Origin of the sequence: Bradyrhizobium niftali (assembly GCF_004571025.1) — a bacterium.
GTDB lineage: Bacteria > Pseudomonadota > Alphaproteobacteria > Rhizobiales > Xanthobacteraceae > Bradyrhizobium > Bradyrhizobium niftali.
This window is the reverse complement of record NZ_SPQT01000002.1, coordinates 173,015-393,496: the sequence shown is the minus strand read 5'-3', so window position 1 is coordinate 393,496 and position 220,482 is coordinate 173,015. Positions and strand designations below refer to the sequence as shown.

The 220,482-nt window shown below is 64.2% G+C and carries 231 protein-coding genes and 6 pseudogenes (2 of these 237 only partly in view); 107 read left to right on the top strand and 130 right to left on the bottom strand.

The features are described from left to right. The 4 genes in view from E4K65_RS07075 to E4K65_RS07060 are tightly spaced (at most 6 nt apart) and all read left to right on the top strand, a layout consistent with a single transcriptional unit that may run on beyond the window. On the top strand, window positions 1–649 hold the 3' portion of the coding sequence (locus E4K65_RS07075; RefSeq protein ID WP_135173519.1) for an NAD-dependent epimerase/dehydratase family protein. The gene continues 389 nt to the left of window position 1, outside the view; the window shows 649 of its 1,038 coding nt (coding positions 390–1,038); its start codon lies beyond the left edge, outside the window; the stop codon is at window positions 647–649. Then, window positions 636–1,457 carry a GNAT family N-acetyltransferase gene (locus E4K65_RS07070; protein WP_135173518.1) on the top strand — a complete coding sequence of 274 codons (822 nt, stop codon included), beginning with the start codon at window positions 636–638 and terminating at the stop codon, window positions 1,455–1,457. The genes E4K65_RS07075 and E4K65_RS07070 overlap by 14 nt, the downstream gene beginning before the upstream one ends. A 6-nt stretch (window positions 1,458–1,463) precedes the next feature. Further along, on the top strand, window positions 1,464–2,519 hold the full coding sequence (locus tag E4K65_RS07065; protein WP_135173517.1) for a dihydrodipicolinate synthase family protein: 1,056 nt from the start codon (window positions 1,464–1,466) through the stop codon (window positions 2,517–2,519). Continuing rightward, the gene (locus tag E4K65_RS07060) at window positions 2,507–3,289 is read left to right on the top strand and encodes an ABC transporter ATP-binding protein (protein WP_135173516.1); all 783 of its coding nucleotides are present in this window, start codon (window positions 2,507–2,509) and stop codon (window positions 3,287–3,289) included. Before E4K65_RS07065 ends, E4K65_RS07060 begins: the two co-directional genes overlap by 13 nt. 159 nt (window positions 3,290–3,448) lie before the next feature. Here the strand turns inward: E4K65_RS07060 and E4K65_RS07055 are convergent, their stop codons facing one another. The 3 genes from E4K65_RS07055 to E4K65_RS07045 form a co-directional block, all read right to left on the bottom strand. Continuing rightward, the gene (locus E4K65_RS07055; protein WP_135173515.1) at window positions 3,449–4,540 is read right to left on the bottom strand and encodes a TRAP transporter substrate-binding protein; all 1,092 of its coding nucleotides are present in this window, start codon (window positions 4,538–4,540) and stop codon (window positions 3,449–3,451) included. Window positions 4,541–4,784: 244 nt separating this feature from the next. Further along, window positions 4,785–5,042, bottom strand: coding sequence for a hypothetical protein (locus E4K65_RS07050; RefSeq protein ID WP_025575395.1), 258 nt, complete (start codon window positions 5,040–5,042; stop codon window positions 4,785–4,787). Window positions 5,043–5,108: 66 nt separating this feature from the next. Beyond that, a complete protein-coding gene (locus E4K65_RS07045) occupies window positions 5,109–6,059 on the bottom strand; it encodes a DUF2778 domain-containing protein (RefSeq protein ID WP_167770649.1) in 951 nt (316 codons plus the stop codon). A 191-nt stretch (window positions 6,060–6,250) separates the two neighbouring features. Here E4K65_RS07045 and E4K65_RS07040 point away from each other — a divergent pair, with 191 nt between their 5' ends. Both E4K65_RS07040 and E4K65_RS07035 read left to right on the top strand, forming a co-directional pair. Then, a complete protein-coding gene (locus E4K65_RS07040; RefSeq protein WP_135173513.1) occupies window positions 6,251–6,688 on the top strand; it encodes a DUF1810 domain-containing protein in 438 nt (145 codons plus the stop codon). 105 nt (window positions 6,689–6,793) lie between these two features. Next, complete coding sequence (locus E4K65_RS07035; RefSeq protein ID WP_135173512.1) at window positions 6,794–8,875, top strand: methyl-accepting chemotaxis protein; 2,082 nt, start codon at window positions 6,794–6,796, stop codon at window positions 8,873–8,875. A 132-nt stretch (window positions 8,876–9,007) separates the two neighbouring features. Here the strand turns inward: E4K65_RS07035 and E4K65_RS07030 are convergent, their stop codons facing one another. After that, on the bottom strand, window positions 9,008–9,598 hold the full coding sequence (locus tag E4K65_RS07030; protein ID WP_135173511.1) for an NADPH-dependent FMN reductase: 591 nt from the start codon (window positions 9,596–9,598) through the stop codon (window positions 9,008–9,010). Window positions 9,599–9,649: 51 nt separating this feature from the next. Beyond that, on the bottom strand, window positions 9,650–10,597 hold the full coding sequence (locus E4K65_RS07025) for a helix-turn-helix domain-containing protein (RefSeq protein WP_135173510.1): 948 nt from the start codon (window positions 10,595–10,597) through the stop codon (window positions 9,650–9,652). A gap of 300 nt (window positions 10,598–10,897) precedes the next feature. Here E4K65_RS07025 and E4K65_RS07020 point away from each other — a divergent pair, with 300 nt between their 5' ends. From E4K65_RS07020 to E4K65_RS07010, 3 genes are read left to right on the top strand one after another with little or no spacing between them, the layout of a single operon-like run. Further along, window positions 10,898–12,013: a DUF2336 domain-containing protein gene (locus E4K65_RS07020; protein WP_135173509.1), complete on the top strand. Its 1,116-nt coding sequence runs from the start codon at window positions 10,898–10,900 to the stop codon at window positions 12,011–12,013. Between the two features lie 3 nt (window positions 12,014–12,016). Further along, entirely contained in the window at window positions 12,017–12,349 is a 333-nt protein-coding gene (locus E4K65_RS07015; RefSeq protein WP_025575407.1) for a PilZ domain-containing protein, read from the top strand. Window positions 12,350–12,399: 50 nt separating this feature from the next. Then, a complete protein-coding gene (locus E4K65_RS07010; protein ID WP_135173508.1) occupies window positions 12,400–13,524 on the top strand; it encodes an HD-GYP domain-containing protein in 1,125 nt (374 codons plus the stop codon). A 404-nt stretch (window positions 13,525–13,928) separates the two neighbouring features. Here E4K65_RS07010 and E4K65_RS07000 read toward each other — a convergent pair whose 3' ends face one another. Then, on the bottom strand, window positions 13,929–14,606 hold the full coding sequence (locus E4K65_RS07000) for a nitroreductase (RefSeq protein WP_135173507.1): 678 nt from the start codon (window positions 14,604–14,606) through the stop codon (window positions 13,929–13,931). A 120-nt stretch (window positions 14,607–14,726) separates the two neighbouring features. Between E4K65_RS07000 and E4K65_RS06995 the strand changes: the two genes are divergently transcribed. From E4K65_RS06995 to E4K65_RS06980, 4 genes are all read left to right on the top strand, one after another. Then, complete coding sequence (locus E4K65_RS06995) at window positions 14,727–15,689, top strand: alpha/beta hydrolase (protein ID WP_135173506.1); 963 nt, start codon at window positions 14,727–14,729, stop codon at window positions 15,687–15,689. Window positions 15,690–15,715: 26 nt separating this feature from the next. Further along, a complete protein-coding gene (locus E4K65_RS06990; RefSeq protein ID WP_209312042.1) occupies window positions 15,716–16,591 on the top strand; it encodes a dienelactone hydrolase family protein in 876 nt (291 codons plus the stop codon). A gap of 93 nt (window positions 16,592–16,684) precedes the next feature. After that, window positions 16,685–16,933, top strand: a complete 249-nt coding sequence (locus tag E4K65_RS06985) for a hypothetical protein (RefSeq protein ID WP_038970146.1) — start codon at window positions 16,685–16,687, stop codon at window positions 16,931–16,933. A gap of 249 nt (window positions 16,934–17,182) precedes the next feature. Further along, window positions 17,183–18,247, top strand: coding sequence for a type II asparaginase (locus tag E4K65_RS06980; RefSeq protein ID WP_283813813.1), 1,065 nt, complete (start codon window positions 17,183–17,185; stop codon window positions 18,245–18,247). Between the two features lie 21 nt (window positions 18,248–18,268). Here the strand turns inward: E4K65_RS06980 and E4K65_RS49460 are convergent. Both E4K65_RS49460 and E4K65_RS06970 read right to left on the bottom strand, forming a co-directional pair. After that, window positions 18,269–18,439: pseudogene (locus tag E4K65_RS49460) on the bottom strand (MBL fold metallo-hydrolase); the annotation flags it as partial. A 143-nt stretch (window positions 18,440–18,582) separates the two neighbouring features. Beyond that, window positions 18,583–20,205 carry an ABC-F family ATP-binding cassette domain-containing protein gene (locus E4K65_RS06970; protein WP_025575422.1) on the bottom strand — a complete coding sequence of 541 codons (1,623 nt, stop codon included), beginning with the start codon at window positions 20,203–20,205 and terminating at the stop codon, window positions 18,583–18,585. Between the two features lie 627 nt (window positions 20,206–20,832). Between E4K65_RS06970 and E4K65_RS06965 the strand changes: the two genes are divergently transcribed. Further along, window positions 20,833–21,240 (top strand): hypothetical protein, encoded by a 408-nt coding sequence (locus E4K65_RS06965; protein WP_167770590.1) that lies wholly within the window; start codon window positions 20,833–20,835, stop codon window positions 21,238–21,240. 9 nt (window positions 21,241–21,249) lie between these two features. Here E4K65_RS06965 and E4K65_RS06960 read toward each other — a convergent pair whose 3' ends face one another. Continuing rightward, the gene (locus E4K65_RS06960) at window positions 21,250–21,954 is read right to left on the bottom strand and encodes a GrlR family regulatory protein (protein WP_135173505.1); all 705 of its coding nucleotides are present in this window, start codon (window positions 21,952–21,954) and stop codon (window positions 21,250–21,252) included. A 267-nt stretch (window positions 21,955–22,221) separates the two neighbouring features. Then, a complete protein-coding gene (locus E4K65_RS06955) occupies window positions 22,222–22,371 on the bottom strand; it encodes a hypothetical protein (protein WP_007609497.1) in 150 nt (49 codons plus the stop codon). A gap of 93 nt (window positions 22,372–22,464) precedes the next feature. Here E4K65_RS06955 and E4K65_RS06950 point away from each other — a divergent pair, with 93 nt between their 5' ends. After that, a complete protein-coding gene (locus tag E4K65_RS06950; protein WP_135173504.1) occupies window positions 22,465–22,923 on the top strand; it encodes a hypothetical protein in 459 nt (152 codons plus the stop codon). A 1-nt stretch (window position 22,924) separates the two neighbouring features. On the opposite strand, the gene E4K65_RS06945 is transcribed toward E4K65_RS06950, so the two are convergent. From E4K65_RS06945 to E4K65_RS06930, 4 genes are all read right to left on the bottom strand, one after another. Beyond that, window positions 22,925–23,746: a tetratricopeptide repeat protein gene (locus tag E4K65_RS06945; RefSeq protein WP_025575427.1), complete on the bottom strand. Its 822-nt coding sequence runs from the start codon at window positions 23,744–23,746 to the stop codon at window positions 22,925–22,927. Window positions 23,747–23,778: 32 nt separating this feature from the next. Beyond that, complete coding sequence (locus E4K65_RS06940) at window positions 23,779–24,465, bottom strand: substrate-binding domain-containing protein (RefSeq protein WP_135173503.1); 687 nt, start codon at window positions 24,463–24,465, stop codon at window positions 23,779–23,781. Window positions 24,466–24,483: 18 nt separating this feature from the next. After that, window positions 24,484–25,185: a GrlR family regulatory protein gene (locus tag E4K65_RS06935; protein ID WP_027542494.1), complete on the bottom strand. Its 702-nt coding sequence runs from the start codon at window positions 25,183–25,185 to the stop codon at window positions 24,484–24,486. 196 nt (window positions 25,186–25,381) lie between these two features. Further along, on the bottom strand, window positions 25,382–26,416 hold the full coding sequence (locus E4K65_RS06930; protein WP_025575433.1) for a glutamine synthetase beta-grasp domain-containing protein: 1,035 nt from the start codon (window positions 26,414–26,416) through the stop codon (window positions 25,382–25,384). 97 nt (window positions 26,417–26,513) lie between these two features. On the opposite strand from E4K65_RS06930, the gene E4K65_RS06925 reads away from it, so the two are divergent. After that, window positions 26,514–26,978 carry a hypothetical protein gene (locus E4K65_RS06925; RefSeq protein ID WP_167770589.1) on the top strand — a complete coding sequence of 155 codons (465 nt, stop codon included), beginning with the start codon at window positions 26,514–26,516 and terminating at the stop codon, window positions 26,976–26,978. After that, entirely contained in the window at window positions 26,956–27,159 is a 204-nt protein-coding gene (locus E4K65_RS06920; RefSeq protein ID WP_025575434.1) for a DUF2735 domain-containing protein, read from the top strand. The genes E4K65_RS06925 and E4K65_RS06920 overlap by 23 nt, the downstream gene beginning before the upstream one ends. A 110-nt stretch (window positions 27,160–27,269) precedes the next feature. On the opposite strand, the gene E4K65_RS06915 is transcribed toward E4K65_RS06920, so the two are convergent. Next, a complete protein-coding gene (locus E4K65_RS06915) occupies window positions 27,270–27,596 on the bottom strand; it encodes an MliC family protein (protein WP_135173502.1) in 327 nt (108 codons plus the stop codon). A gap of 48 nt (window positions 27,597–27,644) precedes the next feature. On the opposite strand from E4K65_RS06915, the gene E4K65_RS06910 reads away from it, so the two are divergent. Beyond that, complete coding sequence (locus E4K65_RS06910; protein WP_135173501.1) at window positions 27,645–28,388, top strand: tyrosine-protein phosphatase; 744 nt, start codon at window positions 27,645–27,647, stop codon at window positions 28,386–28,388. Here E4K65_RS06910 and E4K65_RS06905 read toward each other — a convergent pair whose 3' ends face one another. Continuing rightward, window positions 28,389–29,105 (bottom strand): SGNH/GDSL hydrolase family protein, encoded by a 717-nt coding sequence (locus tag E4K65_RS06905; protein ID WP_488226124.1) that lies wholly within the window; start codon window positions 29,103–29,105, stop codon window positions 28,389–28,391. It lies immediately after the preceding gene. Between the two features lie 139 nt (window positions 29,106–29,244). Here E4K65_RS06905 and E4K65_RS06900 point away from each other — a divergent pair, with 139 nt between their 5' ends. Next, window positions 29,245–29,925, top strand: a complete 681-nt coding sequence (locus E4K65_RS06900) for an SDR family oxidoreductase (protein ID WP_135173499.1) — start codon at window positions 29,245–29,247, stop codon at window positions 29,923–29,925. Here E4K65_RS06900 and E4K65_RS06895 read toward each other — a convergent pair whose 3' ends face one another. Then, complete coding sequence (locus tag E4K65_RS06895) at window positions 29,926–30,273, bottom strand: GrlR family regulatory protein (RefSeq protein ID WP_135173498.1); 348 nt, start codon at window positions 30,271–30,273, stop codon at window positions 29,926–29,928. It abuts the gene before it with no gap. 127 nt (window positions 30,274–30,400) lie between these two features. Between E4K65_RS06895 and E4K65_RS06890 the strand changes: the two genes are divergently transcribed. After that, window positions 30,401–31,087, top strand: a complete 687-nt coding sequence (locus E4K65_RS06890) for a DUF2161 domain-containing phosphodiesterase (RefSeq protein ID WP_135173497.1) — start codon at window positions 30,401–30,403, stop codon at window positions 31,085–31,087. Between the two features lie 103 nt (window positions 31,088–31,190). Next, window positions 31,191–31,496 carry a hypothetical protein gene (locus E4K65_RS06885; protein ID WP_027542488.1) on the top strand — a complete coding sequence of 102 codons (306 nt, stop codon included), beginning with the start codon at window positions 31,191–31,193 and terminating at the stop codon, window positions 31,494–31,496. A gap of 59 nt (window positions 31,497–31,555) precedes the next feature. Here E4K65_RS06885 and E4K65_RS06880 read toward each other — a convergent pair whose 3' ends face one another. After that, window positions 31,556–32,161, bottom strand: coding sequence for a GNAT family N-acetyltransferase (locus E4K65_RS06880; RefSeq protein WP_135173496.1), 606 nt, complete (start codon window positions 32,159–32,161; stop codon window positions 31,556–31,558). A gap of 150 nt (window positions 32,162–32,311) precedes the next feature. Further along, window positions 32,312–32,713: a PaaI family thioesterase gene (locus tag E4K65_RS06875; protein WP_027542486.1), complete on the bottom strand. Its 402-nt coding sequence runs from the start codon at window positions 32,711–32,713 to the stop codon at window positions 32,312–32,314. 119 nt (window positions 32,714–32,832) lie between these two features. Here E4K65_RS06875 and E4K65_RS06870 point away from each other — a divergent pair, with 119 nt between their 5' ends. Beyond that, entirely contained in the window at window positions 32,833–33,645 is an 813-nt protein-coding gene (locus tag E4K65_RS06870; protein ID WP_135173495.1) for a cobalamin-binding protein, read from the top strand. An 83-nt stretch (window positions 33,646–33,728) separates the two neighbouring features. Here the strand turns inward: E4K65_RS06870 and kynU are convergent, their stop codons facing one another. The 5 genes from kynU to E4K65_RS06845 all read right to left on the bottom strand — a co-directional run bounded on the left by kynU (window position 33,729) and on the right by E4K65_RS06845 (window position 39,028). After that, complete coding sequence (gene kynU, locus E4K65_RS06865; protein WP_135173494.1) at window positions 33,729–34,943, bottom strand: kynureninase; 1,215 nt, start codon at window positions 34,941–34,943, stop codon at window positions 33,729–33,731. 2 nt (window positions 34,944–34,945) lie between these two features. After that, window positions 34,946–35,785, bottom strand: a complete 840-nt coding sequence (kynA, locus tag E4K65_RS06860; protein ID WP_135173493.1) for a tryptophan 2,3-dioxygenase — start codon at window positions 35,783–35,785, stop codon at window positions 34,946–34,948. 33 nt (window positions 35,786–35,818) lie between these two features. Beyond that, window positions 35,819–36,628: an alpha/beta hydrolase gene (locus E4K65_RS06855; protein ID WP_135173492.1), complete on the bottom strand. Its 810-nt coding sequence runs from the start codon at window positions 36,626–36,628 to the stop codon at window positions 35,819–35,821. A gap of 343 nt (window positions 36,629–36,971) precedes the next feature. After that, complete coding sequence (locus E4K65_RS06850) at window positions 36,972–38,249, bottom strand: ArgE/DapE family deacylase (RefSeq protein WP_135173491.1); 1,278 nt, start codon at window positions 38,247–38,249, stop codon at window positions 36,972–36,974. Between the two features lie 53 nt (window positions 38,250–38,302). After that, complete coding sequence (locus E4K65_RS06845; RefSeq protein ID WP_027542923.1) at window positions 38,303–39,028, bottom strand: pyridoxamine 5'-phosphate oxidase family protein; 726 nt, start codon at window positions 39,026–39,028, stop codon at window positions 38,303–38,305. Window positions 39,029–39,104: 76 nt separating this feature from the next. Here E4K65_RS06845 and pdxR point away from each other — a divergent pair, with 76 nt between their 5' ends. After that, a complete protein-coding gene (gene pdxR, locus E4K65_RS06840) occupies window positions 39,105–40,574 on the top strand; it encodes a MocR-like pyridoxine biosynthesis transcription factor PdxR (RefSeq protein ID WP_135173490.1) in 1,470 nt (489 codons plus the stop codon). Window positions 40,575–40,641: 67 nt separating this feature from the next. Beyond that, on the top strand, window positions 40,642–40,887 hold the full coding sequence (locus E4K65_RS06835; RefSeq protein ID WP_135173489.1) for a DUF6719 family protein: 246 nt from the start codon (window positions 40,642–40,644) through the stop codon (window positions 40,885–40,887). Between the two features lie 12 nt (window positions 40,888–40,899). On the opposite strand, the gene E4K65_RS06830 is transcribed toward E4K65_RS06835, so the two are convergent. Continuing rightward, window positions 40,900–41,262, bottom strand: a complete 363-nt coding sequence (locus E4K65_RS06830) for a hypothetical protein (RefSeq protein ID WP_135173488.1) — start codon at window positions 41,260–41,262, stop codon at window positions 40,900–40,902. 34 nt (window positions 41,263–41,296) lie between these two features. Next, window positions 41,297–41,461: a hypothetical protein gene (locus E4K65_RS47005; protein WP_167770588.1), complete on the bottom strand. Its 165-nt coding sequence runs from the start codon at window positions 41,459–41,461 to the stop codon at window positions 41,297–41,299. Window positions 41,462–41,876: 415 nt separating this feature from the next. Here E4K65_RS47005 and E4K65_RS06825 point away from each other — a divergent pair, with 415 nt between their 5' ends. Then, window positions 41,877–42,086, top strand: coding sequence for a hypothetical protein (locus E4K65_RS06825; protein WP_167770587.1), 210 nt, complete (start codon window positions 41,877–41,879; stop codon window positions 42,084–42,086). A gap of 56 nt (window positions 42,087–42,142) precedes the next feature. Here E4K65_RS06825 and E4K65_RS06820 read toward each other — a convergent pair whose 3' ends face one another. Next, window positions 42,143–42,691 carry a CreA family protein gene (locus tag E4K65_RS06820; protein ID WP_135173486.1) on the bottom strand — a complete coding sequence of 183 codons (549 nt, stop codon included), beginning with the start codon at window positions 42,689–42,691 and terminating at the stop codon, window positions 42,143–42,145. 200 nt (window positions 42,692–42,891) lie between these two features. Here E4K65_RS06820 and E4K65_RS06815 point away from each other — a divergent pair, with 200 nt between their 5' ends. From E4K65_RS06815 to E4K65_RS06800, 4 genes are all read left to right on the top strand, one after another. Next, complete coding sequence (locus E4K65_RS06815; protein ID WP_167770586.1) at window positions 42,892–44,598, top strand: L,D-transpeptidase; 1,707 nt, start codon at window positions 42,892–42,894, stop codon at window positions 44,596–44,598. A gap of 106 nt (window positions 44,599–44,704) precedes the next feature. Further along, a complete protein-coding gene (locus E4K65_RS06810) occupies window positions 44,705–45,274 on the top strand; it encodes a glutathione peroxidase (RefSeq protein WP_135173484.1) in 570 nt (189 codons plus the stop codon). Between the two features lie 163 nt (window positions 45,275–45,437). Beyond that, window positions 45,438–46,448, top strand: coding sequence for a polysaccharide deacetylase family protein (locus E4K65_RS06805; protein WP_135173483.1), 1,011 nt, complete (start codon window positions 45,438–45,440; stop codon window positions 46,446–46,448). 8 nt (window positions 46,449–46,456) lie between these two features. After that, window positions 46,457–47,008 (top strand): dihydrofolate reductase family protein, encoded by a 552-nt coding sequence (locus tag E4K65_RS06800; protein ID WP_167770585.1) that lies wholly within the window; start codon window positions 46,457–46,459, stop codon window positions 47,006–47,008. 12 nt (window positions 47,009–47,020) lie between these two features. On the opposite strand, the gene E4K65_RS06795 is transcribed toward E4K65_RS06800, so the two are convergent. The 3 genes from E4K65_RS06795 to E4K65_RS06785 form a co-directional block, all read right to left on the bottom strand. Then, window positions 47,021–48,424, bottom strand: coding sequence for an outer membrane protein (locus E4K65_RS06795; RefSeq protein WP_235885514.1), 1,404 nt, complete (start codon window positions 48,422–48,424; stop codon window positions 47,021–47,023). A gap of 223 nt (window positions 48,425–48,647) precedes the next feature. After that, window positions 48,648–49,100 carry a DoxX family membrane protein gene (locus tag E4K65_RS06790; protein WP_027542933.1) on the bottom strand — a complete coding sequence of 151 codons (453 nt, stop codon included), beginning with the start codon at window positions 49,098–49,100 and terminating at the stop codon, window positions 48,648–48,650. A gap of 299 nt (window positions 49,101–49,399) precedes the next feature. Continuing rightward, window positions 49,400–51,709, bottom strand: coding sequence for an NADP-dependent malic enzyme (locus tag E4K65_RS06785; protein ID WP_135173482.1), 2,310 nt, complete (start codon window positions 51,707–51,709; stop codon window positions 49,400–49,402). A gap of 244 nt (window positions 51,710–51,953) precedes the next feature. Here E4K65_RS06785 and E4K65_RS06780 point away from each other — a divergent pair, with 244 nt between their 5' ends. After that, the gene (locus E4K65_RS06780; RefSeq protein ID WP_167770584.1) at window positions 51,954–53,924 is read left to right on the top strand and encodes a hypothetical protein; all 1,971 of its coding nucleotides are present in this window, start codon (window positions 51,954–51,956) and stop codon (window positions 53,922–53,924) included. Window positions 53,925–54,171: 247 nt separating this feature from the next. On the opposite strand, the gene aspS is transcribed toward E4K65_RS06780, so the two are convergent. After that, entirely contained in the window at window positions 54,172–55,944 is a 1,773-nt protein-coding gene (gene aspS, locus E4K65_RS06775) for an aspartate--tRNA ligase (protein WP_135173480.1), read from the bottom strand. A gap of 197 nt (window positions 55,945–56,141) precedes the next feature. Here aspS and E4K65_RS06770 point away from each other — a divergent pair, with 197 nt between their 5' ends. Then, window positions 56,142–57,617 carry a protein adenylyltransferase SelO gene (locus E4K65_RS06770; RefSeq protein WP_135173479.1) on the top strand — a complete coding sequence of 492 codons (1,476 nt, stop codon included), beginning with the start codon at window positions 56,142–56,144 and terminating at the stop codon, window positions 57,615–57,617. A 134-nt stretch (window positions 57,618–57,751) separates the two neighbouring features. Here E4K65_RS06770 and E4K65_RS06765 read toward each other — a convergent pair whose 3' ends face one another. Beyond that, window positions 57,752–58,270: an REP-associated tyrosine transposase gene (locus E4K65_RS06765; protein ID WP_135173478.1), complete on the bottom strand. Its 519-nt coding sequence runs from the start codon at window positions 58,268–58,270 to the stop codon at window positions 57,752–57,754. 189 nt (window positions 58,271–58,459) lie between these two features. On the opposite strand from E4K65_RS06765, the gene E4K65_RS06760 reads away from it, so the two are divergent. Genes E4K65_RS06760 through E4K65_RS06745 form a run of 4 tightly spaced genes read left to right on the top strand, consistent with a single transcriptional unit; the run spans window position 58,460 to window position 62,472 of the window. Then, the gene (locus E4K65_RS06760; protein WP_135173477.1) at window positions 58,460–59,311 is read left to right on the top strand and encodes a phosphodiesterase; all 852 of its coding nucleotides are present in this window, start codon (window positions 58,460–58,462) and stop codon (window positions 59,309–59,311) included. A 1-nt stretch (window position 59,312) separates the two neighbouring features. Beyond that, the gene (locus E4K65_RS06755) at window positions 59,313–60,263 is read left to right on the top strand and encodes a carbohydrate ABC transporter permease (RefSeq protein ID WP_167770583.1); all 951 of its coding nucleotides are present in this window, start codon (window positions 59,313–59,315) and stop codon (window positions 60,261–60,263) included. Continuing rightward, window positions 60,260–61,129 carry a carbohydrate ABC transporter permease gene (locus E4K65_RS06750; protein WP_027542940.1) on the top strand — a complete coding sequence of 290 codons (870 nt, stop codon included), beginning with the start codon at window positions 60,260–60,262 and terminating at the stop codon, window positions 61,127–61,129. Before E4K65_RS06755 ends, E4K65_RS06750 begins: the two co-directional genes overlap by 4 nt. A gap of 11 nt (window positions 61,130–61,140) precedes the next feature. Further along, window positions 61,141–62,472 carry an ABC transporter substrate-binding protein gene (locus E4K65_RS06745; RefSeq protein WP_135173475.1) on the top strand — a complete coding sequence of 444 codons (1,332 nt, stop codon included), beginning with the start codon at window positions 61,141–61,143 and terminating at the stop codon, window positions 62,470–62,472. Between the two features lie 160 nt (window positions 62,473–62,632). Here the strand turns inward: E4K65_RS06745 and E4K65_RS06740 are convergent, their stop codons facing one another. Further along, the gene (locus tag E4K65_RS06740; RefSeq protein ID WP_135173474.1) at window positions 62,633–63,622 is read right to left on the bottom strand and encodes a zinc-dependent alcohol dehydrogenase family protein; all 990 of its coding nucleotides are present in this window, start codon (window positions 63,620–63,622) and stop codon (window positions 62,633–62,635) included. A 102-nt stretch (window positions 63,623–63,724) separates the two neighbouring features. Here E4K65_RS06740 and E4K65_RS06735 point away from each other — a divergent pair, with 102 nt between their 5' ends. After that, on the top strand, window positions 63,725–64,624 hold the full coding sequence (locus E4K65_RS06735) for a LysR family transcriptional regulator (protein WP_135173473.1): 900 nt from the start codon (window positions 63,725–63,727) through the stop codon (window positions 64,622–64,624). Between the two features lie 354 nt (window positions 64,625–64,978). Beyond that, the gene (gene rnd, locus E4K65_RS06730) at window positions 64,979–66,127 is read left to right on the top strand and encodes a ribonuclease D (protein ID WP_027542944.1); all 1,149 of its coding nucleotides are present in this window, start codon (window positions 64,979–64,981) and stop codon (window positions 66,125–66,127) included. 219 nt (window positions 66,128–66,346) lie between these two features. Here rnd and E4K65_RS06725 read toward each other — a convergent pair whose 3' ends face one another. The 5 genes from E4K65_RS06725 to E4K65_RS06710 form a co-directional block, all read right to left on the bottom strand. Next, window positions 66,347–67,729, bottom strand: a complete 1,383-nt coding sequence (locus E4K65_RS06725; RefSeq protein ID WP_135173472.1) for an aspartate aminotransferase family protein — start codon at window positions 67,727–67,729, stop codon at window positions 66,347–66,349. A 143-nt stretch (window positions 67,730–67,872) separates the two neighbouring features. Continuing rightward, window positions 67,873–68,043 carry a hypothetical protein gene (locus E4K65_RS47000; RefSeq protein ID WP_167770582.1) on the bottom strand — a complete coding sequence of 57 codons (171 nt, stop codon included), beginning with the start codon at window positions 68,041–68,043 and terminating at the stop codon, window positions 67,873–67,875. A 34-nt stretch (window positions 68,044–68,077) separates the two neighbouring features. Then, window positions 68,078–68,641, bottom strand: a complete 564-nt coding sequence (locus E4K65_RS06720; RefSeq protein WP_135173471.1) for an isochorismatase family protein — start codon at window positions 68,639–68,641, stop codon at window positions 68,078–68,080. Between the two features lie 25 nt (window positions 68,642–68,666). After that, the gene (locus tag E4K65_RS06715) at window positions 68,667–69,287 is read right to left on the bottom strand and encodes a GNAT family N-acetyltransferase (RefSeq protein ID WP_027542947.1); all 621 of its coding nucleotides are present in this window, start codon (window positions 69,285–69,287) and stop codon (window positions 68,667–68,669) included. After that, complete coding sequence (locus E4K65_RS06710) at window positions 69,274–69,885, bottom strand: hypothetical protein (protein ID WP_135173470.1); 612 nt, start codon at window positions 69,883–69,885, stop codon at window positions 69,274–69,276. Before E4K65_RS06710 ends, E4K65_RS06715 begins: the two co-directional genes overlap by 14 nt. Before the next feature lie 74 nt (window positions 69,886–69,959). On the opposite strand from E4K65_RS06710, the gene E4K65_RS06705 reads away from it, so the two are divergent. After that, entirely contained in the window at window positions 69,960–71,000 is a 1,041-nt protein-coding gene (locus tag E4K65_RS06705; protein ID WP_027542949.1) for a LysR family transcriptional regulator, read from the top strand. An 18-nt stretch (window positions 71,001–71,018) separates the two neighbouring features. On the opposite strand, the gene E4K65_RS06700 is transcribed toward E4K65_RS06705, so the two are convergent. Beyond that, window positions 71,019–72,143: an autotransporter outer membrane beta-barrel domain-containing protein gene (locus E4K65_RS06700; protein ID WP_135173469.1), complete on the bottom strand. Its 1,125-nt coding sequence runs from the start codon at window positions 72,141–72,143 to the stop codon at window positions 71,019–71,021. A gap of 381 nt (window positions 72,144–72,524) precedes the next feature. Between E4K65_RS06700 and E4K65_RS06690 the strand changes: the two genes are divergently transcribed. Further along, window positions 72,525–72,731: a cold-shock protein gene (locus E4K65_RS06690; protein WP_008129967.1), complete on the top strand. Its 207-nt coding sequence runs from the start codon at window positions 72,525–72,527 to the stop codon at window positions 72,729–72,731. Window positions 72,732–72,816: 85 nt separating this feature from the next. Here the strand turns inward: E4K65_RS06690 and purN are convergent, their stop codons facing one another. Continuing rightward, on the bottom strand, window positions 72,817–73,470 hold the full coding sequence (purN, locus tag E4K65_RS06685; protein ID WP_167770581.1) for a phosphoribosylglycinamide formyltransferase: 654 nt from the start codon (window positions 73,468–73,470) through the stop codon (window positions 72,817–72,819). Next, on the bottom strand, window positions 73,470–74,543 hold the full coding sequence (gene purM, locus E4K65_RS06680) for a phosphoribosylformylglycinamidine cyclo-ligase (protein WP_135173467.1): 1,074 nt from the start codon (window positions 74,541–74,543) through the stop codon (window positions 73,470–73,472). Before purM ends, purN begins: the two co-directional genes overlap by 1 nt. Before the next feature lie 154 nt (window positions 74,544–74,697). Here purM and E4K65_RS06675 point away from each other — a divergent pair, with 154 nt between their 5' ends. The 4 genes from E4K65_RS06675 (at window position 74,698) to ppx (ending at window position 79,852) form a co-directional block, all read left to right on the top strand. Then, window positions 74,698–75,240 (top strand): CDP-alcohol phosphatidyltransferase family protein, encoded by a 543-nt coding sequence (locus E4K65_RS06675; protein ID WP_027542953.1) that lies wholly within the window; start codon window positions 74,698–74,700, stop codon window positions 75,238–75,240. 90 nt (window positions 75,241–75,330) lie between these two features. Next, window positions 75,331–76,008: a P-loop NTPase family protein gene (locus E4K65_RS06670; protein WP_135173466.1), complete on the top strand. Its 678-nt coding sequence runs from the start codon at window positions 75,331–75,333 to the stop codon at window positions 76,006–76,008. 136 nt (window positions 76,009–76,144) lie between these two features. Then, the gene (locus E4K65_RS06665) at window positions 76,145–78,334 is read left to right on the top strand and encodes an RNA degradosome polyphosphate kinase (RefSeq protein WP_167770580.1); all 2,190 of its coding nucleotides are present in this window, start codon (window positions 76,145–76,147) and stop codon (window positions 78,332–78,334) included. Window positions 78,335–78,349: 15 nt separating this feature from the next. Next, window positions 78,350–79,852, top strand: coding sequence for an exopolyphosphatase (ppx, locus tag E4K65_RS06660; RefSeq protein ID WP_135173465.1), 1,503 nt, complete (start codon window positions 78,350–78,352; stop codon window positions 79,850–79,852). Window positions 79,853–79,900: 48 nt separating this feature from the next. Here ppx and E4K65_RS06655 read toward each other — a convergent pair whose 3' ends face one another. After that, a complete protein-coding gene (locus E4K65_RS06655) occupies window positions 79,901–80,761 on the bottom strand; it encodes a TerC family protein (protein ID WP_135173464.1) in 861 nt (286 codons plus the stop codon). A gap of 129 nt (window positions 80,762–80,890) precedes the next feature. Continuing rightward, window positions 80,891–81,313 (bottom strand): nucleoside-diphosphate kinase, encoded by a 423-nt coding sequence (gene ndk / locus E4K65_RS06650; protein WP_011086893.1) that lies wholly within the window; start codon window positions 81,311–81,313, stop codon window positions 80,891–80,893. A gap of 308 nt (window positions 81,314–81,621) precedes the next feature. Between ndk and E4K65_RS06645 the strand changes: the two genes are divergently transcribed. From E4K65_RS06645 to E4K65_RS06635, 3 genes are all read left to right on the top strand, one after another. After that, window positions 81,622–81,873, top strand: coding sequence for a sulfur globule protein precursor (locus tag E4K65_RS06645; protein ID WP_135173463.1), 252 nt, complete (start codon window positions 81,622–81,624; stop codon window positions 81,871–81,873). Between the two features lie 211 nt (window positions 81,874–82,084). Beyond that, entirely contained in the window at window positions 82,085–82,264 is a 180-nt protein-coding gene (locus tag E4K65_RS06640) for a hypothetical protein (RefSeq protein WP_135173462.1), read from the top strand. A 71-nt stretch (window positions 82,265–82,335) separates the two neighbouring features. Next, a complete protein-coding gene (locus E4K65_RS06635) occupies window positions 82,336–84,198 on the top strand; it encodes an ABC-F family ATP-binding cassette domain-containing protein (RefSeq protein ID WP_135173461.1) in 1,863 nt (620 codons plus the stop codon). 136 nt (window positions 84,199–84,334) lie between these two features. Here E4K65_RS06635 and E4K65_RS06630 read toward each other — a convergent pair whose 3' ends face one another. From E4K65_RS06630 to E4K65_RS06615, 4 genes are all read right to left on the bottom strand, one after another. Continuing rightward, the gene (locus tag E4K65_RS06630) at window positions 84,335–85,006 is read right to left on the bottom strand and encodes a 3'-5' exonuclease (protein ID WP_027542962.1); all 672 of its coding nucleotides are present in this window, start codon (window positions 85,004–85,006) and stop codon (window positions 84,335–84,337) included. A gap of 1 nt (window position 85,007) precedes the next feature. Beyond that, window positions 85,008–86,810, bottom strand: a complete 1,803-nt coding sequence (locus E4K65_RS06625) for a putative nucleotidyltransferase substrate binding domain-containing protein (RefSeq protein ID WP_135173460.1) — start codon at window positions 86,808–86,810, stop codon at window positions 85,008–85,010. 117 nt (window positions 86,811–86,927) lie between these two features. Next, on the bottom strand, window positions 86,928–88,577 hold the full coding sequence (locus E4K65_RS06620) for a cation acetate symporter (RefSeq protein WP_167770646.1): 1,650 nt from the start codon (window positions 88,575–88,577) through the stop codon (window positions 86,928–86,930). Window positions 88,578–88,615: 38 nt separating this feature from the next. Next, a complete protein-coding gene (locus tag E4K65_RS06615) occupies window positions 88,616–88,918 on the bottom strand; it encodes a DUF485 domain-containing protein (RefSeq protein ID WP_027542965.1) in 303 nt (100 codons plus the stop codon). A 333-nt stretch (window positions 88,919–89,251) separates the two neighbouring features. Between E4K65_RS06615 and E4K65_RS06610 the strand changes: the two genes are divergently transcribed. Then, window positions 89,252–89,620 (top strand): hypothetical protein, encoded by a 369-nt coding sequence (locus tag E4K65_RS06610; RefSeq protein WP_135173458.1) that lies wholly within the window; start codon window positions 89,252–89,254, stop codon window positions 89,618–89,620. Between the two features lie 18 nt (window positions 89,621–89,638). Here the strand turns inward: E4K65_RS06610 and E4K65_RS06605 are convergent, their stop codons facing one another. The 3 genes from E4K65_RS06605 to E4K65_RS06595 form a co-directional block, all read right to left on the bottom strand. Beyond that, the gene (locus E4K65_RS06605; protein ID WP_209312047.1) at window positions 89,639–90,124 is read right to left on the bottom strand and encodes a hypothetical protein; all 486 of its coding nucleotides are present in this window, start codon (window positions 90,122–90,124) and stop codon (window positions 89,639–89,641) included. A 166-nt stretch (window positions 90,125–90,290) separates the two neighbouring features. Next, window positions 90,291–90,743: a DNA polymerase III subunit chi gene (locus E4K65_RS06600; protein WP_025576079.1), complete on the bottom strand. Its 453-nt coding sequence runs from the start codon at window positions 90,741–90,743 to the stop codon at window positions 90,291–90,293. After that, window positions 90,740–92,239 carry a leucyl aminopeptidase gene (locus E4K65_RS06595; RefSeq protein ID WP_135173456.1) on the bottom strand — a complete coding sequence of 500 codons (1,500 nt, stop codon included), beginning with the start codon at window positions 92,237–92,239 and terminating at the stop codon, window positions 90,740–90,742. Before E4K65_RS06595 ends, E4K65_RS06600 begins: the two co-directional genes overlap by 4 nt. A 338-nt stretch (window positions 92,240–92,577) precedes the next feature. Here E4K65_RS06595 and lptF point away from each other — a divergent pair, with 338 nt between their 5' ends. The 12 genes from lptF to E4K65_RS06535 all read left to right on the top strand — a co-directional run bounded on the left by lptF (window position 92,578) and on the right by E4K65_RS06535 (window position 104,866). Next, on the top strand, window positions 92,578–93,747 hold the full coding sequence (lptF, locus tag E4K65_RS06590; RefSeq protein WP_025576083.1) for an LPS export ABC transporter permease LptF: 1,170 nt from the start codon (window positions 92,578–92,580) through the stop codon (window positions 93,745–93,747). After that, the gene (gene lptG / locus E4K65_RS06585) at window positions 93,744–94,841 is read left to right on the top strand and encodes an LPS export ABC transporter permease LptG (RefSeq protein WP_135173455.1); all 1,098 of its coding nucleotides are present in this window, start codon (window positions 93,744–93,746) and stop codon (window positions 94,839–94,841) included. The genes lptF and lptG overlap by 4 nt, the downstream gene beginning before the upstream one ends. Beyond that, entirely contained in the window at window positions 94,841–97,327 is a 2,487-nt protein-coding gene (locus E4K65_RS06580; protein WP_167770579.1) for an LPS-assembly protein LptD, read from the top strand. Before lptG ends, E4K65_RS06580 begins: the two co-directional genes overlap by 1 nt. A 68-nt stretch (window positions 97,328–97,395) precedes the next feature. Continuing rightward, complete coding sequence (locus E4K65_RS06575; protein WP_167770578.1) at window positions 97,396–98,325, top strand: SurA N-terminal domain-containing protein; 930 nt, start codon at window positions 97,396–97,398, stop codon at window positions 98,323–98,325. Then, window positions 98,325–99,350: a 4-hydroxythreonine-4-phosphate dehydrogenase PdxA gene (gene pdxA / locus E4K65_RS06570; protein WP_135173452.1), complete on the top strand. Its 1,026-nt coding sequence runs from the start codon at window positions 98,325–98,327 to the stop codon at window positions 99,348–99,350. The genes E4K65_RS06575 and pdxA overlap by 1 nt, the downstream gene beginning before the upstream one ends. Next, window positions 99,350–100,204, top strand: a complete 855-nt coding sequence (rsmA, locus tag E4K65_RS06565) for a 16S rRNA (adenine(1518)-N(6)/adenine(1519)-N(6))-dimethyltransferase RsmA (protein ID WP_025576090.1) — start codon at window positions 99,350–99,352, stop codon at window positions 100,202–100,204. The genes pdxA and rsmA overlap by 1 nt, the downstream gene beginning before the upstream one ends. 98 nt (window positions 100,205–100,302) lie before the next feature. Further along, window positions 100,303–101,361: an alcohol dehydrogenase gene (locus tag E4K65_RS06560; RefSeq protein ID WP_135173451.1), complete on the top strand. Its 1,059-nt coding sequence runs from the start codon at window positions 100,303–100,305 to the stop codon at window positions 101,359–101,361. A gap of 54 nt (window positions 101,362–101,415) precedes the next feature. Continuing rightward, the gene (locus tag E4K65_RS06555) at window positions 101,416–101,646 is read left to right on the top strand and encodes a hypothetical protein (protein WP_025576092.1); all 231 of its coding nucleotides are present in this window, start codon (window positions 101,416–101,418) and stop codon (window positions 101,644–101,646) included. A gap of 205 nt (window positions 101,647–101,851) precedes the next feature. After that, window positions 101,852–102,043, top strand: coding sequence for a hypothetical protein (locus E4K65_RS46995; protein ID WP_029677420.1), 192 nt, complete (start codon window positions 101,852–101,854; stop codon window positions 102,041–102,043). 41 nt (window positions 102,044–102,084) lie between these two features. After that, on the top strand, window positions 102,085–102,261 hold the full coding sequence (locus E4K65_RS46990; RefSeq protein ID WP_167770577.1) for a hypothetical protein: 177 nt from the start codon (window positions 102,085–102,087) through the stop codon (window positions 102,259–102,261). 55 nt (window positions 102,262–102,316) lie between these two features. After that, window positions 102,317–102,538: a hypothetical protein gene (locus E4K65_RS06545; protein ID WP_135173450.1), complete on the top strand. Its 222-nt coding sequence runs from the start codon at window positions 102,317–102,319 to the stop codon at window positions 102,536–102,538. A gap of 1,098 nt (window positions 102,539–103,636) precedes the next feature. Beyond that, complete coding sequence (locus tag E4K65_RS06535; protein ID WP_135173449.1) at window positions 103,637–104,866, top strand: hypothetical protein; 1,230 nt, start codon at window positions 103,637–103,639, stop codon at window positions 104,864–104,866. Here E4K65_RS06535 and gmk read toward each other — a convergent pair. The 9 genes from gmk to E4K65_RS06490 all read right to left on the bottom strand — a co-directional run bounded on the left by gmk (window position 104,799) and on the right by E4K65_RS06490 (window position 113,502). Next, a complete protein-coding gene (gmk, locus tag E4K65_RS06530; RefSeq protein WP_027542981.1) occupies window positions 104,799–105,458 on the bottom strand; it encodes a guanylate kinase in 660 nt (219 codons plus the stop codon). The genes E4K65_RS06535 and gmk overlap by 68 nt on opposite strands. A gap of 3 nt (window positions 105,459–105,461) precedes the next feature. Continuing rightward, the gene (locus tag E4K65_RS06525) at window positions 105,462–106,349 is read right to left on the bottom strand and encodes a YicC/YloC family endoribonuclease (protein WP_135173448.1); all 888 of its coding nucleotides are present in this window, start codon (window positions 106,347–106,349) and stop codon (window positions 105,462–105,464) included. 116 nt (window positions 106,350–106,465) lie between these two features. Continuing rightward, window positions 106,466–107,743 (bottom strand): endolytic transglycosylase MltG, encoded by a 1,278-nt coding sequence (gene mltG / locus E4K65_RS06520; protein WP_135173447.1) that lies wholly within the window; start codon window positions 107,741–107,743, stop codon window positions 106,466–106,468. 125 nt (window positions 107,744–107,868) lie between these two features. Then, on the bottom strand, window positions 107,869–109,134 hold the full coding sequence (fabF, locus tag E4K65_RS06515) for a beta-ketoacyl-ACP synthase II (protein WP_092182835.1): 1,266 nt from the start codon (window positions 109,132–109,134) through the stop codon (window positions 107,869–107,871). Window positions 109,135–109,242: 108 nt separating this feature from the next. Then, window positions 109,243–109,482 carry an acyl carrier protein gene (locus tag E4K65_RS06510; RefSeq protein ID WP_008130699.1) on the bottom strand — a complete coding sequence of 80 codons (240 nt, stop codon included), beginning with the start codon at window positions 109,480–109,482 and terminating at the stop codon, window positions 109,243–109,245. Window positions 109,483–109,793: 311 nt separating this feature from the next. Further along, entirely contained in the window at window positions 109,794–110,531 is a 738-nt protein-coding gene (fabG, locus tag E4K65_RS06505; RefSeq protein ID WP_027542985.1) for a 3-oxoacyl-[acyl-carrier-protein] reductase, read from the bottom strand. A gap of 102 nt (window positions 110,532–110,633) precedes the next feature. Next, window positions 110,634–111,593 carry an ACP S-malonyltransferase gene (fabD, locus tag E4K65_RS06500; RefSeq protein WP_135173446.1) on the bottom strand — a complete coding sequence of 320 codons (960 nt, stop codon included), beginning with the start codon at window positions 111,591–111,593 and terminating at the stop codon, window positions 110,634–110,636. A gap of 172 nt (window positions 111,594–111,765) precedes the next feature. Beyond that, window positions 111,766–112,791 carry a fatty acid desaturase family protein gene (locus tag E4K65_RS06495; protein WP_135173445.1) on the bottom strand — a complete coding sequence of 342 codons (1,026 nt, stop codon included), beginning with the start codon at window positions 112,789–112,791 and terminating at the stop codon, window positions 111,766–111,768. A gap of 3 nt (window positions 112,792–112,794) precedes the next feature. Beyond that, a complete protein-coding gene (locus E4K65_RS06490) occupies window positions 112,795–113,502 on the bottom strand; it encodes a TetR/AcrR family transcriptional regulator C-terminal domain-containing protein (RefSeq protein WP_135173444.1) in 708 nt (235 codons plus the stop codon). A 329-nt stretch (window positions 113,503–113,831) separates the two neighbouring features. On the opposite strand from E4K65_RS06490, the gene rpsF reads away from it, so the two are divergent. From rpsF to rplI, 4 genes are all read left to right on the top strand, one after another. Further along, window positions 113,832–114,332, top strand: coding sequence for a 30S ribosomal protein S6 (gene rpsF / locus E4K65_RS06485; protein ID WP_027542989.1), 501 nt, complete (start codon window positions 113,832–113,834; stop codon window positions 114,330–114,332). Window positions 114,333–114,337: 5 nt separating this feature from the next. Beyond that, the gene (rpsR, locus tag E4K65_RS06480) at window positions 114,338–114,577 is read left to right on the top strand and encodes a 30S ribosomal protein S18 (protein WP_007592020.1); all 240 of its coding nucleotides are present in this window, start codon (window positions 114,338–114,340) and stop codon (window positions 114,575–114,577) included. 129 nt (window positions 114,578–114,706) lie between these two features. Then, window positions 114,707–115,684 (top strand): DUF2232 domain-containing protein, encoded by a 978-nt coding sequence (locus E4K65_RS06475; protein WP_027542990.1) that lies wholly within the window; start codon window positions 114,707–114,709, stop codon window positions 115,682–115,684. A gap of 50 nt (window positions 115,685–115,734) precedes the next feature. Continuing rightward, entirely contained in the window at window positions 115,735–116,340 is a 606-nt protein-coding gene (rplI, locus tag E4K65_RS06470) for a 50S ribosomal protein L9 (protein WP_135173443.1), read from the top strand. 138 nt (window positions 116,341–116,478) lie between these two features. Here the strand turns inward: rplI and E4K65_RS06465 are convergent, their stop codons facing one another. The 3 genes from E4K65_RS06465 to E4K65_RS06455 form a co-directional block, all read right to left on the bottom strand. After that, window positions 116,479–116,946, bottom strand: a complete 468-nt coding sequence (locus tag E4K65_RS06465) for a PaaI family thioesterase (protein WP_135173442.1) — start codon at window positions 116,944–116,946, stop codon at window positions 116,479–116,481. A gap of 11 nt (window positions 116,947–116,957) precedes the next feature. Continuing rightward, on the bottom strand, window positions 116,958–117,554 hold the full coding sequence (locus E4K65_RS06460; protein ID WP_135173441.1) for a TetR/AcrR family transcriptional regulator: 597 nt from the start codon (window positions 117,552–117,554) through the stop codon (window positions 116,958–116,960). Window positions 117,555–117,664: 110 nt separating this feature from the next. Beyond that, window positions 117,665–118,675, bottom strand: a complete 1,011-nt coding sequence (locus E4K65_RS06455) for a hypothetical protein (RefSeq protein ID WP_167770576.1) — start codon at window positions 118,673–118,675, stop codon at window positions 117,665–117,667. A 278-nt stretch (window positions 118,676–118,953) separates the two neighbouring features. On the opposite strand from E4K65_RS06455, the gene E4K65_RS06450 reads away from it, so the two are divergent. Next, window positions 118,954–120,204 (top strand): cyclopropane fatty acid synthase, encoded by a 1,251-nt coding sequence (locus E4K65_RS06450; protein ID WP_167770575.1) that lies wholly within the window; start codon window positions 118,954–118,956, stop codon window positions 120,202–120,204. Between the two features lie 3 nt (window positions 120,205–120,207). On the opposite strand, the gene E4K65_RS06445 is transcribed toward E4K65_RS06450, so the two are convergent. Further along, on the bottom strand, window positions 120,208–120,414 hold the full coding sequence (locus tag E4K65_RS06445) for a hypothetical protein (RefSeq protein ID WP_025576287.1): 207 nt from the start codon (window positions 120,412–120,414) through the stop codon (window positions 120,208–120,210). A 552-nt stretch (window positions 120,415–120,966) separates the two neighbouring features. Here E4K65_RS06445 and E4K65_RS06440 point away from each other — a divergent pair. Together E4K65_RS06440 and alr are read left to right on the top strand one after the other, a co-directional pair. Further along, window positions 120,967–122,478, top strand: a complete 1,512-nt coding sequence (locus tag E4K65_RS06440; protein WP_135173439.1) for a replicative DNA helicase — start codon at window positions 120,967–120,969, stop codon at window positions 122,476–122,478. Between the two features lie 46 nt (window positions 122,479–122,524). Then, window positions 122,525–123,802 carry an alanine racemase gene (gene alr / locus E4K65_RS06435; protein ID WP_025576281.1) on the top strand — a complete coding sequence of 426 codons (1,278 nt, stop codon included), beginning with the start codon at window positions 122,525–122,527 and terminating at the stop codon, window positions 123,800–123,802. Window positions 123,803–123,965: 163 nt separating this feature from the next. On the opposite strand, the gene E4K65_RS06425 is transcribed toward alr, so the two are convergent. Next, window positions 123,966–124,184: a hypothetical protein gene (locus E4K65_RS06425; protein WP_025576279.1), complete on the bottom strand. Its 219-nt coding sequence runs from the start codon at window positions 124,182–124,184 to the stop codon at window positions 123,966–123,968. A 40-nt stretch (window positions 124,185–124,224) separates the two neighbouring features. Between E4K65_RS06425 and E4K65_RS06420 the strand changes: the two genes are divergently transcribed. Next, window positions 124,225–124,995, top strand: a complete 771-nt coding sequence (locus E4K65_RS06420; RefSeq protein WP_025576277.1) for an exodeoxyribonuclease III — start codon at window positions 124,225–124,227, stop codon at window positions 124,993–124,995. Window position 124,996: 1 nt separating this feature from the next. Here E4K65_RS06420 and E4K65_RS06415 read toward each other — a convergent pair whose 3' ends face one another. The 3 genes from E4K65_RS06415 to E4K65_RS06405 form a co-directional block, all read right to left on the bottom strand. Then, window positions 124,997–125,815, bottom strand: coding sequence for an SGNH/GDSL hydrolase family protein (locus tag E4K65_RS06415; RefSeq protein ID WP_135173437.1), 819 nt, complete (start codon window positions 125,813–125,815; stop codon window positions 124,997–124,999). 84 nt (window positions 125,816–125,899) lie between these two features. Further along, a complete protein-coding gene (locus tag E4K65_RS06410) occupies window positions 125,900–126,268 on the bottom strand; it encodes a GFA family protein (protein ID WP_025576274.1) in 369 nt (122 codons plus the stop codon). A gap of 75 nt (window positions 126,269–126,343) precedes the next feature. After that, complete coding sequence (locus E4K65_RS06405; RefSeq protein WP_135173436.1) at window positions 126,344–126,661, bottom strand: hypothetical protein; 318 nt, start codon at window positions 126,659–126,661, stop codon at window positions 126,344–126,346. A 186-nt stretch (window positions 126,662–126,847) separates the two neighbouring features. Here E4K65_RS06405 and E4K65_RS06400 point away from each other — a divergent pair, with 186 nt between their 5' ends. The 7 genes from E4K65_RS06400 to E4K65_RS06370 all read left to right on the top strand — a co-directional run bounded on the left by E4K65_RS06400 (window position 126,848) and on the right by E4K65_RS06370 (window position 134,937). Further along, window positions 126,848–127,576 (top strand): sulfite exporter TauE/SafE family protein, encoded by a 729-nt coding sequence (locus E4K65_RS06400; protein ID WP_135173435.1) that lies wholly within the window; start codon window positions 126,848–126,850, stop codon window positions 127,574–127,576. Window positions 127,577–127,593: 17 nt separating this feature from the next. Beyond that, entirely contained in the window at window positions 127,594–129,039 is a 1,446-nt protein-coding gene (radA, locus tag E4K65_RS06395) for a DNA repair protein RadA (RefSeq protein WP_025576269.1), read from the top strand. 167 nt (window positions 129,040–129,206) lie between these two features. Continuing rightward, window positions 129,207–129,836, top strand: a complete 630-nt coding sequence (locus E4K65_RS06390; protein WP_011086837.1) for a CvpA family protein — start codon at window positions 129,207–129,209, stop codon at window positions 129,834–129,836. Between the two features lie 30 nt (window positions 129,837–129,866). Continuing rightward, the gene (purF, locus tag E4K65_RS06385; protein ID WP_025576266.1) at window positions 129,867–131,390 is read left to right on the top strand and encodes an amidophosphoribosyltransferase; all 1,524 of its coding nucleotides are present in this window, start codon (window positions 129,867–129,869) and stop codon (window positions 131,388–131,390) included. Between the two features lie 156 nt (window positions 131,391–131,546). Further along, window positions 131,547–132,287 carry an SDR family NAD(P)-dependent oxidoreductase gene (locus tag E4K65_RS06380; RefSeq protein ID WP_135173434.1) on the top strand — a complete coding sequence of 247 codons (741 nt, stop codon included), beginning with the start codon at window positions 131,547–131,549 and terminating at the stop codon, window positions 132,285–132,287. Between the two features lie 104 nt (window positions 132,288–132,391). After that, the gene (locus E4K65_RS06375) at window positions 132,392–133,540 is read left to right on the top strand and encodes an NHL repeat-containing protein (protein WP_135173433.1); all 1,149 of its coding nucleotides are present in this window, start codon (window positions 132,392–132,394) and stop codon (window positions 133,538–133,540) included. A gap of 170 nt (window positions 133,541–133,710) precedes the next feature. Continuing rightward, entirely contained in the window at window positions 133,711–134,937 is a 1,227-nt protein-coding gene (locus E4K65_RS06370) for an ABC transporter substrate-binding protein (RefSeq protein ID WP_135173432.1), read from the top strand. Window positions 134,938–135,042: 105 nt separating this feature from the next. On the opposite strand, the gene E4K65_RS06365 is transcribed toward E4K65_RS06370, so the two are convergent. From E4K65_RS06365 to E4K65_RS06330, 8 genes are all read right to left on the bottom strand, one after another. Further along, window positions 135,043–136,299: a TCR/Tet family MFS transporter gene (locus E4K65_RS06365; protein WP_135173431.1), complete on the bottom strand. Its 1,257-nt coding sequence runs from the start codon at window positions 136,297–136,299 to the stop codon at window positions 135,043–135,045. Continuing rightward, window positions 136,296–137,678 carry a ribosome biogenesis GTPase Der gene (gene der / locus E4K65_RS06360; RefSeq protein WP_135173430.1) on the bottom strand — a complete coding sequence of 461 codons (1,383 nt, stop codon included), beginning with the start codon at window positions 137,676–137,678 and terminating at the stop codon, window positions 136,296–136,298. Before der ends, E4K65_RS06365 begins: the two co-directional genes overlap by 4 nt. 177 nt (window positions 137,679–137,855) lie before the next feature. After that, the gene (locus E4K65_RS06355) at window positions 137,856–138,410 is read right to left on the bottom strand and encodes a hypothetical protein (RefSeq protein WP_135173429.1); all 555 of its coding nucleotides are present in this window, start codon (window positions 138,408–138,410) and stop codon (window positions 137,856–137,858) included. Window positions 138,411–138,438: 28 nt separating this feature from the next. Next, window positions 138,439–139,092, bottom strand: a complete 654-nt coding sequence (locus tag E4K65_RS06350; RefSeq protein ID WP_135173428.1) for a tetratricopeptide repeat protein — start codon at window positions 139,090–139,092, stop codon at window positions 138,439–138,441. A gap of 169 nt (window positions 139,093–139,261) precedes the next feature. Continuing rightward, window positions 139,262–140,854: a class I adenylate-forming enzyme family protein gene (locus E4K65_RS06345; RefSeq protein WP_135173427.1), complete on the bottom strand. Its 1,593-nt coding sequence runs from the start codon at window positions 140,852–140,854 to the stop codon at window positions 139,262–139,264. Between the two features lie 72 nt (window positions 140,855–140,926). Then, window positions 140,927–141,511 carry an NnrU family protein gene (locus E4K65_RS06340; RefSeq protein WP_135173426.1) on the bottom strand — a complete coding sequence of 195 codons (585 nt, stop codon included), beginning with the start codon at window positions 141,509–141,511 and terminating at the stop codon, window positions 140,927–140,929. Between the two features lie 67 nt (window positions 141,512–141,578). Continuing rightward, entirely contained in the window at window positions 141,579–142,160 is a 582-nt protein-coding gene (locus tag E4K65_RS06335; protein WP_135173425.1) for a hypothetical protein, read from the bottom strand. Window positions 142,161–142,462: 302 nt separating this feature from the next. Beyond that, a complete protein-coding gene (locus E4K65_RS06330) occupies window positions 142,463–144,082 on the bottom strand; it encodes a peptide chain release factor 3 (RefSeq protein ID WP_025576802.1) in 1,620 nt (539 codons plus the stop codon). Window positions 144,083–144,239: 157 nt separating this feature from the next. Here E4K65_RS06330 and sugE point away from each other — a divergent pair, with 157 nt between their 5' ends. Then, entirely contained in the window at window positions 144,240–144,554 is a 315-nt protein-coding gene (gene sugE / locus E4K65_RS06325; protein WP_025576593.1) for a quaternary ammonium compound efflux SMR transporter SugE, read from the top strand. Here sugE and E4K65_RS06320 read toward each other — a convergent pair. The 7 genes from E4K65_RS06320 to E4K65_RS06290 form a co-directional block, all read right to left on the bottom strand. Beyond that, complete coding sequence (locus E4K65_RS06320; RefSeq protein WP_135173424.1) at window positions 144,547–145,554, bottom strand: inorganic phosphate transporter; 1,008 nt, start codon at window positions 145,552–145,554, stop codon at window positions 144,547–144,549. The two genes, sugE and E4K65_RS06320, sit on opposite strands and share 8 nt — an antisense overlap. Window positions 145,555–145,569: 15 nt before the next feature. Continuing rightward, window positions 145,570–146,214 carry a DUF47 domain-containing protein gene (locus E4K65_RS06315; RefSeq protein ID WP_025576595.1) on the bottom strand — a complete coding sequence of 215 codons (645 nt, stop codon included), beginning with the start codon at window positions 146,212–146,214 and terminating at the stop codon, window positions 145,570–145,572. Between the two features lie 157 nt (window positions 146,215–146,371). Continuing rightward, complete coding sequence (locus tag E4K65_RS06310) at window positions 146,372–147,340, bottom strand: branched-chain amino acid ABC transporter permease (RefSeq protein ID WP_025576596.1); 969 nt, start codon at window positions 147,338–147,340, stop codon at window positions 146,372–146,374. A 1-nt stretch (window position 147,341) separates the two neighbouring features. Beyond that, entirely contained in the window at window positions 147,342–148,205 is an 864-nt protein-coding gene (locus E4K65_RS06305; RefSeq protein ID WP_135173423.1) for a branched-chain amino acid ABC transporter permease, read from the bottom strand. A gap of 73 nt (window positions 148,206–148,278) precedes the next feature. After that, window positions 148,279–149,502 (bottom strand): ABC transporter substrate-binding protein, encoded by a 1,224-nt coding sequence (locus E4K65_RS06300; protein WP_025576599.1) that lies wholly within the window; start codon window positions 149,500–149,502, stop codon window positions 148,279–148,281. 112 nt (window positions 149,503–149,614) lie between these two features. Next, window positions 149,615–150,361 carry an ABC transporter ATP-binding protein gene (locus E4K65_RS06295; RefSeq protein ID WP_135173422.1) on the bottom strand — a complete coding sequence of 249 codons (747 nt, stop codon included), beginning with the start codon at window positions 150,359–150,361 and terminating at the stop codon, window positions 149,615–149,617. Continuing rightward, entirely contained in the window at window positions 150,354–151,109 is a 756-nt protein-coding gene (locus tag E4K65_RS06290) for an ABC transporter ATP-binding protein (protein WP_135173421.1), read from the bottom strand. Before E4K65_RS06290 ends, E4K65_RS06295 begins: the two co-directional genes overlap by 8 nt. 310 nt (window positions 151,110–151,419) lie before the next feature. Here E4K65_RS06290 and E4K65_RS06285 point away from each other — a divergent pair, with 310 nt between their 5' ends. Then, window positions 151,420–152,100: a PAS domain-containing protein gene (locus E4K65_RS06285; protein WP_167770645.1), complete on the top strand. Its 681-nt coding sequence runs from the start codon at window positions 151,420–151,422 to the stop codon at window positions 152,098–152,100. A gap of 24 nt (window positions 152,101–152,124) precedes the next feature. On the opposite strand, the gene E4K65_RS06280 is transcribed toward E4K65_RS06285, so the two are convergent. Then, window positions 152,125–152,478 carry an ArsC family reductase gene (locus E4K65_RS06280; protein ID WP_135173419.1) on the bottom strand — a complete coding sequence of 118 codons (354 nt, stop codon included), beginning with the start codon at window positions 152,476–152,478 and terminating at the stop codon, window positions 152,125–152,127. A 107-nt stretch (window positions 152,479–152,585) separates the two neighbouring features. Here E4K65_RS06280 and E4K65_RS06275 point away from each other — a divergent pair, with 107 nt between their 5' ends. The 3 genes from E4K65_RS06275 to E4K65_RS06265 all read left to right on the top strand — a co-directional run bounded on the left by E4K65_RS06275 (window position 152,586) and on the right by E4K65_RS06265 (window position 154,587). Then, the gene (locus tag E4K65_RS06275) at window positions 152,586–152,957 is read left to right on the top strand and encodes a tRNA-binding protein (protein WP_135173418.1); all 372 of its coding nucleotides are present in this window, start codon (window positions 152,586–152,588) and stop codon (window positions 152,955–152,957) included. Between the two features lie 211 nt (window positions 152,958–153,168). Beyond that, the gene (locus tag E4K65_RS06270; RefSeq protein WP_135173417.1) at window positions 153,169–153,801 is read left to right on the top strand and encodes a TetR/AcrR family transcriptional regulator; all 633 of its coding nucleotides are present in this window, start codon (window positions 153,169–153,171) and stop codon (window positions 153,799–153,801) included. Window positions 153,802–153,804: 3 nt separating this feature from the next. Beyond that, complete coding sequence (locus E4K65_RS06265) at window positions 153,805–154,587, top strand: sulfite exporter TauE/SafE family protein (RefSeq protein WP_135173416.1); 783 nt, start codon at window positions 153,805–153,807, stop codon at window positions 154,585–154,587. A gap of 2 nt (window positions 154,588–154,589) precedes the next feature. Here the strand turns inward: E4K65_RS06265 and E4K65_RS06260 are convergent, their stop codons facing one another. From E4K65_RS06260 to E4K65_RS06210, 11 genes are all read right to left on the bottom strand, one after another. Next, on the bottom strand, window positions 154,590–155,294 hold the full coding sequence (locus E4K65_RS06260; RefSeq protein WP_167770574.1) for a glutathione S-transferase family protein: 705 nt from the start codon (window positions 155,292–155,294) through the stop codon (window positions 154,590–154,592). Window positions 155,295–155,399: 105 nt separating this feature from the next. Beyond that, on the bottom strand, window positions 155,400–155,543 hold the full coding sequence (locus E4K65_RS46985; RefSeq protein ID WP_167770573.1) for a hypothetical protein: 144 nt from the start codon (window positions 155,541–155,543) through the stop codon (window positions 155,400–155,402). 117 nt (window positions 155,544–155,660) lie between these two features. Further along, window positions 155,661–156,326, bottom strand: a complete 666-nt coding sequence (locus E4K65_RS06255) for a DUF429 domain-containing protein (protein WP_135173414.1) — start codon at window positions 156,324–156,326, stop codon at window positions 155,661–155,663. Between the two features lie 27 nt (window positions 156,327–156,353). Continuing rightward, complete coding sequence (locus E4K65_RS06250; protein WP_135173413.1) at window positions 156,354–156,701, bottom strand: carboxymuconolactone decarboxylase family protein; 348 nt, start codon at window positions 156,699–156,701, stop codon at window positions 156,354–156,356. A gap of 3 nt (window positions 156,702–156,704) precedes the next feature. Continuing rightward, window positions 156,705–157,226, bottom strand: a complete 522-nt coding sequence (locus tag E4K65_RS06245; protein ID WP_135173412.1) for an RNA polymerase sigma factor — start codon at window positions 157,224–157,226, stop codon at window positions 156,705–156,707. Beyond that, window positions 157,223–157,432 (bottom strand): YgaP family membrane protein, encoded by a 210-nt coding sequence (locus E4K65_RS06240; RefSeq protein ID WP_167770572.1) that lies wholly within the window; start codon window positions 157,430–157,432, stop codon window positions 157,223–157,225. The genes E4K65_RS06245 and E4K65_RS06240 overlap by 4 nt, the downstream gene beginning before the upstream one ends. Before the next feature lie 95 nt (window positions 157,433–157,527). Then, the gene (locus E4K65_RS06235; protein WP_135173410.1) at window positions 157,528–158,712 is read right to left on the bottom strand and encodes a serine hydrolase domain-containing protein; all 1,185 of its coding nucleotides are present in this window, start codon (window positions 158,710–158,712) and stop codon (window positions 157,528–157,530) included. Window positions 158,713–158,786: 74 nt separating this feature from the next. Continuing rightward, window positions 158,787–159,479 carry a GNAT family N-acetyltransferase gene (locus tag E4K65_RS06230; RefSeq protein WP_167770571.1) on the bottom strand — a complete coding sequence of 231 codons (693 nt, stop codon included), beginning with the start codon at window positions 159,477–159,479 and terminating at the stop codon, window positions 158,787–158,789. A gap of 4 nt (window positions 159,480–159,483) precedes the next feature. Beyond that, a complete protein-coding gene (locus E4K65_RS06225; protein WP_018646107.1) occupies window positions 159,484–159,831 on the bottom strand; it encodes a Lin0512 family protein in 348 nt (115 codons plus the stop codon). 209 nt (window positions 159,832–160,040) lie between these two features. Further along, entirely contained in the window at window positions 160,041–161,705 is a 1,665-nt protein-coding gene (locus E4K65_RS06220) for an acetolactate synthase large subunit (RefSeq protein ID WP_135173408.1), read from the bottom strand. 1,029 nt (window positions 161,706–162,734) lie between these two features. After that, window positions 162,735–163,628 carry a LysR family transcriptional regulator gene (locus E4K65_RS06210; protein WP_135173407.1) on the bottom strand — a complete coding sequence of 298 codons (894 nt, stop codon included), beginning with the start codon at window positions 163,626–163,628 and terminating at the stop codon, window positions 162,735–162,737. 104 nt (window positions 163,629–163,732) lie between these two features. Here E4K65_RS06210 and E4K65_RS06205 point away from each other — a divergent pair, with 104 nt between their 5' ends. Next, complete coding sequence (locus tag E4K65_RS06205) at window positions 163,733–164,473, top strand: SDR family oxidoreductase (protein WP_167770570.1); 741 nt, start codon at window positions 163,733–163,735, stop codon at window positions 164,471–164,473. 36 nt (window positions 164,474–164,509) lie between these two features. Continuing rightward, a complete protein-coding gene (locus E4K65_RS06200) occupies window positions 164,510–164,743 on the top strand; it encodes a tautomerase family protein (RefSeq protein ID WP_135173405.1) in 234 nt (77 codons plus the stop codon). A 57-nt stretch (window positions 164,744–164,800) separates the two neighbouring features. Here the strand turns inward: E4K65_RS06200 and E4K65_RS06190 are convergent, their stop codons facing one another. Continuing rightward, a complete protein-coding gene (locus E4K65_RS06190) occupies window positions 164,801–165,433 on the bottom strand; it encodes a PadR family transcriptional regulator (protein WP_135173404.1) in 633 nt (210 codons plus the stop codon). 153 nt (window positions 165,434–165,586) lie between these two features. Here E4K65_RS06190 and E4K65_RS06185 point away from each other — a divergent pair, with 153 nt between their 5' ends. From E4K65_RS06185 to E4K65_RS06170, 4 genes are all read left to right on the top strand, one after another. Further along, window positions 165,587–166,270, top strand: a complete 684-nt coding sequence (locus E4K65_RS06185; protein WP_235885513.1) for a GntR family transcriptional regulator — start codon at window positions 165,587–165,589, stop codon at window positions 166,268–166,270. Then, window positions 166,267–167,517 carry a dicarboxylate/amino acid:cation symporter gene (locus E4K65_RS06180; RefSeq protein WP_135173402.1) on the top strand — a complete coding sequence of 417 codons (1,251 nt, stop codon included), beginning with the start codon at window positions 166,267–166,269 and terminating at the stop codon, window positions 167,515–167,517. Before E4K65_RS06185 ends, E4K65_RS06180 begins: the two co-directional genes overlap by 4 nt. After that, window positions 167,517–168,560, top strand: a complete 1,044-nt coding sequence (locus E4K65_RS06175; RefSeq protein WP_135173401.1) for a threonine aldolase family protein — start codon at window positions 167,517–167,519, stop codon at window positions 168,558–168,560. The genes E4K65_RS06180 and E4K65_RS06175 overlap by 1 nt, the downstream gene beginning before the upstream one ends. A 65-nt stretch (window positions 168,561–168,625) precedes the next feature. Next, window positions 168,626–168,979: an MmcQ/YjbR family DNA-binding protein gene (locus tag E4K65_RS06170; protein WP_135173400.1), complete on the top strand. Its 354-nt coding sequence runs from the start codon at window positions 168,626–168,628 to the stop codon at window positions 168,977–168,979. A 24-nt stretch (window positions 168,980–169,003) separates the two neighbouring features. On the opposite strand, the gene E4K65_RS06165 is transcribed toward E4K65_RS06170, so the two are convergent. After that, window positions 169,004–169,471: a MarR family winged helix-turn-helix transcriptional regulator gene (locus tag E4K65_RS06165; protein WP_135173399.1), complete on the bottom strand. Its 468-nt coding sequence runs from the start codon at window positions 169,469–169,471 to the stop codon at window positions 169,004–169,006. 149 nt (window positions 169,472–169,620) lie between these two features. Here E4K65_RS06165 and E4K65_RS06160 point away from each other — a divergent pair, with 149 nt between their 5' ends. The 3 genes from E4K65_RS06160 to E4K65_RS06150 all read left to right on the top strand — a co-directional run bounded on the left by E4K65_RS06160 (window position 169,621) and on the right by E4K65_RS06150 (window position 171,441). Further along, window positions 169,621–170,022: an Ohr family peroxiredoxin gene (locus E4K65_RS06160; protein WP_027543044.1), complete on the top strand. Its 402-nt coding sequence runs from the start codon at window positions 169,621–169,623 to the stop codon at window positions 170,020–170,022. Between the two features lie 80 nt (window positions 170,023–170,102). Further along, window positions 170,103–170,516 carry a cupin domain-containing protein gene (locus tag E4K65_RS06155; RefSeq protein WP_135173398.1) on the top strand — a complete coding sequence of 138 codons (414 nt, stop codon included), beginning with the start codon at window positions 170,103–170,105 and terminating at the stop codon, window positions 170,514–170,516. A gap of 52 nt (window positions 170,517–170,568) precedes the next feature. Further along, window positions 170,569–171,441, top strand: a complete 873-nt coding sequence (locus E4K65_RS06150; protein ID WP_135173397.1) for a bifunctional helix-turn-helix transcriptional regulator/GNAT family N-acetyltransferase — start codon at window positions 170,569–170,571, stop codon at window positions 171,439–171,441. Window positions 171,442–171,565: 124 nt separating this feature from the next. Here E4K65_RS06150 and E4K65_RS06145 read toward each other — a convergent pair whose 3' ends face one another. The 4 genes from E4K65_RS06145 to E4K65_RS06130 all read right to left on the bottom strand — a co-directional run bounded on the left by E4K65_RS06145 (window position 171,566) and on the right by E4K65_RS06130 (window position 176,028). After that, window positions 171,566–172,786, bottom strand: a complete 1,221-nt coding sequence (locus E4K65_RS06145; RefSeq protein WP_135173396.1) for an MFS transporter — start codon at window positions 172,784–172,786, stop codon at window positions 171,566–171,568. Between the two features lie 148 nt (window positions 172,787–172,934). Beyond that, window positions 172,935–174,359: an amidase gene (locus E4K65_RS06140; RefSeq protein ID WP_135173395.1), complete on the bottom strand. Its 1,425-nt coding sequence runs from the start codon at window positions 174,357–174,359 to the stop codon at window positions 172,935–172,937. Window positions 174,360–174,746: 387 nt separating this feature from the next. Next, window positions 174,747–175,340, bottom strand: coding sequence for a DUF308 domain-containing protein (locus E4K65_RS06135; RefSeq protein WP_135173394.1), 594 nt, complete (start codon window positions 175,338–175,340; stop codon window positions 174,747–174,749). A gap of 103 nt (window positions 175,341–175,443) precedes the next feature. Further along, window positions 175,444–176,028: a TetR/AcrR family transcriptional regulator gene (locus E4K65_RS06130; protein WP_135173393.1), complete on the bottom strand. Its 585-nt coding sequence runs from the start codon at window positions 176,026–176,028 to the stop codon at window positions 175,444–175,446. Window positions 176,029–176,105: 77 nt separating this feature from the next. On the opposite strand from E4K65_RS06130, the gene E4K65_RS06125 reads away from it, so the two are divergent. Continuing rightward, the gene (locus E4K65_RS06125; RefSeq protein ID WP_135173392.1) at window positions 176,106–176,603 is read left to right on the top strand and encodes a peptide deformylase; all 498 of its coding nucleotides are present in this window, start codon (window positions 176,106–176,108) and stop codon (window positions 176,601–176,603) included. 144 nt (window positions 176,604–176,747) lie between these two features. Here the strand turns inward: E4K65_RS06125 and E4K65_RS06120 are convergent, their stop codons facing one another. Further along, the gene (locus tag E4K65_RS06120; RefSeq protein WP_209312041.1) at window positions 176,748–177,281 is read right to left on the bottom strand and encodes a methyltransferase family protein; all 534 of its coding nucleotides are present in this window, start codon (window positions 177,279–177,281) and stop codon (window positions 176,748–176,750) included. Window positions 177,282–177,712: 431 nt separating this feature from the next. Here E4K65_RS06120 and E4K65_RS06110 point away from each other — a divergent pair, with 431 nt between their 5' ends. Then, on the top strand, window positions 177,713–178,105 hold the full coding sequence (locus E4K65_RS06110; protein ID WP_135173389.1) for a DUF3551 domain-containing protein: 393 nt from the start codon (window positions 177,713–177,715) through the stop codon (window positions 178,103–178,105). A 140-nt stretch (window positions 178,106–178,245) separates the two neighbouring features. On the opposite strand, the pseudogene E4K65_RS06105 reads toward E4K65_RS06110, so the two are convergent. From E4K65_RS06105 to E4K65_RS06095, 3 genes and pseudogenes are all read right to left on the bottom strand, one after another. Then, window positions 178,246–179,123 (bottom strand): annotated as a pseudogene (locus E4K65_RS06105) (AraC family transcriptional regulator). Window positions 179,124–179,282: 159 nt separating this feature from the next. Then, window positions 179,283–179,945, bottom strand: a complete 663-nt coding sequence (locus E4K65_RS06100; RefSeq protein WP_135173388.1) for a glutathione S-transferase family protein — start codon at window positions 179,943–179,945, stop codon at window positions 179,283–179,285. Between the two features lie 102 nt (window positions 179,946–180,047). Further along, complete coding sequence (locus E4K65_RS06095; RefSeq protein WP_135173387.1) at window positions 180,048–180,845, bottom strand: SDR family NAD(P)-dependent oxidoreductase; 798 nt, start codon at window positions 180,843–180,845, stop codon at window positions 180,048–180,050. Window positions 180,846–180,934: 89 nt separating this feature from the next. Here E4K65_RS06095 and E4K65_RS06090 point away from each other — a divergent pair, with 89 nt between their 5' ends. Then, complete coding sequence (locus tag E4K65_RS06090) at window positions 180,935–181,477, top strand: winged helix-turn-helix transcriptional regulator (protein WP_049823243.1); 543 nt, start codon at window positions 180,935–180,937, stop codon at window positions 181,475–181,477. A 58-nt stretch (window positions 181,478–181,535) separates the two neighbouring features. Beyond that, on the top strand, window positions 181,536–181,949 hold the full coding sequence (locus tag E4K65_RS06085) for a GFA family protein (protein WP_135173386.1): 414 nt from the start codon (window positions 181,536–181,538) through the stop codon (window positions 181,947–181,949). A gap of 22 nt (window positions 181,950–181,971) precedes the next feature. Here the strand turns inward: E4K65_RS06085 and E4K65_RS06080 are convergent, their stop codons facing one another. From E4K65_RS06080 to E4K65_RS06055, 6 genes are all read right to left on the bottom strand, one after another. Next, complete coding sequence (locus tag E4K65_RS06080; protein ID WP_167770568.1) at window positions 181,972–182,379, bottom strand: hypothetical protein; 408 nt, start codon at window positions 182,377–182,379, stop codon at window positions 181,972–181,974. Between the two features lie 135 nt (window positions 182,380–182,514). Beyond that, the gene (locus E4K65_RS06075; RefSeq protein ID WP_135173384.1) at window positions 182,515–183,774 is read right to left on the bottom strand and encodes a serine hydrolase domain-containing protein; all 1,260 of its coding nucleotides are present in this window, start codon (window positions 183,772–183,774) and stop codon (window positions 182,515–182,517) included. Between the two features lie 130 nt (window positions 183,775–183,904). Then, window positions 183,905–184,267, bottom strand: coding sequence for an ArsR/SmtB family transcription factor (locus tag E4K65_RS06070; RefSeq protein ID WP_135173383.1), 363 nt, complete (start codon window positions 184,265–184,267; stop codon window positions 183,905–183,907). Next, complete coding sequence (locus E4K65_RS06065; protein WP_135173382.1) at window positions 184,267–184,929, bottom strand: SRPBCC family protein; 663 nt, start codon at window positions 184,927–184,929, stop codon at window positions 184,267–184,269. Before E4K65_RS06065 ends, E4K65_RS06070 begins: the two co-directional genes overlap by 1 nt. 190 nt (window positions 184,930–185,119) lie before the next feature. Then, window positions 185,120–185,503 (bottom strand): VOC family protein, encoded by a 384-nt coding sequence (locus tag E4K65_RS06060; RefSeq protein ID WP_135173381.1) that lies wholly within the window; start codon window positions 185,501–185,503, stop codon window positions 185,120–185,122. 123 nt (window positions 185,504–185,626) lie between these two features. After that, the gene (locus E4K65_RS06055) at window positions 185,627–186,367 is read right to left on the bottom strand and encodes an SGNH/GDSL hydrolase family protein (protein WP_167770567.1); all 741 of its coding nucleotides are present in this window, start codon (window positions 186,365–186,367) and stop codon (window positions 185,627–185,629) included. A 148-nt stretch (window positions 186,368–186,515) separates the two neighbouring features. Between E4K65_RS06055 and E4K65_RS06050 the strand changes: the two genes are divergently transcribed. Both E4K65_RS06050 and E4K65_RS06045 read left to right on the top strand, forming a co-directional pair. After that, window positions 186,516–186,977 (top strand): GbsR/MarR family transcriptional regulator, encoded by a 462-nt coding sequence (locus tag E4K65_RS06050; protein ID WP_235885512.1) that lies wholly within the window; start codon window positions 186,516–186,518, stop codon window positions 186,975–186,977. Between the two features lie 63 nt (window positions 186,978–187,040). Beyond that, window positions 187,041–187,724: a methyltransferase family protein gene (locus tag E4K65_RS06045; RefSeq protein ID WP_167770566.1), complete on the top strand. Its 684-nt coding sequence runs from the start codon at window positions 187,041–187,043 to the stop codon at window positions 187,722–187,724. Window positions 187,725–187,778: 54 nt separating this feature from the next. Here the strand turns inward: E4K65_RS06045 and E4K65_RS06040 are convergent, their stop codons facing one another. The 3 genes and pseudogenes from E4K65_RS06040 to E4K65_RS06030 all read right to left on the bottom strand — a co-directional run bounded on the left by E4K65_RS06040 (window position 187,779) and on the right by E4K65_RS06030 (window position 189,649). Further along, window positions 187,779–188,534 (bottom strand): citrate synthase, encoded by a 756-nt coding sequence (locus E4K65_RS06040; protein WP_135173378.1) that lies wholly within the window; start codon window positions 188,532–188,534, stop codon window positions 187,779–187,781. A gap of 45 nt (window positions 188,535–188,579) precedes the next feature. Continuing rightward, window positions 188,580–188,678, bottom strand: a pseudogene (locus E4K65_RS06035) (GMP synthase (glutamine-hydrolyzing)); the annotation flags it as partial. 8 nt (window positions 188,679–188,686) lie between these two features. After that, entirely contained in the window at window positions 188,687–189,649 is a 963-nt protein-coding gene (locus E4K65_RS06030) for an AraC family transcriptional regulator (RefSeq protein WP_167770564.1), read from the bottom strand. A 213-nt stretch (window positions 189,650–189,862) separates the two neighbouring features. Here E4K65_RS06030 and E4K65_RS06025 point away from each other — a divergent pair, with 213 nt between their 5' ends. Then, the gene (locus tag E4K65_RS06025) at window positions 189,863–190,633 is read left to right on the top strand and encodes an alpha/beta fold hydrolase (RefSeq protein WP_135173376.1); all 771 of its coding nucleotides are present in this window, start codon (window positions 189,863–189,865) and stop codon (window positions 190,631–190,633) included. A 64-nt stretch (window positions 190,634–190,697) separates the two neighbouring features. Here E4K65_RS06025 and E4K65_RS06020 read toward each other — a convergent pair whose 3' ends face one another. After that, window positions 190,698–191,594: a LysR family transcriptional regulator gene (locus E4K65_RS06020; protein ID WP_135173375.1), complete on the bottom strand. Its 897-nt coding sequence runs from the start codon at window positions 191,592–191,594 to the stop codon at window positions 190,698–190,700. Window positions 191,595–191,879: 285 nt separating this feature from the next. Between E4K65_RS06020 and E4K65_RS06015 the strand changes: the two genes are divergently transcribed. Next, window positions 191,880–192,614, top strand: a complete 735-nt coding sequence (locus tag E4K65_RS06015) for an SDR family NAD(P)-dependent oxidoreductase (protein ID WP_135173780.1) — start codon at window positions 191,880–191,882, stop codon at window positions 192,612–192,614. Window positions 192,615–192,630: 16 nt separating this feature from the next. Next, window positions 192,631–193,224 (top strand): NADPH-dependent F420 reductase, encoded by a 594-nt coding sequence (locus E4K65_RS06010; RefSeq protein WP_235885511.1) that lies wholly within the window; start codon window positions 192,631–192,633, stop codon window positions 193,222–193,224. Window positions 193,225–193,364: 140 nt separating this feature from the next. On the opposite strand, the gene E4K65_RS06005 is transcribed toward E4K65_RS06010, so the two are convergent. The 6 genes and pseudogenes from E4K65_RS06005 to E4K65_RS05975 form a co-directional block, all read right to left on the bottom strand. After that, the gene (locus E4K65_RS06005) at window positions 193,365–193,748 is read right to left on the bottom strand and encodes a hypothetical protein (RefSeq protein ID WP_135173373.1); all 384 of its coding nucleotides are present in this window, start codon (window positions 193,746–193,748) and stop codon (window positions 193,365–193,367) included. Continuing rightward, window positions 193,748–193,900 (bottom strand): integrase, encoded by a 153-nt coding sequence (locus E4K65_RS49995; RefSeq protein WP_135173372.1) that lies wholly within the window; start codon window positions 193,898–193,900, stop codon window positions 193,748–193,750. The genes E4K65_RS06005 and E4K65_RS49995 overlap by 1 nt, the downstream gene beginning before the upstream one ends. Before the next feature lie 85 nt (window positions 193,901–193,985). Next, window positions 193,986–194,222, bottom strand: a pseudogene (locus E4K65_RS05995) (6-aminohexanoate hydrolase); the annotation flags it as partial. Window positions 194,223–195,167: 945 nt separating this feature from the next. Next, the gene (locus tag E4K65_RS05985) at window positions 195,168–196,766 is read right to left on the bottom strand and encodes a sensor histidine kinase (protein ID WP_135173371.1); all 1,599 of its coding nucleotides are present in this window, start codon (window positions 196,764–196,766) and stop codon (window positions 195,168–195,170) included. Window positions 196,767–196,882: 116 nt separating this feature from the next. Then, a complete protein-coding gene (locus E4K65_RS05980) occupies window positions 196,883–198,889 on the bottom strand; it encodes a PAS domain-containing protein (RefSeq protein ID WP_135173370.1) in 2,007 nt (668 codons plus the stop codon). 228 nt (window positions 198,890–199,117) lie between these two features. Next, entirely contained in the window at window positions 199,118–199,486 is a 369-nt protein-coding gene (locus tag E4K65_RS05975) for a response regulator (RefSeq protein WP_135173369.1), read from the bottom strand. 318 nt (window positions 199,487–199,804) lie between these two features. Here E4K65_RS05975 and E4K65_RS05970 point away from each other — a divergent pair, with 318 nt between their 5' ends. From E4K65_RS05970 to E4K65_RS05960, 3 genes are all read left to right on the top strand, one after another. Further along, the gene (locus E4K65_RS05970; protein ID WP_135173368.1) at window positions 199,805–200,551 is read left to right on the top strand and encodes a sensor histidine kinase; all 747 of its coding nucleotides are present in this window, start codon (window positions 199,805–199,807) and stop codon (window positions 200,549–200,551) included. A gap of 125 nt (window positions 200,552–200,676) precedes the next feature. Further along, complete coding sequence (locus E4K65_RS05965) at window positions 200,677–201,318, top strand: response regulator transcription factor (protein WP_135173367.1); 642 nt, start codon at window positions 200,677–200,679, stop codon at window positions 201,316–201,318. A gap of 68 nt (window positions 201,319–201,386) precedes the next feature. Further along, the gene (locus tag E4K65_RS05960; protein ID WP_135173366.1) at window positions 201,387–203,360 is read left to right on the top strand and encodes a PAS domain-containing sensor histidine kinase; all 1,974 of its coding nucleotides are present in this window, start codon (window positions 201,387–201,389) and stop codon (window positions 203,358–203,360) included. Window positions 203,361–203,587: 227 nt separating this feature from the next. Here the strand turns inward: E4K65_RS05960 and E4K65_RS05955 are convergent. From E4K65_RS05955 to E4K65_RS05920, 8 genes and pseudogenes are all read right to left on the bottom strand, one after another. Continuing rightward, window positions 203,588–204,107, bottom strand: a pseudogene (locus E4K65_RS05955) (Dps family protein). A gap of 90 nt (window positions 204,108–204,197) precedes the next feature. Beyond that, window positions 204,198–204,662, bottom strand: coding sequence for a cupin domain-containing protein (locus tag E4K65_RS05950; RefSeq protein WP_135173365.1), 465 nt, complete (start codon window positions 204,660–204,662; stop codon window positions 204,198–204,200). Between the two features lie 21 nt (window positions 204,663–204,683). Continuing rightward, window positions 204,684–205,093, bottom strand: a pseudogene (locus E4K65_RS05945) (OsmC family protein). A gap of 36 nt (window positions 205,094–205,129) precedes the next feature. Beyond that, window positions 205,130–207,298, bottom strand: coding sequence for a xanthine dehydrogenase family protein molybdopterin-binding subunit (locus E4K65_RS05940; RefSeq protein ID WP_135173364.1), 2,169 nt, complete (start codon window positions 207,296–207,298; stop codon window positions 205,130–205,132). Window positions 207,299–207,300: 2 nt separating this feature from the next. After that, window positions 207,301–207,771 (bottom strand): (2Fe-2S)-binding protein, encoded by a 471-nt coding sequence (locus E4K65_RS05935; protein WP_135173363.1) that lies wholly within the window; start codon window positions 207,769–207,771, stop codon window positions 207,301–207,303. 114 nt (window positions 207,772–207,885) lie between these two features. Further along, window positions 207,886–208,734, bottom strand: coding sequence for an enoyl-CoA hydratase/isomerase family protein (locus E4K65_RS05930; protein ID WP_135173362.1), 849 nt, complete (start codon window positions 208,732–208,734; stop codon window positions 207,886–207,888). Window positions 208,735–208,789: 55 nt separating this feature from the next. After that, the gene (locus tag E4K65_RS05925) at window positions 208,790–210,052 is read right to left on the bottom strand and encodes an epoxide hydrolase family protein (protein ID WP_135173779.1); all 1,263 of its coding nucleotides are present in this window, start codon (window positions 210,050–210,052) and stop codon (window positions 208,790–208,792) included. 116 nt (window positions 210,053–210,168) lie between these two features. After that, window positions 210,169–211,224, bottom strand: coding sequence for an alpha/beta fold hydrolase (locus E4K65_RS05920; protein ID WP_167770562.1), 1,056 nt, complete (start codon window positions 211,222–211,224; stop codon window positions 210,169–210,171). A gap of 321 nt (window positions 211,225–211,545) precedes the next feature. Here E4K65_RS05920 and E4K65_RS05915 point away from each other — a divergent pair, with 321 nt between their 5' ends. The 5 genes from E4K65_RS05915 to E4K65_RS05895 all read left to right on the top strand — a co-directional run bounded on the left by E4K65_RS05915 (window position 211,546) and on the right by E4K65_RS05895 (window position 216,560). Further along, window positions 211,546–212,259, top strand: coding sequence for a type 1 glutamine amidotransferase domain-containing protein (locus tag E4K65_RS05915; RefSeq protein ID WP_135173361.1), 714 nt, complete (start codon window positions 211,546–211,548; stop codon window positions 212,257–212,259). A 147-nt stretch (window positions 212,260–212,406) separates the two neighbouring features. Then, window positions 212,407–213,438 (top strand): DUF4331 family protein, encoded by a 1,032-nt coding sequence (locus E4K65_RS05910; RefSeq protein ID WP_135173360.1) that lies wholly within the window; start codon window positions 212,407–212,409, stop codon window positions 213,436–213,438. A 104-nt stretch (window positions 213,439–213,542) separates the two neighbouring features. Continuing rightward, window positions 213,543–213,800: a hypothetical protein gene (locus tag E4K65_RS05905; protein ID WP_135173359.1), complete on the top strand. Its 258-nt coding sequence runs from the start codon at window positions 213,543–213,545 to the stop codon at window positions 213,798–213,800. Between the two features lie 122 nt (window positions 213,801–213,922). Beyond that, window positions 213,923–214,864, top strand: coding sequence for an alpha/beta fold hydrolase (locus E4K65_RS05900; protein WP_135173777.1), 942 nt, complete (start codon window positions 213,923–213,925; stop codon window positions 214,862–214,864). Between the two features lie 217 nt (window positions 214,865–215,081). Then, a complete protein-coding gene (locus E4K65_RS05895; RefSeq protein WP_167770560.1) occupies window positions 215,082–216,560 on the top strand; it encodes a PAS domain-containing sensor histidine kinase in 1,479 nt (492 codons plus the stop codon). 42 nt (window positions 216,561–216,602) lie between these two features. Here the strand turns inward: E4K65_RS05895 and E4K65_RS05890 are convergent, their stop codons facing one another. Together E4K65_RS05890 and E4K65_RS05885 are read right to left on the bottom strand one after the other, a co-directional pair. Beyond that, a complete protein-coding gene (locus E4K65_RS05890) occupies window positions 216,603–217,193 on the bottom strand; it encodes an NADPH-dependent FMN reductase (protein WP_135173357.1) in 591 nt (196 codons plus the stop codon). 88 nt (window positions 217,194–217,281) lie between these two features. Continuing rightward, a complete protein-coding gene (locus E4K65_RS05885) occupies window positions 217,282–217,935 on the bottom strand; it encodes a VOC family protein (RefSeq protein WP_135173356.1) in 654 nt (217 codons plus the stop codon). A 265-nt stretch (window positions 217,936–218,200) separates the two neighbouring features. Here E4K65_RS05885 and E4K65_RS05880 point away from each other — a divergent pair, with 265 nt between their 5' ends. Together E4K65_RS05880 and E4K65_RS05875 are read left to right on the top strand one after the other, a co-directional pair. Further along, window positions 218,201–219,961 (top strand): MOSC and FAD-binding oxidoreductase domain-containing protein, encoded by a 1,761-nt coding sequence (locus E4K65_RS05880; protein WP_135173355.1) that lies wholly within the window; start codon window positions 218,201–218,203, stop codon window positions 219,959–219,961. Window positions 219,962–220,010: 49 nt separating this feature from the next. Further along, window positions 220,011–220,482: the 5' portion of a redoxin domain-containing protein gene (locus E4K65_RS05875; protein ID WP_209312040.1), read on the top strand. Its footprint extends 125 nt past the window's final position; only the first 472 of its 597 coding nucleotides appear in the window; its start codon is at window positions 220,011–220,013; the stop codon falls past the right edge of the window.

Here is a 220,482-nt window from a genome sequence, read left to right as displayed (position 1 = left end):
GCATGTGCCGGCGCTGGTCGCGCAGGCCTTCCCGTCGTCGCGGATCGTCGCGTTCTCGACCGGCTGCGTCTATCCCTTCGTGCCGGTCGACGGCCAAGGCGCGACCGAGGCCATGGCGCCGAACCCGCCCGGCGAATACGCCCAATCCTGCGTCGGCCGCGAGCGCATGTTCGAATATTTCTCGCGCAAATCTGGAACGCCCGGCCGGCTGTTCCGGCTCAATTACGCGATCGACATGCGCTACGGCGTGCTGCACGACATCGCCACCAAGGTCCTCACCGGCACGCCGATCGACGTCAGCCTTGGCCATGTCAATTTCATCTGGCAGGGCGATGCGTCCGCGCAGGCGCTGCGCTGCCTCGCCCATTGCACGGCGCCGACCTCGCCGATCAATGTCAGCGGCCACGAGATCCTGGCGGTGCGCGATCTCGCGGCGAAATTCGGCGCCCGCTTCGGCCGCGCACCGGTGCTGACCGGCAAGGAGGAGCCGACGGCGTGGCTCACCGATACCTCGCAGGCAGTCGGGCTGTTCGGCCTGCCGGTCGTCGACACCGAGCAGCTGATCGCCTGGACCGCCGACTGGGTATCCCGCGCCATGCCAAGCCTCGGCAAGCCCACCAAATACGAGGTGCGCGATGGCCGCTACTGACGGTCCGCCCATCCTCAAGCTCGGCGCCGACGACGCGATCGCCGGGCTCGTTCTATCGGTCGAAGCGCACTGGAACCAGACCGAAGAGGACTGGCGCATCTTCCTGCACGACGGCGTCGTGTTCGGCATCCGCGACGGCATGCGGCTGGTCGCAACCGCAGCGCTGCTGCCCTATTCCGGCAACAACGCCTGGATCAGCATGGTGCTGGTGACGGCGACGCATCGCCGCCGCGGCCTCGCAACGCGCCTCGTCGATGCCTGCCTGGAAACTGCGCGCAAGAACGGCCTGACGAGCTGGCTTGACGCAACGCCCGACGGTGCTGCCGTTTACGGGCCGCTCGGCTTCACGCCGACACTGCAATTGCGCCGGCTGAAGCTGGCGAAACCCGCGCGAGCCGAAGCGCCGCGGTCTTCTTCCGCGACCATCGAGGCGCTTCGCGCGCGGGACCGGCGGGCCACCGGTTTCGACCGGAGCGCCCTCCTCTCCGCCTTCGCACAACGCTCCGGCTCGCGCATCGTCTCCGCGAACGGCGCCATCGCGCTGGTTCGCGACGGCAGAACCGCCCGCCATATCGGCCCTTTGTTTGCGAATGACGCGGTGGAAGCATTGGCTCTGGTTGGTGCGATCGCCCGATCCGAGACCGCCCCTCTGCTGATCGATGCCGTCGCGTCACACGGCGCGTTCCTGGAAGGATTGACCGCATCCGGCTGGACCGTCGAACGGCCGTTCCAGCGCATGCGCTTCGGCCCCGCCACCGCTACCAGCGAGGAAATACCGTTCGCCGTCGCCGGCCCCGAATTTGGATAGGACATCATGCACCACAGCCAGATCAACAGCGACATCCGCAAGCTGATCGCCGACGGCACCGTGCTGCCGGCGCACCCTCTTGCGCTCACCGCCGAGCGAAAGCTCGACGAGAAGCATCAGCGCGCGCTGACGCGCTACTATATCGACGCCGGCGCCGGCGGCCTTGCGGTCGGCGTGCACACGACGCAATTCGCGATCCGCGACGTCGGCCTCTACCGTCCCGTGCTGGAGCTTGCCGCCGAGACCGCCGCGAGCTGGACCAGGCGTCCGCTGGCGATGGTCGCGGGACTTGCCGGTTCGACCCGGCAGGCAACCGCCGAGGCGCGCACGGCCCGTGACATCGGCTATCACGCCGGCCTGCTCAGCCTGGCCGCGATGAAGAGCGCCGCCGAGGACGAGATCATTGCGCATTGCACGGCGGTCGCCGCCGAGATCCCGCTGGTCGGCTTCTATCTCCAGCCGGCGGTGGGGGGCGTCATCCTGTCGAGCCGGTTCTGGCAGCGCTTTGCCTCGATCGACAACGTCATCGCGATCAAGATCGCGCCGTTCAACCGCTACCGCACGCTCGACGTCCTGCGCGGCGTGGCGGCGGCGGGTGCGCTCGACCGCGTCGCGCTCTACACCGGCAATGACGATCACATCCTGCTGGACTTGATGCTGCCCTTCGACCTCCGCGACAACGGCGTCACCACGCGAACCTACTTCAAGGGCGGCCTGCTCGGCCATTGGTCGGTGTGGACGGCGAGCGCGATCAAGCAGTTCGAGCGCTGCAAGGCAGCGCGACACAAGGACAGCGTGCCAGCGGATCTGCTCGCGCTCGATGCCCGCGTCACCGATTGCAACAGCGCCTTCTTCGACGTCGCCAACAACTTTCACGGCTGCATCGCCGGCTGCCACGAGATCTTGCGGCGTCAGGGCCTGATTCAGGGGCTGTGGTGCCTCGATCCGGCCGAGGGCCTGAGCCCCGGCCAGAAGGAAGAGATCGACCGCGTCTGCCGCGAGCACGCCGACCTCAGCGACGATGCCTTCGTGGCCGCCAACCTCGACAAATGGCTGGCATGACGGAAGAGCCCTTCATCAGCCTGCGCGGCGTCAGGAAAGTCTACCGCAGCGGCGGAGCCGAGTTCCTGGCGGTCTCCGACGTCACGATGGACGTGCAGGAAGGTGAGCTCGTCTCGCTGGTCGGCCCGTCCGGCTGCGGCAAGACCACGGTGATGAAGATTCTGGCCGGCCTGCACGGCGCCGACGGCGGCACCGTGACGATCGGCAGTGCCACAAGCCCGTTCGACCCGACCCGCGACATCGGCATGGTGTTCCAGCAGGCGCTGCTGCTGAAATGGCGGACGATTCTGGACAACGTGCTGCTGCCGGCCGAGATCGTGGGCTTGCCGATGAAAGCTGCGCGCGAGCGGGCGCGCGACCTCCTCAATCTGGTCGGGCTTGCCGGCTACGAGCAGAAATATCCGCAGCAGCTCTCCGGCGGCATGCAGCAGCGCACCGCGATCGCGCGGGCCTTCATCCACGATCCAAAACTGATCCTGATGGACGAGCCGTTCGGCGCGCTGGACGCCTTGACGCGCGAGCAGATGAACCTGGAAATGCTGCGGATCTGGCGCGAGAGCGGCAAGACCATCATCTTCGTCACGCATTCGATCCAGGAAGCGGTGTTCCTGTCTTCCCATTGCGCCGTGCTGACCGCGGGCCCGGCGAAGATGGCCGACTACTTCGCCATCGACCTGCCCTTCCCGCGCGACCTTCCGCTCAAGACCACGGACGCGTTCGGTGCCTATGCACGGCGGATCTACGCGAAGCTCGGGCTGGGCGCGGCGTAATAGGGCCACGCACGTCCCGACACAATCAGTCTCGTAGCCCGGATGGAGCGAAGCGTAATCCGGGACGGTGCCGTTGACGTGCGGGATCCCGGATTGCGCTACGCTCCATCCGGGCTACGGAGCTGGGCGCGGCGTCAACACCGCGCCCTCTTCTTCCAATCAGGTCTTGTTGCGCATCTTGCTGAGCAAATAGTTGTCGTAGAAGTTCTCCGCAATCTGCGTGTAGAACAGCAGCTCCTTCATATACGCGTCGTGGCTTTCCTTGGTCCGCTTGAACAGGTCGCTCTTTGCGGCGAGCTCGTTCAGATGGTCCTGGGTCGCGTTGTAGCAAGCCTCCAGCACCGGCTGCGGGAACGCCTTCAGCTCGGCGCCGTTGGCGATCAGCCGCTTCAGCGCCGCCGGATTCACGCTGTCGTACTTCTCGAGCATCCAGGCGCCGGCCGCCGAGGCGGCCTGGTTGACGATGGCCTGATACTGTTTCGGCAAGCTTGCCCACTTCTCGTCATTGACGATCATGTGCAGCATGGCGCCGCCTTCCCACCAGCCCGGGAAGTAATAGTATTTGGCGACCTTCTGGAAGCCGAGCTTCTCGTCGTCATAGGGACCGACGAATTCGGCGGCGTCGATCGAGCCCTTCTCCAGTGCCGAATAGACGTCACCGCCGGCGAGCTGCTGCGGCACGATGCCGAGGCGCGCCAGCACATGGCCGCCCATGCCGGCAATGCGGAATTTGAGGCCCTTGAGATCGTCGACGGTCTTGATCTCCTTACGGAACCAGCCGCCCATCTGGGTGCCGGAATTGCCGCAGAGGATCGCATGCGCCTTGAACGGCTTCAGCGCCTCGTTGGCGAGATCGGCACCGCCGCCGAAATGCCACCAGGACTCCTGATGGCGATGGTTCATGCCGAACGGCGCGCCGGTGGCATAGGCCAGCGCCGGCTCCTTGCCGATGTAGAAATAGAGCGGTGTCTGCGCCATCTCGACGGAGGCCGCGCTGACGGCGTCGAGCGCCTGCAAACCGGGGACGAGCTCGCCGGCCGCAAAGGTCTGGATCTGGAATTTGTTGTCGGTGGCCTCGGCGACGTATTTCGCGAAGGTCTGCGCCGTGCCGTAGATGGTGTCGAGCGATTTCGGGAAGCTCGAGGTCAGGCGCCATTTGATCTCGGGCGCGCCTTGCGCAATCGCAGGTGCGGCAACCAGCGTCGTCGCGCCGGCGACCGCGCCGCCCTTGAGGAATGTACGGCGTTTCATGATGGGGTCTCTCCCTAAAGCACGGCTTCAAATGGACGATTTAGGCCACGGTCTTAGCGGACCGTTTGCCCGTTCCCGTCGCCGAGTTCAAGCTGGGAGCGGAAGGCCTGTAGCCCGGACGGAGCCCTGTAGCCCGGATAGAGCGCAGCGTAATCCGGGGTTCGTGCCACACGGAAGGTCGTGCGGTGTGGTTTGGTCTGTTCCCGGATTGCGCTTCACTCCATCCGGGCTACGAAGTGCCGCCTTAAAGCAGCTTCGCACTCACGAACAGCGCCCGCACGGCGTTGGTCGCCTGCACCGCGAGCATGGCATTGCCGGCGGCGCCTTCCAGGGCCGCGATGGCTTCCTCATGCAGCGAGCGGAATTCCATCCACTCGACCGACTTGAAGTTGGTGAGGAATTGATAGGCCTGGCCGACGGTCGCGATCGCCAGCGTGTCGCCGTTCAGCTTGATCTTGAACGTCGTACGCAGCGGGGTCTCGGAATTCTGGGGATCACTCATGGGCTGCTTCTGGACGAGGACGGCTTAACGAAGGGGAAATGGCAGCCCCGCCGCGGCAGGCAAATATCAGGAATCGGTGCTGGCGCGCTGCGAGGCGGTCGCCGATCCTCTCAGGCTCGGCACCACGACCAGGCGGTTGAACTCGCCATTGTCGTAGGCCTTGAGGAAGCGCTCATAGTCCTTGATCGAGACGCAGCCGTTGGAATCGCCGCGCGGCCCGAGCATGTAGTTGTGGGTGAGAAGGCCGACGCGGCCCAGCGCGCTGGTGCCCTCAGTCGGAGTCAGGCGGAGCGCCCGGACACCATGGAACAGTTTTTCGCGCGGCTTCAGATCGTAGGTCGCCGGCGGGGTCGCACCCACCATGCGCTGGTCGACATGCTGTGGATCGTCCATTAGCGGGCCCATGCCCGAATGCGCCTCCAGCGCGACGCCGCTCGGCAGGTAAAGCGCCTTGGCCGAGATGTCGTAGACCGCCGTGCGCGAATCGTAGCCGAGGGCGCCAAGATCCGGCGCCCTGCCGAGCAGGCCGCTGTCGGGCGTCAGCGAGGCCAGCTTGATCTTGTCGGTGAATTTCTCGAAGAAGTTGCGGTTGTCGACCTTGGGGCTGGTGTCGGCATAGGCTTGGCTGGACGCGATCTGGGCCGAGAAGTCCGCCTGCACCGGCCGCGAACGCGGCATCGGGATGGCGTCGGCGCGCTGCGAAGGCTGCCGCTCGTCAACCGGCGGCCGGTCATCCTCGGTCAGGATCGAGCGCCAGTCGTCGCCCTGGAGTCTCTGGGCCAGCATCGCCTTGGCATCGCGCAGCTTGAGCTGAACCGCATTCAGGGCGGAGCGCTCCAGCGTCCGCAGGCCGATCTCGCGGGCGGCCGGGCTGCCAGATGCCGAAGCAAAACGGTCCTCGAACGAAGGGGCATTGGCCGGCGGCAGCGCGGCGGAAACCAACGGGGTCGAGTCGCCCATGTCGGCAACCCAGGCGGCGGCACCGAGCGACAGCGCAACGGCGGCCAGAGACAGCAATAGCGTCTCGGCTCGCCCGATACGGCGGCGCGACAACAGCCTCTCGGCTCTTGCGGTGTCGGAAACCATCAGATCCCCAAATCGACCCCCGGGGGACCCACCCCCACCCGGAGACTCTATACCAGCTACCACATTGGGAGCCAAAAGTTAGGCATAATCACGGCCGGCGAGGCGCCCCAAAAAGGTATCCAATGACCGCTCCCTTCGATCTGGACCGGTTCGTTCAGGCCCAAAACCCGGTCTATCCCACCGTTACCGGCGAGCTGTCCCGGGGCCGCAAGCAGAGCCACTGGATCTGGTTCGTTTTCCCGCAGGTTGCCGGCCTCGGTTTCAGCGCCATGGCGCAGCGCTACGCCATCGGCTCGCGCGCGGAGGCCGAAGCCTACCTCGCCCACCCCGTCCTTGGCCCGCGCCTGATCGAGTGCACCAGGCTCGTGCTCGCCGTTCAGGGACGGACCATCAACGCGATCCTCGGCGCGCCTGATGACGCCAAATTCCGCTCCTCGATGACGTTGTTCGGCGCGGTGTCGGACGATCCCATTTTCGGCGAGGCGCTCGCCCGGTACTTCGCAGGCGAGCGCGACGGTGCGACGCTGGAGATCCTCGCTGCGCTGGATCGAAAGGCCTAGGGACCCAGCCTGCTCGCCGGCAGCGATCAGCGTAAACCCGGGATTAATATCGCCTGCCTATCTTCCGTGCAAAATTATTCTCCCGCGCCAATTGCCGGACAGATCATGAAAATCGGAACGCTCCTGACCACCGCCATCGTCTCGCTCTCGACCGTGGGCGGCGGCCTCGCCGTCTACGTCGCCGTGACGAAATACCAGACGATGGAGCGGATCACCGAGGCACAGGGGCGGCTCGCGATTGTCCGCGCTGCCAGCGACATCCCGCGCTATCTCAACCCCGAGCGCGGCTTTTCGACCAACATCCTCTATGGGCCGGCGAGTATCGACCCTGCGCTGCTCGCCGAGCAGGACAAGCTGCGCAAGCAGACCGACGGCGCGCGCGACAGGATGAATGCGCTGCGCAAGGAGTTGCCCGGCCCGTTCGACGACGGCGCCACCACCGGCAACAACATCGACGGCATCAATTCGAAATTCACCGCGCTGCGCGAAGCCATCGACAAGGCGCTCGCCGGACCGGCGGAGGCGCGCAAGGACGCCGCCAAGAAGATCGTCGCCGACAACGCCGTGCTCAACGGCGCCGTGACCGCGCTGCTCAACGAGCAGGTCCGCCGCATGGCGATCCTCAACGGCGACGCCTACCGGCAGGCCAGCTACGCCAATATCGCGATGACGCTGCGCGACGTTGGCGGCTTCAACTCCAGCCTGCACAAGAACCTCGTCGGCGGCAAGAAACCGGCGACGGACGCGGAGAAGGCCGAGATCAGCCGCTCGCAGGGCCGCAACGACCAGATCGTGATGGCGCTGCTGGAATTGCGCGGCAATCCGGCAACTCCGGCGAACGTCGCCGCTGCGCTGGAGAAGTTCAACTCGGTCTATATCGAGGAGTTCGGCCGCGAGCTCAAGCTGGTCAAGGACGGTGCGGTCAGCGGCAAGTACGAACACGACATGGACACCTATTACGCCGCCACGCAGCGCGGCCTCAGCACCATCATCGAGGTCCGCGACGCGTTCTACGACAATGCCGAGCAGATCCTCGCCGGCGCCTCTTCGGCCGCGCGCACCAGCTTCACAATCGCGCTCGCGGGCCTCGTTGCCGTGCTGATCGCGAGCGTCGGCCTCGTCGTGACCGTCCGCCGTCGCGTCTGCGCGCCGATCGTCGACCTCACGACGCGGATGTCGCGGCTGGCCGATGGCGACGTTGCCGAGGAGATCCCGGGCGCCGAGCGCTCCGACGAGATCGGGGCGATGGCCGCGGCCGTCCAGGTGTTCAAGGACAACATGATCCGGGCCGACCGGCTCGCGGCCGAGAAGCAGGCCGAGAACGACGGCAAGATGCGCCGCGCCCACGCGCTCGACGAGCTCACCCGCGCCTTCGAGGCCAAGATCACCGAACTCGTCGGCGGCCTGTCCCGGGCCTCCTCCACCATGGAGAGCACGGCGCAGTCGATGACCTCGACGGCGGCCCAGACCAACAGCCAGGCCGCGGTCGTCGCTGCCGCCTCCGAGCAGACCTCGACCAACGTGCAGACGGTCGCCAGCGCCACCGAAGAGCTGACCTCCTCGATCGCGGAGATCGGCCGTCAGGTCGCACAAAGCACCGAGATCGCGGCCCGCGCCGTCGACAATGCCCGCCGCACCGGCGACACGGCACGTGCGCTCGCCGAGGGCGCGCAGAAGATCGGCGACGTCGTCACCCTGATCCAGAGCATCGCCGAGCAGACCAATCTCTTGGCGCTGAACGCGACCATCGAAGCCGCCCGTGCCGGCGACGCCGGCCGCGGCTTTGCCGTGGTCGCGTCGGAAGTGAAATCGCTGGCCGGCCAGACCGCCAAGGCCACGACCGAAATCTCCGAGCAGATCACGGCGATCCAGTCCGCGAGCGACGAGACCGTGGCCGCGATCCGCAACGTCGCCGACGTCATCGGCGAGATCGACCAGATCGGCACCGCGATTGCCGCGGCGATCGAGGAACAGGGCTCGGCGACCAAGGAGATCGCCCGCAGCGTCCAGGAGGCCGCCCGCGGCACCCAGGAGGTCAACACCAACATTTCAGGCGTGCAGCGCGCCGCCGACGACGCGGGAGCGGCCGCCAGGGAGGTGCTGAGCGCGGCCGAGCAGCTCTCGACCCAGTCGCGCGATCTCGCCGGACAGTTCGACCGGTTCCTCGGCGAAGTCAGGGCCGCCTAGGCTCCGGACTGCACGCAGATTCGTAACCCGGATGGAGCGAAGCGTAATCCGGGACGGTGCCGTTGGTGTACGACATCCCGGATTGCGCTTCGCTCCATCCGGGCTACGGGAACGTCTTCGCGGTGAGGGATATCAGTAAGGCGGCGCCTTGCGCGCCCGCTGCGCCTTGGCCGCCTCGATCCACCATGCAAGGTCGTCGGCAAAGCGCGGGAACGAACGCTCCAGCGCCTTGCCGCCCTCGCCGATCGGCTCGGCATCCGCCGACAACGTCTGCGCGATCGGGCCGACGCCGATGGTGCTCGACACCACCACCATGCCCATTTCCGACAGCGTGCCGTGCCAGGCGGTCGAGGCGCGCGCGCCGGACAGGCGGCCGGCGGAATAGCTGACGATCGCGGCCGGACGCCAGAACCATTCTTCGAGGAAATGGTCGGTGAGGTTCTTCAATCCGGGCTGAATGCCCCAATTGTATTCCCCGGTGACGAAGACAAAACCGTCCGCGCCGCGGATCTGCCCGGCCAGCTTCTCCAGCGCCTCGGGCGCGGCGCCCTTGGGATATTCCTTGTACATGCGGTCGAGCATCGGCAGGCCGATCGCCTTGGCGTCGATGAACGCGACATCCTCGCCGCGCTCGCGCAGGCGATTGATGACGAAATTCGCAAGGCGGATGCCCATGCGGTCCGAACGGTAGGATCCGTAGAGGACGAGAATGCGGTTGCTCATGGCGGGCAGGCTAGCACGAAATGACGGAACTGACCCAATCCGATTGTCTCGCTACGCCCTTCGCCCACGCTCCAGCGTTTGCGACGGCGTCTCGCCGAACTGGTCGCGATAGCTCCTGGAGAAGTCGCTGAGATGCCAGAAGCCGAACGCCAGCGCCACGGCCTTGACGCTGTCGGCTCCCGCGAGCAGCCGCCTGCGCACCAGCCACAGCCGGCGCAGGCGTAAATAGCGGTGCAGGCTCATGCCGCGATAGCGGCGGACGACGTCGTGCAGGGTGCGGACGGACAGGTTGAGCTTGCGCGCAATCTCCTCGCTGTAGATGGGCTGTGAGAGATCGCCGGACAACAGCGCGCGGATGTCCTGAAATGTCTTGAACTGCCGCCCGTCGTTCGGTCGCACCGTCCATCGCGCGGGAACCAAATCGGCGAACGCGGCATCGACTGCCCCGAACAAGGACTCCTTCATCGCCGCGGCCTTCAGCGGCACATCGACGGGATCGATGGGCTCGGACGCGGCGGCCACCACCTCCCTTACAACTTTCCGTAGCCAGTGCAGCGCCGGCGTGCTCGTCTCGAAAATCTTGAAGCAGGAGTGCGTCTCGGGCCAGCCGCGGTCCGTGACCTCTGGTCGGAAGATGACCGAGGCGATTTGCCGCTCCACTTCCTCAATGGTGTTGTAGGCAGCGCCGCTGCCGCCGATGACGATGACCGCACGGTCGCGTTGTGCGCCGTTGAAGCGAATGGGAACTTCAAGGTCGTCCATCGCAAAACCAACCGCCGTGCAATCCGCGATGAGCTGCGCATCCACGACGCGCGGAAACGACCGCGTCACGTTAACGTCGCAGCCGGGCAGTTGCAAAATGATCTGCTCGGCCGCGATCGTTCGCACGAGCGGCGTGAACTCGAAATTCAGACCGCGGATCGCGTTGCGAAATTCATCCACGTCTGCAAAACGGAATATCTTTGGCGCCAGCCCAGGCGCCTCATCAATATTGGTCATGGCAAATGAAAAGCAGCGTCGCGAAACGACGCGCATCCGGCGACAGTACCGGTCTGATTCCCCCCTTTCGGTTGCCCGTTAGATCGAAAGAATCATCCTATCCCCTCTCGATCAGTTGGCGAGGGTCCAATCCAAAGGACAAGTGACGGTTCCCGTCCTGCCAAATTTCGATAGCGTTTCCAGTGAAGACGACGGTGTGGCGATACCCTAGCGATTAAGGTGCGTAAGTTCAAATTAACAACTATGAGGCGCAATGAAGCTCGTTGAATAGTTGAAGTCATTTGAATTCAGGCTCCTGCCATGATGGCAAATTCGCCTGCCGATATTCTGGTCGAATTGGAAGAAGCGGTCGCAGCGAGCCCGCCGGAGCGCTGCGCGCGTATCCTCTCCGACATCGTGCAACTGCTCACCAGCAGGCACGACAGGCCCCATGAAAAGCTCGTCAACGTGGTCGACAGCATCCTCCTGCGCCTTGCTGAGAGGGTCACTTCCAGCGCGCTCGTCCAGCTCAGCAAGGCACTTGCTGAATTCAATGTTGCACCGCAGGATACATTGCGGCACCTGGCTTCGCACGACGATCCGGAGGTGGCGTGCCCGATCCTGCTCAAATCGCAGGCATTGTCCGCGTCCGACCTTGAAGCGGTGGCGAGGTCCTGCGGCGAAAGGCATCAGCTTGCGATTGCGACCCGAGACAAAGTCGAAGCGGCCGTAGCCGAGGCACTGCTCAGGCGCGGTGGCCGCGCGATCTACCTTGCGCTGATCAAGAACCCTGGATCGAGATTCTCCGGTGCGGCCTATGCCGGGCTCATTGAGAAGAGCGCGGCGGATGGCGAGATCACGAAGACGCTGGCGCTCAGGCCGGGCACACCCGACGCCGTCTTGCGCAAGTTGCTCGCGGCTCCATCCGGCGAGAATGCGCCGGCCAAGCCCAACGCTTCCTCCGTGCCGCCGGCGCAAGACGCCGCCTCGAACCCAACGCCCGCTCGGATCGAACCAAAGCGGCCCTGCTCGACCGACTATGCGAACGCAAGGCCCGAGATCGTCGCACTCAGCCGCGTCGGCAAGCTCAACGACTCCACAGTGAACCGCTTCGCGATCCGCGGTGAGATGGCCAACCTCTTCACGGCATTGTCGGTGCTTTCCGCCGTCCCGATCGAGATCATCGAGCACGTGATGACCGATGCCGACTGTGAGGGCCTGGTCATGGCCTGCCGGGCGTCGCGCCTGAACTGGCAGACCACGCTCGCGATCCTCAGCAACCGCGGCGGTGCACGTCTCTCCTTTGCCGAGCGCGAACGAGCGCAGCAGATTTTCGACACGCTTCTCTTGTCGACCAGCCAATGGACAGTGCGCTGGGGGGAAATTGCAGCGAGTGCCAACACAAGCGATCCGGGGCGGCACAGAAACGGGGGATAACCGATGAGGTTCGACGGTCGCAAGGCGCTTCGCGTACGGATGGATCACAAGCAGGCTGTCAATCTGATGGGCTCGGACGGCACGTGGCGACGCAGCTGCGTCCTGCTCGACGTGTCGCAGAGTGGCGCCAAGATCGAGGTCGAAGGCACGCTCGACGTCCTCCAGGCCAAGGAATTCTTCCTGCTGCTGTCGTCGACGGGTCTCGCCTACCGCCGCTGCGAGCTGGTGTGGATCGACGGCACCATGGCCGGCGTGCACTTCATCACTGCAGACGGCAAGAAGAAGCCGGCGAGCGCAAAAGCTGCTGCTGCGCCAAACTCCACTCCGAGCAAATAGGCTCCCGAATTCATCAAGCTCATTCAATGTCATCATAATCCCGGTCCGCCGTGCAGAGTACCCGAACCATATCCAGCCCCGTCAAAGGCGACGGCGGCATCCGAAAGGCGGAAGCGGCTCGCCCCTTCGTGCATGTGCTGGCCGATTCCTCCGACAAACTGGCGGGCGTCTGCTCGATCCTCGAACGGCAGTTTACCGTCGCCGGTGAACGGCTCGATGCGGAAGCCAAGCTGTCGCAAGTGCCATTCGCATACGTCATTCGCGCGGAGCTGCGTGACGTCTGCAACATCGCGGCCATCAAGAAGCGGGCCGCCAAGCTGGCGAAGGCCACGAAACGTGTCTTCCTCGTCGAGCACTCCGCTCACGTGAGTATCTCGCAGGCCTACGCGCTCGGCGCCACCCTCGTTCTTCCCGGGACGATCAACAAGATCAACCTGCTGACGGCGCTGGCCGACCCGGCTGAACTGGCCTCTGCGGCCTTATCGAGCGACACGCCGCAGCCGGACAACGCCGTGGAAGCCGCGGCGACCGCCATCGCATCGATGTTCACGGCCGTCGCGCTCGGCGAGCCCCTTGATGTCGTCGGCACAAAAGAGGCCGGCCGCAAGATTGCCGATCGCATCAGCGAACACGGCCTGTCCGAATGGCTCACGACGGTGCGGCGCCATCACGAGGGAACCTACCAGCATTGCCTGCTGGTGACCGGCGTCGCGATCGACTTCGGGCTGAGCCTCGGCGTCGGGCGAGCCGACCTGGAGCGCCTGTATTCGGCGGCGATGTTCCACGACATCGGCAAGGCCCAGATTCCCCTTGCGATCCTGGACAAGCCCGGCCGCCTCGACGCCGAGGAGCGCGCCATGATCGAGACCCATCCGGCTGCCGGCTACGAATTTCTCAAGAGCCACGAGAAGATATCGCCCGAGATTCTCGATGCCGTGCGGCATCACCACGAATATCTCGACGGGAGCGGTTATCCCGACGCGCTGTGCAGCGAGAGCATCAATGACGTCGTCCGCATTCTGACGATCTCGGACATCTTCGCCGCGCTGATCGAGCACCGGCACTACAAGCCGACAATGCCGCGCACCGAGGCCTACAACATCCTTTGCGGGATGACCGGAAAGCTGGAGAAGGCCCTCGTAACCTCGTTCAAGCAGGTTGCGCTCACGCGATGACCGCGCAGGCGGGGCGATCCCGCGGCGAGGACCTCGTTGCGAACCGCGCTTAGTGCGTGGCCCGGTATTTGGCGCGATACGGAATCGATCGGGAAGCCAGTCCTTCCGCAAGCAGCTTCATGTCCTCGCGTCTGCCGCTGCGGATCAGCTTGCCGAACTCATCGGATGTGAAGGGAAGATTTGGATCGTCATCGATCGGGTACCGCGGTCGCGGACCGAAGAACCGTCGAACCAGGCTAGCCAGCCGCCGCATGTCAATTCCCTCGCGCCAGCAACAAACCTTTCACTGCGCGTATTGTTCCTCCCGTGCGATCGAGATTGCAAGAGCCACTAATGGCTCGGCATCAAAAAATATTCTCCTCCCCGCCGCCACAGTCAGCTCTCCGCGTCAGTGACTTCTCGCGCTAGTCGGCAAAGCCGACATAACGCACGAAATCATCGTTGTGCTCGCGATCCGAGCGCACCGCGTTGGCGGCAAAGCCGTCGTCGGGATAACCCATCGCGACGCAGGTCATGATCACCTCGTCTTCGGGGATTCCGGCAACCTCGCGCACGATATCGGAGCGCATGATGCCCTGCCCGTTGATCACCGAACCGAGGCCGCGGTCCCAGGCTGCGAGCACGATGCCGTAGCAGAGCGCGCCGAGATCGAAATGGCAGACTGCGCCGGGATCGAGCACGCGGTCATAGGTCAGGACCAGCGAGACCGGCGCGTCGAACTGGCGGAAGCCGCGCAGCACCCAGTCCTGGCGCATCGGCTTGTCGTCACGCGCGATCCCCATCGCGCCGAACAGTTTCTTGGCGATGTCGACCTGCCGCGTGCGATGCACGCCCTGGTACTCGCCATGGCTGATGATGTCGCGCTTGACCCTGGCGCCGGCGATCATCTCTTCCATGTTGCGGCGGCGCACCTCTTCCAGCGGGCGGCCTGTCAGCACGTGGACATGCCAGGGCTGGGTGTTCATCGACGACGGCGCGCGCTTGGCGCTCTCGATGATCGCTTCGATTACCGCACGTTTCACCGGCTTGTTCTTGAAGCCGCGCACGCTGCGGCGCGACTGGACCAACGCTTCGAATTCCAACTCGAGACCTCCCTGCCCGTTCATCCCGCGGCATTGCCGTTGCCGATGCGGCGCGCGAAATCTATGCTAAGCCGCAAGCAAGACCAAGAACCCTGGCAAGAATCCCGCGAGGACCTGCAAATGGCCGCACCGCTCGATCCCGTCATCGCCCAGATCATTCCGCTGCTGCCGCTGCGCGATCCCACCACGATGACGCCACAGAGCGCCCGCGATTCCTTGCGCGCACTGGCTGCCGCGCGCGCGGCCGTACCGCCGCCGCCGGTCGAGACCGTGCAGGATATCAAGGTGAAAGGCGGCGCCGGCCCGCTCGATGCACGCCTCTACCGAATCGGCACCGATCCCGCGCCGACCGTAGTGTTTTTTCACGGCGGCGGCTGGGTCGCGGGCGACATCGAGACCCATGACCGGCAGGCGCGCAACCTTGCGATCGAGACCGGCGCGATCGTCGTCTCCGTCGATTATCGTCGCCCCCCGGAGACGCGCTTTCCCGGCGCCTTCGAGGATGCCTTCGCCGCGGTGAGTGACATCTTCAACCGCGTCGCGGAATTTGGCGGCGACGCAAAACGCCTCGGCGTTGCCGGCGACAGCGCCGGCGGCAATCTCGCAGCCGCCACCGCGATCGCCTGCCGCGACGCCGGCATCAAGCTCGCCGCGCAGCTCCTGGTCTATCCCGTGACCGACGTCCTCGGCGCTTACGCCGATGCGCGCGAGAACGCGCGCTATCCCTCGCGCGCGGAGAATGCCGACGGCTATTTCCTCACGCGCGCCACGATGCAATGGTTTTGCGGCCATTATCTCGCCGAACCCGGCCATGCCAAGGACTGGCGGGTCTCACCGCTGCGCGCTGCATCCCTTGCAGGTGTCGCACCCGCGGTCGTGACCACCGCCTGGTTCGATCCGTTGCGCGACGAGGGCGCGGCCTACGCGCAGGCGCTCGAAGCCGCCGGCGTACGGGTCAGGCATCATGAGGGGCCCGGCCTGATCCACGGCTATTTCGGCTTGGGCGACGCCTCGGACGTCGCCAGGGCTGAGGCGCAGCGCGCCCGGGCCGATTTCAAGGCGCTGCTCGTGCGGGGCGTGTGATCACGTTGCGATCAGGCCCGACCGATTTGCCAACTCATCTTGTCCGTCTCTTCATCGGCCTCGTCGCCTCGCTGGTGCCGGTCGCGGCCGTCTCCGCCGCACCGCAGACGGTCTATTTTCGCAGCGCCGACAACCGCACCGCGCTCGTCGGCTACCTGTTCCAGCCAACGACGCCGGGCCCCTGGCCTGCCGTCGTCATGCTGCACGGCCGCGGCGGCCCCTACTCCAGCAACAACAATTCCGGCTGCACGTCCGTCGGCGCCGGTATCGCTTCGCCCTGCGACGCCACCACCTTGTCCAAGCGCCACAGGATGTGGGGCGAATATTGGTCGGCGCACGGTTACCTTGCCTTGCTCCCGGACAGTTTCGGCCCACGCGGCAAGGCGCACGGCTTCGGCCGCTTCACCCACGACGATCCTGACCGTGCCGACGTCAACGAACTGACCGTGCGCCCGCTCGATGCCGAGGGGGCGCTCGCTTATCTGCGCGGACGCAGCGACGTGATCGGCAGGCAGGTCTTCCTCCAGGGCTGGTCCAATGGCGGCAGCACCGCACTGAACGTGATGATCCGGCAGGGCGACAAGACAGCCGGTTATCGCGGCGCGCTCGTGTTCTATCCGGGCTGCGGACGGAAGGCACTGGTCGCGCCGACCATCTCCAGCGCCGCTCCAATCGCGATGTTTCTCGGCGCCGACGACGAAGAGGTCTCACCGCAGACCTGCCAGCAATTCGCCGACCGCTCGCGGCAGGCCGGAAGCCCGATCGACGTCACGACCTATCGCGGGGCAACCCACGGTTTCGACGAGCCCTCGTCCCGGCGGCAGTCGACGCCCGGGAATCAGGCGGCGATGAACGACGCGCGCGTCAAGGCCATGGCCGCCCTCGACCGCTGGAAAAAATGAACCGCGCGAAGACGCGTCGGCGCCGATCCTGCTTGATTGCGCCACGATTCCCGGCTCCAATCCGCTCGCCATTTCTGGTTTAGGGAGACACTCATGATGAAGCGGATTTTCCTGGCTGCGATCGTCGCGACCTTTGCAGCGGGATCGGCCTTCGCGCAAGAAACCTGCGAGAGCAAGGCGGTCGGCAAGGACGGCAAGCCGCTCGCAGGCGCAGCCAAGACCTCGTTCCTGAAGAAGTGCAAGGCCGACGCCTGCACGCCCAAGGCCGTCAGCGCCGACGGCAAGCCGCTGGCCGGCGCCGCCAAGAACAGTTTTATGAAGAAGTGCGAGGTCGGCGCGTAAGGCACCGCGAATTCGCTGCTTCCTAGGCGAACATTAGCTCCAAGAACTCGTCATGGCCGGGCTTGTCCCGGCCATTCGCATGTGTGTTGCCCCATGCCCAGCGTCCGAACCAAATCATCCAAAAGCATCGCCACTCTGGACAGAAGGCCTCGGCTGACGGATCATGCAGTGCCGAGCGAACCGGGGCGCATCGACGAGGCTTTCTAGCAAAGGAATACCGAGATGTGGCAGTTTCGAGTGCGTCATCACATGATCGCGACAATGAGCTTGCTCTTCGCGCTGCTCATCAGTCTTGACGTCGCGAACGCGAGGGGCCCCGGTCTGCCCAACGTCATGGTTCTGGCAACCGGTGGCACGATCGCCGGCAGCGGGGCGAGCAGCACCACCGTGGTCGGCTACACCGCAGCCACGGTGGGCATAGAGACCCTCCTGAACGCCGTTCCCGAACTGAAAACGGTGGCTAACGTCAAGGGCGAGCAGGTTTTCCAGATCGCCAGCGAGAACATGAACAATGACTACTGGCTCAAGCTCGCCAAGCGCGTCAACGCGCTCCTCGCGCAAGACGACGTCGATGGGATCGTGATCACGCACGGGACTGATACGATCGAGGAAACCAGCTATTTTCTAGATCTCGTCGTCAAGAGCAAGAAACCTGTCGTCATCGTCGGCGCGATGCGGCCGTCGACAGCGATCAGCGCGGATGGGCCGATCAACCTCTTTAATGCGGTGATCCTCGCAGGCAGTGACGAGGCCGTCGGCAAGGGCGTACTCGTCGCGCTCAACGATCAGATCAACGCAGCTCGCGACGTGACCAAGAACAACACCTCGACGGCAGACACCTTCCGCACGCCGGAACTCGGCTTCCTCGGCTACATGCAGGGCAACAAACCGTACTTCTATCGTCAATCGACGCGCCGGCACACGGCGGACTCCGAATTTGACGTCTCCAAGCTCGATGTCCTGCCGCAAGTCGACATCGTCTACGGCTACGCCAACATGAACCGGGTCGCGATCGACGCTTTTGTCGCCGCCGGAGCCAAGGGGATCGTGCATGCCGGGGTGGGTGACGGCAGCCTGGCTCGGCCCGCGGTCGAGCCGGCTCTCGACGAGGCCCGCAAGAAGGGTGTCGTGATCGTTCGCAGCAGCCGTGTCGGAAACGGCATCGTCGCACGCAACGGGGAGGCCAAGGACGACGAACACGACTTCGTCGTCTCGGATACGCTGAATCCTCAAAAGGCGCGTATTCTGCTGATGCTGGCGCTGACCAAGACGACCGACACCAAGGAGATCCAACGGATGTTCTATACTTACTAGACCGTCCGAAGTGCGGTCGCCCTACTCCCGCTTGAAACGATAGTCAAAGGCGGCGCCGAGCGGCTTGATCAGCCCGACGGTCGGCGCCGGAAAATGAATCGGCAGGATCAGCGTGTCGGTGTCGGCGACGGAAGCAAAACATTTTCGCCGCGACACCGCCGACTGCTTCGCATCCCAATCCGGCCTCGCCGAGGCCGCATTCGTCGCTTCACCGCTTTGTTCGTGCTGGCTTGCTGCCTGCCGATTGGGGCGGCGTCGGCGAAATCAACGGCAGCTTCGGAGAGCGCGGAGATTGAATCCCGGATGGAGCGAAGCGAAATCCGGGACAATGCCCGCTATGACCTCAACCCCGGCGCTTCCTGCCCCGTGCGCGCGACGTACTCCGTGTAGCCGCCGCCAAACTGGTGGATGCCTTCGGGCGTCAGCTCCAGCACCCGGTTCGACAGCGTCGCCAGAAAGTGCCGGTCGTGCGAGACGAACAGCATGGTGCCCTCGAAATCAGACAGCGCCGTGATCAGCATCTCCTTGGTGGCGAGGTCGAGATGGTTGGTCGGCTCGTCCAGCACCAGGAAGTTCGGCGGATCGAACAGCATTTTTGCCATCACGAGGCGCGCCTTCTCGCCGCCCGAGAGCACGCGGCAGCGCTTCTCGACGTCGTCGCCGGAGAAGCCGAAGCAGCCGGCGAGCGCGCGCAAGGAGCCCTGCCCCGCGGTCGGAAACGCGTCTTCCAGCGACTGGAACACGGTGCGCTCGCCGTCGAGCAGGTCCATGGCGTGCTGGGCGAAATAGCCCATCTTGACGCTGCCGCCGACTGCCACCGTGCCCTCGTCCGGCTCGCTGGCGCCCGCGACGAGCTTGAGCAGCGTCGACTTGCCGGCGCCGTTGACGCCCATCACGCACCAGCGCTCCCTACGGCGGATCATGAAATCGAGACCGTCATAGATGCGCTTGCTGCCATAGCCCTTGTGGACGCTCTTGAGCGCCACGACGTCCTCGCCCGAGCGCGGTGCCGGCGGAAAATCGAACGCCACCGTCTGGCGGCGGCGCGGCGGCTCGACCCGCTCGATCTTGTCGAGCTTCTTCACCCGGCTCTGCACCTGGGCTGCATGCGAGGCACGCGCCTTGAAGCGCTCGATGAACTTGATCTCCTTGGCGAGCATCGCCTGCTGGCGCTCGAACTGCGCCTGTTGCTGCTTCTCGTTCAGCGCGCGCTGCTGCTCGTAGAATTCGTAATCGCCGGTATAGGTCGTCAGCGAGCCGCTATCGATCTCGATCACCTTGGAGATCACGCGGTTGATGAACTCGCGGTCATGCGAGGTCATCAAGAGCGTGCCCTCATAGTCGTGCAGGAATTTCTCCAGCCAGATCAGGCTTTCCAGATCGAGATGATTGCTCGGCTCGTCGAGCAGCATGACGTCGGGCCGCATCAGAAGAATACGCGCCAGCGCCACGCGCATCTTCCAGCCGCCGGAGAGTTTTCCGACGTCGCCGTCCATCATCTCCTGGCTGAAGCCGAGACCGGAGAGCGCCTCGCGCGCGCGGCCGTCGAGCGCATAGCCGTCGAGTTCCTCGAAGGCGTGCTGCACCTCGCCATAGCGCGCGATGATCTCGTCCATCTGGTCGGCCTTGTCAGGGTCGGCCATGTCAGCCTCGAGCTGGCGCAACTCGGCCGCGACCTCGCTGACGGGGCCGGCGCCGTTCATCACCTCGGCCACGGCGCTGCGGCCGCTCATCTCGCCGACGTCCTGATTGAAATACCCGATGGTGATGCCGCGATCGGTCGAGACCTGCCCTTCGTCCGGCAGCTCCTCACCGGCGATCATCCGGAACAGCGTGGTCTTGCCCGCGCCGTTCGGGCCGACGAGCCCGATCTTCTCGCCCTTGTTGAGGGCGGCGGAGGCTTCGATGAAAAGGATCTGGTGGCCGGCTTGCTTGCTGACGTTGTCGAGGCGGATCATGAGGTCATTTTGGGGGAATTTTTGCGTTGCAGCGTCATAGGCCATGCCGGCCCCAAGGGGAAGCCCGGCCGGGCCCGGATTCCGCCCTCGCCGGTCACGCCAGCTTGCTGGAATTCGCCCCGAAACGGCGCTTCGTGCCCGCTGGCAGCCAGTTCGCTGTCCGCGTCCGGCCCGAAGCGTGCCGACCGAGCCGCAAACCGTGATGTCTGTTGATGCCCAGCCGCTGGCGACATCATGCGCGGCATTGCGCCCCGCGCGGCTGCCAAGGGGAATACATTTGCAGCGCGCCTACGTCAGAGCCCTACCTAACGAATACCGTCGCAGGCGGCGGTGGCGCGCGACGCGCCACATTGAATGATTTCACTTCCGACGTAGTCGCGAGACGTCGGCCCGCTTCGGGAGCAGCAAGCCGAGTTCGCGTGCCTTCTTTCTGACTGAAGTGACATGGCGATCGAGCTCACGGGCTATGTCGCCGGCGCAGGTTTTCTGACGCGCGAGAGTCGTCAATCGCTGCGCCTCGTGCCTCGACCATTCGCGCGGTTTTGAAAACATCGCGGACCCTCATTCGTCTGAAGCGATAGAAGGTGCGGTGACCTCCCCATCCGAGATGGGCGATATAAAGTCCCGGTGCAGGCACGTTGGTCTTCGGGCGCCATCGAACAGCACGGTGATGCCCGTAGTGCGACGGCTCACGTCAATGACGATACCACTCCGGTCGGCAATTTCTGGGCATCGAGCGGCACCAAGCTCGCTCATCCTGAAACGCATACCGACAGCAATTCTGTCGACGTTCTGGTAATTCATTACCGATATCCGGTAAGTAAAATTGACAGGCAAAAAAAGCAAAAGCTCAAAATCAGTCTAAAACTTATATCAGAATCATCACCTATGCAACCAGCGGACGAAAATTGCGCTGCTAACGCGCGCAAGCAGGCGCGACCTGGCGGCAGCCCACCCCCTGCTGGCCCGAGGACGCCGTTGATCCAGAACACCTTCGATGTCCGCTTTTCAGGGCAGCGGACGCAGTTTCGATGAGTATCCGCCCTACGCCCTTCGCATCAGCTTGAGCGAGGCCGCAAGGCGCAGGCTGCGCTTGCCGGCGAGCGCAATGCCCTCGAGCTCGCCGCTATCGGCCGTGCAGGTTCCGGAGAAGCCGATCCCGACCTCATAGCCGCCGAAGACGGGATTTTCGTCCTTCGCCGGCGTGTGCTCCTGGTTCAGCATCTCGCCCTTCCAGCGGCCATCCGCCGAGGAATAGGAGCCGAGATAGTAGAAGAACGCATCGCCGCCGAGGATGCGGCCGTCCATCAGCAGCATCACGCCGGACAGCCCGGCATCGATCCCGTCGAGCGCGCGGATGTGGATTGAGTACAGCCCGTTGACGATACCGTCGGGACCGACCGTGCCGCGCGGCGGCAGCGCCTCGTCGTCGAGCGGCGCGAGGTTGGCCCAGAACACGCTGCCCGGCACCGGATCGGCCTTGCCCTCGAACAGGATCGTCGATCCCTCCGTCCGGCCGCGCACCCTGATCGCGGCGACGTCGGTGCCCATCAGCGGCTTGTAATTGGGATCCTCGTTGTGGCGCTCGGTGATGACATTGGCCTCGATCGCGCCGTCCCTGACCTCATAGGTCCCGAGATGCGCGAAAGCGGAATTGCCCCCCAGCATCTTGCCATTGTGCATGCACATGATGCTGCGGCCGAACGCGCCGCCAACGCCGTATTCAACCTTGTAGAGACCGTTGAGCAACGCCTTGAACCCGCGAAATCGGAAAAGAATCGCAGGCTACCTAGCACTGCCGCCGCATCGGTTCCATCCGGCTTTTTCGCGCAGGCGCCGCTCGCCGGACCTTTCGCTGCATGATGCCATCATGCCCCTGTTTTGCCCGACGGGTCAAACGAATTTCGCCAAATCCGCAATCCATGATTTCGTTGTGATTTCAGCGCCCCGGCTACTGTGCATGGGGTTGTTCTTCGACTTTTTTGTCTTGCGTGGTCACGGCCCCCTCGCCACGCGCTAGTGACGCTTGAAATACTGCACTTCGCGCTCGTGCTTCTCGGCCGCCGCGCGGCTCTTGAAGGTGCCGAGGTTGCGACGCTTGCCGGTCTTCGGATTCACCTTGCGTGAGTAAAGGCGATACTCGCCGGATGCCAGTTTGCGGATCATGATCGGGCCTCCCGCTTGTTGTCATCTCAACAGCGCTTGCCGGAGCTGGTTCCTTCCCTTGAACCCGCCCCCGCAAGCACGCGACGAAGGGGCATGAAGCAGACAGGGCTATCACCCGAAGATCAGATCGCGGAATTCATCGCCAGCGCGGCGAAACAACCGCTGCTCGATGCCGCGTTCGAACTCTGGCGCTGGCGTTACCGCCTGGATTCGATCGAAGGGCGCCCGACCGCCGAAGAGGTCCGCATCAATCGCACCCTCACGCCGGAGCAGATCAGCGCGAAATACCGCTGGGATCGCGACCATGCCCATGAAGGGCCGATGTTCGGCTACCTCAAGCGCGCCCATCCGCGCGCCGATGACGCCGCGATCAGGCAGGCCATCATCACCGCGGTCAAATTCGAGGACGCGACCTTCACCCATTTCAGCTGGGATGGGGATTTCTGGGCCTGCGTCGTGCGCGCCGTGGCGCGAGCGGCGGCGCAGTATCCTGATTTTCTCGAGACGACCTATCGCGACGCCCGCAACAACGTCGCCTACTATTACAAGTGAGCTAGAAGCACAGCGTGGTGACGAGCTTGCCCTGCTTGTCCTTGATCGCGTAGGGGCAGCGCAGCCGCTCCAATGCCTTCTTGGCGTCTTCGTCGCCAAGCGCTGCGGCGCGCTCGTAATAGGCTTTCGCGGCATCCTTGTCCTTCGCGCCGCCGCGGCCTTCCTGTGCGAAGGCGCCCATCCGCTCCAGCGCGCCGGGATGGTTTTGCGCGGCCGCCTTCTCGAACAGCGCGCGCGCAGCGACGTCGTCCTGTGCGCCGCCCGTGCCTTCGGAGAGCATCAGGCCGAGCTGGTACTGCGCCTCCGCGTTGGTCTCGGCGGCCTTGCCCAGCAGCGCGCGCGCCTGCGCGGGATCGGCGGGCGCGCCACCGCCGGCGCCGCCGAGCGCGGCAAGATTGCTGACGCCGCGGGGATTGCCGGCCTGCGCCGCCTTCTCGAACAATTTGCGCGCCTGCGCTTCGTCCTTTGCGACGCCGGCGCCGGTGCCGTAGAGCACGCCGAGCTCGACCATGGCCGCGCTCGATCCCTTATCCGCAGCCTTCCGCCAGGCAGCGATCGCCTCCGCCGTTTGCCGGTTGGCGGCATAGGCGCGGCCGAGCGCGAACATCGCACGCCGCGAAGATGGCGCGGCCTGCTTGCAGAACCTGATGGCGGTCGCGACGTCGGAGGCCGCGATCTCCGCCACGCCCTTCACGTCAGCCGGCTTGTCGGGATCGCTGGGATCAGCCGCAACCCGGTCGCACAGGACGAGGTCGGCCGATTGCGCATGCGCCGCGAGGGGCGCGGCGAGCGCGAGGAGAATGGCAAGAAGATAGGTCCGCATGGACACCACGTTGCGTCCCGGCTCCGGCAAATTCAAGGCTCGAGTCCCGATTGACGCAGAACGGGCACGACCTCCGGCGATGCGAGGTAGCGCAGCAACCGGTCCGCGGCTTCGGCATGTTTCGCGTTCGCCATGCGGCCGGCGGAGAACACGGCCGGTGTCTGCAAATCGTGCGGGACCGGCCCGATCACTTCGATGCCGTCGACCTGCTTCAGCTCGCTGATCTGCTGCACGGCCAGATCCGCCTCGCCGCTGACGAGTCGCTCGGCGGTAAAGCCCTGTTCGACGATGGTGGCCTTGGCGTTGACCTCGGCGGCGATCCCCATCCGCACGATCAGCTGGGCGAAGTACACGCCGCTCGCGCCCAGCCGCGAATAGGCGACGGACCGCGCCGCAAGCAGCGTCTTGCGCAGCGCGGCTTCGGTCGCGATGTCGGGATGCGCCTGCCCCGCAAGCACGGCAATGCCGACGAAGGAGCGCGCGAGATCGGCTGCGCTCTCGGCGATCACACGGCCCTCGCCGATCACCTCATCGAGCCCCTCGCGCGTGAGGATAGCGAGATCGGCGGCCTCGCCGTCGCGCAGCCGCTTGAGCAGCGCCAGGGTCGGCGCGAAGTCGGCATCGACGTGGATGCCGCTGGCGGTCTCGAAGGCGGACGACAGGCTGCGCATCGCGCCCATCAGGCCGAGCGTCGAAAGCATGCGGATGGACTTTTCCATGTGTATTCCCGGATGAGATCAGGCGCGGTGCATCAGCTTGAGCGCGGCGGTCAGGCGCAGGCTGCGCTTGCCGGCAAGCGCCGTTGCCTCCAGCACCGCCTGCTCCGCGTCGTAGCTGCCGGAGAAGCCAATGCCGACCTCGTGGCCGCCGAAGATCGGATCGTCCTTGGCCGGCGTGTGCTCCTGATTGAGGATCTGGCCCTTCCAGCGGCCGTTCGTGGCGGTGTAGCTGCCGAGATAGTAGAACGAGGCATCGCCGCCGAGAATGCGGCCCTGGTTGAGCAGCATCACGCCGGTGAGGCCGCCGTCAACGCCGTCGAGCATGCGCAGGTGGATCGAATAGAGGCCATCGCCAATACCGCCCTCGCCAACGCCGCCGGCGATCGGCACCTCGTCCTCGGTGATCGGCGTCATCACCGACTGAAAGGGAACGCCGGGCAGCTCCTTCAGCTCGCCCTTGAAGCGATAGAGATCGCCGTCGGCCCAGCCTTTCGCCAGCAAGGTCGCATCATCGGTGCCGGCCATGGCGCGGTAGTTCGGATCGGGGTTGTGGCGGACGGTCTTGATGACGATGTCGACGCCGTCGTCGGTCTTCTCGTAGGTGCCGATATGCGCGAAGGCCGAATTGCCGCCAAGCATCTTGCCATTGCCGGCATGCATCACGCTCCGGCCAACGGCGTCGCCGAGCTGAAACCGCACCTTGTAGAAACCCTCAAACACCAGCCGTCCCCGGCCCTGCGCGCATCCAGTGACACTCTATCCCGCTTTCGATGGCGATGGACAAGTTTCACGCCATCGGGGTCGACAGGCCACAGGAACGCCCGTCATCAAAATGCAAAAAATCCGCCGGAGCCTTTCAGCTCCGGCGGATTGAAAGCCAACCCGGGCCAGCCCCCCCGCCCGGGCCGGGAGGATCTTAGGCGACCGCCTTCTTCTCGGCCGGCACGGACGCGATCGTCTTCAGGATCTGCGAAGCGATCTGGTATGGGTCGCCCTGCGAGTTCGGGCGACGGTCTTCCAGATAGCCCTTGTAGCCGTTGTTGACGAAGGAGTGCGGCACGCGGATCGAAGCGCCGCGGTCGGCCACGCCGTAGCTGAACTTGTTCCACGGCGCGGTCTCGTGCTTGCCGGTCAGACGCTTGTCGTTGTCCGGGCCGTAGACGGCGATGTGGTCCATCAGGTTCTTGTCGAACGCGGCCATCAGAGCCTCGAAGTACTCCTTGCCGCCGACCGTGCGCATGTACTCGGTCGAGAAGTTGGCGTGCATGCCGGAGCCGTTCCAGTCGGTGTCGCCGAGCGGCTTGCAGTGGAACTCGATGTCGATGCCGTACTTCTCGGTCAGGCGCAGCATCAGGTAGCGGGCCATCCACATTTCGTCAGCGGCCTTCTTGGAGCCCTTGCCGAAGATCTGGAATTCCCACTGGCCCTTCGCGACTTCCGCGTTGATGCCTTCATGGTTGATGCCGGCCGCGAGGCAGAGGTCGAGATGCTCTTCGACGATCTTGCGGGCGACGTCGCCGACGTTCGAGAAGCCGACGCCGGTGTAGTACGGGCCCTGCGGCGCCGGATAACCCGAAGCCGGGAAGCCGAGCGGACGGCCGTCCTTGTAGAAGAAGTATTCCTGCTCGAAGCCGAACCAGGCGCCGGCATCGTCGAGAATGGTGGCGCGCTTGTTGGAGGCGTGCGGGGTCTTGCCATCGGGCATCATGACTTCGCACATCACGAGCACGCCGTTGGTGCGGGCAGCGTCCGGGAAGACGGCGACCGGCTTCAGCACGCAATCGGAGCTGTGGCCCTCGGCCTGCTGGGTGGAGGAGCCATCGAAGCCCCAGAGCGGAAGCTGCTCGAGCGTCGGGAACGACGCGAATTCCTTGATCTGAGTTTTGCCGCGCAAGTTCGGAGTCGGCGTATATCCGTCGAGCCAGATGTACTCGAGCTTGTACTTGGTCATTGAGCCTCTCTGTAGATGATGCGAAAGGTTGGGGGCCCTGGGGCCCCCGCACGTTTGTACCCGGCCACCATCGGCCGACCGCTTACAAGCATTTAACGTGCCAAAAGGCCGCACTACGGAAGGTTTTCCCCTGCCGCCGGGCTCTCCCCGCCGCCGGCTGGGCGTCCACAGCGGCGTGCGTCATAGCGGCGCACCTTTGCGTGAAGCTGCACCGCAAAAATCCCGCGGAAAACGCCTGATTCTGGAGCAGCCCGACCTGCGCCGGAGGTTGCCGATGAAACGCGCATCAACGTCCGGCAATATTCGCAAAGTCTTCGCCCAGTCGCCAGCAACCTTCGCAATGGCCCAAGCGTTAGTCACCAAGCAGGTGCCTTGGAGGATGCAGAAAGCACGCTGCCCAGAAAATGGGCTGAAACTGATTTCCTTTTCAGCACTTTGCATTTCGGGGCGCGCGGCCGATATGGGGATTCCAGTAACCACAATCGAACGAGTCGGGCGCACCATGGAGGCCAAGCGCTTCGACCCGAGGAGATACCGCAATGATGAACAATGGTCTGAGTGAGGGATCTGCAAAGATCTACCAATTCCCCGCCGGGGGCCGCGCGGCTCTCGGAGGACGCCGCTACGGTGAGGCCCGCCTTCCTGCCGACCGTCTCTCGCTTCCCGTGAACGAGACGATTTGCAGCGGAAGCTGGTACCATCAGGAGGCCGTCGACGAAGACAAGCCGAAATGGGATCGCTAATGCCCGCGTTTGGTTCAATCCCGCGACGCTCCCTGGAGCGACCGGCAGCAGTTTGAAGAGGGTCGAAACAACGAGGTTTCGACCCTTTTTGATTCTTGATGGCCGCGCGGCTAGAGCCCGGGCTTTTCGACCACCGCGCAGGCCGTGACCGGCCGCTTCAGATGCTTGACGGTGGTCGCTCCCGTCTTGCCGATCCTCAGCGTGACCCCCGCCCCCGAATAGCGCGCGCCCGAGACCGTCAGCCGCCTGGCGAGCGTGACGGGTTCGCCGTCGATCTGGAGGAAGGCGCGCTTGTCGGCGTCATAAAACCCGACGATGAACTGCGTACCATCAGCGCAGCGGTAGGTCAGGAACGTCTGCGCACCGGCCTGCCGCATGCCGAAGAGTCCGCCCGCCAGCATGCTGATCGCCAAAACAATGGCCTTGTGCCGGTTCATGATCGCCCCCTGTAATGATCCGCCGGCAACATAACAAAAGCATATCCGATGTCCGACTCCCCTACCCGTCACCTCGCCTTGCAAGGCGCCAGCAATTTCCGCGATCTCGGTGGCTATCCGACCACCGATGGCCGCACTACGCGCTGGCGGCACATCTTCCGCTCCAACCATCTCGGTCAGCTCACCGCCGATGACATCGAGATCGTCCGCGCGCTCGGCGTCAGAAGCGCATTCGATTTTCGCGGTCTGGAGGAGCGCGCGGCCGGTGTCTGCGTCGTGAACGAGATCACCGTGCACTCGCTGCCGATCGAGCCGACGGTTGTTGCCGCCCTGCGCGCCGAACTCGCCCGGGGCACGTTGACCGCGCCGGTCGCACTGGAGCTCATGCGCGAGTCCTACCGCAACTATGTCCGTCACAACACGCACAGCTTTCGCGCGCTGTTCGGCCATCTGCTGGAAGACCGCGCCCCGCTCGTGATCCACTGCACCGCCGGCAAGGACCGCACCGGCTTTGCCAGCGCGCTGATCCTGCATGCGCTCGGCGTTTCCGATGACGTCATTGCCGAGGACTACCTCCTGACCAACCGGCACTACCGTCGCGATGCGTCAAACGCCTCCGACCTTCCCGCCGACGTGCTCGACGCGATCGGCTCGGTCGAGGCTTCGTATCTTGCGGCGGCTTTCGAAGCCGTCGGCCGCGACTATGGCGATGTCGAAACCTACTTGCGCGACGGGCTCAAGCTCGGCGCGGCCGAGCGGACGGCGCTAAAGGAGCGTTATCTGCAAGCGTGATCAGGATTGCCACTCGGCGGGGAGCCAGCTCGCCGCCAGGGTGGCATCGGTGATCGCGCGGCACAGGGCTTTGGAAACCTGAAGCGTGCTCCAGTCGCCTTGGTGCAGCTTGTCAGGATCGCTCGGATCGAGCATTTGCTCGAACGACACGTCGTTGTTCACATGCCAGTGCCGCATCAGCGCCCAGCGCTGAAACACGTTCACCTTTGCAGCTTCTGCGATCTTCCGGATTTCCGAGACCATCTTTTCCGAGAGCTCTGCCTTATCGTCTCGGAGCATGGCTGTCACATATTGCGGGTCGATCAATACCACATCCATCGGGTGCTCGCTCAGCAGACGCACTCCCTCGGCGATCTTCTCGACCACCTTTTCAAACACGAATTCATTCTTGCGAAAGATGGCGTTGGTGCCGACCTGCCAGAGCACGACCGAGGGCTTGTCGGCGAAAATGTCGGCATCGAAGCGATCCAGCTCTTTTGGCGCCTCTTCCCCACCCTTGCCCCGATTCAGGACGTCGACCCGGACCTTCGGCAAATGCGCATCGTAGTTCTGCCTCAGACACATCTCGAGGCGAGAGGGATAGGGCACGACGTCCTCACGTCCGGCCGTCGAGGATGATCCCATCGCCACGATGCGAACCGAACCCGTTCCGCGCAGTGCCTCGAAGAAGTTGCGCAGCGGATATCTCAACTTGATGACGTCTCGGGGGACGTCCACGGCCGGCGGACTCTCGGTCACTTCACCTCTCCCCCGCTATCCAAGGTTGCGTCGATCATTCAGCCTTGAAGCCGCCGCCATTGCAAGACCAATTCGGCCCGCGCAATAGTCGGGGCAGGTTCAACCGACGGAGCGCATCGTGCAGGGAAAAGTCATTGTCGTCACCGGCGCGCTCGGCGCTCTCGGCAAAGTGGTTGCGGAGGTCGCGCAGTCCCGCGGCGCACGGATCGCCGGCATCGATTACGCGCCCTCGCAAATGCCAGCGACGCCCGAGCGCATCGAGATCGGCGGCGTCGACCTGTCCGACGCCGCGCAGGCGAAGACGGCGATCGAGGCTGCGGCAAAACATTTCGGCAGGCTTGATGCCCTGATCAATATCGCCGGCGGCTTTGCCTTCGAGACCGTCGGCGACGGCGACATCACGACGTGGCAGCGCATGTATGCACTCAACGTGCTGACCGCGCTCAACGCCTCGCGCGCGGCGCTGCCGCATCTCGCCGCCTCCAGCGCCGGCCGCATCGTCAACATCGGCGCCATGGGCGCGCTCCAGGCAGGCTCCGGCATGGGCCCCTATGCGGCGTCGAAAGCCGGCGTGCATCGCCTCACCGAGGCGCTGGCCAGCGAGTGGAAGGGCAAGGTGACAGTGAACGCGGTGCTGCCGTCGATCATCGACACCAAGGCCAACCGCGCCGACATGCCGAAAGCTGACTTCGCCAAATGGGTGACGCCGCAGGAGCTTGCTGAAGTCATCCTGTTCCTCGCCAGCGACGCCGCGAGCGGCATCACCGGCGCGCTGATCCCGGTCAGCGGGCGGGTGTGATCAATCCGGTACCAAGAGCCGCAGATCGCCCTTGAAGCGGATGCTCTGCTTGCCGGCGAGCGCGATGCCCTCGCCATAGGCGGTCTCGTCGGTATAGGTGCCGCTGAATCCGATGGTCACGATCTTGCGGCCCCACACCGGACGCTCGTCGAACGTGGGCGAGTGCTCCTCGTTGGTCAGCTCGCCCTTCCACTTGCCGTCGGCGGAGATGTAGCTGCCATAGGCGAAGAAGAATGAATCGCCGCCCCGCATGGTGCCGTCGCGCAGCACCATGACGCCCTGGTTGCCGCCCTGGATACCATCCAGCATCTGGATGCGGATGTGATAGAGCCCGTTCCTGATTGTCATCTGCGTCAAGCGCCCGACTGTCACGCCCGCAGGATAGCCGGACCGTCTGTTCCCGATCAAATGGCAGAGAGCCCCGAGTCCGATCCGGGCTAGACTGCCTGGAATCGATTCTCCGATCGGAACACCTGTGGAAACCGCGCTCTACCTGCCCGTCAAACGTTTCCTCGAAGAGCTCGGCTTCACGGTCAAGGGCGAGATCGGCGGCTGCGATCTCGTGGGCCTCAGCGCCGGCGACCCGCCGGTGGTGGTGATCGGCCAGCTCAAGCTCGCCTTCAATCTCGAGCTGATCCTCCAGGCGGTCGACCGCGCGCCGGCGGGCGACGAGGTCTGGATTGCCGCCAAGATGTCGATCCGTGGCAAGGGGCGCGAGAGCGACGCGCGCTATCGCAATCTCTGTCGCCGCCTCGGCTTCGGTATGCTGGGGGTCACCGACCGCGGCCAAGTCGAGGTGCTGGTGAAGCCGCCGACCGCGGCGCCGCGACGCGAGCCGAAAAAGCGCTCGCGGCTCGTCGCCGAGCATCAGCGTCGCCAGGGCGATCCCGTGCTCGGCGGCAGCACCCGCGCGCCGATCATGACGGCCTACCGGCAGCAGGCACTGGCCTGCGCCTCCGCGCTCGCCGAGGGGCCGCGGCGTGTGCGCGAATTGCGCGAACGGTGTCCCGATGCCGGCAAGATCTTGCTTAACAATGTGTATGGCTGGTTCGAACGCACGGAGCGGGGAATCTACGGGCTCACCGAGGCCGGCCATGCAGCGCTGGAGCGCTGGCCGCAGCAACGGATCGAGGTGAACGCAGGTGCTCCGTCACCGGCATGACACAGGATCGATGCAAGTCGTGAATAGCTGAGATGCCACACCAAATTCATATTGCAATGCAACATAGGCGGCACTAGGTATCCCGGATCGAAACGAGGCCCCCATGAGCGCAGACTGGAATACCAAGTACGGCACGCGGCGCGTGCGTCACGATCCGCCCACCCTGGACGAGGCGATCTTCGCCGCCGTTGGCATCACCGACGACCAGGAGCAGCAGGCCGAGATCGCCGCAGCTCTGATGGGGATGCCGCTCGATGTGGTCCAGGCCGAGGTGAAGAAACTGGCCCGCACCAACAGCCGCATCACCGCCACGCGCGTGATCGCCGGCGAACAGGGCGCACAGCGCTCCGTCGTGGTCGAACGCCGCGTCGTCCGTCGCTTCGGCACCGGCACGCGCACCGGCACCTGAGCGCCTCGTCCACGCCCCCAATACAAGAGCGGACCGGTTTTGCCGGTCCGCTTTTTGATTCAGGCGGCGCGACTGCCGTACATGCTGGAGATGATCTTCCAGCAGGTCGAGTTGAAGCTGAGAAGCGCGCGCCCGGCCGTGAACGGCGCGGCTGCGAGTTCGGCCAGCTCGGCTTCCGGCGTCTTGGCCAGATCGATCGTGCCGGTCGATTCGCCGTGGCGGAAGGCGAGATGCGCACCGAACTTCCGGGCAAGCGCCCGCATCGCGTGATTCTCGGCGCCGGTGGTGATGCGCAGGTGCTTGTAGCCCTTCCAGCGCGCTTCCGCGATCAGGCGGCGGAACAGCACGCTGCCGACGCCCTTGCGGCGCGCAGAGGCCTCCACGCTGAAGGCGACTTCGGGCAGAGAATCGTGCTCCGGCGGATGCAGCTCGGCAGCACCGCGGACTACGCCGTCGACGATATAGGCGACGATCACGGTGCCGTCCTCGGCACAGCGGGCGGCGTAACGCTCGATGAAGCTGTCGTCGAGAAAACCGTTGAAACGATCATGCCGGCTTTCGGCATCGAGCCTTAGCAGGTGATCGCGCAGCAGCGGCAACTCTTCCTGCTGGATCAGGGTCCGCACATAGCCTGGGGCGGTGCGGACGGTCTCTTCAAGTACCACGTCAAAACTCCTCTTGGTGTCCCTCGAGGAGGCGTTCGAATCCCTAGGACCCCTATGTTGTGCATCGCACCATAATTTTCAAGACGGGAACCTGCCCAAGTTTCGGGCATCGGGAGCGACTATTTCGTTAACAAAATCAAAGCCCCGTAATCATACGAGGACCAGCTGCGTCTGGGTCACCACGGCCACCAGCTTGCCGTCCTCGGTTTCGAGCCGGGTGGTCCAGACCTGGGTGCGCCGGCCCCGGTGAACCGGGGTCGCGGTGGCGATGATCGTGGTTCCTTCCCTGGCGCCGCCGATGAAATTGGTCTTGCTCTCCAGCGTCGTCGTGCCCTTGGCGTCCTCGGGCAGGTTGATCACGGTCGCCGCCGCGCCAACGGAATCGGCCAGCGCCATCACCGCGCCGCCGTGGATGGTGTGGTGGAGGGTGCAGAGATCGGGCCTGACGGTCATCCGTGCCACCACGCGGTCCTTCTCTGCCTCGACGAATTCGACGCCCTTGAGCTCGGCGAACGGCATCTTCATCGCTTTAAGTTTCTCGAGCGGCGTCATCGGATATCCTCCCAATTCGTTGTTGTCTCAGCGTGAATTGCTTCGCGCGGCAAAGCAATGACGTCCGAGGTCATGGCCATGCTGACATCGGCGCCCGCATTTGTGCATATGCTGCTCCCATGCGTCACTTCCCTCCCCGCCGCATCGTCTGCCTGACCGAAGAGACGGTCGAAACGCTCTACCTGCTCGGCGAGCAGGACCGCATCGTCGGCGTCTCCGGCTACGCCGTGCGCCCGCCCCAGGTGCGACGCGAGAAGCCACGGGTGTCGGCCTTCGTCTCCGCAGACATTCCAAAGATCCTGGCGCTGGAACCGGATCTCGTGCTCGCCTTCTCCGATCTCCAGGCCGGTATCGTCGCCGATCTCGTGCGGCCCGGCGTCGATGTCCACGTCTTCAATCAGCGCGACATTGCGGGAATCCTGGCGATGATCCGGACTCTCGGTGCTCTGGTCGGCGCCGCCAAGCGCGCCGAGGACCTCGCCCAAGGATTCGAACGGCGTCTCGCCGCGATCGCCGCAACGTCCCGCCCCTCGCCGCGGCCAAAGGTCTATTTCGAGGAGTGGGACGATCCGTTGATCTCCGGCATCGGCTGGGTGTCCGAGCTGATCGAGATCGCCGGGGCTGAGGATGTCTTTCCGGAGCTGCGGCATCGGCAGGCGGCGAAGGATCGTATCGTCTCGGCGGACGACGTGCGTAAGGCAGCCCCCGACGTGATCCTCGCATCACGGTGCGGCAAGAAAGTCGTGCCCGCCCGCATCCGCGCGCGCGACGGCTGGAGCGAGATTCCGGCCGTGCGCGACAGCCGCATCGTCGAGATCAAGTCGCCGATCATCCTGCAGCCGGGACCTGCGGCGCTGACCGATGGGCTGGATGCGATCGTGCAGGCGTTGTGGGGTGAGCACAGCTCTCTCATCCCGTCATTGCGAGCGTAGCGAAGCAATCCAGAGTCTTTCCACGGACACAGTCTGGATTGCTTCGCTTCGCTCGCAATGACGCTTGGGGCGACGTTCGGTGCTCACGTCACCGCATTCACGACCTGATATTCCGGCCGCCGCCACACTTCGCCTGCGATCACCTCCTCGATGATCTCGGCCGCCCTCATCACTTCGCTCTCGCCGATATACAACGGCGTGATTCCGAAGCGCATGATGTCGGGGGCGCGGAAATCGCCGATGACGCCGCGGGCGATCAGGGCCTGCATGGCGGCGTAGCCGCCATCGAAGGCGAAGGAAACTTGCGAGCCGCGGCGCTCATGCGCGCGCGGGGTCACCAGCTTCAAGGACGGGCAGCGGCGCTCGACTTCGGCGATCAGGAGATCGCCGAGCGCCAGCGAGCGCGCGCGGACCTCGGCGATATCGACGCGGTCCCAGATGTCGAGCGAAGCCTCCAGCGCCGCCATCGCCAACACCGGCGGGGTACCGACGCGCATGCGCTCGATGCCGCCGGCCGCGACATAGGCGAGCTCAAACGCAAACGGCTTTGCGTGGCCCATCCAGCCCGACAGCGCGGCGCGCGCGGTGTCGGCGTGGCGCGGCGCGACGTAGAGGAAGGCCGGCGCGCCGGGACCGGCGTTGATGTATTTGTAGGTGCATCCCGCGGCGAAATCGGCACCTGAGCCGGCGAGATCGACCGGCAGCGCGCCGGCCGAATGGGCGAGATCCCAGACCGTGACGATGCCGAGCGCATGGGCTTTCGCCGTCAGCTTCGCCATGTCGTGGCGGCGGCCGGTGCGGTAATCGACCTCGGTGATGTAGAGGACCGCGATCTCCTCCGACAACGCAGCCTCGATCTCCTCCGGCGCGACCAGGCGCAATTGATGCCCGCGCCCGAGCGTCGCGATCAAGCCTTCGGCCATGTAGAGGTCGGTCGGGAAATTGCCGGTGTCTGACAGGACGACCTTGCGCGATGCGTTCATGTCGAGCGCAGCGGCGAGCGCCTGGTAGACCTTCAGCGACAGCGTGTCGCCGACCATCACCGAGCCTGCTTCCGCGCCGATCAGCCGGGCGATGCGATCCCCGACATGGCGCGGCTGGGCATACCAGCCCGCGCTGTTCCAGGCACGGATCAGCTCGTTGCCCCACTCGGTGGTGATGACGCGGTTGACGCGCTCGGCAACGCCCAGCGGCAGCGCGCCGAGTGAATTGCCGTCGAGATAGATGACGCCGTCAGGCAGATGGAACAGCGCCCTGGTGTCGTCATAGACGCGAAGCTTCGACTTGGTCATGGACATCTCTAGAGAATGGTCCGGACGCGCCAGAGTTCGGGGAACAGCTCGATCTCCAGCATGCGCTTGAGATAGCTGACGCCGCCGGTGCCGCCGGTGCCGCGCTTGAAGCCGATGACCCGCTCGACCGTCGTCACGTGGTTGAAGCGCCAGCGCCGGAAATAGTCCTCGAAGTCGACCAGCTTCTCGGCGAGCTCGTAGAGCATCCAGTGCGTCTCCGGCGCCTGGTAGACGATACGCCAGGCCTGCAGTACGCCCTCGTTGAAGCTGTGGGTCTCGCGGACATCGCGCGATAGCACCGCGGCCGGCATCTTGAGTCCGTTGCGGTCTGCGAGACGCAGCACTTCGTCATAGAGGCTCGGCGTCGCGAGCTCGGCTTCGAGCAGCTTCGTCGTCTCGACATCGTGCGCGTGCGGCTGCAGCATGGCGTGGTTGCGGTTGCCGAGCAGATATTCGATCAGCCGGTACTGGCGTGACTGGAAGCCGGAGGACTGCCCGAGCTGCGAGCGAAAGCGGGTATATTCGCTCGGCGTCATGGTGCGCAGCACGTCCCAGGCGTTGTTGAGCTGCTCGAAGATGCGCGACATCCGCGCCAGCATCTTCATCGCGGGCTGCACCTCGTCCAGGGCGATGGCACGGCGCGCGGCGCTAAGCTCGTGGATGGCGAGCCGCATCCACAGCTCGGTGGTCTGATGCTGGATGATGAACAGCATCTCGTCATGCGCCTCCGACAGCGGATGCTGCGCGCCGAGGATCGAATCCAGCGCCAGATAATCGCCATAGGACATGCGCCGGGCGAAATCGGTCTCGGCGCCTTCGCTTGCAGGATCGTAATCGCTGGACGTCATGGCTGGCCCTCTCGATCGATCATACCGGCCTGCTCAGTCGAGGCCGATCAGGCGCGCGGTGATCTGCGACGACGGATCCTTGAGCCCGTCGATCACGGTGAAATGGTTCAGCGCCGGCTCGACGACGAGGCGCGTCGGCACGTCGAAACCGGTCCAGACATTGGCCATCAGGTCGGACTGGCGGATGAATTCGGGCCGCTCGCCGCCGCCGACCCAGGCGGTCACGGGCGAATTCCCACGCGGCACATGCAGCGCCGCGCTTTCGAGCGTCGCTTCCTCCATGGTCATGCCCAGCGTCTCGTTCATCTTGGTCTTGAGCAGCGGACGCAGGTCGTGCAGGCCGCTGATCGAGAGCGTGCCGGCAATGCGGCTGTAGACGGCGGGCTCCAGCCGGCTGTCATCGCACAGCATGCGCGTGACGAGATGGCCGCCGGCCGAGTGGCCGGCGAGGTGGATCGGACCTGCGACAAGCGAGGCCGCTTTCGCGATCGCGGCGGTGATTTCGGCGGTGATGTCGGAGATGCGCGCAGCCGGCGTCAGCGTGTAGCTCGGCAGCGCCACGGCCCAGCCATGGTGCCGCGCGCCTTCGGCAAGATCGGTCCAGGTCGACTTGTCGAAGCGCATCCAGTAGCCGCCATGGACGAAGACGACGAGCCCCTTGCTGTCGCCGTCGGGCAGGACCAGGTCGAAGCGCTGGCGTTCACCGGTGCCATAGGCGATGTCGGCGCGAAAATCATTCAACCCGGCGCGGTAGGCCGCCGCCCGCTCCGCCCACTGCGCCGGCATCTTGTCCGAGCCCGGGATATGGGCCGAATTGGCGTAAGCGTCATCCCAATCGCGCATCGTTACTCCCTCGGCGGACTCAAGGCGGCCGCCAGTCTGCCACCAGGAACGGCCGCATCCTAGTCTTTATTTTAAGCTTAAAGTATTTGGCGGAGCCGGTGGATTGGGCAGCGGGCCGGCACGATATTTCCCCTCACCTTGAGGAAGCGCGCAGCGGCGTCTCGAAGGGCGATGCCACCGGCGGGACCTTCATCCTTCGAGACGCGCGTTCCGCGCTCCTCAGGATGAGGGTCTGGCAGCACACGCCGTCATCGCGAGCGCAGCGAAGCAATCCAGAATCTTTCCGCGGGGGCAGTCTGGATTGCTTCATCGCAAGAGCTCCTCGCAACGACGGTCGAGAGACCTACGCCTTCTCCACCCCGCACCACTCCGCGATGAACAGCGCCATGGCCTTGGTCGTCTTCTTCAGCGAGTCCAGATCGACATATTCGTTGAAGCCGTGCATCTCGCCGCCGCTGGCGCCGAAGCAGAGGCTCGGGATGCCGTGATTGAGGCCGTAGAAGCGGGTGTCGGTGAGCGCGGTGAAGACGAGGTCCTCGACGGCGCCGCCATAGACCTTGTTGAAGGCCTTGCCGAATGCGGCCTCGGGCACCGCCGCGTCGGTCAGCTCATAGCCTTCCGACAGGAAGCCGGACCATTCGACCTCCGGCGGGTTGTTGGCCAGGAAGCGGTGATTGCGCGAGGCAGCAGTGACGCAGGCCAAGATCTCCTTCTGGTGATCGGCCACCGACCAGCCCGGCAGGATCGCGATGCGGCAGTCGACGTCGCACCAGGCCGGCACGCTGGAGGCCCAATCGCCGCCCTTGATGATGCCGGGGTTGAAGTTGATGGGATGGTTGATCGTCCCAAAATGGCGATTGGCCTTTGCCCGCTCGTTCCATTCGATCTCGAGCTTTTGCAGGGCATGGACGAGATGATAGGCCGCCATGATCGCATTGGAGCCGGAGCCGGCGAACGCGACATGGGTCGGATGGCCCTTCACGCGCAGGCGAAACCAGATCACGCCGACCTGCGAGCGCACCATCTTGCCGCCGGTCGGCTCCGGTATGAAGCAGGCGTCCGCGCGGTAGCCGCGCTGGAGCGTCGAGAGCGCGCCGACGCCGGTGCTCTCCTCCTCGATGACGGACTGGAAGTGAATCCGCCCCGTCGGCTTGAGGCCCGCGGCCTTGATCGCGTCCAGCGCATAGAGTGCGCCGATCGTGCCCGATTTCATGTCGCAGGCACCGCGGCCGAACATCTTGCCGTCCTTGATGACGGGCGAGAATGGCGGCGTGTCCCACAATTCCAGCGGGCCTGCCGGCACCACGTCGCAGTGGCCCTGGAGGATCAGTGATTTGCCGCCATTGGTTTGCGGACGGTAGGTGCCCACCACCGAGCGCGCCTTGGAGAAATCATGCTCGATCGGACCGAAGCCGCGCAGATCCTTCAAGTCGTCGACATTGATGTGCCAGTCGTCGACCTCGTAGCCGCGCGCGCGCAGGAGGTCGCCGATCATGTCCTGGCACGGCCCCTCGGCCCCGCGGGTCGAGGGGATCGCGACGAAATCGCGGGTGGTCGCAAGCTGGGCTTCGAAGCCGGCATCGACGGCGTCGAGAATCCTCTGCTGCGTTTCGGCATTCATCAGGCAACTCCAGGCATTCGAATGGTCCCAAGGAGCGCGCAAGCTAGCCGATTTCAGCCGTTCGGGTACTCCACAAAATAAGCATCCCGCAATGCATCTTCGAGCAGGCGGCCTTCGGAATAGCCATTGAGCGTGGCAGGGCGCGTTACGCCGTCGAGCAGGCGCGGGCACGGCTCCGGCGCGCCGAGCACGGTGCGCACGGGAATGCGCTCGGCGTAGATCGGCAACGCATAGTCCTCGTCGTCGTCGGCAACCCCTTTGGCGCGGATCTTGGCCGAGGCCTCCTCGATCTCCATGGCGATGAAGGAGGTCGCCTTGATCTCCTGCGTGTTGCTCGCCCGCAGGCTCGCGGTGCGGTCCGGGAAAAAGCGGTCGACCATGGCGATCACCGCCCGCTCCTTCTCTTCGGGGTCGGTGACGAGATAGGCCGTGCCGAACGCCATCACCGCGCGGTAGTCGGCGGAGTGGTTGAAGCCGCAGCGCGCCAGCACGAGGCTGTCGAGGTGGGCGACCGTGAGGCAGACGCGCTCGCCCCTGGTCTGGTTGCGCAGCATGCGGCTGGCGCTCGAGCCGTGCCAGTAGAGCTTCGTCCCCTCGCGCCAGAAGAAGGTCGGCGTGCAATAGGGCTGCCCGTCGATCGCGTAGGAGACGTGGCAGAGCATCGAGGAATCCAGGATGCGATGAACCGTGTCGTGATCGTAGAAGCCGCGGTCGTGACGGCGCTTCACCTGATTGCGCGCTGACGTCGGATAGGAATTTGAAGTCTCGGTCTGGCTCACGGCCGCTCCTGTTGCGGATTGGAACAATTCCAGAGCAGTTGTAGCGGCCGATTTGGTCTGCGATAGTGCCAATTCCATGCAAAAAATTCCGACCAATTCTCCCTCGGCCGCCAAGGCCGAATTGCCGCTCGACCTCACCGGGGCGCACATCACGGCCGGCGCGTCCGCGGCGCACCGGCTGTACCAGGCACTGTGCGAGATGATCGTCTCAGGCCTCGTCAAGCCCGGCGAGCCGCTGCCGCCCTCGCGGACGCTGGCGCGGCAAACGGGCTTCCGCCGCAACGCCGTCGTCGCCGCCTATGAACGCCTGATCGCCGACGGCTTTGCGGAAGCCACCGTCGGCTCCGGCACCTTCGTCGCCGCTCGCATCCCGTCACGCGCGGCCGAGCCGAAGAAGCCGAAGGCGACGGTCGAAGCGCCGCAGCAAGGCGCGTTCACGCTTGGCTGCACCCATATCGACGAGCGCGCGGTGCAGCGCTTCCGCGCCTTCGTCGGCCGGCGCATGCGCGCGTTCGGGGCCGAGCATCTGCACTATGGCGATCCGCGCGGCAGCCGCGAACTGCGTGCGGCGATTGCCGATCATCTGCTGTCGGCGCGCGGCCTGCGCTGCGACCCCGACCAGATCATGCTGACGTCAGGCACGCTGCACGCGCTGCGCATCGTGCTGAGCGCGATCCTGAAGGCGGGCGACCAGGTCTGGTGCGAGGACCCGGGATATCCCACCGCACGCAAGACGATCGCGCATTGCGGCTATCGCACCGTGGCCGTCCCCGTCGACGAGCACGGGATGCGTATCGCCAAGGGCCGCACGGCGGCGCCGTCCGCGCGCGCGGCCTATGTGACGCCGTCGCACCAGTTTCCACTGGGCGTGCAGATGTCGATGCCGCGGCGGCTCGAGCTGCTCGACTGGGCCAGGCAGGCCGGCGCCTTCGTCCTCGAGGACGATTACGACAGCGAGTTCCGTTATGACGGCGCGCCGCTGATGTCGCTTGCCGGCATCGATCGCCTCCAGCGCGTGATCTACATGGGCACGTTTGCCAAGACGCTGTTTCCGGGCCTGCGCATCGGCTATTGCGCCCTGCCCGAGCGCCTGATCGCCGACGTGACGGCCGCGCGCGCGGCGCTCGACCGCTTTCCCGGGACTCTGATGGAAGGCGCGGTGGCCGACATGCTCAACTCCGGCGCCTTTGCCGCAAACCTGAAGCGGGTGCGAAAGCTCTATCGCGAGGCACGCGACGCGCTGGCCGAGACGCTGGAGGCCAGATCCGACGGTGTGCTGTCCGTGCCGGTGCCGTCGCAGGGCCTGCATCTTGTCGCAAGGTTCGATCCGTCGGTCGATCTGTCGGTCGCGGCAGAGGCGAAGCAGGCGGCCGGCGCAGAAGGCTGGCTGTTGGCCGACACATATTCGCGCGCACGCCCCCTGCCCGGCTTCGTGCTCGGATTTTCGGGGCACGCAGTTCCGAAGCTCGTGGCGTCCGCGGAGCGGCTCGCGCGGGAATCGCGTGCGGCGTTGCGCGTGAACGGCAGATCGGCGCGGCGAGCGTGACGAAGCTTCGCTATCAGAATCGCCGACCGATCCCTACATTGCGGCATCGATTCCGGGAGCCCTCATCATGTCACTCCGCCGCGCAGCCTGCCTCTCGCTCCTGATCGCCATCGCGCTCGCCTCAACGGCACGCGCAGGCACCATCGGGCGCGAGCAGGACGTCGTGGATCTCAAATTGGGCCAGCGTGTGCTGGTGGATGACGGAACCTGCCCGGCCGGACAGGTCAAGGAGGTGCGCGGCGCGAAGATGACCGACAAGGGCATCTCGCGCACGAGTTCCTGCGTGCCGCGGCACGGTCCAAAAACGAAATGATGACCTGAGAGGCTACTTCGCCGGATCGAACATGCACTGCAAGGTGGGCTTGGCGATCTTGGTGAAGGTTGGGCCGATCTCGCCCTGCTTGGACGTCGGCACCCAATCGGTCTCGATCGTCGGCACGCCGGTTTCGCTGATGCCCCGCAACAGCGCCTCGCGCAGATCGCGGTCCTCGACGACGGCGGCGGCATGGTCATGCAGGCAGCCGCAAACTTCCTCCGGATGTTCCCAGCGACCCTGCATGCGGGGCGCGCACTGACGAACGAATTCGCCGCGAGGGTCGGGGATCCTGGAGGGCGCGCGCACCTGCGCCTGTACGGACGTGATGGTCACGAGGGAAATGAACACTGCGGCGCAGAAACGAAGGAACATGATGGCCTTTGCCGGCTGATTTTCTTGTTGGCGATCAGAAGCGCGCGGCGACCACGATCGGCTGCGGCGCCGGGGCGATGACCGGCGAGCCGCTGTACTGGAAGGTGCCGATACCGGGCAGATTGCCGTCGGGCGCGCCCGCGAACGAGGAACCGGCGAGGACGAAACCGAAAGCAAGGATAAAGCTGAGTGCGCGCATGGTCTTGTCCCTCAATTCCGCCGCCGGCGGTGCGCCGTCGTCGTTGTGAAGCTGATAACCATGGGTGGTTTCGCGCGTGATGCGCCAAAGACGGAAAATGGTTTCATCTCCGTGAGAATTGTTTCGTCAGGCGCGATGCCACGAAACAATTCTCGGAAAATGCCAATCATTTCAGTCAGGTTGCACCGCAGCTCAAGGGAACCCGGCAAGTCCTTGTTCCAGCGCGATATGCGTAGGGCATGGCGGCCGTCATGCGTGCGCCTTCCGCGCTTCACACGCGTTTTACGTTTTTCTGCTGAAGAGAAGCCAAACGAAGGTTGGGCCCTGTCGAACCGGGGGCGCTTCGGCTGCGACCCAAGCCATCGAAACCGAGACGCCCGGATCACCTGGCGCGATCACGTGAGGGATGGCCATCATGATGGCGCAAGATCGCGCAACGACGCGCGAGGCGGACCAGGGGACGGACCGCGGAGATCAACGAGCTGTTCGCAGCCTCGCCACCTCGCCGGGCGAAATGGCGCTGCAATCGAGCCGCGGCTTTGAAGCCGCGCCGCAGATGTTCGTGCGGCTGACCGGCTCGCATCTCGCAAAACCGCGCGTCAGCCGCACTGCCGTCACCGAGTGAACGCAAACGCCTCACCGGGCGAACGCAACGGCGTCACTGAGTGAACGCAGACGGCGTCACTGAGTGAAGAACTCGCCGCACTTCTGGACGTTGGCGTCCGCCGGTCCCCACGGCATGATCGGCACGGTCGAGGTCGAGTTCTTCGGCGACCCCTCGATCAGCTTGTCCGAATAGACCATGTAGACTAGGACGTTGCGCTTGGCGTCACAGCCGCGCACGATCTGCATCTTCTTGAAGAACAGCGAACGGCGCTGGCGGAACATGTCGTCGCCTTGCTCCATCTTGTTCTTGAACTTGATCGGACCGACCTGGCGGCAGGCGAGCGAGATGTCCGAGACCTCCTCGGCAAGGCCGAGCCAGCCCTTGAAACCACCCTTCTCCGGCACGGTGAAATGACAGGCGACGCCTTCCACCTCGGGATCGTCGAGGCCGTAGGTCGCGAGCTTGTCGTTCGGGCTGACCCATTTGAAGACGGTCGAACGGCGGAAGATCAGATCCGGCTCGTCGGCAGCCAGGGCGGAAGCCATCGGCACGACCAGAGCCAGGAGGAATAAAGCAAGGCCTTTCAAGCGGATGCCGGAAAGACCGGGGAAACGAGATGACATGAAGTTCTCCGGTAACGAATGCCCGCAATGTAGGGATGCGACGGCCGGACAGGAAGGCGGCGGACAAGCCGCCGTTTACCGCTCCGTGAGGCTTTTTTGCTACGTCTTGGACAAATGTAGCTGATGGCAGAACCGCCCTGCTGGTGAACGCGTATCCCCTCTGCAAAGACTAATGTCTGATTTGGATTATGGATTCGAGGATGAATAGCGTGAACGGGTCCGGTTCTGCTGCAAAGCCGATGCGGCTGTGGCAGGTCGCCATTTTGACGGCGGCGGGCGCAATCGGTACGGCAAGCCAGGCGGAAGCAGCATTTTACTACTGGACGGATTATTCCGACGGGTCCTACGTCTCCCGGCAGGATCGGCATCCCGAAGTCGTACGCCAGAAGCCGCAGAAGCGCGGCGCGGCCGGCAAGAACGGGGTTGCCGAGAAGGAAGTCGGCACCAAGCCGCAAGGGCCGCTCGTCATCGTCGTCTCGATCGACCGGCAGAAGGTGACGGTCTACGACACCAACGGCGTGTTCGCGGAATCCCCGGTGTCGACAGGCATGAAGGGCCATTCGACGCCGATGGGCGTGTTCAGCGTCATCCAGAAGCACAAATTCCACCACTCCAACATCTATAGCGGCGCGCCGATGCCGTTCATGCAGCGGATCACCTGGTCCGGCGTCGCCATGCATGCCGGCGTGCTGCCGGGTTATCCGGCCTCGCATGGCTGCATCCGCATGCCGATGGCGTTCGCGGTGAAGATGTGGAATTGGACCAAGATGGGCGCGCGCGTGATCGTCGCGCCCGGCCAGATGTCACCACAAAACTTCTCGCATCCTCTGCTCGCCTCAGTGCGCGTGCCGCCGCAGCCTGCGGCCAGCGTCGAGCCTCAGACCAATACCGCCGACAAGGCCGACAAGGGCGCGGCGCAAGCCAAGGTCACTGACGCCAAACCGCTCGAGACCAGGACCGCCAGCGCCGACAGCGTGCTCGAGCTGCGCTCGTCGGTCGGCCACACCGTGATGTCGGACATCACGACCGGCAATGCGCCGGCCCGCGAGGAAGCGGCCGCACCGGCCGACAAGGTTGAAGCGCCTGCCCTGCCCGAGACGAAAACCGCCGAAGCGTCTGGCGCGGCCAGGCTGCAATCGCAAGAAACCACCAGGCCGGCGAACGCTGATGCGAAGCCGACCGATTCCGCGGAAGCGGCCAAGGCGACAACCGCCGCCGGCGACAAGCCCGCCGACAAGGTCGGCACCGCCAAGACCGAACCGGCAGATGCGCCGAAGTCCGAGCCCGCAAAGGCGGAGCCCGCCAAGACTGCGGAGCCTGCCAAGACTGAAGCGGCCGGCACTGCAAAGAAGCCTGACGCCGCCGTGACGGCTGCGGCACCCGCGGACGCCAAAAAGGACGAGAGCCGCGCTGCCGATCCCATGCCGGCGGCGAAGCCGGAGGCTCCCAAGCGGGCCGGCCAGATCGCGGTCTTCATCAGCCGCAAGGATTCCAAGCTCTACGTGCGGCAGAATTTCGCGCCACTGTTCGAGGCGCCGGTCACGATCGCCGCCAGCGACCGGCCGCTCGGCACGCATGTCTTCACCGCCGAAGTCGACAAGACCGACGCCAATGCACTGCATTGGTCGGTGATTTCGCTGCCCGTCTCCGCTCGCTCCGCCGCACGCGAGGATGACAGCCGCGTGACGCGCCGCCAGCGTGGCGCCGCCGTGATTCCCGTCGCGGCAAAGCCGGCGATCACGCCGGACAGCCCGGCCGAGGCGCTCGACCGCATCGCGATCCCCGCCGACACCATGGCGAAGGTCAACGAGATGCTGACCTCTGGCGGCTCGATCATCGTCTCCGACCAGGGCATCAACCAGGGCGAGACCGGCGAAGGCACCGATTTCATCGTCCGCCTGTACTAGGGCGTTTCGAGCGAAGTGGTTTCGCGTCCAGATAACGCGGTGTTGACGAGGCCAATCGCAGCGGCGGAGTAACATGCGCCCCGGATCATTTCGGGGGGATGCCGTCATGATGAACCGCAGGACCATGCTCGTCGCAGCGCTTGCAGGCGCCGTCGCGCCGGTGACGCGCGCGTTCGCCGATGGCGGCATGAGTCGGATCGCGGCCTACGCCTTCTCCTTCCCGGCATTGTCCGGCGACGACATCCGCCTCGCCGCTTTCACCGGCAAGCCTCTGCTGGTGGTCAACACGGCCTCGCTCTGCGGCTACACTCCGCAATATGCAGGCCTGCAAGAGCTCTGGAGCGAGTTTCGCGAGCGCGGACTCACCGTGATTGGCGTGCCCTCCAACGATTTCGGCGGCCAGGAGCCGGGTGGAACGAGCGAGATCACGGAAACCACGCACCACCAATACGGCGTTACCTTCCCGATCGCAGCCAAGGTCGTGGTGGTCGGCGCCAAGGCGCATCCGTTCTACAAATGGGCGGCCGACGCGCGGCCGAAGGATGTTCCGCGCTGGAACTTCCACAAATACCTGATCGGGCGTGACGGCTATATCGCCGAGGTGTTTGCCTCGGCCATCGAGCCGACCGATACGCGGATCAAGACGGCGGTTGCCAAGGCACTGGCCGACAATTGACGCAACGCGTCCCATCCGGTTGGGCACAATTGTGGCGGGATGCCAAACAGCCGTTGCAATGGCGAGGGCCCACCATCTAGGCTAGGATCGTTTGGAGCAGGATGGTTTTGCCGGAGGCGAAAAGCCACGGCGGAACAACGGGATCAATCTCGAGGACAACACCATGCGTGTGGCGGCAGGACTGATTTTGGCAAGCGCGATGTCTTTAGGCATGACCGGCGCGGCATGGTCGCAGACCCCGGCCGCGAAGCCTGCAGCCGCACCGGCGGCGACGCCGGCCGCCGCAGCGCCCGCCGCCGCAACACCGGCCCCCGCAGCGGCTGCGGCGCCAGCGGGCTTCGTCAATCCGCCGCCGCCCAAACAAGCCCCGCAGCCCGCGCGCGCGGCCTGCAACACACCCGGCGCGCTCGGGGTCGCCCGCACCGTCGAGATCGACACGACAGGCGGTCCAGGCTTCGGCTTCGAGCACTTCAAGGAGCTCGACTTCCTGCGCGACAAGGAGGTGGTGTTGACCTTCGACGACGGCCCCTGGCCGAAGAACACGCCCGCCGTGCTGAAGGCGCTCGCCGATGAATGCACCACCGGCATCTTCTTCTCGATCGGCAAGCACGCGACCTATGAGCCGGAGATCCTCAAGCAGGTCTACGCGGCCGGCCACACCGTGGGCACCCACACCTGGTCGCACGCCAATCTCAACAACAAGAAGCTCACGGAAGCGCAGCGCAAGGAAGAAATCGAGAAGGGCCTTTCGGCGGTGAAGTGGGCGCTCGGCGGCATCTCGCCCTCGCCGTTCTTCCGCTTCCCCGCGCTCCAGCATCCGCCGGAGATGGTCACCTATCTCGGCAACCGCAACACGGCGATCTTCTCCTGCGACATCGACTCCTTCGACTTCAAGGCCTCCAAGCCCGAGAAGGTGGTCGAGACCGTGATGAAGAAGCTCGACGGCAAGGGCAAGGGCATCGTCCTGATGCACGACTTCCAGAAGCATACGGCAGAAGCCCTGCCCGAGCTCCTCAAGCGCCTGAAGGCGGGCGGCTACAAGGTGGTGGCGATGCGCTCCAAGTTCCCGGCGTCGACGCTGCCGGAGTACGACCAGGAGCTGCTCAAGGACATCAAGCTGCCGACGGTCAGCAACCGGCCGGTCAACAGCGTGGTGACGACGGTCTCCGAATAGCCGCGCCCTTGTCCTTCCGCATCGAAGGCTACGTCATCGTCTCCGCGGACGGCATGCTCGCCGACGCGAGCCATGTCATGCCTGACACCCTGAAGTTCGAAGGCGACAAGCTGTTCTTCGAGCAGGCGCTCGATCGCGCCGCGCTGATCGTGCACGGCCGGCACTCGCACGAGCAGCAGCCAAACTCTCCGAAGCGCAAGCGGCTGATCACGACCCGCAAGATCAAGGCGCTCACCGTCGATCCGGAGATGCCGAACGCGACATTGTGGAATCCGGATCACGCGAGCTTCGAAGAGGCCTGCGCCTTCGCCGATGTCGCCTCCGGCATGGTCGCGATCATCGGCGGTCCCGTCGTGTTCGACATGTTCATGGACCGTTACGACACGTTCTGGCTGTCGGAGGCCCCGCATCTGCGCCTGCCCGGCGGCGAAGGCTGTTTTGTCGGCGTGCCGGAGCGGACGCCGCACGAGGTGCTGGCGGCACACGGGATGAAGCCGGGCGCGCCGTTCCTGCTCGACGCGGCGCATGACGTCACGGTGACGCCGTGGCGGCGCGGCTAGCGCAGGCCTGCCCTACGGCGTCGGCAAGTGATAGGCCAGCACACCGCGCAGCGTGTGCACCGTGCCGCCTGCGCTCAGGCTGGTCATGAAATCAGACGCCAGATCGTCCCTCGCGCCGAGATGCGTGACGCGATATTCGGCTCGGGCCGAAATGCTGTCGGTGAAGAAGCGCTCGAAGCCGCCGCCGAACGTCGCGCCGTGATATTCCCGCGTCGGAGCGGTGCCGGGAAATCCGAGAAAATCGTACGAGATCGACTGCGCGGTCGTTCCGCTGTAGCCGCCGAGCAGATAGACGAGCGTCTCCGGCGCCACGAGATAGCCGACGCGTCCGCCGACGGTCCAACCCCACTTCACCGCAGCGAGATCCGACGAGATCGCGACACCAGCTCCTCCGGCCGATGCAGTGACCTTGGCGCCGCCATTCGTCCCGGCATCGATCAGCCCGAATGCGCCGACAACCCATCTCGGGGCGATCTGGCGATCGTAGCCGATCGTGAAGGTGCCGCCGACATCGGCGCCGCCGAGACCGGACGCGTTGAAATCCAGCACGCCGGCGAACGAGCCCGCGACATGGGGCGTGATGACATCGCCCCCGATGCCCGCACCGACGTAGACGCCCGTCCATGTGGGAGTCAGCGCCGGCGTCGCCGATGCAGTCGCTGGTCCGCCGAACTGGCCGAAGCGATAGGCAGCGCCGATCCTGACCACATGCTCGGAGAGGTCGGTGGTCCAGACCGCGCCGAGTGGATCGACAGTCGTATTACGGCCAAGCGCGACGTAGCGGTATTCGCTGCGCAGCGAGACGTTATTGGCGAGGCGATACTCCGCGCCGGCGCCGACCGTGTAACCGTGCGACGTCAGCGCCGATTCCTGCACGGTGAACGAGGGGCCTCCGCCGAGGATCAGGTAGTTGAGGTTCCAGTTGTTGATCCGCATCTCGCTGTAGCCGGCGAGGCCATAGAGCAGGATATCGGGCGTCACCAGAAATCCTGCACGGCCGCCGATCGTCCAGCCCTGGTCCAACGACGGCAGCGCAGCGCTCAGGCTCTGGCCAAAAAAAGTGCTCGTCGCACTGGCCGTCGTTCTCTGACGCGACCAGTCGTAATCGACGAAACCGCCGACCACTACCCGCGGCGCAACCTGGACGTCAAATCCGGCGAAAGCAGACAGCCCGAGATCGGCGCCCTGCAAGCCGTCGAGATTGAACAAGTCCGGGCCGCCGCCGACCGGTGTCAGGTTTGACCGGCCGGTCGCGAAGTCGAAGCCGAGTCCAGCGCCGATGTAGAATTGGGTCCAGTTCGCCACGGGCGCGGCTAGCGGCCGCGCCTTTACGGGAAGATCGGCCGCAGAAGATTGCACGACGGCAAACGTCGGACCCCACGTTACGCCCAGAACCGCAGCCGCACGCGCAGCCACCCGTCGCCTCGAATGAACCAAGTCCGCCCCCAATCGCCCGAACCGCGCCGGCCCTATTCGACCGCGACCGGTAGTATTCGGCTCAAACACAGTCCGACAAGTCGGGACGTGCGTGCATTCCATGGCGGCCACGATTATGTGGAAGCGCTGTGATATCAAAGCCATAATCTGTGAACGAGGGTTCACGCGAGCGGCACGCGAAGCCGTTCTGGAAGCGCGGCGGCTACACGTCGCCGTACGCCGCCTCGGCCGGGCGCGTGGTGCGGCCGTAGCCGATGATCATGCAGAGCGCCCCGATGATCGAGAGATTCTTCAGCGCGTCGACCAGCATCTTGGCGTTGTCGGGCGGCGCCAGATTCCAGAAATCGTAGAACAGCACGGTCGCGACCGCGACGTAGATGATCAGCAGCATGGCAAAGAACCGCGCGCCGAAGTTCAGCGCGATCATCAAGCCGGCGATGACCTCGAGCGCGCCGACCGCGATGGCCAGCAGTTGCGGCGTCGTCATGGCGCTCGCCGTCTCGATCTGCTTGGCGTAAGGCGCGATGATTTCAGGCACCACGACCTTGGTGGCGATGAAATCGGCGGTCGCCTGGATGGCGAACAGCTTTGTTGCGCCCGTGTAGATGAACAGCACGGCAAACAGAATTCGCCCGAAAGTCACGAACGCTGGCATGATCGGCCTCTTGGCTCAGGCTTTCTAAAATCGGAACCTGGACGAAAGTCCCGAGCGATTATGAAGAGTCGTTCGCCGGTTTACAAACGGGGAAATGGAAAACTGCGAGTAATTCAAAGCTGGCCGCGCGCCATTCGTAGGCGCTCCCTCGCGGAATCGAATCGAGGGCGGCGCGATTGGCACAACGATCTCGACGTCATGCCCGGGCTTGACCCGGCCATCCACGACTTAGCTCGCCGGACAAGGAACGTGGATGCCCGGGACCAGCCCGGGCATGACGAGTTCGCGGAACGTCAATCTTACGTAAACAACGTCGGCTGCTGGCGCGCCGCGCGCTCCTGCGCTTCCACGACGGCGACTGCGGTCATGTTGAGGATGCCGCGCGCGGTCACCGAGGGGGTGAGGATGTGCGCCGGGCGCGCCGGCCCGATCAGGATCGGGCCTACGGGCAGCGCGTCCGCGAGCGACTTGATCATCTGATAGGCGACGTTGGCGGTGTCGAGGGTCGGCATGATCATGATGTTGGCCTCGCCCTCGAGCTTGGAGTGCGGCAGCACCATCCTGCGCGCGGCGGCCGAGAGCGCGGTATCGCCCTGCATCTCGCCGTCGGCCTCGATCTCCGGATGCTTGTCCTTCAGGAGCTGGGTCGCCCGCCGCATCTTGCGCGAGGATTCGGTGTCGTAGCTGCCGAAATCGGAATGCGAGACGAAGGCGATCTTCGGCTTGATGTTGAAGCGCTGGACGTGGACCGCCGCGAGCGAGGCGATCTCGGCCAGTTCTTCCGCGCTCGGATTGGGGCGAACCTGCGTGTCGGCGATGAAGAAGGCGCCCTTGCTGGTAATCAGCAGCGCCAGCGCCGCATAGTCGCTGATGCCCGGCGAGAAGCCGACGATCTCGCGGACATGGCGCAGATGGCTCATGTAGCGGCCCTCGACGCCGCAGAGCATCGCATCCGCCTCCCCGCGCGTCACCGCGAGGGCGGCGATGACGGTATTGTTGGTGCGCACCACCGTGCGCGCCGCATCCGGCGTCACGCCGCGGCGGCCGGCGACCTCGACATAGGACTGCACGTAGGATCGGTAGCGCGGATCGTCCTCGGGATTGACGAGGTCGAAATCCTTGCCGGCCTTGATCGACAGGCCGAAGCGCTTGATGCGCGCCTCCACCACGGACGGACGACCGACCAGGATCGGCGTCGCCAGCTTCTCCTCCAGCACCACCTGCGTGGCGCGCAGCACGCGTTCGTCCTCGCCCTCGGCGTAGATCACGCGCACCGGCTGAGTCTTGGCCTTGGCGAACATCGGCTTCATGACGAGGCCGGAGCGGAAGGCGAAGCGCATGAGCTGCGCGGCATATTCGTCGAAATTGGTGATGGGACGCGTCGCGACGCCCGACTCCATTGCGGCCTTCGCAACAGCCGGCGCCACGCGCAGGATCAGCCGTGGATCGAACGGGCTCGGAATAAGCGAGCCCGGACCGAAGCCGCCCATCTCGCCGGTGTCGACCCCTTGCGCCACCGCATCCGACGGCGCCTCGCGGGCGAGCTGCGCGATGGCCTCGACGGCGGCGTGCTTCATCTCCTCGTTGATGGCGCTGGCGCCGACGTCGAGTGCGCCGCGGAAGATGAAGGGAAAGCACAGGACGTTGTTGACCTGGTTCGGATAGTCCGAGCGGCCGGTGCAGATCATGGCGTCGGGGCGCACCTTCCGCGCTTCCTCCGGCATGATTTCGGGCGTGGGATTTGCGAGCGCCATGATGAGGGGCTTGTCGCCCATCGCCTTGCACATCTCAGGCTTGAGCACGCCCGGTGCCGACAGCCCGATGAAGATGTCCGCGCTGCCGATGACGTCGGCAAGGGTGCGCTTGTCGGTCTTCTGCGCATAGACCGCCTTCCAGCGGTCCATCGAGGTGTTGCGGCCCTCATGCACGAGGCCGTCGATGTCGCAGACCCAGATATTCTTGCGCTGCGCGCCCATCGACACCAGAAGATTGAGCGTCGCGATGGCCGCGGCCCCTGCCCCCGAGGCCACGATCTTGACGTCCGAGAGCTTCTTGCCGTTCAGCCTGAGGCCGTTGGTAATGGCGGCGGCGACGATGATGGCGGTGCCGTGCTGGTCGTCATGGAAGACCGGGATCTTCATGCGCTCCTTCAGCCGCGCCTCGATCTCGAAGCACTCCGGCCCGCGGATGTCCTCGAGATTGATGCCACCGAAAGTCGGCTCGAGCGCCGCCACGGTCTCGACCACCCGGTCGATGGTGTCGGCGGCGATCTCGATGTCGAACACGTCGATGCCGGCAAACTTCTTGAACAGAACCGCCTTGCCCTCCATCACGGGCTTGGAGGCCAGCGGGCCGATATTGCCGAGGCCGAGCACCGCGGTGCCGTTCGAGACCACGGCAACCAGATTGGCGCGGGTGGTCAGCGTCGCGGCCTCGGCGGGGTTCTTGGCGATCTCGGTGCAGGCAGCCGCAACGCCCGGAGAATAGGCAAGCGCGAGGTCGCGCTGGTTGGCAAGCGGCTTGGTCGCCTGGATCTCGAGCTTGCCGGGGCGCGGCAGACGATGATAGGCGAGCGCCGCCTGGTGGAGGTCATCAGAATAGGACGACATGCGGTCTTGCCTCGCGTTACCGGCCTCAAACTACGTTGTCCTGACCGGTCTGTCGCGGGTTGCGGTATTCCGGGTCATGGAAACGGGATGAAGCACGGCCGGCGCCCCGGTGGCAACATCCGATTCCGCCCCCATCAACAGGCCGCGCGGTCAAATAATTGAAAACCATAGCTTTCCCTGGACCGCCCCGGGCTTTGCGAATATGGCAGGTTGCGCAGTGCAAAACGAGCAACTGGAGCTGAGAATGAAGCGGATCCTGATCGGCCTGATCGCACTCGCCGTGCTCGGCGCGGGCGGATGGTTCGGCTTCGACCTCTATGCCAGGCATCGCGCCACCGCGGAGATCGAGGCCGTCTTCGACCGGATCCGCAGCCAGGGCGGCAAGGCAAGCCACGGCAGGGTGGCGTTCGACGTGACGAGCCGGACGCTGACGATCGAGGACATCGCAGTCGATCCCGCCGGGCAGCCGCAGGCGCGCGTCAAGATCGCCGGCATCAAGGGTGTGGGCGTCCGCCAGGCCGATGAGACCCGCTTTGCAGCCGACAGCATCGAGATCTCCGGTTTCGAGGTCGCGCTGGACGAGGTCGGCCCCGGGAAGCTGAAGACCTCCTACAAGGTCCCGCAGATGATCGTGCGGGATTACGCGGGCCCTGTTCGCGCCCAGAATGCGCCGGCGTCAGGCTCCCTGATCGACTTGTACCGATTTGTGCTCGATCAATATGCGAGCGTGACCGCATCTTCAATCGCGGCCCCGACCCTCACCGTCGCCTTCGATGCCGGCAAAGGCGCCGCCGGCAGCGGTGAGGTCGTCTATTCGGGTCTGGCGATCCAGAAGCTCGGCAAGGGCAAGGTCGACGCGATGAAGGCCGACCGCGCCGCCTTCACGATCAACGTGGAGCAGGCCGGCAAGGCGGACAAGCTGACCGGCGAGATGTCCGACATCATCATCAATGAATTCGACTCGACCGCAATCGCCGCCGCCCTCGATCCGCAGAAGGCGAGCGACGACAGCTACCATCGCGTTTACGGACAAATGTCGAGCGGCACTTATGTGGCGACGTCGACGCAGGGCATGCGGATGCAGGTCGATGGCATCGCGATCGCCGATATCGCGGTCCGGCCGTCGAAATTCCGGCCGGCCGAGATTCTCGCACTGCTGCCGACGGACCGCTACGTTCAGCCGACCCCGGCGCAATCGCGCGAGATGATGGAGAAGCTCGCCGGCCTCTATGACGGCCTTCGCGTCGGCAAGATCGAGATCGGCACCATGTCGGTGACGACCCCGCAAGGGACGCCCCGGCTGAGGGCGATCAGGTACCAGGAGGGTGAGTTCGCGCTCGAAGGCCTCGATGCGCCGACGCCGCAAGGCCAAGTGAAGATGGAGCGCTTCGCGCTCAAATCACTCAGCCTCGCCAACCTGATGCGTTGGGCCGCGAGCCTCACCACTCCCGGGCAGGCGCCCTCGCCCGAACAGATGCTGGGCCTGTTCCAGGTGCTCGAAGGCGCCGAGATCAAAGGCGTGGTCTCGCCCTACAAGAACACGCGGCAGCTCGTCACCATCGACACGATCAGCCTGAACTGGGGCCAGCTGGTCGGGTCGATCCCGAGCAAGGCCAACCTGGTCGTGAAGATGGTCGCCCCCACCGATCCGGCCAATCCGACGCAGCTGCCGCTGACGATGGCCGGCATCGACAAGCTGGCAATCAACCTCGATCTCGGCGCGGCCTGGACGGAGTCCTCCGGCGCGCTGGCGCTCGCGCCGGCCACCATCGACCTCGGCAACCTCGCCAGGGCGCAGCTCCGCCTCGCACTCGCCAACGTCCCGCGCGGCGTGTTCACGGCCGACGCGGGGCAGGCCTTGAGCCAGGCCGGACAGATCGAAGCCGGCGCGATCGAGCTCTCCTTGCGCGACAGCGGCGTCGTCGATCTGGTCGTGGCGCAGTTTTCGCGCATGCAGAATGTCAGCCGCGACGCGGCGCGCGGCGCCATCGTCGAGATGATCCGGGCACAGGGGGAGAAGATCGCGGCCGCCAATCTCGACGCCAAGGCAGCGGTCGATGCCCTCGCCGGCTTCGTCGAGACGTCAGGGCAAACGCTCACCATCAAGCTGACGCCGCTCGGCAAGGTGCCGGTGCTTCAGCTCGTGGATGTCCTGAACAGCGAGCCGATCGTCGCGCTCGCGCAGTTCCGGATCGAGGCGTCGACGGGGCTGTAGGCGGCATCCCTGCGCAAAGGATGGCAGTTGGACTAGCGAAAATCCCTCCGCGTCATTGCGAGCGCAGCGAAGCAATCCAGAGTCCCTCCGCGGAAAGATTCTGGATTGCTTCGCTGCGCTCGCAATGACGATGTGGAGAGACCTGACGCCATATCAATCAGGTCGACTCGCGGAGAGCCCCCTCACTCGCATCGCATCTTCGATGCGTTGCGCCCTCCCCCCAAGCGGGGAGAGGCGAAGGATCAGCTCACTTCTGCGGCAGGTTCACCCGCACATGCAGCTCGCGGAGCTGCTTGGTCGTGGCTTCCGAGGGTGCGCCCATCAGGAGGTCCATGGCCTGCTGGTTCATCGGGAACAGCGAGATCTCGCGCAGATTGGTGGTGCCGCAGAGCAGCATCACGATGCGGTCAACGCCCGCGGCCATGCCGCCATGCGGCGGCGCGCCGTACTGGAAGGCGCGGTACATGCCGCCGAAGCGCTCGACCACTTCCTGCTCGCCGTAACCCGCGATCTCGAACGCCTTCACCATCGCTTCCGGAACATGGTTGCGGATGCCGCCCGAGGCGATCTCGTAGCCGTTGCAGGTGATGTCGTACTGGAACGCCTTGATGGTCAGCGGATCCTGGCCCTTCAGCGCCTCGAGGCCGCCCTGCGGCATCGAGAACGGGTTGTGCGAGAAGTCGACCTTCTTGTCGTCCTCGTTGTACTCGTACATCGGGAAGTCGACGATCCAGGCGAGCTCGAACCGCTCCTTGTCGGTGAGGTTCAATTCCTCGCCGACCTTGTTGCGGGCAAGACCAGAGAACTTCCAGAACTTGTCGGGATCGCCGGCGACGAAGAAGGCGGCATCGCCTTCCTTGACGCCGATCTGCGCGCGGATCGCAGCGGTGCGCTCGGGCCCGATGTTGTTCGCAAGCGGACCGGCGCCCTCGCCGCCCTCACGCCACATGATGTAGCCAAGGCCCGGCTGGCCCTCGCCCTGCGCCCACGAATTCATGCGGTCGCAGAAGGCGCGGCTGCCGCCGCCCGGTGCCGGGATCGCCCAGACCTGGTTCTTGGGGTCTTCGAGCATGCGCGCGAACACCTTGAAGCCGGAGCCGCGGAAGTGTTCGGAGACGTCCTGCATCTCGATGGGGTTGCGCAGGTCCGGCTTGTCGCTGCCGTATTTGCGCAGCGCTTCAGCGAACGGAATCCGGCGCCAGTTCTTGCTCACCGGCTTGCCCTTGGCGAACTCCTCGAACACGCCGGTGATCACAGGCTCCATCGCCGCGAACACGTCTTCCTGCGTGACGAAGCTCATCTCGACGTCGAGCTGGTAGAACTCGCCCGGCAGGCGGTCGGCGCGCGGGTCCTCGTCGCGGAAGCACGGCGCGATCTGGAAGTAGCGGTCGAAGCCCGACATCATCAGCAGCTGCTTGTACTGCTGCGGCGCCTGCGGCAGCGCGTAGAACTTGCCGGGATGGATGCGCGAGGGCACCAGGAAGTCGCGCGCGCCTTCCGGCGAGGACGCGGTCAGGATCGGGGTGTTGAACTCGAAGAAGCCCTGCCCTTCCATCCGCCTGCGCATCGACTTGATGATTTCGACGCGCGTCATGATGTTCTGGTGCAGCTTTTCGCGGCGCAAATCGAGGAAGCGGTACTTCAGGCGGATGTCTTCAGGATATTCCTGGTCGCCGAACACCGGCAGCGGCAGGTCGCCGGCGGGGCCCAGCACCTCGATCTCGCTGACATAGATCTCGATCTTGCCGGTCGGCAGATCGTCATTGTCGGTCCCTTCGGGGCGGCGACGGACCTTGCCGTCCATCTTGACCACGAATTCCGAGCGCAGCTTTTCGGCCAACGAGAACGCCGGCGAGTCCGGGTCGACCACGCACTGGGTCAGGCCGTAATGATCGCGCAGGTCGATGAACAGCACGCCGCCATGGTCGCGAACGCGATGGACCCAGCCCGAGAGGCGGATCGTCTCGCCAATGTTGCTCTCGCGGAGCGCGCCGCATGTATGTGACCGGTAGCGATGCATGGTCGTCCCAAAATCAGTGTCGGAGGAAGCGAATCGAACGGCTGAGGTGGCCGGTCCGAAAGTTGCGGCAGGGTTTACCCGACGAGGCCCAAGGCGGCAACCAACGGAACGGGCTGTTTTGGGCCCGGAAGGCCCATTTTGGGCCGATTGGGCCTCAAGCCTTTGCCATCAGGCGTTCTCCGCCTATCTTTACCTCCATGACCGTCCATTTCCCCTTCCAGAACTCCTATTCGGCGCTGCCGGACAGCTTCTTCGCCCGCGTCGCGCCGACCCCTGTTGCTGCCCCCCGGCTGATCAAGCTGAACCGGCCCTTGGCGGTCCAGCTCGGGCTCGATCCGGACCTCTTGGAGACCCCCGAGGGCGCCGAAATCCTGGCCGGGAAGACGGTTCCTGATGGAGCCGACCCTATCGCCATGGCCTATGCCGGCCACCAGTTCGGGCAGTTCGTGCCCCAGCTGGGCGACGGAAGGGCGATCCTGCTCGGCGAGGTCATCGATAGGGACGGCGTCCGCCGCGACATCCAGCTCAAGGGCTCGGGCCCGACCCCGTTCTCCCGCCGCGGCGACGGCCGCGCCGCGCTCGGGCCCGTCTTACGCGAATACATTGTCAGCGAAGCGATGTACGCGCTGGGCATTCCGACCACACGCTCGCTTGCCGCCGTCGTCACCGGCGAACACGTCATCCGCGAGACCGCACTGCCCGGCGCGGTGCTGACCCGCGTCGCCTCGAGCCACATCCGCGTCGGCACCTTCCAGTTCTTTGCCGTCCGCCGCGACACCGATGCGATCCGCCGGCTCGCCGATCACGTCATCGCCCGCCACTACCCAGAGCTATCAGGCACCGAGCGGCCGTATCACGCGCTGCTTGCCGCCGTCGTCGCGCGCCAGGCCGAGCTCGTCGCGCGCTGGCTATTGGTCGGCTTCATCCATGGCGTGATGAACACCGACAATTCTTCGATCTCGGGCGAGACCATCGATTACGGCCCCTGCGCCTTCATGGATGCCTACAACCCCGCGCAGGTGTTTTCCTCGATCGACGAGATGGGCCGCTATGCCTATGCCAACCAGCCGCGCATCGCGCTGTGGAACCTGACGCGGCTCGCCGAGTGCCTGCTGCCGCTGTTCGGCGAGGAGCAGGACAAGGCGGTCGAGCAGGCACAGGAGATTCTCGGCGCATTCCCCGAGACGTTCAGCAAGGCCTATCAGGCAGGCCTGCGCAAGAAGGTCGGCCTGTTCACTGAGCGCGACGGCGACGAGGCGCTGATCCAGGATCTGCTGGACGCCATGGCGAAGAACCAGGCCGACTTCACCCTCACGTTCCGCAGGCTCGGCGATGCCGCCAGCGATCCGGCCGCGGATGACGCGCGTGCAGAGTTCATGGACCCCGCAGCCTTCGATGAATGGGCCCGGCGCTGGCGCGAGCGTCTCGCGGCCGAGCCGCAATCCGCCGCCGAGCGGCAGACCGCCATGAACGCCGTCAACCCGATCTTCATCCCGCGCAACCATCGCGTCGAGGCCGTGATCCAGGCCGCGGTGAACAACGACGACTACGCGCCGTTCGAGGAATTGGTGAAGGTGCTGGCGAAGCCGTATGAGGACCAGCCGGACTATGCCGCCTACGCCGATCCGCCGCTGCCGGATCAGCGGGTGTTGCAGACGTTTTGCGGGACGTGAGCGACAAGCTCGGTGCGTAGGGTGGATTAGCCGAAGGCGTAATCCACCACTTCTTCTGACCAGAGGAAAGTAAAGAGGTGGATTACGCTTCGCTAATCCACCCTACAAAAGTGACCCGGCCATCACGCACGCTCTCACTCGCCTGCCAACTTGGCGTCACCGCCCCAATCCTCGGGAAATAGTCCCGCGCGGACATCGCGGTGAAAGGAGGAGTACGGCCAGTCGCGCACCATCGAGACGTGCCCGTGCTTGACGGGATTGTAATAGCAATACTCAACATGGCGCGCGTAGTCGGCCTCATCGCGAATGAGATGTTCCCAGAACCGCCGCTGCCAAATGCCGCGTTCGTTCCGTGCTGCGCGAACCGCGCTTAGTCGCTCGTTCGCTGGCAATGCTTTGGCGAAACGCGTCTTGATCAATCGCCAGCGGACGGAGAAATCAGTATCACCGGACGGCAGCTCCCAAATCGCGTGCAAATGGTCCGGCAGAACCACAAACGCATTGATCGCGAAAGGATAGGTCTCCCGCGTAGCGGCGACTACATCTCGTAGGATTTCGATCCGGTCAGTCAGCAGAGCTTTCTGCCGGTCGAGCAGATTCACCGTAAAGAACCAACAGCCTCCAGAGGCTAATGCGCGGCGGTAGTTCGACATCACGAGCGAATAGCACAACTTGAAGTTGGCTCACAGTGGTGGATTACGCCTTCGGCTAATCCACCCTACGACACCGGCGTTGTGGACGCCGGAACCGCTGTCATCAAACTGAAACACTCGCGCTCTAACGGCCTGTCCAGGGCCGTCCTGCCGGAGGCGCCCATCCTCCAACAGTCCTGACAGCGTGCCATGCCCTTCAAATTCATCCACATCACCGACACGCATCTCGCGAACCCCGGGCTGAAGCTCTACGGCCTCGATCCGCGCGCCCGTCTGGACGCGGCGATTGCCGACATCAACAAGCACCAGTCCGACGCTGCCTTCGCGGTGGTGACGGGCGACCTCACCCATTGGGGCGAGCCTGAATCCTACGCCAATTTCGCAGACGCCATGGCCGCGCTGAAGATGCCCTACATTGCCATGGTCGGTAACCACGACAAGCGCGTGGCCTGCCTCGACGGCCTGAAGGCCGCGCCGCGCGATCCCAATGGCTTCGTGCAGGGTACACGCACCACCGAGCACGGCCTGTTCGTCTTCCTGGACACGCTGGACGAGACCAGCCACGCCGGCGAGATGTGCGCCAAGCGCCTCGGCTGGCTCGCGAGCACGCTGGCCGCAGCGCCGGCCGATATGCCTTTCGTCGTCTTCATGCATCATCCGCCCTTCCCGGTCGGCGTCCACGCGATGGACGAGATCTCGCTGGCACAGAGCGCGGAATTCGCCGAGGTGATCGCGCCCTATCGTTCGCGCATCCGCCACCTCTTCTTCGGCCATGTGCACCGGCCGATCTTCGGCAGCTATGGCAAGATCCCGTTCTCGACGCTCCGCGGCACCAACCACCAGGTCTGGTTCGAGCTCGACGCTGCCGCGACCGACCATCTCGCCAGCCATGAGCCGCCGGCCTATGGCGTGGTGCTGATCGACGGCGAGAACCTGGTCGTGCACAGTCACGACTTCCTCGACCAGAGTCTGCGCTTCCCCTTCGCCGCACCGGCGGGGATGGACGACCGCGACTATGCGCTCAACTTCCCGGCGCGGTGAAATGAGCCTCGCTGAACCCGCGGCTCTCCCGGTCGCGGCATCGGCGCCGCCGCGCCTGCTTCTCCTGAAGCGGTTCTCCGCCCGCTTCAAAGCCTCGCTGCCGGCCTATCTGCTGCTGCTGCCCTCGCTGATCTTCCTCGCGCTGTTCACCTACGGCGCGATGGGCCGTGTCATCGTCGACGCGCTGTATCAGCGCGCCACGCCCAAGGCGCCGGTCCGCTTCGTCGGCTTTGAGAACATCAATGCGGTGCTCGCCGACCCCGCCTTCACCGGCGCGGTGGTCAACAATCTCGTGTACGCCGTCGGCACGGCAATCCCCAGCATCGGCCTGGCGCTCTTGTTTGCGCTGGCGCTGTCGCGCACCAACGCCGTGAACAGCGTGCTGCGCGCCGCGCTGTTCCTGCCGGTGCTGATCCCGATGGTCGCGGCGTCCGCGCTGTTCCTGTTCATCTTCCTGCCGAATGTCGGCCTGCTCGACTATTACATCGGCCGCCTGCTGCCGGTGCTGCCGAACTGGCTCGGTGATTACGACATCGCGCTCTACGCGATCATGGTCATCACCATCTGGAAGAACGCCGGCTACTACATGCTGTTCTTCCTGGCCGGCCTCCAGGCTGTGCCGGAGGACGTGATGGAGGCGGCGTATCTCGACGGCGCGGGACCATGGCAGCGCCTGCGCCACATCATCCTCCCCGAGCTCAAGCCCACCTTCCTGTTCGTCACCGTGATCGCGACCCTCAACGCGGTGACGCAGGTCGACCATGTCTTCGTCATGACCAAGGGCGGGCCGTCGAACGCAACCAATCTCGTGCTGTTCTACATCTATCAGCAGGCCGTCGAGCACTACGACATCGGCAAGGCCTCGGCGGCCACGCTGCTGACGCTCGCCGCGCTGATGGGCCTCACCGCGCTCTCGTTCCGGACGATGGCGAACCGGGAGGGCGGGTCATGAAATTGATCGACCGGCTGTTCAAGGACGCCCCGCTCGCCACCAGGGGCGAGATCACGCCAAAGCTCGGCTTTGCGCTGACGGTGCTGCTCGCGATCATCTGGCTCATCCCCTTTCTCTGGATGGGCGTTGCGACGCTGCGCCCTGCCTCGGACGGGATCAACGCCATGGCCGAGCTGATGCCGAGCCTGAAGCCGACGCTCGACAATGTCAGGGATGCCTGGGAGATCGGTGACTTCCCGCGCTACGCTCTCAACACCACCATCATCTGCACCGGCATCCTGCTGGTGCAGTTCGTGACGATCACACTGGCCGGCTTTGCCTTTGCGCGGCTCGAATTCGCCGGCAAGACGCTGATCTTCTATCTGTTCCTGATGCAGCTCATGCTCGTGCCGGTGCTGCTGATCGTGCCGAATTTGAGCTTGGTCGCACAGCTCGGCCTCTACGACACGCTGACCGGCGTGATGATGCCGTTCTTCGCCTCCGCCTTCGGCACCTTCCTCATGCGCCAGGCCTTCGAGGCGATTCCGACCGAGCTCGAAGACGCCGCCCTGATCGACGGCGCCAGCCTGTTCCAGCGCATCCGCCACATCTACGTGCCGCTGTCGATGCCGAGCTTTTCCGCCTTCGCGATCATCTCGGTCACCAGCCATTGGAACGACTTCCTGTGGCCACTGATGGTGATCAATTCGCCGGACAAGCGGCCGCTCACGGTCGGTCTGTCCGTCTTCACCGCGACGGCGGAGGGCACCCAGGCCTGGGGCACCATCGCCGCCGGCACGCTGATGGTGATCGCACCGCTGCTCGTCACCTTCCTGATCTTCCAGAAGCGCTTCATCAGCTCTTTCGTCACCTCAGGCATCAAATAGGAGATTTTTCGATGCTGTTTTCCCGCAGGCTCATGCTTGGCCTCGCCGTCGCAGGCACTATGGCAGGCGCCCTCGCCTTCCCGGCGATGGCCGAAGGTCCGACCGAGATCGACCTGTTCTTCCCCGTTCCCGTCGACGGCAAGCTCGCCCGCGACATGGGCACCCTGATCAAGGAGTTCAACGAGACCCATCCCGCGATCAAGGCGACCGCCGTCTACACCGGCTCCTACGACGACACGCTGATCAAGACGCGCGCCGCGATCAAGGCCGGCAAGCCGCCCTCCGCCGTGATCATGTCGGCGAACTTCCTCCTGGACATGCAGATCGAGAACGAGCTCACCAATCTGGACTCCCTGATTGCCGCCGACGGCACCACCAAGGAACAATTCCTGGGCCAGTTCTTCCCGGCGCTCCAAGGCAACGCGGTGATCAACCGCTCGGTCTATGGCGTGCCCTTCCACAATTCGACGCCGCTGCTCTACATCAACGCCGACAAGGCCAAGGAAGCCGGCCTCGATCCGAACAAGCCGCCGCAGACCTGGGCCGAGCTGACCGACTGGGCCAAGAAGCTCACCAAGCGCGAGGGCGACAAGGTGACCCAATGGGGCATCGCGATCCCCTGCGCCTATGACTATTGCGGCTGGATGATGGAAACGCTCACCATGAGCAATGGCGGGCGCTACTACAACGAGGAGTTCGGCGGCGAAGTCTATTACGACACGCCCTCGATGCTCGGCGCGCTGACCTGGTGGAACGACCTCGTCAGCAAGCACAAGGTGCATCCGCCCGGCGCGACGCCCGGTCCGGCCGTCAGCACCTCCTTCATCTCCGGCAACGCCGCGATGATCATGCTGTCCACGGGCTCGCTGACCTATGTGCGCGACAACGCCAAGTTCGCCTACAAGGTCGCCTTCATCCCGCGCAACGTCCGCAACGCCGTGCCGATCGGCGGCGCCTCGCTGATCGTTCCGGCCGGTCTCGAAGCCGACAGGCAGAAGGCCGCGTGGACGCTGATCAAGTGGATGACCTCGCCCGAGAAGAGCGCCTGGTGGAGCCGCGCCACCGGCTATTTCGCGCCCAACATGGCCGCCTACAAGACGCCTGACATGGTCGAGTTCCTGAGCAAGAACCCGGACGCCAAGACAGCCGTCGAGCAGCTCGACGTCGCCAAGCCCTGGTTCGCGACCTACAAGACCGTGCCGGTGCGCAAGAACCTCGAGGACGAGGTGATGCTGGTCCTCAACGGCAAGAAGCAGCCGAAGGAGGCCCTCATCGCCGCCCAGAAGGCCGCCGACGAGACGCTCAAGCCGTACAACGCGGAAACGTCGCTGAAGCTGCCGTAAGGGGCTTCGCGGCTTCGTAGGTTGGATTAGCCCGCGGCTGCGCGAAAGCGCATCCGCGGGCGTAATCCACCGCTTCTGCCCCCGCGGATATCGACAGTGGTGGGTTACGCCGAGCGAACTGCGCTTCGCGCAGTCGCAGGGCTAACCCACCCTACGGCCCTCAAATCGTCACCACGATCTTGCCGAACTGATCGTTCGACTCGAGGAAGCGATGCGCCTCGACGATCTCCTCGAACCGGAACGTCCTGGCAATAACAGGCTTCAACGCGCCGTCCGACAGACCCTCGAGGATGAACGCCTTCGCCCGCGCAAGGCGCGCGGGGTCACGGATGATCTCGTGCACGAGGTAGCCGCGCAGGACTAGGCTCTTGGTCAACACGTGGAAGAGCGGAAACGGCGTCGGCTCGGGGCTCAGCCCGCCGTACTCGATCAAGATTCCGCCCCGTGACATCGCCGCAGTCAGCGGCTCGAAAGCGGGACCGCCGACGGCGTCAAACACCACCCGGACGCCGTCTGGACCGGCAATCTCCGTGAGCCGCGCTCCGATGTCTTCGTCATCCGAGGCGATCACGTGGGCGGCGCCGGCATCGCGCAAGGCGCGCCGTTTCCTCGAGGTCCGCGTCAGGGCGACCGGGACAGCGCCGATCCGGTTCGCGATCTGGATGGCCGCAAGCCCGACGCTGCTCGATGCCGCCGTGATGGCGACGACGTCCCCTTGTCCAACTCCGGCGATGTCGACCAGTGCGCCGTAGGCCGTCAGATATTGCATCCACACCGCAGCGGCGACCTCGAAGCCAAGCTCGGGCGGATGCATCACGACGAGCTCGGCCGGAAACGTCGCAAGCTCGGCATAGGCCGGCCATCGCACCATCGACAGCGGCGGCACGATGCTCACAATGTCATCCGGCGCAAAACCGGCCACGCCTTCGCCGACGGCCTCGACGGTGCCGGCCGCCTCCAGACCAAGGCCGGACGGAAATTTCGCGGACTCGATATACGTGCCCCTCCGCAGCAACGCGTCCGCGCGGTTGAGACCGAGTGCCCGGACCCGGATCTGCACCTCGCCCATTGCCGGCGGTGGAACGTCGACGGTCTCGATGCGCAGCACCTCGGGACCGCCATGCCGGTGAAAGCGAACGGCGCGGGTCATGGACATACTCCAAATCAGTTGAACTGAATGGAGCTATGCCGGTCCCGTGGAAGCGGATAAATCACCCAAACAAGCAAACAGTCGAAACCAGGAGTTTTCAATATGGACCGCCTGACCAGCATGGCCGTGTTCGTCAGGGCCGTCGAACTTGGCTCGTTCGCGGCTGCGGCCGATGCCTTCGAGATGTCGGGACCGATGGTCGGCAAGCATGTGCGCTTCCTTGAGGGGCGCCTCGGCGTGCGCCTTCTCAACCGTACCACGCGTCGTCAGAGCCCGACCGAAGCTGGCCAGGCCTATTACGAGCGCTGCCGTGCGGTGCTCAGCGAGGCCGAAGCTGCCGACGCCGCCGTGTTCGACGAGCTATCCGAACCGCGCGGCAAGCTGCGCGTGACCATGCCCGCCCTGCAGGGACGGCACTGCGTCGCTCCCCTGCTGATGAAGCTTGCACGCAGATATCCGCATCTCGAACTCGATCTCTCCTTCGGCGATCCGATCGCTGACATCGTCGGGGCCGGCTACGATCTTGCGATCCGGACCGGCGATCTCGACGACGAATCCGGCCTGACCGCGCGGCGCATCGCTCGCCAGCGAATGGTGGTGTGCGGCGCGCGGTCCTATTTGCGCGCCCATGGCAAGCCGAAATCGAGCGACGATCTCGCCGCCCACCAGGCGATCATCTATCGCCGCTCGGGGCGCGTCCGGCCTTGGCTGTTTCCGCGGGACGGCCAGTCCCCGCGCGAGATCATGCCCGCCGGCAGGCTGAGACTCGACGATCTCGAGGCGATCGCGGATGCCGCGACGCAGGGCATGGGGCTCGCCTGGCTACCCTACTGGCTGGTCCGCGAACGCCTCAACAACGGCGCGCTGGTCGGACTCTTCGGGGGCCAGCCGGAATTCCTGTACGACTGCCACGCCCTGTGGCCACGGTCGCCACGGATGCCGCTAAAGGTCCGCGCTGCCGTGGACGCCCTCGCCGCCGCCTTGCCGAAACTGATGACGTGATGGCGGTCGTCCGCGCCATTAACCCCCCGTCCACCATCCGGCCCGGCCCGCCGCCGGTAACCACGACAATTAACAGACCCTCAACGCACTCCCGCCAAGTCTAACGGTTCTGTCGGGGGATTTTGCCGTGGATCTGTTGGTTTTCGAGTTCCTGGGACTGGCCTTGGTCGCCATGTGCGTGGTCGTGCTGGCGCTGCCCTGCGCCCGCAAATCCTCGAACCGGGTCCGCTACGAATAGGAATTTCGTCGGAAACAGGCGATTCCGGCCCGATGCAAGGCTCGAATTCGCTTAGAGCCCCTTGACATCACAGCGCTTTCGGCAGAACGGCTGATATCAAGTGTCATGGGCCGTTCATGGATTTGATTACCACCACCGCTGACCTCGCGGCTGCCTGCAGCCGGTTGGCCAAGCACCCCGTCATTACAGTCGATACCGAGTTCCTGCGCGAAACCACCTATTACCCGCTGTTGTGCGTGGTGCAGATGGCCAGCCCCGAGGAAGCGATCGTCATCGACACCCTCGCCGAGGGCATCGACCTCAAGCCGTTCTTCGAGCTGATGGGCAACGAGGGCGTGCTGAAGGTATTCCATGCCGCCCGGCAGGACATCGAGATCATCTGGCACCAGGCCAATATCATTCCGCACCCGGTGTTCGACACCCAGGTCGCGGCCATGGTGCTCGGCTATGGCGACAGCATCGCCTATGACGCGCTGGTCGAGAAGGTCACCGGCCACCGGCCGGACAAGACCCACCGCTTCACCGACTGGTCGCGCCGGCCGCTGACCAAGGAGCAGATGCATTACGCGGTGTCCGACGTCACGCATCTGCGCGACGTCTTCGCGGCCCTCGATGCCGACCTGAAGAAGCGCCGCCGCAGCGAATGGGTCTCGATCGAGATGGAGGTTCTGACCTCGCCCCGCACCTACGACTTCCACCCCGAGCGCGCCTGGGAGCGGCTGAAGACGCGGGTGCGCAAGCCGAAGGATCTCGCGGTGCTGATGGAGGTCGCGGCCTGGCGCGAGCAGGAGGCGCAGAGCCGCGACGTGCCGCGCGGCCGCGTGCTGCGCGATGAAGCCATCAGCGATATCGCAACGCATGCGCCGAACACGCTTGAGAAGCTCGCCCATCTGCGCTCCGTGCCGAAGGGTTTTGAGAAATCCAAATGGGGCGCGGACATCGTCGCCGCGGTCGAGCGCGGCCTGGCGCGGGATCACTCCACGCTGCCGAAGCTGGAGAAGCCCCGCAACAATTCGAACGGTGCAGCCATCGTCGAGCTCTTGAAGGTCCTGCTGCGGATGACCGCGGAGCGCCATGCGGTCGCAAGCAAGGTGATCGCGACCGTCGACGATCTCGAGGAGATCGCAGCCAGTGACGAGGCCGACGTGCCGGCGCTACGCGGCTGGCGCCGCGAGCTGTTCGGCGATGCCGCACTGAAGCTCAAGCGCGGCGAGCTGGCGCTGGCGATCGAGAAAGGCCGCGTGATCGGGGTCCAGCGGGCTTAGGCGCGTGGTCCCTCCCCGCGGTCGTCCTGGCGAAAGCCAGGACCCCCGCGCGAGCGCCCAGCGCTCGTCGCGATACCCCAGGGAGGCGTTTGGCGAAGACTCGCCGCCCGGTACTCCTACCATCCCCATCGATGAATCACGCGGTATGTGTCCTGGCTTACGCCAGGACGACACCGGTGGATGTGGTCGGCTCCTCCGGCCACACCGACACGCACGATCCTACGCCGGCGTCAGCTTCGCCACTTCCGCCTTCATGTCGTTCAGCACGCCCGATATCGCTGCCACCAGCTCGTCGATCTGGCTCTTCGTGACGATCAGCGGCGGGCAGATGGCGATGGCATCGAGCATGTTGCGGGAGATCACACCGCGCTCCTGGAGCATGCGGCTGGCAATGCCGCCGACGGCGCCGGGTGTCGCTGCTGCCGTCTTGCGCTGCTTGTCGATCACGAGCTCGAGCGCTGCGATCATGCCGACGCCGCGGACCTCGCCGACCAGCGGGTGGCTGGCAAGCTCACGCAGCTTGCCCTGCATGTAGGCGCCGAGTTCGGCGGCATGCGCAACCAGGCCGCGCTCCTCGATGATCTTAAGGTTTTCCAGCGCAATGGCCGAGCCGACGGGGTGACCGCCCGCGGTGAAACCGTGGCCGAGCACGCCGATCTTGTTGCTCTCGTCCGCGATCGGCTCGAACATGCGGTCGTTCAGGATGATCGCCGACAGCGGGAAATAGCTCGACGTGATCTGCTTGGAGACAACGATCGCGTCCGGCTTGATGCCATAGGTCTCGCAGCCGAACATCTTGCCGGTGCGGCCGAAGCCGCAGATCACCTCGTCGGCGACCAGCAGGATGTCGTACTTCTTCAAGACCGCCTGGATCTTGTCCCAATAGGTCGCCGGCGGCACGATGACGCCGCCCGCCCCCATCACCGGCTCGCCGAAGAAGGCTGCGATCGTATCCGGCCCCTCCTTCTGGATCAGCGCGTCGAGCTCCTCGGCCCGGCGCGTGGCGAACGCCTCCTCGCTCTCGCCGGGGGCGCCGTCCTTGTAGAAGTGCGGCGAGCCCGTGTGCAGGATGTTCGGCAGCGGCAGGTCGAACGAGCGATGATTGTTCGGCAGGCCCGTGAGGCTGGCCGACGCGATGGTGACGCCGTGATAGGCGCGCAGGCGGCTGATCACCTTCTTGCGCTGCGGCTGGCCGAGCGCATTGGAGCGATAGGCGATCAGCTTCAGGACGGTGTCGTTCGCCTCCGAACCGGAATTGGTGAAGAACACCTTGCTCATCGGCACCGGCGCGAGCGCCACCAGCTTCTCGGCTAGGTCGATCGAGGGCCCGTGCGATTTGGCGGAGAACGTATGGTAGAACGGCAGCGCCTGCATCTGCTTGTGCGCAGCTTCGACCAGGCGCTTCTCGTTGAAGCCGAGCCCGACGCTCCACAGGCCCGCCATCGCCTCGAAATAGCGTTTGCCCGATGCGTCAAAGACGTAAGGGCCCTCGCCACGCTCGATCACCAGGGGACCGGCCTGCTGATGGGTGCGCGCGTTGGTGTAGGGATGGAGCTGGTAGGCCACATCCCGGGCCTCTTGCGAATTCGGCAGCATGGACATTTGCGAAAGATCCTCAAGGTCGCCACATCGCCGGCGCGGCCAGCGTCATCACTTGGCTATTGCGAGAATGCAGAACTTGCAACGCCAATTCGTCGGCAGAAAGCGCTCAGCAGCGTTGCACAAAGCCGCACACGGAACAGCTCTCAGGCCGCGCTGTCGTCATCACCCTCGTCGGCGGCAGCAGCGGCTTCCCGCACCTCCACCAGCGCCATCGACAGCAGATAGACCGTCGTGGGCAAGCCGACGCGGCGCGCCGTCTCGACAGCCCGCGACAGGTCGCTTGCCAGCTCCTTGAGCTCGTCTCCCCGTGACAATGTCCCACCCCATCCATCCGCCGATCGCGGCCACCTACACCGCGACGGCGCCGCTGCTTCTGATCAGTTCGGCGCTGGGTTGGATTGTAGCAAAGTTGGCGACGACATTCACTACCGCATGCTTGTAGGCGGCGGCATCGCCCGCGCCCGGCTGGCGGCAGGCCACGGCGTCCGCCACCACCTGATAATGATGGCTGCGGTGAAACCCGTCGACGGCGGTGGCGAGGATGGTCTCGTCCAGGGAGAAGCCAATCAGGACGCAGCGCACATTGCGGATATTGGACATGTAATCCACAAACCGCGCCGAGCTGTAGGCCGAGGGCAGCGGGTGCTCGAACGTCAACTCGCCGGGCCGCGGCTTGGTCTCGGCGATCCAATCCGTCAGCCTGGATGCCGGATTGAACCAGGCCGCCTGGGCGATGCGCTTCAGATGCATCACCGGCCAGAGATTGTCGCGCCACAGCGTCAGGAGTTCCAGGCAGCGCGCAGTGGCGGCCTCGCCGTCGAGGATGACGTGGCGACGCCCGGGGGTCAGATATTCGACCTGGAGATCCGCGCAGACCAGGATGGGCGGATTATCGTTGATGGAAGCCAGCATTGTCTTGCGCAAAGCTGCACCAGTTTCAGCGATCGGCGAGCGCGAGGTCCCGCAGCGGCGAGGTCACCGCCCGCCCGGCGGAGGCATCGAGCACGCCCGGCCGGTCCCAATCGCCCTCGGGACGGATGATCACGTAAGGATCGCTGTCCAGCGTGATGGCGTCCGGCCCCGGCTCGATCTCCAGCAGCATTTCCGTGTAGGAAAAATCCGAGAAGGTGATCTTGCGATTGTGGCCGAGCGGCTTGGCGCCGAAATGGGCCCAGAAATCGACCAGCCGGTCCTGCGCCTGGCCGTAGATCTTGCGAAACCCCTTGCGCTTCACATAGTCGACGCTCGCCTGCACCAGCTTGAACGAGACGCGCGAGCGCCGATATTGGTGCCGCACAGCGAGCCGCTCCACCTTGGCGAAATCGCCGAAGAAACGCACCCGCAGACAGCCGGCGGGCTCGTTGCCGACAAAGCCGATGAAATGCGCGGCCACCATGTCGTTGCCGTCGAACTCCTCTTCGAACGGACAATCCTGCTCGGCGAGGTAGACCGCCGAGCGGATCGCGGTGACAAGCATGAGATCGTTGGGATCGCGCGCAAGGCGGATGGTGACGGCGCGGGAGTCGGGCTTCGCGAGAGGAATCCTAGTACCGTGCATCTGAAACACTCCTTGCTTGGATGATCGCGCCCGGCATGCGCATCGGGTGCCGGTGCCATGGACGCTCGTAGCACCACAGGTCGGGTTGGAAGCTCGGGACCGGCTCGAAGCCGGTCGCCCTCATGATATCGCGTCCGGCCACGGTTGACGGCTGCGCATAGCAATCCGCGCCGCGAAATCTTAGCTGTCGCAGGTGGGCCGCGGCCTTGCCGAGACCAGCGATGCCGCGGCCCGTCGCCGCAATCGCCCAGATGTAGATGGCAGCAACCTCCTCCTCCGCGGAGGCGAGATAGTGCGTCTCCGGCGCGGTGAGACATATCTCGTCGAGCAACAACGCATCGTGCCCGCGGTCGCTCAGAAACAGGAAGGCCATGCCACCGACCAGCTTGCCGTTCCGGCTGAAAGTCAGGATGCTTTGAGGATCGAAAGTGAAGTATTTTGCAAGCTCTGCCGTCCCGATCTGCACGCCGGGCACCAGCCGTCGCGCCATCTCGGAAAGCGCGGCAATTTCAGAAAATTGCGCACAACGGACATCGACGTCCGAACTGAGCGGCAGCGCGTCGAAATCATGCCTTGCGGCAAAGGAGCCCCTTTCCATACCCTGATCGCCCTTCTATCGTTCGCGGCTTTCGTGCCCCGCTATGTCGAGCTTAGCGGTAGGGGATCAGGAGTATGCAGCAGTTATTGCACCGGGGTGCTGCGATGATGCAGCACCGTGAAGAAGCCCTGGACGCATCCTGGGACGATTTGAAACTATTTCTAGCGTGCGCAAAATATAAAAGTTTTCGCAACGCCGCCGAAGAACTCGGCCTCACCTCAACGACGCTGATGCGCCGGATCGACCGGCTCGAAGAGAGCATCGGCTGCAAGCTGTTCCTGCGCGACCAGAGCGGGCTCACGCTCAGCGACGAAGGCACCGCGATGATTGCCGACGTCGCGCATATGGAGCGTCACGCCTTCAACGTCTTCCGGCGCGCATCGCGCTCGTCGAACGATACGTCGGGCACCGTGCGCGTCGCAGTGACGGAGGGCCCCGGTAATTTCTGGATCCTGCCGCGGCTGATCGATTTTCAGAAAACCTATCGCAAGATCACCGTCGATCTGCGCTGCGCGATGGAGCAGGCCGACGTCGCGCGGCTCGAGTCCGATATCGCGATCCAGCTCGAGCCGCCGACCAACCCCGATCTGATCGTCGCAAAGCTCGGCCGTCTGCACATCTACCCCTTCGTCTCCAAGGAGTACGAAAGCCTCTACGGCCTGCCGACGACGCTCGCCGAATTGAAGAACCACCGCATCATCAAGCAGAGTGCTCCGCAGGTCGACGACGGGGCCTACGCCCGCGTGCTCGGGCTCAAATCGCTCGAGGGCATCGTCGGCATCAAGACCAACTCCTCGGTCGGCGTACTCTACGCGGTCGAGCGCGGCGCCGGCATCGGCTTCCTGCCGACGGTGTCGATCGCGCTCGGCGCACCGTTCATTGCCGTCGATCTCGGCGTGAGCCACCACGCCGACCTCTGGCTCACCTATCACAAGGAGTTTCGCGACTCCGAGCGCCACAAGATCGTGATCGACTGGCTGAAGAAGATCTTCGATCCCAGGACTTATCCCTGCTTCCGCGATGAGTTCATCCATCCGAACGCGCTGGTGCCGATGATGACGGCCGCGCGCGAAGGCTTTGGGCTCACCGGTTACATCGCAGCGACGCCGACATAGGCGCCGGCGAGCTGCGCCTCACCACCGATATTCGAAGCCGACCGTGCCCTGGTGCGAGGTGAGCTCGTTGCGGAACTTGCCGTCGTAATTGATGTAGAGCCGCGCGGTGTTGGTCAGGCTGAGCGAGGCGGAGGCGCCGGCATCCATGCCGTAGCGGCTCTCGCCGATGCCGGGCACGACGATGCTCGCGGTCCCCAGGCTGACCTGGACCGAGCCAAGGTTCTGGTAGAAATTGTCGACGAACTTGCCGTAGGCCGAGAGATCCAGAATCTTCTGGCCGAAGATGAAGTAGCGCCCGACCTCGGCCCCGATCATGACACGCGCGCGCGAGAGCGCCGTCGAGCCGACGTTGAGCGGATCGAGGCCACCGGCCTCCTGGTACGCCGCACTGGTGGCGCGGACATATTCGAGCGCGCCCTTGGGCACGACGCGCATCTGATCCTTGGTCCAGTAGTAGCTGATCTCCGTCAGTGCGCCGTCGACCGCGGCATGATAGCCGGCTGTGGCAAGGCCAAAGCCGGTGTCCCGGCTGGAACGCACCTTGCCGAAACCGTGCACCACCGCGAAAGCCCAGGTCCACGGACCCTTGTCGATGGAGCCGTTGAAACCGACCTGGGTCAAATCGAGCGTTGCCGACTGGAGCGCGAGCGGCACGTCGATATCGGTGTGGCTCTGGTCGACGGAGAAGCCGATGTTGACGCCCGGCGCAAGCCGCGCACCGAAGCCGGCGACGCTGCCAACGGTCTTGCGCTTGTCGCCGACGAAATCGCCCTGCGCATCGGTCCGGACCGAGATGCCATAACCCTCGAACCAGGTGCGGTAGCGCGGATCCTCCGTGCTCTCGGACGCGCCGCCACCGCCGGGATTGGTACGCAGCGATCGGTCGATGCCGCCCGACGCCCGGTTGCCGAGCCGCTCCAGGAAGTTCGATCCGAGATCGAGCGTGGTCGCACTCGGTACGGGAATGGGAGTCGGTGATGGTATCGGCGTGGGTGTCGGCGTCGGCGTCGGGCTCTGTGCAAAGCCTGGCGTGGCCGCCGACATCATCGCGACGAACGCAACAGCCATCGCAATCGCAACCCGGCGGACGCGGTCCAACCCGGTCGTCTGCCGTGTCCCGGAGGGCTGCGATGGGCAGCTCATGACCACAAATCCCGAAGCAAAATGGCGGCGCGCAAAAATGCAACACGAGCGGCGCTCGCATGCCACGATTTGCGCCGAACTGTTACAGAGGGTCAACCGGCTGGGGCCTCCAGACGAGGGTGATTGCTCCCGATTGTGGTTCCGCGGCCACAGGTCGGAAATTGCAGGCGGGCACTTCCGGTTGGGGTCTTGAAATTCGCGCGCGGCTTGCTAATGCGCGATTTTCGTGTTGCAATATCGGACACAATCGGAATTGGCCGCTCGACTGTGCGTTTCGCGACATTGAGACTCAAGACTCGAACAGACTTCCGGAAGCCCGTTTGTGGCGTGGCACGCGAAAAGCGGCCGCGTCTTTTTTTTATCTAGCGGAGGAGACTAGCGATGCCGCAAAAGGGCACCGTCAAATGGTTCAACCCGACCAAGGGCTATGGGTTCATCAAGCCGAACGGCAGCGACAAGGACGTGTTCGTCCACATCTCCGCCGTCGAGCGTGCCGGACTCTCCACCCTCAACGAAAACCAGGTGGTTGAATACGACCTCGTGGAGAACCGCGGAAAATCATCCGCGGAGAACCTCAAGGTCTCCTGATCTCTCGTCTCACACGCGAGACATCACGACGTTGCCCCCGGCTCTGCCGGGGGATTTTGTTTGTGACGACGAAACGCGCGGCGCCTCAGCGCACCACCGGCGCAATCAGGAAATTCTCCGACGGCCCACTTCCCGCCGTCTTGCAGACATCGCCCTCGATCAGGACCTTGCCGGTCGCCAGCAGCCGTAGCGCTTCCGGATAGATGCGGTGCTCGACTTCGAGGATGCGCTCCGACAGCGTGTCCGCCGTATCGTGGTCGCTGACGGGAACCGCGCCCTGCATCACGATCGGGCCGGCATCGGTCTCGGGGATGACGAAGTGCACCGTCGCGCCAGACAGTTTTACGCCGGCGCGCAGCGCCTGGCCGTGCGGGTCGAGGCCGGGAAACGACGGCAGCAGCGAGGGATGGATGTTGAGCATCCGCCCGTACCAGGACTTGGTGAATTCGGCCGTAAACAGGCGCATGAAGCCGCCGAGACAGATCAGCTCGATGTCGTGCTGATCGAGCGCGGCCTGCAGCACCGCCTCGAAGCCGGCGCGGTCCTTGCCGAACGGCTTGCTCTCGATCACCAGGGTCTTTACGCCGCCCGCCCTGGCCCGTTCGAGCCCGAGCGCGTCGGCCTTGTTCGAGATCACGAGCGAAATCTCCGCCGGAAAATCCGGCGCGGCGGCAGCCCTGATCAGGGCCGACATGTTGGAGCCGCGGCCGGAGATCAGGATGGCGACGCGGCGCTTCATCACAGCGCCAGGTCGAGGTGGCCGTTATAGACGACACGGTGCTCGCCCTCGGCCGGGATCACGGTGCCGAGCTGCGCCACGGTCTCGCCGGCGTCGGCGAAGACCTCGATCACCTTGTCGACCTTGTCCGGCTCGACGATCGCGATCATGCCGATGCCGCAGTTGAAGGTGCGCAGCATTTCGAGCTCGGCGATGCCGGCCTGCGCGGCCAGCCATTTGAACACCGGCAGCACCGGCAGGCGTTCCAGATCGATGCCGACGCCAAGATTCTTCGGCAGCACGCGCGGAATGTTGTCGGTGAAACCGCCGCCGGTGATGTGGGCGAGCCCCTTCACCGCGCCGGTCTCGCGGATCGCGCGCAGGCAGGATTTGACGTAGAGGCGCGTCGGCGTCAGCAGCGCGCCGCCGAGCGTCATGACGGGCGCGAACGGCGCCTGCGCCCCGAAGCCGAGGCCGGACTGCTCGACGATCTTGCGCACCAGCGAGAAGCCGTTGGAATGCACGCCCGACGAGGCGAGACCGATCACGGCGTCGCCGGCCGCGATGTCCTTGCGCGGCAACAGCGTACCGCGCTCGGCGGCGCCGACGGCAAAGCCGCCGAGGTCATAGTCGCCGTCCTTGTAGAGGCCGGGCATCTCGGCGGTTTCGCCGCCGATCAGGGCGCAGCCGGATTCCCGGCAGCCTTCGGCGACGCCGGCGACGATCGCGGCCGTCGCCTCCGGGTCGAGCTTGCCGCAGGCGAAATAGTCGAGAAAAAACAGCGGCTCGGCGCCCTGCACCACGAGGTCGTTGACGCTCATGGCGACGAGGTCGATGCCGATCCCGCCATGCAGGCCGGTCTCGATCGCGATCTTGACCTTGGTTCCGACGCCGTCGGTGGCGGCGACCAGGACGGGATCCTTGAAACCGGCCGCCTTGAGGTCGAACAGGCCGCCAAAGCCGCCGATCTCGGCGTCGGCGCCGGGCCGCGCGGTGGCGCGCACCATCGGCTTGATCAGATCGACCAGGCGGTTGCCCGCGTCGATGTCGACGCCTGAATCGGCGTAAGTGAGGCCGTTTTTGCGGTCGGTCATGCCCGATTTCCAGTGGGTTTGCGGCTGGTTACGTCGAATTCCGGGGACGCGCAATGGCTCGCATGGCGCTCGGCGCCATACTATGTAGATATCAACGGGTTCAGCCTTCAAAGAGGCCGGATTCGAGGTCAGGCCGGGTGCCGGGAAGCGCCGCGTGAGTATTCCGAACATCATTACCCTGGGCCGCATCATGCTGGTCCCGATCATTGTCTGGGCCATCGTGTCGAGCCAAATGGAGGTGGCTTTCGCCGTCTTCCTGATCGCCGGGATCAGCGATGCCGTGGACGGCTTCCTCGCCAAGCGCTTCAACATGACAAGCGAGCTCGGCGCCTTGCTCGATCCGCTCGCTGACAAGGCGCTGCTCGTCTCGATCTATATGTCGCTCGGCATCTGGGGGGCGATTCCGCGCTGGATCGTGATCCTGGTGGTATCCCGCGACATCATGATCGTCGCCGCCGTGATCGTGTCCTGGCTGTTCGACCGGCCCGTCGAGATGAAGCCGTCGAAAGTGTCGAAGCTCAACACGGTCGCCCAGGTGGCATTCGCAGCGCTGGTGCTGGCCGCGCTTGCCTTCGGTTTCAAGCCGGCGCCCTATGATATTATCCTGATGGGTCTCGTCACGATCTTCACGCTCTCCTCCGTGTCGCTCTATCTCGTCGAGTGGGTGCGGCACATGAGCACGATCGAGGCCAAATGAGCGTGAACCGGCCCCGCAAAGGGCCAACTCACGCCCGATAGGTCGAATCTTTCAACCGAGGCCGGCCGTCCGGCATGGAGCAAAGCAAGCGTGGCAGGCCGCGTTCACCCCCGACAATTGGCGTTCTCGCTTCCGCACGCGGAGAGCCTCAGCCGGGACAATTTCCTCGAAGGCCCCGCCAACGCTGCCGGCCTTGCCCTGATCGACGGCTGGCCGGAATGGCCGAACCGGATCATGTGGCTGGCCGGCCCCGAAGGCAGCGGCAAGAGCCATCTCGCCGCGATCTGGGCCGCGGAGGCCGGCGCCCGCTCGACCACGGCCAATGCGTTGACCGCCGCAGGCGTTCCCGGTGCGCTCGCGACCGGTGCGCTGGTGGTCGAGGATCTCAAGGCCAAGGACTTTGACGAGCGCGCCCTCTTCCACCTGATGAACCTCGCCCGCGAGGACGGCGCTTATATCCTCTTCACCGGGCGCGAGGTGCCGGCTTCGCTGGACATCGAGCTCCACGACCTGCGCTCGCGGCTGCGCGCGGTACCGGTGGTCACGCTGCTGCCCCCCGACGACCAGCTCTTCCGTGGCCTGATCGTCAAATTCTGCGCCGACCGCCAGCTCACCGTGGACGAGAGCGTGGTGAGCTACCTCGCCACGCGCCTGGAGCGATCCTCGGCCGCCGCCCGGCAGGCCGTGGAACTGCTCGACAGCGAGGCCCTGCGGCTTGGCCGCCCCGTGACCCGGGCGCTGGCCGCCGAGCTGCTCCGGGACGCCTGACCCCGCCCCCAACGCCGCTTGACGGCGCGGAACTGCGGAACATCAATGTCATCGAAACGTCATCGCCCTAACACATGCTCCCGCCGGTTTTGCGCGTTGGTCGCAAATTGGGGCAAACTGGATGGACCGACTTCTCATGGACTCCGCTCAAGCTATTGAAACAAAAGAAAAAGACGCGGAAGCCGAGAGCCTGCCGGCGATCGCCTCGAGTCCCGAGCGATTCATCAACCGCGAGCTCTCCTGGCTGCATTTCAACCGCCGCGTCCTGGAGGAATCGGTCAATCCCAACCATCCCGTGCTGGAGCGGGTGCGATTCCTGTCGATTTCCGCCAATAACCTCGACGAATTCTTCATGGTCCGCGTCGCCGGCATCAAGGCCCAGGTGCGCGAGGGCATTTCCGAGCGCAGCCCCGATGGCCTGACGCCGTCCGAGCAGCTCGCGCTGATCAACCGCACCGTCTCCCAGCTTGCCTCAGACCAGCAGGCGATCTGGCGCGACCTGCGCGCCACGCTGGCCGATGTCGGCATCGTGCTGGTGGACGGCAAGGAGGTCACCAAGGCGGAGCGGACCTGGATCGAGGAGTACTTCCTCAACAACGTGTTCCCGCTGCTGACGCCGCTCGCGATCGACCCGGCCCACCCCTTCCCGTTCATCCCGAGCCTCGGCTTCACCATCGCGCTCCAGCTCACGCGCGCCGCCGACGGCAAGCAGATGAACGCGCTGATCCGCATGCCCGGCAAGATCGACCGCTTCATTCGCCTGCCGGCGGAGGGCACGGTACGGCTGATCTCGCTGGAACAGGCCACCGCCCTGTTCATCAACCGCCTGTTCCCCGGCTACAATCTGCATGGCCAGGGCGCCTTCCGCATCATCCGCGACTCCGAGCTCGAAATCGAGGAAGAGGCCGAGGACCTCGTCCGCCTGTTCGAGACCGCGCTGAAGCGCCGCCGCCGCGGATCGGTGATCCGGCTCGAGATCGACGCCAAGATGCCGGAGCAGCTGCGCAGCTTCGTGCAGCATGCCCTCTCCGCCGCCGACGACGAAGTATTCCTGGTCGACGGCGTGCTCGCCATGAACGAGCTCTCGCAGCTCACCCGCCTCGACCGGCCCGACCTCGAATTCACCCCTTACGTGCCACGCCATCCCGAGCGCGTGCGCGAGCATGGCGGCGACATCTTTGCCGCGATCCGGCAGAAGGACCTAGTCGTCCATCACCCCTACGAATCCTTCGACGTGGTGGTGCAGTTCCTCCAGCAGGCAACGCGCGATCCCGATGTCGTCGCGATCAAGCAGACGCTCTACCGCACCTCCAACAACTCGCCGATCGTGCGCGCGCTCGCCGAAGCCGCCGAGGCCGGCAAGTCCGTCACCGCGCTGATCGAGCTGAAGGCGCGCTTCGACGAGGAGGCCAACATCCGCTGGGCGCGCGACCTCGAACGCGCCGGCGTGCAGGTCGTCTACGGCTTCCTCGAACTGAAGACGCACGCAAAGCTCTCGATGGTGGTGCGCCGCGAGGGCGGCAGCCTCACGACCTACGTCCACACCGGCACCGGCAATTATCACCCGGTCACCGCGCGCATCTACACCGACCTCTCCTACTTCACCTCGGAGCCGACCATCGGCCGCGACGCCGCGCGCGTCTTCAACTTCATCACCGGCTATGCCGCGCCGAGCGATTTGGAAAAGATGGCGGTGTCGCCGCTGACCTTGCGCAAGCGCATCATCGAGCACATCCAGGGCGAGACCGCGCATGCGCGGCATGGCCGCCCCGGCGCGGTCTGGATGAAGATGAACGCGCTGGTCGACCCCGACATCATCGACGCGCTTTACGAGGCCTCGCAGGCCGGCGTCCAGGTCGAGCTCGTGGTGCGCGGCATCTGTTGCCTCAGGCCCGGCATTCCCGGCCTGTCGGAGAACATCCGCGTCAAGTCGATCATCGGGCGCTTCCTGGAACACGGCCGAATCTACTGCTTCGGCATGGGCCAGGGGCTGCCGAGCGCGAAAGCGGCTGTGTATATCTCCTCGGCCGACATGATGCCGCGCAACCTCGACCGCCGCGTCGAGGTGCTGTGTCCGCTGCAAAATCCCACGGTGCATCAGCAGGTTCTCGAACAGATCATGGTCGCGAATCTGAAGGACAATGAGCAGAGCTGGCAATTGTTGCCGGACGGGTCCTCGACGCGTATGAAGACCGCGAAGGGCGAGGAGCCTTTCAACGTCCACAACTACTTCATGACAAATCCGAGTCTATCTGGCCGTGGAAAGTCGCTCAAGGAATCCTCGCCGCGCCGTCTCACGCGCCGTAGTGAACGTCATCAATCCTGATCCGGGATCGTGGACGTGAAGCGGCCGCGTAAGCGCGGCTCGAGCGTCGCGGTCATCGACATCGGTTCCAACTCGGTCCGTCTCGTCGTCTACGAGGGACTGACGCGGAGTCTCATTCCGATCTTCAACGAGAAGACGCTGTGCGGCCTCGGGCGCGAGGTGCAGAGCACGGGCCTGCTCGCGCCCGACGCCGTCGACAAGGCGTTGACCTCGCTGAAGCGGTTCCGCGCGCTGTGCCGCGTGATGCAGGTCGGACGCGTGTTCGCGATCGCGACCGCCGCCTGCCGCGACGCCTCCAACGGCCCCGACTTCATCGCCAAGGCCGAGCGCATCTGTGCCGTCAAGATCGAGATCCTGTCGGGCCCGCGCGAGGCGCGGCTGTCGGCGCTCGGCGTGATCTCCGGCATCCACCACCCCGACGGCATCGTCGGCGACCTCGGCGGCGGCTCGCTCGAGCTGATCGACGTGCGCAGGAACAGCGTGCGCAGCGGCGTGACCCTCCCGCTCGGCGGGCTCGCGCTCCAGGACCTCGCGCACAAATCGCTCAAGCGCGCCGACCGTATCGTGCGCGAGGAGCTCGACGAGGTGCCGCAGCTCAAGGCGGGTAGCGGCCGCACATTCTACGCCGTCGGCGGCACCTGGCGCGCGCTCGCGCGCATCCACATCATCCAGAGCGGCTATCCGCTCCAGGTGATGCACGGCTATTCCATCTCCGCGGCCGAGGCGCTCGACTTTTCGCGTCGCCTCCGCCGTCTCGCGGCCGCCGACATGCTCGCCGACATCGAGATCGTCGCCGATGCGCGGCGCCCGCTCCTCACCTATGCGGCGCTGGTGCTCGAGCACATCATCCGGGTGGCGAAGCCCAAGACCATCGTGTTCTCGACCTTCGGCGTGCGCGAGGGCCTGTTGCACGAGAAGTTGCCGGAGACCGAGCGCAACAAGGACGGGCTGATCTGCGCGGCCGAAGAGCTCAATCAGCTGCTGTCGCGCTCGGCCAAGCACGCCCGCGAGCTGATCGCCTGGACCGATCGCCTGGCGCGCGTGGTGAAGCTGCGCGAGACGGACGAAGACCGCCGCTTGCGCCACACCGCCTGCCTGCTCTCCGACATCGGCTGGCGCGTGCATCCCGATCACCGCGGCGAGCAGACGCTGAGCCTCGTCGTCAACGGCAATTTCGGCGCGATCACCCACACCGAGCGCGCCTTTGTCGGCCTGTCCGTGTTCTATCGCTATGCGGGCCTCAGCGAGGAAAACCAGCCGCCGGCCACCACGCAGGAGTTGCTGACGTCGGCCCAGCTCGACCGCGCCCGCCTGCTCGGCGCGGCATTCCGCGTCGCGCATCTGATCTCGGCGGCACGGCCAGGCGTGCTGCCCGCCACCCATTTCCGCAGCCAGGGCCGCAAATTGATGCTGGTGTTCGAGCACCGTCTCGGCGACATCGTCGCCGACCGCGTCGGCAGCCGCTTCCGCCAGCTCGCCCGCCTGGTCAACCGGGCCGGCTCGATCGTGCGGCGGTAGTTCACCTCTCCCTGCGGCAGAGGTGAACTACACGTCCCTCGGAAAGGCTTACTCCGCCGAAACCTTGGCGTGGCGTTCGGAGGATTCCAGCGCGGCCGCGCTCAGGCTGCGCCGGCGCCAGATGGTGCCGACGACCAGCACGACGACGACCCCGAGCGCCGCGCAGAGATATTCGCCGCCTCCACCGCCATGGCCGAATTGGGCCGGGATGCGCAGTGCGCCGAGCATGTTGTCCAGCGAGGCGCCGAGCGGGCCGTCGAACAGCGAGTGGAGCTTCGGTGCGACGCCGGGATCGGTCGCGATCACCTCGCCCGCGATCCAGCCGAGCAGCGCGGCGCCAGCCCAGACCAGGACCGGCAGCTTTGCCAGCAGCGCCATGATCAGCGCGGCACCGGCGACGATCAGCGGCACGCTGATGGCAAGACCCAGCACCAGCAAGGGCACGCTGCCATTGGCAGCAGCGGCGACCGCAATGACGTTGTCCAGGCTCATGACGATGTCGGCGACGACGACGATCTGCACCGCCTGCCACAGATGCGAGGCGGACTCGACGCCGTCCTCGTCCTCGTTCTCCGGCACCAGGAGCTTGGCTGCGATCACGATCAGCGCGAGACCGCCGACGAGCTTGAGATACGGCAGCTCCATCAGGCTCGCGACGATGCCGGTGAAGATGATCCGCAGCAGCACCGCGGCGCCGGCGCCCATGATCATGCCCCACAGCCGGTGCCGCGGCTTCAGGCCGCGGCAGGCGAGCGCGATCACCAGCGCGTTGTCGCCGGAGAGCAGGATGTTGATCCAGATGATCTTGCCGACCGCGATCCAGAAGGTCGGTTCGGCCATCTCGTTGCGAAACTGGGTGAAGAATGCCCCGATCGTAGCGGGATCGAAGATCTGCCAGAGCCAGTTCACAATGAGTCCTTTCGCCCCGTCGTCTCAAAAAGCATGATTCGGAACAGTGAAGCGGTTTTCCGAAAAGATCACGCCCAAACAATAAATTGAAGCGCGACGACTGTCATCGCGCTTCAATCGGCTGAATGATCAGCCGACGATCTCGTTGCCCGAGAAGAACTGCGCGATCTCGATCGCGGCGGTCTCCGGCGCATCCGAACCGTGTGCGGAGTTCTCGCCGATCGACTTTGCGTAGAGCTTGCGGATGGTTCCTTCGGCCGCCTTGGACGGATCGGTCGCGCCCATCGCGTCGCGGTACTTGGCGACGGCGTTCTCGCCTTCGAGCACCTGGACGACCACCGGGCCCGAGGTCATGAACTCGACGAGCTCGCCGAAGAACGGACGCGCCTTGTGGACGGCATAGAAGGTCTCGGCCTGTTCCTTGGTCATGCGGATGCGCTTCTGCGCAACGATGCGCAGGCCCGCCTTTTCGATCACGGCGTTAACCGCACCGGTCAGGTTACGCGCGGTCGCGTCGGGCTTGATGATCGAGAAAGTACGTTCGATGGCCATGATCTTGTCCTTGAGAAGAAAGCGGTGGTTCGGAGTTGCGGGGCTTATATCGGCGCCTTTGCCAGACGGCAAGCGACCGCCCAAACCGCCTCCCGGGCGCTTCGCCGCAGGCCGCCCCGGCGCATCCAGACGTGGATTACCGAGATTTCATCCAGATGAACCCAATCTGAAGCCCCCATTCAGGCTTTGGTCCAGCTCGCCGGCGTAAGGTTGGGTCTATCGAAACCAAAGCCTGATCATCAGGCAGACCGTTTCGGCGGCCTTCCATCGACGCGATACCTCGCGCCGGCAGTCTTGAGGAGATCACAATGTTGAGGAAACTTTCGCTTGCCGCTGTCGCTGCGGTCGCGCTGGGTGCCGCGCTGGCACCGACCTCGGCCTCTGCTCACTGGCATGGCGGCGGCTGGGGCTGGCACGGCGGCGGCTGGCATCACGGCTATGGCTGGGGTGGCCCGCGCTACTATGCCCCCGTCTCCTACGGTTATGGCGGCTGCTATGTGCGCCGGCTGGTCCCGACCCCCTGGGGACCCCGCTGGCGGCTGATCAACCGCTGCTACTGAGCCCGCAGCACCTTAACTTAAGGGTGCCGCCCCCCACGGCACCTTCCAAGAGAGGCCCCGGCGATCCCCCCGCCGGGGCCTCGTTTTTGAGCAGGCACGACGAATTCATACAATTTTTGCTAGAACGCCGGACATTCCCCGCAACCGGCGAAACCATTTGGGGACCAACGACTTGGTACCGTGTCGTTACTCTGCAACATGGAACCTCGTCATGACTGGCCTTTTCGCCAATGACAGCGAACAGATCGACCGGCGCACCAGCCGCTCGATTTGCGATGCCGTAGGCGAACGGCTTCAGCAGCGTCTCCGCCCCGACCCCCGGCTGCCGACGCATCTCGAACAGCTCCTCGACGAGCTGAAGAAGCGCGACCGCGAAGGCGGCGCTCACTGACAGGCCGTAGACATAGAACGGGCTGCGCAAAAACGGGTTGCGTTTGATCCCGGCTGCGGTGACAAGGCCGCATGCTGTCCATCACCGACCTCTCCATCCGCCTCGCCGGACGCCTTTTGATTGACCAAAGTTCCGTGCAGATCACGCCCGGATCGCGCGTTGGCATGGTCGGGCGCAACGGCACCGGCAAGTCGACGCTGTTCAAGGTGATCCGCGGCGAGCTCGCGGCCGAGCACGGCACGGTGACCCTGCCCCCACGCTGGCGCGTCGGCAGCCTCGCGCAGGAGGCGCCGAACGGCCCCGAGAGCCTGATCTCGGTCGTGCTCAAGGCCGACCTCGAACGCGACGCGCTGCTCGCCGAAGCCGAGAGCGCCACCGATCCACACCGGATCGCCGAGATCCAGACCCGGCTGGTCGACATCGACGCGCATTCGGCGCCGAGCCGTGCCGCCGCGATCCTCTCCGGCCTCGGCTTTTCCGCCGCCGATCAGCTCCGCCCCTGCGCCGAATTCTCCGGCGGCTGGCGCATGCGCGTCGCGCTCGCCGCGACGCTGTTCGCGGCCCCCGACCTGCTGCTGCTCGACGAGCCCACCAATTATCTCGATCTCGAAGGCACGCTGTGGCTGGAAGACCACCTCGCGCATTATCCGCGCACGGTGATCGTGATCAGCCACGACCGCGACCTCCTGGAAAGCTCGGTCGACCAGATCCTGCATCTGGAGCGCGGCAAGCTCACGCTCTACAAGGGCAGCTACTCCTCCTTCGAGGAGCAGCGCGCCGCGCGCGAGCTGCTCGATGCGAAGGCGGTCAAGCGCCAGGAGGCCGAGCGCGCGCGCCTGCAAGCCTTCGTCGACCGCTTCAAGGCCAAGGCCTCCAAGGCCCGCCAGGCGCAGTCACGCGTGAAGATGCTGGAGCGGCTGAAGCCGATCACCGCGCTGGTCACCCAGGACGTGCGCGAGATCAGCTTCCCCGCGCCGGAAAAAATCCTGTCGCCGCCGATCATCGCCGTCGACAACGCCGCGGTCGGCTACGATCCGGCGACGCCGGTGCTCGGCCGCGTCACCTTGCGCATCGACAATGACGACCGCATCGCGCTTCTCGGCGCCAACGGCAACGGCAAGTCGACGCTGGTGAAGCTGCTCGCCGGCCGCCTCGCGCCGTTCACGGGCAAGGTCACGCGCGCCGACAAGCTGTCGATCGCCTATTTCGCGCAGCATCAGCTCGACGAATTGAACGAGGACGCCTCCGCCTACGATCACGTCCGCAAGCTGATGGGCGATGCGCCGGAAGCGAAAGTGCGCGCACGCGCCGGTGCGATCGGCTTTTCCGGCAAGGCGGCCGACACCAAGGTGGCAAAGCTGTCGGGCGGCGAGAAGGCGCGGCTGCTCTTGGGGCTTGCGACCTTCTTCGGCCCCAACATGATCATCCTGGACGAGCCGACCAACCATCTCGACATCGACAGCCGCGCCGCGCTCGCCGAAGCCATCAACGAATTCCCCGGCGCGGTGATCATGGTCTCGCATGATCGCTATCTGATCGAGGCCTGCGCCGATCGGCTCTGGATCGTCGCGGACCGCACCGTCACCAATTACGACGGCGACCTCGACGAATACCGCCGCCTGGTGCTGTCGGCGCGCAACAGCGAACCCGCCCCGCGCGAACGCAGCGCCTCAAGCGAGAAGCCGCAGCGTCCGAAGTCGGACAATCGCGGCTCGCTGAAGAAGCGCATTGCGGAAGCCGAGACCGAGATCGCCCGCGTCAGCGACATCATCGCCAAGATCGATACCGCGCTATCGCTCCCCGACATCTTCACCCGCGACCCGAAGCAGGCCGCGCAGCTGTCGAAGGCGCGCGCGAATGCCGCCGACGCGCTGGCGCGCGCGGAAGAGCAATGGCTCGAGGCGAGCACGCAGTTCGACGAGGCGGCGGGGTAGTCTGGCAGGCTGGCGGGGACCGGCTGAGGCTCAATCAAAATCCGAAAAACAACCCCATGCACAGTACAGGTATTAAAATACCTGCATAATTCCATCTGTTACCATTGGGCAATCTGCTCCGCCGCGCTGGACCCGGTCATCCCCCGAACTGGTTGAAAACGGGGCTGGCACGTTGGCGCGCGATACGTACGCCGCGCCTGGTCAGGTCGCGCAACTGCAGGAACATCATCGCAGTCATCAATGCGTCGTTGAAAGCATCGTGCTGCCCAAGAGACGGAATGCGGAGGTCGTGGAGGATCGCGGCGAACGACAGATCGACCGGGGTGTTCGGAGGCGCGTTGCCGTATTTGCGTTCGTAGTAAAGCCGCGACACTTCGATGCGTTCGTTGGGCAGTTCGATTCCCACCAGCGGCAGGATATACTTGTCCAGCATGGCGATGTCGAAATCGACATAATAGCCGATCAGCGGGCGCGGCCCGATGAAATGCAGAAAGCCTGGCAGCACCTTCCAGACGATCGGCGACGCTTCGACGTCGGACCGGCGCAAGCGGTGAATCTTGATCGCCTCCGCCTCCAGTTCGCTATCGGGATGGACGATGGCTTCGAAACGCGCGCTGGTCAAAATCCGGTTGCCACGGATCTTGATTGCGGCAATGGCGACAACGTCGTCCGTTCGCACATTCAGACCGGTGGTCTCGCAATCGATGACGACAAACTCGTCGTCCGGAGCGCGATCGAACATGAAGCGATACGATTGATCGCTCAGGGTCGCCTGGTGCAACAGTCGTTTGATCGCACGGGGCAGCATTCTAGAACACGCCGAGCTTGAAATGATGACCGACAATTTCCCGAAGCTTCTTCACCACCTGGAGCGCGTCACGCAATAGATGACGCTCCATGCTGGACAGTTGCGCCGGTCTCACCAGAGTCCCCGACGCGCCCGCGGATGCGGCCAGCTGCCCGTCGAGCCGAAGCATGAGCAGGAATCGGAAGGCTTGCTTCAGGTCGCGTCCAAAGTCCCGTTGCAGCACGCCGAGATCACAGAGCCGGGAAATCCGCTTGTCGGTGGAGGTCTCGCGCAGGCCCTGTTCGAGCGCCAGACTGCGAACGCCGTGCACGATGGGAAAGATGCCGCCCTTCTTGAGATCCAGCGCATCGCCGGTGCCCTCGGACGTGATCAGGTTGTTGAAGAGGCCGATCGGCGTTTCAAACGCGTCAACGGCCCGCGCGAAGTGGGCCATGAACGCCTGCTCGCCCCGCGTCATGTCGATCAGCGCCGTCTTGGCGTCGTTCAGGAGCTGCTCGTTGCCCGCGATCGCCTGCGCATCGTAGACGATGGCCACATTCATGTGCCCGGCCTGATCGGGAAGCACGATCCAGCGGCGCAAATCCGCGAGATAGTCCGAAAGTGGCCGGGACCATTGCGGATTGCGCACCATGATATCGCCCGGACAGGGCGGAAAGCCGAAGCTCTGCAGAGCGACGAAGAATTCCTGACGGAACGCCTCCAGGATTTCGCCCTGCATCGGACCTGCGAGGACAAGGCCGTTGTCCTGATCGGTACGGATGGTCTGCTCGCCCCGCCCTTCGCTTCCCATCACGATCAAGCAGCTGCTGGTGCGCAGCTCGGCCGGCGCGATCATTTCGAACAATCGAGACAGGAGGCGTCTGTTGAGGTCGGAGACAATCTCCGCAATGACCTCCACCTTGACCCCTTGCCGTCGCAGCACGCGCGTTTGCGTCTCGATCTCCCGCGCCGCGGTGGCGAGGTCCTGCTGACTCGAGGCTCGATCGATGCGGCCGGCGGTGACTTGAGCGCTTCCCGCCAAGAACCCCAGCAGATCGATCTCCTCCAAAATACCGATGAGCTCTGCGCCGTCGCGCACGGCAAGCCGCCGCTTGTTGTGCTTGGTCATGAGCAGGAGAGCCGAGGAGACGAAATCGTCACGGCGCAGCGACACGATGTCGAAATTCGCGAGCGCGCCGACCGGCGTCTGGATGGACTGGCGACGCAGCACCACGGCCTTGGACAGGTTCATGCCGGTCACGATGCCGATCCGCTCGCCGTCCCGGACAAACAGCGCATTGCTGTTGATCTCGCGCATCAGATGCCCGGCGGCCTCGATCGTATCACTGGCAGCCAGAAACACCGGCGGATGCAGGAACAGTTCGCCGACCTTGGCGTGCATCAACGAGCCGTAGCGTCCCGTCTCCTCGTCGTTGGCGAGTTCGTCCAGCTTCCGGGATATCTCACGGTAGAAAAAGGCCGCAAAGCGCGGGTTCGCCTTGATCAGATCGAGCGCGACCTTCCTGGGGATCACGTAGCAAAGCGTCTCGTCGCGGGCGAGAAACTGGTGACCGCTGTGGTCGTGAACGAGCGCGCGGCTGTCGAACGTGTCCTTGGGGCCGAGCAATGCCAGCAGGTCGGCCTCGTTCCGCTCCTCGACGATGCCCTTGATCACGACATAGAGCGCCTCCGCCGGGACGTCCCGCCTGATGATCGCTTCGCCCGGACTGAAGTACCCGATGTCCAGCGCGGCTCGCAACGTCTCGGCCTCGCTCGGCGTCAGACGATCGAACGGCGGGTTGGTGATATCGAACGCCTTGGGCATTTCGGCCTTTCGAAGATGCGGACCATCCGAGGATCCGACGACTGACCATCGAAAGCGCAGCACCGGCCGGTCCATGTGGACCGGTCGGTACCGAAGCGACGTCCCGCAGATCCTCGCCTAGTGAGCCGTGGCCGAAGCAGCCCCGATTCCGGTCTGAGATCGGACATATTGCGCGTCAAAGCCATCGCGATCGGCCGCGGCACGCTTGCTGCGGTCGAGGATCGAGACCAGCCAGATCCCAGCAAAGGCGAGCGCCATCGAGAACAGCGCCGGATTGTCCAACTTGATGGGAGCCGACCCCTTGGCGAAGCCAAGCGTCGCCTCCCAGACTGCCGGCGAGAGGACCACGCCCAGAACCGCGCTGGCCAGGCCAAGGAAGCCGCCGATCACGGCTCCCCGCGTCGTCAGGCCTCTCCAGAAGATCGACATCACCAGCACCGGGAAATTGCAGGACGCCGCAATGGCGAAAGCAAGGCCCACCATGAAGGCGACGTTCTGGTTCTCGAACACGATGCCCAGGAAGATCGCAAGCACGCCGAGCACCAGTGTCGCAATCTTCGAGACCCGGATCTCGTCCTGCTCGTTTGCGTTCCCGCCCTTGATCACCATGGCGTAGAGATCGTGGCTGATGGATGATGCCCCGGCCAGAGCCAAGCCTGACACGACGGCCAGGATCGTGGCAAAGGCAACGGCCGAAATGAAGCCAAGGAACAGATTGCCGCCGACGGCGTTCGCGAGATGAATCGCCGCCATGTTGGAGCCGCCCTTGATCGCCGCGATTCCGCTCTTGGTCTTCTCGAGAATGCTCCCATCGAGGAACATCGCGTCGGTCGAAACCAGCGTGATCGCGCCAAAGCCGATGATGAAGGTCAGGATATAGAAATAGCCGATGAAACCCGTGGCATAGAACACGGACTTGCGGGCCGCCTGAGCGTCCTTCACGGTGAAGAAGCGCATCAGGATGTGAGGCAGGCCTGCCGTTCCGAACATCAGCGCCAGACCGAGCGAGACCGCGGAGAGCGGATTGGAAATCAGGCTGCCGGGCTCCATGATCGCGAGTTTCTTGGGATGCACCTCTGTTGCCTTGGCGAACAGCGCTTCCGGGCTGAACCCGTACTTGTAGAGGACCGCGGCGGCCATGAACGTTGCGCCTGAGAGCAACAGCACCGCCTTGATGATCTGCACCCAGGTCGTCGCCTTCATCCCGCCGAACGTCACGTAGATCATCATCAGGCCGCCAACCAGGACGACCGCGATCCAGTAGTCGAGACCGAACAACAGCTGGATCAGCTTACCGGCACCGACCATCTGCGCGATGAGATAGAACGCAACCGTCACCAGCGAGCCGCACGCCGCCAGGATGCGGATCTCGGTCTGCCCGAGCCGAAACGACGTCACGTCAGCAAAGGTGAACTTTCCGAGGTTGCGCAATTGTTCGGCGATCAGAAAGGTGACGATCGGCCATCCCACCAGCCAGCCGACGGAGTAGATCAAGCCGTCGTAGCCCGAAGTATAGACGAGGCCCGATATGCCGAGGAAGGACGCCGCCGACATGTAATCGCCTGCGATCGCAAGTCCGTTCTGGAAGCCTGTAATTCCGCCACCGGCCGAGTAGAAATCCGCGGCCGATGCGGTCCTCTTGGCGGCCCAATAGGTGATGACGAGCGTCAGGCCAACAAACCCGACGAACATGCCGATCGCCGACCAGTTGGTCGCCTGCTTGGAGCCGCCGTCGATGCTGCCGGCGGCGAGCGCTATGGTGGGCATGCTTGCGAGCAGGATCGCCGAGAGCCATGAGAATTTTTTCACGGGCGGTTCTCCTCGACAACCTTGCGAATGAGCACGTCGTAACTGGAATTCGCCTGGCGGACATAGATACCCGTCAGCACGAAGGCGAGCACGATGACGGACAGTCCGATTGGAATGCCGATCGTCGTCACGCCGCTGCCCAGCGGTATGCCGAGGAACTTGGGAGCGTAGGCGACCAGCAGGATGAAGCCGAAGTAGATGACGAGCATAACTCCCGACAGCATCCAGCCCAGCGACGAACGTCGACGCACGAGCTCCTGGTAGTTCGGATCGCGTTCAATCTTGGCGAGGTTGCTCACATCAATGGTCCCTGGAATGATCCTCTGGAGTTCTTGCCGTCAAAGCGGCCCCTTATCTCGCGGGGCCATCGCAGTCTGTACTGCCGGACGGCCAAGCTCCATGATCCAGATCAAGTCCGGTTGATCCCTATGACGTGCGTGACAAACGGCCAGCGGCCGCGCCGGCGCGCGCAGAAGAGCAATGGCTCGAGGCGAGCACGCAATTCGACGAAGTGGCGGTCCAAAGTGCTATGAGATATTGAATCGTCATCACGCTTTAGACTGTTGGTTGCGCATAATCTCTTCAGAGACGGGCGCACGTCCGTCGCACCGCAAGTTTATGCAAGTTTGAAGGTGCCTGCCGAAGACCCGAGAACGCTCGAGCAAACATTCGCTGTTCTTGGTCGCGCGCAGGCGCTGTCAATTCGCGGCGACGAACAGATTCGATACGGACGCAGCACATGGCGCACGCTGGACCTGTGCAACGAGGCGGGCATCAGCATCAACGTGTACGATGAGCCCGGGCTCGCGCACGCGCACTCGCCCCGCGCCGATGAAGGCATGAAGCTCAGCATCTATTCGCTAAAGCCAGACTGGGACTGGAAGCCGCTCGCCCGTCATCTCCTCAATGAGATCGAGAAGATTTGGCCCGAGAAAACCAAATTTCGGGGACCGGGCGGTCAGATCGTGTCGTTCGAAGATGCAATGCAAGGACGGCCATAGCCGTCCCGCGCGCTCGCCTTACGCCGACTTCTTCTTCGCCTTCGGCTTGGTCGCCTTCGGCACGGCCGGCGCCTCCGGCGTGCCCTCGATCGAGGACAGGCGGCCGGCGGTGAAGGTATAGATGCCGGCGCGCGGGCCGGTGGTCCAGGTGACCACGGCGACGCGGCGGCCGATGGCATCATTGGAGAGGTTGACGGTCGAGGGCGCGCCGATGCCGCGCACCACGTCGCATTCGGTGTGGCCGAGCGCGACCGTGCCGCCCGTGGGCGCCGTCGTCGACGCATTGGCATCAGCAGGTCCGGGAGGCGGCGCCATGCCGGGACAGGCCCCGTCGGCGCTAACCAGATCTTCCGCCGTTACGGGCTTGTCGGGGGTCAGCGGCGGCGATTCAATCGAGATGCTCTTGATGAACAGGCGGCTGGGCGTGTTGAACCACTGGGCATCCTTGGACAGCAGATCGCTCGCGCCCGAGCAGCCCGCGACCAGCGGTGCTACGGCAGCCAACGCAACTATGAGCGAGCCGGGAAGCTTTTGATGTCGCACGATAAACTAAATTCCCCGCGTGAAGGACCAGCCCTAAACGATTGTCCCAACATCACTTTGCGGCACCAAGGTGGCCAAGACCAGCCTTACCCGAAAAGTGCAAATTATCATTAATTGCTGACGACCGCTAATTCCGCCGCTGCCACCGGCCCCGTTCGTCGGCCTGCCAATAGGTGACATCAAATCCCCGCGCCTTGCAATCCGTCCAGGCGCTGCGGGCGAGCGCCAGCGCGTCCGGATCGTCGCCGTTGAACAGCAGCACCATGCGTTCATAGCCCTGGGCGTCCTGCGGCAGCGCGGCGTTGTCGATCAGGAAGCGGACATGGGCGCCGTTGGGATTACCCTCCTCGATCGCCAGCACGATCGGCTGGTCGGCGGCATCGTTCACGCGCCATGTTGCGTGCGGCAGGAAGGAATCGTCGCGATAGGTCCACAGATGCGCATCCAGCGCATCGGCGCGTTCCTCCGAGGTCGACTGCACCACGACGCGCCAGCCGCGCTCGAGCGATTTCTCGAGAAGCGGCGGCAACACGTTCTCTACCGTCATGTTTTGCAGATGGTAGAACAGCACTTCCGTCATTTGCGCTCGTAATGATCTGCCACCAGACGATCCAGGAGGCGGACGCCGTAGCCGCTGCCCCAGCTCTGGTTGATGTCGGTCTTCGGCGCGCCCATGGCGGTGCCGGCGATGTCGAGATGCGCCCAGGGCGTGCCGTCGACGAAGCGCTGGAGGAACTGCGCCGCGGTGATCGAGCCGCCATGGCGGCCGCCGGTGTTCTTCATGTCGGCGAACTGGGAATCGATCAGCTTGTCGTATTCGGGGCCGAGCGGCAGGCGCCAGACCTTCTCGCCGCTCTCGATGCCGGCCGTCAGCAGCCGGTCGGCGAGCTCGTCATTGTTGGAGAACATGCCGGCATGCTCGGTGCCGAGCGCGACCACGATTGCGCCGGTGAGCGTCGCCAGGTCCACCATGAATTTCGGCTTGGTCTTCTTGGCCACGTACCAGAGCACGTCGGCCAGCACGAGGCGGCCTTCGGCGTCGGTGTTGATGATCTCGATGGTCTGGCCCGACATCGAGGTGACGATGTCGCCCGGCCGCTGCGCATTGCCGTCGGGCATGTTCTCGACGAGGCCGATGGCGCCGACAACGTTGGCCTTGGCCTTGCGCGCCGCAAGCGCGTGCATCAGCCCGACGACGCAGGCGGCCCCGCCCATGTCGCCCTTCATGTCCTCCATGCTGCCGGCCGGCTTGATCGAGATGCCGCCGGTGTCGAAACAGACGCCCTTGCCGACGAAGGCGACCGGGGCCTCGCCCTTCTTGCCGCCCTCCCAGCGCATGATCACGGTGCGGCTCGGCCGCGTCGAGCCCTGGCCGACGCCGAGCAGCGCGCCCATGCCGAGCTTGTCCATCGCCTTGACGTCGAGCACCTCGACCTTGACGCCGAGCTTGCGGAGCAGGCTGGCGCGGCGCGCGAACTCCTCGGGGAAAAGCACGTTCGGCGGCTCGTTGACGAGGTCGCGCGCGATGACCACGCCGTCGACGACGTGGCCGGCCGAGGCAAACGCCTTCTTGGCCGCGGCGACATCGCCGACCGCAAGCGAGATGTCGGCGCGTGAGCCGCCCTCCTCGCCGTCCTTCTTCTTGGTCTTGTAGCGGTCGAACTTGTAGGCGCGCAGCCGCAGGCCCGCAGCGATCGCAACCGCCTGCTCGCTCGTCATGGCGCCGTCAGGCAATTCGGCCATGATGGTCATGGCGGCTGAAGCGGCGGAGAGCTTGCTCGCCGCCACGCCGCCGAATTTGAGGAAGTCGTTCGCCTTCAGGCCCGTCGCCTTGCCGGCCCCGATCACGATCAGGCGGGTGGCCTTCACCCCCTCCGGCGCCAGGATGTCCAGCGCGGCGCCGCTCTTACCCTTGAAGGCGGCGGCCGCGGCCGCCCGCTTCACGAGTTCGGTACCGCCGCCCAGTGCCTTGGCGGTCGCGGGGCCCAGCTTCAAGCCGTCGTCGCAGAACACGACCAGGATGCCACGGGCGGCGGCAGACAACGGGACGAAGCCGACCTTGATGGCATCGGACATGGGTAACTCCTCCAAAACATGGGGCTTTTTGCCGCTCGGCGGTTCCGGCCACGGGCCGGCGCTGAACGGCGATTCACTGGACTTTCCACACTATGGGCCACCGGCCGGGCAGATGCCAAGCACCGCCCGTGGCCGCCAGGCCACAACGAACGAAATATTAACCATATATTGAGGGTGCCATGGGCCAGCCATTTTGTTGACGGATCAAAGGGATGGTAGTGAGAGAGGAAGCTGGCTAAGAGCTGTTTGTCCGACCTCGGGGATCCCCTTTCGGGGATTGGTTGGACGGCAGAACGTCGGCCGGCATTGGGGACTTGGTGGGATTCGTGCGGTAGCGCATGGGGTCAATCGATAGGTATATCTTCCGCACGACGCTGGCGTCGTTTGCGCTGGTCCTGGTCAGCCTCACCGGCGTGATCTGGATTACGCAGGCGTTGCGCGGCATCGACCTGATGACGAGCCAGGGTCAGACCATCCTCACCTTCCTCGGCATCACCAGCCTCGTCGTGCCCGCGCTGGTCCTGATCATCTCGCCGATCGCGCTGATGATCGCGATCTCGCACACGCTGAACAAGCTCGCGACCGATTCCGAGATCATCGTGATGAATGCCGCCGGCTTCTCGCCGTTCCGGCTGTTCTATCCGTTCTTCTACGCCACCTGCGTGGTGGCGCTGCTGGTCGCCTTCATCGCCGCCTATCTCGCGCCCGACGGCATGCGGCGGATCAAGCAGTGGGACGCCGAGATCACCGCCGACGTGCTCACCAACATCCTCCAGCCCGGCCGCTTCGCCCAGCTCGACAAGAACCTGACGATCCGGATTCGCGAACGCCAGCCCGGAGGCATTCTCGCCGGCATCTTCATCGACGACCGCCGCGATCCAAATGAGCGCGTCTCGATCGTCGCCGAGCATGGCGAGGTCATGAAGAACGACAACGGCTCGTTCCTGGTGCTGGAGACGGGCAATCTCCAGCGCTTCGAGGCGGGCAAACGCGATCCCGCGCTGGTGGCGTTCGGCCGTTACGGCTTCGACATGTCGAAGTTCTCGGGCCAGGGCCGCGACGTCACTCTCGGCATCCGCGAGCGCTATCTCTGGGAGCTGTTCTCGCCGTCCGAGGACGATCCCGTCTACAAGCAGATTCCCGGTCAGTTCCGCTCGGCCTTGCATGACAGCCTGCTGGCGCCGATCTATCCGTTCGCCTTTGCCGTGCTGACCTTCGCCTTCCTCGGTGCGCCGCGCACCACCCGCCAGAGCCGCAATTTCTCGATGGGCTCGTCCATCGTCGCGGTGTTCGGCCTGCGCATGGCCGGCTTCGCCTGCTCTGTGATGGCGGTGAAGTCGCCGGGCGCGGTGCTGGTCCAATACGCCATGGTTTTGGGCGCCATCGGCGTCGGGATGTGGATGATCGTCGGCGGCATCGTGGTCGAGCCGCCGCCCCGCCTCATGGAGGCCATCAACAGGTCGAACGCGCGGATCGCGCGGCTGTTCGGACGGCCGGTCACCGCATGAGCATGCTCACCAATACACTCGGGCGCTATTTCGCCGGCCGCTTCGTGGTTGCGGCGCTCGGCGTGTTCGCCGGCATCTTCCTGTTGCTGGTGCTGGTCGACTACATCGAGATGGTGCGCAAGACCTCCGGCCTTGCATCCGCCTCGGCGATCATGGTGGCTGAGACCTCGCTGTTCCGGGTGCCGCAGCTGCTGGAGAAGCTGACGCCGTTCTGCATGCTGATCGGCGCCATGACCTGCTATCTCGCGCTCTCGCGCCGGCTGGAGCTCGTGGTTGCGCGCGCCGCCGGCGTCTCCGCCTGGCAGTTCATCTCGCCGGCGCTCGGCAGCGCGCTCCTGATCGGGGTGGTCGCCACCGTCGCCTACAATCCGATGTCGGCCAATCTGCGCGAGCTCTCCAAGCGCATGGAGGCCGAGCTTTTCGGCTCGGCGCCCGGCGGCGGCATCCAGGACGCCTCCGGCTTCTGGCTCAACCAGGTGACCAACGACGGCCAGACGATCATCAATGCGGCGCGCAGCGAGCAGCAGGGTGTCCGGCTCACGGGGCTCACGCTGTTCCGGTTTGATACAGAGCAGCACTTCAAGGAGCGCATCGAGGCGCGCGAGGCGGAGCTCGAAGCCGGACAGTGGATATTCAGGAACGTCCGCCGCTTCTCGCTGGACGGGCCGCCGATCGAGCAGGCCGTCCTGGCGATTCCGACGACGCTGACCGAGGCCCAGGTCCGCAACAGCTTTTCCACACCCGAGACTGTGTCCTTTTGGCAACTACCGAGCTACATCCGCTCCTCCGAAAGCTCAGGCTTCGCGACAGCCGGCTATCGACTCCAGTATCACAAGCTGTTGGCGCAGCCGTTTTTGCTCGCCGCCATGGTGATGCTCGCGGCCTCGGTGTCGTTGCGCTTCTTCCGGATGGGCGGCGTGCAGAAGATGGTTTTGAGTGGCGTGGGCGCAGGCTTTCTGCTCTACGTTCTGTCGAAAGTGACTGAAGACTTGAGCAAGGCTGAGTTGATGCATCCGATCGCTGCGGCGTGGTTGCCCGTGGTGGTGGGCGGCCTCACCGGCTTCTTGGCCTTGTTGTATCAGGAGGACGGTTAGTGACTGCCGTCCGTCGAGGGCCCGTGTCTCGTCTGACGCGCCGCACCGTGGTGCGCGCGAACGGGTGCGGCTTATCCGTTCGCAGGCTGCTGCTCGCTGTCGTCGCCGCGGCCTCGCTCGGCGCGCTGATCGACCTTGCCGCCGTGGCGCCGGCCTCCGCCCAGAGCTTCACCTACAATCCGCTGCCGCCGCGTCCGAAGCCGCCGAAGGTCGCCAACGACAACCAGATGCTGGTTCAGGCGACCGAGGTCGACTACGACTACAACAATTCGCGCGTCTCCGCGGTCGGTAACGTCCAGCTGTTCTACAACGGCACCAGCGTCGAGGCCGACAAGGTCATCTACGACCAGAAGACCAAGCGGCTCCATGCCGAAGGCAACATCCGCATGACGGACGCCGACGGCAAGATCACCTATGCCGAGATCATGGATCTCTCGGACGACTACCGCGACGGTTTCGTCGATTCGCTGCGCGTGGACACCGCCGACCAGACCCGCATGGCGGCGAGCCGGGCCGACCGCTCCAGCGGCAACTACACGGTGTTCGAGAACGGCGTCTACACGGCCTGCGCGCCGTGCAAGGACGATCCGAAGAAGCCGCCGCTGTGGCAGGTCAAGGGTGCGCGCATCATCCACGACCAGCAGGAGAAGATGCTGTATTTCGAGACGGCGCAGCTCGAATTCTTCGGCGTGCCGCTCGCCTACATGCCCTATTTCTCGACGCCCGACCCGACCGTGAAGCGCAAGACCGGCTTCCTGATGCCGTCCTACTCGTCGAATACGCCGTTCGGCTACGGCGTCGAAGTCCCGTTCTACTGGGCGATCGCGCCCGACATGGACATGACCCTCAACCCGCGCATCACGTCCCGGCAGGGCGTGTTGTTCCAGGCTGAATTCCGCCAGCGCCTGCTGGATGGCGCCTATCAGATCCGCGCTTATGGCATCAACCAGCTCGACCCGGGCGCGCTCGCCGGTCAGCCCGGCGACCGCGAGTTCCGCGGCGCGGTCGACACCAAGGGACAGTTCGCGCTGAATGACAAATGGGTCTGGGGCTGGGAAGGCGTAGTCATGTCCGACTACTACTTCTTCTCGGACTACCGCCTGTCGCAGTACCGTGACCCGCTCGGATCGTTCCTGATCCTGCCGACCGACGCGATGTCGCAGCTCTACCTGACCGGCGTCGGCAATCGCAGCTTCTTCGACGCGCGCACGATGTACTGGCTGAGCTACTCGGGCAACCAGAGCCAGGTGCCGATCGTCTACCCCGTGATCGACTACTCGAACGTGCTCAACTATCCGGTCTTCGGCGGCGAGTTCAGCTACAAGACCAATTTCGTGAACCTGTCGCGTGATACCGCCGTGTTCGATCCGATCACGACGCTCGCCAACACCAACAGCCTGTGCACGACGGCGTCGGCCGATCCGCTCGCGCGCACGCCGTCGCAGTGCCTGCTGCGCGGCTTCCCCGGCACCTACACCCGCCTGTCGGCGGAAGCGCAGTGGCGCAAATCCTTCACCGACCCGCTCGGCCAGATCTGGACGCCGTTCGTCAGCCTCCGCGCCGATGCGATCAACTCCTCGGTCTCGAACCAGCCGGGCGTGTCGAACTACCTGCCGGTCGGCGACACCCAGGCGTTCCGCCTGATGCCGACCGTCGGCCTCGAATATCGCTATCCCTTCATCAACGTTCAGCCCTGGGGCTCCACCACCGTCGAGCCGATCGCGCAGATCATCATCCGCCCGAACGAGACCTATGCCGGCAAGCTGCCGAACGAGGACGCGCAGAGCGTCGTGTTCGACGCCTCGAACCTGTTCAACGTCGACAAGTTCTCCGGTTACGACCGCGTCGAGGGCGGCGGCCGCGCCAATGTCGGCGTGCAGGCCACCACGCAGTTCGACAAGGGCGGCGCCGTCAAGGCGCTGTTCGGCCAGTCCTACCAGCTGTTCGGCATGAACTCTTACGCGGTCCAGGACTCCATCAACACGGGCCTGGATTCCGGCCTCGACAAGCCCCGTTCCGACTACGTGGCGAGCCTCGCCTACTCGCCCAACCGCACCTACACGTTCAGCGTCCGCTCCCGCATGGACGAGCAGACCTGGAACGTCCAGCGCTTCGAGGCCGAAGGCCGCGCCAACTTCGATCGCTGGTCGATCGCGATGATGTACGGCAACTACGCGCCGCAGCCGGAACTCGGATATCTGACCCGCCGCGAGGGCATCCTGACCACGGGCTCGCTCAAGGTCGCGACCAACTGGGTGGTATCGGGCTCGGCACGCTGGGACCTCGAGGCCAACAAGATCAACCAGTATGTGCTCGGCGCGGGCTATGTCGACGATTGCTTCGTGCTGGCGGCGAACTATGTAACTTCGTATAGCTACTCCGCGGGCACGACGCCGCCCGTCCTGAGCCATGCGTTCATGTTCCAGATTGGCCTGCGTACGCTGGCGACCTCGTCGACGAGCAGCGGTTCCGGCGTCCTCCAGTAAACGGTTTGAAGTGCCGGTCGCGTTTTCCCAATCGCAGGTTCACCGCGGCTGACATGCGAGCGATAAAAATGACGACTGCTTTGCCTATGTTCCGCCTCCTCCTCCTCGTCCTTGCCGCCCTGTTTCTGGCCGCCGCGCCGTCGCGCGCGCAGAACATCGTCGTCATGGTCAACGGCGATCCGATCACCGATTTCGACATCGACCAGCGCTCCAAGCTCGACCAGTTGACGACGCAGAAGACCCCGAGCCGGCAGGAGGTCATCAACGAGCTGATCGACGACAGGGTGAAGCTGAAGGAAGGCAAGAAGTACGGCGTCGATCCCGGCGTCTCCGACATCAACCAGTCCTACGAGGGCATGGCGCAGCGCATGCGCATCTCGACGGATCAGCTGACCAAGTCGCTCGAGGTCAAAGGCGTCCGCCCCGAAACGCTGAAGGCCCGGATGAAGTCCGAGATGGTCTGGACCAGCCTCGTGCGCGGCCGCTTCAAGGAGAAGCTGATGGTCGGCGAGCGCGACGTCGCGCAGGCTGTGCAGGCCCAGACCGGCGACAAGCTCCAGATCGAGGGCACCGAATACAAGATGCAGCCGATCGTGCTGATCGTGCCGCGCGGCTCCTCCCCGACCTTCCTGGAGACGCGGAAGAAGGAGGCCGAGACGTACCGCTCGCGCATTGCGAGCTGCGAGGAGGCCAATTCGCTGTTCCGCTCGACGCCGAACGCCACCATCCGCGACAGCGTCACCAAGACGACCGCAGAACTGCCCGATGCACTGCGCAAGGTGCTCGACGACACGCCGATCGGCCATCTCACCGCGCCCGAGGTGACCAAGGCCGGCATCGAGATGGTCGTGCTGTGCTCGCGCAAGCCGACCATGATCGACACGCCGAAGAAGCGCGAGATCCGCGAGAAGATGTACACCGAGAAGTACGAGAAGACCCAGAAGGCCTATCTCGACGAGCTCCGCAAGGCGGCGATGATCGAATATCGCAACCGCTGATGGCCAACCACGCAGCAAAGCCCCTCGCCCTGACGCTGGGAGAGCCTGCCGGCATCGGCCCCGATATCACGATTGCGGCCTGGCTCCGGCGCCGCGAGCTGAACCTGCCGGCCTTCTACCTGCTCGGCGACGAGGCGCTGATCGCGCGACGCGCCAAGACGTTGGGGAAGGCGCTTGGCGCCGAGATCCGGATCGCCTCCGTGACCGCGAGCGAGGCCGCGGCCGCCTTCACCGAGGCCCTGCCCGTGGTTGCGACCGGCGAGCGCGCAACGGCCGAACCCGGCCAGCCCGACGCCTCGAGCGCGCCGGCCGCGCTCGCCTCGATCCGCCAGGCGGTAGCCGATGTCCGCGCCGGCCGCGCCGGCGCCGTCGTCACCAACCCGATCGCCAAGAGCGTGCTCTACCGCGCGGGCTTCCGCCATCCCGGCCACACCGAATTCCTCGCCGAGCTCGCCGCAGAGGACGGCCGCGTGCCGCAGCCGGTAATGATGCTGTGGTCGCCGCGGCTCGCCGTGGTGCCCGTGACGATCCACGTCTCCTTGCGCGACGCGCTGTCCCAGCTGACGAGCGAATTGATCGTCTCGACCGTGCGCATCGTCGCGGCCGAGCTGAAATCCCGCTTCGGCATCACGAGGCCGCGCATCGCGATCTCCGGCCTCAATCCGCATGCGGGCGAGGACGGCTCGCTCGGCCACGAGGAGCAGACGGTGATTGCGCCGGCGCTCAAGGCGTTGCGCAATGACGGCATCGACGCAAGAGGCCCGCTGCCCGCCGACACCATGTTCCACGAGGCTGCGCGCAACAACTACGACTGCGCGGTCTGCATGTATCACGACCAGGCGCTGATCCCGATCAAGACCGTCGCCTTCGACGACGCCGTCAACGTAACGCTCGGCCTGCCCTTCATCCGCACCTCGCCCGATCACGGCACCGCCTTCGACATCGCCGGCACCGGCAAAGCCAATCCGGCGAGCCTGATTGCAGCGCTTCAACTCGCCAGCCGCATGGCGGCTGCCAAAACCTGATGAGCGCGATCGACGACCTCCCGCCGCTGCGCGAGGTCATTCGCCAGCACGCGCTGTCGGCCCGCAAATCGCTCGGCCAGAATTTCCTGCTCGATCTCAACCTCACCGCGCGCATTGCGCGCGCGGCGGCGCCGCTGGATGACTCCACCATCGTCGAGATCGGCCCGGGCCCGGGCGGGCTGACGCGTGCGCTGCTTGCGCTCGGCGCCAGGCGCGTCATCGCCATCGAGCATGACGAGCGCGCAATCCCCGCCTTGCAGGATATTTCCGCGCGCTATCCCGGCCGGCTCGAGATCGTCCACGGCGATGCCATGACCTTCGACCCGCGCCCGCTGCTCAATGGCGAACGCGCAAAAATCGTCGCCAATCTGCCCTACAACATCGCGACCCAGCTTCTGATCGGCTGGCTCACCACCGAACCGTGGCCGCCCTGGTACGACATGATGGTCCTGATGTTCCAGCGCGAGGTCGGCGAGCGCATCGTGGCACGCGAGGACGAGGAGGCCTATGGCCGCCTCGGCGTGCTCGCCAACTGGCGCTGCGAGACCAAGATCCTGTTCGACATTGCGCCATCCGCCTTCGTGCCGCCGCCGAAAGTGACCTCCTCAGTCGTGCGCCTGGTGCCGCGCACCGAGCCTCTCGCTTGCGATCGCAAGCTGCTCGAACAGGTCGCGGCCGCCGCCTTTGGCCAGCGCCGCAAGATGCTGCGGCAGAGCCTTAAATCGCTGGGCGTCGATCCGGCGCGGCTTGCGCAGGCCGCCGGCGTCGATGCGACGCGGCGCGCCGAGACCGTTCCGATATCGGGCTTTGTTGCCATGGCGCGTGAATTGGCGGATATACGAGCCGAAACCTGACGCATGATCCGGAAAAGTGTGAAGCGGTTTTCCGATCAGATCATGCTCAAATAACGAGCCCAAGCGCACGCTTCGGCGAAAATTCCGGAGGAAAGAAAATGGCGTTGATGCGTCGGCAGTCCCTGGTCAAGTTCGATGCGCCGCTGTGCGAGACCATCGTCGACACGCCCAAGCCGCAAGGCCGCGAAGTCCTCGTGCGCATCGAGCGCTGCGGCCTCTGCCATTCCGACCTGCACATCCAGGACGGCTATGCCGATCTCGGCGGCGGCAAGAAGCTCGACACCACGCGCGGCATGACGCTGCCCTTCACGCTCGGCCACGAGATCGCCGGCGTCGTCGATGAAGTCGGCCCTGACGTTCCGGCCGGCCTCGTCGGCAGCAAGAAGGCGGTGTTTCCGTGGATCGGCTGCGGCCAGTGCCGCGACTGCAAGAACGGCGACGAGAATCTCTGCGTCAAGCAGCGCTTCCTCGGCGTCTCCATCGACGGCGGTTTTGCCACCCACGTGCTGGTGCCCGACGCGAAATATCTGCTCGACTACGATCCCCTGCCCGTCAACCAGGCCGCGACCCTGATGTGCTCCGGCGTCACCGCCTACGGCGCGCTCAAGCGTCTCGTCGACCGTCCGCGCCAGCGCAACCTGCTTCTGATCGGCCTCGGCGGCGTCGGCATGATGGGCCTGTCGTTCGCGCAAGCCATGTTCAAGCAGCCGATCACGGTCGCCGATCTCTCGCCGGCCGCGCGCGACACCGCGCTGAAGAACGGCGCCGCGGTCGCTTACGACCCGGCCGAACCGGAAGTGATCCGGCGCATCCTCAAGGAGACCGACGGCGGTTTTGACGAGATCGTCGATTTCGCCGGCAACGAGAAGTCGATGGCGTTTGCGGTCGCGGTCGCCGCGCGCGGCGGCAAGATCGTGGTCTCCGGCCTGATGGGCGGCCAGTTCACGCTGCCGATGGTGCAGTGGGTGTACAAGCGCATGACCATCGAAGGCTTCATGGTCGGCACGCTCGCGGAGGCCCAGGAGCTGATGGCGCTCGCCCGCGCCGGCAAGATCAAGCCGACGCCGATGCGCGAGGAGCCGATGGGCGACGTCCAGAAATGGATCGACGAATTGCGCGCCGGCAAGGTCGTCGGCCGCATCGTGCTGAAGAATTAGAGCGCGCATCAGCGCCCGCGCGGAACGCCGGCAGCCGCGCTGCGTTGGTAGCGCATGTCCATTCGCTGCACCGTCGAGAGCGCATTCTTCATCGCCTGGAGCTTCCTGGAGCAGAGCGGAGAGCTCGGTCCTCCGGACGAGACAGCGAATGTCCTTCTCGACGCCATCGAAGCCCAGCTCAAGACCGGCGAACGCCGGCAGTTGATGCTCGCGAACAAGGCGATCAACGCCTTCCGTGCCCACGCGGCGAAGAGCCGGCCGTCGCAGGAAGCCCGCTTCGGGTGACGGGCGGCGGGCGATACCGCCGGGCCCCATTCCGGCAAATGCGGCCCCCATCGAGCCCAATGCCTGCCCCTTCGATGAAGACGGGAAGCTTCCACTTCACCGTACCATCATCCCGATCACAGCCGATCACTTCGGCCTGACATTGGAACGTCGCGCGGCTCGGGCGCGTTTGTCTCTCGTGAAGGCAACGCCGGAGTCAGAGCTGATGACAAAGCCGCTGACGAAGACAGTGCAACCTGTTCCTGAAGAAAACCAGAGCCACAAGGGCGCCGGCAGCGCCCCGTCGGTCCCGGTCGACACCACCAAGGGCCACCGCGACGACGAGAAGCAGAATATTCGCGAGCAGGCGGCGCACGGCAACCTGACCCAGAACACAAGCAACAGGCGCCAGGGATAAGCGATCAGACAACGGGGGGATTGAAACGAGGAGAAACGAGCGTGGTCAATCTCGGCAAGTGGTACGATCCCATATCCGAACGCTGGATCGCACCGCGCGAACCCCGCCTTGAGGCTGCATCCCCCCAAACGAGCGAGAACCACGTCCTGGAGCTTCAGAGGACGGTCGAAATCCGGCGCATCTGGCGCGCGCTCGTCGATTGCTGCGCACGCGACTGATGCTCGCACGCAGCCGCGGGAGGAACCCGTCGTCGATCGCACCGTTGGTACCTGCATGACCGATCCTGCATCACCCGCAAGGCCAGTCGCGGCCGCGATACGCTATCTCTCGATCATCGTCGGTTGCGCCTGCCTGCTGCTCGCGGCCGTCTGCTTCGCCATCGCCTGCCAGGTCTTCATCCAGACCGGCGTGTTCGCGCAATCCTACGTGATGGTGGGCCTCATCAGCGCCGCATTGGGGCTGCTGGCGCTGACGCTGTCACGCGTGTGGAAATAGGCTTCGCAGTTTCGCTCCTTCGCTTGGCTCTCGCCAGGAAGCCATCTCCCGCTCCGTCATTGGGAAGCCGTCTCCCGCCCCGTCATTCCGGGATGCGTGCGCGAGCACGCAGGCCCGGAATCCATCGGGCCGCGTGTCGAGCCGTGCGATGGATTCCGGGTTCGCCCTTTCAGGGCGCCCCGGAATGACAGGCGGAAGTCAGGGCAGCCCCCGCGACCCGTCGGGCAAAACACCCCAGTCAATCCCTTCCCGCGAAAGCATTTCACTTTTCCGAATTTCGGATTTGTGGCATACACCCCTCATCCCGGCCCTGCCAAAGGGGCGTTCGCGATCGTCACGACATGCGGGCCGGGTGGCGGCGGACGCGGCAGCGTCGGCGCGGGCAGCGTGATGGCAGGACGGGCAACCGTGAGGCATCCACGCGACGCGTACGACACGGCGCTGGTACAGCGGGCCCGGCAGTCGTCGGGGGTGAGCACACGCAAGCCCCTGACGATCCGGCGGGGCCGTCCGCGGACGGAGAAGTCGTGTGGTCCTGACGCCCGGGATCTGTGCGTTCAAGGCTCGCGGTGATGTGGCGGCCCGACCGGGCGCGCATCAGCGATCCGCGAGGCGACGGGGGCAATAGTGCATCGCTCCCCGGGGAGAGTACGAAGGACACCGTTAAAACCATCCGCGCAGGGAAGGCCGGGCGACCGGCATCACCTGTGGTCCAAACCGTGTGCATTCTATGCAGCGCACGGATCTCGGGTGCCGCCGGCGCCCGGCCTTCCCTGCGCCCTTTGGCCAAGAAGGGCGATGCATTGAAGCAAGGCTCGGGCAGAACCTGCCGCGAGACCGTGGAGCCATGGTCACTGCCCGTTCCATGCGCCCCCGCTCCGCGCAGCGGTTCCAAGACACAACGCCGCTCCGACTTGCGCGGGAACCTGGAACTCGACCAGGCAATAGCGCCGGCAAAATGCCCGATTTCGCGGCGGAACGACCGCCGCGCAGGCCCGATTTAAGCCTCATCCTCTCCGGATTTGCGGCTCATTGCCACCCAACTCTTTGAAGAGAAAGGAATGGTTAAGAGTTGCGTCGCGTAACCGGGAGACCAGGATGGGCAACCGCACCGCAAAGTTCATATCCGCGCTTGTCGGCAGCATCATTGCCGGCGCGCCACTGGCTGCCGTGTCGCAGAACGCGCCGAGCGCATCGAACACGGCCAATGCGGCCGCCGACTGCCTCGCCTCGCCGAAGAGCACCGCGCCGCAGGGACAGCACTGGCACTATCGCCTCGATCGCGCGACCAAGCGGCAATGCTGGTACCTGCGCGCCGAAGGCAGCAAGGCGACGCAGAGCGCGCAGGCGACGGCCGACACACCAGATGCGGATTCAGCAGCAACGCCATCGGTGCAGAACGCGCGCGCGGAATATATTGCACCGCAGATCGGTGCCGCACCGGGCTCGCCGAACATGACCGCGCCTGCGCCGGCCGCAACGAGTGCACCGCCGGTCACGCAACAGCCGCCGGGCGCCATCACCGACAACAACGCGCAACAGCCCGCCGTCGCCGCGCGCTGGCCCGATGCCTCCACGACATCCGTTGCGCCCGCGCTGCAGCCGGCGCCCGCCCCCGCGACGCAGCCGAACACGAAGCCGGCAAAGGGCCCCGCCCCGATGGCACTCGCCGCGGCCGAACTTCCCGCCGACAAGCCAACCGGCTCGCTCCAGACGCTCCTGCTCGTGATCGGCGGCGCCTTGGCGATTGCCGGCATCCTCGCCAGCGTCGTCTACCGCTTCGCCGGGGCGCGCGCGCGCGTCCGCGTCCAGGCGAACGACCACCGCCGCGTCAATTGGGACGATCGGGAGCCGCAGAACCGGGACGAGGGCCGCGCGCCGTGGCTCAAAGCGAAGCCGGCCGTCACGCCGCGCGCGCAGCCGCCGCGTCCGATCGATTTCGACGCCGCACGCCCCCAGGCGGCCCAGCTCGCCGCAATCGACCGCAACATCGATATGATCGAAGCGCACGAGCCGGCTCACGAACCAACTGAACCAGCTGGCGTCGCCGAAGCCGCGAAATCCGACGAGCCCGAGATCGCGGTATTCGACGGGGAATTCGAGATCGAGGCCCGTGCACCCCGGCTCGCAGCGGACCAGGCCGACAGCAATGAAGGGCCGGCTGGTCGCGATGAGGATGCGGTCAACATCGACATCATCACCACGATGCTGGAACGGCTGCTGCAGGAAGGGCCGCGGCTGAAGCAGCCTGGCCCTGGCTCTAACCTTGGAGCTGGCCTTGCAAACCTCGCACGAAACCAACGAGGCCAATCCGCCGCTCGCGCTTGAGGCGCTCGGCCTTCAGGATCGACTGCACCTCGGCGAAGGCCTCGTCGACGTCGTGGTTGATGACGATGTAGTCGTACTCGGCCCAGTGGCTCATCTCGTGGCTGGCACGGCTCATGCGCTTGCGGATCACCTCGTCGGAATCCTGCGCGCGCGAATGCAGCCGCTTCTCGAGATCGCCAGCCGACGGCGGCAGGATGAACACGCTGACGACGTCGGCGCGCGCCTTCTCGCGCAGCTGCTGCGTGCCCTGCCAGTCGATGTCGAACAGCACGTCCTGCCCGGCCGATAGCGCCGCCTCGACCGGCGCGCGCGGCGTGCCGTAGCGGTTGTCGAACACGGTCGCCCATTCCAGCAGCTCGTCGTCCTTCACCATCGCCTCGAAGCGGGGCTTGTCGACGAACAGATAGTCGCGGCCGTCGACCTCGCCGGGCCGCATCGGCCGCGTGGTCGCCGAGACCGACATTCGCAGGCCCGGCATGCGCTCGATCAACAAGCGCGACAGCGTCGTTTTGCCTGCGCCCGACGGCGAGGACAGCACGAACATCAATCCGCGTCGCTCGACACCGTCAGTTCCGTGACCGTCCGTCGTCATCGATCACTCCAGATTCTGGACCTGCTCGCGAAATTGCTCGACCACGTTCTTCATGGCGAGCCCCGTATTGGTGAGCTCGATGTCGTTCGACTTCGAGCAGCAGGTGTTGACCTCGCGGTGAAACTCCTGCGCCAGGAAGTCGAGCTTGCGCCCGATCGGGCCGCCCTTGCCGATCAGCTCGCGCGCCTGCGCGACATGCGAGGCGATGCGGTCGAGCTCCTCGCGGATGTCGGCTCTGGTCGCGATCAGGATCGCCTCCTGCATCAGGCGGTCGGAATCGAAACGGTCGGAGGTGTCCAGCAGCGCAGCGATCTGCTCGGCGAGCCTGGCCTTGATTGCCTCCGGCTTGCGGCCGGGCGCGGCCTCGGCCTTCTTCGCCAGTTGCTCGACCTCGTCCACCCGCTGGGTCAGGATCTGCCCGAGCGAAGTGCCCTCGCGCTTGCGCATCTCGACCAGATCGGCAAGCGCCTTGTCGAAGGCTTCGGCCACAGCAGTGCGCGCCGCCTTGTCCTCCTCCTCGTCGCCCTCGGGCTCGGCGACCTCGACGACGCCCTTGATCGCCAACAGGCCGTCGACGCTCGGCGCCACCGCATCAACCTTGCCGGCGATCACCGCGGCGGCCCTGAGGACGGCGTTGAGCACGTCCTCGTTGACGCGGACCGTGGCGGCGGCATTGGTGCGCTTGACGGTGAGATTGGCGTAGACGGTGCCGCGCGACAAAAGCTCGCCCGCGCGCTTCTTGGCATGGGCCTCGAGCTCGTCGAACCCCTGCGGCAGCCGCACCCTGAGGTCAAAGCCCTTGGCGTTGACCGACTTCAATTCCCATTCGAACGTGTACGGCCCGCTAGCGCCGTGGCTTCGGGCAAAGCCGGTCATGGACGACAGCGCCATCAGGTCAAATTCTCCAGAAACACAGGATTCGCGAGGCCATCAAGGCACGCGAATCTTAAGACTATTTTGCCGGAAAGTGGAATCCGCAAAGTCCCGTAGGCAGGTCTGCGCGCGGCCTAGCGCGGGACCACCGGCGGCGAGGGCTGCACCGCGCCCTGCCGGGCAGGAGCGGGATTGGCGGGGCGAGGAGCAGCCGGCGGCTTCTTCTGCTGGTTCGGCCGTGCCGGTGTCGTCGCCGTTGGCGTGTCGGCAGCGCCGGGCGCAGCGGCTGCCGGCGGCTGCGCATCCTCGGCCGGCTCGACCGTGTCGTTCTGGATCTGCTTCTCCATCGCGCGCAGCTTGGCGACGTTCTTCTGGTGCGCGTCGTAGGTCTCGGTAAAGGCATGCCCGCCGGTGCCGTCGGCGACGAAGAACAGGTCGCGGGTGCGGGCCGGATTGGCGGCGGCTTCCAGCGAGGCGCGGCCGGGGTTGGCGATCGGGCCCGGCGGCAGGCCCTCGATCACATAGGTGTTGTAGGGCGAGGGCTGTGTGATCTCGCTGCGCTTGATCGGGCGGCCCAGCGTCCCCTTGCCGCCGACGAGACCGTAGATGATGGTCGGATCAGACTGCAGCTTGATCCTCTGCTTCAACCGGTTGGTGAACACGGCGGCGACGCGGCTGCGCTCGTCCGGCTTGCCGGTCTCCTTCTCGACGATCGAGGCCAGCGTCACCAATTGCTCCGGAGTCTTGACCGGAACGTCCTGGTTGCGACGCTCCCAGATCTCGGCCAGCACGCGCTTGTGCGCCTGCTGCATGCGCTGGACCACCTGCTCGCGCGTGGTGCCGCGCGGGAACTTGTAAGTCTCGGGCAAGAGCGTGCCCTCGCGCGGCAGCTCGCGCACGCTGCCGGTGAAGATATCGTTGTCGGAGAGCCGCGCCACGATCTGCTCGGAGGTCAGGCCTTCGGGAATCGTGACCGCATGCTGCACCACCTTGCCCTCGACGATGGTGGCGATGACGTCGCGCAAGGACGCGTTCTTCTGGAACGAATACTCGCCGGGCTTGAGGTCCGAACTCGCCTTCAGCGCGGCCACACTTGCAATGAACACCCAGGGATTGACGTCGGTCACGCCTTCCCGGTTCAGCGTCTCGGCGATGTCGCGCTTGCCGGCGCGCTGCGGGATGTTGACGATCTTGTCTTCCTTGAGCGGACCCGCCGTTTCGAGCACCTGCCGGCCGTAGTAATACACGGCGCCCGCACCGATCATGGAGATCAGGAGGAGCGTGATGATGGCGTTGCCGACGATCACAAAGGGATTGCGCGCGCGGTCCGATCGCTTCGGCGGCGGCGGGACCTGCTCGGGCTCGAGCGCTGCCCGCGGACTCCGGGGCGAAATGGGCGGCCTTTCACTCATCGAAGCAACCTGAATCCTGCCGGTTCAACCGCGGCCTGACAATCGTTTGCCCTGCCAAATGCACGCGCCCACTACCATGACTATCGCCGAATACGGCAAAACGGTGGATTCGCTTCAAACGCAAACTAATTGACCAAACGGCGGACGATCACCGACGCGTTGGTACCGCCAAAACCAAAAGAATTCGACAACGCTACGTTGACCTCTCGCTTCTTCGCCGCGTGCGGCACGAGATCGATCGCAGTTTCGACCGACGGATTGTCGAGGTTGATGGTCGGCGGCACGACATTATCGCGAATCGCGAGAATGGCGAAGATCGCCTCGATCGCACCGGCCGCGCCGAGCAGATGGCCGGTCGACGATTTGGTCGAGGACATCGCGACCTTGGAGGCGGCATTGCCGAGCAGACGCTCGACCGCACCGAGCTCGATCTCGTCACCGAGCGGCGTCGAGGTGCCGTGCGCGTTGATGTAGTCGAGATCGGACGCCGTGAGGCCGGCGCGCTTCAGCGCTGCCGCCATGCTGCGGAAGCCGCCATCGCCATCGGGCGACGGCGAGGTGATGTGATAGGCATCGCCCGACAGGCCATAGCCGATCACTTCGGCATAGATCCTGGCGCCGCGGCGCCGGGCATGCTCGAGCTCTTCCAGGACGAGGACGCCGGCGCCCTCGCCCATCACGAAGCCGTCGCGATCCTTGTCGTAGGGACGCGAGGCCTTCTCGGGTGTCTCGTTGAAGCCGGTCGAGAGCGCGCGCGCGGCGTTGAAGCCGGCAATGCCGATACGGCTGATCGGCGACTCGGCGCCGCCGGCGACCATGACGTCGGCATCGCCCAGCGCGATCAGGCGGGCGGCATCGCCGACCGCATGTGCCCCGGTCGAGCAGGCCGTGACCACCGAATGGTTCGGCCCCTTCAGCCCGTGCGCGATCGAGACATAGCCCGAGGCGAGATTGATCAGGCGGCCCGGAATGAAGAACGGCGACACCCGGCGCGGACCGCGCTCCTTCAGCAGGATGGCGGTTTCCGCGATGCCGTTGAGGCCGCCGATGCCGGAACCGATCATGGTGCCGGTCGCGCACTTGTCCTCTTCGGTTTCGGGATGCCAGTTGGCATCGTCGAGCGCCTGGCCGGCCGCGGCCATGCCGAAGATGATGAAGTCGTCGACCTTGCGCTGGTCCTTCGGCTCCATCCACTTGTCGGGATTGAAGGTGTCGTTCGACCCGTCGCCGCGCACCACCGTGCAGGCGATCTTGGTCTGAAGATCGGAGACATCGAAGCTCTCGATCCTGCGCGCACCACTTTCGCCGTTGAGGATGCGTTTCCAGGTCGGCTCGACGCCACAGCCAAGTGGCGAGACCATGCCGAGACCCGTGACGACAACCCGCCTCATATCCGAAAACTCCGCATCGAAAGATTCACGGCCAATAACAAGAAACCGGCTGACCGCTGCGAAGCGGCCCGTCCGGTTTCAATGTTATCCCCGCGAAAAAGAAGAGCGTTAGCTCTTCGCGTTCTTCTCGAGAAACTTCGTGGCGTCGCCGACGGTGAGAATCGTTTCCGCGGCGTCGTCCGGAATCTCGCAACCGAATTCTTCTTCGAACGCCATCACCAGCTCGACGGTGTCCAGACTGTCGGCGCCGAGGTCGTCGATGAAGCTCGCGGCGTCGACAACCTTCTCGGGTTCAACACCAAGGTGTTCGACCACGATCTTCTTAACCCGCTCGCCAATGTCACTCATTGCATAACCTCGTGTTGTTCCCTGTAGACCCGACCCCCCGGGACGATACGAGCCGTCGTGGTCGTTGACTGCCTTCGCTTACGAACTTTGATTTGGCCCCATCCTAACCGATGCAGGGCCCGGCGAACGACGGCCAAGGCTCCGCATCGCCAATATACAGGGTTTCAAAAACCTGCAATGGCGTTCTTTGCCCATCCGTTGAAGGTCCGGTTACCATACTTCAACTGCCTTGACTACAAGCCTCATTTCGCACCGGAAACGCCCGTTTGCCGCATCCCGCACCGCCATGTGGGCGGTACGGAACGAGGGCTTCAGATCATGGCCATGCCGCCGTTGACATGGATGGTTTGCCCGGTGACGTAGGCCGCTTCGTTTGAGCTCAGATAGACGGCCGCGGCCGCAATGTCCTCGGGCGTCCCTAGCCGGGCTGCCGGAACCTTGGTCAGAATCGTCTCGCGCTGCTTGTCATTGAGCGCGTCCGTCATCGGCGTCTTGATGAAGCCGGGCGCGATGCAGTTGGCGGTGACGCCGCGCTTGGCGTATTCGGCACCCAGCGTCTTGATCATGCCGATCAAGCCTGCCTTCGACGCGGTGTAGTTGCCCTGCCCGGGATTGCCGGTGACGCCGACCACCGAGGTGATGGCGATGATGCGGCCGAAGCGCTTGCGCATCATCAATTTGGTGGCGGCGCGCGCCAGGCGGAAGGTCGCGGTCAAATTGACGTTGATAACCTCCTCCCAATCCTCGTCGCGAAGCTGCACGAAGAGATTGTCGCGGGTGATGCCGGCATTGGCGACGAGGATGTCGACCTGGCCCATCGCGGCTTCCGCGGCGGGCACCAGCGCCTCGACCTCGTCGGCCTTGGAGAGATTGCAGGGCAGCACGAAGGTGCGCTCGCCGAGCTTGCCGGCAAGCTCATCCAGCACTTCCTTCCGCGTCCCTGATATCGCGACCGTGGCGCCCTGCGCGTGCAGCGCCTGCGCGATTGCGCCGCCGATGCCGCCGGTCGCGCCGGTGACGAGCGCCTTTTTGCCAGTCAGATCGAACATCGATAACTCCTTCAAAGCACGATCCGGAAAAGTGCGCAGCGGTTTTCCGGAAAGATCGTGCGCAAACTAAAGAACGAAGGCGCGATGACGAATCATCGCGCTTCAGGCCTGCTTCGAAGCGGCCAGTGCATCCTTGGCCGCCGCAATGTCGTTCGGCCCGCCCACGGCGACGCCGACGGCGCCGTCGGCGATACGCTTGACGAGACCCGTCAGCACCTTGCCGGCGCCGATCTCGAAGAAACGGGTCACGCCCTGCCCTGCCATATAGGCAACCGACTCGCGCCAGCGCACCGTTCCGGTGACTTGTTCGACAAGGCGGCGGCGGATCTCGTCGGGATCGGTGATGGCGCTCGCCAGCACGTTCGACACCAGCGGAGCGGCCGGGGCCTTGATCGTGACCTTGGCCAGCGCCTCCGCCATGGCGTCGGCAGCCGGCTGCATCAGCTTGCAATGGAAGGGTGCGGACACCGGCAGCAGCATCGCGCGCTTGGCGCCCTTGGTCTTGGCGATCTCGACGGCGCGATCGACCGCCGCCTTGTCGCCGGAGACAACCACCTGCCCGCCGCCATTGTCGTTGGCGGCCTGGCAGACCTGCCCCTGCGCCGCCTCATTGGCCACCTCCATGGCGGCCTCGTAATCGAGACCGAGCAGCGCGGCCATCGCACCGGCGCCGACCGGCACGGCTTTTTGCATTGCGAGACCGCGGGTGCGAAGCAGCCGCGCGGTGTCGGAAACCGTCAGGCTGCCGGCCGCGGCCAGCGCCGAATATTCGCCAAGCGAGTGGCCGGCGACAAAGGCCGCATCCCGCCCCACGGAAAAACCGGCTTCAGCCTCGAGCACCCGCAGGGTGGCAACAGAAACCGCCATAAGCGCCGGCTGGGCGTTTTCGGTGAGCTGGAGGGTTTCGGCCGGGCCATCCCAGATGATGGCCGTCAGCTTCTCCCCAAGCGCTGCATCGACCTCGTCGAATACGGCGCGCGCCACCGGGAAGGCGTCGGCCAGGGCCTTGCCCATGCCAACCGCCTGGGACCCCTGCCCCGGAAATGTGAATGCTGCCGTCATCGGCGCTCCCTGCTTGTCGAGCACGATCCCTGCGAGAACCGGCAGCCGATTACGCGCGGCCTTGGGCCATGGTTCCGGATCGTGCGTCAAAGGGGGCCGTAGACACCGTCCGGGCCTGCAATGTCAAGCCAAGATGGGATCCTCGACCGGCCTCCAACTGGGGATGCGCCCCTTAAAACCCGCCCGCCTTCTGATCTGCGCCGACCTCGGCGCCAGCCCGCGCGCGGCGCGCGCTGCTGGCCAATTGCCCCGGCCGGTCGTCACGGTTCGGCCTGGCGGTGGCGAGCCGCAGCACGGCGGCGTAGTTCGGCTGCACTTCCATGCGGCAGGCATGCCGGCTCTCGCTGAGCAGGCGATGGACCTTCGGCAGATTGTAGCAGGGCACGTAGAACAGGAGGTGATGCTCGAGGTGATAGTTCACGTAATACGGCGCGATGAACAGGCGCTCGAGAAAATTGGCATGCGTGGTGCGGGTGTTGCGCAGCGGATCGCTGCTGTCGGGGACGACGGCATGCTCGGCGATGTTGCGGATGCGAGTGATGACCATCATCCAGGTCAGCAGCGGCACCAGCCATAGCAGCGGATAGGCCCACCACAGGCCGGCCGCCGCAAGCGCTGCGAACATCGCGGCATTGACGAGGCATTGCGGGCCGAGCTTCTCCCAGAAATGCGCAGCGCGCTGCCGCCACGGCCAGTCCTGCGGACCGAGGGCGTTGAGCAGTTGCGCCTTGCGCTGCTGGTAGCCGGTCTGCCCGGTGATGTCGCGAATGAACTTGCGGCGATAGCTCAGCTGCGTGATCGGAAATGGCGCCGACAGCACGAGATCGGGATCGTCCTCCTGCTGGGTCCGCGCGTGGTGCTGCAAGTGATAGCGGCGATAGGCGCGCGTCTCCGCAAAAACCGGATAAGCGCAGAACCACTGGCTCAGCGTCAAATTGGTGTTCTCGTCGGCGGAGAGACAACCATGCGCGCCGTCGTGCATGAGGATCGACAGGCCCAGTTGGCGCGAGCCGATAATGGCGACGGCGAAGACATAGGTGAGCGGATTGGGCCACCACGCGACCAGCGCGATCGCGCCAATGATCAGCGCCCAGGCATGGGCGATCAGTGCGACACCCTTCCAGGTTACGCGCTGGCGCACGTCGACGAGCTGGTCCTCGGTCAGGAAATCGCGGGCACGCATGCGAAGCGCGGTCATGGCCTAGCTCTCCTCATCCGAAGTGGTCGATGCGTCGCGGTCGTCGACGAGGCGCAGGCGCGCGGCCTCGCCGGCGGATTTCGCCTGCTCGCCAAGCACGCGCAGCATCTCGGCGCAGAGTTCATCCGGCGAGCGGCCCATGGCGTAGCCTTCGAGGATGACGCCGATGGCGACGGCCCAGAACCGCCGCGAGCTCTCGTCGGGCGCGCGCAGGGAACGCCAGCCATGGCGCGCGACCTGGCTCGCATAGGCACGCGCGCCCTCGGCGTGCAGACGCTCGATGGTGCGCTCGACCAGCGGCGCGAGATCCTGGCGACGCCGCGTCAGCGTCAACGCCTCGGCGAAGAAGGCGACCGAATCGCTTGCCGTCACCGTCTCGGCCAGCGCGTGGGTGTAGTCCCGCGGCGTGCGCGCCCTCAGCGCAGCCTGCTCGGTCGCGCGGGCCAGATACAGCAGCTCGCGGCAGGCGCATTCGACGAACAGCGCCTCCTTGGTGCGGAAATAATAGGTGATCTGGCTCGGAAATGCGTCCGCGGCGGCCGCGATGTCGGTGATCGAGGCGCCCGACAGCCCCCGCTCCCGGAACAGCGGGCTGGCCGCGTCCAGCAGCAGCGAGCGCATTTTGCGGCCGGCCGAGCGTGTGGCGCGCGCCGCATGCCGGGGGTCGCCGGCCGCCGTCTCGGATGGGGCGTGGGCAGATTTGTCTGCCATTGGATCCTCCCGTTGATTTATTTGTATGCCATACAAACAAATAAATCAAGCTGAGGGGTTCGCCCCGTCCCCCGCGCGGGCGCCAAGGGCCGAGACCTGGCCCTCCAACCTTGCAAAGCCGGTCAAAATCCGTATAAGGCGCGCATCCGCAGACCCCGGCCGGGAGCTGAACGGACGGTCTCAACAAATCATTCGTGATTTTGGTGTGGCAGGGCCAGTCGGCCCGTCGTCCCGTGTTTCCGCCTTCTGAGCTTAATCCCAGAGTCCTTTCCGAAGGTCTCTTAAGGGCTTGACGCCGGGCGATGCGCCAACATGAGGAAAGGACTTCCATGCCTCTTTACGAGCATGTTTTTCTCGCGCGCCAAGACGCGAGCCCGCAGCAGGTCGAAGAGCTGACTGCGCAGATGACCGGTATCGTCGAGGGTCTCGGCGGCAAGATCACCAAGACCGAGAACTGGGGCGTTCGCTCCCTCACCTACCGCATGAACAAGAACCGCAAGGCGCACTTCGTGCTGCTCAACATCGACGCGCCGTCCGCGGCGATCGCCGAGATCGAGCGCCAGGAGCGCATCAGCGAAGACGTGATCCGCTATCTCAGCGTCCGCGTCGAGGAGCTCGAGGAAGGCCCGTCCGCGATGATGCGCAAGGCCGACCGTGACCGCGAGCGTGATGACCGTGGCGGCGGCTTCCGCGGCGAGCGCGAAGGCGGCTTCCGTGGCGACCGCGAGGGAGGTTTCCGTGGCGGCGATCGCGACGGTGGTGGCTTCCGCGGTGATCGCGGTCCGCGCCGTCCGCGCGAAGAAGCCGAAACCACGACGGATGGGGAGTAAGATCAATGGCTGAAGCTGGTGCACGCCGTCCGTTTTTCCGTCGTCGCAAGAGCTGCCCGTTCACGGGCGCCAATGCTCCGAAGATCGACTACAAGGACTCCAAGCTGCTGATGCGTTACGTCTCCGAGCGCGGCAAGATCGTGCCGAGCCGCATCACCGCGGTGTCCGCGAAGAAGCAGCGTGAGCTCGCCCGCGCCATCAAGCGCGCGCGCTTCCTGGGCCTGCTGCCCTACGTCATTCGCTAAGACGAATTCGGCCGGCGGCGACATCGCCGCCGGCCGCGACTTATCTTAACTCATAAGGCTTCCGGGTCGTCCGGTCGCCGATGGTTGGGGCGAGATGCCTCTAACCGCTCGAAGGGAGCGGGACAGCTGATGATGGCCTTTGGACTGATAGCCCTGATCGCCGGCGCTGCGTCGGCCCTGATGTTCGCCTCGATCGTTTCGGGCGCGCTGATCTCGCTCGTCCTGTTCTATCTGGCACCGCTGCCGCTGATGGTCGCCGCGATCGGCTGGGGACCGCTTTGCGCGAGCCTTGGCGGCATCGCCGCTGCGATCGGCCTCGGCGCCCTGTTCGGCCTGCCCTACTGCATCGCGTTCGCCGTCACCGTCGCGCTGCCGGCCTGGTGGCTCGGCCATCTCGTGCTGCTCAGCCGACAGGTGGGACACGTCACGCCGGACGCCGCCACCGAGCCGCCGGCCGAGCCCGAGCTCGAGTGGTATCCGGTCGGCCGCATCCTGCTGTGGATCGCGGGCTTCGCCACACTGACCACGATCGCCGCCCTGCTCACGCTCGGCACCGACGCCGACACCATCCTGGGCACGCTGCGGCGCGGCTTGATGCGCATCCTCCGCGCCACGGATCCGCAAGCCTCCGGCGAAGCCGACCAGTTCGTCGACGCACTGGTGCGCATCGCGCCAGCCGCCGCCACCATCGTCGCAATGATGACGCTGACCCTCAACCTCTGGCTCAGCGCCAAGGTGACGGCGACGTCGGGCCGGCTGCGCCGCCCCTGGCCGGATCTGATGACGGCCGAGCTGCCGCCGATGACGCTCGTGGCGCTCTGCATCGCGCTCGCCTTCTGCTTCACCGGCGGGCTGCTCGCAATCATCGCGCAGATCACCACGGCGGCGCTGATGATGAGCTATGCGCTGACCGGCTTTGCCGTGCTGCACACGCTGACGCTCGCGCTGAAGAGCCGCACGTTCTGGCTCGGCTCGACCTACGCCGTCGTCGTCGTGTTCGGATGGCCTGTCATCGCGATGGTGATCCTGGGCCTTGCGGATGCCGTGTTCGGCTTCCGCGAGCGCTTCCTGCGCAGCCGCCAGCCGCCGCCGCTGCCGACCCCTTAAGTCCAACCCTGAAACCCCGAACTCACAGAGCACTTCAAAGGAGAACGAATATGGAAGTCATTTTGCTGGAACGCGTGAACAAGCTCGGCCAGATGGGCGAAGTCGTGAAGGTTCGCGACGGCTATGCCCGCAATTTCCTGCTCAAGCGCGGCAAGGCGCTGCGCGCCACCGCCGACAACCGCGCCAAGTACGACGGCATGAAGGCCGACCTCGAGGCCCGCAACCTCGCGTCCAAGGCCGAGGCGTCCAAGGTCGCCGAGAAGATCCAGGGCAAGAACATCATCGTGATCCGCCAGGCCTCCGAAGCCGGCCAGCTGTTCGGCTCGGTCAACGTGCGTGACATCGTCGTCGCGTTCGAAGCCGACGGCATCTCGCTCGCTCGCCCGCAGATCCAGCTCGACGCACCGATCAAGACCATCGGCAAGCACACCATCACCGTCGCCGTGCACCCCGAGGTCGAAGTCGAGATCACCGTCACGGTTGCGCGCAGCCAGGACGAGGCCGAGCGCATCAACCGCGGCGAGGACATCTCGACCCGCAACGAGGACCGCGATGCGGCCGCCGAGGCGATCGCCGCCGCCGGCGAGTTCTTCGATCCGGAAGCCCAGCACGACGACGCCGAGCCGGCCCCGGCCGCGGAAGAGACCGAGAAGTAAATACGTCAGTTCGTTATTCCGGGGCGATGCGAAGGATCGAACCCGGAATCTCGAGATTCTCAGGTGCGCAATTGCGCACCAGGGTTCTCGCTTCGCGAGCCCCGGAATGACGACGGAGAGTGGATCAGCCCGGTCGCTTCAAGCGGCCGGGCTTTTCGTTTTGGCGGCGACGTCCTCGCTCAGCATCGCGATCGAGGCGAGCGCGGTTGCGGTATGCTTCTCGACACCGTCGCTGACACAGAACACGTCGGCTGCGACCACGGAGACCTGGCGCCCCGGCTTGATCACTCTTGCCCGGCAGATCAGCTTCTCGCCGACAGCGGGCGACAACAAATTGAGCTTGTATTCCGCCGTCAGCGCCGGCTGGCCGCGCGAGGTGGCGGCCGCGATCGTCGTGGCGTTGTCGACCAGAAAGGCGGTGACGCCGCCGTGGAAAAAGCCGTGCTGCTGAAGCAGCTCCGGCCGGCGCTCCACCGCGATGGTGCAGGTGCCGCGCGCCAATTCCGAGAGCTCGGCGCCAACGAGGTTCATGAAGCCCTGGCGGCCGACATTGGCGTGGATGCGCTCGGCTACGGCCGCAAATTCCGGATCTGCTTCGGCTCGCATGACATCTCTCCTTATTGTTTGTTGATGCGATCGGGCGGCCGCAGCGCGCGGATGGCGCAGGCGACCAGCGTGTCGGCCTCGCTTCGCGGATCGGCACGATCGCGCCCCGACAGGAACGCGCGGCAGAAGATCTGCGCCGGCCCGATGAGCTGGCTGATGAACGTCACCGGCGTCATCGGCAGGAGCTCGCCGCCGGCCACCAGCGGCGCGCGCCAGCGTTCGATGCCTTCGGCAAGGCGCGCATTCTGTGCGCGCTGGGCGTCGCGGACGTCCTCGCCCCATTCGCTGCGCGAGATCTCGAAGAGATAGCGGGCCTCGCGCCGGCTCGAGACGACCCAGTCGAGATGCCCTCGGATCAGGCGATCGATGCCCTGTTCGGCGTCAGGCACGGGAACGAGCGCGGCCAGCACTGCGGCGTGATAATCCCGCAGCACCTCCAGAAACAACGCGCCGGCCAGTTCCTTCTTCGACCCGAAGACATGAAAGAAGCTGCCGTTGGAGGCGTGCGCTTTGGCGCGGATCGCAGCCACCGTCGCAGCTTCGAAGCCGACGCGGTCGAACACGAACAGGCCCGCCGCCAACAGGTCGTCACGCATGCTTGCCGACATCGACGCCTCCTAGAGCATTACTCTAGAGCGCCGCTCTAATCGCGGTCAAGACGATACGAAGGCCGCGATGAACGCGGCCCTTGCAACGCGATCTGACAATGCGGGTTGGCTTAGCGCGAAATCGGCGGCGCCGGCGGTCCTGATGACTCCGCCGGCGGCGGGGCCGCCGCGGTCGCGGGCGGCGCCGGCTCCTGCGGCTTGGCCGCCGGTTCGGAGCTTGCGGCCGGCGCGGCAGGCTTGGGAGCCGCCTCTTCCGCCGCCTTGGGCGGGGCCGGCTCGGCCGCCTTGGGCGGCGCCGGCTCAGCCGCCTTCGTGGCGGCCGCCGGCGGGGCCGGCGTCACCTGCGGCACCGGATCGGGCCGCAGCGCCGGAGCGTCGCTGCTGCGCGGCTCGACCTTGGCGCTCTCCGGCTTCGGCTCGACGGGTTTCTCAGTCGCCTTCTCTGGCTTGGACTCGTCACGACCGGGTTCGACCTTGGCGCTCTCGGGCTTGGACTCGACCTTCGGCTCGCTCTTCTTCTCTTCAGTGGCCGGCGCGGCGGCGTCGACCTTCGGCGCTTCCTCGGTCCCGGGCTTGCCGCGACGCTTGGCTTTGCTCCCCTCAGGCGCTGCCTGGCCCTCGGGCTTTAGACCGCCCTCCTCGGCAGGCCGCGCGGCGCGCTTCTGGCGCGCGCCCTCGGTCGCGGGAGCGGCAGCCTCACCTTCCGGCTTGGCGGCCTCCTGGGAGCGCTGGCGACGGCCCTGATGCTCGGGCGACTGCGCAGGATTGGTGCTCGCTTCCTTGTCCTTGGCGCCGTCCTTCTTGTCCTTGCCGTCCTTGCCACCATCCTTGGCCTGGTAGCGCGTATCGGTGGCGCCGTTCGAAACAAGGTAGGAAGCCAGCACGCCGGCCATGTCGGAGCTGGTGGTGTAGTGCTGACGCAGGAAACCCGGCAGCGAGCCCGGCGCGACGGTCTTCAGCAGTCCCCTCGGGCTCTTGTGGCAGGCATTGCAGGTCTGCGCGAAGAGCTGGGATGGGGCCTTGCCGGCCTCGAGGTTCGTTGCCTGCGCAAGAACGGCATCGGTCGCGCCGAAGCCGATCAGAAGCACTACCGTCGCGAGGCTGAGCGCTCGGCTCGACATTCCCATCATCTCCATTGAATTTCCGCGATGCAACCGGCATCCGGCGCGGCGGCGGTCACCTTTTAGCCGATTGAGCCGCGAATGGAAGCAGGCCCCGCGCGCAAGGATGTGATTAAGCGCTTTTGGAATATCGGCTTTGAATACAGCGCAATAGCGGGAGGGGACGACCCTCCCTAGATTTGGATGCAAACGCATAGGAACCGGAGCGGGACCTGAGCGTCTGATGTGAAAGCCGGGTTGGTCGCATCTTTTCGGGTTCGCTCGAGAGGAAGGTGTCGATGGACCGTTTGTTGCGTCAATTCCTGTCTCAATTCATTCGCCGCGGGTCGATGACGGTGACCACGGCGAAGGGGGTGAAGTTCACCGTCGGCGACGGCTCGGGCGAGCCGATCGCAGTCCGTTTCGTCACTGCGGACGCAGAACGAAAGATCCTCATCAATCCCGAGCTCGGGCTTGGCGAGGCCTATATGGACGGCGAGTTCGTCGTCGAGCGCGGCACCATAGCTGATGCCCTCGCGATCCTGCTCGATCAACCCGACCTATTGCCGCAGTGGGCAAAGCCCTGGTGGCACCTGCGCTATCTGACGCGGCACCTGAAGCAGTTCAATCCGCGCTCGCGCGCGCGTCGCAATGTCGCGCATCACTACGATCTCGACGCCCGGCTCTATTCGCTCTTCCTCGACGCCGACAAGCAATATAGCTGCGCCTATTTCGAGGCGCCGGACAGCACGCTCGACGATGCGCAGCTTGCCAAGAAGCGGCACATCGCCGCAAAGCTGCGCGTCACGGCTGGCCAGCGCGTGCTCGACATCGGCTCGGGCTGGGGCGGGCTCGGGCTCTATCTCGCCGAGATCGCAGACGCCGACGTCACCGGCATCACGCTGTCGACGGAGCAGTTGCAGATCGCCAATACGCGCGCGGCCGAAAAGGGCCTGACCGGATCGGCCAAATTCCTGCTCCAGGACTATCGCGACATTGACGGACCGTTCGATCGCATTGTCTCGGTCGGCATGCTGGAGCATGTCGGGGTCAGGTTCTACGACGCTTACTTCCAGCGCTGCGCCGAACTCCTGGGCGAGGACGGTGTCATGCTGCTGCACTCGATCGGCCGTTCGCAGGGCCCGGATTCCACCAATCCCTGGATCGCCAAATACATCTTCCCGGGCGGATACATCCCCGCTCTGTCCGAGGTGCTGCCGGCGATCGAGCGCGCGGGCCTCCTGGTCTGCGACATCGAGATCCTGCGGCTGCATTACGCCGAGACGCTGAAGGCCTGGCGGGAGCGCTTCATGGCGCGACGCGAGGAGGCCGTGCAGCTTTACGACGAGCGCTTCGCCCTGATGTGGGAATTTTATCTGGCGGCCAGCGAGATGACGTTCCGCAAGCAGCACATGATGAACTTCCAGATCCAGCTCACCAAGCGTCAGGGTGTGGTGCCGATGACCCGTGACTACGTCGGACACGAAGAAGCCCGCCTGCGGGCCATCGAACGCGGCGCCAAGCCAAGGCTGAAGCTGGCTGGTGAATGAAGTCTAGTGACGCTGGGTCGAAATCGGGGACGAGCGGAAAGAAGCTGTTAACGCCAACTGCGCCCGCAGTTCCACCAGGATCTCGGGCGCGACCGGCTGGCGGCGCACTTCGGGGCGCTCGGCGTGCTGCATGGCCGCGATCAGCCCGGACAGCCAAAGCCGGCTGCCCGCTTCGCTTCGCCAGATCTGGTGCTGCCGTTCTGGCCGCATCACTTGCCTCGTCTCCCTGATGGCGGGTTACCGGGGACAATCCCCTGTCTGCCCGCCCGTTCCGGCGCTACCCCGAAAGAATCCGGAGAGATGTGATCTGCTTCACATAAGTCTGGTCGGGCCTGGCCTAGACCGTCGCCATGAGCAAAGAGACCCGAACCTCATTCGACGTGCAGGACGACCTCCGCACCGATTACGCCCTGATCGCTACCGGCGTCGGGGCGGCCCTGGTTGCGCTGGTCTACCTCCTGCTGGTCTGAGCCCGAGCCGAAAGCGGCCAGCGCGCGGCATTTCGCGCGCTCTTCATACGTCTGCACGCCAATCCAATAGGTTCACGGTTTCAGGATATTTCCATGGCACGGTCGCGGCCGCTTCCGGGCCGGGGCGAGTTCCGGAAAAATCCGTCAAGCGCGGTGCATGCTGCGGCCGCTAATCATCCACCATTTTAACTGAGCGGTTGATAGCGGTCAGCTTTTGCTTCCGCTTTGGGCGCAGGCGGCGCTTTATCCCGGCCCCGCATCCGCCCAAGAAAATTGCTAAGCACGTCCGACCATGGCCCTGACTGATTCGAACGTTCTCAAACTCGCGCCTGACGCAGGAACTCCGACCTATCGGAGCGCGCCGCATAATATCGAGGCGGAACAGAGCCTTCTGGGCGCAATCCTGGTCAACAACGATGCCTTCTACCGCGTCTCCGACTTCCTGGAGGCGAAGCATTTCTTCGAGCCGCTGCATCAGACCATCTTCGACACCGCCGGCAGCCTGATCCGGATGGGCAAGGTCGCCACGCCCGTCACGCTGAAAACGTTCCTGCCCGCCGATACCGATGTCGGCGGCATGACCATCGGGCAATATCTGGCGCGCCTCGCTGCCGAAGCGACCACCATCATCAACGCCCAGGATTACGGCCGCACCGTCTACGACCTGTCGCTGCGGCGCGACCTGATCGGCATCGGCGAGGACATGGTCAACGTCGCCTACGACGCCCCGGTCGATTTCCAGCCGCGCGCGCAGATCGAGGACGCCGAGCGGAAGCTGTACGAACTCGCCGAGTCCGGCCGCTATGACGGCGGCTTCCAGAAATTCTCGCAGGCGCTGACGGTTGCCGTCGATCTTGCCGCGAAGGCGTTTCAGCGCGATGGAAAGCTGTCGGGCATCTCGACGGGTATGCGGGACCTCGACACCAAGATGGGCGGCCTGCAGCACTCCGACCTCATCATCGTCGCGGGACGCCCCGGCATGGGCAAGACGTCGCTCGCCACCAACATCGCCTACAACGTCGCGCAGGCCTATGTCGCCGAGATCCAGGCCGACGGCACCACGAAGGCCGCCAATGGCGGCGTGATCGGCTTCTTCTCGTGCGAAATGTCGGCCGACCAGCTCGCCACCCGTATCGTGGCCGAGCGCACCGGCATCCCCTCCTCCCACATCCGCCGCGGCGGCATCACGGAAGCCGATTTCGAGAAGATCCGGCAGGTCTCGATCGAGCTACAGTCGCTGCCGTTCTATGTCGACGCGACCGGCGGCCTGTCGATCGCTCAGCTGATGGCGCGCGCGCGCCGCCTGAAGCGTCAGAAGGGCCTCGATCTCCTCGTGATCGACTACATCCAGCTGCTGTCGGGCTCGGGCAAGCGCGCCAGCGACAGCCGCGTGCAGGAAATCACGGAGATCACGACTAGCCTGAAGGCACTGGCGAAGGAGCTCAACGTTCCCGTGATCGCGCTCTCGCAGCTCTCGCGCCAGGTGGAATCGCGCGACGACAAACGGCCGCAGCTCTCCGACTTGCGTGAATCCGGATCGATCGAGCAGGACGCCGACGTCGTCCTGTTCGTTTACCGCGAGGAATATTACCTCGCGATGAAGGAGCCCCGCCCAGGCACGCCCGAGCACGAGAAGTGGCAGCTTGACATGAGTCTTGCGCACGGAAAAGCCGAGGTCATCATCGGCAAGCAGCGCCACGGCCCGACAGGCACCGTTGACTTGGCCTTCGAAGCCTCGGTCACGCGGTTCGGTGACCTCGCGCCTGACAGTCAGCTGCCAGCTCGCAGCGGCAACGACTACTGAGTTCCTTGAACCAGACCGGCCTCTTGCGTAAAACGGCGCCATGACAATGGCGTCCGACCCGAAAATGATCCCGCAATCCGGCCTTCTCTCTGCGGAGGCCAACGAGGCCGCCGCGCTCGCAGCCTTCGGCGGCGTGCTCACCGTCGACCTCGACGCGATCATCGCCAACTGGCGCAAGCTCGAGAAGACGGCGGTGCCGGCCGAATGCTCGGCCGTGATCAAGGCCGATGCCTATGGCTGCGGCGCCGCGCAGGTCGCGCGTGCCCTCCACAAGGCCGGCTGCAAGACCTTCTTCGTCGCCACCATCGAGGAGGCGCGCAAGGTGCGCGCCGCCGTACCGGAACCGACCATCTACGTGCTCGGCGGCTATTTCCAGAACACCGGCGAGCACTACGCCCAGATCAATTGCCGTCCGGTGATCGGCGATCTCAACGAGCTCGCCGAATGGGACGTGTTCTGCCGCCGCACCGGCTGGAACGGAGGCGCCGCTATTCATATTGACACCGGCATGAACCGGCTGGGGCTGACGCTTGCGGAAGCGCAGGCCATCATTCCCCGCATCAATGCCGGCGATCATGGCATCACGCTGGTGATGAGCCATCTGGTCTCGGCCGAGCAGCTCAACAGCCCGGTCAATGCAAAACAGCTCGCCTCCTTCCGCGGCATCGCCAGCGAATTCTCCGGCGTACCGGCGGCGCTCGCCAATTCGTCCGGAATCTTCCTCGGCGCCCCCTTCCAGTTCGACCTGGTGCGGCCGGGCGCCGCGCTCTACGGCGTCAACCCGACGCCGGAGGCCGACAATCCGATGCAGCCGGTGGTCGACCTCAAGGCGCGCATCGTGCAGATCCGCAATATCGAGCGCGGCGAGAGCGTCGGCTATGGCGGCACCTGGACCGCGCGCCGGCCGACCAAGCTTGCGATCATCGCGGTCGGCTATGCCGACGGCTATTTCCGCGCCGCCAGTTCAAACGACGGCACGCGCGGCGCAGAGGTGATCGTTGCCGGCAAGCGCTGCCCGGTCGCAGGCCGCGTCTCCATGGACCTGATCGCGATCGACATCACCGATCTGCCGCCGAACGCGGCACGGCGCGGCCACATGGTGACGCTGATCGGCGAAGGCATCACCGTCGACGAGCTCGCGCATCATTTCGGCACGATCGGCTATGAGGTGCTGACCAGCCTCGGCCACCGCTATGCCCGCGTCTACAAGGGCGGCAACGTGGAGGAGCCGCTGACACTGCCGTCCTCCGCACAGGCGGCCGAGCAACCGCCCTCGCCGCCGCCGGTCGAGCAGCCGGCGAGCCCGCCGCCGCTGCCGAGCTGAGCGACAACCCTCGTGTGCCCCGGACGCAGCGCAGCGCTCCTTCAACGGTGCGCTGCAGAGCCGGGGCCCATCTCTCCGCTTTGTGCCGTGTCGCCTTTTGGGTCCCGGCTCTGCGCAGCAACGCTCACGCGTTGCGGCGCGTCCGGGACACGAGAGTGGGCGCTTACTTCTTCTTCCTGCTGTCGAGCGCCGCCTTGCAGGTCGCGCTGAGCTGGTCACGCTTGCCGTTGAGGCAGGCGACGATGCCGCCGCCCGGCGCGAGGCCGGCGCAGAATTTGTCGTAATCCGCCTTGCACGCGCCGCGCGGATCGGCCGATTGTGCCGAAGCCGCACCGGAGAACGCGGCAACGACGACGATGGCAGCAAAGCTCAACTTGGACATTGTATCTCCGGTGTCGGAAGGCAGGAGCCAGCAGCTCTACATGAAGATCGCGACGTTCAACATCAACAACATCAACCGCCGCCTGCCCAATCTGCTGGCATGGATGCGCGCGGCGAAGCCCGATGTCGTCGCGCTCCAGGAATTGAAGGCAAGTGATGGCGAATTTCCGGCGGGCGCTATCGAAAAGGCCGGCTATGGCGCAGTATGGCGTGGACAAAAAACCTGGAACGGCGTTGCCATCCTCGCCCGCAATGCCGAGCCCGTTCTCACCCGCGACCGCCTGCCCGGCGACCGTGACGACCACGAGGCGCGCTACATCGAGGCCGCCGTGCGCGGCATCATCGTCACCAGCATCTACCTGCCCAACGGCAATCCCCAGCCGGGGCCGAAATTCGACTACAAGCTCGACTGGTTCGCGCGCCTGAAGCGCCACGCCAAGACCTTCATCAAGCAGGACCTGCCCGTGGTGCTCGCCGGCGACTACAACGTGGCGCCGACCGCGATCGACATTTATCCGACGAGATCCTGGGACAAGGACGCGCTGATCCAGCCGAAGAGCCGCGCGGCCTTTGCCTCGCTGGTCACGCAAGGCTGGTGCGACGCGGTCCGCGAGCTTCATCCGGACAAGCGCATCTACACATTCTGGGACTACAAGCGGAACCGCTGGCCGCGCGATGCGGGCCTGCGGCTCGATCATCTGCTGCTCAGCCCCGCCCTCGTTTCACGCCTGGCCAAGGCCGGTGTCGACAACAAGGTTCGGGGCGAGGACGGCGCGAGCGATCACGCACCGGCCTGGATCGTCCTGCGCTAGATCAGCGGCCGTAATACTCCTGCACAGTGTCCCATGCCGCCTTTTGCAGCAGCTGCGCCGTCTCGGGATCGAGCCCCATGATGTAGGAATTGCCGACCGGCGAGCGACCTGTCAGCGCGGCGAGCGTCGTGCAGGCCGCCAGATACGTGCCGGCCGGACTCGGATGCCGCTTGTCCGGCGCATAGAGGTTGAGTTCGGGCTGAAGCTTGCGGACGCGCGCGAAGGCAAGGCCCGCGGGAATGACCAGCGCATCATTGGCATTGCCGGCGACCGTGTAGGCCTCGGCCAGTCCCTCGGTCATGTCAGGCTTGTCGGCGTAGGCCCAGGACATGAACAGCACCGGCCGCATGTCGTGGGCGCGGACGATCTCGCTGTCCTTCTTGGCGAAGGCGGCGAAGGCGTCTTTCAACTGCGGATGGATCGGGCACTGGCTGCAATCCATCATCACGACCGCGTCGAACTGCTTGCCGGGCTTGTTGAAGATCACGACGTTCTGCTCGTCGAACGAGTAGGCGCCGATGCCGCCCGGCCGCAGCAGATTGTCCATGTCGTGCCAGTCGAGGCCGGAGCCGCCGATCGTGGCCATGGTGTTGCGATACGCCGCCTTGTTGGCTGCATCCGCAGCCCGCTCCATGAAGGAGAGATGCCCGGGCATGCCGTTGTTGTAGTAGAAGAAGCTGTTCCCGACGAACAACGCCGCCTTGGGGAAGTCAGGTCCGAGCGTCGTGACCTTCGGCTTGGTCTGCGCCTGCGCCGCGCTGAAGCTGGCTACAACGCCCAGACACATTGCGAGCATCGCTCGCGTCAAAAGACGCATCATGGGTTTCCTCCCCTTTTCTGCTCACCGAGGCCGGAAACAGATCAGCTTTCTCCGGCAGCCTCAAGAGGACGGGAGGCAGCATTCTCACCACAAATTCTTGCCGTCGATCACGTTGACCGGCACGGCGTCCAGATCGAACTCATCGAACAGGCGCGCGTTGACGCCGACCCTGGGATTGTCGAAGTCGGGCTTGCCGGTCGACCAGTCCGGCGACTCCGAATAGGTGCCGCAGCCGCAGTTTGCGCAGAAATGGTGTTTGACGGTGCGGCTGCCCCAGAGATAGGTCGCGACGTTTTCCGGCGGCGACAGCAGGCGGAACTGCGCCGGCTTGTAATAGGCCCACAACGCGCCGCGCTTGGCGCAGAGCGAACAGGTGCAGCGCGTCACGTTCGAGGGCGCCTCCGTCACCTCGAACACCGTTTCACCGCAATGACAGCTTGCCTCGATCGGCATGACCCGCTCTCCGTTTTGTCAGGAGATGGTCATAGCCGGCCCCTGCTGCCAACATGCTGTCAGCAGCAGAATTCGTCATGGAATCTCGTTCGCGGACAGCCGCCTGGCATTCGCGGCCACATGCTCGCGATAGCGCTGGACGATGGCGGCCGGCGTTGCCCCCGCAAGCAGCCCCGCGGCAGCCTCGAAGGCTGCGGCGATCTTCTCGCTCACCATCAGCACGGCCTCCTGCCCGGCGGCCTCATCGCCGTGGCTGAGCTTCTCGCAGCGCAGCCGCACCACTTCACTCGCTTCGACCGCGAGCATCGCGCCGGCGTACCAGGGAAAACCGTTGTCGGATCCGCCGAGCACGGCATGGCGGTCGAGCGCGGAGAAGGAATGGTGACCGGGCATCGCGGGACCTCAAATTCTTTGAGCGAAGGCTCCGATCAATACGCTTCAAAGTCTAAGGATCAGGCCGCCGAGCAGGTCGGATTGGCGGTTCCGGCAACACCGCCGATTAACTACGAGACAAGCGCCCCGATCGTTCGCCCTGCACGCCTCCACCAGCTAAACTGCGCCGATTCCCGGAGCCCGCCCTTGGCCTTTCTCTTCGTCCTCACCGTCGGCCTCGTCGCCGGCACCATCTCAGGCATCGTCGGCACCGGCTCGTCGATCATGTTGATGCCGGTACTGGTCTATGCGTACGGGCCGAAGGAAGCCGTGCCGATCATGGCTGTGGCCTCCGTGATGGCGAATTTCTCGCGGATTCTGGCCTGGTGGCGCGAGGTCGACTGGCGGGCCTGCGCTGCCTATTCGGTGACGGGCATCCCGGCCGCAGCGCTTGGCGCGCGCACGCTGCTGGCGCTGCCCTCGCACACCGTCGATCTCGCCATCGGCATCTTCCTGATCGCGATGGTGCCGGTCCGGCACTGGCTGGCGCGGCACGACCTCAAGGCCAATCTCTGGCATATGGCGATCGGCGGTGCCGTCATCGGCTATCTCACCGGCATCGTGGTCTCGACCGGCCCGCTCAGCGTGCCGCTGTTCCTGTTCTACGGCTTGAGCAAGGGCGCGTTCCTGGCGACGGAAGCCGCCGCCTCGCTCGGCCTCTACTTCGCGAAATCCGTGACCTTCGAACGCCTCGGTGCGCTGACGGGCGACGTCTTCATCAAGGGCCTGATCGCGGGTTGCTCGCTGATGTCAGGTGCCTTCATCGCAAAGCGGTTCGTGCTGCATTTGAAGCCGGATGTGTTCCGGCTGGTGATGGATGCCATCATGGTGGCGGCGGGTCTCTCCATGCTATGGAATGCCACACAATCCCCCTGACAGCCGATTCACCTCCCATGGCCAAGAACACGCTTTCCTTCGTCTGCCAGAACTGCGGCGCGGCCTACAACCGCTGGCAGGGCAAATGCGAGTCCTGCGGCGAGTGGAATACGCTCGCCGAGGAAGACACGAGCGGCAGCGTGCCGGTCTCGATCCGCTCCAAGCGCAAGGGCCGGACGTTCGCGCTGGAGAGCCTCGCCGGAAAGAGCCCGGATGCGCCGCGCCTGTCCTCAGGGATGACCGAGCTCGATCGCGTCACCGGCGGCGGATTCGTCCGCGGCTCGGTGCTGCTGGTCGGCGGCGATCCCGGCATCGGCAAGTCGACGCTGCTGACGCAGGCCACCAGCATGATGGCGCGCGCCGGCCACCGCATCGTCTACATCTCCGGCGAAGAGGCGGTGGCCCAGGTGCGCCTGCGCGCCGAGCGGCTCGGCCTGTCGGACGCCCCGGTGCAGCTTGCGGCCGAGACCTCGGTCGAGGACATCGTCTCCACGCTGTCGGAGGGTGCGGTTCCCCGCCTGATCGTGATCGACTCGATCCAGACCATGTGGACCGACACCGTGGAATCCGCGCCCGGCACGGTCACCCAGGTGCGCGCCTCCGCGCAGGCGCTGATCCGCTTCGCCAAGAAGACCGGCGCCGCCATCATCCTGGTCGGCCACGTCACCAAGGACGGCCAGATCGCCGGCCCCCGCGTGGTCGAACACATGGTCGACGCGGTGCTGTCGTTCGAGGGCGAAGGCTCGCAGCAATTCCGCATCCTGCGCGCCGTCAAGAACCGCTTCGGCCCGACCGACGAGATCGGCGTGTTCGAAATGACCGGCCTTGGTCTGCGCGAGGTCACCAACCCCTCCGAACTGTTCCTGTCGGAGCGCGATCTCGGCACGCCGGGCACCGCGGTGTTCGCGGGCATCGAGGGCACGAGGCCGGTTCTGGTCGAATTGCAGGCACTGGTCGCTCCGACCTCGCTCGGCACCCCGCGCCGGGCCGTGGTCGGCTGGGACCCGAGCCGGCTCTCGATGGTGCTGGCGGTGCTGGAGGCCCATTGCGGGGTCAAGCTGTCCGGCCACGACGTCTATCTCAACGTCGCAGGCGGCTTGCGCATCCACGAGCCGGCGGCGGACCTGGCCGCGGCGGCGGCGCTGGTGTCCTCGCTGGTTAATGCCCAGTTACCCACGGACGCAGTCTATTTCGGCGAGATTTCGCTCTCGGGCGTGGTCCGGCCGGTGGCACAGACCCCGGCCCGGCTGAAGGAAGCTGCCAAACTCGGCTTCCAGCGCGCCGTGCTTCCCGAATCGGCCCGGGGTGAAGCCGGTGGCGACGCCGGACTGTCGCTCAATGCGGTGAACAGCCTGACGACTTTGGTGGCCGAGATCGCCGCCCGCGGCTCTCGTCGGGGCGAATCCGGCGGATCGGCAGAGAAAAATGCCACACCGGCAAGATTCCGCCGTGGAGAGGGGTAGCCGGAGGTGACGTCCCCGGCCCCCGCCGCTATACAGCCGTCACAAAAGCAGCATGGGATTGCGTGGTTGCGGCCTTGCCGGGAACGCCGTCTGCCCCTCTTTTAGGGCGGCGGCCAAACACCGATTCGCTGAGCACCTTTGAGAGTACGAGCGGACCAGACCAGCCGATGCCAGTAACACTCCTCGACCTGATCCTGCTCGGTGTGATGCTGATCTCGGGCCTGCTTGCCATGGTGCGCGGCTTCATGCGCGAAATCCTGTCGATCGCAGCCTGGGGCGCGGCGGCGATCGTGACGCTGTACTCCTTCTCCAAGCTGCTGCCGACCGCAAAGACCTATTTCAACAACGACACGGTCGCGAGCGTGGTCGTGGTCGCCGGCGTGTTCGTCGGTACCCTGGTCGTGGTCTCCGTGATCACCGTCCGGATCTCCGACATGATCCTGGATTCGCGGATCGGCGCGCTGGACCGCACCCTCGGCTTCCTGTTTGGCCTCGCTCGCGGGCTTTTGATCGTCGTGGTCGCCTTCCTGTTCTTCACCTGGCTGGTGCCGGACAAGCAGCGCCCGGACTGGGTGACGGGGGCGAAATCCCGCGTGGTGCTCCAGGGAACCGGCGATTGGCTGATGGCGCTCTTGCCGGATGACCCCGAGAACACCATCTTGAAGAGATTCAAGAAAAACAAACCAGATGATGATCAAGCTGATTCCGAGCAGCAGCCTTCGGGCAGTGGCGACGGATACAGTAAACCTGCTCGTGACAGCCTGAAAAAGCTGATCGAGAAACCTGCGGCGCGTTGATTAGGCCCTAAAGAGAGGCGCGGAGACGAGATGCGACACCCTGACCAGGACGCCCAACTTGATCTCGATCCCAAAGCCGGTCTGAGCCCGGCCGCGCTGGAGCTTCAGGACGATCTGGAAGGAGATACGCTCCGCGAGGAATGCGGCGTCTTCGGCATCTACGGCCACCCGGAGGCGGCCGCCATCACGGCCCTCGGTCTCCACGCTCTTCAGCACCGCGGCCAGGAAGCCGCCGGCATCGTCTCCTATGACGGCAGCCGCTTTCACAGCGAACGCCGCCTCGGCCTCGTCGGCGACACCTTCTCCCGCCGCGAGGTGATCGACCGCCTGCCCGGGAACATGGCCGTCGGCCATGTCCGCTACTCCACCACCGGCGCCACCATCCTGCGCAACGTGCAGCCGCTGTTCGCCGAGCTCAATGCCGGCGGCCTTGCGGTCGCCCATAACGGCAACCTCACCAACGGCCTGACGCTGCGCCGCGAGCTCGTGAAGAGCGGCGCGATGATGCAGTCGACCACCGACACCGAGGTGATCCTGCACCTGGTCGCGCGCTCCCGGCGCACCCGCTTCATCGAGCGCTACATCGACGCGCTGCGCGAGATCGAGGGCGCCTATGCGCTGGTCTCGCTCACCAACAAGAAGCTGGTCGGCGCGCGCGACCCGCGCGGCATCCGCCCCCTGGTGCTCGGTGAGCTCGACGGCTGCCCGATCCTGACCTCCGAGACCTGCGCACTCGACATCATCGGCGCGCGCTTCATCCGCGACATCGAGCCGGGCGAAGTCATCGTGTTCGACGAGAACGGCCAGGACATCCACAAGCCATTCCCGCCGATGGCGCCACGTCCCTGCATCTTCGAATACATCTATTTCTCCCGTCCGGATTCCATCGTCCACGGCCGCTCGGTCTACGAGGTGCGCAAGGCCTTCGGTGCGCAGCTCGCGCGCGAGAGCCACGTGCCGATCGACGTCGTCGTGCCGGTGCCGGATTCCGGCGTGCCCGCCGCGGTCGGCTACAGCCAGCATTCCGGCGTGCCGTTCGAGCTCGGCATCATCCGCAACCACTATGTCGGCCGCACCTTCATCCAGCCGACGCAGGCGATCCGCGAATCCGGCGTGCGCATGAAGCATTCGGCCAACCGCGCCGCGATCGAGGGCAAGCGCATCATCCTGATCGACGACTCGCTGGTGCGCGGAACCACCTCGAAGAAGATCGTGCGCATGATGCGCGATGCGGGCGCGAAGGAAGTGCATTTCCGCCTCGCTTCGCCCCCGATCCTCTATCCCGACTATTACGGCATCGACCTGCCGGATCGCGGCGGCCTCTTGGCGGCGACGCATTCGCTGGAGGAGATGCGCGAGATCATCGGCGCCGACTCGCTCGCCTTCCTGTCAATCGACGGCATGTACCGCGCCATGGGCGAGCCCGGCCGCGACCCGGCCAATCCGAAATTCTCGGATCACTGCTTCACCGGGGCGTATCCGACCCACCTCACCGACCAGACCCAGACCGAGCAGCAGCCCCGGCAGCTGTCACTGCTGGCGGAGGCGAGCTGACGGCGAAGCCGTCATCCCGGGGCGCGCGATAGCGCGAACCCGGGATCTCGAAGTCGTATCATAGCCTCTGGATTCCGGGTTCGATGCTTCGCATCGCCCCGGAATGACGACCAGGCGGGGGCTTGCCCCAGCCGTTCACGCCTGTAAAACGCGGCCATGACAAAGCCCCTCGCCGACCGCATCGCTCTCGTCACCGGCGCCTCGCGCGGCATCGGCTTCGCCACGGCCAAAGCGCTGGCGAAGGCCGGCGCGCACATCGTCGCGGTGGCGCGCACGCAGGGCGGGCTGGAAGAGATCGACGACGAGATCCGGAAAGAGGGCGGCAGCGCCACGCTGGTACCGCTCAACCTCACCGATTCCGACGGCATCGCGCGGCTCGGGGCCGGCCTGCACGAACGCTACGGCAAGCTCGACATCCTCGTCGGCAATGCCGGCGTGCTCGGCCCCTCCTCGCCGATCGGCCATATCGAGCTGAAGACCTTCAACGACGTCATGGCCGTCAACGTCTCCGCCAACTTCCAGCTCATCCGCTGCATGGAGCCGCTGCTGAAGCAGTCCGACGCCGGCCGCGCCGTGTTCATCACCTCGGGCGCCGCCAACAAGGCGACCGCCTATGTCAGCCCCTACGCCGCCTCCAAGGCCGCGCTGGAAACGTTGGCGCGCGCCTGGGCGCAGGAGACCGCGAACACGCCTCTTCGCATCAACCTGTTCAACCCCGGCCCGATCCGCACCCGCATGCGTGCAACCCTGATGCCGGGCGAGGATCCTGCGACACTCGACACGCCCGAGCAGGTCGCCGAATTCATCTTGCCGATGTGCGCGCCTGACTGGACCGAGACCGGCAAGTTCTACGACTACAAGACGCGCAGCCTGATGAGCTTCCGCTCGCCGGCCTGATTGACTTGACCAATTGGCTCGGCCGATTGACTTGGCCCCCTCCCCGCGATTGACTGCCCGCGCTCAAGCGGCAGCAAGCCGCAAGCCAAAAAAGGGAGGTTGCCATGGCACCATGGCATGATCGCGCAGGCGCTGGCCGTGCGATCGCACGCGTCTCTCACGCCTTCTCCATCCTGATCGCGGCACTCGCATTTGCGCTTCCGGGCGTTGCGACCGCCGGCGATGTCCCGACCTTCGCCGTCGATCCCTCCTGGCCCAAGCAGCTGCCGAACAACTGGATCCTCGGCCAGGTCGGCGGCATCACGGTCGATTGGCAGGGCCACGTCTGGGTGATCCATCGCCCACGCTCGCTCACCGACGACGAGAAGGGCGCGAGCCTCAATCCGCCACGCTCGAAATGCTGCATCTCGGCGCCGCCCGTGCTCGAATTCGACGCCGACGGCAATCTGCTGCGCTCATGGGGCGGTCCGGGCGAAGGCTACGAATGGGTCGGCCGCGAGCACGGCATCGAGGTCGACGAGCGCGGCTTCGTCTGGGTCGGCGGCAACGCCGACAACGACAACGCGATTCTGAAGTTCACGCTCGACGGCAAGTTCGTCGCCCAGATCGGCAAGATCGCGCCGAGCCTCGGCAGCAACGACACGACGCAGCTCGGCAAGCCCGCCGAGACCGCGATCGACAAGGACGCCAACGAAATCTACATCGCCGACGGCTATGGCAACCGTCGCGTCATCGTGTTCGACGCGAGCACGCTGGCCTACAAGCGGCACTGGGGCGCCTATGGCAACAAGCCGGATGACAGCAAGCAGGCGCCCTACGATCCCAAGGCGCCGGTTGCCCAGCAATTCGGCAATCCCGTCCATTGCGTGAAGCTCGCCAATGACGGGCTGGTCTATGTCTGCGACCGCATCAACAACCGTATCCAGGTGTTTCGGAAAGACGGCACCTTCGTGAAGGAGTTCTTCTTCGAGAAGAACACGCTCGGCAACGGCGCGGTGTGGGACGTCGCGATCTGGCCCGATCCGAAGCAGACCTGGCTGCTCAGCGCCGACGGCGAGAACAACGAGATCAGGGTGATCAGGCGCGATGACGGCAGCGTGGTCGGCAGCTTCGGGCACAACGGCCGCAATGCCGGTCAATTCCACTGGGTGCATGCCATGGCGATAGATGCCAAGGGTAACGTCTATACCGCCGAGGTCGATACCGGAAAGCGCATCCAGAAATTCAGGCTGACGTCGGACGCGCTCAAATAGCGCCTCAACGCATTTTGCCCAAAAGTTAACCGACGGATGACGTAACGACGCAGCGTCATCCGGCTTTAGGCGCATTGCCGCCGGCCGTGGGACAGGCTAGAGCCATCAGCCAGAAACAAGGCTCCTCCAAGAGAGCCGTCCGGATATTTGACAGTGGAGGAGATTCTGACATGACAACGACGCTCGCGCGCCGCTATGCCGCGCTTCTGGCTTGTGCCGCATTCGGCTTTGCAACCTCTGCGCATGCGCAGGACAAGACCATCAAGATCGGCGTGTTGAACGACATGTCGAGCCTCTATGCCGACATCGGCGGCCCCAACTCGGTGGCGGCGGTCAAGATGGCGGTGGAGGACTCCGGGCTTGCCGCCAAGGGCTGGAAGATCGAGGTACTCAGCGGCGATCACCAGAACAAGCCCGACATCGGCGTCAACATCGCGCGGCAATGGATCGATGCCGACAAGGTGGACGCCATCGCGGACACGCCGAGCTCCGGCGTTGCCCTCGCGGTGAGCAACCTCGTCAAGGATAAGAATTCGGTGCTGCTCAATTCGGGCGCCGCCACGGCCGACCTCACCGGCAAGGCCTGCACGCCCAACACCGTCTCCTTCACCTACGACACCTACATGCTCGCCAACGGCACCGGCAAGGCCCTGACGAAAGCAGGCGGCGACAGCTGGTTCTTCCTGACCGCGGACTACGCCTTCGGCCACGCGCTGGAGCGCGACACCAGCGCCGTCGTCACGGCCACCGGCGGCAAGGTGCTCGGCGGCGTCAAGCACCCGCTCAACTCGTCCGACTTCTCGTCGTTCCTGCTGCAGGCGCAGTCCTCGAAGGCCAAGGTCATCGGCCTTGCGAACGCCGGCGGCGACACCACCAACGCGATCAAGCAGGCGGCCGAGTTCGGCATCGTGGCCGGCGGCCAGAAGCTCGCCGCGCTCCTGCTCTTCATCAACGACGTCCATTCGCTTGGCCTGAAAACGGCGCAGGGGCTGACCTTCACCGAGTCCTTCTACTGGGACCTCAACGATAAGACCCGCGAATGGTCGAAGCGCTTCCAGAAAGTGTCGCCCAAGGGCTCGATGCCCTCGATGACGGTGGCAGGCCTCTACGCGGAAATCCTGCACTACCTGAAGGCAATGGAAGCGCTCGGCAGCAATCCGCATGACGGCGCCAAGGTCGTCGCCAAGATGAAGGAGCTGCCGACCGACGATCCGCTGTTCGGCAAGGGCCCGCTGCGTGCCGACGGCCGCCGCCTGATTCCGGCCTATCTGTTCGAGGTGAAGAAGCCGGAAGAGTCGAAGGGCCCGTGGGACTACTACAAGCTGGTCGCCACCATCGCGCCAGAAGACGCGGCCAAGCCGCTCGAAGCCAGCGACTGCCCGCTGGTGAAGAAGTAAGCCAACCAGCGCTGCTGTAGGGTGGGCAAAGGCGCGTAAGCGCCGTGCCCACCATCTCTCCGCGGGCTGACGAAGCAGCGGTGGGCACGCTTCGCTTTGCCCACCCTACGAGACCGTCTTCGTCGTCGCCAACGTCCGCATCGCGATGGCTATGCATACCACCATCAGCGCACCCGCGAGGAGGAATGGCGCGCCGGGCAGATGCAGCGGCGCGCTGCTCCCGATGAAGTATGAAAACGTCAGCGTGAACAGGAACGGCCCGACGAGCTGCGACACGCTCTGCACGCTCGCGGTTGCGCCCTGCAACTGGCCCTGCTGATCGGGCGCGACCAGCCGCGTCATCAGCGATTGCATCGCGGCACCCGAGATGCCCCACAGCGACATCACGGGAATGCCGATCCAGAACAGCGGTCCGGTCGGCGCAGCGCCGAAGATCACGAAGCCGATCGCGCCACAGCACAGGCCCAGCAACAGTGTGGTCCGCTCGCCGAGCGCGCGCACGATCGGGCCGATGGCGAGCCCCTGCACCACCATGGCGCAGATGCCGACCATCGCGAGCGTCAGCCCGACCGTCTTGGAATCCCACCCGTAGCGATAGGTCGCGTAGAGCACGAAGGTCGAGGGCAGCACGACATGGGCGACCTGCGCGATGAAGTTGACGATCGACAGCGCGGCCAGCATCGCGTTGGAACGCAGCAGATGCAGCGCCCCGACCGGATTGGCTCTGGTCCAGCGGAACGGCGCGCGCTTGTCGGGCGCCAGCGATTCCGGCAGGACCAGGAGCCCATAGAGCGCATTGGCAAAGCTCAAAGCCGCCGACGCCCAGAACGGCAGGCGCGGATCGATGTCGCCGAGCAGGCCGCCGAGCGCCGGGCCCAGAATGAAGCCGGCGCCGAAGGCCGCACCAATCTTGCCGAAGATCGCCGCGCGCCGCTCCGGCGGCGTGATGTCGGCGATATAGGCGAACGCCGTCGAGATGCTGGCCGAGGTGATGCCGGAGATCACGCGCCCAATGAACAGCCACGTCAGCGACGGCGCGAGCGCCATCAGCACGTAGTCGGCGGCGAGCCCGAAATTCGACAGCAGCACCACCGGCCGCCGTCCGAAACGATCCGACAGCGCGCCCAGCACCGGCGAGAACACGAACTGCATCAGCGCCCAGGCGGTGCCGAACAGGCCGAAGATGCGGGCCGCGTGTGCGGTGTCGTTGTCGACGAAGCTCTCGACGAGCTTTGGCAGGATCGGCATGATCACGCCGAGCGCGAGCATGTCGAGCAGGATGGTGACGAAGATGAAGGCGACCGCGCCGCGCCGGACCGGCGCAGCGCCCTGCGCCATGGCCTCGCCGGCATCGCTGCTCACGACGGCCGCTTGCGCTTGTGGGCGAAGGGGTTGGCCTTCTCGCGCAAGGTGATGCGCACGGGCGTGCCCGGCAGATCGAAAGTCTCGCGCATGGAATTGGTCAGGTAGCGCAAGTACGACTGCGGCACCGCGTCGGCCCGCGAGCAGAACAGCACGAAGCTCGGCGGCCGCGCCTTGGTCTGCGTGATGTAGTTCAGCTTCAGCCTGCGGCCGGACACGGCGGGCGGCGGATTGGCCTGGACCGCCTGCTCGAACCAGCGATTGAGCGCGGACGTCGACACGCGTCTGTTCCAGACCGCGTAGGCGTCCTGGATCGCCTGCATCAGGCGCTCGATGCCCTCGCCCAACAGGCCCGATACCGCGACGATCGGCACGCCCTTGACCTGCGGCAGCCAGTGGTCGGCGTCGCGGCTCAGGCCCGAGATCGCGCCGCCGCCCTTGGTCTCCATCAGGTCCCATTTGTTGGCGGCAAGCACGAGCGCGCGGCCCTCGCGCTCGACCAGATCGGCAATGCGCAGATCCTGCTCCTCGAAGCGGTTCTGCGTATCCATCATCAGCACGACGACTTCGGCAAAGCGCACCGCGCGCAGCGCGTCGGCGACCGAGAGCTTTTCCAGCTTCTCCTCGATGCGCGAGCGACGCCGCAGGCCGGCGGTGTCGAACACGCGAAAATCGCGGCCCTTCCAGTTGATCTCGACCGCGATGGAATCGCGCGTGGTGCCGGCCTCCGGGCTCGTCAGCAGGCGCTCCTCGCCGAGCAAATGGTTGATCAGCGTCGACTTGCCGGCATTTGGCCGGCCGACGATGGCGACCCGGATCGGGCGCGTCGCGGCCTCTTCCTCGGAGAGCGGCGCGTCGTCCTCGTCCTCATCTTCGTCGACGGGCTCGGGCATCAGCTTGGCGAGGGCGTCATAAAGCTCGCCCATCCCCTCGCCGTGCTCGGCCGAGATCTGGATGGGATCGCCAAGACCAAGCGCGAAGGCTTCCATCGCGCCGGCATCGCCATGCTTGCCTTCGCTCTTGTTGGCGACCAGCAGCACCGGCTTGTTGGCCTTGCGGGCGAAATCGGCGAAGGCGCGGTCGGTCGGCGTGAGGCCGATGCGGGCATCGACGACGAAGAACAGCGCGTCGGCCTGCGCGATCGCGGCCTCGGTCTGCTCCTGCATCCGCGCGGTCAGCGAGCCCTTGGCGCCCTCGTCGAGGCCGGCGGTGTCGATGATGGTGAATTCGAGGTCGCCAAGCCTGGCCTCACCCTCGCGGCGGTCGCGGGTGACGCCCGGCAGGTCATCGACGAGCGCGAGCTTTTGCCCAACCAGGCGGTTGAACAGCGTCGATTTGCCGACATTGGGCCGGCCGATAATGGCGATCGTGAAGGACATCGGTCATTCGTGCGCTGCGAAGGCCGCGCCTGTCAATGCAATGAAATTATTAAAGCGCGATGAGGCCGGGATGAATCCCCATCGCGCTTCAGCTTGTTGTTTAAGCATGATCTCCGCGCAAACGCGTTCCGCATTTGTCGCGAGGGAAAACCGCTTCGCACTTTTCCGGGTCATGCTCTAGCGCGAGAAGCTGCCGCTCGGCAGCGGCGCCGGGAAGCCGCCCTGCTGCGATTGCTGCTGCGTGGTCTGGGTCGGTTGGGCCTGCTGGACGGGCTGATCGGGCGGCGGCACGGTGGTGCGCTTGCGCACGATCTTCTGCTTGGGCGGCGGCGCGGCGGTGGGCGGCGCGGCCTCCGGCTGGACCTCGCCATCGACTTCGCCGGCAGGCGCATCGGCGGGCGCGGCCGCGCCGGCAGCCGGCTGTCTGGCCTTCTTCGCCTTGGCACCCTTGCCCGGCTTGGCCTGTTCGGGCGGCGGCTCCGCGGGCAAAGCCGCAACGGCAGGCGCATTCGGATCGGGCTGCTGCTGCGCGCCCTTGTACAGATCCTTCGGCACACCCTGCTCGAGGCCCGGCACGCCCTCCGGGAAGACCGGCTTGCGGTCACCCGGCAGCTTCTTCTTGGTGTCGAGGAAATCGAGCAGGTCGGTCGGATCGAAGCTGGAGCAGCCGCCCAGGACGCCCGTGAAGGCGATCAGGACGGCGGCTGCGATCAGGCGAGGCGTGCGGCGCATATCGGTGTCTCGTCAGCTCTCGGGACCGTCAGCTTTTGGCGACGGGCGGCAGCAGTGCCTGGAGCGCCTCGGCGCGCGAGCGCAGGCTCGCCGGCGTTTCGCCGTCCTCGGCGATCGCGTCGAGCCATTTGCGGGCCGCGGTCGCGTCGTTGTTGCGCCAGGCCGACAGCGCCAGCATCTCACGGGCGCTGTGGCGGAAAGTCGATTTGGGCGCGGCGGAAGCCTCCAGCCGCTGCTGGATGTCGGCGTAGCTGGCGCTGTCAATCAGCAGGCCTGCGGCGCGCATCTTCGCCAGATCCTGCCACTCGCTGCCGACGCCGCGGTCGGCGGCAATGTCGTCGTACATCTTGGCGGCCGCCTTGGGATCGCGGCTAGCGGCCTCGGCCGCAGCACGCAGCCGCGCCAGGGTGCGATAGCCCGACGGAGCCTTGGCGGCGAGCTCAGTGAAGGCCGTCTCCGCCTCCGCATGCTTGTCCCGCTCGGACAACTCGACGGCCTTCTCGAAGGCGGCGCCGGCCTCGGCGGCCTTCTTGGCCTCCAGATATTGGTAGCCGCGCCAGCCGCCGACGGCGGCCACGATCAGCACCATCAGGGCGATGAAGTAGATCGAATATTTATCCCACAGCTTCTTGAGCTGTTCGCGACGTACTTCCTCGTCGACTTCGTCAAATAATTCAGACACTTATGCTAATCCCATGCCCGTCCGGGTGCGCGCGCCTCAGCGTTCGCGTCAGGAATCCCGTCCCCCACGTGGCGGCGAGGTAGCCTAACGATATGGCGATGGCAAGGCAAAGCGAGCCCGATCAAGGCGTTAACCACCCGGAAGAGCCCGGAGGAAGCGCCTGCCCGGGTCAGGTTCCCAAGGGCTCCCGTAATTGCCGCTTCAGCACCTTGCCATTGGCGTTGCGCGGCAGCGGCTCGGTGGTGATCGCCATGGTTTCGGGGACCTTGTAGTCGGACAGCCGCTCCGCGCACCAGGCCTGCAGGGCGTCGGCGGCGACCGGGGTCCGCGTCACCACCACGGCATGGACGCGCTCGCCCAGCACCGGGCATGCCCTGGCGATGATCGCGCTCTCGATTACCGCGGGATGGCCCGCCAGCACGGATTCGACCTCGGCGGAATAGATCTTCAGTCCGCCGCGATTGATCATGTCCTTCTGCCGGTCGAACACGCGGACGAAACCGTCCGCATCCACGGACCCCAGATCGCCCGAGTGCCAGAATCCACTGGTGAAGCTTTCGGCCGTCGCCTTCGGGTTGCTCCAGTAGCCCTTGATGACGGAGGCGCTCTGGATCCAGAGCTCGCCGATCTCGCCATGAGGCAGCTCGCGCCCATCCGGTCCCATCGCGATGATGCGGGCACCGGGACACGGCAGTCCGACACTGTCGATGTGGCTCGCGGTCAGCTCGCCAGGCATGATCGTCGAGGGCGACGTCGTCTCGGTCGAGCCGTAGCAGTTCATCAGCTTCAGGCCGGGAATCGTCGCCTTGAGCTTCTCGATGGTCGCAACCGGCATCGGCGCGCCGCCGAAACCGCCGATGCGCCAGCTCGACAGATCATAGCTGTCGAAATCGGGCTGGAGCAGGCTGAGATTGTACATTGCCGGCACCATCACGGTGTAGGTGACGCGCTCGCGCGCGGCGAGCTTGAGATAATCGGCGGCCTTGAATTCCGGCATGATGATCAGCGCACCGCCGCAGCGGATCATGGTCGTGATGTTGGCGACGACACCGGTGACGTGACCGAGCGGCACCGCGGCGATCGAACGGTCCCTTTCCGTCAATTGCAGGCAGGACACGAACACCATCGAGGAATGGACGATGTTGCAATGGGCCAGCATCGCGCCCTTGGGCTTGCCTGTCGTGCCCGAGGTATAGAGGATCATCGCTGTGTCCTCTTCGTCCAGGTCGACTGGCGCGGCGGCCGCGGCGTTGTCTGCGAGCACCGCGAAGCGCGACACATCCGGGTCGTCGTCGACGGCAACGCGGTGGATCACATCGGGGACATCAAGCGCATCCGGTAGCCGCCCGGCGAGCCCGGCCTCGTGGATCAGGATCTTGGCGCCGCAATCGGTGAGCACATAGGCGATCTCCGGCTTCTGCTGGCGCGTGCTGAGCAGCACCGTGACGAGGCCCTCATGCGCGGCGGCGAACAGCAGCAGCGGAAACTCGATGCGGTTGCCGAGCAGGATCGCGACACGATCGCCGCGCTGCAAGCCGAGCTTGCGAAAGCCCGTCGCGATCCGCGCAGCCTGCTCCACCGCCTGCCGCCAGCTCAGCCGGACATTGCCTGAGATCAGCGCTTCGCCGTCGCCGTTGCGTGCGCGGGCCTCTGCGATCATCGCCCAGAGACTGGCCGGCCTGTCGCAGAACGCCGGGACAACCCGATCGCCAAAGCGCGCCTCGAACCGCATCGGCGGGATCTGAGATTGCGACCAGTCCATCGGAATGTCCTAAGCTTGTTGCTCTTGTTACTTCCGCGCATGGACATGCGGGTCCTGTCTTGTGCCGATCGGCTAGACCCCCACGACGGGAACTCCGATCACGACAGGATGGAACGCAAACGCCAACGCCAGATACGCAACCACGCCGACGGCAACCGCGATCAGGTCGTTGGTGACGCCGCCCACCGGAATCGGCGGGCCGCCACTGTCGGTGCGATGCTTCAGCGAAATGCGGTCATACACCGCCCAGCCCAGGAACGAGCCGAACAGGATGATGGAGCCGAGATCGCCGTTGGCCAGCAGATGCGCGGCCGCCCACAGCTTGATGCCGGCCAGCATCGGATGTTTCAGAGTCGCATAGATGCGGCCGCGCAGATAAGAGGCGACCACCAGGATCACCGCGGGCAGCATCAGCACGAGCGTGATGTGCTTCATCGCCTTCGGCGGATACCAGACGTCGATCCAGCCGGCCGCACGGTAATGACCAAAGCCCCAGATGATCAGCGCAAGCCCCGCAAGCGAGACGAGCGAATAGAGGATCTTGTAGGTCCCCTCGCCCAGCCTTGCGATCGCCTGCGCGCGCGTCTCGCGTTTCGTCGTGAAAACATGGGCCGCGAAAAACAGCACCAGCCCCAGGATCATGACCAGCAGACCCACGACATCCTCCCCTCAACAGCCCCGCCCATGGCGTATCATCGATTGGCCGCCGGTCGCAACCGATGCGCTACTTGCCCAGCTCGCGATTGTCGACATAGCGGATCGCGATCGGCCGCCCCGCCAGGGCGCCGCTGAGACCGCTGGTGAATTTCAACGGCAGGCAGGCCTTCAGCGATGCATTGATGGCGTTCAGATAGGTCGTGCGGGTGTCCGCCGGAACGCCCGCGGTGGCGTATGTAAGGCGTGGCGGGCCGATCAGGCCGCCCGCCTTGTTGAAGCTGAAGCGCACCGACATCTGCATGCCCGCCCGCGCATTGTCCGACGGCGGCGACCAGCAGGTGCGCAGTGCGGCGAAGAGATCGCCGATCGTGTCGAGATCGTGATCCGGCTTCTGGTATTTGGCGCGGTCGGTCTCGGACGGCATGCTCTCGATCGTGAGCTGGAGATTCTGGCCGTAGGGGTAGTCGATCTCGGGAATGCAGGGGCCGGGTTCGAGCGGGCTGCAATAGGACGGCGTGCAGGGCCGATAGTCGAGCACACTGCACGGCTCATGCGCAAACGGGATCGGATTGATCTGCCGAGGCCGTTCGTCGGCGGCGGCGACCGTCGATATCGCCAGCAGTAAAAAAACGAGAATGCCGCGCCACATGATGCGAGCTCGCAAGGCTACATATCTGGAACGTGGCATTGCCGCCGATAACGTCAACCCTGCCGACGTTCACATGCCCGCGTTCAAGGACGGTGTCGTCGCCCGGCTTGCCGTCTTCGCTAAAGCTACGCCGGCCCAACACCGAAAGCCCGGCGAAGCCCTTGGCGGAGCCGGGACCGGGCGACCCAGTATTCCAGAGACGTTTGTGATTAAGCCGATGGGCCGCGGCGTACTGGATGCCCCGGTCAAGCCGGGGCATGACAGCGGAGGAAGTGGCTACAGAGTGGGCGAAACGGGCGCCCTCACCCCTTCTTCTTGACGTCCTTGACGTTGGTGAACTCGATGCCCTCGGCGCGTTCCCTGGTGTAGCCGAGATAGAACTCGTTCCTCGCCAGATATACGGGATCGCCGTCAACGTCGTCGGCGATGCTCGAGGTGTTGGCGGCGATGAAGGTGTCGAGCTTCTTGCGATCGTCTGACGAGACCCATCGCGCGAGCTGGAACTCGCTGACCTCGAACTCGACCGGAAGGGAATATTCCGCCTCCAGCCGTGCCTTCAGCACGTCGAGCTGGAGCGCACCGACCACGCCGACCAGCGCCGGCGCGCCGTCGCGCGGGCGGAACACCTGCACGACGCCCTCTTCCGACATCTGCTGAAGCGCTTCCTTCAGCTTCTTCGCCTTCATCGCGTCGGTGAGACGGACGCGGCGGACGATTTCCGGCGCAAAGCTCGGCACCCCTACGAAGTTGAAATCCTCACCCTCGGTCAGCGTGTCGCCGATACGCAGCGTGCCGTGATTGGGAATGCCGACAACATCGCCGGCAAAGGCCTCGTCCGCCACCGAGCGGTCTTGCGCGAAGAAGAATTGCGGGCTCGACAGCGGCATGCTCTTGCCGGTGCGCACCAGCTTTGCCTTCATGCCGCGGCTGAGCTTGCCCGAGCACAGGCGCGCGAAGGCGATGCGGTCGCGGTGGTTCGGGTCCATGTTCGCCTGGATCTTGAACACGAAGGCGCTCATGCGCGGATCGGTCGCCTCGACCTTGCGCTGGTCGCTCTCCTGCGCACGCGGCTCGGGCGCGAACTTGCCGAGGCCCTCGAGGAGATCGCCGACGCCGAAATTACGCAGCGCGCTGCCGAAATAGACCGGCGTCAGATGGCCCTCGCGAAACGCCTCCAGCTCGAACGGTTTGGACGCCTCGGTGACGAGCTCGAGCTCGTCCTTCACCGCGGAGACGTCGAGATTGGCGTTGAGCTTGGCGAGCTCCTCGATCTCGATCTGCTGCGCCGCGCCGGTCTTGGCGCCGCCGCCTTCGAGCAGGCGCACGCCACCATTGACGACGTCATAGGTGCCGAGGAAGTCGCGGCCGCGGCCGACCGGCCAGGTCATCGGCGTGGTGTCGAGCGCCAGCGTCTTCTCGATCTCGTCCAGCAGCTCGAAGACGTCGCGGCTCTCGCGGTCCATCTTGTTGATGAAGGTGATGATCGGAATGTCGCGCAGGCGGCAGACCTCGAACAGTTTTCGGGTGCGCGCCTCGATGCCCTTGGCGGCGTCGATGACCATGACGGCGGAGTCGACGGCCGTCAGCGTGCGATAGGTGTCTTCCGAAAAGTCCTCGTGGCCCGGCGTGTCCAACAGGTTGAACACGAGGCCCTCGAACTCGAAGGTCATCACCGAGGTCACCACCGAGATGCCGCGCTCGCGCTCGATCTTCATCCAATCCGAGCGCGTATTGCGCCGCTCGCCCTTGGCCTTGACCTGACCGGCGAGGTTGATGGCGCCGCCGAACAGCAGCAGCTTTTCGGTCAGCGTGGTCTTGCCGGCGTCGGGGTGGGAGATGATCGCAAAGGTCCGCCGCCGCGCCACTTCAGCGGCAAGCGGGGAACGGGCCGGCGATTCGGCTGGAATGGCGATGTCGGACATGGCGGGAGCGTTTGGCAGGGAAAATGGGCCTGATCAAGCCTCATTTGGTGATTGCGGAGCCCTTCGGCCAGCCCCATATCGCCCCTGGGGAGGACGGCCTTCCTTTTCATCAGCATATCAGCCGCGGGGACGACCCTGCCTTGCATGGAGGGTCGTCATGGCCTGGAGCGTCCTGTTCGTCGCCGGTCTGCTCGAGATCACCTGGGCGATCGGCCTGAAATATACTGAGGGTTTTACCAGGCTTGTTCCATCCGTCATCACGCTCGCGGCGATGGCCGGCAGCGTCATCCTGCTCGGACTCGCCCTCAAATCGCTGCCCGTCGGAACCGCCTATGCGGTGTGGACCGGCATCGGCGCGGTCGGCACCGCGACACTTGGCATCATCCTGTTCGGCGAGCCGGCCACGGCGTTCCGGCTTGCCAGCATCGGGCTGATCGTCGCCGGCATCGCCGGGCTGAAATTCGTCACCTGACGAAGATCTTGACCGCCCACCAGGTCAGCGCCGCCACGATCGCGGAGGCCGGGATCGTGATCACCCAGGCATAGACGATCGAGCTGGCGACGTTCCAGCGCACCGCGGAGACCCGGCGGGCCGCGCCAACGCCCACGATCGCGCCGGTGATGGTGTGGGTGGTCGAGACGGGAACCCCGAGGAAGGTCGCCATGAACAGGGTCACGGCGCCGCCGGTTTCGGCACAAAAGCCCTGCATCGGGGTCAGCTTGGTGATGCGCAGGCCCATGGTGCGGACGATGCGCCAGCCGCCCATCAGCGTGCCCAGCGCCATCGCCGCCTGGCAGGACAGCACCACCCAGAACGGCACCGAGAATTCGCTGCCAAGATGGCCCTGCGAATAGAGCAGCACGGCGATGATGCCCATGGTCTTCTGCGCGTCATTGCCGCCATGGCCGAGCGAATAGAGCGAGGCGGAGGCGAATTGCAGGATGCGGAAAGCGCGGTCGACCGCGAACGGCGTCGAGCGCACCGAGGCCCAGGACACGATCGCAACCAGCATCATCGCCAGCAGGAAGCCGACCAGCGGCGACAGCACGATGGCGAGCACGGTCTTGGTCAATCCGCTCCAGACCGCCGCCGAAATCCCCGCTTTGGCCATGCCGCCGCCGATCAGGCCGCCGATGAGCGCGTGGGACGACGAGGACGGAATGCCGAGCGCCCAGGTCACGAGGTTCCAGACGATGGCGCCGACGAGGGCCGCGAAGATCACCTGGGCATCGACGATCGAGGGATCGATGATGCCGGTGCCGATGGTCTGGGCGACGTGCAGCCCGAACACCATGAAGGCGACGAAATTGAAGAACGCGGCCCAGACCACCGCGAATTGCGGCCGCAGCACGCGGGTCGAGACGATGGTCGCGATCGAATTGGCGGCGTCGTGCAGGCCGTTCAGGAAGTCGAACAGCAGCGCGACGGCGATCAGTCCGACCAGGACGGGAAGACCCAACGCAGCATCCACGGCGAGGCCCCTGCCCTAAACTTGCTCAATGACGATGCTGTTGATCTCGTTCGCGACGTCGTCGAAGCGATCGGCGACCTTTTCGAGATGGTCGTAGATCTCGACGCCGACGATGAAATCCATCGCGTTGCCGTCGCGATGCTTGAGGAACAGCTCCTTCATCCCGATGTCGTGGAGATCGTCGACCCGGCCCTCGAGCTTGGTCAGCTCTTCGGTGATCGCTGTCAGCATGGCGACGTTCTTGCCGATCTGCTGCATCAGGGGCAGCGCACGGCCGACCAGATTGGCGCATTCGATCAGCAGCGCGCCGATCTCGCGCATTGGCGGCTCGAAGGCGCGGACCTCGAACAGCATCACGGCCTTAGCGGTCTGCTGCATCTGGTCGATGGCGTCGTCCATCGAGGTGATGAGGTTCTTGATGTCGCCGCGGTCGAACGGCGTGATGAAGGTGCGGCGCACCGCCGTCAGCACCTCACGGGTGATGTTGTCGGCATCGTTCTCGAACTGGTTGACGCGCTGGCAATAGACCGGCGTCTCTTCGCCCCCGTTGAGCATGCCCTGGAGCGCGATCGAGCCCTGGATCACGGTCTGGGCATGGCGGTCGAACAGGTCGAAGAACCGTTCTTCCTTGGGCAGGAAAGCGCGAAACCATCGCATCATGGGGATAGACTACCGGTTGGAAATGGCCCGGCCCGGAAGGGCCGTCACGAAACTGTCATAGACCATTTTCAATCCGCGCGCGCACTACCTCACGCCCGCGGAACCGGGATCATCCACCGCTTTCACTCAACCAGCAAACTGACGTTAAATCAATTACTTAGAGCGAACGTCGGAAGTAATGCGCGATTTCGCCGATGACGCCGCGGCGGAAGGTGAGCACGCAGATCACGAAGATCGAGCCCTGGATCACCGTCACCCACTGGCCGAAGCTCGCCAGATATTGCTGCATGGCGATGATCACGAACGCACCGACCACCGGTCCGAAGATGGTGCCGAGCCCCCCGACCAGCGTCATCAGCACGACTTCGCCCGACATTGACCAGTGCACGTCGGTGAGCGAGGCATTCTGCGCCACGAACACCTTCAGCGATCCGGCGAAGCCGGCCAGCGTGCCCGACAGGACAAAGGCCAGGAACTTGTACTGGTCGGTCCGGTAGCCGAGCGAGATCGCGCGCTGCTCGTTCTCGCGGATCGACTTCAGCACCTCGCCGAACGGCGAGTTGATGATGCGGAAGATCAACAGGAAGCCGGCGAGGAAGCCGACCAGCACGACATAGTACAGGACCGTCGGCTTGGTGAGATCGAGGACGCCGAACATGCGCCCCTGCGGAATGCCCTGGATGCCGTCCTCACCATGGGTGAACGGCGCCTGGAGGTAGATGAAGTACAGCAGCTGCGACAGCGCCAGCGTGATCATCGAGAAATAGATGCCCTGGCGGCGGATCGAGATGTAGCCGGTGATGATCGAGAGCACGAAAGCCGCGGCGATACCGACGAGGATGCCGAGCTCCGGCGGCAACGCCCACACCTTCAGCGCATGCGCGCTGCAATAGCCCGCCGTCCCCAGGAACATCGCGTGGCCGAACGACAACAGGCCGCCATAGCCGATCAGAAGGTTGAAGGCGCAGGCGAGCAACGCGAAGCACAGCGCCTGCATCACGAAGAACGGATAGACCCCCGTGAACGGCACCGACGCCAGCAGCAGCGCCATCACCACAAACACGATCATCTCGTCACGCATCCCGCGCGAGGTCACCGGCAGCGTATCGTCCGTCAAGGCTGTCATATCAGGCCGCCCTTCCCGTCAATCCCGTTGGCTTCACCAAGAGCACCAGCACCATCAGCACGAACACGACGGTGTTGGAGGCCTCGGGGTAGAAATATTTGGTCAGGCCCTCGATCACGCCGAGCGCGAAACCGGTGATGATCGAGCCCATGATCGATCCCATGCCGCCGATCACCACCACGGCGAACACGACGATGATGAGGTCGGCGCCCATCAGCGGCCGGACCTGGTTGATCGGCGCCGAGAGCACGCCCGCGAGTGCGGCAAGGCCGACGCCGAGACCGTAAGTCAGCGTGATCATGCGCGGCACGTTGATGCCGAAGGCGCGGACCAGCGTCGGATTTTCGGTGGCGGCGCGCAGGTAGGCGCCGAGCCGCGTCTTCTCGATCAGGAACCAGGTCGCCAGGCACACGACCAGCGAGAAGACGACGACCCAGCCGCGATAGATGGGCAGGAACATGAAGCCGAGATTCATGCCGCCCTTGAGCTGGTCCGGAATGGCGTAAGGCAGGCCGGAGGAGCCGAAATAGTTCTGGAACACGCCCTGCACGATCAGCGCGATGCCGAAGGTCAGCAGCAGGCCGTAGAGATGGTCGAGCCCGGTCAGCCATTGCAGCATGGTCCGCTCCAGGATCATGCCGAAGATGCCGACGATGATCGGCGCCAGCAGCAACGCCCACCAGTAGTTGATGCCGCCGAGGTTCAGCAGGAAATAGGCGACGAAAGCGCCCATCATGTAGAGCGCGCCGTGGGCGAAATTGATGATGTTGAGCATGCCGAAGATCACGGCAAGCCCGAGACTGAGCAGCGCGTAGAACGAGCCGTTGATCAGTCCCACCAGTAGCTGAGCGTAAAGAGCCTGCATCGATCCCGCACCCGGTCCCTTCGGCCTTCCCCTGAAAGTCGCCCGCAGGCCTCGAGGCCTGCGGGCCGTTATCTCACTTCTTCAACAGCGCGCACTTGCTTTCGGAGAGCGGTGTGAAGGCCTGATCGCCCGGCACCGAACCGACCAGCTTGTAGAAGTCCCACGGTCCCTTGGACTCCGAGGGCTTCTTCACCTCGAACAGATAGGCGCTGTGGATGGTGCGGCCGTTCGGCTGGATCTCGCCCTTGCCGAACAGATCGTCCTCCGTCGGCATCGACTTCATCTTCTCGACGACCTTGACGCCGTCATGAGGATTGCCGCCGAGTGCGTCCAGCGCCTTGAGATAGTGACGCACGCCCGCATAGACGCCGGCCTGCACCATGGTGGGCGGCGCGTTGTTCTTCATTTTCCCGGCAAAGCGCTTCGAGAACGCGCGGGTTTGGTCGTTCATGTCCCAGTAGAACGTCTCGGTGAAGTTGAGGCCCTGCGCGGTCTCGAGACCGATCGCCTTGACGTCAGTGAGGAACAGCAAGAGCGCGGCGAGCTTCTGGCCGCCCTTGACGATGCCGAACTCGGCCGCCTGCTTGATCGAGTTGGTGGTGTCGCCGCCGGCATTGGCAAGGCCGATGATCTTGGCCTTGGAGGCCTGCGCCTGGAGCAGGAAGGACGAGAAGTCCGGCGTGTTCAGCGGATGCTTCACGCCCCCGACCACCTTGCCGCCATTGGCGGTGACCACGGCCGTGGTGTCGCGCTCGAGCGCCGCGCCGAAGGCGTAGTCCGCGGTCAGGAAGAACCAGCTGTCGCCACCGGCCTTCACCAGCGCCTGGCCCGTGGTGTGGGCCAGCATGTAGGTGTCGTAGGTCCAGTGCACGGTGTTGGGCGAGCACTGTGCGTTGGTGAGGTCGGAGGTTGCCGCACCAGAGTTGATGTAGACGCCGTTCTTTTCCTTGATGACGTTGTTGACGGCGAGCGCCACACCGGAATTCGGCACGTCGACGATGACGTCGACCTTGTCGACGTCGAACCACTGCCGCGCGATCGCGGTGCCGATGTCGGGCTTGTTCTGGTGATCGCCCGAGACGATGTCGATCTTCCAGCCCTTCGCAGCTAAGCCGGAATCTTCAACGGCCATCTGCGCGGCGAGCGTCGAGCCGGGGCCGCCGAGGTCGGCGTAGAGGCCGGATTGATCGGACAGAGCGCCGATCTTGACGGTCTTGTCCTGCGCGGAGGCGACGCCGGCTGCGGCGAAGGTGAGCGCGGTGGTCAGGAGCAATGACGCAATCGACCTGGTCTTCATGCAACTTTCCTTTTTGAATTTTCTCGTTGGCGGTTCTGTTGTTTAAGCATGATCGTTTCGGAAAACCGCTTCACACTTTGCGCTAACGCGGCCCTCCGGGTCCGGACCATGCTTAAACGCCGAGATAGGTGTGGAGCTTGTCCATGTTGGCGGCAAGCTCCGCGTTGGAAAATCCGTCAATGATCTTGCCGTGCTCGACCACGTAATAGCGGTCGGCCACGGTGGATGCGAAGCGGAAGTTCTGCTCGACGAGGAGGATCGTGAAACCCTCCTTCTTGAGCCGCGCAATGGTGTGGCCGATCTGCTGGATGATGACGGGCGCAAGGCCCTCGGTCGGCTCGTCCAGCATCAGGAAGCTCGCCCCGGTGCGCAGGATCCGCGCGATCGCCAGCATCTGCTGCTCGCCGCCGGACAGCTTGGTGCCCTGGCTGTTGAGCCGCTCCTTCAGGTTCGGAAACAGGTCGAAGATCTGCTCGAGCGGCAGTCCGCCTTCGCGGACCACCGGCGGCAATAGCAAATTCTCCCGCACGTCGAGGCTGGCGAAGATCCCCCGCTCTTCCGGGCAGAACGCGATGCCCATGCGCGCGATCTTGTCGGAGGTCGCGCGGATGATCTCCTGGTTGTTGAACTTCACCGAGCCGGTACGCCTGCCGATGATGCCCATGATCGACTTCAGCGTGGTCGTCTTGCCGGCGCCGTTGCGCCCGAGCAGGGTGACGACCTCGCCCGCGTTCACGTCGAAATTGATCCCATGCAGGATGTGGGACTCGCCGTACCAGGCCTCGAGGTTACGGACCTGGAGGATGTTTCCGCCGCTCGCAGCCTTTGCCGGAGCCTCGGCGACCGCAGTGTCAGGCATGACCGGCTCCCAGGTAGGCTTCCTTGACGCGCTCGTCCTTGGTGAGCTCGCTGTAATGGCCCTGCGCAAGCACCTGCCCGCGCGTCAGCACGGTGATGATGTCGGAGAGATTGGCCACGACGCTCAAATTATGCTCGACCATCAGGATGGTGTATTTCGCGGAGATGCGCTTGATCAGCGCCGCGATCTTGTCGATGTCCTCGTGGCCCATGCCGGCCATCGGCTCGTCCAGCAGCATCATCTCGGGGTCGAGTGCGAGCGTGGTTGCAATCTCGAGTGCGCGCTTGCGCCCGTAGGGCATCTCGACCGCAGGCGTATTGGCAAACTCGCTGAGGCCGACATCGTTCAACAGATCACGTGCACGATCGTTGAAGCGGTTGAGCACGGACTTGGAGCGCCAGAAATCGAACAAACTGCCGTGCTGGCGCTGAAGCGCGACGCGAACGTTTTCCAGGGCAGTCATGTGCGGAAACACCGCCGAGATCTGGAACGATCGCACCAATCCCATGCGGGCCACGTCGGCCGGCGCCATCGCAGTGATGTCCTGGCCCTTGTACAGGATCTTCCCGGCGGACGGCTTGAGGAACTTGGTCAGAAGATTGAAGCACGTCGTCTTGCCGGCGCCGTTCGGGCCGATCAACGCGTGAATGCTCCCACGGCGGACCTTGAGCGCAACGTCGCGGACAGCGAAGAAGCCCGCGAACTCCTTGGTCAAGCCTTCCGTCTCGAGAATGAACTCATCGGCCAAACAGATTTCCCCCTGCCCGCGCGACCCGCGTGGCTGTCGTTGTTGCTTCGGCTTTCAGGAGGCCTTGGAGCCATCCCGGAACGCCGCCTCCGGGCGCGGAATATGCCGGAGGTGACGGGGGTTAGGCAAGGCGGAAAGCTGAGCAGATCAGGTCTCCGGCTGGGATACAAATGCTCCCTTAGTCGGAGATGTTTTGATGTCACGCCTGCCCGGCCTTCCGGTTCACGAAAGCACCGGTCATCAAGCCGTCGTTAACGGTCTTTCGTCCGGCGCGCCAGCCTTCATAGAATATTTTCCCGCAGCATGGATGATGCGCGGGTTTCGATCTGCCGGGAATATTGTTTTGGATTTCGCAAGCGCCGCGCCCTCCGTCGTCAAGTCGATCAGGCAGCGTGATCTCCTGAACACGTGGCTGCGCCTCTATGCGCGCCAGCGGATCGCGCCGGCGATCTGGGAGTACCAGCCTGCGCGGCTCGAGGAAGAGCTGTCCGATCTCATCTATTACACGGTGGACACCTCGGCTCCGGTGCCGCGTCTCGTCATCCAGAGCGAAGGCACGCGGATTTCGCGCGCCTACGGACATACCGGCAAGGGCGTGCCGCTGGATGAATATATCGGGCCGCGGCTCGTGCCCTCCGTGATGCCCATCTATTACGAATGCGTCGCGCGCGGGCTTCCGGTCTACAGCGTTGCCGATGTCGACGACATCTACGGGCGCATCGTCGCCTACGAGCGACTGCTGCTGCCGTTCCTAACCGACGGCAAGGTCTGTCACATCATCGCCTCGCTCAAGACCTTCTGCGAGGACGGCGGCTTCGAGATCAAGAATCTGATGCGCGGAAATGACGCGCTGCCGCGCCAGAAATTGCGCGCCGTGATCGATCGCGATCTCTTTCATCGCGCCCCCGGCCGTATCGCGGCCGCCGACGTCGTCGAGTTCGCGGACCGGTCCGGTCCCGCCGACGCCACCGAGACCATCGAGCTGAACTAGCCTTCAGCGCGTTTTGGCGCCAACCTACTTCGTCCTGACGTCCTTGGCGTAGATGTCCGGCTTGAACCCGACCAGCAGCTTGCCGCCGACTTCCAGCACCGGACGCTTGATCATCGATGGTTGCGCTAGCATCAATGCCAGTGCCTTCTTCTCGGTGAGGCCTTCCTTGTCGGCGTCGGGCAACTTCTTGAAGGTCGTGCCGGCGCGATTGAGCAGCGTCTCCCAGCCGAGCTTGTCGCTCCACTGCTTGAGCTTGTCCTTCTCGACGCCGGCCGCCTTGTAGTCGTGAAACTCATAGGCAACGCCATGGGTGTCGAGCCAGGCGCGGGCCTTCTTCATGGTGTCGCAGTTCTTGATGCCGTAGATGATGTTGGGCAAGATGTTCCTCGCGCATGCGTGATGCTTCGGCTGCGGCGTTGTACGAAACTCCGGTTCGCGCGACAATATTGCGAGCGATGCTTTCGAACTCTGTCAACGGACACATCATGCACGTCACTCACGATCCCGCCGCGGCCCCGTCGCCGACCATCGACTTCAACAGCTTCCTCGCGGTCGATATCCGCGTCGGCACCATCGTCGATGCCAAGCCGTTTCCGGAGGCACGCAAGCCGGCCTGGCGGCTGTGGATCGACTTCGGTCCGGCGATCGGCGTGCGCAAGAGCTCGGCGCAGATCACCGAGAACCATCCGCTGGAATCGCTGGTGGGACAACAGGTCGCGGCCGTCGTCAATTTTCCGCCGCGCCAGATCGGGCCGGTCGTATCGGAAGTGCTGACGCTCGGTTTCCCCGATGCCGACGGCAAGGTCGTGCTGGTGCAGCCGGGCAAGCCCGTGCCGAACGGCGGACGGCTGTTCTAGCGGCACATCATCGCGAGCCAACCCGTCGCTTCGGCTCGCCAGCCGTCTACTCCTGCTGCTCCCGGGCCCGGGGCCATCCGGACTTGACCAAGGCCCTTTGTTCATTTAAAAATGACTGATCGATCGTTTTTTATTTCTGTTGGCCAATATCCACGCCGTTCCCGACGAATCACTAAAACGATCGACCAGTCAGTTATTTACGGACGCCCCGATGCCCAAGATCAGCGACAAGCAGCGTGAAGGCCGGCGGCAGCAGATCCTCGAGGCCGCCCTCGCCTGCTTCGCCGAGAACGGTTTTCACCAGACCGGCATGGCCGACATCGTGAAGCGGTCGGGGCTGAGCCATGGCGCGGTCTATCTCTACTTCCAGAGCAAGGACGACCTGATCGAGGCGCTCGCTGACGACCGGCATCGCCGTGAAGCCGTGCTCAACTCGGTCGCGCAGGGATCGGGCGATCCGATCGAAGGCCTTCACGCCCTGGTCCGCGTTTACGCGCAATGGCTCACCGATCCCGCCGGCGAAGCGCGGCGGCGCGTCGGCATCCATGGCTGGGCCGAAGCGCTGCGCAACCGCCGCGTCCGCACCAGCGTCGTCGAGGGCATCGAAATGCCGCGTGCCCTGATCGTGGCGCTGGTCGAGCGCGCCCAGCACGACGGCCTCGTCAAGCCCGACCTCGGCGCCGACGCCATCGCGCGCGTGCTGATCGCGATCTTCCAGGGCTTTGTGCTGCAAAAATGCTGGGGCGAGGACTTTGCCGTCGATGCCTGCATGGCGACAGTCGATGCCGTGATCGACGGCTTCCGCACGATGAAGCCGGACGTCAAGCGACGAACCCGGGCTTGAGCGATGTCCTGGATTGTCGAACTGCTCGCAGGAATCGGCGTCGGCCTCGTCGGCGGCGTGACATCGGGCTTCATGGGCACGAGCCCGGGTGGCGGCCTCGTGATCTTTTCCGTTCTGCTGCTCGGCGCGGAGCAGCACGTCGCCCAGGGTACCTCGCTGATCACGCAGGTCCCGCCCACCGGCCTCGCCGGCGTGCGCCGCTACTGGCAGAGCGGCAATCGCAGTCCGCTGCAATGGATCGTCTGGATCGGCATCGGATTTCTCGTCGGTGGCGCGGGCGGCGGCTATGCCGCGGCCGCCGTATCCGACGCAGTCCTGCAATGGACCTACGTCGTCTACCTCGCTCTCTTGATCGCGGCCCTGCTGCTGCGCCGTGACCGCAAGGACGGTGCTGGCGCGCCCGGCGATCCCGCCGAATTGCCGTGGCTTCCGCTGTTCCTCATCGGCACGCTGGCCGGCTTTTCCTCCGGCTTCATGGGCATCGGCGGCGGCCTTGCGATCACCGTCGGCCTCGCCGCGGGCCTGCGCGTGCCGCAACATCAGGCGCAACTCGTCAGCCTCGTCTTCTCGGTGATCCCGACCAACATTCCAGCGGCGTGGATCTACTGGAGCAAGGGACTCATGGTCGGGTGGCCGGCCATAACAGGCATTGTTATCGGCCTCTGGGTCGGAACCGATCTCGGCGCACGCATGGCCAATGGCGTCAGCAAATCGGTGCTGCGCCGGGTCATGATCGCCCTCGTCTCGCTGATGGCGCTCTACATGACCCACAAGGCGCTCAGCTAGTTTCACGGGCGCTTCGGGATGTTCAACCCGCGCTGCACGGCGGGACGCGCCAGGCCGCGTTCGAGCCACGCGGCAACCGATTTGAACCGGGTGAATTCGACGAGGTCACCGGCGCCGTAGAAACCGATGAGGTTGCGCACCCAGCCGAGCATGGAGATGTCGGCGATGGTGTAGTCGTCATCCATGAACCATTGCCGGCCCGCCAGATGCGTCTCCATCACGCCGAGCAGACGCTTGGACTCGCCCACGTACCGCTCGAGCGGCCGCTTGTCCTCGAAATCCTTGCCGGCGAATTTATGAAAGAAACCGACCTGGCCGAATATCGGCCCGATGCCGCCCATCTGGAAATGCACCCACTGGATGGCCTGGTAGCGGCGCGCGGCATCCTGCGGCAGCAGCTTGCCTGTCTTCTCCGCGAGGTATTGCAGGATCGCCCCGGACTCGAACAGCGGCAGCGGCCTGCCGCCGGGACCGTTGGGATCGAGGATCGCGGGAATCTTGCCGTTCGGATTGAGTGACAGAAACTCCGATGTCTTCTGGTCGTCCTTGTTGAAGTCGACGAGATGGACTTCGTAGGGCAGCCCGATCTCCTCCAGCATGATCGACACCTTGACGCCGTTCGGCGTCGGCAACGAATAGAGCTGAAGCAACTCCGGATGCTCGGCCGGCCAGCGCTTGGTGATGGGAAAGGTGGAGAGATCGGACATCGGGACCCCGGCATCGTTCGTGAGATTGTCGCCTAATCTAGGCGAGCGGACGAACGGCACAAGGCCGATGCAGAGACCACATGATCTTTTCGCACAGAAGTTGGATCACAGCCGCGGCAGCAAGTGACTTGTCGCATACGCGATGTCGCGCTGCGCACGTTGCTTGACGAAGAGCTGCCCGGTGACGAGCAGGGCTCCGATGAAAACGAGCGCGAGCAGCGCGGTCGCGAATTGACTGGTATCATTCATCGCACGAGCATCTCTGTAGTCTCTTCGCACGGGGAACGCGGGCCAACCACCCGCAGTTCCTATATCTGTCAAATAAATTGCCGCTTTTTCCCGAATTCGCCTTGGCGGCCGGTCGCCTCAATAGTTGATCTCCATTCGCAATCCGCGCGGATCGATCTCGCCGTCGCCGACCGACTCCGTGCTGTCGCGCGCCGCGACCGCGCAGGCGCACGCGTCGATGAGATCGTCGCGGCCGATACCGGTGCCGTGACGCTGCGTCAGCCACTTTCGCAAGCGTGTGAAGCCGCGTTGCTCAAGCAGCGCGATGCGTTGTTCGCGGCCTCGCGCTGACGCCTTGCTCTCGGGCCGCACGTGGCCGGCGAGATTCCAGAAAATCAACTCCGGATGCGCTTCGCCGATCGTGGCTTGCCGCGCCGGCGTCATGATCTCGTCGACCTCCCTGATCTTGTCCCTGATGTTCCAGAGCTGCGCCGACACGCCCCTGCCCTTGCCTTCGTGCTCCCAGTAGTGACGATTGGCTGCTGCCATGTCGGGAAATCTCCAGAGGTCCCGGCGCGCGCCGAGAAACACGGCGGGGCCAACCAGTTCGCGGGCGCGCAAGTCGCACGTTCGATAACCGCTGGGATTCAATCCAATCGGCATGTCGATCATCGCGCGCGCATGCGGCACCGCGAGCAAGCGCGTCAGCCCCGGCGAATAGTCGAAGCCGTGATCGCCGTGCTCGTCGATCCAGGCCGCGACCCAGCCGTAGCGAAATCCGTCGAGGCCGAGATAGTTATTCACGCGTACGACCGAGCCTCCGATGCGCGTTCATCCCGTGGTTTCACCTCGATGCCGCTCGAACAGGCGCTGGGCCAACAGCGCATGGCCGAGCGTGCCGCCGGCGCGGACCGCGGCTGCGATCAACGCAGCTTCCGCGACCTCCTCGCGCGTCGCGCCGGCCTTCGCCGCCTGTGCCGTATGCACGTCGAGGCAATAGGCGCATTGCGTGGTGAGCGCGACCGCGAGCGAGATCAGCTCGCGATATTTCGGCGGGATCAAGCCGTCCTTGCGCTCGACGGCATGATTGAAGGCGAGGAAGGCGTTGGCTTCGACCGGCGCGAGCGCGACGAAGGCCGGGACAGATTTCAGGTCATCGGGGGTTTGATAATCGGTCATGTCTCACCTCGTCAGGTATTCGCGCATCAATGCGCGGGCGCGATGCAGGCGTGCCTTGACGGTCTGTCTGGACGCGCCGAGTGCGACGGCGATTTCGTCGATGGTCATTTCCTTGACGTCGCGCATCAGCGCGACGTCGCGATACTGCAGCGGCAGCGCCTCGAAGGCCGCGGCCACGTCGAGCCGCAGATCGGCCTCGGGCCGCGACAGCATTGCGGCCTCCGCGTCGCTCGCATCGATGGCCGGCATTAGGCCGGCCTTGCGCGCGAGCCGCAGGCATTCGCGGCGGACCACGCTGAACAGCCAGGCGGACAGCGCCAGCAGCGAGCGGATCGTGCCGACATGGCGGAACAGGATCCAGAGCGCCTCCTGCGCCGCGTCCTCGGCATCCGCCGAGCTGCGGCAGGTCGCGCGCGCGTAGCGGCGGATATCCGGCTGCGCCGTCGCGAGCAGCGACGCGATCGCTTCGGGATCGCCGAGCCGCGCTGCCTCGAACAGGTTGGGCGGGAACGCAGCCGCACTCACGACACGCCTCCTCGTCCGATCCCGGCCATCGCGCACATCGGGCAGTAGCCGACGAGGCCGGTCAGCGCGATGGCTGCGCCGCCGAGCGCGACCAGCCACGCCGCAAGCCCGGACAGATACGCGAACCCGGCAATCGCGACCGCAAGTCCGAGCACCACCCGCACCGCCTGATGCAGGCCACCGATATTCTTCCTGTAAAATCCCAACACATCCTCCGACACGAGCCGAGGCGGAATGCCTCGACGACAAGGAGGACGCGACGGGCGAAAAGGATTCGCGAAGGCTTGCAATTTTTTTGCGATCAGCCTCCGACCGCCTGGTAGGCCAGGCGCTTGAAGTCGAAAAAGAACGGATTCCAGAAACCCATGTGGCGCTGGGCCATCAGGACGCCCGCGGTATTGGCCCGCGGGCAGATCCACCAATGGGTGCCGGCAAGCCCGCCCCACTGGAATTCGCCGGTGGAATTCGGGGGATCGACGGGCGTCGGCGCGAAGGTGACGGCGCCGCCGAGGCCGAACCCCTTGCCGGGTATCGGCCCGAGATTGGCGAAACGGATGGTCTGCCCTGCGGGCAGCTGGTTCGTCATCATCTGCCGCAGCGTCTCCGGCTTCAGCAGCGTATCCGACCCGGGCACCAATGCGCGCACCAGCGCGAGCATGTCCGGCAGCGTCGAGATCAGACCGCCGCCGCCCGAGAGCCGCGGGAACGGACGGCGATAGGCTTGCGGATAAGGCAGATTGTCGGCCCGCGTCAGGCCGGGCTTCATCGGGTCGAGCACGTCAGCGCCGGTGTAGAGCGCGACCAGCCTGCCCTGCTGCGCTTCGGGCACGTAAAATCCGGTGTCGGTCATGCCGAGCGGATCGAAAATGCGCGCCTTGAGGAAGGCATCGAGGGATTTTCCGGAGACGACCTCGACGACGCGGCCAAGCACGTCGGTCGCCACTGAATATTCCCAGCCGTTGCCGGGATGATAGGACAGCGGCAGATCGGCGAGCTGGTCGATCATGTCGGTCAGCGGCGTCAGCGGATTGAGCACGCGCGCCTCGTTGTAACCCCTGAACAGCACCGTGCCGGGATCGAAGATGCCATAGCTGAGGCCGGAGGTGTGGGTCAGGAGCTGGCGGATCGTGACCGACCCCTTCGCCGGCTCGACATCGGCAAGACTCGACGCGCCCTGCTTCAGCACCTTGCGGTTACCGAGCTGCGGCAGGAATTTTTCGACAACGTCGTCAAGCCCGATGCGGCCCTCTTCCACCAGAAGCATGATCGAGCACGTGATGAAGATCTTGGTATTCGAAAACGCGCGGAAGATGTGGTCGGGCCGCAGCGCGGTGTTGGCCTCGCGATCAGCGAAGCCGACGCATTGCTGGTCGACGACCTCGCCGCCGCGCAGCACCGCCCAGGACACGCCGGGGATGATCTCCTGATCGACGTAGCGCTGCATCGCCGTCCGTACGGCGGAAAAATCGGTTGTCCTGGCGTCCATGTGTTTCCCCCAATTGTGGTTCGGACGGATATAGCGTGAATTCGAAGGAAATGAAGGGCGGCACCTGAGGGAGCCTATCCCTCCTTCATGAACGCAGTGACGTACAGGCGCCGCCGAATCCGCATGCCCTGTCGCTGGTACAGCGCGATCGCGGACGCGTTGCCGGAAAACACGTGCAGGAACGGAATTTCGCCGCGCGCCTCGATCCGGCGCGCGACCGCCGCGAGCAGCGCCTGCGCGTAGCCACGCCCACGGTATTCCGGATGCACGCAGACGGCCGTCATCTCGACGAACTTTCCCGGCTTCATCCGCTCGCCCGTCATCGCGACCAGTTCGCCGCCGGAGCGGATGCCGAGGAACGTGCCGAGCTCGTGGGTGCGCAGCGCGAATGGCCCGGGCTTGGTCAGCTCCGTCAGCGCCATCATGGCGGGGACGTCGCCGGCGCCCAATGTGACGATCTCGGCATCGCGGAGCGGACTGTCGGCAGGCGAGCCGATCATCTGCTCGCCGGTCTCGGCGAGCACGACCTTGAAGCCCGCGGGCATTTCGACCGGCTCCGGCGTGAACAGCGCGGCAACCTGCGAGCCCGACAGGAGATCACGGAGCGCAGCAAAGCTTGCCGGGGACATGTCGGCCATGTCGGCAAACGGCGTCATGTCCACGGGATAGCGCAGCGCTCGCGGGCCGCCCTGCGCCAGATGCTTCTGGCTCGTTGTCAGCGCGCTCCAGATCGGGCGATCCAGCAGCGCCTCATCGCTGTCGGACACCGGCCTAATCCTTGTCGAAGCTGACGATGACGGCCGCATTGGCGATGAGGATGGGGTCGTTGGCCACTTCCGTAGCCGAGGGAATCTCCAGCCCGCCCTTGACCGCAGTCACGGTCACGGTGCCGTAGGGCAGCTCCTTCGCAACGGCTTCCTTGTCCACCGCCTCAGGATTGGGCACCCCGATCGTGACATCGACGAACATGTCGTTCGCGGTCTTGCCGATCATCCGGAAGAAACCGAGGCTCGAATGCCTGATAGCATCCGACACCGCCCGCTTCGCCGCCTTGGTGGCGTCCCTGCCGTGGACGTCGACGCCCATGCCCATCTCGGTGACACAACGAACGCGAGTCATTTCATATTCCTGTGGTTGGTTGGATGGTTGAGAGTGTCGGCGATCAGCGATGGCGACACAAGTACGGTAGACCTATTCGGGCCAAGCCCTCGCTACACACTCCGTCATTGCGAGCGCAGCGAAGCAATCCAGACTGCCGCCGCGGTAAGACCCTGGATTGCTTCGCTGCGCTCGCAATGACGACGTGGAAATCGCTACGTCCCATCACATCACGCCTTCGACTTCTCGCGAGCCCGCAGTTCGTCCACCAGCACCCGCACGTTCTCCGAATAGTCGATCGGGATCGAGACCAGGTGCACGCCGCCTTCCCTGAACGCGGCATCCAGCGTCGGGCCGAAGCTGTCGATGCTCGCGATACGATGGCCCTTGGCGCCGTAGGCCTTCGCGTAGAGGACGAAATCGGGATTGCCAAAGGTCATGCCGAAATCGGCGAAATGATCGACGGCCTGCTTCCAGCGGATCATGCCGTAGGCGTTGTCCTCCAGCACCAGCACGACCAGGTTGAGCTTGAGGCGGACGGCGGTTTCCATCTCCTGGCTGTTCATCATGAAGCCGCCGTCGCCGGCGACCGCGAGCACGCGGCGGTCGGGAAAGAGCATCGCCGCCATCATCGCCGACGGCAGGCCGGCGCCCATCGTCGCCAGCGCGTTGTCCAGCAGCAGCGTGTTGGCGACGCGGGTGCGGTAGTTGCGCGCGAACCAGATCTTGTACATGCCGTTGTCGAGCGCGACGATGCCGTTCTCCGGGATCACCTGGCGAATGTCGTGCACGATCCGCTGCGGCGTCGGCGGCCAGCCCGCCTCGGTGGCGCGGTCGGCGATATGCGCGAGGATCTTTTCGCGCAATGGCAGGAGCGCCGTCGCCTGCGGCAGCCTGCCTTCGAGGCGGTCCGCCAGCAGCTCCAGGCTCGGGCCGACATCGCCGACGACCTCGGCATCCGGGAAATAGACCTGCTCGACGCTGGCCGACGTGTAGCTGACGTGAATCACCTTCGGGCCCGACGGCCCCATGATGAAGGGCGGCTTCTCGATCGGGTCGTGACCGATCGCCACGATCAGATCGGCGGCGTCGATCGCGTCATGGACATAGTCGCGCTCGGACAGCGCCGCGGTGCCCATATAGAGATTGGTGCCGCCGGGCACGGTGCCCTTCCCCATCTGCGTGGTGAAAAAGGGAATGCCGGTTCGCCGCACGAAGCTCGCGATACCGTGGGTCGATCGTGGCCGGCTGGTCGCAGCGCCCATCATCACCAGCGGATGCCTTGCCGCAAGAATCATCTCGGCCGCTCGATCGAGCGCGGCGCGGTGGGCGACCGGAATTTCAATCGGATGGACCGGGATCACGGGAACGGCGGGCACTTCGTCGCCCGCGATGTCCTCGGGCAGTTCGAGATGCACCGGCCCCGGCCGCTCCTCCATCGCCACGCGAAAGGCATCGCGCACCACGGTCGGGATGCTGGAGGCGCTGATGATCTGCCGCGACAGCTTTGTCAGCGGCTTCATGGTCGCGACCACGTCCACGATCTGGAAACGCGCCTGCCGGCTGCTCATGATCGGCTTCTGACCGGTGATCAGGATCATCGGCATCGCGCCGAGATGCGCATAGGCCGCCCCCGTGGACAGATTGAGTGCCCCGGGGCCGAGCGTCGAGAGACAGACGCCGGGCTTGCCGGTCAGCCGGCCATGGGTGGCGGCCATGAAGGCGGCCGCCTGCTCGTGGCGGGTCAGGATCAGCTCGATCTTGGAGGTGCGGAGCGATTCCACGAGATCGAGATTTTCCTCGCCGGGAACACCGAAAATGCGGTCGACGCCTTCATTCTCCAGCGCCGCAACAAACAGGTCCGATCCCTTCACCTTGCGTTCCTGCCCGCTCATGTCGCCTCCGCTCGCTGTTCTGGTCCCGTGTTCCGGGCGCGCGCATGGTAGCGGTCTGCGGCGCAGGCACAACTCACAATGCGGCGTGGTCTGTGATGTGCAGTGCGTCTTCAATACTCCGCTGTCATGCCCCGGCTTGACCGGGGCATCCAGTACGCCGCGGCCTCTCGGTCAGCTCACTGCTGTCTCTGGATACTGGATCGCCCGACCAAGTCGGGCGATGACACTTGAGAATGTGGCGCGCAGCTCGACTTACATCGTCATTGCGAGCGAAGCGAGGCAATGACGGAGCAAGGGCCAGCGTCGCGCTTGCTCAACTCGCATCTGAACGCGCAGACACACCTTCGCATCCTCGCGGCTCATCTCGCCCGAGCTTTGCTTCGTCGCGACACCCTCCGATGTCAGAGGGCGCAGGGAAGACCGGGTGCCGGCCGGGCACCCACGGTCCACTGTGCGAAAGGTGGCAACAAAAATCTGCACAGCGGCATACAGGTGAAGCTCAACACACGGCCTTCCCTGCGCAGTGGTTTGACGGCTTATGCCGAGTTCTCCCCGGGGAGCGATGCACTATTGCCCCCGTCGCCTTGCCGATCGCTGATGCGCGTGCCCGGTCGGGCCGCCACATCACCGCAAGACTTGGCGCACAGACCCCGGGCGCCAGGACGACACGGTTTTGCCGTACGCTGATCACACCGGTCGTGTGCGCAATGGGTTTCGCTCACGGTTGCCCGCCCTGCGATGCCTATCGCGCCGATGTGACTAGCGTCCACCGCCGCTCACCCCGCATGTCGTGACGATCGCGATACGCCCCTCTGACCGGGATGAGGTGGCGCATGACTACGCCAAAGCCGAATTTCGGTAAAGTGGAATATTTTTGCTTGAGCGGATTGACCTGTTTTTTGTGTGTTTTGCCCGTCGGGAAACGCAAGCTCTTGTAGCCCGGATGGAGCGAAGCGTAATCCGGGATTCCATCTACGCGGATGCAGAGACCCCGGATTGCGCTTCGCTCCATCCGGGCGACGAGTTACATCACAGCTTCGCCTCGGCAAAAATGCCCGATATCCAGTCGAGGAAGACACGCAGACGCAGCGCGGGCTGGCGGTTTTGCAGGTACAGCGCGGAGAGCGGTGTCGGCGACGGCGGATGGTCGGCGAGCACCTCGACCAGCGCGCCGCTGGCGAGATCATCTGCGAAGCGATAGCGAGGGGCCTGGGCGAGGCCGAAGCCGAGCCGCGCGAGATCGGCCATGGTGTCGGAATTGTTGACGCGAACCCGGCTCGGCAGCACGACGTGACGCAGCGCGCCGGCGACGGAAAATTCCAGCGGCAGCACATCGCCGGTGCGCGAGGAGACGAAGGCGACCATCTGATGGCCGTCGAGCGCATCCGGCGTCGCGGGCATGCCGTGGCTGGCGAGATAGGCGGGGCTCGCCACCGTGATTTCCGCGATCGTGCCGAGGCGGCGCAGGATCATCCCGCTATCCTCCGGCTCGCCCGACCGGATCACGCAATCGATGCCTTCGCGCACGAGATCGACCAGGCGGTCGCCCTGCCCGATCTGCAATTCGAGTTGCGGATAGCGCGCCAGGAATGCCGGCAGGTGCGGCAGGATGAAGGTCCGGGTCAGCAAGGGATGGGCGTCGATGCGGAGCAGGCCGCGCGGCCGCGCATCGCGCATCGCGGTTTCCGCCTCCTCGACCTCGGCCAGGATCGCGACGCAGCGGCGGTAATAATCCTCGCCGTCGAGCGTCGGCGTAACGTGCCGCGTCGTCCGTTCGAGCAGGCGCGCACCGAGACGCGCCTCGAGGCCGCGCAAGACCTCGCTCGCCGTGGAGCGGGGAATGCCGAGATCGGCGGCCGCGGCCGTAAAACTCTGCCGCTCGACGAGGCGAACGAACAGACGCATGGCGTCAAATCGGTCCATGGCCGATTGTTCACCACAACCGACAAGTGATGGCAAGTCTCGGGCGATTATCCGGCCACGGCGATCAGCTAAATCTCCGGCCGAAGACAACGAGGAGACCTGCCATGACCCACCAACATCAGCGCGCAGCCGTCGTGACCGGCGGCTCCCGCGGCATCGGCGCAGCGATCGCCCGCCGGCTGGCACATGACGGAATTGCGGTCGCGATCAACTATGCCAGCGGCCGCGCGGCTGCCGACGCGCTCGTCGCCGAGATCGAGGCCGCCGGCGGACACGCCATCGCCGTGCAGGCCGACCTCGCCGATCCGGCAACCCCTTCGCGGCTGTTCGATGCGGCCGAGCATGCCTTCGGCGGCGTTGACATCCTCGTCAACAATGCCGGCGTCATGGAGCTCGGACCGCTCGCCGAGGTGACCGATGAAGCGTTCGCGCGGCAGACAGCGATCAATCTCGGAAGCGTGTTCCGGTCCTTGCGCGAGGCGGCGCGGCGGCTGCGCGACGGCGGCCGCATCGTCAGCTTTTCCTCCAGCGTGGTCGGTCTCTACCAACCCGGCTACGGCGTCTACGCCGCGACCAAGGCGGCGGTCGAGGCCATGACGCATATCCTCGCCAAGGAGCTCGGCAGCCGGCGCATCGCCGTCAACGCGGTGGCGCCCGGGCCGGTCGAGACCCGGCTCTTCCTCGAGGGCAAGAGCGAGCAGCAGGTGCGCGCCATTGCCGCCATGAACCCGTTCGGCCGCCTCGGCCAGCCCGACGACATCGCTGCAATCGTCGCCTTCCTCACCGCTCGCGACAGCGGCTGGATCAACGGCCAGGTCATCCGCGCCAATGGCGGCGTGGTCTGACGCACGGGACGATCGCATCACACGGAGCGACCCATCATGCCTTTCGCCAACGTCAAGATTCCGCAAGCCGCGCTGTCGCGCGCCCAGAAGGCGGAGATCGTGCATCGCCTCACCGCCCTGTTCGTCGACTATTTCGGCGAAGCGGTGCGGCCGCACACGATGGTGCTGATCGAGGAAGTCGGCGACGGCGGCTATGGCCGCGCCGACGAGGTGTTCGTTGTCCCCGACGCCTATCGCGCCCGCGACGCCGTCACGCCAGCTTCAGGCTGAGCTCGGTGCCGCCCTTGAGCGGCAGCGTCATCGCGACGAAGCCGTCTTGCGGGTCCGTCACTTGCCGAGGATTTCCGCGGCAGCGCGGTCAAGGATCGCGGCGATGCGGCGTGCTTCAGCAGAATCGCTGCCTTGCATGCTGCGCAGCGCGCGCTTGAGATTGTGGCGAGCCCGGTGCAGCTCGTCCGAGGCACCGCCGTCGAGATCGCTGACGCCGGCGAAGGCCTCGCGCACCTCGTCCATGCGGCGCCCGATCCGCGACAGCGCCTGCAGGATCGCGTCCGCGGTCGCACGCTGCTCGGCGAGATACGCCTCGCCCTGCGGCGTGATGCTGTAGAGCTTGCGGCCGCCATCCTGTTCGACGCCGGCGTGGCCGACCTCTTCGAGATAGGTCAGCGCCGGATAGATCACGCCGGGGCTCGGCGTGTAGAACCCGTCGGAGCGCTCCTCGACGATCTTGATCAGCTCATAGCCATGCGCCGGCTTTTCGGCCAGCAGCGCCAGGATCACGAGCTGAAGGTCCTGCGACGAGAGTCGTCGCGCCCCCGGAAAATCGTCGCCGCCGCGCCCGAAGAAACCGTGCCCACCGCGGCCGAAGCGCCGCCCGCCGCCGTGCCGGCCCATGGCGAAGGCGAAGCGCAACTCATGATCATCCCGGCCGTGCCTGCCGTGGTTCTTGTCTCGAAACATATCTTACGTCTCCTCTATTAGATATATCGTAAGATATGTTTTGAGATGCGATACGCAAGCCACGAGTGCGTGACTTTGTCTCAAGGCTCGTTTCACCAGCAAAATCAGGAGCCAAGCTTGACATTCCGCTGACATACCGCTGGTATGTCAGTTATGCCCACCGCCTCCCTCGACCGCGACCGCGCCTATGCCCTGCTCCGCGACCTCGTCATCTCAGGCGAGTTCGCGCCTGACGAACCCCTCTCCGAACGCAGCCTGTCGAGCCGCCTGGCGCTGGGCCGCACCCCGATCCGCGAGGCGCTGAAGGCGCTCGCCAGGGACGGCCTGCTCACCATCCATCCCATGCGCGGCACCTTCCTGCGCCAGATGTCATTCGACGATCTGCGCGAGATTCATGAATTGCGGCTCGCGCTCGAAGGCATGGCCGCCTATCTCGCCGCGACGCGCGGGCCGACGGAGCCGCTGCGCCAATGCGCCGGGGAGCTGCGCAGCATTCAGTCGCGCGAAAACCTCGATGTCGAGGAGGCGCAGCAGGTCGGCTGGGCCTTCCACGACGAGCTGTTTCGCGCGACCGGCAACGGCCGGCTGGCGCAGTCCTACGACAATCTGCGCGCGCAGAGCGGCCTCGCCCTCCAGAAGATGCGGCAATACAGCGTCGAGCGCACGCGCCAGGCCGTCAGCGAACATCTCGATATCTATGCGGCCATCGAAGCGCACGATCCTGACGCCGCGCAGCAGCGCATGTGGCGGCATCTGTCGTCCGCATTCGAGGCGCGCCTCACCGCGCTGGGCGCGATCCGCGCGCAATATCCGGGACAAGGAGACCATCACGCATGATCCGGTCGCTGTTCAGATTGCCGCTCGTGTTCCAGATGCTGCTCGGATTGGTGCTGGGCCTCGGCGTCGGCCTGCTCTGGCCGGATTTCGGCGCGAGCCTGCGCCCGGTCGGCACCGCCTTCGTCGAGGCGGTGAAGATGATCGTCATTCCCGTGGTGTTCGCAGCCGTCACGCTCGGCCTTTATCGCATGGGGAGCGAGCTGAAGGTCTTGGGGCGCGTCGCCGCGATCAGCCTCGGCTATTTCTACCTCGCCACCGTGGTCTCGATCCTGATCGGCCTGCTCCTCAACGCCGCCTTCCATCCCGGCGCCGGCGCGCCGCTGGCCGCGACCGGCAAGGTGCCGCCGAACCTCGCGGTATCGGTGGACTGGATCAAGTTCTTCATGGACATGATTCCCTCCAACATCGTCGCGGCGATGGCCGAGCAGAAGATCTTGCCGACGCTCGTCTTCGCCATTCTGTTCGGCTTGGCCCTCGCCTCGGTCGGCAAGGTCGGCGAGCCCATGGTCGCCGTGCTCGAGGCGGTGATGGCGGCGATGTTCAAGATCACCAAATGGATCACCTCGCTCGCCCCGATCGCCATCTTCGCCGTGATGGCGTGGCTGTTCGCGACCCAAGGCCTCGCCACCGTGCTCGCGCTCGCAAAGCTCGTCGGCGTGATGTATCTCGGCCTCGCCATCATGGTCGCGATCTTCTGGCTGATGCTGCTTGCGATCGGCGAGAAGCCGCTGGCCGTCACCAGGGCGGTGATGGAGCCGATGATCCTGGCCTTCTCCACCCGCTCCTCGGAAGTGACGTTGCCGCTGCACATGGAGAAGCTGCGGGCGATGGGCGCCTCCGAGCGCATCGTCTCGGTGGTGCTGCCGCTCGGCTATGCCTTCAACCGCGACGGCGCCATCATGTATTTCGCCCTGGCCGTCACTTTCCTCGCCGAAGCCTATGGCGTGACGCTGACCTTGTCGACGCTGTTCACCATCGTCATGGTCACGACCATCGCGAGCAAGGGCAGCGCCAACGTCCCCTCCGGCGGGCTCGTCGCCATCGCCATGGTGCTGTCGGCGATCGGGCTGCCGATCGAGGCGCTCGCGGTCATCGCCGGCGTCGATGCCTTCCTCGACATGGGCCGCACCGCGATCAACGTGTTCGGCAACACGGTCGCGGTGAAGCTGGTCGAACGGTTTGCCGGCGACATGGCCGCCGATGAGGCGCAGCCGGCGGCGGCCGGCCTGCAAATGCAGGACGCCTGATGGCCGCGCAGGAGAACGGCCGCGACGGCATCGTCGATCTGCGCAGCGACACCGTCACGCTGCCGACAGCGGCGATGCTGGAGCGCATGCAGCGCGCCCCGCTCGGCGACGATGGCCGCGAGGGCGATCCGACCGTCCGCGCGCTCGAAGAACGCGGCGCTGCCTTGATCGGCAAGGAAGCTGCCCTGTTCGTGCCGAGCGGCACGATGGGCAATCTCCTGGCGATGCTCGCCCATGCCGAGCGCGGTGCGGACGTCTTCGCCGATCGCGGCGCGCATCTGCTCAACTCCGAGCTCGGCAGCGTCGTGACGATCGCGGGGCTGGCGCCCAGGCCGATGCCGGGCCGTCGCGGCGCGATGGACGAAGCAGCGCTAGCGGACGCGATCCGCGCATCGAGCCGTCCCGGCCTGATCGCGATGGAAACGACGCATAACGGCGCCGGCGGCACCGTGCTGCCCCTGCCGCACATGATGCGAATTCATGCGCTCGGACAAAGCAACGGGATTCCCGTGCATCTGGACGGCGCCCGCCTGTTCAATGCCTCGGTCGCGCTCGGCGTGCCGGCGGCACGGATCGCCGAGCATGCCGACAGCGTGATGGTCTGCCTCTCCAAAGGCCTGAGCGCGCCGGTCGGCAGCCTGCTGTGCGGCAGCGCTGCGTTCGTCGCGCGGGCGCGGGCCTTGCGAAAGCTCGTCGGCGGCACGATGCGCCAGTCCGGTGTCGTCGCAGCCGCGGGCCTCGTCGCGCTGGAGACGATGATCGAGCGCCTCGCCGAAGATCATGCCGCGGCAAGACGGCTCGCCGCGGCCTTGAGCTGGCTCGACCCGGCGCTCGCCGATCGCGACCAGGTGCAGACCAACATCCTGCGCGTCGACGTCTCCGCAAGCGGGCGCGAGGCCGCCGCATGGGCCGAGGGCGTGAAGCGGCACGGCATCCTGGTGCAGGCCAGCGGCCCCTTGCAGCTCCGGCTCGTCACCCATCGCCACATCGACGAAGCGGCGGTGGACCGCACCATTGCCGCCTTCGCGGCGCTCGGCCGCTAGCGCGCGCATTGCAAGCCGCAAGCGCGCGCATTGCAAGCCGCACGCAGCGTGCTATCGCTCGCGTCATGACTCCGAAAAGCTTCGAAGCGCGCTGCCTGCGCCTGCCCGCCGCCACCAAGGTGGTGCAGTGGGAGGGCACCTCCGTGTTCAAGGTCGGCGGCAAGATGTTCGCGCTCGGCGGCGGCTTTGCCGCAGGCTCCGGCGGCTACATGTTCAAGGTCTCGGACATGGCCTATGCGATGCTGATCGAGCATGGTGTGGCACGTCCGGCGCCGTATCTGGCCCGGGCCAAATGGGTGCAGCTCGTCAGCAACAACGCCCTGCCGGATGCCGAGCTCACCGCCTATCTGGCGCAGGCCCACGCGCTGATCGTGGCAAAGCTGACGCGCAAATCGCGCAAGATGCTGGGGCTCGACTGAACACCAGCGCCGGCGCGTCGCACGTCAGGACCGCTCCTGTTCGGATTCGGTGTGGCGCAGCAGATTGTCGCGCAATGTGCTCACCGTCTTCTGCACCACCGGAAACTCGTCGCCGAGGCCGGTCGCCTCGATCACGGATGCGCCGAGGTCCTGCTCGATCAACTTGCGGCCGGCCGGCGTCAGGCTCACCCGCACCTGCCGCTCGTCGGCGGGATCGCGGTGGCGCTTGATGTAGCCCGTCTGCTCGAGCTTCTTCAGGATCGGCGTCAGCGTGTTGGATTCCAGGAACAGCTTCTCGCCGAGCGCGCTGACGGTCTGCTCGTCCTCCTCCGACAGCGCCACCAGGGCGATGTACTGGGTGTAGGTCAGCCCGACCTTGTCCAGCAGCGGCTTGTAGGCGCGGCCGAAGGCGAGATTGGCCGAATAAACCGCAAAGCACAGGAAATTCGACAGTTTTCGGCCTTTGCTGGCGGCTTTGGGGGAACGGGCCACGGGAACCTCCGCAATTCGTGATCTGCCAACCGATATAAATCGCATCCGATTAAATCGGAAGAGCTTGACCGGCGGATGCGGCGAGTTTATTTCAACGCGCATCCGATTAGATCGGATACGATTTATATCAACCCCGAAAGGACCCCGCCATGTCATCCGCTGCCAAGCTTCTCTTCACCGGCAAGACCCACGTCACCTCAGGCTCCGACGGTGCCGCGCGCTCCAGCGACGGCTTCCTCGACATCAAGCTGGCGCAGCCGCATCCGGCCGCCGAAAACCTGTTCGCCGCCGCCTGGTCGGCCTGCTACCTCGGCGCGCTCGGGCTCGCCGCCGCCCAGCGCAAGGTCAAGCTGCCGAGCGAGCCGTCGGTCGACACCGCGATCGACCTGAACAACGCCGGCGGCGCCTTCTTCCTGCGCGCCCGTCTCGACGTCAGCGTCCCCGGCGTCGACCGCGCGGTTGCGCAGGAGCTGATCGAAGCCGCGCACGGCATCTGCCCCTACTCCAAGGCGGTGCACGGCAACATCGAGGTGACCACGACCCTTGTCTGAAGCGCCACGACGCGGGAACCGGCCGAAAGTCGGCCGGCCCCGCGCGGTGCGATCAATCCAGCGACCACACGGAGCCGACCATGAGCCATCGCCTTTTCCCAGCCGTGCGTATCCTCGCCAGCGCCGCCCTGCTTGCCGCAAACCTGTTCACCCTGCCGGCAGCGGCGCAGCCGGCCGGTGTCACGCGCACCGACCTCCAGCGCCACGATCTCAGCGCGCCCGGCCGCGAGGCCGTGCAGGTGCGCGTCGACCTCGCCCCCGGTGTTGCGTTCGGCCGGCACACCCATCCGGGCGAAGAGATCATCTACGTGCTGGCGGGCGCCATCGAATACGCCGTCGAAGGCAAGCCGCCGGTGACGCTGAGGGCCGGCGACGTGCTGTTCATCCCGGCCGGCACGGTGCATGCGGCCAAGAACGTGGGCAACGAGACCGCGAGCGAGCTTGCGACCTATATCGTCGCGAAGGACAAGCCGCTGCTGACGCTGGCGAAGTGAGACCGGCCATCTTCGATTGACCAGATCGATATATCTGACTAAAGTCAGATATATGCTCGATCCCGTCTCCCGCGTCCGCCGCTTCAACCGTGCCGTCACCTCTGCCGTGGGCGCGCTCGATACCTCGTTCCTGGGGCGCGGCCGGCCGCTCGGCGCGGCCCGTGCCTTGAATGCAATCGGGCATGGGCGCACAGATGTCGCGGAGATCCGCGACTATCTCGGCCTCGATTCCGGGCTGATGAGCCGGCTGCTCCGCAGTCTCGAGGACGAAGGGCTGGTCGAGACCACGGCGCATGAGGACGATGCCCGCCGCCGCGTGGCCACACTGACGCGCGCGGGCCGGCGCGAGTTCGCGGCCTACGAGGCGCTGTCGAATACGCAGGCCGAGAGCTTCCTTGCGCAGCATTCGCAGCGCGAGGCGCTGCTCGCGGCGATGGACATGATCGCCTCCGCGCTGACGCGCGAGCGCATCGCGCTGGAGGAGATGGATCCACGATCCGAACAGGCACGCTATTGCCTCGGCGAATATTACGCGGAGCTCGGCCGCCGCTTCAAACAGGGCTTTGACGTTTCGCTGTCGCGCGACCCCGATGCCAAGGACATGCGCCGCCCGCGCGGCGCGTTCATCGTCGCGATGTCGGATACGCTGCCGATCGGCTGTGTCGGGCTGAAGGGAACCGATCACGGCTATGCCGAGATCAAGCGGCTGTGGGTCGCCCCCGCCGCGCGCGGATTGCGGCTCGGCCGACGCGTGATGGACGCAGCCGAGGACGCGGCGCGCGGGCTCGGCATCGAACTGCTGCGGCTCGACACCAACAGCGCCCTCCCCGAGGCCGGCCAGCTCTACCGCAGCACGGGCTGGAGCGAAATTCCGCGTTTCAACGACGATCCCTATCCGGACCTGTTCTTCGAAAAGCGGCTGTGATTCCGTGATGGATCGTCAAGTGGTCCGCGTCGGGCGCACGACGATCTCGTTGACGTCGACGTCATCGGGCTGCGCGCCGAAGCTGCGCGCGCTGATCGAGCACGTGCAGCGTCGCGGCTGAGCCTCACGCCGCTACGGCCGCCGACTGCCCTTGCGGTTTGGCGAACGGGCGGAAAGTCATCGCCATCAGGAAGGCGCCGAGGCCCATCGCACTGGAGGCGATATAGAGCCAGGCGTAGCTCGAGAACGCATCGTAGATCAGGCCGCCGGCGAGCGGTCCCGTCGCCATGCCGAGGCTGCCGGCCATCGCGGTGCCGCCGATCACCGTGCCCATCATGCGCAGCGGAAAGTTTTCGCGCACCAGCACCGCGTAGAGCGGCATGGTACCGGCATAGATGAAACCGAAGATGGCGCCGACCGCGTAGAAGGTCGCGAGCTGATGCGCGAAGACGTAGGCGAGCGCGCCGAACGCCTGCAACAGGAGGCCCGTGACCAGCACGCGCTTGGCGCCGAAGCGATCGCCGAGCAGCCCGAAGGCGATGCGACCGCCCATGCCGGCAAACCCCTCGATGCTATAGATCGTCACCGCCGCGATCAGCGGGATGCCGCAGCTCACGGCATAGCTGACGGTGTGGATGATCGGGCCGGAATGGGTGGCGCAGCAGAAGAAATTGGTCGCGAGCAGGATGAGGAATTGCGGCGAGCGCAGCGCCTCGCCCAGCGACATCTCCGCCTGCGCGGCGTCCTCGCCCGAGGGCACCGGCATCGCCTGCGCGAGCGCTGGCGGTCGGCGCACCAGCAGCGACACCGGGATCATGATGGCGCCGACCACCAGCGCCACGATCTGCATCGAGGTGCGCCAGTCATGGCTGGAGACGAGCCAGGCCGCGAGCGGCGACATCGTCATCGGCGCCATGCCCATGCCGGCCGACACCAGCGAGACCGCGAGGCTGCGATGGGTGTCGAACCAGCCGGTGACGGTCGCCATCATCGGCGCGAAGATCGCCGCGCAGGAGGCGCCGACCAAGAGGCCGAACACGAACTGGAACGCAATGAGCGAGGTCGCATGGCTGGCCCCGAACAGGCTCAGCGCCAGCACGGTCGATCCCGTCAGCACCACCGGCCGCGGCCCGAACCTGTCCGTCGCCGTACCCCAGGCCATGCTGGTGAAGGCCATCGCCAGAAAGCCGATCGTCATGGCACTGGAGATGCCGGTCACCGACCAGCCGGTGTCCTTGGCGATCGGCTGCAGGAACACCGGCAGCGAAAACATGCCGCCGATCGCGACGCAGCCAAGCAGGCCGCCGGCGGCGACGATCACCCAGCGATAGGGGGACGAGTTCATGTTCCTTGTCTCCAGTCAGTTTGTCTGAGTGAAAGACGAATGGGCTTGGCGCGGGCCGACAGGCGACGGTACTTTAATTTTCCGGCGACCGCGCCGCCGGCGCGCGGTTCCGCAAGCGCCGCCTCCGGTGCGGCCGATCGATCGGAGCTCATCGTCCTTGAAGAGACGTCCGCGCGGCGCCATCGACCAGGCTCGGTCGCGCGGCGGTGGCGCAGGCCTGCTCGACGCACCGGCTCGCGCGCAGGATATTCTGCTCGGCGAACATCGGCCCCACGATCTGCAGGCCGATCGGCAGTCCCTCGACAAATCCGCACGGCACCGAGGCGGCGGGTTGGCGCGTCAGGTTGAACGGCCATGTCAGCGGCGTCCAGTCGAACCATTGCGGGAAGCGCGCGGCGTCGGGCGTATCGATGCCGGCCGCGAAAGCGGTGATGGGAACCGTCGGTGTCAGCAGCAGGTCGTAGTCCTGATGAAACGCCTGCATCTGCTGGCTCAGCGCGCGCATCTCGACATGGGCGGCTTGCAATTCGCGCGCGGACAGATCCTGGGCCGCGAGGATCAATCGCAGCAGGCCGGGATCGAGCGCTGCCAGCTGCGCGCCGGTGAAGTCACGCACCAGCGCGGCATGCGACGCTCCCCAGATCACTTCCAGCGCATGCTGCGCGCCGGACAGATCGAGAGCAACATTCTGCACGTCGGCGCCTGCCTCCACCAGCGCGTCGATCGCCGGCCGCATGCCGGTCACCACGGCAGGATCGGCGACCGCAAAGCCGAGATCGGGCGACCATGCGATCCGCAGGCCCGCAACGCCGCGGTCAAGGCCATCGAGATAATCGATGCCGCGATGGGGAATGGCAAAGGAATCACGCGGGTCCGGGCGCGTGAGCACGTTCAACAACAGCGCGCTGTCGGCGACATCGCGCGACAGGCCGCCATAGACCGCGAGCGTTCCCATGACGCCGGGGAGGTTCGGCACCACGCCATAGCTCGGCTTCAATCCGAACACGCCGCTGAACGCCGCCGGGATGCGGATGGAGCCGCCGCCATCGCCTCCGGTGGCGAGCGGGACCACTCCGGCCGCCACCAATGCGGCCGAGCCGCCGCTGGAGCCTCCGGGCGTGCGGGAAATATCCCAGGGATTGCGGGTGATGCCGGTCAGCGGGCCATGGGTGATGCCCTTCCAGCCAAATTCGGGGGTCGTCGTCTTGCAGAAGAACACGGCCCCTGCCTCGCGCAGCCGGGCCACACCTGGCGTATCCTGCGTGCTGGGCGCGGCCGCAGTGGCGTGGGAGCCGATGCGCATCGGCCAGCCCGTGACCTGCGCGGTATCCTTGATCGCGACGGGCACGCCGTCGAGCGGCCCGAGCGGCGTTCCGCGACGCCAGCGATCCGCGGACTCTGCCGCCAGACGCCGCCCCTGCGGCTCATCCAGCAAGCACACCGCGTTCAGGACGGGATCGACCGTGCGCAGCCGCGCCAGGGTCGCGTCCAGCACATCGACCGGCGACAGATCGCCCCCGGCGAAGCGCCGGGCCAGTTCACGAGCGGAAAGCCAGTCCAGATCATCGGACATGAGGCATGCTTGGCGCATGTTCTGGCACGAGGAGAAGCCTTCGCGCGTTTTGGATCATCGCCTGCAAGTCATAAACCAACTATCGATCAGCCGACCATGCAATTTTCAAGGAGACCGCATTCCAAGGAAAGCACTTGCGCCCCACGGGTTCCTGCGGCGGCACGAGCACCCGAGCCGCACATGAACGAGTTGAGGCTTTTGCGACCTGCCAACAAAAACTTTGAAAACAACCCCATGCACAGTAGGCGGGCGCTGCGGGATCAATGACTTACGATGCCGGTCACCTGCGATGCCGATCACTTGCCAGTCCCTTCCGATGCGAAGCCGCGATTTGACTCGTCGGGCAAGACACCGGCATCGTGTCATGATCCCGCCAACGCCATCGCATCACCCCAGCTGAGCCCGCCTGGCGCCGCGCCGCCACGCGCTGACGGTGAGCCAGATCGCCGAGACCAGAAAGTAGAGCGCGCCGACCCCGGCATAGCCGGCGACATTCGTGATCGACGGGGCCGTGGGCATCGCGGCTTGAGCGATGAAGAAGCCGCCTGCCAGTGCCGATTGGCCACCGCTGAGCGCCATGGCCCACTGCGCGCCAAAACGCCTCCAGCGCCGGATTGCCGTCCCGAGCTGCAGCAATCCGGACAGGATCGCCCATGCACCGAACACGCCGAGCACCCAGTTCATGCTGACCTGCAAGGCAAGGATGACCGCGACCGTGGTCGCCAGACTGACCAGGACGTTCAGAGCCTGGGTGCGGTTCTGGCTGAGCCCACCGCTGCGCAGCGCATCGAGCCAATTGGCCGCGGCGTCCCAGGCAGGATAAGCGATGAGCAAAGCTCCGGCGACCGGCGCGGAGGACTGACCGATGGCAAACGCAGCGGCGACCCAGGCGACGGAAAACCCCGCGCGCGCGAAGTAGTACAGCTTCAGCCATTGCGCCTGATCGGCCAACGCGGAATCCAGCTGATGATGGTCTTTCATGATCGTCTCCTTACCTACTAGTTGGTAGCTTCTGAGCGAAGCGAAGTCGCCGCGACGCAGATGTCTCGCAGCTTGTGTGATTGTCGGGCTCTTCGGATGGATCTCAGCGCGTCGCGGACAGCCGCTCCAGCAGCGGCCGGGTGATGACACCGAACATCTTGGGATCGCCATAGGCGCGCGCCGACAGCATCGCGCCATGAACGGTCGCCATGAATCCTTCGGCCTCGACCCGCGCGGTGCCGGCGAGCTGCAGTCGCCCCTGCCGCTTGCCGCGCTCCATCACCGAGGTCAGCCAGGATGCCAAGGCGCGGAAGTGCGCGCGGACTTCAAGCGCCACCTCCTCGGGCAGCAGCGGGAGCTCGCTGGCAAGAAGCGCACAGACACAGAAGGGAGCCGTCGCGTCCTTGATGCACGCCTCCCAGTAGGCGAGATAGCTTTTGAGCTGCACGCCGGGGTCCGGGATATTGCGCTCGATTGCGGAGAGTCCCGCCGCGGCCTCCTCGCGATAGCGCGATACGAGGGTGCGGACCAGATCGACCTTGCTGGCGAAATGGTGGTGGATGCTCGGCTTGCGGATGCCGACGACATCGGCGATGTCGGCATAACTGAAGCCGTTATAGCCGCCGGCAATGATCAGCGTGCGGGCGCAGGCCAGAATGTCGTCGGCGGTCGAGGAAACGTTGGTCATGACCAGCTAGCTACCTTCCAGTTGGTAGGGCGTCAAGAACCGGGTGCTTCAACCATCCGTGAGTGGTAGGAGCGTGTATGACCATCCGCCCCCTCGTCCGCTACCCCGACCGCCGGCTCGCGATGCCTGCCCGCCCCGTCACCGCATTCGACCACCAGCTCCGCGAGCTTGCCGCGGACCTGCTCGACACCATGCGCGCCGCGCCGGGCATCGGCATCACGGCGCCGCACATCGGGGTGCCCTTGCGCGTCGTGGTGCTCGAGCTCGACGCCAAGGACGGCGCGCGGACCTATGTCAATCCGGAGATCACATGGGCTTCGCCGGAGATGATCATGCATCGCGAGGGCAGCGTCTCGATGCCCGGCGTCAACGACGAGGTCCAGCGTCACGCCCGCGTGCGGATCGGCTACTGGGATCTCGACGGCACCATGCAGACCGAAGAGTCGGAAGCCTTGCGGGCCGTGTGTCACCAGCACGAGATCGACCAGCTCGACGGGATGTTCTGGATCCAGCGGCTGTCGCGGCTGAAGCGGGAGCGGCTGGTGAAGAAGTTCGAGAAGCTGTCGCGGGGGTGAATGAGACGGCGCCTCGCCAATGTTCGTGGTCAGCGCCACGGAGCGCGGTTGAGCCGCGCAGCCCAGTAGCGTGCCTGCTCGCCGCGCCGGTGAAGCGTCCGAGACCGGTCGCGAGCAGCGACTCGCACAACCGCGGGCCACCGATCATTTCGACCGCCATGGGGTCATCCGCGGTATCCAGCGCGGGACGGCGGCCCGGAACGCCTCGTACTCCGTCCCAAACGTCCGCTCGAGCGTGGGTTCTTCGTACGCCACGACGAAGACGTGGAAGGCGAGCCAGAGCAGCGCGCCGTAGACGATGAGGCGCCAATCGCCCATCAGCACCGCTTGACCCAGGATGATGGCAACGACCGCGACGTATATTGGATTACGAACATAACGGTAGAGACCGGTCACCACGAGATTCCGGGTCGGCGCGATGGGCGCGGGGGTACCGAGACCCTGCAGCGCGAAACGCGCAAATGCGTCAACGAGCCCAGGCACGCCTGCGAGAATCATTATCGCGCCGATGCCGCGCGTCAGCTCCAGACCAAGGAACGGCGGCCGGAGTTGCCAACCCGTGATCGACCATGGAACGAGCCCCGCCAGCGTACATGGGGCGACCACGAAGAAAACCGCCGAGCCCAGGACGGCAATGGTTCGCTGCACGGCGGTTCCCGACACTCGCTGCGAGCTCATTCCAACCTCCCCTTCATGGCTTCCCGTCGTCATCCGGGTTGAGCTACGGCGGACAAGTCGCTCCCCCCATCCTGCCTGCTGGATCCAGCGGCTGTCGAGGCTGAAGCGGGAGCGGCTGATCAAGAAGTTCGAGTAGATGTCGCGGGGCTTGTAGGGTGGGTTAGCTGAGCAACTGGCAATACGCCGTCCAGTCGGCGTAACCCACCGCTTCTTTTCCGCGCGGATACAATGGATTATGCTGGGTCATAAGCCCTCCTCGCAAAACCAAACGCGACGCAGGGTGGATTGAGACGCACTGATGGCGGAGGTCGTGCAGAACTTTCGCGGCCTCTCCTGCGCGTGGGTGAACCAATTCCGTGAGTATTGACTTAGATCAATACTGACTGTGGCCTGAGTGCCCCCCGTGTCGTGCGGACTTGGAGGAGGTTCCAATGCGCAAATGGGCTTTGACGATTTTGGCGGTGAGCATGGCCTTAACCGCAGGGCATGCCCGGGCTCAAAGATATGATCCGGCTTACCCCGTCTGCTTGAACGTCGTCTCTCGCGGAATCACCCCATATTACAGATGCAGCTACACGACGATGGACCAATGCAGGGCGTCAGCGAACGGTCAGATGTGCGTCCTCAATCCGTATTACGCCGGTGCGACGGCCAGAGGGAGCAATCGGCGTAACTATCGCCAGACGTACACGCCGCCCAAGCCGCCAATCGGCTACCGGGCCGCGCCGTACAATCAATTCAATGAACCATATTATGGAGCTTCCCAAGGCTATGCGCCGGGCGAAAAGCAACGATTTCTCGACAGCGTGAGACGATACATGTGACGGATGACGGCCGACCGTGGTCGCGCACGTCTGCCGCCCGGCCGGCGCAATCCGCCGTGTTGAGCGCGCAACGAGGAAAGAAGGCGGATTGCGCCTTGCGGCTCATCCGCCCCACAGCCATTGCGATCTCCACCAATGCGCTATTTCAGCGGCAGAAACACTTCCGCAACCGTCTCATGCTCCGGCACCTCCGGGAAGAAGTTCAGTCGCTGGCAATAGATCGGGAAGTCGCGGGCCTCCTCGCCGCTCGCCGGAAGCCAGTCGCGATAGAGGTAGAGCGCGGCGGGCTCCAGATTGTCGGTGTAGCCGACGACCCGCAGCACCGCGCAGCGCCCGCCGGGGATCTCGCCGGCCTTGATCTCTTCGCCATTCGCCTCGATCGGCTGGTCGGTCCCGACACAAAGATCCGTGCTGTAAGCGGCCGGCGAGTCAGGACGCCGTTCGGACCGCCAGACATTGAAGGTCGGACTTATCCTCGGGTGCAGGCCCGCTGCCTTGCGCCACGCGATGAACCGCCGGATGGTGTCGCCGAGCGTTGCCGGGTCGCCCGATGCTCCATGATCGCCACCCGCGTCGGGGGCACATCGCGTATCGTCACGTCGTCAGTGGTAAATCTCTTCATGAGCTTGCTCCTCGCGTTGTCGAGAGGCCCGAAGGCCACAAGCCACGGCTCCCAGTCGGGAGAGTTGCGGAACGACGACGGCGATTGCCCGAACCGTTGCCGAAAGGCGCGGGCGAAGGCATCCGGGGCATCGTAACCGGCATCCATCGCGATGTCCGTGACGCTTTGGGCGTCCGCGTAGGCCAGCCGATAGGATGCGCGTTTCATACGTGCCAACTGGACATAGCGATGCACCGACAACCCGAAGGTCGCCGTGAACTGCCGGTGGAAATGAAACTTCGAGAAGGCCGCAACAGCGCTTAAGCTTTCCAGGTCCAGATCGCTGTCGAGATTCCGGTCGATATGCTCCAGCACCCGCCGCATCCGGTCCTGATAGTTTTGCAGCGCCCCCTTCATCGTCCCTCCTCCGTGGCGGCTCCAGTTAGTCGCTGACGGCCATGATTTGCTCGACCGATCTTGCGGTTTGGCAGATCGCAGGTCGCGCTCCAGCACCCGCCGCACCCGGTCCCGATAGTTTCTGATGCGCCGCCTTCACCGCCCCTGTGGCGGCTCCAGTCAGTCGCTGATGCCAGGCGGCGTATTCCGCTTGTAGTCTTCCAGCTGGGCCTGGATCGCGCGTTGGAACGCTGGTCGGCTAACGCATCTGTCAACGTACGATCTTGTTGCCGAATAGTCGTTCAAAATGCCGCTGTCGGTGAGCTCCCTGAGGACAGTGCTCATCACGATGTCACCGGCCGTGAACCGCCCCTCGAGGAATTCCCTGTTCTCGAGCCAGACATTCAGGCCCGTCAGTTTCCGCCGCAGACCGCTTTCCGCGACCGGACGATAGTCTTTCACCCAGGGTTCACCTGCATGGAAGGTTTCCAGTCCAACAAAGTTCTTCGCGTGGGGTTCGACGGAATTCAATGCGGCGATGACCCAGGCGGTCACGCGTGCGAAACCCGCGGCTGTCGTGGGCGCCAGCGCCTCCGACTGCCTGGCAAGGTGCAATACAATCGCTCCGGACTCGAACAGCTCAACTTGATCATCGCGATAGGCTGGCACCTGCCCGAATGGTTGCCAAGCGCGGTATTCGCTCCCGTCCAGAATTTCGCGATCGACCAGGATGACGTCATACGGCAAGCCAGCCTCTTCGAGCGCCCAACGGACCCGATGATCCAGGGCATATCCCTGGGCAAACGGTGGAACCCACCGAAACGCCGAAACCTGCGGAGTCATTGAAGCACCTCTCTCGTATCGTGAGGCATCCTATGGACAGCCGCCAACACTCTCGGTGGGGTTCGCTGCCAAGTGTCTCGAACGGGTCCGAACATTTTTCGCCTAGTCGAGCACTGAACCGCAAGTGAGGTTCGCGATGGGGCCGGTCATTGCGCCGGCGCGGTCCGATGCAACAAAGGCAGCGAATTCCGCCACCTCCGCCAGTTTCGGCGGACGCTGAAGGAGAGCGCCCTTGCGCACCCAATCGTCGAGCATCGTCTCCACTGTCACGCCTGCGCGGTTGGCGAAGCCCTCAAATACCGCCTGCGCGTGCGATGCCGGCAATGCTTCCGGAATTGCGTCCGGGCGAAGACACACAACACGGACTCCACTTGATCCCAATTCGGCGGCGAGAAGCCGTGAAAAGGTCTCTATCGCTCCACATGTCACACCAAATCCCAGGACGCCCGGACCGGTTGCGCGTGCCCCCGGGGTTGAAAGGGTGAGAATGACGCCTGAACCCTGCTGGATCATCTGGAGTGCTACAGCCTTGGCCGTAATGAAGTTCGATTTCATGTAGGCTGTCACGGGGAATAAGAAATCTTCGAGCGAGAGCTCGGCAAGAGGCGCGCCCTGGACATGAAACATCCCGATGGCATTCAAGGCTATATCGACGCGCCCGGCAGCGGCCAGGACATGCTCCAAGTGCCGGTCTACCGAGGACGCATCCAGCGCATCGACTTCAGCGATGTCGACAACGCCTCCTTTCCGCTCAATGTCCGCAGCGACTTCTTGAAGCTTGGAGAGCGTCTTTCCAGCGATGAAGACCCTTGCTCCTTCGCGAGCGAATGTCCGCGCGGCCGCGCCGCCAATCGCTCCACCGCCACCGTATACAACGGCAGTCTTACCCTCCAACAGCATCGGCGCCTCGCCTCAAACTGATTGCATTTTAAAACTACTTGCATAATGGGATCAGTTTTGTCAATTAGCTTCCAATGAGGACTTTGCGAATGGTTGAGCCACATCGGTCCGGCTGCCCGATCAATCTCACTCTGGAAATGCTCGGCGACAGGTGGAGCCTTATCGTCATCCGCGACATTTTGGTCGGCAATCGCCGGCATTTCCGTGAGTTGCTGACGCAATCCGAAGAAGGGATCGCGTCCAACATTCTGGCGGATCGGTTGCATCGCCTCGTCGATGCCGGGCTGCTCTCGAGATCCGACGATCCAACGCATCGCCAGAAAGCGGTCTACAGCCTGACGGAGCCGGCAATTCAGCTTGTCCCCCTGCTCGCCATGATGGGAGCCTGGGGACGCCGGCATACGCCAGCCACACGCGTTCTTTCGGTTCGCGCGCAACTCCTGGAGGAAGGAGGGCCGGATCTCTGGTCGGACTTCATGGACGAACTGCGGAGTCTCCACCTCGGACGTCCGATGAAGGGGCCGTCTGTCATCGCGAAGCTTCAGGCTGCGTTTGCGAAGGCGGTCACTGGACAGAAAGATGTCACCCCAACACCCGAAAAATTGCCCCGCCGGGTCAAGACGAAGAGATGAGCTGGTCAAAAACAACGCCTGACATTGCGTTCGGATCAATTTGTGGAGGCCGGTGCCAATGACTCTCACGGGCAGATGTTCTTGCGGATCTGTTCGATATTCGATCTCTGAGCCGCCGATCCGCGGCTTCCAATGCCAGTGCCACGACTGCCAGCGCGATACGGGGACCGGTCATAGCTCCGTCTTCGTATTCCCGCGCAACGCTCTCTCCGTCACCGGCGAAGTGCGCGAAATCGCCCGCACGGCAGACGGCGGCGCGGTCAAGCGCAAAGGATTTTGTCCGAACTGCGGTTCGCCGATCTACAACAAACCGGACGAGAAACCCGAATTCATCGGCATCTATGTCGGCACGCTGGACGATGCCAGCACGTTCAAACCGGCGGTCGCCCTGTTCTGCTCGCGCGGCTATGCATGGGATCATCTCGATCCAGAGATTCCCAAGCTGCCGGAATGGCATCCGGGATCGCGTTGACGATAGCCAGGTAGAGCGAAAGCTAGCGACGCATGGCGGCCAGCGTGCACATCACCGCCGAAGCGGCACCAACGCCTCCGACGATGACCCACATGCGCGGACCAAACATGGGCGCCGAACCCAAATGGGGATGCGGGATCACGAATTCATCGAGCCAATAGATCGTCGCCATGCTGATCCCGGCTCCGATGAGAAGGCTAGCGGCGACGATCCATGACTTCGAGAAGGCGCGGTTCGACATCCATCGCGTCGCCGCGCCGACGGCAAAGGCGGCGGGCGCCCCGACGACATAGGCCCCGATCAAAAGGACAGGGATGAGCGTCAGGACACCAAGCGCGGTCGAGACCAGCGAGCCATTCGGCAGAACGGCGTCGCTTGACCTCATGACCATCTGCCAGAAGATTCCCGCGAGCGAGACGGCAAACATCATCGCGAATCCGACCGCCGGCCCCATCAACCCAAACCACACGGCGGACCGTTTCAAGAGATTGCCTTCCAGCCAGTCAATGCGGCGTCAGCTCTGTGCCGCCATGGGCGAATTCACGACCATGCCTCCCGGTCCCGCTCACCCGCCCGCCGTCAGCGCCTTCGCCAGCGCCATGTAGGCCGGCAGCGTCACCGGATCGTTGGCGGCGTTGCCCGCGACAGGGTGCGAGGCGTAGCGCGCGATCACCATCTCGGCCTTGGGATCGACGTAGATGCCCTGGCCATGGACGCCGCGCGCCATGTAGGCGCCGTGGGCGTTGTGCGTGACCCACCATTGATTGCGATAGGAGGCACCCGGCAATGTGGTGTAGCCGGCCGGCTTGAACTTTTCGGGATCACCGCCGCGCGCGATGTCCTCGACCACCGACGACGGCACGATCTGGCGGCCGTTGAAGCGGCCGTGATTGCGCATGGTCTCGCCGAAACGGGCGAGATCACGCAGCGTGGTGGACAGGCCGCCGCCGCCGCTCTCGGTGCCGATGCGGTCGACGTGATAATGTGCGTCTTCCTCCGCGCCCATGGGCGTCCAGATCCGTTCCGAGAGAAGATCGGACAGCGTCATGCCGCTGGCGCGCCTGATGATCCAGGCGAGCACGTCGGTGTTGACGGTCTTGTAGGCAAAGGCCTTGCCGTGCTCGCCCTGCTTCTTCTGCGCGACGAGGAAATCGAAGATGGTGGTCGGGCCGTCATAGTCAGGCGGAATCGGCGCCATGCCGTTGGCGCGCCGCAGGCCCCACACATGCGAATTCCTGTCGGTGTAGACTTCGGTGTATTCGAGGCCCGTGGTCATATCCATGACCTCGTGCACGCGCGCGTCCCCGAATGCGCTCGCCTTCAGCTCCGGCACATAGTCGGTCACTGGCGCCTGCGGATCGACCCTGCCCTCGGTCACCAGAATGCCGGCGAGCACGCCGGTGAAGGATTTCGTCACCGACATCCCGATATGCGGCTTGTGCGGCTTCAACGCGCCGAAGTAGCGCTCGTAGATCAGCTTGCCCTGGTGCAGCACCGCGATGCCGTCGGCATAGGTCTCCTCCAGCATCTTCGCGAAGGTCATGGGGCGGCCGTCCATGGTGACCGAGGCGACCGCGCCGATGTCTTGGTCCTCGCGCGACAACACCGACGCGGGCCCTGCCCCGCGCCAGACGTTCACGGTCGGCACCAGCTGGCGGATATTGCTCCAGGCCCAGCGCAGCTCGGGGAAGCTGCGGAACGAGCCGTCCTGGAAGGCGACGGTGCGGTCGGGCGCGGGCGGGAAGCCCTTCATCCAGCCGAGGGATTCCGGGTCGGTTTCGGTCGCGGATGCGGGGTGTTGGTTGGCGGCGGCGGCGACGGACATGCAAGCAAGCTCCGGAAGCGGATGAAGAGCTCGCACGTATCATGGCCCCACGTGGTCAACATCCAGCATTTGTGCCGAGGTGACCGTCGCCGCGCGCTTGGCAATGAGCGGGGCACGCTGGTCTCCCCGATCAGGCCCTCTTGCCGCTCCGTTTCGTCATAGGCGCGTTACGCCGCTCCCGCTTGCCGCGCGCGATCTCCGTCGCCAGCGCGTCCAGCTTCGGCTCCCAGAAATTCCTGAACTGACCGATCCACGCATCCACCGCCTGAAGTCCTGCCACGTCGACCGCGTAGAACCGTCTTTGCGCCTCCGCCCGAACCGTCGCAAAGCCGCTCTCGCGCAGCACCTTCAGATGCTGCGACACGGCGGCCTGCGTGATCCCGAATTCGGCCCCGATCGCCTCCACGACTTCTCCGGACGCCATTTCCCCCGGTACGAGCAGTTCGAGGATGCGACGACGCACGGGATCGGCGAGGACTTCGAAGATGTGCATCAGCTTCCTGTACCGGGATGCGCGATATCGGGCGGCATTTCGCCGCGATAGAAGGCAATGGTGCGGTCCGAGCGCTCCTTCGCCAAGGCCGGATCGACCCCGCTCGCGACATGTGCTGCGCGCCAATACTCCCCGCTCCTCGTCATGAACTCCTTGCCCTCGGGCGAGCCCATCCACGCCTCCGCCGTCTCATGGTCGACTGCCGCTCCCGTCGCGAGATATCGCTCAAGTCCCGCAATGGAAAGGTCCCAACCGATCCCCACCGCGCCCGGACCGAACTGATTCCAATGATCCTCGATCATCGCGGTGTGCTCAAGAGTCAAGCGCGCCTGGCTGCGTTCTGCCGCCAGCGCGACGTCGATCCAGCTTGTGGCGCCACCGAACTCCCACGTCGCGGCAAAATGAGTTGGCGGCGCGCAAGCCGTGATGGTGCCGCCCGCGTTTCCCTTGAGCTGGTACCTTCCTCCCAATTGGAGGTCGCCCTCGACCGGAAGGAACCAGCGCGGGATGCGCTCCCTGCTCGTCAGCGCGTCCCAGAGATCATCGACGCTCGTGTCGTAGAGCCGCGTCAACGTGACCGCGCTGGCCGCTCTCCCGTCCTTCTCGAAATTGCGCACCGAACGCGTGGCGAGCCCCAACACCCTGACAACGTCGATCTCCATCCCGGTTCTCCCTGTCGTTTCACGCCGATGAATATCGGTATCGACTTATATAAGTCAATACTTAATTTAACAGCGGATCCGGGCCCTGCTGCAGGTGTTCGTCGTCGTCCACGACAGTGTGAGCGTGCGTGTGAGATGCTTCACAAGCTGCGACGATCGAGCGCCGAAGAGGCTTGCGCCAGCGCCGGACCTAATCCGTCATCAGCCGGCTCGGCCAGCCCACGCGGACGAGCAGGTCGTCGGGGCCATTGAGCGCGAATTCATACATGCCCCACGGCTTGTGCTCGGCCACGCGGCTCGGCTCGGCGATCTCCGGGCTCATCGCCGCAGCCAGGCCGCGGACCCGGGGCGTGTAGACGTAGACGCCGAACGGGTTGCTCCCCGGAGTGAGCCAGCCCTCCACCGCCTGCTGCAAATGCACCTCGCCACCAACACCATCCGACAGCATCCGATATTCTTCGTAGCCTTGATCGACCGGCCTGAAGAAGCCGAGCCTGTTCCACCACCGTTCCGCTGCATCAAGGTCGTTGCAGGGAATGATTGCGACTACGCTCGATGTCCGCCGCTCGTCCATGGCGCTGCTCCGTTGAATATCATGCAATGATTGCACCTTGTGCCTCGCTGGTGACCTCGCTTCGACATCGCACATGAAGTTGGCGCGGCTACGCCTACGGCGCGAATAGAGGCGAGGATCACCTTAGCAGGCGTCGATGAACTCTTGAATACGATCCGCCACGATCCGTCCCGCGCGGCTATTCAGGTGCACGCCATCGGTATGGAAACGCCATCCATTCATGCGCGCGACCTCGTCGATGCTTCGCCGCAGCACGAGCACACGGAACGCGTCAAGATAGAATGGCAAGAAACCAAATGACGTGAATGCCTGACCGGGTGAAGCGCGAAGCTCCTCCGCGATCGCTTCATAGAGTTCAATGTAGCGGCAGTTCTCCTCATCTGCGACGGCAGCCACGATATCGGAATATTCCTTGACCCGGCGGTTGAGCTCCTTCTGGAACGGGTCCTCCGAATCCAGGTTCTCGCCGATCGGGCAGAGTGAGCAAAGCCCGATATCTGCAGCCGCATCGCTCTTCAGCCTGCGGGCCAGTTCGGTGAGGTTCTCGCGGAACCAGCCAGGCGACGGGGCGCATGGAAGGTGCTTTGAAATCGAGAAGAAGCGCCGCGCCCGCCTCGACACGAGGGCGAGGACATCGTTGCCACCAACCCAGACGACGACCTTGCTGGGACGACAGGCAAGCACCGCAGGCAATCGCTTGAGCGCATTGTAGGCCAGGTCACCACCGACACCGAAGTTCTCGAATTTGACTTGCGCATTGCGCGGGCGGGCGCGCAGCTCGGCGATCCAGTCGAAGGCCTGCCCTTTGCCTGCCGTGCTGCTCGATCCGAGGCACGCCACGGTTTTCTGCTCGACGACCGTCATGGTGCTAGGCTCCCGCCGAAGCGTGAACTCCGGCGACATGATGCCGATCCTGCAAAACATAGGCAGCAGCGCACTGACAGGGAGGCATGAGCCCCCGCTTGACGCTTGCAGCCGGCCTTTAATTCTATATATTCGGGATATGCCGAATATGTCAAACAAAACCAGCAGGGACGAGCAGCGGTTCACAGAGGACGTGGCACGGCTGCTCACGCCCTGGGGCGTACCGCCCGTCGCCGCCCGTCTCTATGGCTATTTGCTTCTCTGCCCTCGCCCCGCCAGCCTCGATCAGATCACCGAAGACCTCGAGATCAGCAAGAGCAGCGCAAGCGTCGCCGCTCGACTGTTGGAGAGTTACACGCTGGCGCGCCGCCATAGCGAACCTGGGACAAAACGCGCGCTTTATGCCGTAGCAGACGACTACGAAGTCATGGTCCGGCAGCAGAATCGTCTGCTCGACGCGTTGGCCGGGCAGTTGAACGCCGGGGCTGAAATAGCTGCGTCCAAGGCGGCAAGCGCGCGTCTCAGGGAGATGGCCGACTTCTATCGGGTCATGCGCGGCGCCATGGAGGACGCCATCAGCCGCTGGACGCGTGGCCGACGACGGCAATGAGGAACCCCGCAGCGGCGCTGACCGTGCGGAAGAATCCGAACCTTCGACGGGAAAGGCAGAAAGATGGGTCTCGTACTAAATCTTATCGTCCAAACGATCGTCTGGTTCGCCTTCATGGGCGCGATCATCTTTGGTGCTGCAGGCACGACGGACTACACCGGAGGGTGGCTCTATCTCGGAGTGATGGTCGCGCTCTCGGTCGTGTTTGGGACAACCATGGCGCGCGTCGATCCGAGCCTGCTCAGAGAGCGCCTCAAGCCGCCCGTACAGAAAGATCAGCCGCTCGCGGACAAGCTGATTCTCATCCCAATCCTGCTCCTCATATTTGGAGGAATGGGCTTCATGGCGGCAGATGCGGCACGCTGGCGCTGGTCGGCAATGCCATCTTCCGTGCAGTGGGCTGGCTGCGGGCTCCTCCTGGCGGCGATGTTGTTCATCTACTGGACCATGCGCACGAACAGCTTCGCGGCGCCGGTCGTGAAACTGCAAAGGGACCGCGGGCAGGCGGTCATCACAACAGGCCCCTATGCCATCGTCCGCCATCCCATGTATTTCGGCACGCTCTTCTACATCGCCGGGACATCGCTCGTGCTCGGCTCGTGGTGGGGACTTGCGACGGTCCCCATCCTCGCCCTCCTGTTTGGCATCCGGATCGGCGTCGAGGAGCAGACGCTTCGCGCGGGCCTCGAGGGCTATGACGACTACGCGCGCCGTGTGCGCCGGCGCCTGATTCCGTTCATCTGGTGAGACGGAGCACTATCGCCAGAGGACACATCGGCTCCGATCAAGCCGTAGCTTGCGCTACTTCTTTAGCTTCGGTCCGATATACTGCGCTCTGGGGCGGATCAATCGTCCTGTCTCAATCTGCTCAAGACTATGCGCGATCCAGCCGACGACGCGGCCAAGTGCAAAAATGATGAAAGGCGAGTCGGCCGGGAGAGCATAAGCGTCCGCAAGCGCGGCAAGTGCAAAATCGATGTTGGGCAGTTCTCCGGTCATCACCTCGGCGACTGAGCAGATCTCCGCGAACATGTCGCTCGGTCGGAATTGCGCCAAAAGGGACGCCGCGCGCGGATCGCCTTCGGGATAGAGCGGCTGGCCAAATGTCGGAAGCGGTTGACCTCGTGATAGCCATTGGCTCAACGCCTGTTGCGACCCGATCTTCTTCGCATCCTCCACGAGCATCAGCAGCATTTTGGAAGCTGCGCCATGAAATGGCCCCGTGAGGGTCGAAAGGCCGGCAAGGACACATGCTGAAAGCGGTGCCCCGGTCGAGGCGCAAATTCGTGCCGTGAACGTGGAGGCGTTGAGCTCGTGGTCGGCCAATAGAACCAGGGCGCGCCGAAGGATATCTTCGGCCTCTGGCGACGACCATGCTGCCGCCAATCGAATGTGAACTGGTTGGGCTTCAGCGGCTTGCCGACCGATCATCGTGTCGTAGAGGTTGCTGCATAGACGCGTACCGTGTCCCACGAGGCTCAGCGTGTCCTCCCTCCGGTTCGCATCGACGACATTTCGATGCGTTGGGAGACGCCAGCGCGCCCCCTCGGATCGGATCCGGCCGAATGGTTCTGATCACTTCGGGCGCGGCATCGGAAGGATCACCTCGTTGATGATGCGCGTGGCGGTCTCGCCCAGGAACGTCATGTCGAACTGGTAGAAGTCGGCGGTCACGCCGTCGGTGGAGGTGACGGCGCGCAAGGTCGAGGTCAATCGGATGCTTTCACTTCCGAACCGTTCGGTTGCGCGTGGCCTCCATCAAGACGCTGAGCGGCCCGGTAGCGACCGGGCGACAGGCCGTGATGTCGGTGGAACAGTTTTGAAAACGCCGCCGCTGTCTCGTAACCGACCCGGCTCGCAATCCGTGCGATGGGCTCGTCGCTGGTTTCAAGCAGGAACGCCGCTTCCGCCATCCGGCGTTCGATCACGTAACGATGCATGGACTGACCTACGAGCCTGGTGAAGCGCGCCGAAAATACCGAGCGGCCGAGCCCCACGCGCTGACCGAGGTCGCTCAGGGTCCAGGGCCGCTCCGGGTTTTCGTGGATCAGCTTGAGCGCCGGTCCGATATGCGGGTCCGATATGGCCCCGAGCCAGCCGCCTTGTCCGGGACTGAGAGACGCGATCCAGCTTCGGAGCGCCTCGACAAAGAGCACTTCCGTCAGTCGTGAAAGCGCGACGCGTTGCCCGGGACGCTCGAGCGCGGACTCGCTCACCATGCGGCGCAGGATGGCTTCGAGCCAGCCACCGTCCGCCGTCGGCTTCAGCAGGAGCACGGGCGGAAGTAGCTCGAGCACGCTGCCGAACGAGGGCCGCGACACGGTGAAATTGCCGCAGATCATGGTCGAGAGCGGCTTTGCACGGCCGCCGTGACGAACGACGCCAAGACGTGCCGACGATCGATCGAGGTCCACAATCTGCAAAGGCTTGGCCCGGCGATCCGAATAAAACACGTGGGGCTCGCCGCGCGTGATGACGACGAAATCGCCCTCGGTCATCTGGATTTCCTGTCCCTGTTCGAGCGCAAGGGTCGCCGAGCCTCGGCTGAGGTAGTGAAACAACGCGTAGGGGCGCGCCGGCAGCTCCAGATTCCAGGGGTGGCCGAGCTCGAAGTGGAAGAGCAACGTCCCACCGAGACGAACGCGATCGAGCACCTGGGCGAGGATATCCATGCCGCCCAAGCTAATCCGATGGACGATCGGACACAACATCCGGACGATTGATCCCTATCGTCCGAAAAGTCCACGGACTAGGTCATCCCGCAGCGGGCCGACATCACGTGCGGCAACCATTTCGCCAACGGCGGACGGAAGAACCGCGACCTGGAAACGCCTGTCCATTCCCCCCGGACCTCATTTCGTCCGACATTCCAACAGGAACATTCAATGCGAAATATCCTCCTCTCAGCCGCCACCGTGCTCCTGGCCGGAACGACATTGGTCGGCTCCGCTTATTCCGCCGAACTGCCCAAGGGCGCAGCCCACAACATCGTGCTCGTGCACGGCGCGTTCGTGGACCAGACGAGCTGGCAGCCCGTTGCCGATATTCTCACGAAGAAAGGCTACCGCGTCACGCTCGTGGAAAATCCGCTCACCTCGCTCGCCGCCGACGTCGATGCCACCAAGCAGGCGCTCGCGAAGCAGGACGGCAAGACTGTTCTTGTCGGCCATTCATGGGGCGGCGTGGTGATCACGCAAGCCGGCAACGATCCCAAGATCTCGGCGCTGGTCTATGTCTCCGCCTTCGCACCCGAAGTCGGTGAATCCCTGGCGTCGCTCGCCAAGGCCGGCCCGCCGACCGAAGGCGGCAGTGCGATCCATCCCGACGCGAAGGGCAATCTGTACATCGACCCCAAGGTGTTTCCGTCGGCCGTCGCGGCTGACCTTCCTCCGGAAATCGCCGTGCACCTGGCCAACTCGCAGCTACCGTTGAACCACGTTGCGTTCGAGGCCCCGGTCGACATTGCAGCCTGGCACGACAAGCCGACGTTCTATGTCATCAGCACCAAGGACAAGGTGCTCGCGCCCGAGGCCCAGAAATCGTTCGCGGCCAGGATCAAGGCCCAGACGACGGAAGTCGCCGGCAGCCATGCCTCGCTCGTCGTCCATGCGAAGCAAGTCGCTGAGGTCATCGAAAAGGCCGCGCTCGCGAAGTGACGAACCTGCTCCCGGCACTTCGGTGTCGGGAGCGTTTGCTCGGAATCTAGCAACCTGCCGCACATCAGTCGCGCGATACGGACAGCCCCGCGAGAAGCGGCGCGTACGCGGCGAGCCTGCGGGATACGAACTCGGTGAAGAGCTGCACGCGCTTGGTCTTGCGTGTCTCCCCCTGTGTGAGAAGCCAGAGCGTTCCGTACATGTGCAGATCGGTGCCCGGCACCCTCACCAGCAGGGGGTCGGCGTCTCCGACAAAGCACGGCAGTGTCGTCATCCCGATCCCTTGCCTGACAGCAACGATCTGCGCCCCGGCGTCTGTGACCCTGAACGGAACGCCGGTGGTGCGGACCTCACCCTCGCTCGCCCAATCCGGAATTCCATGAATGCTGATGACGATCCACCTGACAGGATCAGGCGCGCCGGCACGCCACGCGGCCAGTCGATCCCGGGACATGTAGACGCCGCCGAACACCTCCGGTCCCTTCAGGCCGTGAAGATTGAGCGGCAGGGTCTTGCGGTCGTAGACGACGCGGATCGCGACGTCCGCCTCCCGGTTGGTCAGATTTGCCAGCTCACCGAACGACAGGATGTCCATCTCGATGTCCGGATGCAGACGCGCGAAATCGGCGAAATCAGGCATGAGCAGGTGAGTCGCAAGCGGCGGCGCCAGCGTCACCCGCAGAAGCCCGCGCACGCTCTGGTCGCGCCCGAAGACGCGCGTCTCCAGCTGGTGCGACGACGCTTCCATCTGGTCCGCGAACTCGAGGACCTCCTCGCCCGCAGCCGTCAGGCGGTAGCCCGAAGGCAGCTTTTCGAACATGTGGACCCCGAGGCGTTCCTCGAGTTGGGCGATGCGTCGCAGCACGGTCGCGTGGTTCACACCGAGGCGCTCGGCGGCAGCCCGCACCGAGCCTCCGCGCGCGACGGCAAGAAAGTAGCGAACGTCATCCCAGTCGATCATGGTGCAATCTCGCACCGCACGGTGCGCCTTCCAAAGCCCGTATCCAACCCATCGAACAGCATCTCGTATGTGGGTGGCGCGGGGCGATTATCACAGCCCGTGCCGACAAGCGCCCGAGTCCAAACGGCGGACACCGATCGTCGCGGCTGGCGTCAGTCGTCCAGCCGGATCGATTTCGCACCACCGATGTGCGCGCTTCCGCACTCAACGCCTGACGCCGGCAGACCCATCTCGAGGTTCTCGGGGGCAGATGCTGTCCCGACCGACACCACGAATGGAGAAGTCATGGGAAAGCTTGAAGGTAAGGTTGCAGTCATCACGGGCGGATCGAGCGGCATGGCGCTGGCGAGCGCCAGCCGGTTCGTTGAAGAAGGCGCCTATGTCTTCATCACGGGCCGGAGGCAGGAGGCGCTCGACGAGGCCGTCAAGCTGATCGGCCGGAACGTGACCGGCGTGCGCGGCGACGCGGCCAATCTCGCCGACCTCGACCGCCTGTTCGACACGGTCAAGCGGGACAAGGGCAGGATCGACGTCCTGTACGCGAGCGCCGGCATCGGCGAAGCCGTCCCACTGGGCGAGATTACCGAGCAGCATTTCGATGCGACCTTCGGCCTGAATACGCGCGGCACGCTGTTTACGGTTCAGAAGGCCTTGCCGCTGTTCAGCGATGGCGGATCCATCTTCATGACCGGGTCCGTTGCGTCGGTGAAAGGTTTTCCCGGTTACGGCGTGTATGCGGCGAGCAAGACGGCGTTGCGCTCATTCGCACGCACCTGGCTCAACGAACTGAAGGGCAGGAATATCCGGGTGAACGTGCTGAGCCCGGGGCCGATCGCCACACCGATGCAGGACCAGGTTCTCACCGAGGAGGCGAAGCGGATGTTCGAATCCCTGATCCCGCGGGGAACGATGGGGCGTCCTGAGGAAATCGCGGCGGTCGCGCTGTTTCTTGCTTCGGACGATTCGAGCTTCGTGAATGGGGTGGAGTTGTCTGTCGACGGCGGCTTCTCGGCCATCTGAAAAACGGAGAAGCATTATGAGCTACGCAATCATAGGATTCGGCAAGATCGGCCAGGCCCTCGCCCATGCCTTCGCCCGCAAGAACATCGAGGTAACTGTCGCGAGCCGCCGGCCGCCCGAGGCGCTGGCACCGCAGGCTCGGGCGATCGGCCCCACGGTCGTCGCCAAGTCGCTGCGGGAAGCGCTGGAGGCCGACACCATTATCCTGGCGGTCCCGTTCGGGGAGCATCGCGAGGTTGCGAAGGCCCTGCCGAGCTGGCAAGGCAAGACGATCATCGACGCGACCAACGGGTTTGGAGAAGAGCTGGACGGTCTTCTGTCCTCCGCCGTTGTCGCGAAGGCGTTCACCGGCGCCAGGCTCGTGAAAGGTTTCAATCACCTGGGTGCGGCCAAACTGGCTGCCGATCCGATCGTCGAGGGCGGGCACCGGGTCGTCTTCCTGTCTGGTGACGACGAGGACGCGATCGCTCCCGTGGCGGCCCTGGCCAAGCAACTCGGCTTCGCACCCGTCAAGCTGGGCAAGCTCAACGAGGGTGGCGCACTAGTGCACGCACGCGGCCGCGTCTGGGGTCAGCTCATCTTCCAGGATCTATTCAAGAAGGAGCAGTAGTAGATCTAGGACCGTATGATCGACACCGAGAACCGGTCGCGCGCGCCAATTTCTTGGAGCAGCGCGCGACCGAATATTCCCCATCACCCTGGGGTACGCTGCGGGTCAATTACAGTTCTTGAGCTTTCGGTGCAGCCGGATCACTTCTTAGTCGTGCCCTCAGATGGCTGCTCTGCCGACCCGCCGATTTTGTTCGACACCACGTAGACGTCGACGGCGCTCATCGAGCATTCCTCGCTTGATGCTCGGCTTTTCGTGATGACCTCGATGGTCTTGCCATCCTTGGTGTGAAACGTGATGTCGTAAACCTGCTGGTAGAGGTCTTTGCCGATCTTTTCGGATGCGAGACGAACGGCCTTGGTCTGCGCCTCGATCACTGATGGGATATCAATCAGGCCGGCGTTCTTGAGGTGCGTGAGGGCCATGTTGGTGGGCCAACTCGCGCAGTCCGGAGACTTCGCCAGAGCCACCGCAGCCGGCATAGCAAATATTGCGGCCATCACCACTTTCAACGCAGCGCGCATCAACGCACCACCTTGATGGTGTGGTCGCCACTTTCCGAGATCTGCTTGCGCCTGTTGATGGGCAGGACGGCAACGTACATGCCGTCGCGGTCGCCGCGCTTGTAAAGCTTCTCGCCAGGCTTGAGCTTCTGAAGTCCCGTATCGGTCAACAAGGTATTCTCCGTTCGGGTTCGCCGCCAGATACCATCATGGTCCATGATGGTACAGAACCGACCGAAACGGAGCCCCTAAAAACGTGCCCTCGGCGACCACCATGCCGGCGAGCACGCCCGTGAACGACTTCATCACCGACATCCCGATATGCGGCTTGTGCGGCTTCAGCGCGCCGAAATAGCGCTCATAGATCAGCCTGCCCCGGTGCAGCACGGCGATGCCGTCGGTGTAGGTCTCCTCCAGCATCTTTGCGAAGGTCATGGGACGGCCGTCCGTGGTGGTCGAAGCGACCGCGCCGATGTCATGGTCTTCGCGCGGCATGCGCCTAACAAATTTATGTTCATCGGCTGACGAGACATACCGCTTGAGAAACCCAGGCGACATTTAATCCGCCACCGCGCTTAGCCGCCCCTACTCCCACTCTATCATTTCGAACGACGTTTCGCCGTTGATTTGCAAGCACAAATTTTCAGGTCTGACGGACAAATGCCGACGGTATACCCGCCGCAATTTTTTGGTCTTGTATTCACAGAAAAAATTGCTCCTCACGAATTACTGGCAATTCCGCTACCAATCGGCGTCTATCGACGGGATGGCGCCCTGTACGTGACTAAGTCTAACAATAGTCAAGCTCGAACAGAGCCTCAAATACCGTCAGAGATAACAAAGGTACCTTCGGCCTCGCCGCTGCTCCCACAAGAACTCCTGATCGGTCATGTTGCCGATACCGGTCTCCCGGTCCGGGGTGATATTCGGCGCGACGATCCTGCCGAACGACGTCTGCAGCGCCAGCCCACCTGCGAACGGCTGAGCGCCGGGGCGCGGTATGACAGGCCCCGCAATCGCTGAGCTCCGACAGATACCGTCCGCGCTCGATACGATCGAAACATTGCGTGTCCTGCGCGTGCTGTGAAAGACATCCAGGGCCCCGGACGGAGGGGCGCTGGCGGCGTCGCGGTTCCCGATTCCCAGAGCATGCCACCGGCAAGGGTACGGACATGTGCGACAGTTGCTCCAACCAAGACAAACGACGTAGCCGACGTCAGCACAAGCGCCGAGTCAGTCTTGAGGACGTCACGTAATCCATGATCGCGCTTTGGTCCTTCATCCAGCTGGGCTGGCTGTGACTCCACTGAGAAGGATGCCAAACGCTAACGCGCCGAACTGCGGCCTCTCCATTGGGCGCAGGTCTCGTCCAGCCCTTACGTTGGTGTTAGGAGACGAAGCGTCGACAGCTCGAAGCAAAATAAGCAGCCGCCCGTTCCATCAAACAGATGCAAGCGCTGTTGTCGTACTCGCGTGCAGAACCATTTGAAACACGGCGCCCTCAGGCGAGTTCGGGAAGACCAGTAAGCTTCCATCGTGGGATTCGACGATGGAACGACAGATTGAGAGGCCCATCCCCATCCCATCAGGCTTGGTCGTGAACAACGGGTTGAATATCTGATCGATTTCCTGCGACTGGATGCCTTTTCCAGTATCCGCCACCGATACAACTACGTTACCTTCTTTGCCCACCTCGGACCTCACACCCAGGACACGAAGCCCTTGCTTGCCAGCCATTGCCTCGATGGCGTTGGTGATCAGGTTCAGCAGCACTTGCTGAAGCTGAATTCGATCGCCCATGATCTGCGGTAGCCCTGCGTGCGGTTCCGTACGAACCAGTATCCGATGTTGCTGCAGATCACCGTGCACCAAAGTGAGGGTTTCTTCGATGAGGACGTTAACATCGAGCCACGTTCTAATGCGGGGATCTTTCTTGAAGTTCCCCCGAATGCCGTCCATCACCGCGCCCGCGCGACGACCATTCGCGACGATCTCTGCGAATTGCTCCTTGGCTTTATCGATTTCCGGCGAAGCGCGATCAAGCCAGCGCAAACCCGTTTCAGCTCTGGTTATGATCGTTGACAACGGCTGTTTTATCTCGTGCGCGATCGTGGCTGCCACCGCATCGCCAGTGATCAGACGCGCACCGCGTTCGCGGCTCTGGGCGCGGACGGCACCGATCAGGCGCGCGTAAACTATGGTGATTTCATACAACAGAACAATCAGAATGAGGCTGCCGGACAGCAGACTGCAAGTCCTTCCCGCATACCAGCCAAGACTGAAGCGCGCTGAAACCGGAAAACTACTTATAAGGACTTCGGTCAGAAAAACGAGCATGACGACCATCAGCCATAGATCGAGCAATGACTTCCGTCGGATCCAAAGCAACGAGATCGCAAGGGCACTCAACAATGCGATGATGGCCGCAGTATAGTACCACAGAACAGAAAAATTCATTGCATCAATCATGAAGCTTGGCAGGTGCGCTTGGAACACGACCAGAACGTATGTCGCTCCGGCTATGACAGCTGCCGAACCAACAATGCACGAAAGAATGGCCGTTGCAGCGGGGAGTTGTCTCAGCCGTTTGGCAGGCTGTGCATCCTTCAACAAGGCAAAGGCAATGACGAATATCGGGAAGCCAGCGTGCCACAACGTGTAAAGCCAAACCGTGATCTCGGACGAACTTCCGCCGAGAAGGCCATGGGGGGCAAATACGCCCGGAAACGAGAGCAGCCAGGGAATGACGACCAGCGCCGTCCAGACAAAGCCGCTGGAGATCACAAGAAGCGCACGCGAACGCACGATCGAGAACTGCGTGAACAGCAGGACCGCGGTAATCGAGTCGCTCACGAACATAGCCATGCCGAAAAGCGGCACCAAAGCGTCAATTACCGCAAGCTTGACCTGCTGCATGCCTGTTATAGATATCAGCAATGCCATCAGCACGATCAGCAGCGCCACGCTGAGGGCTAGCTGCTGCTGCGTCCTGCTGGGCGGCAGGCTCGAAAGAACCAGATCTTGCTCGCGCAAAGCCATCGATACCCTCTGGGGCCGCACCCTCGGACGTTTTCAACAAAATCTGGTCTCAATCGGCATCGGCCGAAATTGCCCGCCATCAATGAAAGCGTTTCATTGGCGAAACATCTATGCCCTCACGAAAAGCTTGCGGGCAACTCGATGATGAGTCTCGCCCCACCGAGGGTTGACTTGTTGTCGGCTCGAATAACCCCATTGTGTGCTTCAATGATTGACCGGGCGATCGGCAGGCCCAGCCCCATGCCGGTCTCCTTGGTCGTAAAGAAACTGTCGAACAGGCGCGGCAGATGCTCCGCGTCAATGCCAGGGCCGCTATCTTCGACGATGCAGCACACCGTTTGCGCATCGACTTGCTGTGTTCGAATCGCAATATTCCTGGGCGCCACATCCGACGTGGTCATGGCTTGCACCGCATTGATAAGAAGGTTCACGATGACCTGCTGCAACTGCGTGCGGTCGACCATCACCTTTGGCAGGTCGGGCGCCAAATAGAGCGAATTCGACACATTCTTCGATTGGAATTCGTGATACAATGAAGCCGCGCATTCCGTAATAATGTCAGCGAGCTCAGTCTCCGCCTGCCTGGGCGTCCCCTTGCTTGCCATCGTGCGGACACGATCGATGACATCGGCGGCACGTCGCGCGTCATTGACGATACGCTTCAGGACTTGCTGTACCTTCTCGAAATTGGATTCTGGCTGGTTCAGCCAGCGCAATGCCGTTTCACTGCTTGTCACGATCGACGCAAGCGGCTGGTTTACCTCGTGCGCGATCGATGCCGTCAACGCTCCGAGGCTGGCAACCCTGCCCACATGTGCCAGCTCCGATCGAATCGTGTCACGCGCATCTTCAGCGAGCCGGCGACGCGTAATGTCCTGAATGGCACCGAGGCATTCCAGTCGGCCGTCCTCCTGCTTCACCACGCGCGCGCACACCCACAGGTATTTGATACGACCATCCGGCATGCTCAGGCGCATTTCATAGTCGGGGTTGTCAAAACCCGCACGGACCTGCTCCAAATAGGCACCGGTCCTTCGGAGATCCTCCGGGTGGGTGCGCTCACGAAGGAGAGCAAAAGTCACCACCGTATTCGGCTCGAACTCCCAAATGCGCTTGAGTTCACCTGAAAACGCGATCTCATCCGTGGCCACATCCCATGCGAAAGTACCCGTTAGGCTTATCCGTTGCCCCTGAGTGAGATAGAATTGGCTGCGCTTGAGCACATCTTCAGACTGTGAACGCTCGATCGCGATGCTCGCAAGTTGGGCGATATGTGCGATAATTTCCTGGTGATGTGAAGACGGAATGCCGGGTCTCTGCTGATACACACAAATCGTGCCGATGACCGATTCCTCGCGCGAGCAAATTGGCGTGCTCCAAACCGCTCGCAGCCCGTGATCGAGCACATGGGCGCGGCACGGAGCCTGCATCCAACGCGGGTCAGATTCAATGTCCTCTGCGATCACTTGGGTCTTTTCGCTGATCGACTGGCCACGTGGAGAGTCATCCGAATCGACCTGCACTCCCTCGATCGGAGCGGTGTAACTGGCAGGCAGTGAGGGCGCTACGCCGAACTCGAATATTTTGCCACGACCGTCAATCGGATAGATGCCGCAGAAACAGTCGCTGGCAGCTTCCTCGAACAGCTTGCATGACGCGGTCAGAATATCGCGAAGAGGTCGTCCACACGCAATCATTTCGAGGACGTGCTTCTCGCCCGCGAGATGAACCTCCGCGCGCCGCCGGTCTTCAATGTCCGTATTCAATCCGTACCATTTAACAATATTTCCGTTGCTGTCATGCAAGGGGTTGGCGCGTAGAAGAAGCCAACGATATTCGCCGTCGGCCCGACGAAACCGCGCTTCGGCCTCGCCGCTTTTTCCTGAGGCTAAGAGCGAGCGCCAAATCGCTGCAAGACCGCTGAGATCGTCCGGATGAATTGCAGTCGTCCAGCCCCACTCCATCAACTGCTCGGAGGGCAGCCCCACGTAATCGAGATAGTGCTGATTTACGAAATCAACCGAACCATCGGCGCCGGTCGACCACACCAGGGCAGGAATCGTATCTATCGTCAGCCTGAGATCGCGCTGGCTCGCCGAGAGCGTCTGTTCAGCACCGCTCAACGATTCTCGTCCAACTGGGGTCCGGTAAGCCGGATAGCTTTAGTCTTCGTGGTCACCGTGTCGCTCGCTCGTGTTTAGAGTTCGTCTCGGCTTTTCTGAGGCCGCGTATTCCGCGAAATCGGCTCAGGTCTTGGAGCGCCATTGCATGAGATGCGAAAACTATCACAGGGTGCGCTCGCCCAATCCTAAGCCAAGGGAACTCAGCGTCCGCATTGTCACGATCTCGTTTCAGTCTTTCACCGCTCCTTCGATGCAACCAATCAGCTCATTTATTTCAAATGGCTTTCTGAGCAGGCACACGGCACCTGCGACTGCGGCCTTGGCCTCCAGGTTCGCATCTGAACGTGCCGTGATCAAAACGACGGGGGTTGTCGTTCCCTGAGCGGCAAGATGTTTCATCAGGTCCAGCCCGCTCATGCCAGGCATGTGAATGTCCGAAACAACGCAATTGACCGCGTTGCTCCCGATCAAACGAACATAGTCCTCCGCAGAAGCGTATCCGCTGGATCCATACCCGAGCGAGGACAGCGATTCCACGAGTGCTACGCGGAATGACTCGTCATCGTCGATGACTGCGATTTCGAGATGTCTTGCCACACAGCATCCATGCCCCGAATTGAATGAAGAAGCGGGGAAACGAACTGTTGCATGCACCTGCGCTGCTCAGGAACTATACAAGAGTGTTATAGCCTGCGGCGCAATGATGCAGTCACAGGCAATAGCTTAGAAATTAGCCATCGTTTTCAGGCCCGGAAGTGTCCCCTCCACTCCCCGGCTTATCGGCCCTCGATACCGTTGGGCCTGCCCCGCACATCATACGATAAGCTGATCAACGGCACCGAAACGTAGAATGGAAAGACCTCATCGACCGGCTATTCATGGAACCCGGATCGAAAGTCAACAGGTGAGGACAGCATGAGGTCGATTGAAAGCTTTACCGTCACGCCGGCTATGCAGGATCGGAGGCTGGGCGCTCCCGCCGCACAGGAATTTCAAACAACAATTGTAGGGATGATGGGACACGACCTGCGGCAATCCTTGCAGGTTATCCAAGGGACCTACTCGCTGCTGCGCTCGCGGCTGGAAGAAATGCCACAGCAGGCATGGCTGGATCGGGGAGAGCGTGCCGTCAACAAGCTGACGGAACAGCTTGATTGTCTGGTGGATGCCTTTTACCTAGCCGAGCGGACCAATGCGTTGGAGGTCTCCTTTGTCGGACTTGGGCCCCTATTCTGGCGGCTCCGGCACGAAAACGAAGATGCCGCCCTTCAGGGAGGTATCGATCTTCGGGCCGTGACAACCGATGCCCAAGTGATGAGCAATCCAGTGCTACTCGATTGCGTCCTCCAGAATTTGTTGACGAATGCCATAAGATACACGGAACCGGGAGGGCGCGTCTTGATCGGCTGCCGCCGCAAAGGAGCTGAAATCAGGATCGATGTATTCGACACAGGCATCGGGATTCCCGAAGACCAGTTGCCTCGAATCTTCGAATCGTTCACGCGCCTTGCGCCCGGTCGCAGCAATGGCTTGGGCATCGGGCTCGCTATTGTCCGTCGTGCGCTGGAGATGCTTGGCCACCGGGTCGAAGTCCGATCAATTGTGGGGAAAGGGTCGCTTTTCTCGATCTACACGCCCGCTGTCGCGGCAAGTGCAAGCTAAGACGCCGCCACAATTGAACTTTCTGCGATAGCCGGAGACCCCGGCCGCCTATACATAGGTGTGATGCCCGGTCCGTTCCCGTTCGTGCTAACACCTCCGTGAAAATACGGTGCATAGCAAACGGCATGCGGCAAGCGACCAACGAAAAGCCCCTCGTGCACGTCATCGACGACGATGCTTCCATGCGTGGCGCGCTGGAGGGTCTCTTTGACTCGGTCGGACTTCAGACCCAGACCTACGCCACGGCAAAGGATTTCCTTTCGGCAAGCCTCTCGGAGAGACCGGGCTGCATTGTGCTCGATGTCAGGCTACCCGACATGAACGGCCTGGAATTTCAAACCCGGCTGGTCCAGACCGGCATCGGAATTCCGGTGGTGATGATGACCGGATACGGGGACATTCCGATGTCCGTTCATGCGATGAAACATGGCGCCGTCGACTTCCTCCCAAAGCCGTTTCGCGATCAGGATATGCTGGATGCCGTCATGGCCGCCATCGAGCGCGACCGACAGCGACGGGTCGTCGAGAATGACGATTCATTATTGAAAGAGCGCTTCGAAACGCTTTCGCCGCGCGAACAGGAAGTAATGCTGCTCGTCACTACCGGCAAGATGAACAAGCAGGTCGCCGGCGACCTCGGGATCAGCGAAATTACGGTCAAAATTCATCGAGGTGCGGCCATGCACAAAATGGGTGCGCGAACCTATGCCGAACTGGTTCGGATGGCGGACGCGCTCAAACCGAAACTTGGAAAACTTGGCCGATAGCCTTGTCCACTCCAGTCCACTCCTGCGACAATCCGAACGGTGAACTGGCGGTGTCCAGGTGAGGGAAGATGATCATGACGACATCCGCTCCTTCGCGGAGCCCGAGGTGGCCAACCGTCCTGAATTACTCGATTGCAGTTTTTTCGGCCGCCGCGGCGGTCGCGGTGGCTTTTTCCATGGACCCCTCGTGGGGCGCTGATCATACGCTCTTGTTTCTCTCCGTAGTCGCATTTGTGGCCTTGGCAGCAGGTCCAGGTCCGGCGGCGCTCGCTTCCGTACTAAGCTTTCTTTCTGTCCAATATCCCCTTCTTTCAGGCTATCCCTCTGTTCCCCCGTCCGGCGAAGCTATTCGACTGGGACTGTTTGTCGTGGCCTCAGTGTTCGTGGTGCTGCTGTCTGCCGCCCGAAAGAGGACTTCGGCCTCGCTTCAGTTGCTGCTCGACAACCAGCAGATAATGATTCAGAAACTGCAGCAGCAAAACGACGCGCTGCGGCTCGAAAACGCCGAACGCAGCGAGGCCACGACAAGAGCGCAAGTAGCCGAACAGGAAATTCGGCAGACCGTTGACACGGTCCCGGCATTGATTGCCCGATATCGCCCCGACGGATTCATGGATTTCCGCAACAAGAACTGGCGGGAATATACCGGCCTTTCACAGGACAATTTGGGAGGCCGTCGTTGGGGAAGCGCGCTGCACCCCGACGACGAGGAGATGGTCGAGCGCGAGTGGCGAAACCATATCGCGACAGGAGAGCCGTTCGAGCTGGAACAGCGGCTACGAAAAGCGGATGGAGAATACAGGTGGCATCGGGTTCGCCGCGTACCGCTTCGCGGTGAAACGGGAGAAGTGATCAAATGGTATGCCATCGCGTTCGATATCGACGACAGAAAGCGAACTGAAGACGCGCTGCGAACAAGTGAAGCTGACCTCGCCAAGGCCAGATACGAGCTTCAACTAATAATCGATACAATACCTGTGCTCGTGCTTCGCCATCGGGCCGACGGTATCATCGACTATGTCAACGAAGTCGGGCGCACATACAGCGGACTCACAACAACGAAGTGGACCACGCGCACCAGCATCATCACTCATCCTGATGACGTTCCGCGACTCGAAGCCGCATGGGATGCCGCGCTTGTTACGGGTGAGCCGTTCGAATCGGAAGTTCGTCTTCGACGAGCCGATGGCGAATATCGCTGGTTCGTCACGCGGCGTGTGCCACTGCGCAGGAACGGAGACGTTATCGCTTGGTACGCAGCAACCTACGATATCGAAGATCGCAAGCGGACCGAGACCGAGTTAATTGAGAGCGAGCGGCGATTCCGCGAGGCCCAAATGGAACTGGCGCACGCGAGCCGCGTGGTTACCATGGGCCAGTTCACGGCCTCGATTGCCCATGAGGTTAACCAGCCGCTCGCTGCCCTGCTTACGAATGCCGAAACCGCGCTGCGATGGTTCGCCCGGCAACCGCCGGATTTGGAAAAGGCCAAGTCGTCGATTGAGCGCGTCATCGACGACGGGAAGCGGGCCGCTGATATCGTCAATCGAATTCGGGATTTCTCCAGGAAGGCGCCGATGCGAAAGGAACGCTTGGAAGTCAACGGGGCGATTCTGGAGGTTTTGGGATTGACCCGTGTTGCGATGTCAGATCATGGCGTCTCGGCGAAAACGCAACTGTCGGCGGGTCTACCATACGTTTTGGGAGACAGAGTTCAATTGCAACAGGTAATCCTGAACCTGATCATGAACGCGATTGAAGCGATGAGTGAGGTCAGCGGCGGATTACGTGAGCTACGGATCTGCACGAGTGAAGCCGATTCGGGCAGCGTGCTCGTCGCTATAAGCGATTCGGGTCCGGGACTGCCGCCGACAGGCCTCGCGCGCATTTTCGAGGCTTTCCATACCACGAAGGCGAGTGGCCTCGGAATAGGGTTGTCGATCTGTCGCTCGATCGTCGACGCGCATGGCGGGCGACTATGGGCAACGCCAAACCAACCTCACGGCGCAATCTTCTGCATGATGCTACCGATCGGGGAATAATGGCTTGAGAAGCTCGGCGAACAACTATCCCGCTTAGCCATTCTCCTGCATTCTTGGAAGTCAGTAAATTCGCCCCCTCGGTTGGATCGAAGTTGATTGGTTAGTGGCTGCAAACGCACGGCCCAAAGGTCGAGCTCCACGGTTTTCCATCCCGGCCCGCCGACGCGGACAATAGCGAAGTCAAATCCGTATTGCACAATTCCGTAGGCTGCGGTCATCGCATTTTTTCAACCGATCCCTTGCCGTGTTGCCTCATACAGGAACCAGGTGCGCCGCTCCGCTTCGTCGATCCAGTTTTCCAAGAGACTCGCGCTCGCCAGATCGCCGTACTCATCGCAAGCCGTGTGTTTCGCGCATCGCTGCGGTGATCTGTCTGTTGTCGTCCCTGAGTTCCGCGAGCATGTCCATCGGAGTAACGAATTCGGCGTCGTTGTCCAGGACACGTTGCAATCGGCCGATATGCCCGATTGAACGCAAGGTTATGCCTCCGATCTTTCGAACGCGTTCGGCGATGGCGTCGGTCATGGCAAAGATTTGGTCACCCTGCTCGTCCAGCATAAGGTGATAGTCGCGAAAGTGCGGACCAGACACGTGCCAATGAAAATTCTTGGTCTTGAGATACAACCCGAACACATCGGAAAGCAGGATGTTCAAAGCACCTGAAATATCTCGGATAGCATCCGGCGTCAGATCCGTAGGGGTCTGCGGCGAAACAGTCTTCAGCACCTTGGCGTCTCGAACACTCATCAACGTTCTCCATTCAATCGATATTTCCTGACGACGTTAGGATCAGAATCAATTCCAAGACCCGCCCCTTGCGGTCCAGAAATCCCGCCTTCACCCATGGCCCGGCAGGTGGCCAGCCAAGACCGGCTCATCCGTCTGATGACGTGGATCGTCTTCCGCGTCGTGATATTCGAGGCCCAACGGACCGATCGCCGTCACCTGCGTGACGTATTCGCCGGACTTCGCCCAGTGAAAATGCCAGGTCTCACCAGGCAGAACAATGACGCTTCCAGGCGGATAGGCGTTCACCTTACCGCCATCAAACGTCTCGCCTAGCCCAATGTAGAAGACGCCTGACATGACCGTGTAGATCCGGTCCTCGGGATGCTTGTGCGGCATCAGTTTCGTGCCATTAGGTACCTTGACCCTGACCACATAAAGACCGGCTTCGGCCGGGTGGCCAACCATTACCGCGAGGTGTGTTCCGGTCGGAAACGCCGGAAACGGCTTCCATTCGACGTCTTCCGGCAGGATAGCTCTGAAATCGGCTTGATCAGGTTGATGTTTCGTGGTCATGCCGGCACTCCTTTCCAGGCTTTACTGCGCGTCCAGCGTGATTGTTGCATTGAGAACCTTCGACACCAGACAATTCTTCTCGGCCTCGCCGCGATGCGGGCAAACTCCGCCTCGTCGAGACTGGGCACATTTCCACGCATGGTGAGAGCCGACTTGCTGATCTTGAATCCCTTGCCTTCGGGTTCGAGTGTTACGGCGGCTTCTGTCGACAGCTCGGTCGGCTTGAAGCCCGCGAGTTGCAGTCCGAAGGCCATCGCCATGGTGAAGCAGCCGGCATGTGCTGCTGCGATCAGCTCCTCGGGGTTGGTGCCCTTCTCGTTTTCGAAGCGCGTCTTGAACGAATACGGCTCTCAGCGAGCACGCCGGACTCGCTGGAAAGCTGGCCGTTCCCGTCGCCGCCAGTCCCAAACTGCCTCTACCTTGCGGATCATGTCACTTCTCCGTGTTGAGCTGAAATTTGTTTCTGCTCACGCCTTGAGCGCATTGCTATCGATCGGCATCTTGCGCAGGCGCTTTCCCGTGGCGGCAAAGACCGCATTGCAGATCGCTGGAACGATGCCCGATGTGCCGGCCTCGCCCATTCCGCCGGGCGGTTCGGTGCTTTTGACGAGGTGAACCTCGATGGCCGGCGCTTCGTTGATGCGAAGCATCTGGTACGTGTCGAAGTTCGCCTGCTCGATGCGGCCATTCTTCAGCGTGATCTCGCCGTACAATGCTGCAGTCACGCCAAACATGACGCCGCTCTGAATCTGCGCCTCAACAGTGTCGGGATTGATCACGGTGCCGCAATCCATCACGCAGACCACGCGATGGACTCGAACGGAACCGTCCTTTGCCACTTCCACCTCGGCCACTTGGGCGAGGTAGCTCCCGAACACATATTGCAGGGCAATGCCACGACCGCGCCCCTTCGGCAGTGGCGAACTCCAGCTGGCCTTTTCCGCGGCCAGATCGAGCACGGCCTTCGCTCGCGGATTGTGGTCGAGCAGCGCACGACGGTAGGCCACCTCGTCCTGACCTGCAGCCGCCGCCAGCTCATCAATGAAGCTTTCAGTGACAAAGACATTGTGCGAGGGACCGACGCTGCGCCAGAACGCCGTCGGGATGCCTGGCGGTTCAATGCGAACGTATTCGACGTGAAAGTTTGGCAGCGCATAAACCAGATCGATAGCACCTTCCGTGGTGTCGGGATCGAGGCCATCCTTGAAAGCTGACGGCAGCCAGCGCGCGATCACCGATGACCCGGCGAAGCGATTGATCCAGGCAACCGGCTTGCCGCTCTTGTCGAGGCCCGCCGCGATGCGGTCAACCCAATAGGGCCGGTACATATCGTGCTGGATGTCCTCCTCGCGCGTCCACACCACCTTGACGGGACCATCGACCTGCTTGGCGACCTCGACGGCACGCACAGCGCCGTCGGCCTCAAGACGCCGACCGAAGCCGCCGCCGATGAGGTGATTGTGAACGGTCACTTTCTCGACCGGCAGGCCGGCCGCCTTCGCCGCCATTGCCTGAACACGCGCGATTGCCTGGGTCCCGACCCAGAGCTCGCATTCAGTGCCTCGGAAATGCACGGTGCAGTTCATCGGCTCCATCGTTGCGTGCGCCAGGAACGGCAGGTGATAGCTCGCCTCGACCCTCATCGCGGCGTTCGCCATGGCCTTGTCGGCGTCACCGATGTTCTGAGCGACCGGGCCTGATTTCCGCGTCGCCTGCTCGAGCTCGCGAGCGATGTCCTGCGTGCCCAGCCCGGCATGAGCGCCTTCGTCCCATTCGACCTTGAGCGCCTCCAAGCCCTTTTTCGCGGCACCCATATGATCGGCCACGACGGCGACGGCATCGTCGAGACGAACGATCTGGCGGACACCTCTGACCGCCTTGGCCGCGGTATCATCTACGCTCTTCAGCCGGCCGCCGAAAACCGGCGATTGCGCCAACGTCGCGATCTTCACGCCCGGCGGACGAGCATCTATGCCATAGACGGCGGCACCGTTGACCTTACCGGAAGCATCGAGCCGCTTCGCCGGGGTCCCGATCAGCTTGAATTCTTCTGCCGGCTTCAGGGCCACGTCCTTCGGAACAGGCATCCGGGCGGCCTCGGCGGCAAGCTCGCCATACCTCAGGCGGCGCCCGCTCGGCGCGTGGACGACCTCGCCGGCGTCGGCATGGCAGGAACCGGCATCGACGCCCCAGCGGCTCGCGGCGGCCGCGATCAGCATGATCCGCGCAGCCGCCGCCGTTTCGCGGAGCGGCTTCCAGGCGCCGCGAATGGCATTCGAATTACCGGTCGCCTGCACGCCCAGCAGCGGATTGGCGTACAGTTTTTCATTCGGCGGAGCATGTTCGATCCGAACCTGCTTAAGGCCGACTTCAAGCTCTTCCGCGATCAGCATCGGGATCGAGGTATAGGTACCCTGCCCCATCTCGACATAGGGCATCGTGAGCACGATCTGCCCGTCGGTGCCGATACGGATGAAGGCGTTCGGCACGAAGCTGTCGTTACCGACGGCCTTGCCTTGGCCGAATGGCAAACTCAAGCTCAGAACCAGACCGCTCCCGGCCACGGCGCTGTTGATTAGGAAATTGCGACGAGAAAGGTCGGCGTACGCGCCTGGCGAACTGCGATCGAAAGTCATCTTCAGCCCTCCTTCGTCTGCGATTGCGCTGCCAGCTTAATCGCCTCGCGGATGCGGACATAAGTGCCGCAGCGGCAGATATTGCCGCTCATCGCGTCGTCGATGTCCGAATCGGTCGGATGAGGTTTGTCTCTCAGCAGCGCCGAGGCCGACATGATCTGGCCGGACTGGCAGTATCCGCACTGCGCGACCTCATGGTCGAGCCAGGCTTTCTGGATCTTCGCGCCGATTGCTGTGGCACCTATCGCCTCAATCGTCGTGATCCTGGAGTTCCCGACGCTGTCGATCGTCGTGATGCAGGAACGGATCGCGGAACCGTCGAGTTGCACGGTGCAGGCGCCACACAGCGCCATCCCACATCCGAACTTCGTGCCGGTCATCCCCAGCACGTCGCGCAGAACCCACAGCAGTGGCGTGTCCCCATCGACGTCGACGCTGCGCGGGGTTCCGTTAATATCGATCGTAAAGCCCATATTACAGCTCCTTGTGTTCACGGACAGGACGACTGACGGCCGCCCCCGGTCGCCTACTTCAGGGTGGCCGCTCCGACATCGACGTCGCGTTCGTCGCATGCCGCAGCGATCCTCTCAGCCCCCGAGTTGCCCGACATGGAAACCCAGTCGATTTTCGACGTCGCCGGCGCGGTGGAAGCCCCGCGCCATCAGCGCCTTGATCCTCTTCTGGCTTGCAGGGCGGCCCAGGGAGGCCAAGAACGCGTCCCACTCAGGCCGAATTTCCAGATCCGCCGGCAAGCTCGCAACGTCGACGAGACGCTTGGTCTCAGCGATGGCTTCCTTGTCGAACGACGCAACGCGCATCGCGAACGCTTCGACGAACCCGTCGAGTTCGGCGTCCGGCAGCGACCGGTTGACGTAGCCGTATCGTTCGGCGAGGTCGCCGGGAATATCATCGGCGCCGAGCAAGACTTCGAGCGCGCGCCCTCGCCCCATCAGACGCGGTAATCGCGCCATCGGCCCGCCGCCAGGTACCAGGCCGGCCCCGACCTCCCATTGCGACAGGATCGCCTTCTCGCGACTCGCGAAGCGCATGTCGCTCGCCAACGCAAGCTCACTGCCGACCCCGGTCGCGCGGCCTCGGATCGAGGAAATGGATACGACCGGCGCACGGCTGAGACGCACCAGCATGTCGGGAAGCGCCTGCAGCCCCGTAGGTCCCGGCGGGATGCTTAGCGATTCTTCGAGCGGCGCGAGAAAGTCGTAGTGCGTGATGAAGAATCCATCGACGGCACTGTCGAATACGACAACCTTCACCTCTGGATCGGTCTCGATCGTGGTGATGACGTCGTTAAGTAGAGGAAGATGCTTCGGGCCGAAGATGTTTACCGGCGGCATGTCGAAAGTGACACGCCAGTATGACGGCAGACGGCGCTCCAGTCGGATTTGCTCAGTGGCAAACGTTTGTTCGGGTCGGTTCATGATATGCACTCCTGTTTGGAGGAAGGACACGCGCTTACGCACGAGTCGGTTCGATTCAGATCGGTTGACGCAGCTGCCTGAAGGCCGTACGCATCTCGGCGCAGAAGAGTTCAGGCTGTTCCCAGGCTGCGAAGTGCCCGCCCTTGTCGAGCTTGTTGTAATGTATGAGTTTGGGATACGCCCGCTCTGCCCAGCTTCGCGGGGCCGCATAGATTTCGTCAGGGAACGCGCTCACGGCGACTGGGATCGTGACGCCCCTGACGTCGAAGAAGCCTCCTGCCGTCGACATCTGCGTGGTGTCCCAGTAGAGACGCGCCGAGGAGATCGCAGTGTTCGTGAGCCAGTAAAGCGTGACGTTATCGAGGACGTCGTCCCGGGTCAGCCCCTCAGTCATTCCATCGAAGACGCGAGAGATCATACCGTAACTGCGGATGTCGTGATCCAGCATCCAGGCCGCGAGGCCGACGGGCGAATCCGCGATTCCGTAAAGCGTCTGTGGCCGGTTCGACATTTCCTGGGCGTAGGCCAGGCCGTGCCTGTAGAAGTCATCGAGCTGGTCCCACGCATGTTTTTCATCAGCCGATAGGCCGACGGGTTGCGGGCCCCCGGCCGAAAGCGCTTTTGAAACGTCAATTGGGACCGTGGCCGCCATATTGGTGTGAATGCCGAGCAATCCCGGCGGCTGTTGCAGCGCCATCACCTCCGAGACGGCATTCCCCCAGTCCCCGCCCTGCGCGACGTAACGCGTGTAGCCCAGGCGTCGCATCAACGTCGCCCACGCACGCGCGATGCTCACGGGAGTCCACCCCGGTGCCGTCGGCTTGCCGGAAAAGCCGTGACCCGGCAGCGAGGGAATCACCAGATGAAACGCATCCGATGCGCTTCCGCCGTACGCGGTGGGATTGGTCAAGGGATCGATAACCTTCATCTGCTCGATGATCGAGCCGGGCCACCCGTGGGTCACGATCATCGGCAGCGCAGTGCCATGTTTCGAACGAACGTGAATGAAATGAATGTCGAGCCCGTCGATTTCGGTGATGAACTGCGGCAAGGCCTTGAGCCGCGCTTCCACCTTCCGCCAGTCGTAATCGGTCCGCCAGTACTCCGCGAGTTGCTGAATTGTCCTCAGCTGCACGCCCTGGGACGGATCGGCGACCGTTTCGCGCTCCGGCCAGCGGGTCATCATCACGCGTTCGCGCAGCTTGACCAGCCCTTTCTCGGGGAAGTCGATATGGAACGGACGAATGGCGCCACTCTCGGCTGCCGGAGCCAGACGTGTAGAGAACAGGCTGGTGGCACTTGCAGACGCAATCCCCATTGCGGCCGTGCCGAGGAACTGACGACGATCCTGGTAAGACTCGAAATCAGCCGTCCGTTGGATTGGCGGATCAGGAAGATGTATCATGTCACGTGCTCCTGGTGCAGATAGAGGGATCAGCTCTTGCTGACGTCGATGACGGCCCGGGCAAAGGCGGCTGGCGCCTCCTGCGGCAGATTGTGACCGATGCCACCCTTCACGAGGCGATGCAGATATTTGCCGGTGAACTTCTTGGCGTAAGCGGCGGGGTCCGGATGCGGCGCACCGTTCTCGTCGCCTTCGAGGGTGATGGTCCGCACGCCGACCTGCGGCGCGGCGGCCAGTTTCGCTTCAAGCTCGTCCAGGCTCGGATCGCCTTGGGCCAATCCGAGGCGCCACCGATAGTTATGGATCACGATATCGACGTGGTCCGAATTGTCGAAAGATGCCGCACTACGAGCGAACGTCGCGTCGTCAAACTGCCATTTCGGTGACGCAAGCTTCCAGATCAATTCAGCGAACTCTCGCCGGTATTTGGAATAGCCCTCGCGGCCTCGTTCCGTAGCAAAATAGTACTGGTACCACCACTGAAGCTCGGCCTTCGGTGACAACGGCATCTTCCCTGCTTCCTGGCTTCCAATGAGGTAACCGCTCACGGACACGAGGCCCTCGACGCGATGCGGCCAAAGTGCGGCAACGATAACCGCGGTGCGGGCCCCCCAATCGAAGCCGGCGACGGTCGCCTTCTTGATGCTGAGTGCATCCATCAGCGCAATCGTGTCGACGGCTAGGGCCGAGGGCTGACCCGTCCTCGGCGTTTCCTTCGACAGGAAGCTGGTCGAGCCATAACCCCGCGCATAGGGAACAATGACGTGAAAACCCGCTGACACCAGCAGCGGCGTCACCTCAGCGAAGCTGTGGATGTCATAGGGCCAGCTATGCAACAGAATGACCGCCGGCCCATCGAGGGGACCCGCCTCAACATATCCGACATCGAGCACGCCAGCGTCGATCTGCTTCAGGGACGTGAACGAGCCTGTTCCCTCGGATTGGGCTAGCTGGATCGGTCCGTCGAGGACCAGCCCCGCACTAGCAACGGGAACTGGCATCAGTTGCGTGGTGGCCAGCGCACCGGCGGCAACGCTTAGAAATCGCCGCCGGCCGAAGATGTTCTGCCGGTTGTTTCCTATCATGTGCGTCACCTTGATCTCGTCATTTGGCCTGCTCGTCGCGCGGCACTGGCGTCACTTATGAGCGCCAGTAGGGTCATCATTCCCGACTGAGCTAGTTCGAGCCATTCAACGTTGGGAAAATTCCGCTCATATCAACGTATGAGTGATTGGCGCTCAGCGTATGAGTGAATTCCCCGCTGTCGATCCGCTAAATAACAGCGTCACTCGTTCTCGCGAGTTTCCGAGATCAGGTCGGCAATAGCCTGCGAAACGACGAGATGCTTCGGAGCATACTTCGGTGCCAAGCGCTTCAATCAATAACGGCAAACCAAGGAGACAGTAATGAAAGTGCTGATGGTAATCACATCACACGACCAATTGGGCAACACCGGACGAAAGACGGGCTTCTGGCTCGAAGAGCTCGCAGCCCCCTATTACGTCTTCAAGGATGCCGGCGTCGACATTACGCTTGCGTCGCCAAAGGGAGGACGACCGCCGCTTGACCCCAAGAGCAACGAACCAGAATTCCGCACCGAGCTTACGCTCCGGTTCGAACAGGACGAGGATGCGGAAGCTGATCTCGACAAGACCGTCCGCCTTGAGAGCGTTAGGCAAGAAGACTTTGACACCGTCTTTTATCCTGGCGGCCACGGGCCGATGTGGGATCTCGCTAAAGACAAGCACTCCATCAGACTAATCGAATCGTTTATTGCGGCCGACAAGACGATCGCCGTTGTCTGCCATTCCACGGGCGCACTGCGTCATGTCAGGACGCCGGACGGCAAGCTGCTGGTACAAGGCAAGGAAGTCACCGGCTTCACAAACGGGGAGGAAGAAGAGGTCGGCCTCACCAAGGTCGTGCCTTTTCTCGTCGAGGATGAGATGCTGAAACTGGGAGCTATCTTCTCGAAGAAGGCCGACTGGGAGCCCCATGTCGTCAGCGATGGTCTGCTCGTTACCGGACAGAACCCGCATTCGTCGGGTCCAGCTGCGAACACGCTGCTGGCAGTGATGAAGCAAAAGACCAAACCCGCCTCCGCCGCCCGGGTCTCCTAGATTTATAAAAGTACCGGTCGCAGTAACGGGTTGCCTGGGAGGGTCACGCTTGATCGACGCTTCACCACGACACCCGCACTCGATAACTCCACTTGGAGGGGCTCGGATTGCCCGCGGCTCCATCGGAGAGTCTAAGAGGTATTCTTCATGTCCCATCATTATTCCGGACCCAATGTCGGGTTCCCTCATGGGGACGCGCGCTTGGACTTGACCGACCTGTACGCATTTCCCTCGCCTGCGGATGCGAGCAGATTGGTACTGATCATGAACGTCCATCCCTCCTACAGCCTGCTTTCGCAGGAGCCGACCACGCCCGAGCCTTTCGCCGCTGATGCGATGTATGAATTCAAGATCGACACCAACGCGGATGCGGTCGCGGACATTGCGTACCGCGTATGTTTCTCGGCGTTTGCAAACAGAAAGCAAACCGCGGTGTTGCGCCGCGTCGAGGGCATCCAGGCGGCCGAGACCAGCGACGAGGGGCAGCTCATTGAAGAGTGGCCGGTTTCGATGGATAAAGAGGCGCTCGTGGTGGAAGGCCCAGACCATCGTTTCTTTGCCGGATGGCGAAGCGATCCGTTTTTTTTTGATCCAACCGGCGCGATCAACGGCTTTCACTTCAGCGGCCGGGACAACTTTATCGACAAAGACGTATGCAGCATCGTCCTCGAGTTGCCGCGCTCGGCTCTCGGCGCCAAACCGTTCGGTGTCTGGGCACGGACGGTTGATCGCACCAACGGCAAGTGGATTCAGGCCGACCGTGGTGCCAAGCCGTCGCAGTCGATCTTCCTGACCGGCGAGGCCGGCGCCGACTATCAGGCGTCGGAGCCTTCCGGGGACAGTCGCTTCATTCCAATTTTTGCGCATTCGCTGGAGCACACGGGGGAGTACGCTTCGGTGGATGCGATGCGCGTGGCAGCAACGCTGCTGCCAGACATCCTGCATTTCGATCCCGCGCTTCCGGCCTCGTATCCGGGCAACGGCCGAGCGCTTACCGACGATGTCCTCGATCACTTCCTTTCTCTCCTGACCAACGGAAGAGTGAAATCTGACGGTGTGGGCCCGCATCGGGATTTGCTTGCCGGATTTCCGTATTTGGGCCCGCCGCACGCGGCAGCCGCCGAACGATTCACGGCGTACGAAGCACTGCAGGGAGGCTCAAGTGCACGCAAAGACTAACGAGGCGGAAATCCGTCTGACCTGTTCGTCACCGAGCTATTGGTGGGTCACGTTCGATAATCCTCCACTGAACGTTATGGGCCCCTCGCGAATTTAGAGAGATCATGACCACCGTTGAGGCGGACAAGGACGTTGGGGTGTTCGAAAGTGCCATTGACGGATTTTTACTCAATCACAGTGATTTCAACGCCCACTTCAAGGAACTGACCGGGATGCCTCAAGGGATCGAACGGCCGATCTTTCTCCACTCGTGCAGCCTAGGCAGGAGCTCTTCCCTAGATGGGCTGTCCGGGGACGGTTTTGTTCAATGGGCGGCGGACCGCCACTCACCAGCGAGGGTCAGTTGGCCGCGGGCGCGTTAGCGGCGGCAGATGTCGCCCCTTGAAGCCGCGCTGCGGGAAGCCGTTGCGCCTGAGCTCGCAGCAGCATCGTGAAATGCGGAGTGAACCCGCGGTCACTCGCACATACCAAAATGGCTGATCCCATGAATACTCCCGGTGTGCTTGCCCTCTCAGTCGCACTTGCCTGCATGAGCAGCAACGGATCGACGCAAGATCTGACATCGACCCGACGTTCGATTTCTTATCACACGGTCGAAATCGACGGCCTCAACATCTTCTATCGGGAGGCCGGAGCGGCTGACGCACCGACCGTGTTCCTGCTGCACGGTTTCCCGTCCTCATCGAGGATGTGGGAACCGCTGTTGCCCCTTCTCGCCGACAAGTATCATCTCATCGCTCCTGATTATCCCGGCTTCGGCAACAGCAGCGCGCCCTCTCCGTCGAGCTTTGAATATACCTTCGACAATCTCGCGCGCGTGATGGGCCAACTCGGAACGCGGCTTGGGATCACAAACTATGTGCTGTTCATGCAGGACTACGGGGGGCCAGTTGGCTTTCGCATGGCGGTTGCCCACCCGGAGCGCGTCCGCGGAATCATCATCCAGAACGCGGTTGCTCACGAACAGGGCCTGAGTCGGCTCTGGGAGGCGCGCAGGAAGTACTGGGCGGATCCAGTCCACGAGCTTGAGAATCTCAAGGCCAACTTCACGTCCTTCGCAGCGACGCGCCAGCGTCATATCGGATCAAGTCCCCATCCCGATCGTTACGATCCGGATACATGGACGGACGAGTACGCTTTTCTGACCCGTCCTGGCCAAGCCGACATTCAAACTACGCTGTTTCTCGATTACCGGACCAATGTTGCCTCCTATCCGCGCTGGCAGAAATGGCTTCGCGAAGTACAGCCGCCGACGCTCGTAGTTTGGGGGAAATATGACCTCTCCTTCACCGTTGCTGGTGCGACTGCTTATGCCGGCGATGTGCCGCAAGCGGAGATCCATTTCCTAGAAGCAGGACATTTCGCACTAGATGAAGCGACTGACCAGATTGCGTCTCTGGTCCGCAACTTTCTTGAACGTCTGTAGCTTCACAAGCAATCATTGGTGAGCTTTATGATGCCGGAGACGAGTGAGGTCCGGCAGACTTACCTCGCGTCAATCACCCGACTTTCATCGTGTGATTTCGCTCCGGCAGATTCTCCGGATTTCGTCGTTTTACACTCCCACCCCAAAAAATTCGATTGCAATCCGGTGCGCCCTCGGGCCAAAGTTGCGAGAATACGCTGAAAAAGCCGGGGTCCTAGTGGACAATACCAACCGAGAACTGCAAGCGCTCGATTCAATCCCGCTGCAGACTTGGCGGAGCCGCGCCGACGGCTTCACGGAGTATCTTAACAAACGTTGGCTCGACTACACGGGCATGACATTGGATCAAGCACTTGGCTGGCAATGGTTAGCCGCGATCCATCCTGACGACCTGCCGGCATTGTCAGATACATGGGGAAAGGTCCTCACGTCCGGGAAGCCCGGCGAAGCTGAGGCGCGCATGCGCCGCTTCGACGGTGTGTATCGGTGGTTCCTGTTTCGCGCAGAACCTTTTCAAGACGAAAGTGGAGCCGTCGCTGGTTGGTATGGGACAAACACCGACATCGAGGATCGCAAACACGCAGAACAAAAACTGCGGGACAGTGAACTCAACCTGCGCCAGATGACCGAAACCATTCCAGAAATGCTTTGGAGCGCTACACCGGACGGGGCGATCGACTACTGCAATACTCGCCTGCTCGATTACACTGGCTTCTCGGCCGAAGAAGTCAAAGGCGATAACTGGACAAAGCTTCTTCATCCCGATGATATCAGTCGCGCAGTCCAAGTGTGGCTCTCCTGTGTCACGACTGGAGCGCCGTACCGAGTTGAAGTTCGCACCATACACGCTGCCGACCGTACCTATCGATGGTGCGTAACGAACGCACTCCCATTGCTCGATCAAGAAGGCCGGATTCTAAAGTGGCACGGCACAGTTGTGGACATGCACGATTGGAAGCAAGCGCAAGAAGATCTGCGCAATACGCAAGCTGAACTCGCTCACATCACGCGCGTAATGACGATGGGGGAACTCGCAGCGTCGATCGCGCACGAAGTCAATCAACCGCTTGCCTCGATCGTGACGAATGGCGAAACCGGCTTACGCTGGTTAGCGCGCTCCGCGCCAGATATCGAGAAAGTCCAGGAACTCACTAAGCGCATGGTCGCCGATGCGCGACGAGCGTCCGAAATCATCGACCGAATACGTGCTATAGTTACGGGGCGAAAGGCTCAGTTGGTTCGGCTATCGCTCGGAGACATTATTGAAGAATCGATGACCTTTCTGAAACACGAATTTCAATCAAGAGGGATCTCCGTTTCTCTCGATCTGGCAACGGACCTTCCGCAGATTGTTGGCGACCGTACTCAGCTTCAACAGGTAATCGTGAATCTAGCCGTCAACGCGATGCAGGCGATGGCACACGCTGGTCGCCGCAACATCCATGTTCGAACCACGCTGTTGGCCTCTGAGACGGTGTGCTGCGCTATCGACGATAGCGGCCCGGGAGTCGATTCGGCCGCTTTCCCTCGTCTTTTTGACAGCTTCTTCACGACGAAAGAGGCCGGAATGGGAATGGGTTTGCCCATCTCCCGTTCGATCATTGAAGCACATGGTGGTCGGATTCGAGTGGAAAACAACTCTACACTCGGCGGAGCCCGCTTCAGCTTCGAGTTGCCAGCGAACGGTGCAGGTTAATCGTGGAAGGGGCGCAATCACGCTGCTCGCGATGACAGGCGATCAATACGGCGGCTTCTTGCGCTGCCGCTGCATCTTTGCCGCTTCGACCCACCACGTCAGATCGTCGGCAAAGCGTGGAAACGCCTTTTCGAGGGCCTCCCCGCCCGGACCCGTCGGGGCACCATCGGCCGCGAGGGTCTGTGCAATCGGACCGACGGCAATCGTGCTTGAGACCACCACCATGCCCATCTCGGAGAGTGTGCCGTGCCAAGCGGTTGCAGCACGTGCGCCGGAGAAGCGTCCTGCCGAATAGCTCGCGATCGCCGCGGGGCGCCAGAACCATTCCTCGAGAAAATGATCCGTCAAATTCTTCAGTCCGGGCTGGACACCCCAACTATATTCGCCGGTGACGAACACGAAGCCGTCGGCATCATGAATCTTGCCGGCCAACTGCTCAAGTGACTCCGGAGCTTTTCCCGACGGATACTCCTTGTACATTCTGTCGAGCATCGGAAGGTTGACCGCCTTGGCGTCGATCAGTTCGACGGCGTCACCCCGGCGTCGCAACCGCTCGACAAGGAATTCGGCGAGGCGGATGCCCATCCGGTCGGAACGATAGGAGCCGTAAAAAACCAGGATTCGATCGTTCATTGCAGCCCCTCAATGTCCACCCTCAACTTACTCGCGGTCGGTCAGCCGCCGATCAACCGGAGGAGATGCGGAAAACACCGTCACGGGTTCAAGATGGCAATGGTTCGCCAGCTTGTTCGCGGACAATGTACTCGGCGTACCAGTCCGGCCAGTTCACGTCATGCCCGCCTGTTCGTTTCTCATGCTCGCCATGCGCGGCCGCGGCGCGCCGTAGGGCGCCAGCAAGCTCGACGGCCGAAGTGAAAGTCGTGTCAGTTTCCACACGGCCGGGAAGCCGCGTGGTGATTTCTTGGAGCAGCCAACCATTGCCGTCAGGATCGCTGAAAGAGGCCAGCGAGAAATAGCTGCGGCGGTCAGGGTCTGGTCCACCGAGGCGGACGCTGCCGAACAAATGGGGTTCGTCGACTCCATTGCGTACTTCGCCGCCGCCGTGAAACGGTCCGCTGACCGTTACGCCGCGGCTGAGCAGGTCCTTGCACGCAGCCTCGATGTCCGAGACGACCAAGTACAGTCCTTTGGCGGAACCGGGCGCCGCGGCGGTGACTTTTGCCCCGAAGATGATCGAAGCTCCAGACCCGGGCGGCGTGAACTGAATCACGCGATAGCCATCATCAGAGGCGAAATCGGCGTCCAGCCTCCAACCCAGGCTGCCGTAGAACTGCTTGGCGCGATCGACATTTGAGACCGGGATGACAACGATCTCGAGCTTCATGTCGAGCGACCGCCCTTGAGAAGGATTCATCCTGGCCGTCTCCCTGATGCTGGTCACAGCTCAACCAGACGTGAACACAGAATCTTCAGCGCGCCACTCATACGTTGATATGACCCGCTTCTTCCGAAGGTCGAATAGAAAAGCACACTTAACATCAGCACGGTGGGCACGAGGGCATTCGAGATGAAATGGAACGCGCTCGGCGGCCCATAGGGATGCAGCTAAGGCTTGCGTCGTAGGTTTTGTGAGGCGAGCCTTCCTGTGTTCATGCGGGTGATGGTCGTTAGGAAATTTGATGGCACGTTTGCTTTCGGTCAATGTCGGCCTGCCCCGCGACATCACCTGGCAGGGCAAGACCGTCCATACCGGGATCTGGAAGGTGCCGGTCGAGGGTCCGCGCATGGTACGCCGGCTCAACATCGACGGCGACGGACAGGGTGACCTGAACGGGCACGGCGGCGAACGCCGCGCGGTATTCGTCTATCAGATGGATTGCTATCGATACTGGCAGTGCCACCTGGGGCGAGACGACTTCATCTATGGACAGTTCGGCGAGAATTTTACCGTCGATGGCCTGCCGGATGCCGAGGTCTGTATCGGCGACCGTTACCGGATCGGCGGTGCCTTGTTCGAGGTGACGCAACCGCGCGTGACCTGTTACCGGCTGGGCATCCGCATGAATGAGCCGGAAATGGCCGCGCTCGTGGTCAAGCACGGCAGACCCGGCTTCTATTTCCGTGTGCTGAAGGAAGGCGAAGTAGAGGCCGGCGACGAGATTACGCAGGTCGCTTCCGGGCCCGAGCGCATGAGCGTGTCCGAGATTGATGCGCTGCTTTACAAGCCCGGCCATCCCCGAGATCGACTGGAGCGCGCGCTGCGCATCCCGGTACTGAGCATCGGCTGGCGTCGCTCCTTCGAGGCGCTGCTCAAGCAAGACCGCGAGGGCGGTGCGACAACAGGAAACGCCGGACTCGGCGCCGTGTCCGGCCTGTCCCCGGCATGGCCTGGATTCCGCCCGCTTCGCATCTCGCGCAAGCTGCGCGAGAGCGGCAATGTGACATCGCTGCTGCTCGAGCCCACCGATGGAGAACCTGTCGCCGCGCCGCTCCCCGGGCAGTTTGTCGTGCTTCGGCTTGGGCCGCCATCGGCGCCCGAACTGATTCGCAGCTATTCGCTGTCGGGAGCGCCCGATGCTGCAACCTATCGCGTGAGCGTCAAGCGGGAAGCCCACGGCGTGGCGAGCGCCTACATCGACGACGGGCTGCAAGTTGGTGACATCGTGCAAGCAAGCGCTGCGCGCGGCGATTTCACACTGCGGCCGGGCGACACGCCAGTGGTGTTGTTGAGTGCCGGGATCGGGGTCACGCCGGTGCTCGCGATGCTTCACGCACTGGCGGCCGAAGCATCGACACGCGAAGTTTGGTGGCTGTACGGAACCCGTAATGGCCACGAACATCCCTTTGCCAAGGAGACGCGTGCGCTGCTCGACGCGCTTCCCCATCACCACAGACATATCTGCTACAGCTCGCCCGATCCGCAGGATCAGGCCAACGTTGATTTCGATGCGCCCGGGCATCTGAATACGCGAGTCCTTGGTGAGCTCAAACTGCCGCGCCACGGCGATTTCTACATCTGCGGCCCTTCCGCCTTCATGAGCGATCTGACTGCCGGGCTCAAGCAATTGGGTGTCACACCGGATTGCATCCATACCGAGACGTTCGGTGCCGGTCCGTCCATTACCCCGGGCATTGCCGCCGCTCCACGTCGGCGGCCGCACTTGCCGGCCAGCGCTCCCGACTCAGGACCGATGATTTCGTTTGCCCGCAGCGGTCTCAACGTCCGTTGGGGGTCATCATTCCCCAACCTGCTCGAGCTCGCCGAGGCGTGCGACGTACCTGTGCGGTATGCGTGTCGAACCGGGGTCTGCCATACCTGCGAGAGCGGATTGGTGGCAGGAAAAATCAGCTACCGCCCGTACCCGGTCGACGCGCCGGCGGACGGCATTGTGCTGATCTGCTGCGCGCAGCCCGAGGGCGACCTCGTAATCGATTTGTGAACGCACGCAGCCCGGGCGCTGATGCGCCCGAAACGAGGGAGGACTTCAATTGCGACCCGACATGGTGCCTGGAGCCATTTTCCCCGACTATGAGCTCAGCGATCATACCGCAAAACATCGAAGGCTCTCCGAGCTACAGGGACAGGACCCCATGGTGCTCGTCCTTAGCCGCGGCGCCTTCTGCCCGAAGGACCGCCGTCAAGCCGAAGGTTTGTTGCAACTTCATCGCGAGATGGAGGTCGGCTATTGCCGGTTGGTCACGATCAGCACCGACAATATCACCCAGACCAACGAAAATCGAAACGGCATCGGCGCGCACTGGCCGTTTCTCTCCGATCCGCGGCGCGTCGTTCAGAAGGATCTCGACATCGCCGAATATACCGATCCCGTCAACAATCCGATGATCCCGCACGTGATCGTGCTGGAACCCGGCCTCGTCATTCACAGGATTTACAACGGCTATTGGTTCTTCGGGCGGCCCACGATCGAAGAGCTCCGCCAGGACCTGCGTGCCGTCAGCC

What these genes read in the sequence shown, in the direction of transcription:
- E4K65_RS05920 (WP_167770562.1), bottom strand. Translation starts at nt 211,224, where the DNA reads ATGATAGGAAACAACCGGCAGAACATCTTCGGCCGGCGGCGATTTCTA.
- E4K65_RS06715 (WP_027542947.1), bottom strand. Translation starts at nt 69,287, where the DNA reads ATGCACGGTACTAGGATTCCTCTCGCGAAGCCCGACTCCCGCGCCGTC.
- E4K65_RS06625 (WP_135173460.1), bottom strand. Translation starts at nt 86,810, where the DNA reads ATGCCCAAGGCGTTCGATATCACCAACCCGCCGTTCGATCGTCTGACG.
- E4K65_RS05965 (WP_135173367.1), top strand. Translation starts at nt 200,677, where the DNA reads ATGCGGCAAGCGACCAACGAAAAGCCCCTCGTGCACGTCATCGACGAC.
- E4K65_RS05930 (WP_135173362.1), bottom strand. Translation starts at nt 208,734, where the DNA reads ATGAACCGACCCGAACAAACGTTTGCCACTGAGCAAATCCGACTGGAG.
- E4K65_RS06985 (WP_038970146.1), top strand. Translation starts at nt 16,685, where the DNA reads ATGATGAAGCGGATTTTCCTGGCTGCGATCGTCGCGACCTTTGCAGCG.
- E4K65_RS06525 (WP_135173448.1), bottom strand. Translation starts at nt 106,349, where the DNA reads ATGGCGCTGTCGTCCATGACCGGCTTTGCCCGAAGCCACGGCGCTAGC.
- E4K65_RS06720 (WP_135173471.1), bottom strand. Translation starts at nt 68,641, where the DNA reads ATGCTGGCTTCCATCAACGATAATCCGCCCATCCTGGTCTGCGCGGAT.
- E4K65_RS06885 (WP_027542488.1), top strand. Translation starts at nt 31,191, where the DNA reads ATGAGCGCAGACTGGAATACCAAGTACGGCACGCGGCGCGTGCGTCAC.
- purN (WP_167770581.1), bottom strand. Translation starts at nt 73,470, where the DNA reads ATGAAGCGCCGCGTCGCCATCCTGATCTCCGGCCGCGGCTCCAACATG.
- E4K65_RS06190 (WP_135173404.1), bottom strand. Translation starts at nt 165,433, where the DNA reads ATGTTTCGAGACAAGAACCACGGCAGGCACGGCCGGGATGATCATGAG.
- E4K65_RS06150 (WP_135173397.1), top strand. Translation starts at nt 170,569, where the DNA reads ATGCTCGATCCCGTCTCCCGCGTCCGCCGCTTCAACCGTGCCGTCACC.
- E4K65_RS06250 (WP_135173413.1), bottom strand. Translation starts at nt 156,701, where the DNA reads ATGACCGATTATCAAACCCCCGATGACCTGAAATCTGTCCCGGCCTTC.
- E4K65_RS06225 (WP_018646107.1), bottom strand. Translation starts at nt 159,831, where the DNA reads ATGACTCGCGTTCGTTGTGTCACCGAGATGGGCATGGGCGTCGACGTC.
- E4K65_RS05890 (WP_135173357.1), bottom strand. Translation starts at nt 217,193, where the DNA reads ATGAACGATCGAATCCTGGTTTTTTACGGCTCCTATCGTTCCGACCGG.
- E4K65_RS06535 (WP_135173449.1), top strand. Translation starts at nt 103,637, where the DNA reads ATGGGCAACCGCACCGCAAAGTTCATATCCGCGCTTGTCGGCAGCATC.
- E4K65_RS06155 (WP_135173398.1), top strand. Translation starts at nt 170,103, where the DNA reads ATGAGCCATCGCCTTTTCCCAGCCGTGCGTATCCTCGCCAGCGCCGCC.
- E4K65_RS06130 (WP_135173393.1), bottom strand. Translation starts at nt 176,028, where the DNA reads ATGACCAACGTTTCCTCGACCGCCGACGACATTCTGGCCTGCGCCCGC.
- E4K65_RS06285 (WP_167770645.1), top strand. Translation starts at nt 151,420, where the DNA reads ATGCGCGGGTTTCGATCTGCCGGGAATATTGTTTTGGATTTCGCAAGC.
- E4K65_RS06120 (WP_209312041.1), bottom strand. Translation starts at nt 177,281, where the DNA reads ATGAGCTCGCAGCGAGTGTCGGGAACCGCCGTGCAGCGAACCATTGCC.
- E4K65_RS07065 (WP_135173517.1), top strand. Translation starts at nt 1,464, where the DNA reads ATGCACCACAGCCAGATCAACAGCGACATCCGCAAGCTGATCGCCGAC.
- E4K65_RS06805 (WP_135173483.1), top strand. Translation starts at nt 45,438, where the DNA reads ATGCGTGTGGCGGCAGGACTGATTTTGGCAAGCGCGATGTCTTTAGGC.
- E4K65_RS06025 (WP_135173376.1), top strand. Translation starts at nt 189,863, where the DNA reads ATGCGAAATATCCTCCTCTCAGCCGCCACCGTGCTCCTGGCCGGAACG.
- E4K65_RS07030 (WP_135173511.1), bottom strand. Translation starts at nt 9,598, where the DNA reads ATGAGCAACCGCATTCTCGTCCTCTACGGATCCTACCGTTCGGACCGC.
- E4K65_RS06735 (WP_135173473.1), top strand. Translation starts at nt 63,725, where the DNA reads ATGGACCGCCTGACCAGCATGGCCGTGTTCGTCAGGGCCGTCGAACTT.
- purM (WP_135173467.1), bottom strand. Translation starts at nt 74,543, where the DNA reads ATGACCGACCGCAAAAACGGCCTCACTTACGCCGATTCAGGCGTCGAC.
- E4K65_RS05910 (WP_135173360.1), top strand. Translation starts at nt 212,407, where the DNA reads ATGTCCCATCATTATTCCGGACCCAATGTCGGGTTCCCTCATGGGGAC.
- E4K65_RS06785 (WP_135173482.1), bottom strand. Translation starts at nt 51,709, where the DNA reads ATGTCGTCCTATTCTGATGACCTCCACCAGGCGGCGCTCGCCTATCAT.
- E4K65_RS06420 (WP_025576277.1), top strand. Translation starts at nt 124,225, where the DNA reads ATGAAGATCGCGACGTTCAACATCAACAACATCAACCGCCGCCTGCCC.
- rplI (WP_135173443.1), top strand. Translation starts at nt 115,735, where the DNA reads ATGGAAGTCATTTTGCTGGAACGCGTGAACAAGCTCGGCCAGATGGGC.
- E4K65_RS06575 (WP_167770578.1), top strand. Translation starts at nt 97,396, where the DNA reads ATGACGACTGCTTTGCCTATGTTCCGCCTCCTCCTCCTCGTCCTTGCC.
- E4K65_RS06030 (WP_167770564.1), bottom strand. Translation starts at nt 189,649, where the DNA reads ATGGATATCCTCGCCCAGGTGCTCGATCGCGTTCGTCTCGGTGGGACG.
- E4K65_RS06045 (WP_167770566.1), top strand. Translation starts at nt 187,041, where the DNA reads ATGGGTCTCGTACTAAATCTTATCGTCCAAACGATCGTCTGGTTCGCC.
- E4K65_RS06790 (WP_027542933.1), bottom strand. Translation starts at nt 49,100, where the DNA reads ATGCCAGCGTTCGTGACTTTCGGGCGAATTCTGTTTGCCGTGCTGTTC.
- E4K65_RS06015 (WP_135173780.1), top strand. Translation starts at nt 191,880, where the DNA reads ATGGGAAAGCTTGAAGGTAAGGTTGCAGTCATCACGGGCGGATCGAGC.
- E4K65_RS06915 (WP_135173502.1), bottom strand. Translation starts at nt 27,596, where the DNA reads ATGAACCGGCACAAGGCCATTGTTTTGGCGATCAGCATGCTGGCGGGC.
- E4K65_RS06110 (WP_135173389.1), top strand. Translation starts at nt 177,713, where the DNA reads ATGCGCAAATGGGCTTTGACGATTTTGGCGGTGAGCATGGCCTTAACC.
- E4K65_RS06710 (WP_135173470.1), bottom strand. Translation starts at nt 69,885, where the DNA reads ATGGAAAGGGGCTCCTTTGCCGCAAGGCATGATTTCGACGCGCTGCCG.
- E4K65_RS06700 (WP_135173469.1), bottom strand. Translation starts at nt 72,143, where the DNA reads ATGAGCTGCCCATCGCAGCCCTCCGGGACACGGCAGACGACCGGGTTG.
- E4K65_RS07070 (WP_135173518.1), top strand. Translation starts at nt 636, where the DNA reads ATGGCCGCTACTGACGGTCCGCCCATCCTCAAGCTCGGCGCCGACGAC.
- E4K65_RS06940 (WP_135173503.1), bottom strand. Translation starts at nt 24,465, where the DNA reads ATGGAAAAGTCCATCCGCATGCTTTCGACGCTCGGCCTGATGGGCGCG.
- E4K65_RS06855 (WP_135173492.1), bottom strand. Translation starts at nt 36,628, where the DNA reads ATGCGCGATTGGGATGACGCTTACGCCAATTCGGCCCATATCCCGGGC.
- E4K65_RS06140 (WP_135173395.1), bottom strand. Translation starts at nt 174,359, where the DNA reads ATGTCCGATGATCTGGACTGGCTTTCCGCTCGTGAACTGGCCCGGCGC.
- E4K65_RS06445 (WP_025576287.1), bottom strand. Translation starts at nt 120,414, where the DNA reads ATGCGGCCAGAACGGCAGCACCAGATCTGGCGAAGCGAAGCGGGCAGC.
- E4K65_RS06415 (WP_135173437.1), bottom strand. Translation starts at nt 125,815, where the DNA reads ATGATGCGTCTTTTGACGCGAGCGATGCTCGCAATGTGTCTGGGCGTT.
- pdxR (WP_135173490.1), top strand. Translation starts at nt 39,105, where the DNA reads ATGCAAAAAATTCCGACCAATTCTCCCTCGGCCGCCAAGGCCGAATTG.
- fabG (WP_027542985.1), bottom strand. Translation starts at nt 110,531, where the DNA reads ATGTTCGATCTGACTGGCAAAAAGGCGCTCGTCACCGGCGCGACCGGC.
- E4K65_RS06265 (WP_135173416.1), top strand. Translation starts at nt 153,805, where the DNA reads ATGTCCTGGATTGTCGAACTGCTCGCAGGAATCGGCGTCGGCCTCGTC.
- E4K65_RS06070 (WP_135173383.1), bottom strand. Translation starts at nt 184,267, where the DNA reads ATGCACATCTTCGAAGTCCTCGCCGATCCCGTGCGTCGTCGCATCCTC.
- E4K65_RS06980 (WP_283813813.1), top strand. Translation starts at nt 17,183, where the DNA reads ATGATCGCGACAATGAGCTTGCTCTTCGCGCTGCTCATCAGTCTTGAC.
- E4K65_RS06220 (WP_135173408.1), bottom strand. Translation starts at nt 161,705, where the DNA reads ATGAGCGGGCAGGAACGCAAGGTGAAGGGATCGGACCTGTTTGTTGCG.
- E4K65_RS06135 (WP_135173394.1), bottom strand. Translation starts at nt 175,340, where the DNA reads ATGAAAGACCATCATCAGCTGGATTCCGCGTTGGCCGATCAGGCGCAA.
- E4K65_RS06160 (WP_027543044.1), top strand. Translation starts at nt 169,621, where the DNA reads ATGTCATCCGCTGCCAAGCTTCTCTTCACCGGCAAGACCCACGTCACC.
- mltG (WP_135173447.1), bottom strand. Translation starts at nt 107,743, where the DNA reads ATGAGTGAAAGGCCGCCCATTTCGCCCCGGAGTCCGCGGGCAGCGCTC.
- E4K65_RS06740 (WP_135173474.1), bottom strand. Translation starts at nt 63,622, where the DNA reads ATGACCCGCGCCGTTCGCTTTCACCGGCATGGCGGTCCCGAGGTGCTG.
- E4K65_RS06095 (WP_135173387.1), bottom strand. Translation starts at nt 180,845, where the DNA reads ATGCTGTTGGAGGGTAAGACTGCCGTTGTATACGGTGGCGGTGGAGCG.
- sugE (WP_025576593.1), top strand. Translation starts at nt 144,240, where the DNA reads ATGGCCTGGAGCGTCCTGTTCGTCGCCGGTCTGCTCGAGATCACCTGG.
- E4K65_RS06330 (WP_025576802.1), bottom strand. Translation starts at nt 144,082, where the DNA reads ATGTCCGACATCGCCATTCCAGCCGAATCGCCGGCCCGTTCCCCGCTT.
- E4K65_RS06995 (WP_135173506.1), top strand. Translation starts at nt 14,727, where the DNA reads ATGGCCGCACCGCTCGATCCCGTCATCGCCCAGATCATTCCGCTGCTG.
- E4K65_RS06185 (WP_235885513.1), top strand. Translation starts at nt 165,587, where the DNA reads ATGCCCACCGCCTCCCTCGACCGCGACCGCGCCTATGCCCTGCTCCGC.
- rpsR (WP_007592020.1), top strand. Translation starts at nt 114,338, where the DNA reads ATGGCTGAAGCTGGTGCACGCCGTCCGTTTTTCCGTCGTCGCAAGAGC.
- E4K65_RS06750 (WP_027542940.1), top strand. Translation starts at nt 60,260, where the DNA reads ATGAAATTGATCGACCGGCTGTTCAAGGACGCCCCGCTCGCCACCAGG.
- E4K65_RS05900 (WP_135173777.1), top strand. Translation starts at nt 213,923, where the DNA reads ATGAATACTCCCGGTGTGCTTGCCCTCTCAGTCGCACTTGCCTGCATG.
- E4K65_RS06175 (WP_135173401.1), top strand. Translation starts at nt 167,517, where the DNA reads ATGGCCGCGCAGGAGAACGGCCGCGACGGCATCGTCGATCTGCGCAGC.
- E4K65_RS06545 (WP_135173450.1), top strand. Translation starts at nt 102,317, where the DNA reads ATGACCGATCCTGCATCACCCGCAAGGCCAGTCGCGGCCGCGATACGC.
- E4K65_RS06910 (WP_135173501.1), top strand. Translation starts at nt 27,645, where the DNA reads ATGTCCGACTCCCCTACCCGTCACCTCGCCTTGCAAGGCGCCAGCAAT.
- E4K65_RS06755 (WP_167770583.1), top strand. Translation starts at nt 59,313, where the DNA reads ATGAGCCTCGCTGAACCCGCGGCTCTCCCGGTCGCGGCATCGGCGCCG.
- E4K65_RS06405 (WP_135173436.1), bottom strand. Translation starts at nt 126,661, where the DNA reads ATGCCCGGTCACCATTCCTTCTCCGCGCTCGACCGCCATGCCGTGCTC.
- E4K65_RS06460 (WP_135173441.1), bottom strand. Translation starts at nt 117,554, where the DNA reads ATGTCGGCAAGCATGCGTGACGACCTGTTGGCGGCGGGCCTGTTCGTG.
- E4K65_RS06495 (WP_135173445.1), bottom strand. Translation starts at nt 112,791, where the DNA reads ATGACCGCGCTTCGCATGCGTGCCCGCGATTTCCTGACCGAGGACCAG.
- E4K65_RS06760 (WP_135173477.1), top strand. Translation starts at nt 58,460, where the DNA reads ATGCCCTTCAAATTCATCCACATCACCGACACGCATCTCGCGAACCCC.
- E4K65_RS06345 (WP_135173427.1), bottom strand. Translation starts at nt 140,854, where the DNA reads ATGGACTGGTCGCAATCTCAGATCCCGCCGATGCGGTTCGAGGCGCGC.
- E4K65_RS06005 (WP_135173373.1), bottom strand. Translation starts at nt 193,748, where the DNA reads ATGCGCGCTGCGTTGAAAGTGGTGATGGCCGCAATATTTGCTATGCCG.
- E4K65_RS06630 (WP_027542962.1), bottom strand. Translation starts at nt 85,006, where the DNA reads ATGCTGCCCCGTGCGATCAAACGACTGTTGCACCAGGCGACCCTGAGC.
- E4K65_RS06300 (WP_025576599.1), bottom strand. Translation starts at nt 149,502, where the DNA reads ATGAAGACCAGGTCGATTGCGTCATTGCTCCTGACCACCGCGCTCACC.
- E4K65_RS06850 (WP_135173491.1), bottom strand. Translation starts at nt 38,249, where the DNA reads ATGAATGCCGAAACGCAGCAGAGGATTCTCGACGCCGTCGATGCCGGC.
- E4K65_RS06930 (WP_025575433.1), bottom strand. Translation starts at nt 26,416, where the DNA reads ATGACCAAGTACAAGCTCGAGTACATCTGGCTCGACGGATATACGCCG.
- E4K65_RS06620 (WP_167770646.1), bottom strand. Translation starts at nt 88,577, where the DNA reads ATGCCCACCATAGCGCTCGCCGCCGGCAGCATCGACGGCGGCTCCAAG.
- E4K65_RS06085 (WP_135173386.1), top strand. Translation starts at nt 181,536, where the DNA reads ATGACTCTCACGGGCAGATGTTCTTGCGGATCTGTTCGATATTCGATC.
- E4K65_RS06455 (WP_167770576.1), bottom strand. Translation starts at nt 118,675, where the DNA reads ATGTCGAGCCGAGCGCTCAGCCTCGCGACGGTAGTGCTTCTGATCGGC.
- E4K65_RS06260 (WP_167770574.1), bottom strand. Translation starts at nt 155,294, where the DNA reads ATGTCCGATCTCTCCACCTTTCCCATCACCAAGCGCTGGCCGGCCGAG.
- E4K65_RS06595 (WP_135173456.1), bottom strand. Translation starts at nt 92,239, where the DNA reads ATGTCCGATGCCATCAAGGTCGGCTTCGTCCCGTTGTCTGCCGCCGCC.
- E4K65_RS06780 (WP_167770584.1), top strand. Translation starts at nt 51,954, where the DNA reads ATGAAGCGGATCCTGATCGGCCTGATCGCACTCGCCGTGCTCGGCGCG.
- E4K65_RS06170 (WP_135173400.1), top strand. Translation starts at nt 168,626, where the DNA reads ATGACTCCGAAAAGCTTCGAAGCGCGCTGCCTGCGCCTGCCCGCCGCC.
- lptF (WP_025576083.1), top strand. Translation starts at nt 92,578, where the DNA reads ATGGGGTCAATCGATAGGTATATCTTCCGCACGACGCTGGCGTCGTTT.
- E4K65_RS06410 (WP_025576274.1), bottom strand. Translation starts at nt 126,268, where the DNA reads ATGCCGATCGAGGCAAGCTGTCATTGCGGTGAAACGGTGTTCGAGGTG.
- E4K65_RS06315 (WP_025576595.1), bottom strand. Translation starts at nt 146,214, where the DNA reads ATGATGCGATGGTTTCGCGCTTTCCTGCCCAAGGAAGAACGGTTCTTC.
- E4K65_RS06090 (WP_049823243.1), top strand. Translation starts at nt 180,935, where the DNA reads ATGGTTGAGCCACATCGGTCCGGCTGCCCGATCAATCTCACTCTGGAA.
- E4K65_RS06355 (WP_135173429.1), bottom strand. Translation starts at nt 138,410, where the DNA reads ATGCGCCGCACGCCTCGCCTGATCGCAGCCGCCGTCCTGATCGCCTTC.
- E4K65_RS06810 (WP_135173484.1), top strand. Translation starts at nt 44,705, where the DNA reads ATGATGAACCGCAGGACCATGCTCGTCGCAGCGCTTGCAGGCGCCGTC.
- lptG (WP_135173455.1), top strand. Translation starts at nt 93,744, where the DNA reads ATGAGCATGCTCACCAATACACTCGGGCGCTATTTCGCCGGCCGCTTC.
- E4K65_RS06100 (WP_135173388.1), bottom strand. Translation starts at nt 179,945, where the DNA reads ATGACTCCGCAGGTTTCGGCGTTTCGGTGGGTTCCACCGTTTGCCCAG.
- E4K65_RS06440 (WP_135173439.1), top strand. Translation starts at nt 120,967, where the DNA reads ATGGCCCTGACTGATTCGAACGTTCTCAAACTCGCGCCTGACGCAGGA.
- E4K65_RS07025 (WP_135173510.1), bottom strand. Translation starts at nt 10,597, where the DNA reads ATGACCAATATTGATGAGGCGCCTGGGCTGGCGCCAAAGATATTCCGT.
- E4K65_RS06020 (WP_135173375.1), bottom strand. Translation starts at nt 191,594, where the DNA reads ATGATCGACTGGGATGACGTTCGCTACTTTCTTGCCGTCGCGCGCGGA.
- E4K65_RS06010 (WP_235885511.1), top strand. Translation starts at nt 192,631, where the DNA reads ATGAGCTACGCAATCATAGGATTCGGCAAGATCGGCCAGGCCCTCGCC.
- E4K65_RS06380 (WP_135173434.1), top strand. Translation starts at nt 131,547, where the DNA reads ATGACAAAGCCCCTCGCCGACCGCATCGCTCTCGTCACCGGCGCCTCG.
- E4K65_RS05880 (WP_135173355.1), top strand. Translation starts at nt 218,201, where the DNA reads ATGGCACGTTTGCTTTCGGTCAATGTCGGCCTGCCCCGCGACATCACC.
- E4K65_RS06180 (WP_135173402.1), top strand. Translation starts at nt 166,267, where the DNA reads ATGATCCGGTCGCTGTTCAGATTGCCGCTCGTGTTCCAGATGCTGCTC.
- E4K65_RS06920 (WP_025575434.1), top strand. Translation starts at nt 26,956, where the DNA reads ATGATGAACAATGGTCTGAGTGAGGGATCTGCAAAGATCTACCAATTC.
- E4K65_RS06295 (WP_135173422.1), bottom strand. Translation starts at nt 150,361, where the DNA reads ATGCCTGACACTGCGGTCGCCGAGGCTCCGGCAAAGGCTGCGAGCGGC.
- E4K65_RS07055 (WP_135173515.1), bottom strand. Translation starts at nt 4,540, where the DNA reads ATGAAACGCCGTACATTCCTCAAGGGCGGCGCGGTCGCCGGCGCGACG.
- radA (WP_025576269.1), top strand. Translation starts at nt 127,594, where the DNA reads ATGGCCAAGAACACGCTTTCCTTCGTCTGCCAGAACTGCGGCGCGGCC.
- E4K65_RS06945 (WP_025575427.1), bottom strand. Translation starts at nt 23,746, where the DNA reads ATGCGGACCTATCTTCTTGCCATTCTCCTCGCGCTCGCCGCGCCCCTC.
- E4K65_RS06830 (WP_135173488.1), bottom strand. Translation starts at nt 41,262, where the DNA reads ATGTTCCTTCGTTTCTGCGCCGCAGTGTTCATTTCCCTCGTGACCATC.
- purF (WP_025576266.1), top strand. Translation starts at nt 129,867, where the DNA reads ATGCGACACCCTGACCAGGACGCCCAACTTGATCTCGATCCCAAAGCC.
- E4K65_RS06560 (WP_135173451.1), top strand. Translation starts at nt 100,303, where the DNA reads ATGGCGTTGATGCGTCGGCAGTCCCTGGTCAAGTTCGATGCGCCGCTG.
- E4K65_RS07060 (WP_135173516.1), top strand. Translation starts at nt 2,507, where the DNA reads ATGGCTGGCATGACGGAAGAGCCCTTCATCAGCCTGCGCGGCGTCAGG.
- E4K65_RS05970 (WP_135173368.1), top strand. Translation starts at nt 199,805, where the DNA reads ATGAGGTCGATTGAAAGCTTTACCGTCACGCCGGCTATGCAGGATCGG.
- E4K65_RS06125 (WP_135173392.1), top strand. Translation starts at nt 176,106, where the DNA reads ATGACCATCCGCCCCCTCGTCCGCTACCCCGACCGCCGGCTCGCGATG.
- E4K65_RS06205 (WP_167770570.1), top strand. Translation starts at nt 163,733, where the DNA reads ATGACCCACCAACATCAGCGCGCAGCCGTCGTGACCGGCGGCTCCCGC.
- alr (WP_025576281.1), top strand. Translation starts at nt 122,525, where the DNA reads ATGGCGTCCGACCCGAAAATGATCCCGCAATCCGGCCTTCTCTCTGCG.
- E4K65_RS47005 (WP_167770588.1), bottom strand. Translation starts at nt 41,461, where the DNA reads ATGCGCGCACTCAGCTTTATCCTTGCTTTCGGTTTCGTCCTCGCCGGT.
- E4K65_RS06390 (WP_011086837.1), top strand. Translation starts at nt 129,207, where the DNA reads ATGCCAGTAACACTCCTCGACCTGATCCTGCTCGGTGTGATGCTGATC.
- rsmA (WP_025576090.1), top strand. Translation starts at nt 99,350, where the DNA reads ATGAGCGCGATCGACGACCTCCCGCCGCTGCGCGAGGTCATTCGCCAG.
- E4K65_RS06490 (WP_135173444.1), bottom strand. Translation starts at nt 113,502, where the DNA reads ATGGCAGACAAATCTGCCCACGCCCCATCCGAGACGGCGGCCGGCGAC.
- E4K65_RS06870 (WP_135173495.1), top strand. Translation starts at nt 32,833, where the DNA reads ATGCGTCACTTCCCTCCCCGCCGCATCGTCTGCCTGACCGAAGAGACG.
- E4K65_RS06370 (WP_135173432.1), top strand. Translation starts at nt 133,711, where the DNA reads ATGACAACGACGCTCGCGCGCCGCTATGCCGCGCTTCTGGCTTGTGCC.
- E4K65_RS06705 (WP_027542949.1), top strand. Translation starts at nt 69,960, where the DNA reads ATGCAGCAGTTATTGCACCGGGGTGCTGCGATGATGCAGCACCGTGAA.
- E4K65_RS05935 (WP_135173363.1), bottom strand. Translation starts at nt 207,771, where the DNA reads ATGGGCTTTACGATCGATATTAACGGAACCCCGCGCAGCGTCGACGTC.
- E4K65_RS06725 (WP_135173472.1), bottom strand. Translation starts at nt 67,729, where the DNA reads ATGTCCATGCTGCCGAATTCGCAAGAGGCCCGGGATGTGGCCTACCAG.
- E4K65_RS06210 (WP_135173407.1), bottom strand. Translation starts at nt 163,628, where the DNA reads ATGGACCGATTTGACGCCATGCGTCTGTTCGTTCGCCTCGTCGAGCGG.
- E4K65_RS06200 (WP_135173405.1), top strand. Translation starts at nt 164,510, where the DNA reads ATGCCTTTCGCCAACGTCAAGATTCCGCAAGCCGCGCTGTCGCGCGCC.
- E4K65_RS06835 (WP_135173489.1), top strand. Translation starts at nt 40,642, where the DNA reads ATGTCACTCCGCCGCGCAGCCTGCCTCTCGCTCCTGATCGCCATCGCG.
- E4K65_RS06310 (WP_025576596.1), bottom strand. Translation starts at nt 147,340, where the DNA reads ATGACAGCCTTGACGGACGATACGCTGCCGGTGACCTCGCGCGGGATG.
- E4K65_RS06235 (WP_135173410.1), bottom strand. Translation starts at nt 158,712, where the DNA reads ATGGACGCCAGGACAACCGATTTTTCCGCCGTACGGACGGCGATGCAG.
- E4K65_RS06375 (WP_135173433.1), top strand. Translation starts at nt 132,392, where the DNA reads ATGGCACCATGGCATGATCGCGCAGGCGCTGGCCGTGCGATCGCACGC.
- E4K65_RS05960 (WP_135173366.1), top strand. Translation starts at nt 201,387, where the DNA reads ATGATCATGACGACATCCGCTCCTTCGCGGAGCCCGAGGTGGCCAACC.
- fabF (WP_092182835.1), bottom strand. Translation starts at nt 109,134, where the DNA reads ATGAGGCGGGTTGTCGTCACGGGTCTCGGCATGGTCTCGCCACTTGGC.
- rnd (WP_027542944.1), top strand. Translation starts at nt 64,979, where the DNA reads ATGGATTTGATTACCACCACCGCTGACCTCGCGGCTGCCTGCAGCCGG.
- E4K65_RS06955 (WP_007609497.1), bottom strand. Translation starts at nt 22,371, where the DNA reads ATGATCCGCAAACTGGCATCCGGCGAGTATCGCCTTTACTCACGCAAG.
- E4K65_RS06080 (WP_167770568.1), bottom strand. Translation starts at nt 182,379, where the DNA reads ATGATGTTTGCCGTCTCGCTCGCGGGAATCTTCTGGCAGATGGTCATG.
- E4K65_RS06060 (WP_135173381.1), bottom strand. Translation starts at nt 185,503, where the DNA reads ATGGACGAGCGGCGGACATCGAGCGTAGTCGCAATCATTCCCTGCAAC.
- E4K65_RS05885 (WP_135173356.1), bottom strand. Translation starts at nt 217,935, where the DNA reads ATGAATCCTTCTCAAGGGCGGTCGCTCGACATGAAGCTCGAGATCGTT.
- E4K65_RS06050 (WP_235885512.1), top strand. Translation starts at nt 186,516, where the DNA reads ATGTCAAACAAAACCAGCAGGGACGAGCAGCGGTTCACAGAGGACGTG.
- E4K65_RS05905 (WP_135173359.1), top strand. Translation starts at nt 213,543, where the DNA reads ATGACCACCGTTGAGGCGGACAAGGACGTTGGGGTGTTCGAAAGTGCC.
- E4K65_RS06825 (WP_167770587.1), top strand. Translation starts at nt 41,877, where the DNA reads ATGATGGCGCAAGATCGCGCAACGACGCGCGAGGCGGACCAGGGGACG.
- E4K65_RS06895 (WP_135173498.1), bottom strand. Translation starts at nt 30,273, where the DNA reads ATGACAATCAGGAACGGGCTCTATCACATCCGCATCCAGATGCTGGAT.
- E4K65_RS06635 (WP_135173461.1), top strand. Translation starts at nt 82,336, where the DNA reads ATGCTGTCCATCACCGACCTCTCCATCCGCCTCGCCGGACGCCTTTTG.
- E4K65_RS06665 (WP_167770580.1), top strand. Translation starts at nt 76,145, where the DNA reads ATGGACTCCGCTCAAGCTATTGAAACAAAAGAAAAAGACGCGGAAGCC.
- E4K65_RS06275 (WP_135173418.1), top strand. Translation starts at nt 152,586, where the DNA reads ATGCACGTCACTCACGATCCCGCCGCGGCCCCGTCGCCGACCATCGAC.
- E4K65_RS46985 (WP_167770573.1), bottom strand. Translation starts at nt 155,543, where the DNA reads ATGAATGATACCAGTCAATTCGCGACCGCGCTGCTCGCGCTCGTTTTC.
- E4K65_RS06055 (WP_167770567.1), bottom strand. Translation starts at nt 186,367, where the DNA reads ATGACGGTCGTCGAGCAGAAAACCGTGGCGTGCCTCGGATCGAGCAGC.
- E4K65_RS06745 (WP_135173475.1), top strand. Translation starts at nt 61,141, where the DNA reads ATGCTGTTTTCCCGCAGGCTCATGCTTGGCCTCGCCGTCGCAGGCACT.
- kynU (WP_135173494.1), bottom strand. Translation starts at nt 34,943, where the DNA reads ATGTCCATGACCAAGTCGAAGCTTCGCGTCTATGACGACACCAGGGCG.
- E4K65_RS06555 (WP_025576092.1), top strand. Translation starts at nt 101,416, where the DNA reads ATGTCCATTCGCTGCACCGTCGAGAGCGCATTCTTCATCGCCTGGAGC.
- E4K65_RS06475 (WP_027542990.1), top strand. Translation starts at nt 114,707, where the DNA reads ATGATGGCCTTTGGACTGATAGCCCTGATCGCCGGCGCTGCGTCGGCC.
- E4K65_RS06690 (WP_008129967.1), top strand. Translation starts at nt 72,525, where the DNA reads ATGCCGCAAAAGGGCACCGTCAAATGGTTCAACCCGACCAAGGGCTAT.
- E4K65_RS06950 (WP_135173504.1), top strand. Translation starts at nt 22,465, where the DNA reads ATGAAGCAGACAGGGCTATCACCCGAAGATCAGATCGCGGAATTCATC.
- E4K65_RS07020 (WP_135173509.1), top strand. Translation starts at nt 10,898, where the DNA reads ATGATGGCAAATTCGCCTGCCGATATTCTGGTCGAATTGGAAGAAGCG.
- E4K65_RS06875 (WP_027542486.1), bottom strand. Translation starts at nt 32,713, where the DNA reads ATGACGCCGCTCGAGAAACTTAAAGCGATGAAGATGCCGTTCGCCGAG.
- E4K65_RS06425 (WP_025576279.1), bottom strand. Translation starts at nt 124,184, where the DNA reads ATGTCCAAGTTGAGCTTTGCTGCCATCGTCGTCGTTGCCGCGTTCTCC.
- aspS (WP_135173480.1), bottom strand. Translation starts at nt 55,944, where the DNA reads ATGCATCGCTACCGGTCACATACATGCGGCGCGCTCCGCGAGAGCAAC.
- E4K65_RS06640 (WP_135173462.1), top strand. Translation starts at nt 82,085, where the DNA reads ATGACTGGCCTTTTCGCCAATGACAGCGAACAGATCGACCGGCGCACC.
- E4K65_RS07035 (WP_135173512.1), top strand. Translation starts at nt 6,794, where the DNA reads ATGAAAATCGGAACGCTCCTGACCACCGCCATCGTCTCGCTCTCGACC.
- E4K65_RS06765 (WP_135173478.1), bottom strand. Translation starts at nt 58,270, where the DNA reads ATGTCGAACTACCGCCGCGCATTAGCCTCTGGAGGCTGTTGGTTCTTT.
- E4K65_RS06335 (WP_135173425.1), bottom strand. Translation starts at nt 142,160, where the DNA reads ATGTGGCGCGGCATTCTCGTTTTTTTACTGCTGGCGATATCGACGGTC.
- E4K65_RS07040 (WP_135173513.1), top strand. Translation starts at nt 6,251, where the DNA reads ATGACCGCTCCCTTCGATCTGGACCGGTTCGTTCAGGCCCAAAACCCG.
- E4K65_RS06645 (WP_135173463.1), top strand. Translation starts at nt 81,622, where the DNA reads ATGTTGAGGAAACTTTCGCTTGCCGCTGTCGCTGCGGTCGCGCTGGGT.
- E4K65_RS06465 (WP_135173442.1), bottom strand. Translation starts at nt 116,946, where the DNA reads ATGCGAGCCGAAGCAGATCCGGAATTTGCGGCCGTAGCCGAGCGCATC.
- E4K65_RS06970 (WP_025575422.1), bottom strand. Translation starts at nt 20,205, where the DNA reads ATGATCCGCCTCGACAACGTCAGCAAGCAAGCCGGCCACCAGATCCTT.
- E4K65_RS06815 (WP_167770586.1), top strand. Translation starts at nt 42,892, where the DNA reads ATGAATAGCGTGAACGGGTCCGGTTCTGCTGCAAAGCCGATGCGGCTG.
- E4K65_RS06820 (WP_135173486.1), bottom strand. Translation starts at nt 42,691, where the DNA reads ATGTCATCTCGTTTCCCCGGTCTTTCCGGCATCCGCTTGAAAGGCCTT.
- E4K65_RS46995 (WP_029677420.1), top strand. Translation starts at nt 101,852, where the DNA reads ATGACAAAGCCGCTGACGAAGACAGTGCAACCTGTTCCTGAAGAAAAC.
- E4K65_RS06600 (WP_025576079.1), bottom strand. Translation starts at nt 90,743, where the DNA reads ATGACGGAAGTGCTGTTCTACCATCTGCAAAACATGACGGTAGAGAAC.
- E4K65_RS05925 (WP_135173779.1), bottom strand. Translation starts at nt 210,052, where the DNA reads ATGGGGATTGCGTCTGCAAGTGCCACCAGCCTGTTCTCTACACGTCTG.
- E4K65_RS06305 (WP_135173423.1), bottom strand. Translation starts at nt 148,205, where the DNA reads ATGCAGGCTCTTTACGCTCAGCTACTGGTGGGACTGATCAACGGCTCG.
- fabD (WP_135173446.1), bottom strand. Translation starts at nt 111,593, where the DNA reads ATGACGGCAGCATTCACATTTCCGGGGCAGGGGTCCCAGGCGGTTGGC.
- E4K65_RS06075 (WP_135173384.1), bottom strand. Translation starts at nt 183,774, where the DNA reads ATGTCCGTCGCCGCCGCCGCCAACCAACACCCCGCATCCGCGACCGAA.
- E4K65_RS06450 (WP_167770575.1), top strand. Translation starts at nt 118,954, where the DNA reads ATGGACCGTTTGTTGCGTCAATTCCTGTCTCAATTCATTCGCCGCGGG.
- rpsF (WP_027542989.1), top strand. Translation starts at nt 113,832, where the DNA reads ATGCCTCTTTACGAGCATGTTTTTCTCGCGCGCCAAGACGCGAGCCCG.
- E4K65_RS05915 (WP_135173361.1), top strand. Translation starts at nt 211,546, where the DNA reads ATGAAAGTGCTGATGGTAATCACATCACACGACCAATTGGGCAACACC.
- E4K65_RS06270 (WP_135173417.1), top strand. Translation starts at nt 153,169, where the DNA reads ATGCCCAAGATCAGCGACAAGCAGCGTGAAGGCCGGCGGCAGCAGATC.
- kynA (WP_135173493.1), bottom strand. Translation starts at nt 35,785, where the DNA reads ATGACGTCCAGCGATTACGATCCTGCAAGCGAAGGCGCCGAGACCGAT.
- E4K65_RS05985 (WP_135173371.1), bottom strand. Translation starts at nt 196,766, where the DNA reads ATGGCTTTGCGCGAGCAAGATCTGGTTCTTTCGAGCCTGCCGCCCAGC.
- E4K65_RS06510 (WP_008130699.1), bottom strand. Translation starts at nt 109,482, where the DNA reads ATGAGTGACATTGGCGAGCGGGTTAAGAAGATCGTGGTCGAACACCTT.
- gmk (WP_027542981.1), bottom strand. Translation starts at nt 105,458, where the DNA reads ATGACGACGGACGGTCACGGAACTGACGGTGTCGAGCGACGCGGATTG.
- der (WP_135173430.1), bottom strand. Translation starts at nt 137,678, where the DNA reads ATGTCCTTCACGATCGCCATTATCGGCCGGCCCAATGTCGGCAAATCG.
- E4K65_RS06065 (WP_135173382.1), bottom strand. Translation starts at nt 184,929, where the DNA reads ATGGAGATCGACGTTGTCAGGGTGTTGGGGCTCGCCACGCGTTCGGTG.
- E4K65_RS06145 (WP_135173396.1), bottom strand. Translation starts at nt 172,786, where the DNA reads ATGAACTCGTCCCCCTATCGCTGGGTGATCGTCGCCGCCGGCGGCCTG.
- E4K65_RS05940 (WP_135173364.1), bottom strand. Translation starts at nt 207,298, where the DNA reads ATGACTTTCGATCGCAGTTCGCCAGGCGCGTACGCCGACCTTTCTCGT.
- E4K65_RS07015 (WP_025575407.1), top strand. Translation starts at nt 12,017, where the DNA reads ATGAGGTTCGACGGTCGCAAGGCGCTTCGCGTACGGATGGATCACAAG.
- pdxA (WP_135173452.1), top strand. Translation starts at nt 98,325, where the DNA reads ATGGCCAACCACGCAGCAAAGCCCCTCGCCCTGACGCTGGGAGAGCCT.
- E4K65_RS06770 (WP_135173479.1), top strand. Translation starts at nt 56,142, where the DNA reads ATGACCGTCCATTTCCCCTTCCAGAACTCCTATTCGGCGCTGCCGGAC.
- E4K65_RS05950 (WP_135173365.1), bottom strand. Translation starts at nt 204,662, where the DNA reads ATGACCACGAAACATCAACCTGATCAAGCCGATTTCAGAGCTATCCTG.
- E4K65_RS07050 (WP_025575395.1), bottom strand. Translation starts at nt 5,042, where the DNA reads ATGAGTGATCCCCAGAATTCCGAGACCCCGCTGCGTACGACGTTCAAG.
- ndk (WP_011086893.1), bottom strand. Translation starts at nt 81,313, where the DNA reads ATGGCCATCGAACGTACTTTCTCGATCATCAAGCCCGACGCGACCGCG.